The following is a 223,890-nucleotide window of genomic DNA, read 5'->3' as shown; positions in this document are numbered from 1 at the left end:
CGGGCCCTCGAAGGTTCGCACCGAGCAACTGGCCGCGCTCGCCGCCTCCGGCGCGAGCCTCATGGGCACCTCGCACCGCCAGAAGCCGGTCAAGAACCTGGTCGGCCGCGTGCGCTCCGGTCTCGCCGACCTGTTCTCGCTGCCGGAGGGCTACCAGGTGGTGCTGGGCAACGGCGGCACCACCGCGTTCTGGGACATCGCCGCCTTCGGGCTCATCCGCGAGAAGTCCCAGCACCTGTCGTTCGGCGAGTTCTCCTCGAAGTTCGCCGCGGTCACCAAGAAGGCGCCCTGGCTGGGCGAGCCGAGCGTCATCAAGTCCGAGGTGGGCACCCACCCCGAGGCGGTCGCCGAGGACGGCGTCGACGCCTACGCGCTCACCCACAACGAGACCTCGACCGGCGTCGCCATGCCGATCAAGCGCGTCGGCTCCGACGACTCGCTGGTGCTCGTCGACGCCACCTCCGGCGCCGGCGGCCTGCCCGTCGACCTCAACGAGACCGACGTCTACTACTTCGCGCCGCAGAAGAGCTTCGCCTCCGACGGCGGCCTGTGGATCGCGATCATGTCGCCGCGCGCTCTGGCCAGGGTCGAGGAGATCGCCGCGAGCGGCCGGTTCGTGCCCGAGTTCTTCAGCCTGCCGGTCGCGATCGACAACTCCGCGAAGGACCAGACCTACAACACCCCGGCCGTGGCCACCCTGTTCCTGCTGGCCGACCAGCTCGACTGGATGAACGGCAACGGCGGCCTGGCCTGGACCACCGCCCGCACCGCCGAGTCCAGCCAGCGCCTCTACACGTGGGCGGAGAAGTCGGCCTACGCCACGCCGTTCGCCGCGCCCGAGTTCCGCTCCCAGGTGGTCGGCACGATCGACTTCAGCGACTCCGTCGACGCCGCCGCCGTGGCCAAGGTGCTGCGCGCCAACGGCATCGTCGACACCGAGCCCTACCGCAAGCTGGGCCGCAACCAGCTGCGCATCGCGATGTTCCCGGCCATCGACCCGGCCGACATCGAGGCCCTGACCACCTGCGTCGACTACGTGGTCGAGCGCCTCTAGTCAGCCCCGCGCACATCCACGTCGAGGAGGAGGGCGAGCGGCGCCCTCCTCCTTCGCCGTGCTCCCCCTCCTTGAGTAGGAAGTCCTTCTTGCCCGCTACGCCCCCATTCGGCCAGGGGACCGCCCGGTCGAAGAGCCTCGGCTACCTGATGTTCGCCAGCCGGTGGCTCCAGGTCCCGCTCTACCTGGGCCTCATCGTGGCCCAGGCCGTGTACGTGTACCAGTTCGCGCTGGAGCTGTGGCACCTCATCGAGACCGTGTTCCTGCACGGCGGGACGCCGGCCGGCGAGAGCGCCCCCTCGCCCGAGGTCGTGGTCATGCTCACGGTGCTGGCGCTCATCGACGTGGTGATGATCTCCAACCTGCTCATCATGGTGATCATCGGAGGCTACGAGACGTTCGTCTCGCGCATCGACCTCAACGACCACCCCGACGAGCCGGAATGGCTCTCCCACGTCAACGCGAACGTGCTCAAGGTCAAGCTGGCCACGGCCATCATCGGGATCTCGTCGGTGCACCTGCTGCAGACGTTCATCCGGGCGCAGTCGACGCCCAACGACAAGATCATGTGGCAGACCGTGATGCATCTGGCCTTCGTGGTGTCGGCCATCGGGCTGGCCTACATCGACCGGCTGCTGTCCACCTCACCGGCCGAGCACACGCGCTCCCACCTCTGAGCCCCGGGGGCGGGCGAACCTCGCCGGTGATCCTCCGGCCGGCCGGTCGCCGGGCAACGTGTCGGTTATGTCAATCGGTCGTGCTGGCGTGCACGGCGATGATTCGCCAGCCGTGCGTCTCGTCGTGCAGCCACGTACGGGTGTAACGCATCCTGGCCGCGAACGGCGCACCGGAGACGGTCCCCTCGACGGTGCCGAGAAACCACGTCACCCCGGTGCGCCCATCGGCGAGCACGGTCAGCTCCTCCTCGGCCACCTTCGTCACCACCTGCGTCCGAGTGCGGTGCAGCTCCAGGTCGTCCGCCTTGGTCGCGACGTTCGCGCCGAAGGTGAAGATCAGCCGATCGTCCAGCAGCCGATCCAGCGCCTCGACGTCTCCAGCGAGCTGCGCGGCCTGGAGCCGGCGCTCGGCGTCCCGCAAGTCCTCCATCATGAGGTCCACCCTCCCAGCCGGCGCTGTACCGGCGCCAGGACGTTCACGCTCGGCTGATCTTCGCGGTCCGGCCCAGGGACTCGATCATCGGAGAGTGGGGTGTCGGGGTTCAGCGGGCTTCCCGACAGGCCGTTGAAGCGGTGTGCGGCGGCTGTGAACGAGACCGTCGCGAGTTCGCGCCTTCTGCGATTCGCGGCGGTCGAGGGTTGACGGCACCCTCTAACGGACACGGGGCCGGGCACCGCCTCGCGCGGGCGCGGGCTCCTCGGGCTCTTCCTCCTCTTCCTCGGGCTCTTCCTCCTCCTCGTACTCGTCCTCCTCGCCTTCCTCCGGCTCCTCCTCTTCGTACTCGTCCTCAGGCTCCTCGGACTCGAGCTCCTCGGCCTCCTCGGGCTCCTCGCCCTCTTCTTCTTCGAGGTCCTCGTAGCCCTCCTGCTCCTCCTCGGGCTCCCGCTCGTCCTCGTCCTGACGGGCGCGCTCCTCCTCCATCGCCGTGTCGTGGTCCTTGACGACCTTGCCGTCGCGGATCTCGCCGCGCCAGCCGTCGCCCACGTCGTCGGGATGCAGGAGCAGGTGCGCCATCACGTGCCGCCTGAAGTGCTTGAGCTCCAGCCGGGCGCGGCGCCCCTGAGCCCGCCACAGGTTGCCGGTACGCTCGAACAGCCCTTGCGGGTGGTACTCCAGCACGACCAGCACCCGGGTGAGGTCGCCGGTGATCTCGTGGAAGGTCACCGCCCCGTCGACGAACCCCTTCGGGCCCTCCGACCGCCAGATGATGCGCTGGTCGGGGATCTGCTCGACGATGTGCGCCTTCCAGTTCCTGTGGGACCAGAAGACCTGGGCCTTCCACGTGGAGTCCGCGTCCGACTCCCGCTGGACGTTCTCCACCTTCTTCATGAACGTCGGGAAGTCCTGGAACTGGGTCCACTGGTTGTAGACCAGGCGGCGCGGGGCCCCGATGTCGATCGATTCGATGATGTTGGTGATCTTCCGGTTGCCCTTGTCGCCCTTGCCGCCGGTGAGCTTCTGCATGATGCTCTTGAGGCCGCCTTTGAGACCGCCCTTCAGCCCGCCGGCGAGGCCGCCGGTGAGGCCGCCCTTGATGGCTCCGCCCACGACACCGCCGCCTCCGCCCGGGTTGTCTCCGCCGGAGCCGGTGACCGCGCCGAGGAGGCTGGACCCCTTGCCCTCGGCGTAGTCGGACAGCCGGCCGGTCAACCCTTCGAGCTTGTGCTCGGCGCTGGAGAGCGCCCGCAGGGCCGCGGCGTGCAGCAGGTTCTGTGCCTCCTGCTTGAGCCGGTCCGTGGGCAGGTTCCTGACGATCTCCTGCCCTGCCTCCTTCGCCGCTCCGGCCACCGCCTTCGTGGTGCCCTTCGCGGCGCCGGCCAGCCCTCCGGCGACCCCCTTCACCGCACCTGACGCCCCCTGGGCGTGTTCGCGGGCCTCAGGTGTCGCTTCCTCGCCGGTGCCCTTGGCCGCTGCCGCGAGGCGCCGCCCGGCGCCCGCCGCCTTGCCCGCCGTTCCCGCTCCCGCGCGACCGGCCGCCCTGGCCATTCTCCTGGCCCGGCCCGCTTCTGCCTCAGTCATCGGTGCTCCCCCTCCGGGTGCGGCGCGTCCGCCGCAGGATGCGGGGCCGCCGCTGCACGCCCTCGGACGCTTCCGCCCCCTTTTCCTCGTCCTCAGGCTCTTCCTCAGGCTCGTCCTGAGCATCGCCCCGAGCCTCGCCCTGAGCCTCGTCCTCGGTCTCGTCGTGCGCGTCCTCGGCCTGATCCTCGGCCTGATCCTCGGCCTGATCCTCGGCCTGGTCCGCTGCCTGGTCCGCTGCCTGGTCCTCGGTGGCGTCCCGCTCGCCCGGCGAGCGCAGCGCCTCGGCCCGCTCGTGCAGCTTGTCGCTCAAGGAGTCGATCTGCCTGCCGGCCGCGGCCACCGCCGCCGCCTTGCCGACCTGGAGCAGGTCCCCGCGCAGCCGGTCGGCCACCTGTCCGACCTCGGCGGAGGAGGTCAGTGCCTTGATCCCCTGCGACAGCAGGCCGCCGCCCCCGCCCCCGCCGGCCCGTGCCCGGCCGGCCAGCCCCGCCGCCGCCAGCGCCGCGGCCATGCGCAGCTTGCGGCGCCGCCCGAGGAAGTACCCGGCGAGCAGGGCAAAGGCAATGCGCAACTTGTTCGACATGGTCAGCGCTCCCGTCCTTCAGCAGCTCTGACCTGACGCATGCCCGAGATCGGACTAAGGATCCGATGTGCTCACATTTATGGACATACCTTTAGAACGAGTACGGGTTCGCCGGCGCCACCTCGCGCTTCCTGCGCCGCAGCACCCAGGCGGCCACCACGCCGCCGATGAGCCCGAACAGGTGCCCCTGCCAGGAGATGCCCTGCTGGTTCGGCAGCAGCCCCGCGAGGATCCCCCAGTACGCGACACCCACGCCGATGCCGATCACGATGTCGAGCAGCCGCCGGTCGAACAGGCCACGGGCCAGGATGTAGCCGAAGTAGCCGAACACCAGCCCGCTGGCCCCGATCGTCAGGACGTTGGGGCTGGTCGCCCAGGTGCCCAATCCACCGATGAAAATGATCAGTACGGTCGCCCACAGGAACTTGCGCACATCGCGCAGCCCGGCCAGGAAGCCCAGCACCAGCAGCGGCACGGAGTTGGCCATCAGGTGGCCGAACCCGCCGTGCAGGAACGGCGCGAACAGGATGCCGACCAGCCCCTCGCCGTCCCAGCCGACGATGCCGAACTGGTAGTCGAGCGCGCCACCGAGGAAGTAGTCGACGCCCTCGACCACCCACATGACGGTCACCATGCCGACCACGATGATCAGCGCACTGAGCGCGCCGGACAGGAGCGCGCCAGCGCCACGCCTGGCCGACTCGAACCTGGAACCCGAATAGTCGCTCATGCGCTCTCCCGGCAACTCGGTCTACTCCCTCTTTACCGTATCCAGGCAGAGCTATGCGCGCGCTAAGGCGAGCCCCTCCCGTTCCTTGGGGGGAACGGGAGGGGGACGGTCATTCGCCCTTCCACTGGGGCGCGCGCTTCTCGGCGAAAGCGGCGGCGCCCTCCATGGCGTCCTTGGAGCCGAAGACCGGGTTGATGATCGCGGCCTGCTTCTCGAACATCTCCTCCAGCGACCAGTCCTGCGACTCGATGACCACCTTCTTGGTGGCGGCCAGCGCCAGCGGCGCGTTGGCGGCGATCTTCTTGGCCAGCTCCAGCGCGCCCTCCAGGGCCGCGCCGGGCTCGGTGATCCGGTTGACCAGGCCCAGCTCGTACAGGCGGGCGGCGTCGTAGTGGTCGCCGGTCAGCGCCATCTCCATGGCCACGTGGTACGGGATGCGCCGCGGCAGCCGCATGATCCCGCCCGCGCCCGCCACGAGGCCGCGCTTGGGCTCCGGCAGGCCGAACTTGGACTCCGATGAGGCCACGATGACGTCGCAGGCCAGCGCCAGCTCGAACCCGCCCGCCAGCGCGTAGCCCTCGACGGCGGCCACCAGCGGCTTCTTCGGCGGCGCCTCGGTCAGCCCGCCGAACCCGCGGCCCTTGACCACGGGGAAGTCCCCCGACAGGAACCCCTTCAGGTCCATGCCCGCGGAGAACGTGCCGCCCGCGCCGGTCAGGACGTAAGCGGAGATGTCGGGACGGGCGTCGAGCGTGTCCAGCGCCTCGGCGACTCCCCGCGCGACCGCCCCGTTGATGGCGTTGCGCGCCTTGGGGCGGTTGATGGTGAGGATCGCCACGTTGCCGGACTCCTCGACGAGCACTTCGTCAGACACGGGACCTCACTTACTTGGGCTGGAAGCGGATGCCGCCGTCGAAGCGGATGACCTCGGCGTTCATGTAGTCGTTCTCGATGAGCGACTTCACCAGGTGGGCGAACTCGTCGGCGCGGCCCATGCGCTTGGGGAAGACCACCGGCGCCACCAGCTTGGCCTTGAACTCCTCGGAGTTCGGGGAGAAGCCGTAGATGGGGGTGTCGATGATGCCGGGGCAGATCGTGTTCACCCGTACGCCGATGGCGGACAGGTCGCGGGCGGCGGGCACGGTCATGCCCACGATGCCGCCCTTGGAGGCCGAGTAGGCGAGCTGGCCCGTCTGCCCCTCCAGCGCGGCCACGGACGCGGTGTTGATCACCACGCCGCGCTGCCCGTCGGCGTCGGCCGGCTCGGTCTTGGCGATGGCGGCCGCGGCGATGCGCATGAGGTTGAACGTGCCGATCAGGTTGACCTCGATGACCTTGCGGTAGGTCGCCGGGTTGTGCGGGTTGCCCTCGCGGTTGACCGTGCGCTCGGCCCAGCCGATGCCGGCGCTGTTGACCACCACGCGCAGCGGCTTGCCGGTGGCCACGGCGGCGTCGACGGCGGCCTGCACCTGCTCGTCGTCGGAGACGTCCGTCTTGGCGAAGACGCCGCCGATCTCGTCGGCGACGGCCTTGCCGCGCTCCTCGTTGAGGTCGGCCACGACCACGGTGGCGCCTGCCTGGGCCAGCAGGCGGGCGGTGGCCTCGCCGAGGCCGCTGGCACCGCCGGAGATGATTGCTGCAGATCCGTTCACGTCCATAGCCGGACCCTAACCCGCAGACCGAATGAAGTTCTACTCGGGGGCGGTTAAAACTCGCCTACGGCGGTGTCGACGTCGGAGTACACCTTGATCCGGCGGTCGAGCCCGGTGGTGCGCAGGATGCGGGCCACCGGCGCCTGCGGCGCCGCGAGGGACACGCCGCCGCCCTCCCCCGTCGCCAGCCGCCACGCCTCGATCAGCACCGACAGGCCGCTGGAGTCCATGAACGAGAGCTGCTGCAGGTCGAGCACGAGCCGCGCGCTGTCCTGCTTGATGGCGTCACGCACCTCGTCACGCAGGAACGGCGCGGTGAACAGGTCAAGCTCTCCCTCGACGGCCACCACCACGGCGTCGCCCAGGGCGTGTCGCGCAAGCCGCAGCTTCATGGGCCCCTCCTCGATGAGCCACTGTACTTCGACATCCCCGGATACCGGGCATGCACAAACTACGAAAAGTCGGATGCAGGAGGACAAGGCGGGCCTAAACGCGCACCAAACGCCCCGTCAAGAACCATGCTCCGGGTTTCTACCCATCTCGCCGTCAATGCCCTGCCTGGGAGGCCAGGTTGCTTGGGTTGTTCACACGGCGGGGATCGCGAAGCCGTACGGCAGCTCCAGGCGGTGCCGGGCCAGCAGCTCGGCGTCGGCCAGCAGCTCGCGCGTGGGCCCGTCGGCGGCGATCACGCCGCCGGACAGGATGAGCGAGCGCTCACACAGCTCCAGCGCGTACGGCAGATCGTGCGTCACCATGAGCACCGTCACGTCGAGGGAGCGCAGGATCTCGGCCAGCTCCCTGCGCGCGGCCGGGTCGAGGTTGGAGGAGGGCTCGTCCAGCACCAGGATCTCGGGCGCCATCGCCAGCACCGTCGCCACCGCCACCCGGCGCCGCTGCCCGAACGACAGGTGGTGCGGCGGCCGGTCGGCGGCCTCCAGCATGCCGACCCGCTCCAGCGCCTCGGTGACCACCCGGTCGAGCTCCGCGCCGCGCAGGCCCGCGTTGGCCGGGCCGAAGGCCACGTCGTCGCGGACGGTGGGCATGAACAGCTGGTCGTCGGGGTCCTGGAAGACCAGGCCGACGCGCTGCCTGACCTCCTTGAGCGTGTCTTTGCGCACGGGCGTGCCGGCCACGGTGACACTCCCGTGCCCGGCGGTCAGGATGCCGTTGAGATGCATCACGAGCGTGGTCTTGCCGGCGCCGTTGGGGCCGAGCAGGGCCACGCGTTCGCCGCGCGCGATCGTCAGGTCCACCCCGAACAGCGCCTGGGTGCCGTCGGGATAGGCGTAGGCGAGCTGACGGACTTCGAGAGAGTTCACCACGTTAGTCCCCAGATGGCGAGGGCGACGGCGGGCAGGGCGAGGGCGGTGCCCCAGTGGGCCACGGTCGCGGGCAGCTCCTGGATGACGGGGAGCTGGCCCGTGTAGCCACGGCTGAGCATGGCGAGGTGCACGCGTTCGCCCCGTTCGTACGAGCGGATGAACAGCGCCCCCGCCGACCGCGCGATCACCGGCACGTGCCGCAGGTTGCGCGCCTCGAACCCGCGCGACTCCCTGGCCACCCGCATCCGCCGCATTTCCGCCACGATCACGTCCATGTACCTGAGCATGAACATGGCGATCTGCACCAGCAGGCTCGGCACCCGCAGCCGCTGCGCCCCCAGCAGGACGGCCCGCGGCTCCGTGGTGGCGGCCAGCAGGATGGAGGCCACCACGCCCAGCGTGGCCTTGGCCAGGATGTTCCAGGCCGCCCAGAGGCCGGGCACGCTCAGCGAGAGCCCCAGCACCTCGGTACGCTCCCCCAGCCCCACGACGGGGATGAGGAAGGCGAACAGCACGAACGGCACCTCGATCACCATGCGCCGCAAGACGTACGTGACCGGCACCCGGGCCGACACCGCGACGCCGGCCAGCAGGACGGCGTAGGCGGCGAACGCCCAGAAGTGCTCGCGCGGCGTGGCCACCACCACGAGCGCGAACGCGAAGACCGCCAGCAGCTTGCACTGCGGCGGCAGCCGGTGCACGACCGAGTCGACCGGCAGGTAGAGCCGGTGGTGGTGCCCAGCGCCCACGAATCACACCTTGATCTTGTTACGGCTGCGTGCGAGCCAGGCCACGACTCCGGCGATGAGCAACACCAGACCGACGCCGATGATCCCGGCCACGCCGACGGGAATCCCGCCCACCTCACCGTAGTCGGCCAGCGCCCATCCGCCGAACAGGTGGTCGGCCGCCTGGTCGATGAAGCCCTTGTTCTCGGCCACGGCCTCCAGCCCGTCGGGCGAGGAGGAGGCGAAGAAGGAGACGATCCCGGCCAGCAGCAGCGTCACGCCGACGCCGCCGAGCAGGAACGGCTTGAGCGTCCCGCGGGCGGCCGCCGGCCGCTCCTGCGTGCCCACGGTCGTGGTGGTGCCGCCGGCGCCGCGCAGCTCCAGCGGCTTGGTCAGGCCGCGGGCGCCGTACACGAGGTCGGGCCGCACGGCCAGCACGGCGCCCACGGTCACGGCCGTGATCAGGCCCTCGCCGATGCCGATCAGCAGGTGCACGCCGCCCATGGCGGCGGCCACGGTGCCGACCTCGATCGGCGCGGTGCCGCCGATCCAGAACAGCAGCGTGAAGACGAGCGCGGCGGCCGGCACCGAGATCAGCGCGGCCAGGAACGCCGCGATCACGACCTTCCCCCTGGTCATCATGGTGACCAGCCGGAAGACGCCCCAGCCGACGAGCACGGTGACGATGCCCATGATCGTGACGTTGATCCCGAGCGCCGTCAGCCCGCCGTCGGCGAAGAACACGCCCTGCACCAGCAGGACCACGGCCATGCACAGCACTCCTGTGTACGGCCCGGCGAGTATCGCGGCCAGCGCTCCGCCCAGCAGGTGGCCGCTGGTGCCGGCGGCGACGGGGAAGTTGAGCATCTGCACGGCGAAGATGAACGCGGCGACCAGCCCCGCCATGGGTGCGGTGCGGTCGTCGAGCTCGCGCCGCGCCCCCCGCAGACAGACGGCGACGCCGGCGGCCGCGACGACGCCGGCCGAGATGGATGTCGCTGCGTTGAAGAAGCCATCGGGTACGTGCACGGCTGCCTCCAGGAAGAGGTGCTCCGAGAAGGAGGAAGGACAAACGGTCCTACTTTAGGACATCGTCTTGCACCTGCACATAGATGGCAATTACCGCAAGATTCTTTTGACCAGGCTCTCCGCCGTCAGCCGCCGCACCACCGCGCTCAGCCGCCCCTTCCCCGACGTCGTGTACGGCCGCACGCTCCGCAGCAGGGCCGACCCCCACCAGCGGCGCGGCCCCGCCACCGTCTCGGTCTCGATCCTGAACCGCGCGGGCGGCCCGCCCAGGTCGAGCTCCAGGTAGGCGTCCCAGGTGCCGACCGTCAGCCTTCCCACGGCGGGCCTGGCCGCGAAGCCGCCGCCGGGCAGCGCCATCACGCGGTCGGCGCGCTCGCGCCCGCTGCGCCGCTCCCGCCACACGATCTGCTTGACGGCCGTGGCTGCGGGGGTGGTGCCGGCGACGGTGACCTCGCCGTCCATCACCAGCCGGTGCCCGAGCGCCCAGCGCATCCTGATCAGCCGCACCGTGCCGGGCACCGCGACCACGTGGCCGCCCATGTCGATGCTCAGGTTCCCGTTGTCCCTGGTGAAGTAGGGCAGGGCGACGACACCGCCGACGATGCGGGGGCGCGGCCTGCCGATGCCGCCGTCGCGTTCGGCGCCCAGCCGGCCGAGCCGGATCACGCCCTCGACCTCGACCGCCACCCGCAGGTCCCAGACGCCGGACTCCAGCGCGCTCACGTCCACCCGCGCGGTGAACTCGCCGCCCTTGCGCTCGGCCGGCACGACCACCTCCTTGGCGGGGTCGTGCCGGGCGCGCAGCACCACGGCCAGGCCGTCGTCCCTGGTGATGCCGTCGAGCCGGGCGGCGCCCGTCACCACCAGGCGCTCGCCCTCCCAGCGCAGCCCGGTCAGCCGGCGCCGGACGGTGGCGCTCTCGATGCGGGCCAGGCGCACCAGGCGCTCGATGTCGTCGAGGGCGCCGGCCCGCTGCCGGTCGATGGTGTTGAGCCGCTCGTGGACGCCCGGCGTGTACCACTCCTCGCACAGCGCGGCGACCTCGCGCGCGATGTCCTTGCGCCGCACGTCGTCGCTGTCCAGGAACGGCACTCCGAGCTGCGTGAAGATGTCCAGCCTGAAGTGCCGGCGCAGCAGGTGGTCACGCAGTGGCCCGGGCTCGACGTGCCGGGCCATGAGCCGGATGGGCTCGCGGATCATGGCCAGCCAGGCCAGCGGGTCCCTGCTGCCGGGCTGCTGCATGATGCTGCTGCCATCGGGCCTGGAGACGAGGTGGTAGCAGTCGTAGTCGGCCACCACGGAGACCGCCCGGGCGTGGCAGTAGGCGTGCACGGTGAACAGGATGTCCTCGCCGACCAGCATGCCCTCGCCGAACCTGATGCCGTGGCGCACGAGCAGCTCGCGCCTGAACAGCTTGTAGCAGCTCAGACTGTTGTAGACGGTGCTGTCGGCCAGGGTGACCCGGTCGGCGCCGTGCGCGAACATCGACACGGGCGCCCGCCTGCCGTGGCCCACGACCTTGCCGAGGACGATGTCGGTGTCGTTGCGGTCGGCCACGGCCACCATGCGTTCGAGCGCTTCGGGGCCGAGGTGGTCGTCGGCGTCGCAGAAGAAGACGTAGCGGCCGGTGGCGTGCTCGATGCCGACGTTGCGCGGCCGGCCGGCGCCGCCGCTGGCCTCGATGTGCACGACCTTGACGCTGCCGGGGTGATAGGCGGCGTAGAGGTCGAGGAGCTCGCCGCTGCCGTCGGTGGAGCCGTCGTCCACGACGACGATCTCCTTCTTGACCCGCTGGACGAGTGCCGAGGTCAGGCACCGGTCGAGGAAGGCCCGGCAGTTGTGTACGGGGATGACGACGCTGACGTCGACCGCGTCGTCATGCTCCGCTGCCCCCTGCATCGCCACCACTCCACAGTCACGTTGTCACGTTACGACGTCGTCCGGTCTCAGTATGTGACGAGCACAGGGGGTCGCGGGGGTGGATCCGAGGTCTTCCTCTTACTCATTTGGGAACTTCGGAGATTCGCGGGCAATCCCCTGGATAAGCTGCGAGATCTCCGCCGAATACCGCATTCGACCGGCACCGAACGAGTTTCAGGGAGGCGTATTTCCGCCGCGGGAGAAGAATTATCCCCGCCGGGTTCATTCCGCCACCACCGCCCGTCTCCGGTGATCCCGGCGCGAGAGCCGCGCGTCTACAGTTAGGCAACCTTGACCAGGAGGTGGCGGGAAATGGGATCGGATCTCCGCAGCGGCATAGCCGGCGGCTTGGCCGTGCACACTGCTGAGTTCATCGTCTCCTCGGCGCGCCTGACGGAGCTGCACGAGTGCTCCGCGATGCTGCGCCGCACGAGAAAGCGGGCCGAAGAGATCGTGGACGAGGCTCGCACGCTGCTGGCCGAGGCCGAGCGACATGGCGACCTGGAGCGTGCCTACCTGCTGCGCGACCAGCTCGAACAGGCACGCGACAGGTACGGGCAGGTGCTGACCGCCTACCTGTCGCTGACCCGCAAGATCAACGAGGAGCGGCAGGAGATCCTGCGGGCCCAGATGCTCCGGGATCGGCACTTGGGCTTGTCAGGAGTCGCCTGACGAGCTAGTGTCAGGCCATGCCTGACTGGAAAGAGAACCTCCGATGCTCCTTCTGTCACAAGAAGAGCGGGGACGTGAGCAAGCTCATTGCCGGGCCCGGCGTACACATTTGTGACGAATGCGTCGGGTTGTGCGTCGAAATCCTCGAACAGGAACGGCTGGCCGCTTCCACCGAACCGCGACTTCCGGCCTGGGAATCCATGACCGTCGAGCAAATTCTCGAACACCTCCCGAAAATCGCCGCCGTACAAGCACAAGTGGACGACAACCTGCGCGACTGGGTGGCGCACCTGCGCACCCGCGACACGAGCTGGGAGCGGATCGGCGCCGCCCTCGGCATGACGCGACAGTCCGCATGGGAACGGTTCAGAAGCGAGACCTGACAACGCGTTCAGAAGCGGGACCTGAGATCGCCTTCAGAAGCGAGATCCGAGATCGCGTGAACCTCTGTGGCAGATGGGGCGTCCAACCTCTCGAGGAGGCCCGATCATGCACGTCCTGGACGATGCCGCCCTCGATCTCGACCGGCTCCGGCTGGAGCTGCTCCTGATCAGGGTGCTGCACGAAGAGGCGGAGCGGCTGGCCGCCGGCTGAACGGGCTCCAGCTCCCCGGGCCACCCCCGGGGAGCTGGAGCAGGGGGCCGCCCGCATAAGATCCGGAACCATGCTGCGATGCGCCGTGCTCGACGACTACCAGGACGTGGCACTCGGCCTGGCCGACTGGTCCCGGGTGCGGGCCGAGAGCTTCCGCGAGCACTTCAGCCGCCAGGACGACCTCGTCGCCGCCATCCACGACTGCGAGATCGTCGTCGCCATGCGGGAGCGCACGCCGTTCCCCGCCGAGCTGTTCGACCGGCTCCCCCATCTGCGGCTGCTCGTCACCACCGGCATGCGCAACGCCTCCATCGACCTCGCGGCGGCGCGCGAGCACGGCGTCACCGTCTGCGGCACCGGCAGCGTCTCCACCCCGCCGGTCGAGCTGACCTGGGCGCTCATCCTCGGCCTGGCCCGCCACCTGGTGCCCGAATCCGCCGCCATGCGCGCCGGCGGCCCCTGGCAGCACACGATCGGCACCGACCTGCACGGCCGCACGCTCGGCCTGGTCGGCCTGGGCAAGATCGGCTCGCGGGTCGCGGAGGTCGGGCGGGCGTTCGGCATGGACGTCGTCGCCTGGAGCGCCAACCTCACCGAGGAGCGGGCCGCCGCCTGCGGCGCGCGCCTCGCCCCCGACCTCGACGCGCTGCTGACCGGCTCCGACATCGTCTCCGTCCACCTCGTGCTCAGCGAGCGGACGCGGGGGCTCATCGGCGAGCGGGAGCTGGCGCTGATGAAACCGACCGCCCACCTGATCAACACGGCCCGCGCGGCCATCGTCGACCAGGACGCGCTGGCCTCGGCGCTGCGCGCACGGCGGATCGCGGGGGCCGGGCTCGACGTGTTCGACCTCGAACCGCTGCCTGAGGGGCACGAGTTCCGTACGCTGCCGAACGTGCTGGCCACGCCGCACCTCGGTTACGTGACGGAGCTGAACTACCGCACGTACTTCCGCGAGGCCGTCGAGGACATCGACGCCTTCATCGACGGCGCCCCGATCCGCGTCCTGTCATGACGTGCTCCCGGCTCTGAGGGCGGCCGTCTCATGACCTGCTTCTGGCCCTGAAAGCGGCCGTCTTCACCCGTCCCTGGCAGGCCGTGGAGCAGAACCGGCGGGTGCCGTTGCGTGAGACGTCCACGTAGACGCGGTCGCAGTGCGGCGCCGTGCAGACGCCGAGGCGGTCGCTGAACTCGCTGCCCAGCACGATCGCCAGCCCCGTCGCGCAACTGGCCGCCCAGTCGCCCGCCATGGTGCCGCCGCGCCCGTGGAAGTGCAGGTGCCAGGGCTCGCCGTCGTGCCGTTCGAGCATCGGCCGGGCGTGCGTCTCCTCCAGCAGCGCGTTCACCTGCGTCGCCGCGCTGTCGATGTCGCCGTCCGCGACCGCCTCGAAGACCGTGCGCAGGCGGGCGGCGACCTGCGCCAGCTCGGCCCCCTCCGCCTCGGTGACCGCGCGCTGGGAGGTGTAGACGGCGCGGAGACCGGCGGTGGCGGCGGCGCCCGCGTCCGCCGGGACGGGGAAGGGCCGCCCGCGCCGCTCGCCCGGCGTCAGCTCGTTGACGAGCGACACCGCCACTCTGATCACGGCATCTGTGTGACTGTTGTAGTCCAATTGACCGGTTACACTCTCATGCTCTACGTTGTGACTGTCCAAATCTTAGATGACGGTTACAGGGGGCGTTTCATGCTTACTCACGAAGCCGCGACGAAGTGGATCGAGCGCTGGGACCGCCAGCAGGAGGGCTACCTGCCCGACCGTGAGGAGCGCTTCACGGCCCTGATCGACGCCGTGCAGGCACTCGGACGGCCCGACCCCGTGGTGGTGGACCTCGGCTGCGGCCCCGGATCGTTGTCCGCGCGGCTGCTGGAGCGGCTGCCCGAGGCCACGGTCGTGTCGGTGGACGCCGACCCGCTCCTGCTCGGGCTGGGGCGCGCGGCCTATCCGCAGCTCACGTTCGTCTCGGCCGACCTGCGTACGAGCGGATGGACCGGCCTGCTCGGCCTCGACGGCCGGCCCGTCGACGCCGCCGTCAGCACCACGGCCCTGCACTGGATCTCCGGCCCCGAGCTGAAGGGCGTCTACGCCGAGCTGGCCACCGTGCTGCGCCCCGGCGGCGTGCTGCTCAACGGCGACCACATGGACACCGAGGACACCACGCCCGCCCTGTCGCGCCTGGAGCAGGAGGTGCACCGCCTGGAGACCGAGCGGGTGTTCGGCGCGAACCGGCCGGAGGACTGGCGGTCCTGGTGGGACGCCGTCGAGGCCGACCCCGATCTCGCCGCCCTCAACGCCGCCAGGACCACGGCCGGCGCCTCCCACCACGGGTCCGAGTCGCACCTGCTGTCGCACCACGTCGAGGCGCTGCGCGAGGCCGGCTTCACGGAGATCGGCACGCTGTGGCAGCGCGGCAACAACCGCCTGCTCTGCGCCGTACGCGGCTGAGCCCCGGCGCGGGTTCTGGCCCCGCTCTTCCCGCCACCGGCGGCGGGGAGCCACAATGACGTCATGCCGAGCTTCAAGCGGCTGACGATAGCGGAGGCCAGAACCCTGACCCGCGCCGAGCTCCTGCCCCGCATCGAGGAGGAGCAGAAATACTGGTACGACCGCATCCACACGTGCTCGATGCGGCCCGGCGACGACAAGGCGTTCCGCACCTTCAACGACATCGTGCACATCGCCGCGAACCCCCACCGCGCCATCCACGACACCGACGCCATCGCCGAGGGCCGGCCCTTCGACCGCGACTACTGGACGAAGCCGCTCGGAGAGCTGGGCGAGTTGTAGGCATTCATGGGGCGCTGCTCGTTCGACGGGCGACGCAGCCAGGTGGCGTAGCGCCACAGCCACTCGACCGGCCCGTACCGGAAGTGCCGCAACCACAGGCCGGACAGCACGCGCTGCGCGGCGAGAATGCCCGCGGCGATCAGCAGCACCGTCCCCTCGGACCACGTGTCCGGCTTCCCGCCGAGCAACGCCGAGATCAGCAGGACCAGCACGGTGGCGCTCAGGTAATGGGTCAGGGCCATCTTCCCCAGCGGCGCGAAGATCGCCTGCAGCGCGGGGCGCAGCGGCGTCCTGAACAGCGCCAGCATCCCGCACACGTACACCCCCGCGGTCAGCAGCCCCGCGACCGCGAACGCGCTGTGGACCTGGTTGCTCTGCGCCCACGCCGCCGGCAGCGCCAGCACCGCGAAGACCAGCGTCGCCGGCCACCACGTCATCCGCTCCAGCCGCTCCGTCACCCCGTACCTGGTCAGCAGCGAGCCCAGCAGGAACAGAGCCGGCACCAGCACGACACCGTTCATGCCCAGCGCCAGCGGCACCACCAGCAGGACCCCCGCCAGCACCGCCACCGCCCAGCGGGGCAGCCACGTGGACGGCAGCAGCACCACCAGCCCGACGACGGCGTAGATCGTCAGGATGTCGCCGCGCCACAGCACGAACATGTGCAGCAGGCCGATGGCGAGCAGCACCAGCAGGCGGCGCAGCAACACCAGGCGGGGCCGGTCGGTACGGTTCGCGGCGCTCTTCAGCATCAGCGAGAAGCCGACGCCGAACAGCAGCGAGAAGATCGGGAAGAAGCGCTGGTCCGCGAGATAGCCGGGCCAGTCGGCCCCTACGGCGTGGCTCAGCACGTCGGCGTCCACGTTGGCGATCGGACGGACGTTGACGACGAGGATGCCGCAGAGCGCGAAACCGCGCAGGACGTCCAGGGCGGTGATACGGGGTTGCTGGGACATGCGGGGTTGCTGGGACATAGGGGGTTGTTGCTGGGGCATACCGCCCATCCTCGGGATCCGGCGCGCGCCGGGGATGGGCCGTCAGCAGGGTTTACGGCAGTACTTTCGGCCGATTCGGGACGGCGGCATGTGCGGCTGCGCGAGACCGCTCAGCCTGCCTTGACCAGTACTTCCGAGACCGCTCAGCCTGCCTTGACCAGCAACCTCCGGGGGCGGAAGACGAAGCCGTCGTCGCTCCACCGCACCGCCGCCAGATCCTCCTGCGCCCGCAACCCCGGCAGCCGGGTCACCAGCGCCCGGAACGCCTCCTGGAGCTCCATCCTGGCCAGGTTCGCGCCGAGGCAGTAGTGCGGGCCTTGCCCGAAGGTCAGGTGCGGGCTCGGCGGAGCGTCGGCGAACCGGTGGATGTCGAACCGCATCGGCTCCTCGTACACCACGGGATCGTGGTTGGCGGCGGCCAGGTTCGGCAGCACGACCGTGCCGGCCGGGATGGTGCCGCCGGACACCTCGACGTCCTCGGTGACCCGCCGCAGCATGCCGGTCCCGCCTGGGCCCTCGTGCCGCAGGATCTCCTCCACCGCCGCCTCCACCAGCTCCGGGCGCGCGGCGAGCTCGGCGTACTGATCGGGATGGCAGAGCAGCCGGAACGTGCCCCTGATCACCATCGAGGCGGTGGTCTCGTGCCCGGCGAGGATCAGCGTGAAGACCATGTTGGTCAGCTCGTCCTCGGTGAGCCGGTCGTCCTCGTCCCTGGCCTCGATGAGCAGGTCGATGAGGTCGTCGCCGGGCTCGGCACGATGCCGGGCGATCAGCTCGGCCGCGTACGCCATGAACGCGCCGAACGCCTCCCCGCGCGCCTCGGCGCCCGCCGTCGAGGTGGACAGGAACAGGTCCGTCCATTCACGGAACTGCTCGAACCGGTCCATCGGCACGCCGAGCAGCTCGCAGATCACCCGCGCGGGCAGCGGCAGCGCGAACGCCGCGGCCAGGTCGAACTCCTCGCCGGCCGCGTCGAGCAGCTCCCCGGCGATGGCCGCGACGCGGGGCCGCCAGCGTTCGATCTGCCTGGGGGTGAAGGTGCCGTGCAGGATGCGGCGGTAGCGGGTGTGCTCCGGCGGGTCCTGGTTGTTCAGTGCCGCCGGGTCGTCGTCGAGGAACGTGCCGCTGACCATCCTGGGCAGGCCGGGCTCGCGCAGGTTGCGACTGCTCGCGGGCGAGGTCAGCAGGTTCCGGACGTCGGCGTAGCGGACGAGCATCGGGATCCGGTCGCCGCTCGGCATCGTGGCCGCCTCCATGGGGGCCTCGGCGTGCCGGCGGATCAGGTCGGGCGAGGGGGTGCCGTACGGCCCTGGGGGAAGATCGGGCCAGGCTCCCTTACCGCTGCTGGGCTGCTCGGTCATGGCCGCCTCCTCGCACGGACCGTACGAGAGCGCCCGCGCCCGGTCAACCCCTCGGCTCCGGCCGGGAAACATGACACCCGTTGTCGGCTTTTCCTCCTACCGTCCTTCCTCATGAGCAGCAACCTGAAGGGCAAGGTCGCCCTGGTGGCCGGCGGAACGCGCGGCGCCGGCCGCGGCATCGCCGTCGAGCTGGGCGCGGCCGGCGCCACCGTGTACGTGACCGGCCGCACCACCCGCGAGACCCGATCCGAGTACGACCGCCCCGAGACGATCGAGGAGACGGCGGAGCTGGTGACGGCGGCGGGCGGCCACGGCATCGCCGTCCAGGTCGACCACCTTGAACGCGAGCAGGTCAAGGCCCTCATGGACCGCGTCTCCCGCGACCACGGCCGCCTCGACGTCCTGGTCAACGACATCTGGGGCGGCGAGCTCCTGGCCCAGTGGGAGACACCCTTGTGGCGCCACGACCTCGACGCCGGCCTGCGCCTGCTCCGCCTCGCCATCGACACCCACATCATCACCAGCCACTACGCGCTGCCGCTCCTGATCGAACGCCCCGGCGGCCTCGTCGTGGAGATGACCGACGGCACCAAGGACTACAACGACGCCAACTACCGCGTCTCGTTCTTCTACGACCACGCCAAGAGCGCCGTCATCCGCCTCGGCTACGCCCAGGCGCACGAGCTGCGCCCGTACGGATGCGCGGCGGTCACGCTCACGCCCGGCTGGCTGAGATCGGAGATGATGCTGGAGCACTACGGGGTGACGGAGGCGACCTGGCGCGACGCCACCGCCCGCGAGCCCCACTTCGTCATCTCCGAAACCCCCCGCTACGTCGGCCGCGCCGTCACCGCCCTCGCCACCGACCCGGACGTCCTGCGCTGGACCGGCCAGTCATTGTCCAGCGGCCAACTGGCCCGCGAGTACGGCTTCACGGACGTGGACGGCTCCCAACCGGACTGCTGGCGCTACCTGGTGGAGGTCCAGGACCCGGGCAAGCCCGCCGACCCAACCGGCTACCGCTGATCCTCACCCTCGTGCAAGCGCGATGAGTCGAACCAGTGCCCGGCTTGCGGCAGAAGCAGCAGGACAATGACGGCCCAGTGGAGCGCATGACGGCCGAACAGGGCTCCCCACGTCAGCGTGGAATAGAGGACCAGGTCGAGCATGCTCAGGCTGATGACCAGCACCTGCACAGCGATGGTCACCCATCGTACGAACGCCCGCCTGCTCGACCACCTGCTCAGCAGCCACCCGAGCAGGGCGGGCACCACGGCCGCGTAAACCAGGACGGGGAGCAGCTTCCCATCGAAGGTGGAGAAGAAACCGACCAGCACGAGCACCAAGCCCACCAGCCCGAAGGCGACTTGAACCGTGATGATGAACTGCGCCACCTTGACGCCGCGCCGCATCCGGGGCGTGCTGATGGGGTTCGTCACTACCTCATTATGGCCAAGACTCTCTCTGGAGATCTCCACCTGTTGCGCCCCTTTCACGAAGGCCGGGATCAGCCCGACGAGAGGGGCAGTCTGGCGGAGACCCGGTAGCCGCCGTCCGCCAACGGCCCCGCCCGCAGGTTGCCGCCCACGGCTCGGATCCGCTCGTCGAGCCCGATCAGCCCGTGGCCGCCCGTCAATGGCGTCGTGTCGTCCAGGTGCCGGCCTCGGCCATCGTCGGTGACGGACACGACGAGCTCGTCGTCCTTCCAGTCCAGCAGGACGACGGTGCGAGCGCCGGCGCCACCGTGCTTGAGAGCGTTGGTGAGCCCTTCGCTCACGACTCGATGTGCGGCCAGTCCGACGCTGACGTCGAGTGGCCGGGCCGTGCCGCGGTGGTCGACCTCGACGGAGAGGCCGGCGGCGACGATGCGTTCGATGACGGGGTCCAGGTCTTCGATGCCCCAGTGTGGCTGGAGCTCTCGGGTACCGTCGCTGATGCGCAGGCCGGCGTCCACGAGCACGCCGAGAAGGCGGCGCAGCTCGGCCATGGCTTGGCGACCGGTGGCTTCGATATTGGCGAGCGACTTCTCCACCTGCGGGAGCCCGGCAGGCAGGATGCGCCGTGTTCCTGCGGCCTGCAACACGATCACGGTAACCGAGTGAGCCACGATGTCGTGCAGCTCACGTGCGATGCGGGCCCGTTCCTCGGCGACCGCCGCCTGGCGCCGCGCTTCGGAGGCGCGCAGCTCCCGGCCACTGCGATGGGTGATCCGGGCGACCCCCCAGACGGCGAGTTCCAGCACCAGGTACAGGATGACGTTGACCAGCAACATGTTGCCCTGCTCGCCCGGCGGCGTGTCGGAGACCTCGTCGGCGACGATGAGCGCGGACGACAGGCTCGCACCCAGCAACGCGATCAGCGACCGGGGCAGGCTCGTCCGGGCCACGACGGTGTACAGCGCCACGAGCAGCCCCAACAGGGGGCGCCAGGGCAGGAACAGCTGTGCCACGAGGCTGTGCGCCAGCACGGCTGCGAACACCGGCCAGGGATGCTGCCGTCGCCAGGCGAGCACGGCGTACCCGGCCACGGCGTACCCGGCGATGACGGGCCACGGCACCGGGCCCACGCCGATGAGCCGGTCGGTGGACTGCGGCGTCCATTGCGTACGAAGATCGACGGCGCAGAGCAGGGCCGCGAGAACGGCGTCGCGCGCGACCACAGGCACGCTGCCCAGCCACACCGCGAATGCGCGTGAACGGCCCATCACAGCCGCCCCGCCCTAGAGGTCCGCTCGGAAGAAGCCTCCGGACCCGCACTCCGTGATGTTGGAGAACGGGCAGTTCGCGATCTCCCCCGGCGTGCGTTCGAGACGAATCTGCACCAGTGAGTGCAGTTGCCGGGCGACGATACCGTCAAGTCGGTCGAGCAGTTCGGCGGGGTGGACGTCGCGAAGCGGTCGCCTCGCCAGCTTCAGCTCGATGAGCGCCGACCAGATCTCACCCGTCCGTTCCAGTGCGCGCTCCACCACGTCCCGATCGAGCCGCGGCCTCGCCGCGCCGTAGCGGGACGGCTGGGCCAGCGGCACCAGCGCCACGCGTGCCCACGGCGTCTCTCTCAGTGATCGCACGAGCACCTGCAGCGGGCGGATGCGCTCGATCACGTCCCGCTCGCCGGCTCCTACCGGCGCGATCAGCACGTCGAGCTGCGGAGCGTCGCCGAACTCGACATCGGCAGGAAGATCGAACACCGCCTGTTCGGCCGTGATGAGCACGCCGAGCGCAAGATGGCACTCGGAGCTTCGCCGGTCGGGCGAGCGCCTCTGCAGCGACACCACGATCTCTGAGCCGTCCGGGAATGCCATGGCGCCGTCCTCTCCCGTTCAGAGCCGATGCACCGCATTGTCCCCGGAGAAGCACGACGGATCATCCCTCGGCGGTTGAGCTGGGCCCGTCCGATTTCGAGCGGACAGTCGTCCCGACAGTCCACCCCCAGTCGTATGTCCTGGATGCGATCCGCGGCGGACGGCCGCAGCGAGCCGGCGATGGGACGGCGGCCCGTCACCGCTGGCGGCGGCGAAATGTGCTCCCGTCACCGCCGACGGCGATCGTTCGCCGCCGGTCGCCAGCAGCCGCGGCCTGTGTGCGGTCTCGTACTGCCGGCGTATGCCCTCACCGGCCCTACCCCGGGAATCGGACGGGCAAGTGACGACTTCCAGAGGATTCGCCGCGGCCGGTCGGAGAGCACGCTGGGCTCGTGCGCGGGCCGAGCGGGCGCGCGCCGGTTCAGGAGGCGGATATGACGAACCTTCAGGAGCTCGTCCGGCACCTGGAGCAGCGGGCACGAGACAGCGACATCGACTTCGACACGCTCGCGGCACGGCTGCCGGACGATCCGCAGAGGCGGGCCGCGGCGCTGGCCACCGCGCTCGGGCTGGACGCCCTCGACGCGATGACCGGCCGGTTTTCCCTACAGGAGCTGGAGGAGCAGCGCCTGGCACGGATCGAGAGCGCCGGTACGGAAGGGCAGGCACAGGCATGACGACACCATTCACGGCAGGCATGGCCCTGCCGAGCCCGGCACACTGGGGCGTCGCCTACGTGGACGGGCAGGCTCCGTTCACGAACTTCGCCAGGCCGTTCGTCGTCGATCGCGCCAAGTGGTACTCGGTGCTCGAGGTCGAGGTGCTCACCTTCTACGAGGACCTCTCCCGATCGGCGGCGGTCTTCGTCGGCAGCACCCAGATCGGCGTGATCACCCCCCGGCCTGTGTCCCAGTTCGGGTCCCATGGCCTGCAGGTGTGCTCGTTCAACTTCAGCGGCGCAGCCTACGGCGGCTCGGCCCCGTACAGCGGCACCTACCTGCTCAGGATCGAGCCGGTGAGCCCTTCCGACCCCCTCATCGTGGGCAACTGGCGGGTGTTCTACGACCAATACGTATGACCGGGCTCAGGCCGGCCTCGCAGGCCGGCCTTTGGCCGGCAGCAGTGCCCTCACCAAGAAGCCGCCCGTCGGCGTGGGACCTGCGTCGAGCGTGCCGCCCACGGCGGCCGCACGCTCGCGCAGCCCGATCAGGCCGTGCCCGGTGGACAGGCCAGCGGATAGATCGGTGGATGAACCGGCGGGCGAAGCCGGGCCCGCGGCAGCATTGCCCTCGCCGACGTCGTTTCTCACCTCCACGCGCAGCCGGTCCTCGATGCGGGCCAGTTCGACGTGGGCGTGCGCGTCGCTGCCGACGTGCTTGGTCACGTTGGTGAGCGCCTCTTGCACGATCCGGTACGCGGCCAGGCTGACATCGGGGTCGATCCGGCCGAGGTCGGCGGCAAGGTCATGGGTGATGGAGAGTCCGGCCTGCCGCACCCCCTCCAGCAGCCTCTTCAGGTCGTCCACACCGGGCCGTGCGGTTCCGGCCGCCGAACCGTCATCGCCGGCCTCGTCGATGCGCAGCACGGTGAGCAGGTCCCGGAGCTGGCTCATGGTCTGCTGGCCGAAGTCGTCGACCTGCGCCAGCATCCGTCCGGCCTGGGGCGGATCGCTGGCGAGCACGCGCTGAGCGTTGGCGGAGCGCAGCAACATCATAGTCACCGAGTGGGCGACGACGTCGTGCAGTTCGCGCGCGATGCGCATCCGCTCGTCGATCACCGCCTGGAAGGCCTCAGCACGGCGGCGGTAGTCGAGCTCATCGATGCGCAGCCGGCTCAGCCGAGCCCACCGTCCGGTGACCCACACTCCTGCGAACCACAGGAAGTAGTAGGTAGGCATGGCTATGAGGGCGAGCGGGCTCGGCTCGGAAAGCCTGGCGTACTCGCCCACGGAGGCGGCCACGCCGGCGGTGAAGGACAGCGCCAGGGCCGCTACCGCCGTGTTGCGATTCGTCCGTGAGGCCACCGTGAACAGCGCCAGCATCAGGCTCAGCAGCGGCGTGGTGCCGGGCACCAGGAACTGCAGCACGTTGTGCAGCCACGTGAGCCCGAACACGACCACGGGCGACCGCCGTCGCCACATCAGGATGGCCACGGCGGCCGCCACATAGAGTCCTCTGCCGGCACTGGGTGCGGTCGGCGTCGAGAAGAGCACGACGTCGAGAGCCGTCACCGCGACCGCGAGCAAGACGTCCTGGAGCAGGATGGGTAGCGCACGCATGCGCTGGGCCGGTCGCGTCACATGGGATCGCCTCGCCTTCGCGGCCTCAGTGGCTGTGTTTGGAGCACCAGCACAACCATTGGCAGATGTCCGGGACCAGCTCGGAGTAGGAGTCGTAGACGAAGTCAGACATCTTTGGGCGTCGCTGGATCCGCTCCTTCTCGTTCGCCTCCCGCAGGAACTTCTCGGAAACCTTCCGGATCTTCGGGGGGACGGCCCCCACGCGGACCAGTGCTTTCCAGAAGCACCCGCCGTTCTCTTCCAGGACGCGCCCGACCTCGACCGGGTCGAAGCTGTACATCTGACTGGCGTACCGTGACCGCTCGACCAGTTGGAACGCGGCCACGACGGGATTCGCACGACCCCGGAGAGCGTACGTGACCCTCTGAGCGATCTCGTGGCGCTCGATGAGCATGTTCTTGGTCGGCGGGTTGGGCGCTATGAGCACCTCGATCTCTTCGCTGGTCTGCAGCAGCGCCGCGGGCGGGTCGGGGACCAGCACCACGTTGGAATCGCCGAGCACGCCGGCGGCCAGATGCCCAGCGATGCGATCGGGCGCCTTTTTGAGCTGCATGGAAACTCGGAGGTCGTTGGGAATGGAATATATGTCACACATGATCTGGATGCCTTTCCCGCAGAGGCCCCAGATCAGCTACCGAACGGGCCTCATACATTGAACACCTGTCGAACTGGGCTGTGAAGCTTTGTGTCGCAGGGCGGAGGCTGAGTGGCCGGTCAGCCTCCGCCGTCGTCGCGGTTGATTCCGCGGTGCGCTAGAAGCCGCCCGTCAGGGCGGAGAAATAGCCGACGACCTTTCACTCGAGGCGCACCCGGCCCCGTCTACCAGCACGGACGCAGGCGGCGGGCTCGGCCACCGTAGCCTCGGACGTCGGGGTTGTCGCTGCTGTCATACCGCTCTCCTGAGTGGCGATCGGGGTATTCGGTCTCGATGGTGCGTTGATCCCGGTGGTGATGTCGTCAGCCGGAAAGCGGATTCATGACGTCCCCCAGCGGAGGTAGCAGCCAGGCTGTAATAGGCACGGAGAATCAGGAAAGAAACCTGCGTCCGCACGTGTCTGAGCCATCGCCAAGCCACTCTTGTGGCGTATGAAAGATCCCCTTGGAGATCGGATCCGATATCAGCAGCCGCTGGCCGGGCGTGGTCCCGTACGACGATCTGCGACCCGCGTCTGACGGCGAAAATCCGACTGGAAGCAGACGACCGCGGCGGGGACGCGAGCAAGTATTCGGAGCTGACAACCGGATGCGGCGCAAGGCCGCGAGAAGGAGAGTTCAGCATGGGACCGAACGACGCCGAGCTTGTCCAGGTCTACACACGCAACGTGGGCAAGACGATCGCCGACGTGACCTTCAGCTCCACCGCCGACTTCGAGGTCGTGGTGGAGGTTGAGGCGGGCGACGCCATGTTCAGCGCGGGAGCGGAGTACACCGTCGACATCGTCGTGAGAGACCTCACGGCCAACGACACCATTCCGTTCACACCCGGGCGGATCAAGGACAACCTAGGTAAACCGACATGGCCGAAGGAGGACAACGCCTTCGTGTTCACGGTGCAGGCGGCGAACCTCGCCAGTAGGAAGGGGCACCTGTGCGAGGTCCACGGCTACCTGCTGGTGGGCATCCGCAACTTCGACTCCAGCTTCGCGCGGAGCCGCACCTTCCTCATCCAGCCCTGACCTCCCTCACTCGACGCTGGCAGAGGGCACCTTCCTCATCCAGCGCCGGCAGAGGGCACCAGAAGCCGTGCCGGGGGCGCCGTCGTGGCGCTCCTGGCACGGCCTACCGGACCGGCCTGACCGGTCGGACCGACGCCCCACCGAACCGACGCCCCACCTGACCGACATCGCCGCACCGATTCCGAGCTTCGCAAAAGCCCCGGCCTGCCATCCGAAACCTTCGACCGGATACACGCCCCTCGACGAGAGGCTCCAGCTCGAGGACAATCCTCACGAAGGGCGCCAAGTGCCAGGGGCGGGGAGGCGCGGTGGCGATTCGGGTACTTGTCTGCGACGACCTACCCCTCATTCGCGAGGGCCTCACTCTGCTGCTCGGCGTAGAAGACATCGTCGTCCTCGGACAGACCGGCGACGGCGTCGAGGCGGTCGAACAGGCCCGAGCCCTGCAACCCGATGTGGTGCTCATGGATGTCCGGATGCCTCACCTCGACGGCGTGGAAGCGACGCGTGAAATCACCGCCGACGGTTTCGCCAAGGATCCGGACCGGCCTATCAAGGTGCTCATCCTGACCATGTTCGACATCGACGACGCGGTGTACAGCGCGTTGCGGGCCGGCGCGTCGGGCTTCATGCTGAAGGACGCCGCGCCCCAGGAGCTCATCATGGCGGTTCGGGCGGTGGCCGCAGGCGACGCCTGGATCGCGCCAGGCGTTACCAGACGCCTGCTCAGAGACTTCGCCGCCCGTCACGATCCTCAGCGGCCGACGCCGGCCGAGCTCGCCAGCCTCACCACTCGCGAACGGGAAGTGCACGTACTCGTCGCCCACGGCCTGTCCAACACGGAGATCGCCGGCCGCCTGAGCGTGAGCGAGGCCACGGTCAAGACGCATCTTGGGCGCGTCCTCATCAAGCTGGGCCTGCGAGACCGCGCCCAGGCCATCGCCGCCGCCTACCATTGCGGCCTCGTTCAGCCAGGCAGCAGTCTGCCGCCCGTGAACAGCTGACGCCCCCCACCACTGCCTCCCGCTTCCGAGCGGGTGCCGTCCCGTCCCACCCCGATGCCGCACGCCAGTGCGCTGTCAGCGCACGCCAGTGCGCTGTCAGCCCGGAGTCGGACCCCGCAAATCAAACCACGAGGGGATTCGCGCGGATTGAGGCACGTCCACAGTGAAGGCAAAGCCACGGCGAGGACGGGAGATCGCACATGCCAAGGCTCGACAAGGCGATCATCGCCGCGATGCTGGCGGCCCTGCTGGGCTGGCCGCTGTCCGGCTGCGCCACGAAACGGGAAGACGTGCCCACCTCAAGGCCGCCGGTGGAGACCACCGGCGGAGCCTCCGAGGAGGCCCCGACGTACAAAGCTCCCTCATCGGAAGCCGCAGCGTCCGACGATCCGGCGGCGACGTCCGACGAATCGGCGGCGACATCCGACGAACCGGCGGCGACGTTTCCCAGCCCGCTCGTCGGCATCTGGGAGAGCACAGGTCCGGGCGCTGCTCTGCTGGTCTACAAGTTCGATGAGAACGGGACATACCGGCACGCTGGCGTGCTCAACCAGCAACGCGCCTCCGGAGTCTTCAGCTTCGAGATCGCCGTGATGGGCCAGGCGGAAGCTGACGGCGAGACGCTCATCCTGCGCCCCGCCGCAGGCACCAAGACCCTCAGGGATCCTGACTCCCCGAGCAGCAGTTACCGCGACCGGCCGATGGACGACCTCAGCCCCGAACGCTACGCATGGCGCATGGCGGACGGCATGCTCAAGTTGACGTCCGACTCCGGCGACACGATCTCGTACAAGCGGTCGGGGTGAGAGCGGCGAGGCGCGCCCGGACGGTCATGCGAGGCTGGACAGGCTCGAACGCCCTACAGACGCTGGTGACCGTACTCGTCGCCCTCATCCTGGGTGTGAGCGCGCTCCTGTCGTCCGAGGCGACAGGAGACTGGCACGAAGCGCTGCGCCAGCAGATCAAGCGTTCGGCCATGAGTCTGGAGAACATCCGGCACGTCTACGCCGACGAGGCGCCTGAGGCCCTGTGGGTGGCGATCTCCGAGGCGAGGGCAGCCGAGCTGCGGCTGGGCGCCGATCCTCTTGCCCGCAGCGAGGCGGCCGTGGAAACCCAGGTGGCCTGGCACCTGCGCACCGCTCACCACGGAGACGAGACCTTGCTCGACGGCGATCGCTACCGGTCTCCGGGCGGCTTCGAGGTGCCCCAGCGCCTGGCCGCCATAGAACGCGAGAACCCCGCCCCTGATCCGGAAGCCGCCCGCGGGGCGGGAGATCGCGCCGCCGATCTTGCGTCGCTCATCGGCATGCTGACCGTACCGATCGTACTGGTCTACCTGCTGGGGCAGGCTGTACTGCTCGCCCGCCGCCGGACACTTCGGCGCAGAGCGCAGAGGCAGGAACGAAAGCGAGACGTCGGGCTGATCCCTGAGCCCGAGCGGCAACGGCGTTTCGCGCTGACGCTCGGGGTTTCCGTCTGGGTCACCATGACCCTGCTGGCACCCGCGTACGCGTACGCCCAGATCGAGGAGCAGCGCGCGCTCATCTCCGCGGCGACGCAAGCGGACAGGGTCGCGGCGAGCATCGCAGGCAGCAGCCTGGCCTTCGCCTTCCGGCTGGCGGGCGACCGCGAAGCCCTGCACCTCCAGCTGCGGGCGGCTGGGCGGGAGTACACGGCACTCGACGTGGCCGAGCACGCGACGGGCCAGCACGAGATCGCCGTCGCCGACGAAGCGGCTGCCGGAGTGGTGAAGAAGATCGCCGCACACATGAGCCGTCCTCCTGTCCCGGGCGATGGTGTCAGCGACACCACCCTCGACTACCTCACGGCAACCCCTGACGACTGGGACGCACGCCTGGCGGAGCAGGTGGCGCAGGCAGAGCTGGCCGACGAAGCGGGAAAGTGGGGCAATCTTCTCGGTCTGGTCATCCTCTTCGCCGCCTTCGCCGCCGCTCTCGTGGCGCTCGCCGAGGTCACGGATCCGGCGCAGCAGGCCGCCGCGATACGGAAGACCGCCTTAGGCCTGCTCGCCGGAGCGGCCCTGCTGATCGCGTACGGTCTCATCGGTTGATCACCGCTCTCGCGGACGCCGATGAACCCCCGGAACCCTCAAGATCGCGTCAGTCGGTGCCGGTTGCTGTATGGCCCTGTTGAACGAGATGGTTGCTGGATGTCACACCGTTCGCAGTAGGCCGCCACAGCTCGTAAGCCTTCGACCGGATGGCCCACAGGCTGCTCTCAGCACTGTGCCGGATCGCCGATCCCCTCTCACCAGGCGGCTTGCAAATGATCAGTCGAACCGGTCAGAGCTGGTCTGGCGTAGTGGGCGCGAGACAGGTGTACGCCCGTCGCTCGGGAGGCGAGAGCCAGAGCGCCGGCAACGCGGTTCTCGCAGTATCCGTCGCCGCAGAGGTTCAGATCACGGGCATCCGCGAGGAACCGATCGGGATCATCTCCTTCCCGGTAGCGGTACCCGTACAAGCCGAACGTGGTGATCAACCGCTCATTCGCCCAGAAGCTGAACTCCGAGTCCTCGACATTGGCGAACACCGTCGCCACGGCCGTCCCCAATGACAGCGGCTCCGCCACGTTGGTGACGTACCTGGTCCCCCATCCAGTGTCGGCCAGGACGGTTCCGCCCTGCGCGGCATACGCGGCGACGCTGAACTTGCCGGAAGTGCCCGGGGTGACCTTGATCCGCCGCATGGCGTCCGCTGGGGACAGATCACGGACGAAAATTGATGCACAACTCGGTGGTACCGACACCATCGGTCCAACGGTCGCTCAGCCAGGCGTAGTCCGCCGCCGCCCCACCCATGCGCACTCCTATGGCGTCCAGATCGCCGTCAGCCTAAACGATCACTGGCGACGCTTATAGGCCGCTCTGACTGAGCATCCCGTCTGCGGCCGGCCCGCCCCAAAGGGGTAGCGGGCCTGCTCCATGTGTCCCGGGGCAATGGCAGACGGAGAAAATCAGTTTCTCTCCCTCAGCCACGCCCCAGCGTGACGTGACGCAGGGCGATCAACCCGAGCCGGTTGCCTCCGCCGGAGGGCACAGATCTCCTTGGCGCAGGGAGCTTAGACGACACCCCCCCGCATGCGATCATCATGGTCATGTCATTGACCGGAAAGGACCGTGCCGCGTAGGCCGCCTTCGGAGGTCCGAACACGAGGATCAGCGTGTGGGACCCATAGAGCTGTGATCCATCACGTTCCCGGGCTCGGCCGTCGTCCGATGACGGCCGTGATCACCCTCGAACACACTCACATGTGGCCGGGCGCCGTGGCGGCAGCCCTGACGGCTTGGCAGAAGGCGGCCCTGACAGGGACCGCCGACCACGTCTTCTTCACATGCGCGTGCCATGAGTGCACCGGTGACGCATCCCGCCGACGCCTGCAACAGGCTCTCACCGGCTTACCCCCATGGGCCAGGCCGCATCTGTACGCCCTGGTCCTTCCTATCGACGTGTACTACCTCCGCAGAACCTCACCCATGCCGCCTACATCGCCCGACTCGGATTGGACGTGGTGGCAACGGCGTCGTCGGCGTGCGAATCAGGGCGCGTAGAGGCATGACCGGCGTGGTTAGGTCGCACCGCAACGATGGCCGGCGCATCCGGCGGCTACGGCGGCTCGCGTGCGGTGGCCTCCCCGGTGTCCCATCGCCGTCCGAACGGGTCCCAAGGCTGCTCGCCCAGACGGCTGGTGGGCAGTGAGCCGGGCATACGCCTGCGCAGCGCAGACTGCTGGAGACCGAGAACATCACCCCTGAGCAAATCCGCAACCATCGCGTGGTGCGGCAACTCGTCTCCGACCTGTTGACGATGCAGGACCCGGCATCGAATGAGCTGCGGGAGCCGGCCGAACGCGTCGGAAGCAAGCAGGGTTACGCCAGATGAGCCGGGTAAGCGAGCCGACCAAGCGGCGCAGCGGGGTTTGAGCCGGGGGTTTGGGGGGCCGCGCCCCCCAATGTCACAGCCCGAACCCCAAGGCGCGAAGCGCCCCCACGAGAGGACCGAGCTTTGGGACTGGGGGCTTGGGGGGCGGTGCCCCCCAATGTCACTGCCTGAGCTTCCCTGCGCGAAGCGCTCCCCTTGCGATGACCACGCGTTGCCCCCCGGAAAACCCGAAAGGCCCCTGAGGGCGGTTCGCCTGTTCAGGGGCCTTCTGGTTGCAGAGCCGACGAGGGGAATCGAACCCCTGACCTTCTGTTTACAAGACAGATGCTCTGCCGATTGAGCTACGTCGGCACGGCCTACCAGTGTAGACGCTAGAGACGCCTGTGACGAGCGGCTTCATACAGCGCCACCCCTGCCGCCACCCCCGCGTTGAGTGATTCGGCGGCGGCGCGCATCGGGATGCGGGCCAGGACGTCGCAGTGCTCGCGGACGAGCCGCGAAAGCCCCTTGCCTTCGGAGCCGACGACGACGACGAGGGGCTCGGTCAGGAGCTCGACGTCGCCGATGTCGGTGTCGCCCGCGCCGTCGAGGCCGAGGACGAAGAGGCCGGCTTCGCGGTATTCGCGCAGGGCGGCGGTGAGGTTGGCGGCGCGGGCGACGCGGAGGTTGGCGAGGGTGCCGGCCGAGGTCTTCCAGGCGCCGCCGGTGACGCCGGCGGAGCGGCGGGACGGGATGAGCAGGCCGTGGGCGCCGAACGCGGTGGCCGAGCGGGCGATGGCGCCGAGGTTGCGCGGGTCGGTGACGGAGTCGAGGGCGACGATCAGCGGGACCTCGGCGGCCTCCTGGGCGAGCTCGACGAGCTCGGACGGGTGCGCGTAGTCGTAGGCCGGGATCTGCAGGGCGATGCCCTGGTGGACGCCGCCTTCGGTGAGGCGGTCGAGCTTGTCGCGGCTGACTTCGAGCAGGGCGATGCCGCGCTCGGCTGCGATCTTGATGGAGTCGCGGACGCGGTCGTCGTTGTCGATGCGCTGGGCGATGTAGAGGGCGCTGGCCGGCACTCCGGCGTGCAGGGCCTCCAGGACGGGGTTGCGGCCGCCGATGTGCTCGGGAGCGTCTTCGGAGCGGCGCTGCTGCCTGGCGGGCGCGGGGCGGCGGGTGCCGCTCTGCTCCTCGCGGGCGATGCGCTCGGCGCGCGCCTTGTCCTTGTACCAGTGCCGCATTTCGGCGGGCGGTGTCGCGCCCCGGCCTTCGAGTGACCGGCGCTTCTGCCCCCCGGTGCCTTTGGACGGGCCCTTTTTCTTCGCGGGCCTGCCCGATGCCCTGCCGCCTGCTGCCATGTGTTCAAGGGTACTGGGGCCGCCGGTCAGCTCTGCCCAATCCGGATTCAACAAATGTCGCGTCAAGTCCGTCTCTGGGGTGACGTACGACGGGAAAGGCGATGACAGGTGGATGACGACTCCCGGTTCACGGAGTTCGTCGCCGAGCGGGCCAACGCGTTACTGCGCTACGGCTTCGCGCTCAGCGGCAACCCGCACGACGCGGCCGACCTGACGCAGGAGGCGCTGGTCAGGCTGCACCGGGCCTGGCCGAGGGTGCGCAGGAAGGAGGATCCGGAGCGGTACACGAAGGTCATCATGGCGCGGCTGCACATCAGCGTCTGGCGGCGCCGCCGGCGCGAGCAGCTCGCGTGGGCGCTGCCGGAAACGCCCCTGCACGACGTGCTGCCTTCCGACGGCGACCAGGAGCTGTGGCAGGCGCTGGCGCGGCTGCCGCGCAAGCAGCGGGCCGTGCTCGTCCTGCGCTTCTACGAGCAGCTTCCGGACGCGGAGATCGCGGACGTCCTCGGCATCTCCCAGGGGACGGTACGCAGTCACGCCTCGCTCGGCCTGGCCAGGCTGAGAACCCTGATCCCCCACCGTTCGCCCGCCGAAGGGAGCGCCTCATGAGCAACGATCTGGAATCCGACCTGGCCAGGGTCATCGGCCGCGCGGCCGAGGGCGCGCCGCAGGCCCCGAGCGACCTGCCCGCGCGCGTCGTGGGCCGCTCGCGCCGCCGCAGGTCCCGCACGCTGGCCGCGGCGACGGCGGCGGCGGTGGTCGTGGTGGCGGGCGGGGTCGCCCTGTCGGTACGGGGCCTCGAGGGCGCTCCGGAGGTGGCCGTGAATCCAGTGCCGGTCACCCCCACGACGCGGCAACAGGCGACGATCCCCGGCCCCGTCGAGCAGGTCTGGCCGGACGCCGTCTGGAAGATCCCGGCGAAGCTGAAGGAAGGAGGCCGCAAGCTCCGCCCCGTCATCCTGATCGACGACCGCACCTTGCTGCTGGAGACGTGGGCGAGCCACGAGAAGGCCGACGCCCTGTACGCGTACGACCTGGACACAGGCAAGACCCGCAAGATCACCGACATCCGCACCCCGAAGGGCGTGTTCGCCTCGGCGTTCACGGCCGGAGCGGGCCGCATCTTCTGGCAGACGATCGAGGACACGCGGACGAGGCTCTGGTCGGTGCCGGTCGAGGGCGGCGAGCCGATGGAGATCCCCACCGACGCCCCTATCAGGAAGGGCGCGGACAAGCTGGTGGTGACCGGCGACCGCCTGGCCTTCTCGGCCTTCCAGGGCGGCGGCGTCTTCACCGTCCCCCTGGACGGCGGCGCCGTGACCCCGGTGCGGAACGCCGGCGAGCACCACATCCTGGTCTGGCCGTGGGTGGGCCTGCCCGGCGAGTACACGCCCGACAACGAGCCCAGCTTCAAGGAGCTCTACAACGTCGAGAACGGCGACATGAGCCTGGCCCTCGTCCGCCCCGGCGACCAGTACGTCAGGTGCGGCGTGACCACCTGCGTCGGCGTGGGGGCGGACGGGAAGCCGTTCGTCCGCCTGCGCGACGGCTCTCAGGAGCGCGAGCTGCCGGAGAGCGCGATGCACGGCCTGTCGATGGACCGCTTCATGACGGTGAGCCCGCCCACACGGGGTCAGGCCCTGGTCGACCTGGTGACCGGGAAGTCGGGCGACCTGGGCCTGCGTCCCGACGCCAGGGGCGTGATGACGAGCGTCCAGCCGGGCATCACGAACGACCGGCTGGTGTGGTACGAGCTCAAGGGCCAGCTCGTGATCATCGACCTGGCCCGGATCGCGAGAGGTTAGCGGCTGAGCTCCCGCTCGACCTGGCCCGGATCGCGGGACGTCAGCGGCTGAGCTCCCGCTCGACCTGGCCCGGATCGCGGGACGTCAGCGGCTGAGCTCCCGCTCGACCTGGCCCGGATCGCGGGACGTCAGCGGCTGAGCTCCCAGCGGGCGCCGTGGGGCGTGTCCTCGACGGTGATGCCGGCGGCGGCGAGCTGGTTCCTGATGGCGTCGGCGGCCGCGTAGTCCTTGCGTTCCCTGGCGGCCTTGCGCTGCTCCAGCGCCACCGCCACCAGCGCGTCGACGACCGGCGTGAGGTCGGAGCCGGCGCCGCGCCACTGCGGGGAGCGGGGGTCGAGGCCCAGGACGTCGAGCATGTTCTGGGTCTCGGCCAGCAGCCGGGCCACGGCCTCCTTGTCGCCGCGCGACAGCGCGACGTTGCCCTCGCGCACGACCTCGTGCACGACGGCCAGCGCCTGCGGCGTGCCGAGGTCGTCGTCGAGCGCGTCGGCGAACGCCTGCGGCAGCGGCGCGTCGGCGTCGACGTCGTGGATGACCTCGGCGGCGCGCGTCACGAACCCCTCGATGCGCTGGTACGCGGCGGCGGCCTCCAGCAGCGCCTCCTCGGAGTACTCGATGGAGGAGCGGTAGTGGGGGCCGGCCAGGTAGTAGCGCAGCTCCACGGGACGGACCTTCTGCACCATCTCGGGGATCAGCAGCGAGTTGCCGAGCGACTTGCTCATCTTCTCGGCGCCGATCTTGAGCATGCCGTTGTGCATCCAGTACTGGGCGAACCCGTCGCCGGCCGCCTGCGACTGGGCGATCTCGTTCTCGTGGTGCGGGAAGATCAGGTCGATGCCGCCGCCGTGGATGTCGAACGTCGGGCCCAGGTACTTCGTGGCCATGGCCGAGCACTCAAGGTGCCAGCCGGGCCGCCCGGGGCCCCACGGCGTGGGCCAGGTGGGCTCGCCGGGCTTGGCGCCCTTCCACAGGGCGAAGTCGCGCGGGTCGCGCTTGCACGACTCGTCGTCGGTGTCGGCGGCGGGCCGCATGTTCTCCAGCTTCTGGTTGGAGAGCGAGCCGTAGCGGTCGGCGTAGGACTGCACGTCGAAGTAGACGTCGCCGCCGGACGCGTACGCGTGCCCGCGCTCGATCAGCCGCTCCATCAGCGTGATCATCTCGGGGACGTGCCCCGTGGCGCGCGGCTCGACGGTCGGCGGCAGGCAGCCCAGCGTGTCGTAGGCCCAGGTGAAGGCGCGCTGGTTGCGCTCGGCCACGACGAACCAGGGCACGCTCTCCTCGGCGGACACCCTGATGATCTTGTCGTCGATGTCGGTGACGTTGCGGCAGAACCGCACGTCGTAGCCGGAGCGCGCCATCCAGCGCCGGAGCACGTCGAAGTTGACGCCGGAGCGGATGTGGCCGATGTGCGGCGGAGCCTGCACGGTGGCCCCACACAGGTAAATCGACGCCCGGCCGGCTTCGACCGGAACGAATTCACGGATGGTGCGCGTGCTGGTGTCGTAGATGTGCAGGCTCACGAAGGCAAGGCTAACGCCTCCGCGCCGTTACCACCCCTATAAATCAGGTCCGCAAGAACACCCGGTCCGGCGAGATCCGAACGACAAGTCGCTCGGTGCCCGGTTTGTCCTCCCAGGAGGTGCCCTGGTACTTCTGCGAGAGCTCCTCGATGAGCGCGCCCTCGGGGTCGGGCGTCATGGTCACCCGGCCGCGCACCTCGACATACCGGTTCGGGTCGTCCGGGTCCATCACCAGCAGGCTGACCCGGGGGTCCCGCTCGAAGTTGCGCGGCTTCCTGCGCCCCTTCACGGTCGAGAACAGGATCTCGTCGCCGTACGTACGCACCCACACCACCGACGACTGCGGCCCGCCGTCGGGGTTGAGGCTCGTCACCGTGGCGTGATTGGGCGCGTCCAGGAGTTTCCGGACATCTTCCGTCAGCAGTGGCATGCTCGAGTCTCCCTTGATCGGTCTGCGCCCATCATTGTTCTGTAGGCTCGAAACCGCCATGGACGTGACTCCCCCCTCTACGCTTCGCCGCCTGGGCATCGCCCTGGCCGGGCTCGCGGTCGCCGCACTCGCCGGGGCCGCCTGCGCGCTGTCGTTCGACGACCTGCGCGCGCTGGCCCTCACCGGCGAGGCCAGGCCCGACCTCGCCTTCCTCTACCCGGCGGCCTTCGACGCGCTCCTGCTGATCGCGCTGCTCGGCGTGCTGCTGCTGCGCCCGGCCAGGATGCTGGTCCGCGTGCAGGCGGCGTTCGTGCTGGTCCTGCTGATCGCGGCGGCCGCCGCGGTGAACGTGGCCGGCGCGGTGCGCTTCACGTTCGGCGTGCGTGAGACGGCCGTGGGCGTCGCCCTGGCGCCGTGGGTCATGCTGGCGCTGGCGCTGTGGTTGTGGTTGCTGCTCATCAAGCACGTACGCGGGCCGGAGCGCGTCCCCGGCGACGACCGTACGGCGGAGCGCGACATCGTGCCCTTCCACGGCCCCGAGGCGGCTCCTCCGCTGGAGTCCGAGGCGTCCGCGCCTCCCGTCCTGGAGCCCACGCCGGTGGTCGGCCCCACAGCCGCCCCTGAGACCCCTCCGGTCTCGGCCCGGGTCTCCGAGTGGCCGATGCGCGAAGAGGAGCTCCGGCGGGCGTCTGAGCCCGTACAGAGGGAGTTAGAGCCGGAGCTCGCCCCCCAGCCCGAGCCTGACCCCGAGCCGGAGCCTGACCCTGAGCCTGAGCCTGAGCCTGAGCCTGAGCCTGAGCCCGAGCGTGACCCTGAGCCTGAGCCGCTGAAGCGCCCCGTCCGCTGGGGCGACCGCGTCAAGCCCACCGACGTGCTGGTCCACCCCCGTCCAGAAGAACAGGAAGAGGACGAGCAGGACGATCAGGACGCCGACACCCAGCCGCACCCCGTCATCGAGGACGAGCCTCCGGCCGCCGAGCGTCAGGAGGAGATGGAGGACACCGCCCCGCACCCGGTGATCCACGACGACACCCCTGCGCCGTCCGGGCGTCTGAGGAGCACTCCGCGCCCGCCTGAGGGCTGATTCAGGACATGGGCGGGCCCGCCCGGAAGCGTTTCCGGGCGGGCCGATGTATCCCGCCTTGCGCCGGCTGTCAGACGCGGGATCCGCGCTTGAGCCCGGCGACCAGGCCAACGCCGACGACGGCGAGCACCACCTGCATCACCAGCTCGATCCAGTCGATGCCGGGTGTCGTCTCCACGCCCAGCACCTGCGCGAGCAGCGTGCCCACCAGGGCCGCGACGATACCGACGACGATGGTGAGGATCCACCCGATGGCCTGCCTGCCGGGAAGCAGCAGGCGACCGATTGCGCCAATCACGGCGCCGATCACGATGGCGCCAAGGATGGATTCGATGGTCATGATGTGAAACCTCCCCATGAGGGTGAGCGGTTCATCCTCACGGGGAGGTGGCTACCCGATCTACGGCGATTATGCATCGCCTTGACGAAGCCCCAGGTCAGGTCATAGTGCGGCCGCTTCTGCCACCGCCGCGGCCCATGCCCATCCGGGTCACGAGCAGCACGCCGATGACGGCCAGGGCGAGCTGGAGTATGTGCTCGATCCAGTCGATCCCTCGTGTGTCGGCCCAGCCGAACGCATGGGCGATCAGCGTGCCCAGCAGCGCGGCCACGATGCCCACGATGAGGGTCAGGCCGATGGACATGTTCTGCCTGCCGGGCACCAGCAGTCTGGCCAGCGCACCGACGATGGCGCCGATGACTACTGCGGAAACAATCGCGCCGATCATGTGTAGCTCCCCCCGAGACGTTCACATGTCTTGGGGGGACACATACCCCCTGAGCAGGCAAACTACCCAAGGGGAAGGCGGCGGCCCGTACCGCGCCAGTGACGAACCGCCGCCTCCGAACGGAGCGGGCCAGGCGACGACCCGCCGAGGACACCCTCACGCGTCCCTACGTTATGACGCGGGAAGCTCAGGAAAGGTTGACGACCAGCGCCGTCGCGATGGCCGCGATGCCCTCGCCGCGCCCGGTCAGCCCGAGCCCGTCGGTGGTGGTGGCGGACACGCTGACCGGCGCTCCCGCCGCGGCGCTGAGTGCCTTCTCGGCCTCTTCGCGGCGCGGCGCCAGCTTGGGCCGGTTGCCGATCACCTGGACGGCGATGTTGCCGATCTCGAAGCCGGCCGCGCGCACCTGGCGCGCGGTCTCCTCCAGGAGAGCGGCACCCGAGGCGCCGGCCCAGCGGGGATCCGCGGTGCCGAACAGCCGCCCCAGATCGCCCAGCCCGGCCGCCGACAGCAGCGCGTCGCAGGCCGCGTGCGCGGCGGCGTCGCCGTCGGAGTGCCCTTCGAGGCCGGTCTCTCCCGGCCAGTGCAGGCCCGCGAGGTTGAGCTCGCGCCCTGACTCACTCGATGAGAACGGGTGGACGTCGACTCCGACGCCCACCCGTGGAAGATTCGTCTTCAGGAGTTGAGAACCTCGTCGAGCAGGGCCTCGGCCTTGTCCTCATTGGTCTTCTCGGCCAGAGCCAGCTCGCTGACCAGGATCTGACGAGCCTTGGCGAGCATGCGCTTCTCGCCTGCGGACAGGCCGCGCTCGCGGTCCCTCCGCCACAGGTCCCGAACCACCTCGGCGACCTTGTTCACATCCCCGGAGGCGAGCTTCTCCAGATTGGCCTTGTAGCGACGAGACCAGTTGGTCGGCTCCTCGGTGTGCGGCATCCGAAGGACGTCGAAAACCCGCTCAAGGCCTTCCTGGCCCACAACATCGCGCACGCCGACGAGTTCTGCGTTTTCAGCTGGCACCTGGACGGTAAGGTCGCCCTTGTCGACCTTGAGCACCAGGTAGGTCTTTTCCTCACCCTTGATGGATCGCGTCGTGATTGCTTCGATCCGAGCAGCCCCATGGTGGGGGTAGACGACAGTGTCGCCGACCTGGAAAGTCATGTGACAAGTACCCCTTCCGCTGTACTCCAGGGTACCACGCATCCACAGCCTCCCGGAACAGTGAAATCCTCATAACTGCAGGTCAAAGCCGCATATTGGGGCTTGACAAGCGCTCAACTCTATGAATCGCATTTCCGGACATAGCGAATGACCTGCGGGGGTGTGGATATGACCTTGCATTGGGGTGGATATGGTGGGCGCTGCAACATCACGCACGCGCGACACCTGCGCAAGACCAAGGAGTACCCGCCCGTGACCAGCCGTCGCTGGATTGCTGTAGCCGCCGCCTTCTTGGCAGCCCCCGCGCTCGCGGGCTGCGCGGCCGGTTTCGACGCCACCACCAACAAGGCCTACGCCCCCAACGAAGCACAAGTGCTGATCGATAAGGGCGCATACGGCAAGAGCGACATTCACATCCCCCAGGCGTTCATCCTCGGCCCCGACTCCGGAGCGCAGCTCCCCTGGCGCGGATCCGCCCCCATCTACCTCAACATCCTCAACACCGCGGGCACCCCCGACACCCTCCAGGCGGTCTCCGCGGGCAACATGGGCACGGTCAAGGTCGCGGCCCCGATCCAGCTCCCGAGCAACACGCTCGTCAACACCGGCAAGCCCAGCCCCCAGCTCATGCTCGAGGCGATCCCCAAGAGCCTCAGGGGCGGCGAGACCATCAAGCTGGACCTCCAGTTCGCCAACGCCGGGGTCGTGTCCATGAACGTGCCTGTGGTGACGCGCAGCCGCGAGTTCAAGGACTACCCGCCGGCCCCGGGCGCCACCGCGGCTCCCACGCCCACCCCGACCCCGTCCGCCACCGCGGCCGAAGAGGGTCACTGACGACATGAGAGAACCCCGGCGCCTCCATCGAGACGCCGGGGTTCTTCGCTTTCGCGCACTCCTCGACGGAGCTTTCACTCACTCCTCGACGGCGTCGAACTTGTAGCCCAGGCCGCGCACGGTCAGGATGCAGCGCGGGTTCGACGGGTCGGACTCGATCTTGGCGCGCAGGCGCTTGACGTGCACGTCCAGCGTCTTGGTGTCGCCCACGTAGTCGGCGCCCCAGACGCGGTCGATGAGCTGGCCCCTGGTGAGCACCCGCCCCGCGTTGCGCAGCAGCACCTCCAGCAGCTCGAACTCCTTCAGCGGCAGCTGCACCTGCTCGCCCCGCACGGCCACCACGTGCCGGTCGACGTCCATGCGCACCGGGCCGACGGCCAGCACGGCCGTCTCCAGCTCCTCCACCACGTCGCCCTGGCGGCGCAGCACCGCGCGGATGCGGGCCACCAGCTCGCGCGAGGAGAACGGCTTGGTGACGTAGTCGTCGGCGCCCAGCTCCAGGCCCACGACCTTGTCGATCTCGCTGTCCTTGGCCGTCAGCATGATCACCGGCACCTTGGAGCGCTGCCGCAGCGAGCGGCACACCTCCGTGCCGGGCAGACCGGGCAGCATCAGGTCGAGCAGCACCAGATCGGCACCGTTGCGGTCGAAGGTGTCGAGCGCCTCGGGCCCGGTCGCCGCGACGGAGACCTCGAAGCCCTCCTTGCGCAGCATGTAGGACAAGGCGTCGGAGAAGGACTCCTCGTCCTCCACGACGAGTACTCGGGTCATTTGGCTGCCTCCAGGGGAATCGAGGGTGGTACTGCCACCGCCGTGCCGCCGAAGGCGGGCAGGCGGAGGGTGAAGGTGGAGCCGGACCCTTCCTTGCTCCAGACGGACACCTCGCCGGCGTGCGCGGCGGCGACGTGCTTGACGATGGCCAGGCCGAGGCCGGTGCCGCCGGTGGCGCGCGACCGGGCCGCGTCCACGCGGAAGAACCGCTCGAAGATGCGCTCCAGCGCCTCCTCGGGGATGCCGATGCCCTGGTCGCTGACGCTGATCTCGACGGAGTCGCCCGCGGGCCGCACGCTGACGACGACCCTCGTGTGCTCGGGGCTGTAGGCGACCGCGTTGTCAATGAGGTTGCGCAGGGCCGTGACGAGCAGCTCGTCGTCGCCCCAGATCCGCAGGCCCTCGGTGCCGCCGGTGACCAGCGCGATGTCCTTGGCGGACGCTCTGGTGTTGCAGTACTCGATGGCGTCGTGGATGGCCTCGTCGATCGAGACCTGACCCGGCGTCGGGATGGGCTCGGCGCCCTGGATCCGGCTGAGCGTGATCAGGTCCTGGATGAGGTAGTTGAGCCGGGCCGCCTCGTGCTGCATGCGCCCGGCGAAGCGGCTGACCGCCTCGGGGTCGTCGGCGGCGTCCTGGATGGTCTCGGCCAGCAGGCTCATGGCGCCCACCGGGGTCTTCAGCTCGTGGCTGACGTTGGCGACGAAGTCGCGGCGCACGGCCTCGACCCGGCGCCGCTCGGTCTGGTCCTCCGCCAGCACCAGCACCTGGCCGTAGGAGCCGAGGGGCGCGACGCGGACGGCGAAGTTGGTGGTCTCCTGGCCGAACTTGTGGCCGGCGACGTCGATCTCGCTCTCGCGGATCTCGCCGTCGCGGCGTACCTGCCTCGCCAGGGCGAGCAGCTCCGCGGCCATCAGGCGATCGCCCTTGACCAGCCCGAACGCGCGGGCGGCCGAGCTGGCGCGCAGCACGCGGTCGTGGGCGTCAAGGACCACGGCGGACGAGGGCAGCACGGCCAGCACCGACGCGACGCCCTGCGGCAGCGCGGCACCGGTCTCCACGCCGTCCGCGGCGGCGGCACGGTTGGGGGCCTCGATCTGGTTACGGTAGAACAGCACCGCCAGCGCGCCCACCACGAACCCGGCCAGGGCCGCGAAGCTCATGGCCATCTCACTCATGCCTCCGATGGTAGGTGGCCTTCCTGTACGGACAGACCCCCTCATCAGGGGATGAACGGCTCTTTCCTGGAAAGTTCATCTTGCTGTAGGGGTTCGTTCATCGACCGGGCCGTACGGTGACGACATGCGCGACGCGTACCATGAAGAACTTGATGCACTGACTGACAAGCTGGTGGAGATGACCCGGCTTGTCCGCTCGGCGATCTCCCGTGCCACCACGGCCCTCCTCGACTCCGACCTGCAGCTCGCCGAGAGCGTCATCACGCGGGACGAGGAAGTGAACTCGGTGTTCGCCGACATCGAGACGACCATCTTCGAGCTGATGGCCCGGCAGCAGCCGGTCGCGGTGGACCTGCGAATGGTCATCACGGCGCTGCGCATGGGCACCGACCTGGAGCGCATGGGCGACCTGGCGGTGCACGTCGCCAAGGTGGCCCGCCTGCGCCACCCCGACTCCGCGATCCCGCCGGAGCTGCGCTCCACCATCCTGGAGATGGGCCAGATCGCCGAGAACCTGGTCACCAAGGCCGGGAGCTGCGTGGCGTCGCGTGACGTGGACTCGGCGATGGAGCTCGAACAGGACGACGACGCGATGGACCGCCTGCATCGCAAGCTGTTCAGGAGCATCCTGGCCAAGGACTGGCAGCACGGGGTGGAGCCGGCCATCGACATCACGCTGGTGGGCCGCTACTACGAGCGGTACGCCGACCACGCGGTACGGGTCGCCCAGGACGTCGTCTACCTCGTCACCGGCACCCGCCCGAGCTGACGACCGGCCGGGCTGGGCGAAGGAGGCTCCCTCCGCCCAGCTCTCCAACCGGTCTGCCCGTGGGAGATGCTAGGGCCGCGCCCGCCGGACGCACGCGACTTCACCGAAGCCCGGATCACTATGGGTGCTTAATTCCCGCTTGGCGGCCAGGTCGGCCACTGGGGCGGCGGCGGGGGGTCCAGCCGCGCCCCGTACCGCTCGGCCCGCTCGTGGCAGTCGGGGCACAGCGGCTCGTCCCTCGACCTGGCCACCGCCTCCGGCGTGGCCGGGCGCATGGTGCCCAGGGCGGTGAAGCCCGGCGGGAACCCCGTCTGAGGGTCGATCAGGAAGGTGACGACCTCCTTCGGGTCGAAGGTGAACTCGCGTTTACAGACGAAACAACGGCCTGTCGCCGTCTCCCGCTCCTGCGGCATGATGTCCTCCTGCGCGTGCTCGCCGTTCCATCCTGGCCGATGGATCGATCAGGAATCGAGAAGCGGCGGCTCCCCGGCCCCGCCTAGCGTGACCGCCATGGACATCTCCATCCATTCGAGTTTCCTGCCGCACGACGACCCGGACGCCGCCCTGGCGTTCTACCGCGACGTCCTCGGCTTCGAGGTGCGCGACGACGCCGGCTACGACGGGATGCGCTGGATCAGGGTCGGCCCCGCGAACCAGCCCGGCACCTCCGTCGTCCTGCAGCCGCCGGCCGCCGACCCGGGCGTCACCGACGACGAGCGCCGCGTCATCGCCGAGATGATGGCCAAGGGCACCTACGCCGGCATCAACCTCGCGACCACCGACCTCGACGGCCTCTTCGAGCGGCTGCAGGCCGCCGACGCCGAGATCGTCCAGGAGCCGATCGAGCAGCCGTACGGGGTGCGTGACTGCGCCGTGCGCGACCCGGCGGGCAACCTGATCCGCATCCAGGAAGTGCCCCCGGCCTAGGAGGCTCGTCATGAGATCGAGCAAGTGGGTGCGTCAGAGTCACCGCTGGCTGTCGGTCGCTTTCACGGTGACCGTGCTCGCCGCCATGGTCGCCGTCTCGCGGGAGGAGCCCGCGATGTGGGTGGTCTACCTGCCGCTGTTCCCGCTGGTCCTGCAGTTCCTCACCGGCCTGTTCCTGTTCGTGCTGCCGTACGCGTCGAAGCGGCGGGCCGCGCGCGAGACCTGACCGTGCCGCCCCCGCGTCAGGCCGGCCTGCGCCAGGGCGCGAAGGCGTGCGGGAGGCCGTCGAGCGCGGGGGCGAGCTCGGGGTGGTGGCGCAGCAGGACCTCGGTCATGCCGGTCCGGTCGATCCAGTCCAGCCCCTCCGGGCTGTAGATCTCGGGGGTGAACAGGTCGGTGAAGAACGGGTCGCTCTTGAGCCTGCGGGACGCCATGAGCACGAACACGCGGAAGGCCGTGTCGGACATCGCGAAACCGGGCGGCTTGGGCTCGGCGAGCAGGCCGACGGTGACGTCCACGCGCTCCAGGTCGCCGTCGTAGACCTCCTCGATCTCGCGCGCCCACCCCGGGTCGTCCGACAGCCGCGCGAAGTCGGTGACCGGGCGTTTGCGCAGCATGCGGCGGAAGTCGTTGTAGCGGGGGACGCCGCGCTCGCGGTCGCGCAGCAGGTCGAGGGTGCCGATGTCGATGCGCTCGCCGCTGGTGCGCACGAGGTCGCGCATCGAGCGCGGATGGTTGTGCAGGGTCAGCGCCCCCGGGTTCATGGCGCCGAAGGAGTAGAGCCAGTCGGACATGCCGTGCCGGTCGACGGCGGCGCGGGTGTGCTGCCCCTGGATCGGGAGCAGCTCCTCGACGGTGATCAGGCTGCCGTCGCGGTGGGAGCGCACCGGGTAGTCGTCGCGGATCAGCGGATGGAACCGGTAGGAGGCGACGAACTCCTCCGTCATCGAGTACGGGGCGGCGTGGTGGTTCATGGGTGAGCCGAGGATGCCGGAGACGACCTCGCCCCGCCCGACCCGGCCGTAGCGGCGGCGGAAGCCGGGGCCCAGCAGGCCCGCCCAGTTGGCGTGCATGGCCAGGCGGACGGCACGGTTGCCGAGGATGGCCGGCGTCCACTCGACCGTGTGGATCCGCGCCATGACGGCGACGTTGACCAGGCGGGCCGTGTGGAAGAGCCGCTCGTCGTCCCACGACGGGTACGCCGCGCGCAGCCTGCCGCAGATCGCGTTGTGCTCCTTGACGAACAGCGTGTGCAGCAGCGCCAGCCCGACCCAGTAGTTGTCGTTGAACCCGGTCAGGTCGATGCCGGCCAGGCCCGGCGCGGTCTCCTCCGGCAGCCGGCCGTCGTGGAGGATCATCCGGCCGTCCTCGCCGGTGCGCAGCGCGCGGCAGTGCCGCTCCGAGCTGCCGTAGAGCTGCGAGCCGTCCCACCAGTGGGTGACGGTGTTCTCGTAGGTGGGCGGGGCGTCCGGCTCGGTGTGGGGGGTGGGGTCGGGGCGGCTCCTTCGTACGCACATGGCCGGCTCGTACCAGTGGTCGCCGTCGGGGATCGGCACCCTCATGGGCTCGGTCAGGCGGTTGTCGCCGTGGCTGAACCAGTCGTGGTTCTGGAACTGGATCCAGGCGGCGGCCAGCATGTTCAGCGACGTGGCCGGGATGAGGTCGCGCCTGGTCAGCAGGCGGTTGGCGACGTCGCGGGGGTTGGGCGACAGCAGCCCCTCGGGGTGGGTCATGGGCAGCGGGGCGTTGCGGTCGAAGCGGGTGCCGGCCCGGCCCATGTCGGCGTCGCCCGGGTCGTAGCCGGAGCCGTCGTAGCTGCGGTGGCGCGGGCGGGGCCCGGAGACCCGTGGCCGTTCGCCGCCCGCCGGGCGGGTGTCGTACAGGTTGTGCCGGCGCAGCGCCGCCCGCATCCTGGCCAGCGCCGCGAGCTGGAGCGGGAACGGCAACTCGTGCCACTCCGGCGCGGACAGGCCGCCGATCCTTGCCTGGGACATGGCCGATCACCGCCTTTCACGGTCTTCACTAATAGTAACTCTTTAACTACAATTTGTGATATCCCCAAGGTCTGGAGGCCGGGCGATGGGTCAGCCGCCGCACGCGAGCCGGATGGAGAGCCTGGCGTTCTCCGTGCTCTACACGCTGCCGGAGTTCGCTCGCGGCGTCGTTATCCGCAGGCCCGCCATGGTCGGGCTGATCGCCCGGCTCCGCACGCACGACGCGGCGCAGCGCTTCTGCATGCGGCTGCGCGTGCGTCACGGCGGCCGGTCCGTGTACGTGCGGAGCCTGCGCGGAAAGGTGCTCGTGCTGCTCTCGCAGGGGGACGTCGAGCGCGTGCTGAGCGGCAGCGACGAGGTCTTCTCCCTCCGGACGAAGGAGAAGGCACGCGGCTTCTCCCCCTCCCAGCCCGACAGCCTGCTGCTCTCACGCGGGGAGGCGCGCCTCGACCGGCACCGGTTCAACGACGCGGTGCTCCAGCCCGGCACGGTGCCGCACAGCCTCGCCCCGCGGGTCGAGCAGGTGGTCTCCGAAGAGCTCGACGGGGTCTTCGGCCGGGAGCCCGGCGCGGTGGACTGGGGGCGGCTGCGTGCCGGCCACTCCCGGGCGGTCCTGCGGCTGACGCTCGGGGACGCGGCGCGTGACGACGTACGGATCCTGGACGCCCTGAACGCGTTGCGCCGCGAGGGCAACTGGCTCGGCCTGCGGCCCTGGAGGAACGGGAGGGTACGCAGGCTGCGGCGGGTCATGATGACGGGCATCGAGCGCCACCTGGCGGCGGCGGGCGGGGAGAGCCTGGCGGGGACGGGCGGCGAGAGCTCGGGTGGTTCGGTGGAGACGGGCGAGGGGAGCCTGGCCGGCTTGGCCGCGAGCGTGCCCGCGGCTTCGGGCACCTGTCCGGCCGGGCAGGTCCCGCACTGGCTGATGGCCCTGGAGGTGCTGGGCACGACGGTGTTCGGCCCCACCCTGGCGCTGCTCGCCGGCCACCCCGAGCACTACGAGCGGGCGCGGGCCGAGGCGCTCGATCCCGGCGGCGACCGCGCGTTCCTGCGCGCCTGCCTGTACGAGGCGCTGCGCCTGTGGCCCATCGTCTCCACGATGCCCCGGGTCGTCACCGCGCCCGTCGACTGGCACGGAGCCACGCTCCCGCCCGGCACCGACCTCGTGATCCCGGTCGGCGTCCACACCCGCAACCCGCAGATCGACTACGCCGACGCCTTCACCCCCGAGGCGTGGCTCGACGGGCGGGCCGCCGCCGACTGGTGGATCGTGCCGTTCTCGGCCGGGCCGGGCCGCTGCCCGGGGAGCGATTTCGGCGGCACCGTCGGGGCCGCGGCGCTGGCCGCCCTGCTGCGCCAGTACGACTTCCGCCCGGTCGCCCCGCGCCTGGGCCCCGGCCGCCCGCTGCCCAAGGCTCTCGACCCCTTCACCCTGCGGCTGTACGCCGCACCGGTGATGCGCTGACCGCTCTTGTATCGGGGCCGGGTGGCGCGGTAGAAACGTCCGAACCCGTTCTGCATGCCTCGACCCCAGCCCCTCCCCATCCGAGAGAGCGCTCTCTCGCATGGGTTTCTCCATGGAAGGGACGGCCCGCCATGACGACGACCCAGCCCCCAGGCGGCCGGGCGCCGCGCTACGGCCGCGCGCTGTTGACCGCCCTGTTGGCCGCCACCGTTCTGTCGCCCTTATCGGCGGCCCCCGCCTCCGCCAGCACCGCACCGGACCTCGGCCCGAACGTCACCGTCTTCGACCCGAGCATGCCGGTCGCCGACATCCAGGCCACCCTCGACGCCGCCCACGCCGCCCAGGTCGACGACGAGATGGGCACCGACCGCCACGCCTACCTGTTCAAACCCGGCACGTACGGCACCGCCGAGCAGCCCCTCCAGATCAAGGTCGGCTACTACACCGAGATCGCCGGCCTCGGCGCCTCCCCCACCGACGTCGTCATCAACGGCAAGGTCGAGGTCTACAACCGCTGCCTCGCCGACGGCGGCACGAGCAACTGCCTCGCGCTCGTCAACTTCTGGCGCACGCTGTCGAACCTGTCCATCACCATCAACGCCGCCGGCCAGGACGGCTGCCGCTCCTCCGCGAACTTCTGGGCCGTCTCCCAGGCGGTCTCCCTACGCCGGCTCAACGTCACCGGCGGCACCCTCTCCCTCATGGACTACTGCACCGCCGGCCCCCAGTACGCCAGCGGCGGCTTCATCGCCGACTCACGGCTCCCGTCCGTCACGAACGGCTCCCAGCAGCAGTGGCTGACCCGCAACAGCGAGGTCGCCGGCTGGTCGAACGGCGTGTGGAACCAGGTCTTCTCGGGCGTCGTCGGCGCCCCGGCCGAGACCGGCTTCCCCAGCCCGCCGTACACCACCCTCGACACCACCCCCGTCAGCCGCGAGAAGCCCTACCTGTACACCGACGCGCGCGGCAGGTACACCGTCCGCGTGCCCGCCGCCAGGAGGGACACCCGCGGCGTCACCTGGGCCGACGGCCTCACACCCGGCCGCAGCGTGCCTCTCACCGACTTCTACGTCGCCAAGCCGTCCGACTCCGTGCAGGACATCAACCGGCAGCTCTCCCGCGGCAAGAACCTGCTGCTCACCCCCGGCGTGTACGACGTCGCCCGCAGCATCGAGGTCAAGCGGCCCGGCACGGTCGTCCTCGGCCTCGGGCACGCCACGCTCACCGCCGCCCGCGGCGCCGTCCCGCTCGACGTGGCCGACGTGCCCGGCATCGTCGTCGCCGGCGTCACCATCGACGCCGGGCCCGACAAGTCGCCCGTGCTGCTGCGCGTCGGCAAGCGCCACGGGCAGCACCACGGCTCGCCCGACAACCCGACGACCCTGTCCGACGTGTACTTCCGCGTCGGCGGCCCGCACCTCGGCAGCACGGACGTCGCCCTCGAAGTCAACAGCGACCACGTGCTCATCGACCACACCTGGGTGTGGCGCGCCGACCACGGCATCGAAGGGCTCAACGACACCCAGCGCTGGAACACCAACCTGGGCCGCAACGGCGCCGTCATCAACGGCGACCACGTCACCGCGACCGGCCTGTTCGTCGAGCACTTCCAGCAGTACAACACGATCTGGAACGGCGACGACGGCACCACCATCCTCTACCAGAACGAGCTCCCCTACGACCCGCCCACCCAGGCCGACTGGATGAACGGCACCGTCGAGGGCTGGGCCGGCTACAAGGTCGGCGACCGCGTCCGCCGGCACCGGCTGTACGGGGGCGGCGTGTACGTGTTCAACCAGAACAACCCGCAGATCCACACGGAGAACGGGTTCGAGGTGCCGCGGCGGGCGGGGGTGCGGCTGCACCACATCATGACCGTCAACCTCAGCGCCGGCGTCATCGACCACGTCGTCAACGGCACCGGCGACGCCGCCGACACCACCAAGGTCGGCACCCCCATCTCCATCACGGACTACCCGACCCCATAGGACCGCGCCGCCGGCCTTGACTGCGAGGCCGATCCTGCGGCGGGCCGGCCTTTGTCGCGAGGCCGGCCCGCCTCATGACTGGCCCTCCTGCCCCCGCCGGAAGATCGACGGGTTCCGGCGCACGTCCCATCGGGCGAGCATCGACTCACTGCCCACCTCGATCTCGGCCACGACCAGCTCCGGCACCGCACGTCCGGCCGGCTCGGCGACGATCCGGCCGTCCGGGGCGATGACGCGGGTCGCCCCCACCCCCTCCCGCCCCGGCACCGTCCCGGCCATGTCCGCCGCCTGCCGGTTCAAGCCTCCCCGGCCTGCCGCGCGAGGGCCGCCTCGCGTTCGAGCGCGATGTCCCGGAGGAGCGCCGTGTCCTGATAGAACGACCGCTTTTTGGTGATCTTGCCATGGATCACGTCGACCAGCTCCAGAACGGTCATCCGCCACGGGTTGCCGTGCACATCGGTGCCGCTGTTGGTAGCCACGACCACCACGCGGGTGGGGCCGTCGGCGATCAGCTCGTCGATGCTGATGGCCTGAATGTCCAGCCCGGTCAGCTCGTGCATCCGGTGCCGCGCCGGCCCGATGGCGGCGCCCCTGTGGACGCTGCTGTCGGGATGCCCCCAGTTGAGCTCTACTTCCTGCTCGTCGGCCAGCTCCTTGATCGTGGCGAAGTCCGGGCCGCCGGGCACGCGGAGCACGGCTTCGTAGAAGCGGCGGACCACCTCCTTGTTCAGCTCGGACTGGACGGGGCTCTCACTGAGCAATGAACCTTCCTTTCTGCCGTGGATTCGGGACGCGGTCTCGCGCGCCCATCGCGTACCGACCGGACCTGAGGCGGAGTTTCAGGGTGTCGGGGCGCCGAACCAGCGGGTCGCGGCCTCCTGGAACGCCTCCCGATCGAAGTCATGGTCACCCGCCCAGGCGACGACCCCGTCCGGCCGGACCAGCAGGGCGCCGAACCCGAGGTCGTCGCTCGCCGGCCCGCCCGCGTACCGGATCCGCCCCTTCCAGCTCAGCGCCGCGTCGTGCAGGCGCTGCCGGCTGGTGAAGTCGAGCACGACGCCCTGCCCGTCCTGAAGCAGGTCCCCGAGCCGGGTGCCGTCGGCCAGCCGGAAGTCGGGGGCGGTGTGACCGACGAGGGGCTGGTCGCTGCCCAGGTCGTAGCGGTGGAACAGCCCGGACGTGCTGCGGAAGACGTGGGTGGTCCCGTCGCGGGTGGTGAGCAGGTCGCGGATCAGGCGGCGGAGGGCGGGGGCGTTGGGGCCGGGGTTCATGGTGGCGACCTGGGCGCGGGACCAGTCGAGTATGGCCGCGCCGACGGGGTGGCGTTCGGCGGTGTAGGTGTCGAGGAGGCCGGCGGGCGCGGTGCCGTGGATGGTGGCGGCGAGTTTCCAGCCGAGGTTCATGGCGTCGCCGATGCCGAGGTTGAGGCCCTGGCCGCCGAGCGGGGAGTGGATGTGGGCGGCGTCGCCGGCGAGCAGGACGCGGCCGTTGCGGTAGGTCGTGGCCTGCATCGCGCGGTCGGTGAAGCTGGAGGCGAGGTGGACCTCGGTGAGGGTCGCTTCGGTGCCGGAGACGCGGCGCAGGACGGTCTGGAGGTGCTCGCGGGTCAGCGGCTGGGAGCGGTCGAAGGCGCCGCCGTCGAAGTCCATCATGCCGAGGTATCCCTCGAAGGGCGCGCGCATGTACATGCCGGTCGGCGTCCAGGTGAAGCCCATGTCCAGCTCGTGCGGGTCGGCGAAGGTGACGCGGGCGGAGTACCCGGTGAACAGCGGCTCGGTGCCGACGAAGTCGAAGCCGGCGAGGTTGCGTACCGTGCTGCGTCCGCCGTCGCAGCCGACGAGCCAGCGCGCCCGGTGCTCGCGCCCGCCGGCCCGCGCCACGACGGTGTCCCCGTCCTGGGTCACGGCCTCGACGGGAGCGCCGCGCAGGATCCGCACGCCGAGCCTGGCCGCCCGCGCTGCCAGGACCGTCCCGACCGCGTCGAGGCTGGTCATGATGGCCTCCATGGCGGGGCTGGGCAGCCGGAACGGGAGAGCGCCGGTGTCGATGTCGGCCGGATCGAGCAGCATGCCGGCGAAGTGACTCACGCCCCGGGGAGCGGGTGCCTCCCGCACCCCGGGCGCCGCGCCGACCTGCTCCTTGTCAGCGCCCGATGCTTGCAGCAGTTCGTCCAGCATCCCGCGGCGATAGAACGCCTCGACCGACCCGACGTTCAGGCCCCGCAGCCCCAGCGGCAGCTCCTTCCAGGGCGAGGTCTCCTCCGCGTCCCGCTCCAGCACGAGGACGGAGCAGTGCGCCAGCGCGAGCTCCCCGGCCAGGAACAGCCCCACCGGGCCCGCACCCACGATCACCACGTCATACACGTCGAGCCTCCTTCACTCAGGACCGCCGGAACGGTCTTATGGAGCGTCGCTCCATCAATGGAACAGTACTCCATATTGGAACGGCGCTCCAAGCCGTGCCAGAATGTCCAGCATGGCCACCAGGACCCGCCAATCGCAGCGACGCAGGCAGATGCTCACCCGGGAACGCATCGTCGAGACCGCCGTCGAGCTGCTGGACGCGTCGGGAGACGGCGCCCTGACGGTCCGCGCGCTGACCACCCGCCTGGGCACCGGCCCGGGCGCGATCTACTGGCACATCGGCAACATGGACGAGCTCCTGGACGCCGCAGCCGACGCCGTCATCACCGCCGCCCTGACCACGCCTCGCGATGAAGCGGCAGCCACCCAACCCGATGAAGCGGCAACCGCCCAACCCGACGGAGCGGCGGCCACCCATCCCGACCGAGCCGCAGCCACACCTCAGGACGAGATCCGCGCCGTCGCCCTCGGCCTGTTCGACGCGATCGCCGAGCACCCGTGGCTCGCCACCCAGCTCGCCCTGCAGATCACCCGCAACCCCTGGGGCCCGGTCACGCTGCGGATCTTCGAAAGCATCGGCCGCCCGGTCAGCACCCTCGGCGTCCCGCAAGCCGACTGGTTCACCACGACCTCGACCCTGGTCCACTACATCCTCGGCGCGACCGCCCAGACCTCCCAGAGCGACGAAACCGCCACCCAGACCGAGGCCGGCCGGGCCGAGTTCCTCGCCACCGCCTCCAAGGCCTGGCGCGACCTCGACCCCGACGAGTACCCGTTCATGCGCGCCATCGCCGACCAGATGCGCGAGCACGACGACCGCGAGCAGTTCCTCACCGGCATCAACCTCGTCCTCACCGGCATCACCACCCACCACCAGCCGCCCACTGACCCCTGAACGGCAGAGGCCGCCTCAGCGGTGCCGGACCCACACGTTCGGCTCCGCGAGCACACCGACATCCCGCTCCCGGTCCACCTCGACGGGAGCCAGCGCGCCCGCCACCACATAAGGACCCGAGTCGGGAAGAGGCATCCCGGCCCACCCCTCCCACTCCGCGACAGAGCCACACATGACCATGGACCGCTCCGCCGGGCCCAGCAGGCGAGCACCCATCCGGCGGTGCGTACGCAGCCACGGGTCCAACGGCAAGCCGTCCGACCGCGTCCAGGTCATGAAGCGCGCCATCGGCGTCAGGGGGTACCGTGCCTTGAGCGCGGGCCGCACCGGCGCGATCACCCGCACCAGCCCCGCCCGCACGCCCGCGTCGGCAAGCTGCCGCAACATAGCCGCCGCCACCCCTTGCCCCTGCAAGTCGGACCGCACCTGAGCCGCGCCGATAACCAAGGTGTCCGCTTCTCCACCCGCTTCACGCAACTCGACCGCTTGTCGCAGCGCGTCATCGTAACCACCAGGCAGGCCGCCGATGCTGCCGTCCCACCGCACGGCAACGCCCCACCCCCCGGCCGCTATCCGGCCGTCGTCATCGAGGAGCAGCAGACTCAGCTGCCGGAAGTACTCCCGTACGCGATCGAGGAACTGGTCGGCGACCGGGTCATGAAAGATGAACTCCGGCCAGCCGGCACTGAAGATCGCGTCCGCCTGCTCATGCAGGTCCGGCCGGTCAGCGAAGACAACGGGGCTGAGATCCACGCCCGTCGAGCCTACGTAACACCACCCGCAGAACCACGCGGCCACGTCCCGAAGCCGCCCGCACGATGGCCCGGCCGCGTCCCGTGGAGTGAGGCGTGGTGTGGCTGTTCGCCCAGCACCGATCCCCTGATCAGATGAAGTCCCCGTTCGGTGGAGGCGGCGGCAGCGCGGCACACTGAGCTGAGCTGAGCTGAGCTGAGCTGAGCTGAGCCGAGCTGAGCGGAGCTGGTCTGGGACCGGGATGCCGGGCTTGCGCAGCCTGCGCCTGGTTGCCAGCCGTCGCCGGCGGGAGCACACTGACGACGGCAGACGGCGCGGAGTCCGGCTTTGCCCTCGGAGGCCGCGCTGAGCACGGCTCCTGAACTCACCGGCGTGGGGCGGCTCTCATGAGCGATTCCGACGTGCTCGTCCTCTCCGACGTGCTCATCCTCGCCGGCACCGCCGCCCAGATCCACACCCGCCATCCGGGCGGCGACTTGCCCGCCCGACTCCACCGTCCAGCGGTGCCTTGAGCACGGACCACGGCACCGCAATCAGCCGTGAACAACCGCAACTGGGAGAGCCGCGACAGAACCCCTGGCGAGACCGTCCTCAAGGAGGCCGCGATGAGCACCACAGATGCACGCCTCGGCAGCGCCGATCAAAGGATCGAGGTGGTGGTCGTCCCCGTCTCGGACGTCGAACGGGCCAAGGAGTTCTACGGCCGGCTCGGCTGGCGTTCGGACGCCGTGCCGGCGTGGGCTCCTCCGGGCGGGGTGCAGCTCACGCCGCCCGGCTCGGCCTGCTCGGTGCAGTTCGGCGAGCACCTCACGCCGGCACCGCCCGGCTCGGCCACGGCGATCCTGGTCGTCTCCGACATCGAGGCCGCCAGGGACGCCCTGCTCGCGGCGGGTGTCGAGGTGGACGAGATCTTCCACATCGGCCCGCAGGGCAGGATCCCCGGGCTGGATCCCGGCCGCGGCAGCTGCTCACCGAGGAGGTGCGCGACCCCATGCAGATGGGGCCGCTCTTCGACGAGACGGGCCAGGATCGGCCGGTGGCGCTGGCCACGGGGTAGTCCGGGGGATGCGTACGTGGTGCATCCGTTCGCCGTGCACGCCGCCCAGGAGCACCTCGGCACCGAGCCCCGGTTCATGGCGCAGGCGCCGGTCATGCTGACCACGCCGCTGGCGCCCGGCAACGGGGCGACGGCGCTCGCCCGCGCGATCGACTGGTAACCAACGGAACGAGCTCGTGGCCGATGGTGCTCCCATCGGCCACGGATAGATTGATGGCGAGCGGTCGAGGCCGATGACGCTTCACCTCTACCACTCCCATCAGCCACGGACAGACCGACGGCAAGCGGTCGAGCCGGCGATGCTTCGCCTCTACCGCTCCCATTGGCCACGAGTGGACCGACGGCAAATGGTTGAGGTTGGCGAGGATTCGCCTCGACGCCGGGGATCGGGTGCCTGAGGCTCATCTCAGCTCGCCAGCCCCTCCGCGCCGCCGCGCCAAGACGGGAACGGTCGCAGGCCGGCGGCTGCTTCGTATGCGGCGGCCGACAGGAGGCGGGTCGAGTCGAGGGTGGGGAGCGGCGAGTGTTCGGGGGCGATGAGAAGGGAGATCTCGGTGCAGACCAGAGCCACGGCGTCGCAACCTCGGGCGGCCAGCCGTTCGATGATCTTGACGTAGGCGGCTCGTGAGTCCTCGGTGAACACACCGTTGACCAGCTCGTCGAAGATGATCCGGTTGACCACCTCACGCTCGCCGGGGTCTGGTATCTCGGCGGCAATTCCCCGGGCGCCGAGGGCGCGGGGATACACCGGGCCCTCCATCGTGTAGGAGGTGCCCAGCACGCCCACGCGAGTGCGGCCGTCGCGGGCGGCCTGCTCGGCCACCACTTCGGCGATGTGCAGGCCGGGGAGGGCGAGGGCCGGGCCTGGGCGTTCGAGCGCGAGGTGGGCGGTGTTGTCGGGGCAGATGAAGAACTCCGCGCCGGCCCGGCTGAGCCGGTCCACGCTCACGGCGAGTGTCTTGCGCACCGTGTCGTGATCGCCCGCGTCCCAGGCCGCCATGCTGCGGCCGAACGGGATGTAGTCGAGGGTCACGTCGGGGTGGTCATGCTTGCCCAGCCGCCGGAATCCCTCCTGGCAGAAGGACAGGAAGCTCAGCGCGGCGCCCTCGGTGCTGTGCGCGAGGATGCCCAGATGGTGCATGTGTGCGGGCCGGGTGACGGCTCGGGCGTGCGTCGGCAGGGCGGCCGATTGGCCATGTGTAGGCCGGGCCGCCGACTGGTCATGCGTCGGCAGGGCGGCCGGCTGGTCAGAGGCCGGTAGGGCGGCCGGCTGGTCATGGGCAGGCAGGGTGGCGGGCCGGCCGTGCTCGGAGGTGTCGTGGTCGCTGGCGTCAGGCGGGCGAGCCTGTCGTTCCGGGTCACGCATGCACCCCTCCCCCGTTCGGTATGTCGGTACGCTTGACCGCTAAGATGAACGATGAACGGGTGTTCGTCAAATCGAACAAGTGGCAGTGCGGAGCGAACAGTGGCCGAGAACAGACCTCCCTTCGACCGGATGGCGGCGGCGATCAGGCGTGAACGCGAGCGGGCCGGGATGTCGCTGAGCGAGCTGGCGAAACGCTCGGGATTGGCCAAGTCCACGCTGTCCCAGCTCGAAGCGGGCACCGGAAACCCGAGCCTGGAGACGCTATGGGCGCTGGGAGTCACGTTGGGCGTGCCGTTCAGCCGGCTGGTGGATCCGCCGCGGCCGGCGGTCCGGCTGATCCGCGCCGGCGAGGGGCCGGCCGCCCATTCCGGCCAGGCCCACTACACCGCCACCCTGCTCGCCTCCAGCCCACCGGGGGCGCGGCGCGATCTCTACAGGATCGAGGCGCAGCCGGGCGAGTCGCGGTGCTCAGAGCCGCACATGCCGGGCACCGTCGAACATCTTGTGATCGGGGCGGGGCGGGCGCTGGCGGGGCCGGTGGACGAGCCGGTGGAGTTGGGGCCCGGGGATTATCTGGCTTATCCGGGTGATGCGGCGCACGTCTTCACTGCGCTTGATCCTGATACGAGTGGGGTGATCGTGATGGAGCACGTCTGAGCCGGGGAGACGATCTCAGAGGGACATTGGGAAGGCACCGACTGTTTGCAAGAGCAGGATGGGCGGGCCGCTTCCGGTCCCGCCGACGTGTTCTCACGCATCACGAGATCGGGCGCGCGCTCATAGCAGGAGAGGTGGGTCCAGTTCTGGTGGAGCCATATGCCCCATCGGGTTTGGGGGCTGGGTCGGGCTCGCGCTCAGGACTGGCTCTTGCGGGTGGTCGAGGGCCGGGGAGCGCGAGGGGCCGGCAGGACCCTCGCTGGAGGTATGGGGGCGGGCCCCCACAGAGCGCTGCCTGAAGCCCTGCGCGTGCAGCGTCCCCCGTGAAGACCGAGCAGTTGGAGCTGGGGGTGTGGGGGGCCGTGCCCCCCACAGCGCTGGCTGAAGCCCCGCGCGCGGAGCGCCCCCAGTGAAGACCGAGCAGTCGGGTGTTGTTAGCGGCCCTGGTTGGCTACGGCTTCGATGGCGGCCTTGGCGGCCTCCGGGTCCAGGTACTTGCCGCCGCGGACCGTAGGGCGGTAGTCGGTGTCGAGGTCGTACAGGAGGGGGATGCCGGTCGGGATGTTGAGGCCGGCGATGTCGTCGTCGCTGATGCCGTCGAGGTGCTTGACCAGGGCGCGCAGGGAGTTGCCGTGGGCGGCGACGAGGACGGTGCGGCCGGCCGCGAGGTCGGGGACGATCTCGTCGTACCAGTACGGGAGCATGCGCTCCACCACGTCCTTCAGGCATTCCGTGCGGGGCATGAGCTCCGGCGGGAGGAGGGCGTAGCGAGGGTCGCCGGCCTGGGAGTATTCGTCGTCGTCGGCGATGGGGGGCGGCGGGACGTCGTAGGAGCGCCGCCACAGCATGAACTGCTCGTCGCCGAACTCCTCCCTGGTCTGGGCCTTGTTCTTGCCCTGGAGGGCGCCGTAGTGGCGCTCGTTGAGCCGCCAGCTGCGCTTCACCGGGAGCCAGAGCAGGTCCGCTTCCGCCAACGCCAGCTGGGCCGTCTGGATGGCCCTGGTGAGGAGGCTGGTGTGGACGACGTCCGGGCGCAGCCCGGCTTCCTGGAGGAGCTTGCCGCCGCGGCGGGCCTCGTCCTCGCCCTTGGCCGAGAGGCTCACGTCCACCCAGCCGGTGAACAGGCCCTTCGCGTTCCAGTCACTCTCGCCGTGCCTTAGCAGCACCAAAGTCGCCATGGGGCCAATCCTATGGTTTGGACGCAACCGCGGGGGTGCGGGCCTCGACCCTGAGGGTGGGTGGCCGGTATTGGTGAGGAAGCCGGTGTGGGGCTGTCGGGGTTCCGGCCCCGGCTGAGTGCAGCCGTCCGTCGCGCCTTCTTCCCTCTTCCGTGCTACAGGGCATGCGGACGCGATTTCTTCGCGCCATGTGGAGGCATGAAAGGCACGCGGTAAAGGGCTAACGGGGACATGAGGGGCGGAGGGGGAACATCGCGAGGGTTCGGGGCAGGCAAACATCGCGGCTGCGGAAGGAGGAGACCGCGAGGGCGTCGGGGTGCGGGAGTGGAAGAGCTCCGAGGGCGTCGGTCGAGGTAAAGGGGACGAGGCGTCGAAAACGACCGGCCTGAACGTCAGGAGGCGTCCGGGTCGGCGAAGCGGGCGAACGCCTGGAGGTTCGCAAGGGATTCCCCCCGCTTGGCCCGCCAGGCCCATTCCCGCCGTATCGACGAGGCGAAGCCCAGCTCCAGCGCCCGGTCGAACCATTCGTCCGAGTACGTGAGCACGCACCCCAGCAGCCGGTCGATCTCCTCCTCGGTCACGGCGGTCAGCGGCATGCGTCCCACGAGGTAGACATCGCCGACGGGATCGAGGGAGAAGGACACTCCGTACATGGAGCCGTTCTTGCCGAGGAGCCAGCGGTAGAACTCGGTGTGGTTCTCGTCGGGCTGGCGGCAGAAGAAGGCTTCGACGTGCAGCACACGCTCGCCCACGATGAGCCAGGTCATGGTGGCGAGCTTGTGCTGTCCGGGCAGTTTGGCGAGGAACGCTCCGGGCCGCGGCTCGTCGTAGGAGACGTCCGCGGCCTTGAGCGCGGCTTCGACGACATCGCGCATGCCGACCACAATAGGAGACCGGGCCACGAGTCAGGAGACGGCCACGGGCACCTGGTGGAGGTGGGCGAGGGCGCCGGCGTACACCTGGATGAGTTGGGAGGCGGTGGCCTGCCAGCCGAAGGCGGTGGCGTGGGCGCGGGCGCCCTGGGAGAGCTGGTCGCGCCAGCGGGGCTCGGTGATGAAGCGGCGCAGCACCTGGGCCCATTGGGCGGGATCGTGGCCGTTGACGAGCAGGCCGGAGACGCCGTCGCGGACGGCGGTGCGCAGCCCGCCGACGGCGGCTGCGGCGACGGGGGTGCCGCACGCCTGTGATTCGAGGGCGACGAGGCCGAACGACTCGCTGTAGGAGGGGACGACGGTGACGTCCGCGGCCCGGTACCAGTCGGCCAGCTCTTCCTGGGGGGCGGGCGGTACGAGGCGGACGACGTCGGGGATGCCGAGCTCGGCGGCGAGGTCGGTGAGCAGGGAGGGGCGGGCCAGGCCGTTGCCGGAGGGGCCGCCGACGCAGGCGACGACGAGGCGGGAGCGCAGCGAGGGGTCGTCGATGAGCATCCTGGAGGCGGCGCGGAGCAGCACGTCGGGGGCTTTGAGCGGCTGGATGCGGCCGACGAACAGCAGGACGTGGGCGTCCTGTGGCAGGCCGAGCCGGTGGCGGGCGGCGCCTTGAGAGGCGGGCTGGAAGAGGGTGAGGTTGACGCCGGGGTTGACGACGGCGACGCGTTGCTCGGGGGCGCCGTAGAGGTCGATGAGCTCGCGGGCCTCGTCGGCGGTGTTGGCGACGAGGCGGTCGGCGATGTCGACGACCTGCTGCTCGCCGACCACGCGCGCCTGGGGCTCCGGCTTGTCGCCCTGGGCGAGGAGGAGGTTCTTGACCTTGGCCATGGTGTGCATGGTGTGGACGAGGGGGACGCCCCAGCGTTCCTTGGCCAGCCAGCCGACCTGGCCCGACAGCCAGTAGTGGGAGTGGATGACGTCGTAGCGGCCGGGGTCGTACATGGCCTCGGTGCGCAGGACCTCCGAGAGGAACGCGCACAGCTGGGCGGGCAGGTCGGCGCGGTCCATCTCCTCGTACGGCCCGGCGGTGAGGTGGCGGACGAGGACGCCGGGGGCGAGCTCGGCCACGGGTGGCAGGTCGCGGGCGGTGGCCCGGGTGAAGATCTCCACCTCCACCCCGAGCTGGGCCAGGCGTTTGGCGGACTCGACGATGTACACGTTCATGCCGCCGGCGTCGCCCGTCCCGGGCTGGTCCAGCGGTGACGTGTGCATGCTGATGGTCGCGACCCGGCTGACCCGTCGTCGCCTCACCCGGCTTCACCCCCGAAGAGAACCCCGAAGAGGGCCCCGGAGAGGGCCCCGGAGAGAGCTCCGGAGAGAACTCCCAAGAAGACCTCGAAGTGCCTCACTCGACACCACCTCCAGACGGAATACAACTATCCCGATTTTTTCGACATTCCCGACAGAAGGTCACAACCAGGGGTACGAGAGCGCACCTCCTAGGATGTGGAGCATGCGGAAGACGGCTGTGGTGACCGGTGCGAGCAGCGGGATCGGAGAGGCGACCGCGCGGCGCCTCGCCGCCGAGGGATACGACGTCGTCGCGGGCGCCCGGCGCCGCGACCGGCTGGGCAAGCTGGCCGCGGAGGTGCCCTCGATCACGCCGGTGACGCTGGATGTGACCTCTCAGGAGTCGGTGGACGCCCTGGCCGCCGGCCTTGAGCGTTGTGACGTGCTGGTCAACAACGCCGGCGGCGCGCTGGGCCTGGAGCAGGTGGCCGATGCGCGGCTGGACGACTGGCAGCGGATGTACGACGTGAACGTGCTCGGCTCCCTACGCATGACCCAGGCGTTGATCCCCAAACTCGTCGAGTCGGGCGACGGCGTGCTGGTGATGCTGACCTCGACGGCCGGCCACGGCGCGTACGAGGGCGGGGGCGGCTACGTCGCGGCCAAGCACGCCCAGCGCACCATGGCCGAGACCCTGCGCCTTGAGCTGGTGGGGCAGCCGGTGCGGATCGTGGAGATCGCGCCGGGGATGGTGCAGACGGAGGGGTTCGCGGTCACCCGGTTCCGGGGCGACGAGGAGGCGGCGGCCCGCGTGTACGAGGGCGTGCCGGGCCCGCTGACGGCCGACGACGTCGCCGACGCGATCGCCTGGGCCGTGACGCGCCCCGCCCACGTGAACATCGACCGCATGGTCATCCGCCCCCGTGCCCAGGCCGCGCAGCACAAGGTGCACCGCGTCAGTGGCTAGACCGGTCGGGTCGATCACCCGGGGCACGACCGGCCACAACCGGCTGCGGCGCTGCGACCGCTGGATCGCCGCCGTGCACGGCCCGCTGCTGCGCGGCGAGGCCCGGCCGCTGGTGGTGGACCTCGGCTACGGCGCCTCGCACACGACGACGCTGGAGCTGTTCACCCGGTTGCGCCGGGTGTCGCCGCGGGTGGAGGTCGTGGGCATCGAGATCGATCCGGCCAGGGTGGCGCTGGCCAAGCCGTACGAGCGGGAGGGGCTGAGCTTCCGGCTCGGCGGCTTCGAGCTGCCGGTCCCGCGCCCGCCGGCGCTGGTGCGGGCCTTCAACGTGCTGCGTCAGTACGGCGAGGACGAGGCGTGGCGCTACTGGGAGGCGCTGGCGGGCCGGCTGGCCCCGCACGGCGTGCTGGTGGAGGGCACCTGCTCGGAGAACGGGCGGCGGGCGGTCTGGGTGGGGCTCACCCGCGAGGGGCCGCGGACCATCACGTTCTCCGCCCGGTTCGAGGCTTTCGAGCGGCCTTCCGATCTGGCGGACCGGCTGCCGAAAACCCTCATCCACCGGAACGTGCCGGGTGAGCGGATTCATGCGTTCCTGAGCGACTTCGACCGCGCCTGGGCGGTCAGCGCTCCTTATGGGGCGCATGGGCGGCGGCAGCGGTGGCTGGCCGCGATCGGCGTGCTGGCCAGGACCTGGCCGATCCCGGCGCATCCGCCGCTGGGCGGCCCGGCACGGTGGCGGCTCGGCGAGCTCACCCTCCCGTGGGCAGCCGTAGCTCCTCAATAAGTGGTCTATTTCGCTCAATCGATCTCCGTTATATGGTCACAGTGCGATCCGACTCGTTCAAGTTCGGTCGCAACCTGTCGGGGGAAGTCGGGCACGGTCCTCGTCAAGGAGCCGAGATGAGCAGATTCTCAGGCTGGACCCGCCGCCTCGCCGCGGTCCTGGTCCTCTCAGGAGCAGTCGTCGCCTTACCCGTCCAGGAGGCGCTGGCCGCGCCCCCGCTCACCACCCCGTGGACCGCCGAGGTCACGCCGGACAACGCGCTGCCGGAGTACCCCAGGCCCCAGCTCGTCCGTCCGGACTGGCAGAGCCTCAACGGCCTGTGGCAGTTCGCCCTGACCGGCTCCCTCACCACGCCCCCGACGGGGCAGAACCTCGCCGAGCAGGTGCTGGTCCCGTACCCGATCGAATCTGGACTTTCGCGGATCCAGCGGCACGAGGACCGCATGTGGTACCGCAGGACGTTCACCGTGCCCGCCGGCTGGTCGGGCCGGCGCGTGCGGCTCAACTTCGGCGCGGTCAGCTGGGAGACCCGGGTGTGGGTGAACGGCACCGCGGTCGGCACCCACACCGGCGGCTACGACCCGTTCAGCCTCGACATCACCCCGGCCCTGCGCGGCGGCTCGAACGAGCTCATCGTCGGCGTGTACGCCCCCGTGGACGCGGCCGGCGCCCCCGTCGGCAAGCAGCGCCGCTCCCCCGGCGGCATCTTCTACACCGCGCACTCCGGCATCTGGCAGACCGTCTGGATGGAGCCGGTCAACGCCGCGAGCATCACCCGCCTCGACACCACCCCCGACGTCGCGGCGGGGCAGCTCGACCTGGTCGTGCAGGCGTCCGGCGCCTCGGGGCAGCAGGTGCGGGCCGAGGTCATGACCGGCGGGAACGTGGTCGGCACCGCCACCGGCGCGATCGGCGCCCACCTGCGGGTCCCGGTGCCGAACGCCCGCCTGTGGACCCCCGACGACCCCTTCCTGTACGACCTGCGCGTCACGCTGACCGGCACCGGCGGCGGCGACGTCGTGACCGGCTACTTCGGCATGAGGTCGGTGGGCAAGGCGACGGTCGGCGGCGTGCTGCGCCCCACGCTGAACGGCCGGTTCGTCTTCCAGCTCGGCACCCTCGACCAGGGCTACTGGCCCGACGGCATCTCCACCGCCCCCACGGACGCGGCCCTGCGCTTCGACCTGGAGCAGCAGAAGGCGCTCGGCTTCAACACGGTGCGCAAGCACGTCAAGGTCGAGCCGGCCCGCTGGTACTACTGGGCCGACCGGCTCGGCCTCATGGTCTGGCAGGACATGCCGTCGATGCGCACCGGCGTCACCCCGTCCACCTCCGACCGCGCCACTTTCGAGAGCGAGCTGCGCCGCGTGGTGGACCACCTGCGCGGGTTCACCTCGATCGTGCAGTGGGTGCCGTTCAACGAGGGCTGGGGCGAGTACGACCCCGCCCGCATCGCCGACCTGGTCAAGAGCTGGGACCCGAGCCGCCTGGTCAACAACAACTCCGGTTCCAACTGCTGCGGCTTCGACGGCGGCAACGGCGACGTCGTGGACGACCACATCTACGTCGGCCCCGGCACGCCGCAGCGGCCCAGCGCGAGCAGGGTGGCGGTGCTCGGCGAGTTCGGCGGGCTCGGCCTGCTCAGCCCCGGTCACCAGTGGCCCGGCACCGGCTTCGCGTACGAGATGACCGCGAACGCGACCGCGCTGACCGACCGCTACGTCTCCATCAACGAGCAGCTCAAGTCGCTCATCGTGGACAACGGCCTGTCCGCCGCGATCTACACCCAGCCGACCGACGTGGAGAACGAGGTCAACGGCCTATGGACGTACGACCGCCGGGTGCTGAAGGTCGACGCCGGCCGCGTCCGCGCGGTCAACCTCTCGGTGATCAGGTCCGCGACCGGCCTGACGGCGGGCGGCCTCGTCTCGCTGCGCGTCACCACCCCCGGCCACACCGGCCGCTTCCTGCGCCACCAGGACGGCCTGGCCCGCACCGACGTCGTCACCGCGGGCAGCGCGGACACGCTGAAGCTGGACGCCACGTTCCGGGTGCGCCAGGGCCTGGCGAACGCCACGTGCTTCTCCTTCGAGTCGCGCAACTTCCCCGGCCACTACCTGCGGCACGCCGATTCCCGGGTGCGCAAGGACGCCCGCGACGGCACGGCCCTGTTCGACCAGGACGCCACGTTCTGCGCCCGCGCGCCGCAGGCCGGCACCGGCGTGTCCCTGGAGGCCCTCAACCAGCCCGGCGCCTACCTGCGGCACTACAACGACGCCGTCTACATCGCGCGCAGCGGCGGCCCCAACGCCTGGGACACCGCCACGTCGTTCGCCGCCGACGTCACCTGGCTTCCTGACACGCCGTGGTGGCGCAGCGGCGCCGACCTGACCGTGGGGGCGGCGCAGTCGCTGCGGGTGACCACGCCCGGCTACACCGACCGCTACCTGCGCCACCAGGACGGCCTGGCCCGCACGGACGTGGTGACCGCCGCGAGCGCGCAGCTCCTCAAGGAGGACGCCACCTTCTACGTGCGGCGCGGGCTGGCGGAGGGCAGCTGCTACTCCTTCGAGTCACGCAACTTCCCCGGCCACTACCTGCGGCACGCCGACTTCCGGGTACGCAAGGACGCCCGCGACGGCACGGCCCTGTTCGACCAGGACGCCACGTTCTGCGCCCAGCCGCCCAGGGCCGGGGGCATCGGGGTGACGCTGGCGTCGTACAACATCGCCGGTCACGCCGTCAGGCACTACGCCGAGGCCGTCCACATCGCGGTGCCGGGCGGCGCGCACGCCTTCGACGCCGCCGCCAGCTACGACCAGGACGTCACCTGGGCCGTCGCGCCGCCCTGGGCGCCCTGACCTGACCCGGTTCGAGGCGCGCCCAAGCGGTCAGAGGCGCGCCTCGAACGTGGCGTACGCGGCCGCGTCGAACAGCACGAACCGCACCTCGGTCACGGCCGTGTCGGCCTGCCTGACCGCCTCCAGGGCGATCCGGGCGGCGTCGTCCATCGGCCAGCCGTAGATGCCGGTCGAGATCGCGGGGAACGCCACCGAGGCGGCGCCCAGCGTGTCGGCCACCCGCAGCGACTCGGTGTAGCAGGAGGCCAGCAGCGCCGAGCGGTCCTCCGACCTGGAGTGGACGGGGCCGACCGTGTGGATGACCCACCGGGCGGGCAGCCGGCCGGCCGTCGTGGCCACGGCCCGGCCGGTCGGCAGGCCCTTGCCGTACTGGCCGGCGCGCAGCTTCCTGCATTCCTCCAGGATCTCGGGGCCGCCCCGGCGGTGGATGGCGCCGTCGACGCCGCCGCCTCCCATGAGGGAGGAGTTGGCGGCGTTGACGATGGCGTCGGCCCGCTGCCGGGTGATGTCTCCTTGGACGAGCGTGAGCTTCACCCTGCCAGGTTGCCAGGCCGTGACGTCATTTACCCGTCAGGCACTGGGTGATGACGGAGACGTCGTCGCCCTTGCCGCTGTGGTTGCTGAACATCATCTGCCACTTGTTCCCGGCGGCCAGGCTCTCCACGATCGAGGCGTTCACGTGCGTTCCGTGCCAGTCGTAGCCGCCGGAGATCGGGACGCTGCCCGCCGGGCAGGACCCGCCCGTGACGCGGACGGAGTGGTGCGCGTGCACGTAGACCTCCGATCCGCGCTTGGCCACGAGCTTCAGCGTGGGCGCGGGCCCTTGCGGGCCGACCGGCCCCCGGTCACCCTTCGGGCCGGTCTTGCCGATGGGGCCCGTGGGTCCCGTTTTTCCTGTCGGTCCCACCGGGCCTGCCGGACCCGCCGGGCCCTTGGGCCCCGCCTTCCCGGTCGCTCCCATCTTCCCTGCCGGCCCTATAGGGCCTGCCGGGCCCGCCGGGCCCCTGGGCCCCGCCTTGCCGGTGAGCCCGGTACGCCCCACCGGTCCCGCCGGACCTGCCGGGCCTCTGGGGCCCGCCGGTCCTCTGATTCCGATGGGTCCCGCCGATCCTGTGTCCCCCTTCGGGCCTTGTGGACCGGTCGCTCCTCGGGGGCCTACGGCACCCGTCCTTCCCACCGGACCCGCGGGCCCGGTTCTCCCGATCGGGCCCGCAGGCCCTCGCGCGCCCGTCGCCCCCGTCCGTCCTGTCGGTCCCGTCCTGCCCACGGGTCCGGCCGGGCCCGCGACGCCTCTGGGACCGGTCGGCCCCCGCTCGCCGGTGGCCCCGTTGCGGCCGGGGATGCCCTGCGGCCCCGGAGGGCCCTGCACTCCGGGCACGCCCTGGAGCCCTTGAGCGCCGTCACGGCCGGGAGGCCCCTGCGGGCCGGTGGCTCCGGGTGGCCCTGGGTCGCCCTTCGGGCCCGGCGCGCCCGCCGCGCCCGGGTCCCCCTTCAGCCCAGGAGGTCCCGGGTCCCCCTTCGGCCCGGCGGGTCCGGGCGGGCCCGGATCGCCTTTCAGGCCGATGCCGCCGGGCGGCCCCGGGTCGCCCTTCGGCCCCACCGCGCCGCGCGGGCCCGGATCGCCCTTCGGGCCGGCCGGCCCTGGATCACCCTTCGGGCCCGGCACGCCGGGCGGGCCCGGGTCGCCCTTCCATCCGGGCGGGCCGGGATCGCCCTTGGGCCCCGCAGGGCCGGGCGGCCCCGGATCGCCCTTCCAGCCGCGCGCCCCAGGATCACCCTTCGGGCCCGTCGCCCCGACTGGGCCGGGGTCGCCTTTGGGTCCCGCCGGGCCGGGCGGGCCTGGATCGCCCGGCCGGCCCGTCCGTCCCGGGTCCCCCTTGGGGCCCGTGGCACCGGGATCGCCCTTGCGTCCCGGCGGGCCCGGCTCGCCGCGCGGGCCGCGCTCGCCCTCGCGCCCGGGGTCACCCGGCCTTCCAGGAGGGCCCGCCTCTCCGGCCGGGCCCGGATAACCTCGTGGCCCCTGCGGCCCTACCTTGCCCGGCGCTCCCGGCTTTCCCGGCAAGCCGGGCCTTCCGGGTGCGCCGGTCTTTCCGGGCGGCCCCATCTTCCCGGGCGGGCCGGGCTTCCCTATGGGCCCGATTTTTCCAGGAGGTCCCATCTTTCCGGGTGGGCCCATTTTCCCGGGCGGGCCCGGCTTCCCGGCCGGCCCCGGCTTTCCGGGAGGCCCCGCGGGCCCGCGCGCGCCTCTCGGCCCGGGCTTGCCCGGATGCGGCGGATGGGGATGCGGATGCCCGGTCTCGTCCCCCTGCGCCGGCTGATCGGCGGCGGCCACCGGCGTACCGGAGTCAGGAACCGGATCCACGTGCGGCGTCAGCAACCGGACGGTCCCCCGCAATCCACCCTCCGGCACGGGATGCACCGCCCGAGCGCGGAAAGGCGCGTCAAGAAATCCCCGGGTCGTTCGCCCGGAAGACACCGCTCCGGCCATTAGCACCGCCGCATCACAAGCGGAAGCCGGCAGGGCACAATGAATTCCGGTAATTCCCGCCGACAGCACAAGAGCACGTGTCAACGCATTGATCCTCATACTGGCCATGCTCACAAACAGCGGCATAGACGGACAACCGACACGAGTCTGCAACGACTTCAAGAAGCACTCAAGAAACGCCCGAAAGCGCCGCCTCCATACAAGGCCATCACATTGCCGCTTTACCCGACCGCATAAAACTCCATAAAAAACTCCCATCCCTACAAATCGGACAGCGACCCCGCGGTGACACGTCGCGATCGCCCGCCCCGTTTGCCAGCTCGACGCGTTGTAGAGCTACCCTGAAGGACGTGAAGGGTCTCGGCGAGCTTGAACGCAGCATCATGGACATCCTCTGGGCGGAGAGCAACGCGCTGACCGCCCGCGAGGTCGGCAGGCTGATTGCCGACCGCGACCTGGCCCCCACCACGGTCATGACCGTTCTCGACCGCCTCACCCGCAAGGGCTTCCTCGAGCGCACCCGCGACGGGCGCGCATGGCGGTACCAACCGGCGGAAAGCCGCGACGCGTACATCGCGGAGCTTATGCTGGAGGCGTTGGACCTGACGGGCGACCGCTCCGCCGCCCTGACCCGCTTCGCCCAGGCCGTGTCGGGCACGGAGGCGGAGATCCTGCGCAGAGCCCTTACGGAGCTGGAGGAAGAGTGATCACGGCAGCGGCGCTGGCAGCGCTCGCCACGGCGTGCGCGGTTGGCTCCTGGCGTTTCACGACGGCCCGGTGGACCTCACGGGCCCCCCGGCTGGCCATCATTCTCTGGCAGTCCCTCGGCGTGTGCTGGGGGCTGGCCACCACGGGCGCGATGCTCGCCTTCGCCGTGCAGCCGTACGACGCGGGGGTGCTGCCCGGTCTGATCGCGTTCGCGCACGGCGAGACGCCCGCGCAGGCGTGGGACCCGCTGCACGTGCTGGCCCTGATCGCGGGGCTGACCGCGCTGGCCGTGCTGATCGCGGTGCTGCTCACCGCGGGGGTGCAGGCGTTGCGCGCCCGCCGCAGGCACCGCATGCTGCTCGCGCTGATCTCCCACGACGACCCGGGCGTGCCCGGCGTGCGCGTGCTGGCGCATCCCAGCGCCGCCGCCTACTGCGTGCCGGGCCTGCGCTCGCAGGTCGTGGTCAGCGAGGGCGCGCTCAAGCTGCTGTCGGAGGACGAGCTGACCGCCGTCCTCGCACACGAGGCCGCCCACGTACGCGAGCGCCACGACCTGGTGCTGCTGCCGTTCGCCGCGCTGCGCCGGGCGCTGCCGTGGTCGAAGGTGGTGGCCGACGCGCAGGCGCAGGTCGAGCTGCTGGTCGAGATGGCGGCCGACGACCGGGCCCGGCGCTACTGCTCGCCGCGGCGGCTGGCCACGGCGCTGCTCCGGTTCGGCAGCGCGGGGGCCATGCCGACACCGCACGGCATGCTCGGCGTGCACGTCCAGAACGTCATGGCCAGGGTCGATCGCCTGATCAAGCCGGCTCCCGAGCTGGCCGCGTCGGTGCGCTACGGCTTCATCGCGCTTTCTGTGACGTTGGTCACCGCCGCCCCGTTCCTGTGGGTTATCCAGCTCTGATGCTTGCTGGCGTTAACCGCCCCGTTTGCAATTGCAAGCACCGCGGGGCAGACTACAGGTATGGCACTACCCAAAGTCGGCTCGATCGGTGAATACATCCGCGAGCAGCGGCAGCAGGCGAAGATCTCGCTGCGCCAGCTCGCCGCGGCGGCAGGGGTCTCCAACCCCTACCTGAGCCAGATCGAGCGCGGCCTGCGCAAGCCGAGCGCGGAGATCCTCAACCAGATCGCCAAGGGTCTGCGGATCTCCTCGCAGGCGCTCTACGTGCAGGCGGGTCTCATCGAGGACCGCGAGCCGCCCAGCGACGTGATCACCGCGATCAGGGCCGACGCGCATCTCAGCGAGCGGCAACGCCAAGTGCTGATCGACATTTACGAGTCGTTCCGCAAGGAGAAGCACGCCGAGGACGAGCAGACCTCCCAGAATGCCCGCCCCCGGCATGACTCCGATCCGGACGACGGGCCGCTGCCCGAGGAGTTTCTCGCCGCTCTTGAGCCCTATGCGGCGACCTCACGCAACGGAGACGTCACCCAGGAAACCAAGGAAGGTTAACCCATGACGCTGGCCACCGAGGTCAAGAAGCTCACCGAGTCCAAGCCGTTCTACGCTGTCGCCGGCGTCGGCGACTACGCCGTCGAGAAGCTGCGCGAGCTGCCCGAGCAGCTCCAGAAGCTGCAGTCGCGCCGCTCCGACCTCGCCAAGGACCTGCCGGTCAAGGCCCGCGAGTACGCCGACAAGGCCGAGGGCTTCGCCCGCGAGCTGCCCGAGAAGGCTCGCGAGTACGCCGACCAGCTCACGCTCAAGGCCACCGAGGTCTACGAGGACTTCGCCACGCGCGGCCGCAAGGTCGTCAGCCAGGCGAGCGGCACCGCCGCCCTCGAGCTCGAAGAGGTGTCGGAGGCCGCCGAGCCGCCCGTCGCCGAGCCGGTCAAGAAGCCCCGCACCCCCAAGGCCAAGGCCTGACCCACACCGGTGGCCCGTCTCCCTGCCGGGAGGCGGGCCATTTCGTTCAGGGGTGCCCGCATGTCGGGGGCGCCTATTAGGCTGAAGCCGATTCCCTAGCGGTGTTGGGCGGAGACGACGACATGAGCATGATCAACGGCCTTTTCAACCTCCTCTTCGTGGTGCTCTCCGTGGCCATCCTCGGCATGTCGATCTACGCGCTGGTGCACGCGCTGCGGGTGCCGCCCAACGCGTTCGTCGCGGCGGGCAAGCTGAAGAAGAACCTGTGGCTGCTGATCCTCGGCCTGGCCACGCTGTTCTCGGCCGGTGGGGCGCTGACCTACCTCCAGGCTTTCATGCTGGTCGGCGGCGGCGCGTTCCTCGGCGTCAACTTCGGGCTGTTCTCGATCGCGGCCGTCATCGCGGCCACGATCTACATCGTCGACGTCAAGCCCGCCGTCAAGGGCATGGGCGGCCGCGGCAACAACGGCCCGTACGGCCCCTGGTAGATCAGCCCAGCCGGGCCGCCAGCCAGGTGGCCAGGCTCCGGTGCCCGGCGAGCGTCGGATGCACGCCGTCGGGCAGGATCGCCTCCTCGGGCCAGCTCACGCGCATGGGGTCGAGGAAGGTCACCTTCCCCGCCCTGGCCGCCTGCGCCACGGCGTCGCGCACCGCGTACGCCTTCTTGGGCGGCTCCTTGAGCCACAGCGGGCCGATCACCACCGTCCTGGTGCGCGGCCAGTGCGCGCGCACCTCGGCCAGCAGGCTCGCGGCCGCCCCGCGCACCTGCTCGGGGCTCCAGCGCCGGTCGTTGTGGCCGCCTGCGATGACGAGCAGGTCGGGGGCCGGGCGCCAGGCCAGCTCCTCCTCGTACGAGCGCTGGAACGTGCGGCCCGCCCGCCCCTCGTTGCAGAAGCCCGTGCCGGCCGCGCCCGCGATGATCGGCTGCCCGCCCAGCAGCCGGGCCGCCTGCGTGGCGTACGACCGCCAGGGCGGCACCGGCCCCGACCCGACGGTGAAGCTGTCGCCCACGAACATCATCACGGGAGCCCGCTCCCTGACGGCCGGCGGCGCTTTCGCCGCGGACGCGCACGAGGGCAGCCCCAGCACCGCGACGACCGCCAGGACGCGTCTCATCAGGCCACGCATGACCACCTCAGGGCACTAGGCTGCCGATATGAGCACCGATCTCCACGGACGTACCCAAAGGTTGGAGCTGTCCGACCAGACCCTGCGCGACTTCGAGGCCGTCGTCCTGGACGCCACGCCGGAGGGGATCGTGCTGAGCAGGTCGGCATTCTATCCAGGCGGGGGCGGCCAGCCGGCCGATCACGGAGTTCTGCTCTGGCAGGGCGTGGAGACGCGCATCGTGGGCGTGCGCAAGGGCGACGACCTGTACCTCATCCCGGCGGAGGGCGACCCGATCCCGCCGGTCGGCACCGTGGTCGAGGGCGCGGTGGCCGACGCGCGGCGCTCGGCCCTCATGCGCACGCACTCGGGCCTGCACGTGCTGTGCGGGGTCGTCTTCCGCGACTACGGCTGCCTGGTCACCGGCGGCAACATGGACGAGCTCAGCGCCCGCATGGACTTCAACCTGCCCGAGGTGCCGCCCGGCTTCAAGGAGGCCGTGGAGGACGCCTGCAACGCCGAGATCGTGGCCGACCGGCGCATCGACGTGAAGGTGCTGCCGCGCTCGGAGGCGTTCGCCATCCCCGACATCATCCGCACGGCCACGAACCTGGTGCCGGAGACCGTCCAGGACGTGCGCATCGTCGACATCGTGGGCCTCGACACGCAGGCCGACGGCGGCACGCACGTGGCCTCGACCAAGCAGATCGGGCGGATCAAGGTCGCCAAGATCGAGAGCAAGGGCCGCGGCTTCCGCCGCCTGCGCATCCAGATTTCCGACTAGACGCTCCGCGCGTCCGGATCTCCGACTGGACGTTCCCCGCGTCCAGATCTCCGACTAGCTGCCGTCGATCAATCCGGTCAGGCCGTCGAGCAGCGACTGCAGGCCGAACGTGAAGAGCCGGTCGAGGTCGAGGTCGAAGTCGCCGCCCAGCTCGCCGATCATCCGGGCGAAGGCGGGGTTGGTGGCCATGATGCGGCTCATGAACTCCTCCTGCCCGCTCAGCCACTCCTCGTCGGTGATGCCGGTGCTCGCCCTGGCGCGCTGCTCCAGCTCGATGTGAGCGGCGATGCCCTGGACGAAGCTGTAGATGAGGATCGTCACGTACATCCGGGTCGTGGCGTCGAGCCCGGTCTCCTGCAGCGCCTCCAGGGCGAGCTCGGAGTGCTGGAGCAGGGCTTCCGAGGGCACCGGCCGGGTCAGCGGCGTCGCCCCGGCCATCCACGGGTGCGCCCGGTAGGCGGCCCACTGCGCCCGCGCCGACGCCTCCAGCCGCGCCCGCCAGCCTTCAGGGCGCCGGGCGGGCAGCGGGAACTCGGCGAACGCCGCGTCCACCATGAGCATGACCAGGTCGTCCTTGCCGCCCACGTGCCGGTAGAGGGACATGGTGGCCGCTCCGAGCCGCCCGGCGACGGCGCGCATCGTCAGCTCTGACAGCCCCTCCGCGTCGGCGATCTCGATGGCCGCGCGGACGATGCGGCGCCGCGTCAGCTCGTGCTCGGGCGACGCGCCTGGCCGGGGTTTGGCCGGGGTGCCGGGCCGCTCGGCCACGACCGTGCCCACGCGCGGCTCGGCCACCACGACGCCCTCGCGGGCCAGCAGCGCCAGCGCCTTGGCGGCGGTGGCCAGGGCGACGTTCCAGTCGCGGGCGAGCTGCCGGGTGGAGGGCACCCGCTCGCCGGGGCGGAGCCGGCCGTCGGCGACGCGCTGCTTGATGTCGGCGGCGATGCGGGCGTGGGGCGGGGCGTCCATGCGTCCTCCTGTACTAGTACAGATTCTCCCACTATACCGTTGTCACCTGCTGTATGTACCACGTACATTCAGTTCTGCGTACAACGTCAACACACACGGGAGACATCATGAAGGTTCTGGTCTCGGGCGCGAGCGTCGGCGGCCCCGTCCTGGCGTACTGGCTGGGCCGGCACGGGTTCGACGTCACGGTGGTCGAGCGGGCGCCGGCGCCCCGCAAGGGCGGGCAGGCGATCGACATCAGAGGCGCCGCGCTGACCGTGGTCGAGCGCATGGGGGTGCTGGAGCAAGTCCGCGCGCTGCGCACCACCATGCGCGGCATGAGCATGGTGGACGGCGACGGCAACGAGATCATGCGCAGCGAGGAGGCCACGCTCAGCGGCGGCCGCTTCGACAGCCCCGACATCGAGATCATGCGGGACGACCTCAACCGCGTCCTCATGGAAGCCACGAACGCCCGCTACGTCTACGGCGACTCGATCGCCACGCTCGGCGACGACGGCGCCGTCACGTTCGAGGGCGGGTGGAGCGAGCGCTACGACTACGTCATCGGCGCCGACGGCCTGCACTCCAACGTGCGCAGGCTCGCCTTCGGCCCCGAGCGGCAGTTCCTGTACCACCTCGGCACCTACGTCTCCATCTACACCGCCGACAACTTCCTCGGCCTCGACCACTGGCAGACCTGGTTCAACGCGGGCGAGGCGGGCGGCGCGCTGTTCAGCGACCGCGACCCGGCCGAGATGCGGGTCAACCTCGGCTTCAGGGCCGGCGTGATCGACTACGACCACCGCGACGTCGAGCAGCAGAAGCGGCTCATCCAGGAGCACTGCTCCGAGGTCTGGCAGGCGCCCAGGCTGCTGGAGGCCATGTGGAAGGCCGACGACTTCTACTTCGACGCCATGGCGCAGGTGAAGATGGAGCACTGGACTAAGGGGCGGGTCGCGCTGGTGGGCGACGCCGGCTACTGCGCCTCGCCGCTGTCCGGGCAGGGCACGAGCCTGGCGCTGGTCGGCGCGTACGTGCTGGCGCAGGAGCTCGGCACCGAGCCGGAGGGCGCCTTCGAGCGGTACGAGCGGCGCATGCGCCCGTTCGTCGAGGCCAACCAGGCGCTCGCGCACGAGAACCCCGGCCAGGGCGCCTCGCCGGAGAGCATCCAGCGTGCGGCGAACAGCATCACACTCACCTGACCAGGTACGAACCGATACGATTTGCCGCCATGGGTATCAGACTCACGATGGCCGCCCTGGCGGCCACCGCTCTGACGTTGGCCGCGACCCCCGCCGCCCTCGCAGCGGAGGCCGGGATGACGGACGAGGTCACGATGACCCTCGGCAAGGACGGCACCCTGCACGTGGTCGAGAAGATCAGCGGGGCGTCGGGTCAGGCCAAGCGCACGTTCATCACGCGGACGCGCTACGACGACGGCAACGACCGCCTCTATCGGATCTCGAACGTCAAGGGCGGCACCCTGTCCGGCGACGTGCTCACCGTGACGGGCCCCACCGTCGAGTACGACGTCAAGGGGGCCGTGACCCCGTCGGGCGGCATCGAGGAGCTGCGCTGGTTCGCCGTGAACGGCTGGAACCAGCCGGTCGCCAAGGCCACGGTCAAGGTGAGCGGCCCCGGGCAGGTCCAGAACCTGTCCTGCTTCGCCGGCGCGCTCACCTCGGCCATCGGCTGCACCTCCGCCTCCATGGACCACGCCGCCACCCAGGCCGACTTCGAGCAGGAGGACATCGCCCCCGACCAGGCCCTCACCGTCATCGTCGGATACCCGAAGGGCTCCACCAGCGGCAAGCCCATCCTCGACAAGCGCTTCTCCCTGTCGGCCGCGTTCACCCTCGACACCGTCACCGGCGGCGCCCTCGCCGGGCTGCTCGTGCTGCTGCTCGGCGGCGTCGGCCTGCTCTACTGGACGCGCGGGCGCGACGCCCGGGTCGCCGGCCACGAGAGCGGCAAGGTCGATCCCGTACAGAACGGGCACTTCAGCCCGCCCGACGGGGTGCGGCCCGGCCAGATCGGCACGCTGGTCGACGAACAGGCCGACGTCATCGACGTCACCGCCACCATCGTCGACCTCGCCGTGCGCGGCTACCTGCGCATCGACGAGCAGCCCAGGCAGACCTACGACGCCCCCGACTGGATGCTCGTCCGGCTGCCGAACGCGCCCGTCAACGCGCTCCTGCCGTACGAGCTGGCGCTCTACCAGGCCATCTTCGACGGGCGGGATGCCGTGCTGCTGTCGCAGCTGTCCGGCTCGTTCGCGGCCCACCTCGGCAAGGTGCGCGACGCGCTCTACGCGGACGTGGTGCGGCAGGGCTGGTTCGCCCGCCGCCCCGACACCGAGCGCACCCGATGGACCACCATCGGCATCGTGCTGGTCGGCGTGGGGCTGCTCGCCACCGTGGGGCTGGCCTGGTTCACCACGTACGGGCTGCTCGGCCTGGCCGTGGTCATCGCGGGCGGCGCGCTGGCCGCCGGCGGCCAGTACATGCCGGCCAAGACCGCCAAGGGGTCGGCGGCGCTCGCGCACACCATGGGGTTCCGCCAGTACCTGTTCTCCGGCGAGCTGGGGGACGTGCCCGAGCAGCACCGGGTCGAGCTGTTCTCCCGCTACCTGCCCTACGCCGTGATCTTCGACGGGGTGGAGCACTGGTCGCGCGTCGTCGCCTCCGTCACGGGCAACGGGCACCAGGCCGACAACCTGTACTGGTACCACGGGCCGGCCGAGTGGGACCTGTCCAAGTTCGCCGGCTCGATGCGCACGTTCACCACGACGACGTCCGGCGCCATCTCCGCCACCCGCCAGTTCCGCTCCCTCTAGAAGAACCGCTTCGCGAACGCCTCCACCTCCGCGCGTTGCTCGTCCGGCTCGACGGACGAGGGGCTGACGACCAGCCGCGTCACCCCGCGCGCGGCCAGCTCCTCGACCCGCCCGGCCGGCATGTCGATCGCCCCGAAGCGGGTGTACTCCAGCGCGTCCGGGTCCCGGCCCGCCCCGGCGGCGGTGGCGCGGGCCAGCTCCCACAGCTCGGCCACCTCCTCCGGCCGCAGCCGGCCGCCGGGGAAGAAGCCGTCGCCGCGCAGGCCCGCCCGGCGCGCCGCCGCCCGGCTCGACCCGCCGACGTGGATCGGCAGCCCCGTGCTCTCGTACGGCTTCGGATAGCTGACCAGGCCCTCCAGCTCGAAGAACTCCCCCGCGTAGCGCACGCCGTCCTCGTCGCCGGCCCAGAGCAGCCGCAGCACGTCGATCGCCTCGTCGGCCCGCCGCCCCCGGGTCGCGAAGTCGACCCCCATCGCCGCCGCCTCTCCCGGCAGAGCGCCGAGACCCACGGTGAGCAGCCGCATCCGGCCCCTGGACAGCACGTCGATGGTGGCCAGCCGCTTGGCCAGCGTCACGGGATGGTGGTAGGGCAGCAGCAGCACGCCGGTGCCGAGCAGGATCCGCTCCGTGCGGGCGGCGACGAACGTCAGGGTGTCGAGGGGGTCGGCGTACGGCAGCGCCGGCGGCAGCTCGAAGGAGCCGACCCGGGCGCCCCGGTAGAGCACGACGTGCTCGGGAACGTACAGCGACTCGAACCCGCACTCCTCGGCCAGCCGCGCGAACGCCACGAGGTGATCGGGGTCGACCCCGTAGTGCGGCGTGCTGTAACTGATGCCGAATCTCATGCCCGCCACGCTAGAACCTTGACGCCGGCGTCAAGCTAGCTTTTGAACGAGTTGTTCAACACGTCCTGTTGACAACAAACCCTTTCTGCACCATCGTGACCACATGCCTTCCGACGCCGACCTCTTCAACCCCCCGCAGCCCGAGCAGGCCAGGGCGCAGCGCGTCTACGCGTCCCTGCACCGCATCGCCGAGCGGCACGCGACCACCGACGAGCAGCGCCGGCGCCAGATCCACCCGTCGGCGCTCGCGCCGCACGAGGCCGTCCGGCTCGTGACGTTCCTCCTCAGCGGGGCCGCGCCGCTCGACGACGGCGAAGCGGCCGTCGACCACGCCGACATCACCGCAGCCCTCACCCTCGTCCCGCTGGTGCGAGGGGAGCTGGACGCGCTCGAGGCCACGCTGCTCCAGCTCGCCCGCGGCCGCGGCATGACCTGGCAGGACATCGCCTTCGGCCTCGGCCTCGGCACCCCCCAGGCCGCCCGGCAACGCTACGAACGCCTCGCCGACCGCGTCCCGGACGACCAGCCACCCGTTTCCTGAAGCACCCCGAGCCGGGCCACCTCAGCGGACCCGCAGCTCACCGACCGGCCGGCCGCCGCCCAGCACCACACCCCTGGCCAGCTCATCCAGCTCGGGCGCGTCCAGGCCCAGCGAGCGCAGCGCCGCCACGGTGACGGGCACGCGGGCGCGCGGGGAGCCGTCCTCGATCTTGACGGTGCCCGCGCGCCCGTCCTCGAACGCGAACGCGTCGAACGCCTCCGCCCCCGCCTTCAGCATCAGCCCCGGCAACGCCCGCATCAGCTTCGCCTCGGGCCGGTCCGTGCCGGAGGTCCACTCCGGGTAGGTGCGCATCGCGTCGAAGATCTTGCGCTCGTACGAGTCCTCCGACGACATCGGGAACGCCCGGAACGCCTTCGTCACCCCCAGCATCGAGACGAAGAACAGCGGCGCCCCGCACCCGTCCACCCCGGAGGCGGCCACCCGCTCGCCGGTCAGCTCCTCCACCGTCTCTCGGATCGCCCGCTGCAGCGGATGCGCCGGCTCCAGGTAGGTGGTCAGCGGCCAGTCGTTCGCCACGCAGGTGGCCAGCATGGCGGCGTGCTTGCCCGAGCAGTTCATGTAGACGCGCCCGCGCTCGGTCACCGCGCGATCGAACGGATAATCCTCCGGGCACAGCAACGCCGACTCGTCCAGCCCCGCGCCCGCCAGGATCTTCCTGACGCCGTCCACGTGAAAGGGCTCGCCGGAGTGCGAGGCACAGGCCAGCGCCAGCAGCTCACCCTCCAGCCGCAGGCCGCTGCGCAGCATGCCGAGCAGTTGCAGCGGCTTCATCGACGACCGTGGCGAGGCCGGCACGTGCACCGCGCCCCTGGTCTCGACCGGGCGGCCGGCCGCGTCCAGGGTCAGCATGCGGGCCTGATGCGTCGACTCCACGAACCCGGACCGGACAACTTCCACAATCATCGACATATCGCTTTCCCCTTTCGACATGAGTGTATGAAGCGTTCGGTCCTGGTCCAGAATGGGATGCCATGCGAGCAGTCGTACAGAGAGTCAGCTCAGCCTCGGTCGAGGTCGACGGGCGCGTGGTCGGCGCCATCACCGAGCCCGGCCTCCTCGTCCTGGTGGGCGTCACCCACACGGACACGCCCGCCGAAGCCGCCAAGCTCGCCGCCAAACTCTGGGGCCTGCGCATCCTGCACGGCGAGAATTCCTGCTCCGACGTGTCGGCCCCGCTCCTGGTCATCAGCCAGTTCACCCTGTACGGCGACGCCCGCAAGGGCCGCCGCCCCACCTGGCAAGCCGCCGCCCCAGGGCCTGTGGCCGAACCGTTGGTGGATGCGGTGGTGGCGGAACTACGGGCGCTGGGGGCCCGGGTGGAGACCGGCGTCTTCGGGGCCGACATGAAGGTCTCACTGGTCAACGACGGCCCGATCACCCTGGTCGTGGACATGTGACGACCCCGCCCCCGCTCCCCACGCCCATCCTGGGCACCGCGCACGTTGCGCCGCCCACCACCGCACACCGACCCGCCGACCCGGCGCCGGTCCACACGAGGCGCCCGCCACGCAGGCCCGAGCACGGGCGCCAGTCGGAGGCGCACGCCGGGCGCACCAGCCGGACATGCACACGCCCAGCGCCCCGGCGCGGATCCCGACGCGCAAGCGGCGCGCCACACGTGCCACGCAAGCCCGGCCAGGGCCGCCTACCACGCCACCCTGGGCACCGCGCACGTTGCGCCGGACACCACCGCACACCGACCCGCCGACCCGGCGCCGGTCCACACGAGGCGCCCGCCACGCAGGCCCGAGCACGGGCGCCAGTCGGAGGCGCACGCCGGGCGCACCAGCCGGACATGCACACGCCCAGCGCCCCGGCGCGGATCCCGACGCGCAAGCGGCGCGCCACACGTGCCACGCAAGCCCGGCCAGGGCCGCCTACCACGCCACCCTGGGCACCGCGCACGTTGCGCCGGACACCACCGCACACCGACCCGCCGACCCGGCGCCGGTTCGCACCAAGCGGCTCAGCATGTGAGCCGGCGCGGGCAGTCCTGCGCGGGCGGGCCGGCGCGAGGGGCCGAGGGGCGGGCGCGGGCCCGGGCGCGGTGGTGGGGTTAGCGGATGCGGCGGCGGAGAGAGGGGTCGATGGTGACGTTGCGGCCGGCGTCCGGGGGGACGATGACCTCCTGGGAGGCCGCTACCCCGCCCGCCAAAAGGGGTGCGTCCACCGGGACCGTGCGTTTGACGACGGCCAGGGCGATGGGGCCCAGCTCGTGGTGGCGGGCGGCCGAGCCGACGACGCCCACCTCCTGGCTTTCGAAGATCACGGGCGCGCCGTGCGCGGGCAGGGTGTCGACGCTGCCGTCCAGGTGCAGGAAGACCAGGCGCCGCGGCGGGTGGCCCAGGTTGTGGACGCGGGCCACCGTCTCCTGGCCGCGGTAGCAGCCCTTGCTGAGGTGTACGGCGGCGCCGATCCAGCCCACCTCGTGCGGGATCGTCTTGTGGTCGGTCTCGAAGCCGAGCCGGGGCCGGTGCGCCTCGATGCGCAGCGCTTCGTACGCCCACAGCCCCGCCAGCGGCTTGCCCAGGTGGTCGGCGAGCTCGGCTCGCGGCACCAGGAAGTCTTCGGTGGCCGTGGACAGGACGGCCAGGTCGTCGGCCCGCGAGACCTCGACCCGCAGCATGAACCGCATGCGGTCGAGGTAGTCGATCAGGCTCTGCGCGGTGCCCGGCTCCACGTGGGCCAGGACGCTCTCGCCGTCGTCGGTGAGCGTGAGGTGGTGCTGGACGCGGCCCTGGAGGTCGAGGTCGAGCGTCTGCGTCCACTCGCCCGGTTTGAGCGTGTCGAGCTTTTGCGAGGTGAGGTCGTTGAGCCATTTCAGGCGGTCCGCGCCGGAGATGCGGATCACCTCGCGGTTGCTGCGGTCGACGACCGCCTCTCCCTTGACCAGTGCGCGCTGCTCGGCGAACAGGTCGCCGTAGTGCGCGGCTACGTCGGAGTCGGGGGCGTCCGCCGGTACGGCGCCCGGGAGGTCGAGCAGAGGGCTACGCATGCCATCCAGGCTATCCGTACCGGCGACGCCCATTGCCCGTCGCACCCGGCTGGGGTGGTGAGGGGGTCAGCGGCAGTTGCGGCAGCGGCCGAAGACCGTGAGGTGGTGGACGTCGGCGACGAAGCCCAGCTCCTCGTCCAGCCCCCTGACCAGCCCCTCCGCCAGCTCGGGCCGCACCTCGAACACCTCGTCGCACCCCCGGCACACCAGGTGCACGTGGTCGGCCTCGGCGGCCAGGTGGTAGGTGGGGGCGCCGTGGCCGAGGTGGGTGTGGGTGACCATGCCGAGCTCTTCGAGCAGCTCCAGCGTGCGGTAGACGGTGGAGATGTTGACGCCGCGGGCGGTCTGGCGGACCTTGACGCAGATCTCCTCGGGCGTGGCGTGCTCCAGCTCCTTGACCGCCTCCAGCACGAGCTGGCGCTGGGGGGTGACCCGGTAGCCCTTGGCGCGGAGTTCCTCATGCCACTGCGTCTCGGTCATGCCTTCGATACTACGGCCGGACGATATTCACTTGCCCGTTTCGCGGCGGAGCGCATAGCTTCTTGGGTACGCGGAAAGGAGGTGGTCCGAATAATGGTTAGTCATAGTCGGGCTAGCGAGGTGGTTGTCCGCTGACGTCGCGGACTGTTGTCTCGTGACGTGACGCGAATACGAGGCAACCACCGGGGCCCCTGGCAGCCGGAGGGCGGGACGTTCGATCCCGACCATGGTCCATCCGGCCCGCCGCATCGGCGGAGTGTTGCCTGGGGCCCTCTTCAATTTCCGGGATGATGTGGTCAGTGCTCGCCGCGGGCCGGGAGGCCCAGCTTGGCGCACGCCTCGCGGTAGAGGCGTACGACGGCCTTGCGCACCTGGGCGCGTTCGGTGAGGGTCTCGCCCCAGGGCACGCGCACCCGCTCGCCCCCGTCGATCGTGAACGTGATGGCTTCGGCGTCGACGTCGCTGGTGAGCGCCGTCTGGGCGTCGGGCCGGCCGCCGAGGGCGCGGACGATGGTCAGCCCGTCGTCGGCGTGGTCGTCGTTCATGTGCCGCTTGATCGCCTCGACGACGTCGGCGGTGAACGGGGCGCCGCTCATCGGGTCAGGCCACCTTCTTCAGCTCGGCCGACATGTGGTCGGTGAGGGGGTGCCCGACGGCGGCCATCTCGTAGGCCCACATGAGGTTGCCGTTGACGAGGCCGTAGAGGCGGTGGCCGGCGGTGTACTCCTTGGCGGAGGCGGTGCGCGCGACCACGTCCGTGCGCAGCTCGATCTTGTGGAAGACGACCTCGCCGATGTAGATCTCGACGATCCCGGTGGGGTGCGACAGCACGACCTCGATCTGCCGGTCGGGCTGGGGCCGCCAGTAGCCGGACTCGGTGGCCAGCGGTTTGACGCGGTTGCCGGCCTCGTCGAGCAGCCAGGTGCGGCTCACGTAGGTCAGGAACGGTTTGCCGTTGTGGCCGAACTCGATCTCCTGGCCGAAGTTGAAGCTCTCGATCGTCGGGTAGCCGCCCACGCCGGCGCCTTCCCACCGCCCGAGCAGGAACGCGATGGGCTCCAGGTCGGGGTGCACCTCAGGTTCTTCCATGGTCCTCAAGCGTAGTGGCGTGGCACGCCCGTACGGGCTCGTGCGGGGCTAGGGTGGCGGACATGGCACGATCACTGGTGATCAAGGTGACCGCGGGAGCCGACGCTCCCGAGCGCTGCAACCAGGCGTTCACGGTCGCGGCCGCCGCGCTCGCGAGCGGTGTATCCGTTTCCCTGTGGCTGACCGGCGAGTCGTCGTGGTTCGCGCTCCCGGGGCGGGCGAAGGAGTTCGCCCTGCCGCACGCCGCTCCGCTGGCCGACCTGCTCGACGCCGTGCTGGCGGCCGGCCGGGTGACGCTCTGCACGCAGTGCGCCGCCCGCCGCAACATCACCGTGGACGACCTCATCGAGGGGGTCCGCATCGCGGGGGCGCCGGCGTTCGTGGAGGAGGTCACGACGGAGGGCGTGCAGGCGCTGGTCTACTGACCGGCAGGCAGGGTCTGGCCCGTTTCCAGCAGGGTCTTGAGGCTGGAGAGGATCTGCGGCCAGCCGCCGCTGATGCCCTTGCGCACGGCGCTGCCGGGCCCGAAGCCGCCGTGCGTGACGGTCAGCTTGACCTGCTCCCCCTGCTGCTCGATGTCGAAGCTGACCGCGGACCTCGGGTCGTTCATGAGGGAGTCGAGCTGGTCGGCGCTGAACCCGGCGACCCGGGCGAACTCCGGCGTGAAGGTGTGCCAGGTGTAGGCCAGGCGCCTGCCGGGCTCCGACTCCAGCACGACCTGCTCGGGGTCCTTCATCGTGACGCCCTGGTACTCCCAGGTCACGGGTGATCCGACGGCCCAGTCGGAGTCGAGCTTGACCCCCCAGTAGCGCTCGGTCCAGGCGGGGTCGGTGAGCGCCTGCCACAGGCGTTCGGGGGTGGTGCGGATGTAGGTGGTGTAGACGAAGTCGGGGTCGTTGGCCATCGGGTGGTCCTCCAGAGCCGTTTTGAGATCCGCCAGGGCGTCGGCGCGCCGGCGGTCGTACCTGTTGATCCAGCGCTCGGCGATGGCGTTGATCGGCACGGCGTTCAGGTAGTGCAGTTTCTCCCGCCCGCGCCGCACGGTGGTGACCAGGTTGGCCTCCTCCAGCACGGCGAGGTGCTTGCTGACCGACTGCCTGGCCATGTCGAGCCCCGCGCACAGCTCGCGCAGGGTCTGGCCGTTGCGCGCGTTCAGGCTGTCGAGCAGCCTGCGGCGGCTGGCGTCCGCCAGCGCCTTGAACACTTCGTCCATCGTCTCGCCATCCCAACATGCAGCCGTTCGGCTGCCTTTTCCAAAATAGGCAGCCAAACGGCTGCATGTCAAACCCCGCTGAACACCGTTCTGAACGCGGCGATCACCGCCAGGCGTGGGAAGAGCGCGACCGAGCCGAGGAACGACCACAGCAACTCGCCCCCGGCCGCGAGAGCAGCCGGGGGCGGATCCCGGTCGATCAGTCTTGCAGGACGGTCGCCAGGCGCTCCTGGCGCAGCGCCTCGTAGCGGGAGTCGTCGAGCGGCGGCAGGTCTCCCACCCGCCACGACAGCAGCAGGTCCGCCAGCGCGGGGTTGCGGGCCAGCGCCGGCCCGTGCAGGTACGTGCCCACCACGTGCCCGGCGTAGCAGCCCTCGAAGCCGTCGCCGTTGCCGACGCCCTTGACCGTCTTCGACAGCGGCCGGACGCCGGGGCCGAGGTGGGTGATGCCCATGTGGTTCTCGAAGCCGGTCAGCGTGGGCAGGTTGAGTGCCGCGTCCACCTCGGCGACCAGCTCGCCCACCGCGCGGGCGGGGCCGCGGGAGCTGGAGATGTCGAGCAGGCCGATGCCCTCGACCGGCTGGCCCTCCTCGCCGCCGAACGTGGTGCCCATGATCTGGTAGCCGGCGCACACCGCCAGCAGCGACGCGCCGCGCGCGATCGCGCGGTGCAGGCCGCCGTCCTTGCGCAGCCGCCGGGCGGCCAGGATCTGCGGGCGGTCCTCGCCGCCGCCGATCAGGTAGATGTCGCCGGTCTCGGGGACGGGGTCGGCCGAGCGGACGTGGATCGTCTCCGTCTCGATCCCCCGGCGCTGCGCCCGCTGCTCCAGGACCAGCACGTTGCCCTGGTCACCGTACGTGCTCATCAGGTCGGGATAGATCCAGACGATGCGAAGGGCGCTGTCAGACGGCACGGCCGAACTCCGATCGGATCTGCTGGAAGGCGGTGTAGTTGGCGATGACGTCCACCCGCCCCGGCGGCTGCATGGCCAGCGCCTCCATGAACGTGCCGCACAACGTGAAGGGCACGTCGGCCACGTCGAGGCGCAGCGCGAGGTCGAGCCGGCGCTCGCCGGTGACGAACACGGGACGGCCGCGCAGGATGCGGTAGTCGACGTCCCACAGCCACGACGTGTCACGCCCGTCGGGGCCCTGCGCGTTGACCGACAGGATGATCGGCAACTGCGGGTCGGCGACGTCGAACGCCTCCAGCCAGCCCGCCGGGTTCTTCGCCAGCAGCAGCCGCGCGTGCCGCCCGTCGCGCTCGACGGTGGTGTAGCGGCCCGCCACCGAGGTCACCTCGCGCAGCCGGGGCAGCGCCCGCTCGACCGGCACCCCGAACGTCTCGGCCACCGCCAGCGCCATCACCGCGTTGGAGCGGTTGGCCTGGCCGGGGAGCTGGATGTCGAGCAGCCAGCGCTGCCCGCGCGGGTCGATCGCCGCGTCGCCGTCGACCACCCACTGCGGCTCCGGACGGTGGAACGTGCACTCCCGGCACGCCCAGTCGGCGTCCTTGCGGTCGAGCGGGCCGCCGCACTCGGGGCAGCACCACGAGTCCTCCTTCCACCGCTGGCCACCCGAGACCCAGGTGACCTTGGCGGCGGTGGAGGCGCCCCACGTGACGAGCGGGTCGTCGCAGTTGGCGATGACGTGGGTGGGCTTGCCGGACAGGGCCTTGCGCCACTTCTGGGCGAGCAGCCAGATCTCGGCGGCGCGGTCCATCTGGTCGCGGCTGAGGTTCATCAGGCAGACGACGCCGGCGCCGGTCGTGGCGAGCACCTCGGGCAGGTATTTCTCATCCACCTCCAGCACGCCGTACGGGGCTCGCTTGTGCTGGGAGAGCGCGGAGACGTGACCGGCGGGCATGTTGGCCCCGAAGGCGTTGGTGGCCACCTCACCGAGCTCCAGCAGCGCCGAAGTGATGAGCCGGGTGGTGGTGGTCTTGCCGTTGGTCGCACTGACCAGGGCCAGCTTGCGGTCGCGGGCGAGCTGGCGCAGGAGGTCGGGCTCCAGCAGCAGGCCGACCCGTCCGCCGATCACCGAGCCGTCGCCACGCCCGGTCATCCTGGACAGCGTGGCGGCGCTGCGGCCCAGGGCACTGGCGAGCTGGGCCCGCAGAGGAAGCTGGGTCATGTGCATGGATCCTAGTCGGCGTTGGCCCCAAGTCTGGAGACACGCGCGAAAACCCGCCCGTTTGCGATCAAGACGCGGTGGCGGCGGTCATGAGCCCGGCGGTTCCGTGAAGGCGATCTCCGGGGAGCCGCCGTGCTCGAACGGCAGCACGAAGCGGCGCGGCCACGACAGCACGCTCTCCAGCCACCCCGCCCCCATCGTCTGCCCCACGTGCCGGATCCTGGCCGAGGACTCGACGCCGATCGCGACCGTCACGATGTCACGCTGCACGCCCTCGTGCTCGTCGTCGCCGAGGATGACCCGCCAGGCCAGCGCCCTGTTGTGGTCCACCTCCATCGACAGCGGGTGGTGGCGCAGGGCCTTGGCGCGGTGGCCGAGCAGCTCGGGCTCTACGGAGCCGTGGCCGCCGCCGGGCTGGCGGAACAGGGCGTACTCCATGGGCGGAGCGGGGCTGCGCAGGTTCGGGGCCGGCTGCCCGTACGGGAAGAGCCGGTCCACCTCGTGCAGCCAGCGCACCTGCGGGATGACCCACGAGGCGCCGGGGCGTTCGCCGCCGCTGTCGGCGCCGGCCAGCAGCCGGGTGGCGGTCTCGGCGGCCTTCTCGGTCAGCAGGGCCGGGTCGAACCAGGTGCGCAGGGCCCAGGCGCGCCGCTGCACCGCCCGTTCGACGAGGGTGGCGAGCAGGCACTCGCGGCGCCGCGCCGGCAGCTCGACCCAGGCGGCCGACAGGGCGCGCGGCACGCCGGGCAGCGGCCGGTTGCCGACGAAGGCCAGCACGACCGTGTCGCACCAGATGCGCAGCCACGCCCATTCGGCCGCGCCGGCCAGCACGTCGGCCTCGCGCAGCTCCACGAGCGTGCACGCCTGCCCCGTACGGCACTGCGCGCCGCAGGCGGCCGAGCGGCGCCCGCGGATCGGCGGCGGCGGCCCCGGCAGCGCCTTCTCCCTGGACTCCCCGAGCGGGACGCGCACCCGCAGCGGCCGGTCCATGCCGTCGGCGAACACCGCCGCCGAGCCCGGCTGCAGCGAGACCACGTGGCGGGACTGCTCGTCGCTGAGGTTCATGGCGGCGCCGACGAGCTGCCGGTCGTCCTCGGCGGGCAGCCGGTGCACGACCTTCAGCGCCGTGTTCTTGACGACGTCGGAGACGAGCTTGGTGGGGATCTGCTCGGCCACCACGATGCCCTCCCCGTACGCCCTGATCTCGGCGAGCATCCCGGCCAGCAGCTCGACGGCGTGGGTGGAGGCCCGGCCGGTGCCGCGGTCGCGCAGCAGCCGGTGCGCCTCCTCGATGACGATGACGTGGCGCAGCCCGCCGGAGCGCTCCCGCCTGGCCCGCATGCGCAGGTGCTCGACAATGCGGATGATCAGGGTGCCCATGAGGAACGCCTTGTCCTCGTCGTTGGCGACGTCCTCGATGGCGAGCACGACCTGGCGCTCCAGCAGGCCGCCGATGTCGGCGGGGTGGCCGCCCTCGAAGAAGCGGCCGGCGGAGCCGACGCGCAGCGAGCGCAGCCGCAGCGAGATGAAGCCCTCCACGTCGGCCTGCACCTCGCGGCCGTAGCCGATCTCCTTGATCACGTCCATGGCGTGCCGCTGGAGCTGTTCGAGGGTGGGGACGCTGGGCGGGACGTTCGAGCCGGGCACGGCGCCGCCGGTGACGACGTCCCAGCCGGTCGCCTCGTAGACGCGTTGCAGCGCCAGCGACATGATCTGCGGGAACGGCTCCTCGGCGTCGAAGGCGGCCATGAACAGCGCCCTGACCATGTCGATGTGCGCCTGGACGGGGTAGCCGGGCTCGGGTTCGAGCGGGTTGACGCTGAACGGCACGCCGTCGGGCGCCGACGGGTTGATCACGGTGACGGGGTCGTCGACGCGGCCGGCCATGGCGGCGTACTCGGACTTGGCCGGCTCGATGGCCAGCCACGGGATGCGGGCCCTGCTGAGCTGCTCCAGCAGGTGCCGCACGGTCTGCGACTTGCCCGAGCCGGTCGCGCCCGTGACGAACGCGTGCCGGTTCAGGGTGGCCAGCGGCACCCGGAACGCGCCCACCCCCCGGTCCTGGCCGTCGAGGATCTCGCCGAGCTCCAGCTCGCCGCCGTCCGACTCGGAGGTCACGTCGAAGAAGCCCGAGTCCAGCACGCGCACGCCGGGCACCTCCCGCCGGGGCAGCCCGGCCAGCGCGGCCAGCGCCCCCGCGGTCGCGGCGAACGGGGCGGCGGCGCCGTCGGCCGGATCCTGCATGGTGATGGCCAGCGCCTCCGTCAGCGTGTACGCGGCGCCGTGCGAGCTGCGCAGCCGGTACGGGTGCTGGCTCATCTCGACGGACCCGACGAGCACGGGCGCGATCTGCCGCAGCTCCTCGGCCGTCGCGCCGCCGGCCAGCACGCGCACGTTCCACAGGCCCGCCTCGCGGAAGGCGTCCAGCTCCTGCATGCGCCGCTCGGCCCGCTCGGCGTCGAAGCGGGAGCGTTCGGAGGCGTCGCCGTACTGCCGCAGCACGTTGAGCTGCGTGCGCAGGTGCGCCACCTCGGCGTCGAGCAGGTCGGTCGGCTCGGCGACGACCAGCCACGCGAACGGCCGCGACATGAGCGTCACCAGCGTCGACTCGAACAGCGTGGGCCGTTTCAGCTCGTCGGGGTCGAACTCGCGCCCCTTGCTGCCCAGCGGCGGCGCCTGCCGCCCCGGGCACGGCGTCCACACCAGGTCCGACAGGTCGGCCAGGTACTCCTCGTTCAGCAGCACCCCGCGCGCGCCGCCCGGGAACAGCAGCGGCTGCGGCCCGCTCGGGTCGTCCGGCAGGTCCGTGGACCTGCGCGGCTGGCGCGGCGGCGACAGCGGGCCCGCGTTCGTGATGAGTTCGAGCGGCGCCCCCGAGCCCCGGGACAACCAGCCGATGACGAACGGCCGGCCACGCTGCGCCGCAGACAGCACCGCGGGAAGCACGGTGACGAAATCCCACTCCGCCGACGAGCTTCGCGAGGGTGCTGCGATCGACTGAATTCGATACCAGGGCCCGCTCAGCGAGACACTCGGCTGCATTTCAATCCCCCACAGACGGTTCTTTGTTAAATTCCGCCAACCGTCAGCTCGTCACGTTGACATTGACCATGTCATTGCCTGCCCTTGCGCCAGTCCAGGCGTGGCGGTGGTGGCCCGAGGTTCGGCGGCGGCTCTCCGTTGCCGTCGCCGGCCCGGGGGTCGAGGGCCAGGACGGCCTCGCGGACGTCCTCCAGCTCGCCGAGCGTGGTCTTGGGGAAGGTGAGGATGGCCGGGTTCGCGTCGGCCAGGCGGACCCGGCGGCCGTCGGCGGTGGCGTCCGTGACGATCACGGACGTCGTGGGGAGCTGCTGGAGCTGGTGCGGCTCGACGAGGAACTCGCGCGAGCGCTGCAGCACGCGCTCCTTCTCGGAGATCTTGTCGGCGGTCCTGCCCCACTCGGTGGACTCGGTGATGTCCTCGGCCAGGTCGGCGCGGTCGCCGTCGTGCTCCTCCCGCTCGTCCTCGACCTGGGAGATGGTGGAGGTGTAGCCGCCGTCCAGGCCCGGCAGCGACTCGCTGATCGTCTCGGTGAGCTGGGCCAGCTCCAGGCGGTGCTCGGTGCCGACGTGCTCGCTGGCGACCCGCGCGTCCTCGGCGTTGCCGAGGCGCATGAACGCGACCGCCGCGTGCCCCCTGCCGAGCCGCTCCCGCACGGTCGGGGTCAGCGACCGGTACGTCAGCACGAGCCCCGTACGGGAGGTCTCGCAGGCGTCCATGAGCCGGTCGAGCACGTCGCCCCTGAGCTTGTCCGCGCCCGCCACGATGATCGTGTGGTACCAGGGCCGGTCGGAGGAGGGCGACTGGCGCAGGATGTGGGTCAGGGCGGTCGCCACGTACGTGCCGAGCACCCGGTTGCCGAACACCCCGGCCTGCCGGTCCATGCTCACCACCCGCAGCCTGGCGGGCGGCAGCCGCACGGCCTCGGTGCCGAGCGTCTCCAGCTTGCGCAGCTGCGACTCCAGCGCCCAGGCCCGCTCGATCACCACCCGGTCGCTCACGCCGCGCCCGAACAGCGTGCCGATGCGTTCCAGCTGCGTCGCCGTGATCAGCCCGAACCGCAGGTCGTCGCGCGGGTCGCCCACCTGCGCCAGCGCCCGCAGCGCGGCGGTGACCTGGCTGATCGTCGCGTTCTCCCCCAGCACCTCCAGGACGCGCTCCAGGATCGCGTTGTCGAAGCTGAGGTCGCGGGTGCTGCGCTGCTCCTCGCTCACGCTCACCACGTGGGCCAGCACGTCCGCGAACGCCTCCGGCTTGAGCGTGGCGCCCAGATCCAGCTTCGGCAGATCGACCGGCAGCACCCACACCAGCGGGTCGTCGCCGCCCTTGCGGGCCAGCTCGATGAGGTCCTTCGCGATCGCGCCCTCCGACAGGTCCAGCACGGTCAGGTGCCCGCCGCTGTAGAGCCGGGTGGCGCCCAGCAGCGTGACCAGCGCGGACCAGCCGGGTAAGGTGCCGCCGGCCACGTCGATGCGGTCGATCTCGTCCGGTACGGCCACCGCGTACCAGGTGAGCTGCCGGTCGTAGCGCTCCTTCGACTCCTGCCACTCCCGGTAGCGCTGGGCGTGCTCCTCCTGGGCGCGGAACAGGTCCTTGTCGCGTTCCCTGCGCTGCCGCTCGTCCCTGGCCTGCTGCTCCAGCACCCGGTACTTCACGGCCCGGTCGCCCTGCAGCAGCGCGTAGCTCAGGATCGCCGCCACGCCGCCCGCGGCGACCAGCGCGACCAGCGCGAACGGCCAGGCCAGGTAACCGGCCAGGGCGGCGGCGAGGATCACCACGGTCAGGGCCAGCATGACCAGGCGCAGGAACCGTACCGGCCGGTTGAGCATGTCCTCCTGCAGCCGCTCGCGGCGCAGCAGCTCCTGCCGGACGGGATCGGGCCCCTCCCGGGGCTCCTCCTCGACGGGCGAGGGACGCTTGGGCGGCGGGCCGGGGTCGGGGTGCAGCAGGATGTACTGCCAGCCCAGGTAGATGCGGTCCGCCTGGAGCTGGGCATGCTCGGGATGCACGTCCGTCACGTGACCCTCCGGCCGCCGATATGTCATGAGGAGTAGGGGTCAGCCCTTCCGCTCCGTGACAGCGTATGAGCTACAACCGCTATAGCGGCAGGGTTCTCGGCAATTTCGACCGGTCCGATGGGAGCATTGCGGCAGATGGGACAAGCGAGACCTATTACCATTCGTACCCATGACGGAACCCTCCGGCGGCAGCACTGACAAGCCCAGACGCCCGGTAGCCGTCCCGGCGATCGCCCTGGTGGCCATCACGGTCGTCGGCATCACCGCGCTGCTGGGCGGTCTGAACGAGGCCCCGGAGGAGCCGGAGACGCTCGGGCCGGGCGCGGTGCTCGACCAGGGCCGCTACACCACCAAGTTCGTCGAGTCACGCGTGACGGTGGAGCGCGCCGACTCCGACTTCGCCGAGGACAAGCGGTTCCTGGAGCTGGTCTTCGACGTCACCAACACGAGCGACAAGACCTCCGGGGTGGGGAGCCCGCCCGCCAAGATCGAGCGCGCCTACCAGGCCGCTGACTTCGCCGGCTCGCTCGTCAAGATCTCCCCGGCGTTCCCCGAGGACGCGGGGCCGTTCAGCTTCGTCCGGGTCAAGGGGGGCGAGAGCCGGCAACTGCACCCCGGGGTCACCCGCCAGGTCATCGTCCGGTACACGCTGAAAGAGGGCCAGCAACCCCCCGACAAGGTCACTCTCGACGTGGGCGCCTTCGAGTACTCCGAAGATCCCGTCGCCGCCGTCCCGCACTGGGAGCTGGAGAGCAAGGAGGCCGGCAAGGGATTCCTGCCCGAGATCAAGGCCCGGGTGGTCCTGCCGGTCAAGAAGGGTGACACGACGTGACCGCAACAGAGCAGGCGCCCGCCGTCGTGCCGTCCCGCCGCGAGAGGCGCGAACAGCGCCGCCAGAGCGGCGGGGCCAGGGCGCTCGGCGCGGTCGCCGGCGTGCTGATGATCGCCGCCGCCGTGTGGGTGCAGTCCCACCACATGACCGACAACGAGTTCAGCGACGCGCTCGTCTACACCGGCGGCAAGGGCGAGGCCGTCGACGCGCGGCGCTTCAGCCTGCGGCTCGAATCCCTCACCACCGCCAAGGCGATCCAGAGCAGCACCACCACCGTCGAGACCGACGAGCTCTTCCTCATCCTCACCGTCAAGGCCAAGTCCGCCGTCAAGCCCTACCACCTCGGGCAGCCGGTGCTGGAGACCGCCGACGGCAAGAAGTTCGACGCCACGGACCGGGTGCCGTCCACCGTGACACTCCAGCAGAAATGGGTGCAGCCGGACATCTGGACCAGCGGCCGGTACTTCTTCGAGGTGCCGGCCTCGGCACTGCCCGGCGCGACCGTCACGTTCGGCCTGCCGGCCAGCTTCATCGTGGAGTCCTACCAACCCTCGGTCGAGATCGACCTCGGCCTCGACGAGGAGGCCGCCAAGAAGCTGGCCGCCGCGCCGCAGAACGTCTACTCGACCGACAAGAAGTGATCGCAGCATGAGTTCGCACGACGAGCGTGACTGGTTCGCTCCCCGGAACGAGAGCCGGCGCGACGAGCGACCGGCGCCGGCGCCCGCACCGCAGCCACCTGAGCCGCAGGAGCCATCGGACCTGCGGCAACCCCCGTCCAGCCCGCAACCGCCGCCCGGCCTGGGCACCTACCCTCCCACCCCGCACCCCGTCCCCCCACCCCACGCGGGTCCGCCGCAGGCCGGCCCGGCTCACGCGGGTCCGGCTCACGCCGCTCCTTGGGGAGCTGATCCGTCGGCGCAAGGCGGGCCTTCCCACGCCGCTCCTTGGGGAGCCGATCCGTCGCATGCGGGGCCGCCCCAGGGCGAGCCGTCGGCCGGGCAGCCGGGGCGGCACGCGCAGGGCGCGCCGCTGCGGCAGCGGCCGGCACGCAGGCATGCCGCGCCGCAGGGGCAGCCGCCGTCCCAGGACCAGCCCGGCTGGCCCGGCGTGCCGGGTTACGGCCCTCAGCCGCCCGCCGGCCGTCCGCCAGGGCAGGGGCGGCAGGCTCCGTCCGACCAGCAGGTCTGGCCTCCCGCGCCCAGGGGCGAGCATCCCATCGGCGCCGCCACCCAGCCCATGCCCGCCGTACGGCCTCCCGCGCCCCTCTACCAGGCGCATCGGGCCGCGCACGGCATCATGCCCCCCACGCCGCACCCGGAGGACCCCGAGCAGACCGTCCCCGCCCCGGCCGCACGACCGGCAGTGCCGGCACCGGCGGCAGCCTCCCAGCACCCGGCCGACCCGGGACAGCCGGTCAGCCCCGGGCAGCCGGCGGACGCCGGGCAACCGGACGCGTCCCAACCCGCGCCCGGAAAGCCGCGGCGAGGGCGCAAGGTCCTGATCGCGGTGGGCGCCGTCGCGGTGTCGCTGCTGATCACGGGGGCCCAGGTCTACGACGGCTACGGCTTCTACGAGGTGCAGACGACGAAGGAGACCAAGGAGATCAGGGTCGCCCCCGGCCAGGCCGCCCAGGTCAACGGCGTCGAGTGGACGGGCTCCGTCAAGCGCATGGAGCCGGCCCCGAAGGACAACGGCGGCTACGGCCCCGAGGTGACCTGGATGCAGGTGGACATCACGAAGAAGGTCGTCGACGAGGCCAGCGCCACCATGACCGCCCTCCCGGCCGAGCTGCGGCTCACGGACCGCGCCGGCCGTACCTGGGTGGTGGAGATCGCGACGACCGTCGAACGGCCCACGGACCGCATGGAGGTGGGCAAGACGTACGAGATCCCGGCGGGCGCCATCGTGCCCACCGCGGTGGCGGACGAGGTGGAGCTGTCGTTCCGGCCGAGCAACTACCGCTCGGACACCCCGACGGAGGACATCTTCAACCGCGAGGCCATCGAGAAGATGCCGAAGGACGTCGAGGTCCTGCGGTTCACACGTCGGTGAGCGGCCGGCCGCTGAGCCGGGCCCTGGTGGCCGCGATGTCGTACGTGGCCGCCAGCAGCGCCATGGTGAGCACGGTCACGACGAGCTCGTGCAGGAAGAACAGGGGCGGCCCCTGGATCACCCACTCCCACTCCGTGCGGGAGCCGACGAGCGTCCGCACCCAGCGGTCGGCGAGCTGGCCGCCCACGTCGAGCGCCACGTAACACAGGCACATCATGCCGAACAGCGGCAGCCCGGCGTTGACGATCATGCGCAGCGAGTTGGCCAGCGGCAGCCAGCGGTCCCGGAACCCGCCCGTCACCTGGTCGAACGACTTCTGCGTCAGATCGTGGGAGCTCTCCAGCCGGTCGACCCCGCGCTCCAGGCGGGTGCCCTTGACGAGGGCGCGGGTCTCGTCGGAGTAGGCGCCGAAGACCAGCATCGCCACGGTGAGCCAGGCCAGCGGCACCGCGACCGCGTCGAGGAACAGCGGCCAGAAGTCGCCGAACGCATCGGTGATCGCCTTCCAGGCCGGCAGGTGCTCCTGCGCCTCGTGCCAGGCGTCCTTCGTGCCGGCCACCACCGTGCGGTGGTCCATCCACTCCGAGCGCGCGTCGGCGATGGCGACGGTGCCGTTGAGGCCGTAGAAGACGAAGGCGAACTCGGAGAAGGCCGCGCCGAAGCCGGCGAACTTCCCCTTGCCCTGCTCCACGAGCTTGGCGAACAGCAGCTTCAGCACGAACGTGACCGCCATCGCCCCGATGGACACCCGCCAGTCGAGGTCGATGAGCCCCCGGCCGACGAGGTTGCCCTCGCCGAAGAACGAGTCGTTCAGCCCTTCCTGCAAGTTGTGGAAGTAGTCCATCTGGATGACTTCTCTGGCGTCCGCGTTCTGGAACCCCCAGGCCAGATAGAGCACCGCGAACGCCGGGGCGACCCGGTCGAGCGCCCTGAAGAAGCGCTCGTCCGCCACCCCGTCGCCGGCTCTGGCGCGCATCTCCCACAGCGCGCCGCGCAGGCTGTAGAGCATGCCGGTGGTGACCGTCAGCGACGCGAGCACGATGATCGTGAGCAGCGTCATCACGATGACCAGGCGGACCTGTCGGGCGTCGCCGTAGGCCACTTCGGTGGCGGCGTACATCAGGACGAACCGCGCCAGCTCCCCCGCCGAGAACCACAGGATCAGCGGCATGGCGCACTTGCCCGCCAGTCGGAGGGCGTGCAGGGGCAGCGAGTACGGGGACGGCATCTGCTGAGCCGGCGTAGGCCCAGGTCGCGGGGGTGCCGTCACACCTGTCGATCCGGACATCTGTGGAATCGTAGCGGTCTGTCCTGTGGAGCGCAGCAGCACCATGCCAAAAGCGCTACTCTCCGCAGATCGATCATGAACGGGCGGCTAACGCGGCCCACAGGCTGGACGAATGTGCGGCAATATGACTGTATGGACCCGCAGCCCGCACTCGACACCGATCCGCGCGTGGTAGGCGATCGGTTGCGGCGGCTGCGGCAGGCGCGCGGGGTCTCGCTCTCCGAGCTGGCCAAACGCGCCGGCATCGGCAAGGCCACGCTGTCGGGCGTCGAGACCGGCACCCGCAACCCCACCCTGGAGACGCTCTGGGCGATCACCGCGCAGCTCGGCGTCCCGATCGGGGCCATCCTCGACGCGCCGCCCGAGCCGCAGATCATGCGCGGCACCGCGATCGAGGCCGAGCTGCTCGAGGTGTTCGAGGACGACCGGGTCACGTACGAGCTCTACCGCGTCCGCATCCCGCCGGGGCTCACCCAGACGTCACCCGCCCACCACGAGGGCGTCAGCGAGCACGTCACGGTCTTCACCGGCACCCTCAGCGCCGGCCCCATCGACGAGCCCCTGACGGCCGGCCCGGGCGACCACATCTCGTGGGTGTCGGACGTGCCCCACGGCTACCGCGCCCACGGCCCCGACGTCGTCCGCGCCACCCTCCTCATGCGCTACCCGACAAAGCCCATCTGAGCCAAGCCCATCTGAGCCTCGTCCGGAGCACGCACAGCCCGCAAGAGGCCCGCCGCGCCTCCCGCCTCCTGCCTCACGCCCCTCCAACCGGCGCCGGGTCGGCGGGACGGTGTGCGTGGAGGTCGGCGCGACGTGTACGGCGACCGCGGTGGCCCGCACGACGGCGGCCGTCCAAGGGCACAGAGGGGCTGGGCTGTGCGCGCACGGTCGGCAGGGGGCAGGGCTGCGCACGCCGCAAGGCGCGCAGGATGGGCGGCACGGGCCGGATGGGCGGATTGGCGGGATGGGATGCGGACGGCGGGCGAGGTGGGGGGTGCCGCGGGTTAGGCGGGGATGTCCTCGGCCGGGCGGCAGGTGCGGCAGGGGCGGTAGCCGGCTGCGCGGGCCTGGGCGACGCTGCGGAAGCCGTGCCGGTGCGCCGGGGTGATGCGGCGGGCGTTGTGGCAGGTCGGGAAGCACACTACGCCGGTCGTGTCGCTGGCCAGGTAGAACACGCGCTCCCCCGCCAGCCCTCGGAGCCGGTTCAGGTCCACGCCTTCGGCGAGCAGGAGGCGTTCCTTGGCCGTGGTGCCGAAGACGTAGTCGCCGACGGCGCCGTCGGAGCGGGTGACCCGGTGGCAGGGGATGAGCAGGGGGACGGGGTTGCGGCCCAGGGCGGTGCCGACGGCGCGTACGGCCCGGGGGGAGCCGATGCGGGCGGCGATCCAGGAGTAGGGGCGGACCTCGCCTCGCGGGATGGCGCGGGTGGCCTCCAGCACGGCGCGCTGGAAGTCGCTGAGGCCGCGCAGGTCGAGCCGGAGGCCGGACAGGCGGCCGGTGCGGAGGGCGGGGAGCAGGCCGGCGGGCGGGCGGGCGGCGGGCAGCAGGGGGCGGCCGAAGCGTTCCCTGAACGCCTGTGTGAAGCCGTCGCCGGCGTGCACGTAGGCGATGCCGTGGTCGGTGTAGGCCACCGTCAGCTCGCCGATGGGCGCCGGCACGCGGACCCAGCGGGCCGCGATCCGGTCGAGCAGGCTCTCCGGCGGCTCCGCGGCGAGTGCCGCGAGTCCGGTGAGCAGGGGATCCTGAGTCATCGGGCACCTCCTAGTGCGCGTAGCCGCCTCAGCCCTCGTGACACGTGTGATTTGACCGTGCCCTGGGGGATCTTCAGTACGGTGGCGATCTCGCTGACCGGCAGGTCCACGACGTGCCTGAGCACGACGGCGGCGCGTTGCTCGTCGGGGAGCTGCCCGAGCAGGGCGGCGAGCTCGTCGCCGGTCTCGTGGCGGACCGCGGCCGCCTCGACGCCTTCGCCGGGGTCGGCCTCCTCCACCGGCTCCTCCACCAGGTCGGTGGGCGGGCGGCGGGATTTGGCGCGGGCGCAGTTGCGCCAGACGTTCATGAGGATCGTCATCAGCCAGGCGCGCGGCTGCAGCCCGGCGATGCGCTCGGGTGAGTAGCCGGCCAGGGCCCGGTACGCGCGCAGGAACGCCTCGGCGGTGTAGTCCTCGGCGTCGGCCCAGCGCCCGCTCAGCCGCAGCGCGGTCGAGAAGACCAGGCCGCGGTAGGCGCCGTACAGCTCGGCGAAGCCCTCGTCGAGGTCGTCGAGCAGCGCCTTGCGCACCGGGTCGGGACAGTCGGTTTCAGCCACGTCTATGACAACACCGCCACGCGCCGACCGGTTGCACCCCGGTTCGCCCAACGCGGCCCGCCCAAGAGCCCCCGACCCGTTGCACCCCGGCCCGTCCACCGCGGCCCGCCCAAGAGCCCCCGGCCGGTTGCGCCCCGGGCTCACCCGTGGCATGCGGAAAGGCCCGCGTCCCCCAACACGGGAGAACGCGGGCCTCTGCGGTCTTCGCGGTGCTCAGACGGCCACCGCGAGCTGGGCGACCTCGCCCAGCTTGGCCTGCACCTGCACGTCGCGGGTGACGCCGCCGCCCGCGATGATGCGGACGGTCCAGTCGCCGGGCGCGGCGAAGAAGCGGAAGATGCCGTCGTCGGAGACGACGACCTCGCCGGTGAACTCACCGGAGTGGTCGAGCAGTCGTGCGTACGCCGTGCCGGCGCCGGTGACGACGCCCTGGATGACGGCCTGGTTGGTCAGATCGATCCCGGCGGGCAGCGCGATGGTCTGCTCCGGCGCTCCGCACCCCTGTGCTGCAGTCGACATTAGCGGGCCTCCCCAAGCTCGATCGGCACGCCCACGAGCGAGCCGTACTCGGTCCACGAACCGTCGTAGTTCTTCACGTTGGACTGCTCGAGCAGCTCGTGCAGCACGAACCAGGTGTGCGCGGAGCGCTCGCCGATGCGGCAGTAGGCGATGGTGTCCTTGCCGAAGTCGACGCCGGCCTCCTGGTAGAGGGCGCGCAGGTCGTCGTCGGACTTGAAGGTGCCGTCGTCGTTGGCCGCCTTGGACCACGGGATGTTGCGGGCGGTGGGCACGTGGCCGCCGCGCTGGGCCTGCTCCTGCGGGAGGTGGGCCGGGGCGAGCAGCTTGCCGGTGAACTCGTCGGGCGAGCGCACGTCGACGAGGTTGAGCTTGCCGATGGCGGCGACGACGTCGTCGCGGAAGGCGCGGATCGCGGAGTCCTGCTCCTTGGCGACGTACTGGGTCTTGGCCCGCTGCGGTACGTCCTTGACCAGCTCGCGGGAGTCGAGCTCCCACTTCTTGCGCCCGCCGTCGAGCAGCTTCACGTTCTCGTGGCCGTACAGCTTGAAGTACCAGTACGCGTAGGCGGCGAACCAGTTGTTGTTGCCACCGTAGAGGACCACGGTGTCGTCGTTGGAGATGCCACGGTCGGACAGCAGCGCCTCGAAACCGGTCTTGTCCACGAAGTCGCGACGCACCGGGTCCTGCAGGTCGTTGCGCCAGTCGACCTTCACGGCGCCACGGATGTGGCCCTTGTCGTAGGCGCTGACGTCCTCGTCGACCTCGACGAGCACGACTCCGGGGGTGTCGAGGTTGGCCTCGACCCAGTCGGCGTCCACCAGGGCGGCGGAGCGGCTCATTTGGATACCTCCATGTTGGCAGCGGGCAGTAGTCGGCGAATGAGCAGGTACGTTTCGCAGCCGAGGCAAGATCCGATGGCTGCGTTGAGGAAGGCGGGGTGACCTTCCGATCGCTCCGGACGAGCGCCTTGGAGAGCATCGCGGACGGCGAGCGGTGGAACGCTCCGGGCGCGAGGACCACGGCCTGGACGGCGAGCAGCCTGAAGCCCTCCGTCACGGGGACGGAGGCGGGGACCAGGGTGGGTGGTGGCCGCGCCGGAACGCAGCGCTCTTGGGTAGGCACGCATCGCGGGATGCTCCTGAAGGGTCGATTGGGGCGGATCGAAAAGTCCGCGCGAGATCGTCCTCAGGCAGCGCGACAGAGCGCAGTGGCGACGCGGCAGAAGTCAACCGCGCGCCGCTTCGTCAGCAGCTCTGTCGATGGGTTCATGGCGACGACACTACTCGGCGTCTCGTCATCTGTCACATCTCGTCCGGTTGGTGAGACGACTTGTGAGACGGCTCACAGTCATGACGCGGGTACGGCGGCCGCGAGAGCGGCGAGGACGGCGGCCTTGCGCGGCTGCCCCGACGCGATCTTGACGATGCCGCCGGCCGCGTCGAGCACGAGCACGGTGGGGGTGCTGGTGATGCCGAGCCTGCGGACGAGGTCGAGCCGGGACTCGGCGTCGATCTCGACGTGGCGCACGCCGGGCACGAGCGCGCTCACGTCGGCCAGCACGCGCCGGGTGGCCCGGCACGGCTGGCAGAACGCGGTGGAGAACTGCACCAGAGTGGCCCGCTGGCCCAGCTCGGAGCCGAGGTCGGCGGCGGACAGCCGGCCGCCGCCGGCATCGGTCGTCATGCTTCAGTGCAACCGCGCGGCGGGCCCGTTACTTCCCTCGGGCGGTCGCCGTCATGGCCACCTTGACGAGCGGCCTGCCCGAGCCGTCGACGATCTCGAAGCGCCGGATCCGCTCCAGGGCCGTCGCGCTCTGGTAACGGAAGATCTTCCCGCTGTCGTAGTCCTGCTGGCGGATGGTCCAGGTGCCCGCGCGCTCGCGCCGCCCGTCGGTGCCGACGACGACGAGGCTGCAGGTGGTGCCGACCGGCACGCCGTTGACGTGCACGCCGACGGCGGTGCCCGCGGCGGCGGGCCGGACGAGCACGGTGGCGTAGTAGTCGAGGCGCTCGTTGTCGCCGTGGAAGGCGAGCTCGTCGGTCGCGCGCGCCCGCGCGCTGGGCCGCAACTGGGAGTCCGACGCGCTGTCGGGGACGGCCGGGCTCTGGGACGGCTCCACAGCGCTCTGGGACGGTTCGGCGGCGCTCTGGGACGCCTCCGCGGTGCTCTTGGGTTTGGCCTGCTCCTGGGCGTACCCGCTCTGGTCGCGCAGCAGCTCGGGCGGCGCCTGCGACGACGCGGGCTGGGGAGCCCCCGCCGCGCTCGTCGAGCCCCCGCCGGAGCCGGTCGCGATCGTCGTCCACACGGTGCCGCCCACGACCAGGACGGCCGCCGCGGCGGCCACGGACAGCAGGACGCGGCCCCGTCTGGTGCGCTTGACCCGGTCTTTCAGCAGCCGGTCGAGCACGCGGCGCGGCGGGCTGGCCACCAGCTCGACGTCCCGTTCCGACACCTTGCCCAGGAAGGCGCCGACACCCTCCAGCTCCAGCAGCTCGGCGCCGCACGCCTCGCAGGTTGCCAGGTGGTTGTCGACCTCCAGCGCCTCTTCCTCGTCGAGCGCGCCCAGGGCGTGCGCGCCCAGCGAGATGCGGACCTCCTCGCAGGTCATCACGGTGCCAGCCCCCGTTCCTCGAGCGCCAGCTTGAGCGCGCGCAGCGCGTAGTACGTGCGGGACTTGACCGTGCCCGGCGGTACGCCCAGCGTCGCCGACGCCTCCTTCACCGATCGTCCCCGGTAGTAGACCTCCAGGAGCACCTCGCGATGCTCGGACCGCAGCGCGGCCAGCGCCTCGGCCACGGCCCACGACTCGACGGCGCGCTCCAGCTCGTCGTCGGCCGGCAGGACCGCCAGCGCCTCGTCGCCGGTCTCGGGCGGCCTGGCCTTCTTGGCGCGGTGCTGGTCCACGACGAGGTTACGGGCCACCGTGAACAGCCACGCGCGGATGGGCCGGCCGGACATCGCCTCGGGGTGCCGCCAGGCTCGCAGCAGCGTCTCCTGGACGACGTCCTCGGCCCGCCCGGAGTCACCGGTCAGTCGCAGAACGTAGCCGTAGAGGGGCCCGGCGTGCTCGTCGAAGAGGGTCTTCACGAGTTCCTCGTCGGCGGTACCGGCTGTGCTCACGCCCTCATCACGTATGGCGGGCCGGAGCGGTTCAGCGTCATCCACGGATGGGCACGTCAGACGCTTCGGCCGAGAACTCGAGCCCTTCGGCCACGCTCTTGACCCCGGTCACCTTCACGTCGAAGGGCAGCTTGCCCTGGAACGGGATGGTGTAGGAGATCAGCCGGGCGACCTGGTCGGGCACGCCCTGGATCTTCTCCGCCTGGAGCTTGATCCCCCCGTCGGCGAGCTCGACGCGCATCTCGGCGTTGAACTTCACCTTGTTCACCCCCATCGTGACCTCGCCCGACGCCGTGAGCCGCCGCCCGTTGCCGCCGATCTTGACGCCTTGGGGGGCGTACTTGTCGATGGTGGCCCTGGTGAGGGTGCCACTGATGGTCACGCGACCGGCCCGGATGTTGGGTCTGTTCTGGATGATGTCGGCCAGGGGGGCCGTCACGTCGTAGGCGGCGCCCCGCAGGTTCTTCACCGGCACGTCCCCGTAGGTGAACGTGCCGAGATTGAACCGTACCTCCGGATAGCGGCCGGAGACCGCCTGGGTGAGAAATGGGATGCCCTCAATTGTCACCGTCGGCGTTCCGGAGAGGTCGGCCGTCGCCGCGATGCGGTTGGCGAGATCGCGCTCGACGCCGGCCACGGCGACGCGATCGACGGCGACAAGGAGAATGACGAGCACGATCAGAAATACGATCAGCTTGCGCATGGGGCTCCCTGTCTCGAGCGGGGGGTCATGAGACTACCGACAGCACTGCCCCATTCCCTCGTGGATCAAGCAATCACCTGTTCAGCCGCCCGCGAAGGGCGGCAGCACCTCGACCGTGGCGCCGTCGGCGAGAACCACCTCGTCATGGGCCCGCTTGCCGACAGGGGAGCCGTCCACGAGGAACGAGCATCGTCGCACGACCCGCGCCAGCTCTGGCCGGGTTTGTGTGATTTTCGTCATGAGTTCACCAAGAGTGACCGCTTCGAACGGTTCCTCGGCCACTCCCGCCGCTTCCTTGGCAGCCGCCCAATAACGCACTTTTCCCATGGCCATGCCTTGCCTCACAATCCTTTCCACACTATTGTGCGCCGCCCTTAACGAGGTTGTTCCAGGAGACGCGCTGTTCACCTGCCGGACGCGCAATGGACGCGACTTACTCGTGGGATATCCTCACTCACAGGACCTGGGCGACGTAGCCCCCGGGTCCTTGCGTGTTTGAGGAGGCCGTAATGAGCAACCTGCTCCTGCTGACCAACGCCCTCGAGCCGTCCGCCGAGGTGCTACCGGCGCTGGGGTTGCTGCTCCACTCGGTCCGTGTCGCCCCGGCGGAGGCGTCCGCCCTCATCGACACCCCTCCCTCCGACGCCGTCATCGTCGACGCGCGCAAGGAGCTCGTGCAGGCCAAGAGCCTGTGCCGGTTGATCCGCACCACCGGCATCGACTGCCCGCTCCTGGTGATCGTGACCGAGGGCGGGCTGGCCGCGATGACCGCCGAGTGGGGCGTCGACGACGTCCTGCTCGACAGCGCCGGCCCGGCCGAGGTGGAGGCCCGGCTGCGCATGGCCATCGGCCGCATCTCGCAGGCCGCCGCCGAGGACGTGCCCGACGAGATCCGCAGCGGCGACCTGTCGATCGACGAGGCCACCTACACGGCGCGGCTGCGCGGCCGCGTGCTCGACCTCACGTTCAAGGAGTTCGAGCTGCTCAAATACCTCGCCCAGCACCCCGGCAGGGTGTTCACCCGCGCGCAGCTCCTCCAGGAGGTGTGGGGCTACGACTACTTCGGCGGCACCCGCACGGTCGACGTGCACGTGCGGCGGCTGCGCGCCAAGCTCGGCACCGAGTACGAGTCGCTGATCGGCACGGTGCGCAACGTCGGCTACCGCTTCGTGCCCGACCGGGCCGACACCGCCAACGTCTGATTGACAGCGGGTTCCCGCTGCGCTGCACTGATGTGACAGGTCGTCCGACGAACTGTTTCGTGCCTGTCATGCCGAGGACACCGCCGTCCTAAAAGGGGGTGGTGTCCTGGTGAGTCTCTTCCGGTCGCTGGTCGACGAGGGCGCCCGTCCGCGCGTCTACCACCGCAACGAGACGATGTGCTCGCCGTCGCGCGCCGACCACCACGTCTACGTGATCGAGTCGGGCTACGCCCGCGAGTACACCCCGGCGGGCGGGCGCGAGGCCGTGCACGACCTGCGGGGCCCCGGCGACCTCGTCGGCGAGCTGGCCTTCTGGAGCCCCGCCGACCGCGTCAGGATCGACGCACTGACCGAGGTCCGCGCCTGGCCCATCGACCTGCGGCGGCTGCGCGAGCACGCCTCCGCCGCCCCGGCCGTCGCGACCGCGCTGGTGCAGGAGCTGTTCGCCAGGAACGTGGCCGCGCGCCGGCACGAGGCGCTGGCCCGCGCCCCCGTCGCCGCCCGGCTGGCCGTGTGGCTGCTGCACCTGGACGAGCGGTACGGGCTGGGCTCCGAGCACGCGCCGCCGCTGACCATGGAGACGCTGGCCGACCTGGTCGGCAGCTCCGCCGACGTGGTGCAGCGGCAGATCACGCAGTGGGCGCAGCGCGGCTGGCTGGTACGGCTGCGCTACCGGCGGCTGCGCATCGCCGACCCGTCCGCGCTGCGCGGGGCGGCCGGGAGCTGGGAGCACCTGTCGGCGCCGTGGGCCGGGCGGGTGACCCCGTTCCTGGTACGTCCGAGCGGGCCGGCCGACCTCCTGCCCGTGGGCGAGGTGCCCAAGCCGCGCCAGCTCCCCGCCGACATGCCCGACTTCATCGGCCGGCAGCGCAGCCTCGACCTGCTCACCGCCTGGCTGGAGCGGCCCCGGCGGACGAACACCATGGTCGTGCAGGGCCTGCCGGGCGTCGGCAAGACCGCGCTGGTGACGCACTGGGGCCACCTGCACGCCGACCGGTTCCCCGACGGGCAGATCGTGATCGACCTGCGCGGGCAGTCGCCGAGCCAGCCGCCGATGAGCACCGTGGAGGCGCTGGGGCAGATCCTGCGCTCGCTCGGCCTCGGCGAGCCCGCCTCCGACGAGGCCGAGCTGATGCTGCTCTACCGCAGCAGGATCGCCGGGCGGAAGCTGCTGCTCATCCTCGACAACGCCGCTGACCCGGCCCAGGTGCGGGCGCTGCTGCCGGGCGGCAGGGACTGCGTGGTGCTGGTGACGAGCAGGACCCGGATGGCGCCGCTGCGCGCCACCGGGCACGCCGACCTGATGGACCTGCCGGTGCTCGACCCGGGCAACGCGGTGGCGCTGCTGATCGCGGTGCTCGGCGAGGACTCGCCGCAGGCCGCCGACCGCGACGCGCTGGCGGAGCTGGCGCGGGTGTGCTCCTACCATCCGTTCGCGCTGCGCATCTCGGCCGCGAAACTGGCCGAGAACCCGGGGCTGAGCGTGCAATCGCGGGCTCAGGAACTGCGCCGCCCCGACCGGCCGCTGGTGGGCGATCCCGAGGAGGCGTTCACGCAGGCGCTCAACCTGGCGTACGAGTCGCTGACGCCGGTGCAGCGGCGGGCGTTCCGGCACGTCGGGCTGCTGCCGGGGCGGGACTTCACGCCGGAGGTGCTGGCCGCGGCGCTGGGCGTGCCGGTGAGCGAGGCCGTGGTCGCGGTGGAGGGGCTGCACCGGGCGTATCTGGTGGAGCCGCTGCCGGGGCCCCGCTACCGCGTGCACGACCTGGTCAAGCGGCTGGCTCGGGAGCTGGGCCGGCACGCCGAGGCGGGCGTGCGGGAGGCGCGGGCGCGGCTGCTCGACCACTACCTGGCGGTGGCGACCGACCCGGCGACGCCGCGCGAGTGGTTCGAGGCCGAGCGGCGCTCGCTGGTCTCCGCCGTGCGGCTGGCCGGGGAGAGCGGCGCGCACGGCATGGCGTGGCGGCTGGCGGAGGCGGTGTTCGAGCCGTTCCGCCGGCTGCGCTTCTACGAGAACAACCTGGAGGTGCAGCAGGGCGGCCTGACCTCGGCCATGCAGGTGGGCAACCGGCGGGCCGTGGCGCTCATGCGCAGCCGCCTGGGCACCCTGCACCGCGACATCGGCCCCTCCACGCTGGCCGCCCGGCTGATCGGCGAGGCGCTGACGGACTACGCCGAGCTCGGCGACCGCGAGGGCCAGGCCCGCGCGCTGAACGAGCTGGCCGAGGTGCACGGCATCGCCGGCAACAGCGAGGACGCGCTGCGCTACGCCGGCCAGGCGCTCGACCTCTACAAGGAGATCGACGACCCGGCCGGGGTGGCGGGCTGCCTGCACACGCTGTCGCGCCTGCACTTGTCGCAGGAGCGGTACGAGGCGGCGCTGCACCACGCCGGCCAGGCCCTGGAGCTGCGCGAAGAGCTCGGCGACCGGCGCGGCACCGCGCAGAGCCTGATCATCCTCGCGACCGTGCAACGCAACCTGGGCGAGCCCGACGCCGCGCTGTCGGAGGGCCTGGAGGCGCTGTCCATCTGCCACGAGCTGGGCGACGAGCACGCCGAGGCCGAGACGCTGCTGTGCCTGGCCGAGATCTACGACCTGCTCAGGCTGCCGCACGACGCCCGGCGCGACGCCGAGCGGGCGCTGGCCGGCTACACCGCCACCGGCGACCAGTACGGCTGCGGCCGGGCCCTGTGCGCGCTGGGCCGCATCGCCCGCAACGGCTCCCGCTACGACGAGGCCCTGTCCTCCTACGAGCAGGCCCTGTCCATCCAGGTCGAGCTGCACCACGAGCAGGGCAAGGCCGAGACGCTCGGCGACATCGGGCTCGTGCACTGGCGGCTGTCGGACTACCTGCGGGCCGACGAGTACCTGAGCCAGGCGCTGGCGATCAGCCGGGTCATCAGCGACGGGCCCGTCGAGGCCCGCATGCTCAACCGGCTCGCCCGCGTGCGGCGGCGGCAGGGCCGGCCGCAGGTGGCCTTCGTGTACGCGCTCGAAGCCCTGGACATCGTGCAGGGCCTGGGCAACCGCCGGGTCGAGGCCGACGTGCAGGAGACGCTGACGTACACGTACCTGTCGCTGGGGCAGCACAGGGCGGCGCTGCGGGCGGCCAGGGCCGCGCTGGCGATCAGGGAGGAGCTGCGCGACAACCGGGGCAGCGCGCTGCTGTCGATGGCGCAGGCGCTGCTCGCCGCCGGCCGGTCGGCGCAGGCTCTGGAGCCGGCCAGGGAGGCGGTCGAGCTGCAGCACGAGAGCGGCACCCGCGACCGGTGGGCGGCGGCGCTCACCACGCTCGCCCTCGTGCTGCTGGACCTCGACCGGGCCGGCGAAGCCCTCGTGCACGCCCGGCAGGCCAGGGACACGCACCGGGAGTGCGGGACGCGCCGCGACCTCGGCTGCGCGCTGCGGGCGCTGGGGCTCATCTCGGCCCGGCTCGGCCACCGCGCGGCCGCCGTCGCCTACCTGCGCGAGGCCGTGCGCACGCTGGAGGACGTGGGGGACGTCTTCGAGGCCAGGCAGGTGGCGGAGGAGCTGCGGCTCCTGCACGAAACGCCGACAAAAGTCGTCAAATCCCGCGCCTGAGGTCGCAGATCTTTTCCCGCTCATCCCGTTGGCTAGGGACTTCAGCTACCCCCAGCGGAGGTGATCCGGATGCTCAAGAACCATCTGCGTCGAGACCTTCAGTGGCTCAAGCGCCAGGCGCGCAAGGACAGGCGGATCACCACCGCGCTGCTCGCCGGGCTGCTCGGCGCCTGGGCCCACCAGCTTCCCGCCGCCTGGTCGGCCCCGTCCTCGCCGGTGCTGCTCGCCCTGTCGGCCGCGCTCGCCATGGGGTCGGCGGGGGCGTGGCTGCTGGGCGCGTACTTCGTCTCGCGCAGCCTGCGGGTGCCGCGGGAGCCGGCCGAGGAGCTGCGGTGGATCGCGCGGATCAGCAGGGGCAAGGAGTGGGCGTTCTGCTCGCTCTTCGCGTACATGGCCTGGTGGCTGCTGCACTTCCTGGCCGCGCTCGTGCTCGGCTAGAAGCGGCTAGAAGGCCGCCCGTTCCCAGGGGACGACATGGATGCGCCCGCCGGTGAGCACGAACTGCACGATCTCCGCCGTGCGCAGCTCCGCCGTCCCGAAGTCGGCGTCCGCGTGCGCGTCGCACCACGCGACGAGCTCGCGGGCGTTGGTGAGGGGGGCCGCGAAGTGCACGAGGCTGACGTACCAGAGGTCGCGGACGCGGCCGTGCTCCAGGTCGCGGATGCCCCGGGACTCCAGCGCGTGGGCGAAGCGCTTGCGGACCGTGTCGAGGGTGTCGTCCTCCGGGTGCGCGCCCACGAGGACGCCGCCCTGGTGCGGGTGCACGCCCGCCAGCCGTACGCGTGCCGGGGGCAGGCCGTCCACCGCCTCGGCCAGCGCGGCGCCGTACCCGCGGCGCAGCGGGTCGTCCTCGGGGACGCGCGTGCGGTACGGCTCCAGCGACCTGAGCGTGACGTGCAACGTGCGGCCACCGTGGACCCAGTGTCCGGGGGCGTCCACGGTGGCGGCCAGCTCCGTCATCCGGTCCACGACCGCGCCCTCGGGGCGCAGCACCGCCGCGGCGCCCCACCGCAGGGCGCCCTCCACCATGGGCACGTCGTACGTGGCCCGGCCGGCCAGCAGGGTCGCCCGGCCCTTCGCCCGGAACTCCGCAAAATCGGACATTCGTGCAGTATGCCATGATCACCGGGCGGAACAGGGCTGCATACTGGCCCGGTGGAGCCGGCGGAGTGGTGCGAGACGTGGCTGGGGGCGGCGCCGAGGTGGAAGCTCTCCCGCACGGGGCACCTGTCGGTGGTGCGGGGGCGAGCTGGCCGCCGTGCACGACTGGGACAGCGTCGTGGCGCTGCCCGAGCCCGCCGTCGCCGGTGCGGCTGCGGCAATGTTCGCCGGGACGGGGCGGTCCGCCGTGCGGGCCGGCGTGGAGGAGAGCGCGCTTCCCGGAGTGCTATGTGCGGGCGGGGCTGGACTGGGGGACCGGATTGACGATCAGGTCGAGGAGGGCGGGCACCCAGTGGTCGCCGTAGCGCCGCACGAGGTCGGGGCGGCGCCAGTCGGCCCCGGTCACCCGGCCCCGGCACAGCGGCGTGCCGCACCGGCAGTCCAGCGCGAAGCCGGGGTCGGCGGTGCTGGTGGCGTAGTCGCTGGTGACCTCCTCACCGGGGCGCAGGTCGCGGCGGGCGGCCAGCGTGTACGGGCCGGTCCACCACAGGTTCGGGTCGCAGGAGTGGTTCGCCTTGCCGATGGCGGTGCCGGGAGGCAGGACCAGGTGCAGGTCCGCGGTCACCGTGATGGTGTCGACGTAGGGCACGTCGGGGTCGGCGATGAGCGCCTGGAGCCGGTCCCACGTCACCAGCCGCCCGCCCAGCCGGGCGACGACGGTGCCGGCGGGGATGGCCACTGTGGTGAACAGGCCCTCACCCGCGATCGGTGAAGGGCGTACCTCCAGGGCGGGGTGGAGCCGGCAGGCGGGCTCCGGAGCTTGCGTCACCCGTCAATCCTGCCGCGGGAAGGCGGCCTTGTGGGGGCCGGTGTCGGGGTCGAACTCGTGGCGGATGCGCGCGCAGTCGTCCAGCAGCGCCCCCTGCAGCGAGCGCAGCTCCGCGTGCCGGGTCTGGTGGAACGCGGTGGCCAGCCGCCGCTGCTGGCGTTCGCCGTCGTCCAGCGCGGCGCACAGGTCCTCCATGTCCTCCCGCCGCCCGTTGCCGATCTGGAGCATGCCGAAGTCCCTGAAGACGCGCGCGAGCGCGGCCAGCTCGTCGGCGAGGGGCTCCGGCAGGTCGGCGCCGCGCTGCCCGGGCAGGCCGCGGACGCCGGCGACGAGGTCCATCAGCCCCCTGGCGATGCCCCTGAGCTGGTGGCAGGCGTGGTCGAGGCAGGTGGCGGCCTCGGCGACCTGGCGCAGGCGGCGGTCGTAGCGGCGGCGGCGCGGCGACAGCCGTACGGACTCCGCCGCCTGGTCGGCGGCCTGCTCGGTGTCCTCCAGCCGCTGCGACAGGCCGCGCGCCCGCTCCAGCCAGTCGCGCGCCTCGTCCTTGCCCCAGTCGCCGCGCAGGCCCCGCGACATGTCCTCGGCCAGGTCGGCCAGCTCGCCGGACAGGCCGCACAGCTCCTTGCCGGCCTTGTCGACGAAGCGCGGCGGCAGGACGAGCAGGTTCGCGGCGATGCCGATGCCGGCGCCGAGGAGCACGTCCCAGAGGCGGGCGAAGCCGTACGTGCTGCCGAGCGCGAACACCAGCAGCGCCGTGATGGGGATCTGCACGTTCTGGGCGGGCAGGTTCAGCAGCCGCGTCAGGACGAGGCCGGCCACCACCAGCACGGCCAGCGTCCACGCGTTGGCGCCGATGAGCCAGATCAGCGCCGTGGCCGCGCCGACGCCGACGACCACGGCGAGGATCTGCTGGCCGCCGCGCACGAGGGTGCTGTACGCGGTCGCGGAGACGGTCAGCAGCACGCCGATGGGGACGAGCACCGGCAGGTCCACCTTGAGCACGTACGCGGCCAGCCACCAGGCGACCGCGCACGCCGCCGTCACCTTGATCGTCTGGGCCAGCGCCTCCCGTTCCATGCGCAGCCAGCGCCCGAACCCCATGCTGCGCACGCGGGCGAGCGCCGCCGCCCCGCCCGACACGATGCGTTCGAGCGGGGAGCCGGGCACCTCGCGTCCATGCCCTGTCTCTCCCTCCATGTCCGTTTTCCTGCCCCGTGAGAGCGCTGATAGAGCCGCCGCCGAGCGGGTAGCGCCAGAGGAGGGCCAGGGGAGGGCGGGTGACACATGTCCGGCGATCTGATCGTTCCTGACGCCGCGCGTGGCATGGTGGTGTTCGTGCACGGCAGCGGCAGCGGCCGGCACAGCCCGCGCAACCGGTACGTGGCGGGTGCGCTCAACGAGGCGGGCCTGGCCACGCTGCTGTTCGACCTGCTCACCCCCGAGGAGGAGGCCGACCGGGCGAACGTCTTCGACATCCCGCTGCTGGCCGATCGGCTGCTGGAGCGCACCGCCCGGGTACGCGCCCACCCCGACACCAAGGGCCTGCCGATCGGCTACTTCGGCGCCAGCACCGGCGCGGCCGCGGCCCTGTGGGCGGCGGCGGAGCCGGACAACGCGATCAGCGCGATCGTCTCGCGCGGCGGGCGCCCCGACCTGGCCGGGGACCGGCTGGCGGCGGTGCGCGCGCCGACCCTGCTCATCGTGGGCGGCCGGGACCCGGTCGTGGTGGAGCTGAACGAGGAGGCGCGGCGGCGGCTGCGCGCGGACAGCCGCATCACGGTCGTGCCGGGGGCGACCCACCTGTTCGAGGAGCCCGGCGCGCTGGAGGCGGTGGCCGGGCACGCAAGAGACTGGTTCAGCACCCATTTCTCCGCCCCCCAGGAGGCTTTGTGAGACTGTCCGCCACCGTCCTGGAGTCGCCCGACGCGAACGCCCTGGCCGCCTTCTACCGTGCCCTGCTGGGCTGGAAGGTCAGGGAGGAGGAGCCCGGCTGGGTGATGCTCGCGCCGCCCGACGGCGGGGCGGGCCTGTCGTTCGCCACCGACCCGCAGTACGTGCGGCCCACCTGGCCCGCGCGGCCCGGCGCCCAGCAGATGATGATGCACCTCGACATCGAGGTGGACGACCTGGAGGAGAGCAGCGCCAGAGCGGTGGAGCTGGGCGCCACGGTGGCCGGCTTCCAGCCGCAGGAGCACGTACGCGTGCACCTCGACCCCGACGGCCACCCCTTCTGCCTCTTCGTGAACACGTAGCGGTATCGATCAATCACGTTGAAGTCATGCACCGTTTGTGCCAACGTCAAGTGCGGAGGTCATCCCGACGTTGACGGCGGTTGCGGACGTGCCACTTCTGAAGATCGACGGTCTCACCTGGGACACGCACGGAGCCCGGCGCCGCCTGTCACCCGACCCGCTGACCCTCGACCCCGGCCAGACCGCCGTGGTGGTGGCCCGCGGGCCGGCCGACGCCGACGCGTTCGCCGACATCCTGCTCGGCCTGGAGATGCCCGTCGGCGGCCGCATCGGCCTCGACGGCCACGAGATCACCATGCGGCCGCCGGCGGAGCGCGAGATCGGCCTGGTGCCGGCGGGCGCGGGCCTGCTGCCGCACCTGACCGTCGAGCGCAACCTGGCGCTGGCCGCGCGTGACGACCTGGCGCCGTCGTTCGTGCAGGGGCGCATCGCGTTCATGGCCCGGCGGCTGGACATCCAGGGCTTCCTGCGTTCCCGGCCGCACGAGCTGGCCCACGACGAGCGGCTGAGCGTCGCGCTGGCGCGGGTGCTGTGCCGGCCGCTGCCCGTGAAGGTGGTGGTGATCGAGGACCGCACGGGCTGCGGGCCGTGTCACGCGGCGGTGAGCGGGGCGCTGGGCGCCGACCCCGGGCTGGCGGTGCTCGTCGTCACCGACGACGGCACGAGGGTGGCCAGCCTCGCCTCCCCTTCCTGCCTCTGGGAGATCACCGATGTCGATGAGCCGTAGGGCGTTCCTGGCCGCCGTTCCCGCCGTCACGCTGGCGGGCTGCGCGGGGCCGCCGCCGCTGCGGGTCGCGGTGGTGTGGAGCGGCGAGGAGTTACGCCGCTTCCTGCGCGTGGTCGACGCGTACGTGGCCGAGAGGCGGCGGCCGGTCAGCGTCTACTCGGCGGGCGACAACATCAGCGCGCTGCTGCGCGGCCCGGCCGCGGACGTCGTGCCCGACGTGGCGGTCATCCCCCGGCTGGGGCTGCTGTTCGACCCCCTCGTGCGGCCCCGCATCAGGCCGCTGACCGGCGGGCACGCGCAGCCGGCCTTCTGGCGGCGGCTGGTGACCGCGCCGGAAAGCGGTGAGACGCTGGGCGCCTGGTTCAAGATCGCGAACAAGTCGCTGGTGTGGCACCGCGCGGGCGAGCGGCACGCGCTCGCCGGCCTGACCGCCTGGCAGCCGCGCCCCGGCACGCTGGCGATCGGCGCCGCCGACGGGTGGGTGCTCAGCGACTGGTTCGAGAACGTCCTGCTCGCCTACGCCCCCGAGGTGTACGACGGCCTCTTCCCCCCGGCCGAGCAGGGCAACCAGGCGTGGTGGGGCGTGGCCAAGGTGACCGAGGCGCTCACGCTGCTCGCCACGATCTGGCGCGAGGCGTTCACCTACGACCAGGGCAGGCGCGCGCTCACCCTGCAGTTCCACGACTCGATCCTCGACGTGTTCAGCTACCGCACCGCCGACGTCGTGGCCGCGCCCGACTTCGCGCTGCCCGTCATCGAGCGGTACGGCGGCAAGGACGTGGCCGGCCACTTCCCCTTCCCCGCCTACCCGGGCGGGTCGCCGCCGCTGGTCGTCGGCGGCGACGTGGCGGTGGCGATGCGCGGCGGCGGCCAGGACGCGGTGGACTTCGTCGACTGGCTGACCAGGCCGCGCGCGGGCGGCGAGCGGGACGTGCTGACCGCCTGGGTGGACGAGGGCGGGTTCCTGACCCCGTACAGACAGCCGGCGCACCCGCTGCTGCGCGGGCCCGCCGAGGCGCTGCACACGGCGGGCAACCGCCACTACGACCTGTCCGACCGGCTGATCGGCCGACTGGAGGGCGGCGACGGGCGCGGCCTGTGGCGGGTGCTCACCGAGCTGTTCACCGATGTCACCGCGGGCACGGCCGCCCCCGCCGCGGCGGCCGCGGCCGCCCGCGAGAAGATCGTGGCCGCCGCCGGGGAGGGCCCCGCCTGATGAGCGAGCAGAACGCGTTCCTGTTCGAGGTGGCCCCGCACCACGACGCCCGGATGCCGCCGGCCGGCCACGGGCTCAGCCGCTGGCGGGCCGCCCTCTACCTGCTGCTGGCGGTGCTGCTGTCGGCGGGCGTGATCCTCGCGCCGCTCCTGGTGACCGTGGTCATCAGCCTGTCCAGGCCCGGCGCGTGGGCGGGCGTGCTGAGCGACGGCCAGGCGTGGCAGGCGGTCGGCAACACGCTCATCTGGTGGGTGCTGGTCGTGGTCGTGTGCGCGGTCGGCCTCGGCCTGGCCTGGCTGGTCAGGAACGCCGGGCCCGCGCTCGGCCTGGTCATGCGCGTCATCCTGGTGCTGCCCGCCGTCGTCTCGCCGCTCACCACGGGGGCGGTCTTCCGGCTGCTGTTCGACACCAGCCGCGAGCGCGGCATGGCCGCCGCCCTCCTGGGCCGCGACACCGCCTTCCTCGGGCCCGGCTGGATCTGGCTGGTGCTCGGGCTGGCCTTCGTCTGGCAGTACGCCGGGGTCGCGTTCCTCGTCTTCCACGAGGCCCTGGCCCGGCTGCCGTCGAACCTGCTGCGCATGGCCAGGGCGTTCGGCGTGGGGCGGCGGCGCCGGCTCTGGTCCGTGGTGCTGCCCGCGCTGGCCGGGCCCGCCGCCCTGGCGTACCTGTTCGCGCTGGTCGCGGCGGCCCGCGTGTTCGACCTCGTGCTGATGGGGGTGCCGGGGTCCACGCAGGCGCTGGTGGAGGGCGGCGGGCTGTTCTGGTGGCGGCACAACGACGACCTGGGCGACGGCGGGGCCGCCGCGCTGGCCGTGCTGATGTCGCTGCTGGTGGCGGGGCTGGCCGCACCGGCGCTGCTCGGGCTGCGCGGGCGCGTGAGCTGGACCGACCCCGCCCTGACGGCACGTCCACCGGCCGCTTCCGGGCGGCGCCTGTGGCCGCTCGGCGGGACGGTGGCGGTGCTGTGGCTGCTGCCGTTCGCGGCGCTGCTGCTCACCTCGCTGCGCGACCCCGTCGCCGCCGCCCGGACGGGCTGGTGGAACGGCGAGCCGTGGACGCTCGCCTCGTACGCCGAAGCGCTGTCCGACAGCGCGTTCACCGGGGCGCTGGGCACCACGCTCCTGCGGGCAGTGGCGGTGGTGTGCGTGGTGCTGCTGGCCGCGGTGCCGGCCGCGTACGTGCTGGCCCACGAGCATCGGCTGCCCCGCCGCGCCTGGCGGCCCGTCCTGCTCGTCACGGTGGCCCTCGCGGCGCTGCCGCCGCAGGCGTTCGCCGTGCCGCTGCAGCGCTGGCTGAGCCCGGTCGGCACGCCGCTCGCGCTGACCATCGTGCACGCGGCGCTGGTGATCCCGCTGGCGGTGCTGGTGCTGCACAACGCGTTCGTCCGGGTGCCGGCGCCGATGCTGGCGCGCGACCGGTGGGAGCTGGTCCACGTGGTCCGCGAGGCCCGGCCCGCGGTGGTGCTGGCCGGGGTGCTGGCGTTCGTCCTGGTCTGGAACGACGCGGTGGTCGGGCTGCTGCTCAACTGGCCGTCGGGCGACCACCTGCCGCTGATCCTGCTGGAGCAGGCCCGCCACTTCATGAGCGCGGCGAGCCCGCTGGCGGCGCAGGCGGTGATCGCGACCGCGGTGCCGGTGCTGGTGGTGGCGCTGACCGCGCGCCGGCTGTACCGGGGGCTCACGCGGGGGGTGCGCCGATGACGGACATCTCGCGCCGGGAACGGCTCAGCTACCGGCTCTCCCGGCTGTACCGGCGGGCCGCCGCGCACTGGGCCGAGCTGGGCGTCGGCGGTGTGCTGACGGTGGGCGGCACGGTCCTGCTCCTCCAGGAGGAGCTGATCAAGCAGCTCATCGGCGGCTTCCCGACGTGGCTGCTGGTCGTCCTCGTGGTGCTGGTGCCGATCGCGGCGGCGCTGCTCACGTACGCGATCCGCCGCCGCCGCGAGCCGGCCGCCCGCCCCGTCCTCGCGCCCATGCCGTTCCCCGACCGGATCGACGGCCTCGTCGGCAGGGACGCCGAGCTCCAGCGGATCAAGGACGAGGCCCTGGAGCGCGGCGTCGTCGTCGTGCACGGGCCGATCGGGATGGGCACGTCCGCCGTGGCCGTCCAGGCGGTGTGGGACCTGGCGGGCGAGGCACGCAAGCAGCGCTACGCCGACCTGCGCGGCCCCGACAGAGACCGCCCCGAGACGCCGCTCAGCGTGGCGCAGCGGGTGCTGCGCACGCTGAACCGGCCGCCGGGCGCCATCCAGGAGCCCCACGACGCGACCGCGCAGGTGATCGAGGCGCTCACCGGCACCGGCCACGTGCTGCTGCTCGACAACGTCAGCTCGTGGAGCCAGGTCGAATGGCTGCCGACCCGGGTGCCCGGCGCGCACATCGTGGTGGCCGGCACGCTCACCGACGCGCCGCCGCAGCACGTCGAGCCGATCCAGCTCGGCCCGCTCGCCCCCGACGCCGGCCGGGCGCTGCTGGCCCGCCACATCGGCGACGACCGCGCCGCCCGCGACCCGAAGGCACTGGAGCTGCTGGTGGACGTCTGCCTGGGCAGCCCGCTGGAGCTCGTCAGAGTCGGCCGCTGGCTGGCGGGCAACCCGGGCGTGCCGCTGCAGTCGCTGGTGGACGACCTGCGCAGCCTGCCCGTCTCCGACACGCTCGACTTCGTGCTCACCCTCGGCGTCAAGCAGCTGCGGCCCATGGCCAAGCAGCTCTTCGTGCTGCTGGCCGGGCTGCCGATCGCCGAGGTGGACCACCAGGCCGCCGCCGCGCTGCTCGGCGTGCCGTCCGCCGCCGACGCGATCGCGGAGCTGGCCGAGCTCGGGCTGGTGGAGAACGTACGGATGACACGGGTCAGGGTGTCGGGCGCGTTCCGCGGCGGCGGCGCGGAGGGCACGCCGAGGGAGGTGGCGGCGTGGCGGCGGCTGGTGGAGCACTTCGCCGGGCAGGCCGCCGCCTACGCCGACCGGCTGCCCGCCGAGGAGGCCAGGGCCTGGTTCGCGATGGAGGACCGGGTGCTGCTGCAGGTGCTGGCCCGCCACGACCCCGCGCCCAGGACCGGCCGCGCCCTCGCCCGGATCGCGGACGCGCTGGAGACCTGGTTCCGGCTCGAACAGCGGCACGAGGACCGGCTGCGCGCGGCGGCCGAGCTGGCCAGGGCCGCCAAGGCGCTCGGCGACGAGCAGGTGCAGGCCACGGCCGAGCTGCGCCAGTGCGCGGTGCTGCTCACCTGGGGGGATCCGCGCAAGGCGCGCCAGCACTTCAACCGCGCGGCGGCGCTGCACGTCAGGGTCGAGTCGTGGCCGGCCGGGCTGCACCTGGCGCACGCGGCGCTCCTGCTGGCCGGCGGCGACGAGTTCACCGCCGTCGAGTCCGCCCTCGTCCGCTACGGCCAGGCGCTGGCCGGCGGCGACGTCCTCGGCCAGGCGCTGCGGCTGGCGAACGTGGCGGCGCTGCTCATGCGCAGGGCCCAGACGCTCGACCACGACGGCCGCGGCCCCGAGGCGCGCACCCTGCACGCCCATGCCAGGGTCGTGCTGTTCCAGGCGCTCGACCTGGCCCGCCGGGCCGGCGACCCCGGGGCCGAGGCGCACGCCCGCGAACTGCTCGCGCTGGCCCACCACTACCTGGGCCAGGGCCACGACGCCGGCCTGCACCTGGGCGAGGCCGAGCGGCTCTACGCCGGGGCGGCCGACGAGATCGGGCGGGCCCGCTGCCTGGTGCACCGGGCCGGGATCATGCTGGAGGACCCGGCGCACGAGCCGGCCGCCGTGGTGGCGCTGCTGGAGGAGGCCGAGCCGCGTCTGCCTCCGGCAGGGGTGAGCACCGCGCTGGCCCACCTGCACCTGGCGCGGCTGCGGCGCGAGCGCGCCGCGGAGCACCAGGAGGCGGGCTTGGCGGCCCTGTCGCCCTGGGACGGGATCGCCGAGCCCAAGCAGGTGAGCGAGCTGCGGGTGCGGTTACTGGCCCTTTAGACGGTTACTGGCTCTTTAAACGGTGACGGTCGCCAGGGTCCTTCCGTCGGAGGTCTGGATGGCGAAGTGGTTGAGCTCCGACTGCGGCAGGCTGGTGCCGCCGTGCAGGACGAGCGGGTCGGGCGAGCCCGGCACGCCGTACCCCTTCTCCGGCACGCCCCAGCTCGCGACCACCTCCGAGCGCCCGTCGTCGCCGAACGCCACGAGCCGGCACTGCAGCGGCCCCTTGACGCCCTTGAGCTCCAGCGCGACGTGGGTGCCCCACCCCTTGTCCTCCAGGCCGACGACCCCCGACACGCCGGTGGCCGGGTCGGTCACGGAGTAGGTGTGGCCGGTCAGCAGCAGCTCGCGGGCCGGGCCGTGGACGCTGTCGGGGTTGGGGCCGCTCGTCACGGAGCTGACGGCGAGGAAGACCCCGGCGGCGACCACCAGGCAGGCGGCCGCCGTCATGACGCCGCGGTGCAGGCTGCGGCGCCGGCGCTCCTTGGCGGCCCGGTGCACCAGCAGCGACTCCACCTGCGGGTCCGGTGGTTGCGGCAGCAGGTCGTCCGGATGGACGCCCTTGATCAGCTCGCCCATCGCGGCGAACGAGCCCACCTCGGACGCGCAGCTCCCGCACGCGTCCAGATGGCGCTCGAAAGCGGCCCGCTCCTCCTCGTTGAGCAGGCCGAGCGCGTACGCGGCCACGTCCTCGTGATGTACCTCTGTCATCACGCCACCCCCCTGTCATCGTGACGCTCCTCGATCACGGCAGCGTCACCCCCCTTTCCTCCAGCGCGACCCGTAAGGCGCGCATGGCGTAGTACACGCGGGACTTCACCGTGCCGACGGGCACGCCGATCGTCTCCGCCGCCTCCTGGACGGTGCGGTCCAGGAGGAACGTCTCGGTGAGCACCTGCCGGTGCGCGGGGGACAGCGACATCATCGCGTCGGTCACGACGATCTCCCGTAACAGTCGCTCGTCCTCGGCCGCGACCGGCTGGACGCGGTCGCCGATGTCCTCCACGGTGTCGAGGGGGCGCGAGCCGGAGCGCCGGCGGTTGTCGATGACGACCCGGCGCGCGACCGTGGCCAGCCAGGGCATCAGCGAGCCGGACTCCGTGCGCAGGTTGTGGAGGTTGCGCCAGGCGCGCACGAGGGTCTCCTGGACGACGTCCTCGGCCCAGCGGCGATCGCCGCCCGTCAGCCTGACGGCGAAGGCCATCAGGGGGGCGCCGTATTCGCGATAGAGGGCTGTGACCATGGCCTCGTCGGTTACGCGGTGAGACACTCCGCGGCTCCCTGCGCTGCGGATATCATGAAATATCGCGCTCGGTAGGCTGATATTGAGAATTATCACTCTAGCCACGAGACGGGGCCAAGGTTGGATAGTTTGCCTGTCTCGCCTAAAGCTAGATTTATCTGCTGAATCGTGCTTCAGTCCCCTGGAGAGGGGATTATGATCATTCGGTTGACGATCCGCGATCCGGCGGCCTCCACCGCCGTCGACGCCGAGGTGACGGCGGAGCCCGAGACCCTCGTCGGCTCGCTGCTGCGGGCGCTGCCCTTCCCCGTTCGCGGCCGTCCCTGCTACGTCGGCGGCGACAAGCTCGACCCCGACTCCCCCGTGTCCGACAGCCCGCTCGTTCCGGGGGCGACGATCAGCGTCGGCGAGCCGGAGCGTACCCAGCCGTGGAGACCCCTCGCGGCGGCCGGCGCGATCCGCGTGTTCGCCGGCCCGGACGCGGGCCGGGTGATCTGGCTCAGCCCCGGCAGCCACGTCATCGGCCGCGAGTGGACCGACATCAGCCTGCCGCTGGACCAGAAGGTGTCCAGGCGGCACGCCCGCCTCGACGTGTCGTGGACGGGCGAGGCCACGGTCGTGGACCTCGGCTCGCGCAACGGCACCCTCGTGGACGAGCTGGGCGTCCAGGCGCCGGTGCCGCTGCGCCCCGACGGGGTGCTCCAGGTGGGCGACGACCGGCTGCGGTGGGCGCCGCTGCCGGCGTCCCGGCTCAGGACCACCCGCGCCCGCGACGGGCGCATCGACTTCGACCGGGCCTTCTCCCCCGCCCCCGCCGTCGCCGGCGCGCGCGTCACGCTGCCGCGGAACGAGGCTCCGCAACGCAATATCGGGGTGGCGCTGGTTTCGTCGCTGCTGCCACTGCCGATTTCCATCGCGATGGCGATCTTCCTGAAAAGCCCGTACTTTTTGCTGTTCGGATTATTGACGCCGATCACGTTCTTCGGCACGCAGTGGGTGGAAGGGCGGCAGCGCAAGAAGAAAGAACGCGAGTTCGCCCAGCGCAAACAGGACACGATGGAGCGCGTCCGGCAGCACGTCGTGCACGAGCAGTGGCTGCGGCACGTGGTCGCCCCCGACGAGGTGGACCTCACCTTCGCCGCCACCCACGAGGGGCATGGGCTGTGGCCGCGCAACGCCGACTCGCCCGACGGGCTGACCTTACGGGTGGGCGTGGCGGACGAGCCGGCCACGATCGCGTTCGAGGGCGAGCCGTGGCCCGGGTTCGTCCCGCCGGTGCTGCGCGGGGTGCCCGTCACCGTGGACCTGCGGCAGATCGGCGTGCTCGGCGTCATCGGCCCGCCCGGCCCCGTGGACGCGCTGCTGCGCTGGCTGCTGGTCCAGCTCGGCACGCTGCGCGCCCCCGACGAGCTGCGGCTCGTGCTGATCACCGCCTCCGGGGGCGAGCACCTGGCCTGGACGCGCTGGCTGCCGCACCTGAACGTGGACGCCCCCGTACCGTGCCTGGTCGGCAACACGCCCGAGACCCGCGCCGAACGGATCGAGGAGCTCAAGGACCTGGTCACCGAGCGGCTCAAGGCCAAGGAGCGGCACGTCACGTTCGCGGAGGAGATCGTCGTCGTCCTCGACGGGGCACGGGCCTTACGCGACATCCCCGGCATGAAGGAAGTGCTCAGGGAGGGCCCCACCGTCGGCGTGTACGTCATCTGCGCCGACCAGCGCAGCCTGAACGAGTGCCGCGGCGTCTGCGAGCTCGACGGCGCCGGCATGCTGCTCACCCGCGGCCGGCAGGGCTTGCCCGTCCCCGTGCAACCGGAAAGCCTCGGCGAGCAGGCCGCCGAACGCATCGCCCGCGCCGTGGCGCCCATGCGCGACCGGCTCACCCTGGCCAGGGCCGACAGCGTCATCCCCGACGCCGTCCGCCTGCTCGACGCGCTCGGGATGGGCGTGCCCGACGCCGAGGCCGTCCTGACGCGGTGGGCCGCCGACCCCGGGCCGACCACCCGCGTGTGCGTCGGCGCCGACGGCACCGGCCCCGTCACCGTGGACCTCGCCGCCGACGGGCCGCACACCATGCTCGGCGGCGCCACCGGGGCCGGCAAGAGCATCCTGCTGCAGACCCTCGTCACCTCCCTGCTGCTCGCCAACCGGCCCGACGAGCTGAACCTCGTGCTGGTCGACTTCAAGGGCGGCAGCGCGTTCCTGCCGTTCGAGCGCTGCCCGCACGTGGTCGGGCTGATCCGCTCCACCGGCGACACGGCCGCCGACGTCTTCGACGAGGCCGCCGCCCGCCGCGTGCTCGCCTCCGTACGGGCGGAGGTCCGCCGGCGCGAGGCCGTCCTCGCCCGGTACGGCGGCGAGATCGACGCCTACTGGAACGCCGGAGGCCGGCTGCCCCGGCTCGTCATGGTCTTCGACGAGTTCGCCCGCGTGCTGGAGACCTCGCCCGACTTCCTGCGCGAGCTGGTCAACGTCGCCGCCAAGGGGCGCTCGCTCGGCATGCACCTCGTGCTGGCCACGCAGTCGTTGCAGGGCAAGCTGTCGCCCGAGCTGAAGAACAACATCTCCCTGCGCATCACCCTGCGCCAGAACGAGCCCTCCGACAGCGTCGAAGTGCTCGGCGTGCCCGACGCCGCCACCATCCCGTCCCGGCTGCGCGGCCGCGGCATGATCATGCGCGTGGGCGGCGAGCAACGCACCCCGCAGCTCTTCCAGACCGGCTACCTCGGCGACCCGCCCTCCACCGGCGCCGCGCCCGCCACCGCCCGCCTCGCCCCCTGGCCCACGCTCGGCCTGCCCCGCCCCGAGTCTCGGGACGGCGGGCGGCGGGCCAGCCGCACCGACCAGGACCTCGCCATCGCCGCCGTCCTGGAGGCGGCGCCGCGCCTGCCGGTCGAGCCGCCGTTCCGCCCCCTCCTGCCGCCGCTGCCCGCCGCGCTGCCGCTGGCCGCGCTGCCAGGAGCGGACGGGGTGCCGTTCGCGCTGCTCGACGACCCCGCCAACCAGGCGCAGCCCGTCATGTCCCTGGACCTGGCCGGGACCGAACGGCTCATGGTCGCCGGCGGGCCCCAGTCGGGGCGCACCACGTTCTGCCGCACCCTGATCTCCAGCCTGGCGGCGCGCTGCTCGCCCGAGCACGTGTGGCTGTACGTGATCGAGAACCAGCCGGGCGGGCTGGCCGCGTACGCGTCGCTGCCGCTCTGCGGGGCCGTCGTCGGCGGCGGCGAGCCCGACCGGATCCGGCGGCTCGTCACCTGGCTCGCCGAGGAGGTGGAGCGGCGGCGGCTGGCCCGCCTGACGCCCGGAGGGCCGGCCGCGCCCGCGATCGTGCTCGTCATCGACGGGTGGGAGTACTTCGAGGACCGCGGCAGCCCCGACTTCTTCGAGACGCCCCTGCTCGTCACCCTGCGCGGCATCGTGGCCGGCGGGGCGCCCGTCGGCATCCATACGGTGGCGGTGGGCGGGCACGACATGCTGCGCGGCAAGACGCCTGACCTGTTCTCGCGGCGGCTGTTCCTGCCGTTCCCCCGGGAGGAGACGCGGCGCTCGTACCTGACCTCGGGGATGGTGTCGCCGCCGGTGCTGGCGGGGCGGGCGATCGAGGCGGCGAGCGGCCTGCACGCCCAGATCTGCCTCCCACCCGAAACCCTCCCCGGCCCTGTTCCACCCGTCTCCGGCTCGCCTGTCTCTGGCTCACCCGTCCCCGGCTCACCCGTCTCCGGCCGTCACAGCCGCGCGCCCGCCCCCGCCCACGCCGCATCCGCCAACCTCGGCCCCCGGCCTTTCCCCCCGCTCCCGGCCGCCGTCGCGCTCCGCGACCTCCCCTCCCCGGCCATCGGCGTCGGCGGGCCCGGCGTCACCCCCGTCGGCCTCGACCTCTTCGACCTCGGCCCGCACCTCGTGCTCGTCTCCGGCCCCGCCGGGTCGGGCCGCAGCACGGCGGCGCTGGTCATGGCGACCGTGCTGCTGCGGGCCGGCGTCCGGGTGCTCGCGCTCGCCCCGCCCCGCTCCCCGCTGGTCCGCTCGCTCCCCGAGGCCAGGGCACTGACCGGCACCTCGTTCACCGACGAAGAGCTGCGCGAGGCCGTCGAAGCCTTTGAGGGGGACCGGTACGCGGTGGTGGTGGACGACGTCGACCAGATCACGATCACCCCGCGCGAGCAGGGCTTCGACACCCTCCCCACCCTGCTCCAGGACCTCCTCGCGCCGTCGGAGCTGGGCCGGCGCGCCCTGGTGCTGTGCGGCGACGCCACCTCGCTGCTGGAGGGGCACCGGCGGGCGCTGGCGAGCGAGGTGAGCGAAGTGCTGCGCTCAGGCACCCGCTTCCTGCTGACGCCGACGAGCCGGGTGCACGCCCGGGAGCACGGGATCAACCTGGAGCCCGACCAGTTCTTCGCGGGCCCGCCGGGCCGGGCCTACATGGGGTCGGCCCGCCGCCTGGACCTGCTGCAGTTCGCCACCCTCTAGAGGCCAGTTCGTGCCGCGAACTTCACGAGACCCCGAAGGTCGGAGGACAAGGGCAACTACCAGGTAGAACCGCGCTCCACTGGGCAGCTTCGCATTTTTTCCCCTTCCAGAGTTGCAGTTCGTGCCACGAACTAATATGGTTCGTAGCACGAACTCACCACTTCCTGATTGGGGCTTGAACCATGAGTCGTACAGTTGTGGTCATCGGCGGTGGTTACGGGGGCGCGGCGGTCGCCAAGGCGCTGGACGCCGAACCCGAGGCCGAGGTCGTCCTCATCGACCCGCGCGACGCGTTCGTCAACACGGCCGGCTCGCTGCGGGCGCTCACCCAGCCCGACTGGGGGAGCAACATGTTCTTCCCCTACACCGGATTCCTGACCCGGGGCACGGTGATCCGCGACCGGGCGGTCTCCGTGGATCCCGGCGGCGTCACGCTGGCCTCGGGCCGGCGGGTCGAGGCCGACTACCTGGTGCTGGCCACCGGCTCCAGCTACACGTACCCGGCCAAACCCGTCTCCGACTCCACCGAGCAGGTCCTGGAGGACCTGCGCGGCACCCACAAGGAGCTGGCCGGCGCCGAGCACGTGCTGATCCTGGGAGCCGGGCCGGTCGGCCTGGAGCTGGCCGGGGAGATCAAGGAGGTCTGGCCGCACAAGCAGGTGACCGTCGTCGACCCGGCCGAGCGGCTGCTGCCCGGCTTCGAGCCGGAGATGCGCCAGGACCTGCACCGCCAACTCGACGAGCTCGGCATCCACCTGCGGCTCGGCACCACTCTGACCGCGCCGCCGGCGACCGAGCCCGGCCGGGCCGGCACCTTCACCGTCACCACGGCCGACGGGCAGGAGATCGCCGCCGACATCTGGTTCCGTGCCCACGGCGTCCGCGTCAACAGCGACTACCTCGCCGACGGCCGGCTCACCACCCGCACCCCGCGCGGGCACGTGCCGGTCACCGACGGGCTCAACGTCCGCGGGTACGAGCACGTGTACGCGATCGGCGACATCACCGACGTGCCCGAGGCCAAGATGGCGGGGTACGCGATGCAGCACGCCGAGGTGGTGGCCCGCAACATCACCGCCCAGCTGCGCGGCGAGCCGCCCACGGCCACCTACCAGCCGCTGCCCCACCCCATGATCCTGCTCCCGCTCGGCCCGCGTGGCGGCGCCGGCCAGCTGCCCGGCCCCGACGGCCCGGCCGTCGTCACCGCGGAGACGGTGTCGGCGTACAAGGGCGCCGACCTGTTCACCGGCCGCTTCACCGAGCAGTTCGGCGGCGCCTGACATGAACTACACGCAGCTGGGCCGCAGTGGCCTGTCGGTGTCCCGGCTCGTCCTGGGCACGATGAACTTCGGGCCCCAGACCTCCGAGGCCGACAGCCACACGATCATGGACCGCGCCCACGAACACGGCATCAACTTCTTCGACACGGCCGACGTGTACGGCCGCACGCCCGGCGACGGCGCCACCGAAGAGATCATCGGCAGGTGGTTCGCCAAGGGCGGAGGGCGGCGCGACCGGACCGTCCTGGCGACCAAGCTCTACCTGCCCACCGGCGACGGGCCGAACGACCGGTTCCTGTCGGCGCTGCACATCCGGCGCGCGGCCGAGGCGTCGCTCAAGCGCCTCCAGACGGACCACATCGACCTGTACCAGATGCACCACGTCGACAGGAACACGCCGTGGGAGGAGATCTGGGAGGCGTTCGGCGTCCTGCGCCAGCAGGGCAAGGTCCTCTACTACGGCTCCTCCAACTTCGCCGGCTGGCACATCGCCCAGGCACAGGAGGCCGCACGGTCGCGGCACTTCCTCGGCCTGGTCAGCGAGCAGTCCATCTACAACCTGATGAACCGCTGGGTCGAGCTGGAGGTGCTGCCCGCCGCCCGGCACTACGGGCTGGGCCTGATCCCGTGGTCGCCGCTGCACGGCGGCGTGCTCGGCGGCGTCCTGCGCAAACAGCGGCAGGGCGGCGCCGCCCGCGGCTCCTCCGGGCGCTCGGCCGCCACCCTCGCCGCCCACCGCGACACCATCGAGGCGTACGAGAAGCTGTGCGCCGACCTCGGCGAGGACCCCGCGCACGTCGCCCTGACCTGGCTGCTCGCCCAGGACGGCGTGACCGGCCCCATCATCGGCCCGCGCACGGTCGAGCAACTGGACAGCTCGCTCCGGGCCCTGACGATCACCCTCGACGGCGACACGCTCGCCAGGCTGGACACCTTGTTCCCGCCACCCGCCCCCAACGGGGCCAAGCCCGCGCCCGAAGCCTACGCCTGGTGATCACGACCTCCCGCACGTAGAGACCTGAAAGGCACAACCATGCCCGCCCATGACGTCATCTTCGGCTTCGGCGCGCACAGCGACGTCGACGACGGACCGGAGCTGCTGCGCATGGTCCAGCAGGCCGACCGCGACGGGCTCGACCTGTTCTCGCTGTCGGACCACCCCTACCTCGGCAGGCGGCTGGACGCCTACGCCACGATCACCTTCCTCCTCGGACAAACCCGGCACATCGCCGGCCTGGCCAACGTCACCAACCTGCCGACCAGGCCCGCCCCCATGCTCGCCCGCACCGTGACGTCGCTGTCGGCCCTCAGCGGCGGCCGGGTCGTGCTCGGCATGGGCGCCGGCGGGCTGTGGGACCGCATCTCCGACATGGGCGTCCCACGCCTGTCGCCCGGCGACGCCGTGGACGCCTTCGAGGAGGCGATCGTCCTCATCAGGAAGCTGTCGGGCGGCGGCCCGCCCATCACCCACCAGGGCCGCCACTACCAGGTGCGCCGCATCGAGCCGGCCCCCGTGGCCGCGCCTCCCGTGTGGACCGGCTCCAACGGCCCGAAGTCGCTGGCCGCCACCGGCCGGGTGGCCGACGGCTGGCTCCCCGGCCACGCGGCCGACTGGCGCAGCGAGCGCTACCGGACCTCAGGGCCGATCATCGACGAGGCGGCCGTCGCCGCCGGCCGGGACCCGCGCGAGATCCGTACGATCTACAACTTCCCCGGCCGCATCACCGACCGGCCCCTGCCCGCGACCCGCGACCGTGACGACCGCTGGATCGGCGGCTCCGTCGGCCAATGGATCGAGGAACTGACGGAGGCCGTGCTGGAGCACCAGGCATCCGGCTTCATCCTCTTCTCCGCCGATCACGGCGCCGTCGACCCCACCACCCTCGCCCGCTGGGCCAGGGAGATCGTCCCCGCCGTCCGCGAAGCCATCGCCAAGGAAACCCCCTGAAGCGGCGCCCACCCGGCCGCCGCCCTCGTGACCGACCGTTCACGGGCGGCGGCCGGTCACCAGCGACCGAACGGCCTCACCCGGCTCCAGCGGCGCTTCCCGCAGGACCTGGCTCAGCAGCGCGTCGGCGGTGCGGTCAGCGCGCTCGAAGGGGTAGTTGTCGTCGTCGAGAGTGCCGCCGGTGAGCAGCGCGGCGACCGCCGACAGGACGATCATGAGCAGCTCGGTGACCTGCTCGTCGCCTCGGCCCGCCTCGATCGACAGGTACCGGTGGCCGGCGAACTCGTGCCGGTCGGCGGGCACGAAGAACGCGGTGACCTGGCCCGCGCCACCCCAGTGGAACCGCCAGAGGTCGTCCTCGTCCACGAAGGTGACCTCGACGTTCGTCACCTCCAGGATCGTCCGCATGACGAAGCCGGCCACGCGTGCGAGAGTGTCCGGATCCGGCCGCTCCGGGCACACGACTCCGATCTCGATGGACATGCGTCACCTCAGGCAGGCGCCGGCTGCCCGGTCCGCAGCAGGTGGACGGCGGCCTCCGCCGGCAGGGGCGCCTCCCGCAGGACCTGGGCCAGCAGGATCTCGGGGTCGAGGTCCGTCCGGCTGAACGGGAAGTTGTCGTCGTCCAGGGTGCCACCCGTGAGCAGCGCCGCGGAAGCGGACACGACGATCATGAGCAGGTACGGTACGGCCATCCCACGGGCGCTCGGCATGAACGACAGGTACCAGGCGCCGTTGACCTCGAACTCGGTGGGCGGCGCGAAGAACGTGGCGACGTGCGCCCCCTCCCCCCAGTGGAACCTCCAGGATCTCTCCCGCTCCTCGAAGCGGATCTCACCGTCGGGCACCCCGAGGATCGTGCGCATCGCGAAGGCGGCCATGCGCGCCAGAGCCTCCGGATCCGGACGCCTCGGGCAGTGCACTTCGATCTCCACGGACATGCGTCACCCCGGAAACACGACCCAGCCATCGGCTGTGTTGACGTAGATGCTGCTGAGAGTTCCCTGCTTCGGTATACCCGGCAGCGGGCCGTTGCGGGCGAAGTCGAGCAGCTCCTGCTTCGGCACGTTCTTCGCGTTGATGTAGAGCTCCACGCCCGAGAAGCCGGCGTCTCTCGCCTCGTCATCGGCTCTGCCCGCCTTTTTCAGCACGAAGACGGGCTTGTTCCCACCGTATTCCTTGAGGCTGACCGGCACCCCGTCGAGCCACCCGTCGATGCCCGCGTAGTTGGTGGTCGGCGGTCCCACGAACTCGCCGCCGCGGAGTCTCGCCACTTCGAGAGCCTGGGCGGGCTCGTGGTCCGTCAGCCCGTTCCGTACCACGGACGGCGGTTTGCCCGCGGGCAGCTCCCGTGGATAGGCGGAGAGGCCGAGCGGGTCTGTCCACACCTGTGGATTGAGGACGTACGCGTGCGGGTCCCACCCGCCCCGCAACCCGATCGGGTCCGCCGCCGTGTAGCGGCCGGATTCCGGGTCGTAGTGGCGCAGGAGGTTGTAGTACAGCCCCGATTCCGGGTCCTCGTACTGGCCGGGGAAGCGTAGCGGGCAGTCGGGGCCGGTGGTGAAGGTGTCTCGCGGGGTGCCCCAGAGGGTGCGGCGGGGGCGCCAGGCGATGTCGCCGTCGGGGGTGATCAGCTCGGTGGGGGTGCCGAGGAGGTCGGTGGCGATGGCGTAGAAGCGTTCGTCCACCCATTGGCGGGAGCGTTCGGTCTGGGTCAGGGGGCGGAAGGTGCCGGGGGCCCAGTCCCAGGAGGTGGTGCGGTCGTCGGTGGACTGCTCGGCGAGGGTGAGGCCGTCCCAGGTGAAGTCGGTGCGGTGGGCGCCGTCGGCGCGTTCCTTGGCGATGCGGCGGCCGAGCGGGTCGTAGAGGTAGCGCCAGCGGGTGCCGTCGGGGGTGGTGACGGCGGTGAGGCGGTCCTCGGCGTCCCAGGTGTAGTGCCACGTGCGGGGTTCGGCGGACAGACCCTTGCGTCGGCGCAGGACGGTGCGGCCCTGGCGGTCGTACTCGTAGCGGGTGCGGCCGGCCTGGCGGACCATGGTGCCGGTGTAGGCGCGCGGGCCCTGCGTGTCGCCGGGGTCGGGCCAGGTGGCGTCGGTGATCTGGCCGGCGGTGTTGTAGTGGTACGTCTCCGTCCAGCCGGTGGCATGGACGGCGGTGACGCGGCCGGCGGGGTCGAGGTCGAAGCGGCGGCGACCGGACAGGAGGTCGTCGATCTCGGTGAGCGCGCCGTCCCTGCGGTAGCCGTAGGTGCGGCGTTGCGCCATGCGGCCGGCCGGGCCCCTGGTGAGGGTCTGGGAGTGGAGGCGGCCGTCGTCGTCCCAGTCGTGCAGGAGGGCCGTGCCAGGGCCGAAGGTCCGGGAGGTTTCGCGGCCGGCCGCGTCGTGGGTGAAGCGGAGGAGCCGGCCGCCGGTTTCGAGGGTGAGGGGCAGGTCGCGGGCGTCGTACGTCCATAAGGTCTCCGCCCCCGACGGCGTGCGGCGCAGCACGCGGCGGCCGAGCGCGTCGTAGGCGGAGGTGAGCGTGCGCCCGTTGCAGGTCTCGCGGACGACGCGGCCGTGCGCGTCGCGGGTGAGGGTGAGGTCGGCGTCGGGGTTCGCGGCGTGGACGAGGCGGCCCAGCGGGTCGTAGTCGAACGTGGTGAGCCGGTCGCCGGCCCGTCGGCCGATGAGCCGGTCGAGGACGTCGTAGACGAAGCTGGTGGACTGGCCGGCGCCGTTGACGCGCTCGGTGAGGTTGCCGACGGGGTTGTGCAGGTAGCTGAGGACGCGGCGGTCGAAGTCGGTCTCCTCGACCAGGTTGCCGGCCGGGTCGTAGGTGTAGTGCCAGGTCAGGCCCTGCGGGTTGGTGACCTGGGTGAGGCGCAGCTCGGTGTCGTAGGAGAACGTGAGGCGGGCGCCGTCGGGCGTGGTGCGGGCCGTGGGCACGTCGAAGGGGCCGATCTCGACGCGGGTGGTCTCGCCCATGGCGTCGGTGTGCTCGATCAGGTTGTTCTCGGCGTCGTGGGCCCAGCGTTCGACGGCGCCGCCGGGCAGGGTGCGGGTGGCGGGCCGGCCCTCGACCGTCCAGGTGTGGCGGGTGGTGCGGCCCAGCGGGTCGGTGACGGCGGTGACGCGGCCGAACGGGTCGCGCTCGTAGCGGGTGGTCGCGCCGGTGGGTTCGGTGATCGTCAGGGGCAGGCCGGCCGCGTCGGTGGTGAGGGTGTGGGTGTGGCCGAGCGCGTTCGTGACCGCGGTCAGGTGGCCGCGCTCGTCATAGGCGAACGTGGTGTCGCCGGCGGCGACGAGGTTGCCGCGCTCGTCGTGGCGCAGCGTGGTCGTGGTGCCGTCGAAGTCGGTGACGGTGACCGGCAGGTGCCGGGCGTCGCGGGTGCAGCGGCGGGTGGCGCCGTCCGGGCGGGTGACCGACAGGGGGGCGCCGGCCTCGTCGTAGGTGTGACGGGTGGTGCGGCCGAGCGCGTCGGTGCGGGCGAGCAGCCGGTCGTGGCGGTCCCAGCGGTAGCGGGTGGTGTGGCCGAGCGGGTCGGTCGCGGCGGTGACCTGGAGCAGGTCGTTGTGATGGTACGTGGTGAGGTGGCCGAGCGAGTCGCGGGCCCTGGTGACGCCGTCGCCGTACGACAGCTCGGTGTTGAAGACGCCCGCGGAGCCGGTGCCGTACACGCAGCGGCCCTCCAGGTCGTAGGTGTAGGCGTACCAGGTGCCGATGCGGTCCTGCCAGCGGGTCATCCGGCCGTCGGCGTCGTAGGTGAAGCGCAGTGGCAGGCCGGAGGAGTTGGTCACCTCGGTCAGGTCGCCGGCCTCGTCGTAGGCGTAGGAGAGCAGCCGCTGGCCGGCGCCGCGCAGCCGCAGCTCCACGACGCGGCCACGGGACGTCTCGATGTCGAGGTGGTAGCCGCCGGAGTGGGCGATCTCGGAGGGCAGGCCGTCGGTGTAACGCACCTCGATCCGGTTGCCGTTGCGGTCGGTGACGGCCGCGACGGGCAGCACGCCGGGTTCGGCCGCCTCGGCGAAGTGCGTGGTACGGCCGGTGAGCGGGTCGGTGACCGCGTAGCCGTCGTCGGTCTCGCGCAGCTCCAGGCGCGGGCCGTCGTCCGGGTACGCCGGCCGGTCCTGCTCCGGGTACGGGAACGCGAGCAGCGCCCCGGTCTCGGTGGCCAGGCAGAGCCCTTCCGCGTCGGCCTCCAGGCGCTGGTCCAGGGTGGAGGCCCAGGAGCGGCCGAACCAGCGGCCGGCCCGGTAGGTGGACAGATGGGTGCGTTCGAGGCGGAGCGGCAGCACGCCGGGCAGCTCGACGTCGGTCTGCGGGAGCAGCACCGTACCGGTCGGGAAGTGCACCGGGTCCTGGCTGAAGAACTGGCGGCCGCGCTGCCACGACGTGGTCGCGGCCGTGCCCCGGCGGGCGCCGCCGCCGCCCATCAGCGTGCGCAGCGCGTTCCCGCCGCCGCGCGTCCCCACGGCGCCGGTGCCGCCGCGCACCCCCAGGGCACCGGTGCCGAGGAGGGCGCCGCCGCCGCCGCGTACCGTGCTCGCCGCGCCGCGCAACCCCAGGACGGCCTTCGCGCCGCGGCCGAGCAGGGCGAGGCCCTTGCCGACCGGCAGCACGCCCAGCGCGGCCAGGCCGACCTCGCCGAGCGAGCCCTTGCCCCGCCGGTACTTGTCGAGCGCGTCGCCCAGCACCACCGCGCCCGCCGCCACCGCCACGCCGGCCACGATCACCCCGGCCACCCCGCCGGTGCCGATGACCAGCACCACCAGCCCGGCCACCGCCCCCACGGTGGCCGCGAACGACACGAAGTCGTCCCAGGACCGGAACGGCGTGCTGATCGTGTCCCACGCCTTCTGCAGCCACGACTTGTCCTTGATGCCGCTGCCGTCGAGCGCCTGCTCGATCTCCCGGGTGGCCCGGTCGGCGGCGTCGTCGCGCAGCCGGGCCGCCTCCTCGGCGATCCGGCGGGCCCGCTCGCGGTCGTCCTCCGCCCGGCGGGCCCGTTGCAGCGCGGGACGCGCGGCCTCCTGGGTGGGCAGGTCGGCCAGCGCCAGGGCCGACTCCGCCTCGGGCAGGTCGCGCACCGGGCCGGGCAGCCGCGCCTGGATCTCGCGCAGCGCCCCCTGCGACTCGGCCGCGGCGCTGCGGCCCCGGCGCAACGCCGTGCCGGCCTGGGCCCTGGCCGCCTCCAGGCTGCCCGCGTACGTCATCAGCGCCTCACCGGCGCCCCGGTACGCCCTGCCCAGCTTGGCCAGCTCGCCGGGCAGCTCGCCCAGCGCCTCGGTGTAGCGGGCCGCGTAGTCGCCGCGCATCCGCAGCGCCGCGCTGCCGCCCGACACGGTGCTCAGCCTGGCCGTGTTGTCCTCGGCCAGCCGCGCTTCGTCGAGCAGCCGGTCGGCGAGCCCTCTGACCTGCCCCGGGTCCCCCGGCGCGGGGTCGCCGGCCAGGCCCAGGACGTCCCATCCGCCCGGCACGACCTCACGCTCCCGCGCCGCCGCTGAGCGAGGCGTCCAGCTCGCGGTGCTTGGCGATGGCCGTCTTCAGGAACTGGCTCATGCCCTCCAGGCCCTGCATGACCTGCTTGGCGCCGTTGTTCCACTGGTCATAGTCCTGCTGGAACTTGCCGGAGGCCCGCTCGGTGACGAAGTCGCTGCTCACGAGCTGGTCGATCATCGACTTGAGCTGGGTGAGCCGGCCCTCGATGTCCTCCTTCTCCTTGTTGAGCCGGGTGGCGCTGTTCTCCACCTGCGGGAAGCTGAGGTGATGGGTTCCACCTGCCATGACGTTCACTCTCCTTGGGGGTCGGACCAGGCCAGGGTGGCGCTGATCGCGTCGAACAGGTCGAGCATCGGCTCGGCCAGGCTGAGGTGCGGGCTGGTGAGCACCACGTCGAGCACGCCGTGCCCGCCGGGCACGGGGATGAGGGTCTGCATGACCACGGTGTCGAGCTCGCCGGTCTCGATGCCGCGCACGCGGACGGCGCGGCCCGCGTCCAGCTCCACGATCTCGACGCCGCGCCAGGCGGGCGTGCCCGGTGTGCGCGGCACGGCGACGACGCCCGACGCGATCGCCTCGACCGTGTTGCCGCCGGGGTCGGAGCGGCCCCGCGTGTGCAGGACCATGAGCGTGGCCAGGACGGTGCCGGCGTCCTCGACGTGATCGGTCATCGCCGCCCCGAACACCGCCCCGTGCCGCGCCGCCAGCTCCGCGACCTCGCGCAGCACCTTCAGCAGCACCGGCCGGTGCGGGGCCAGCTCCGGCGTGGCCGCCACGCGGGCGTCCACCAGGCGGGCCAGGTCCGCGGTGCGGCCCGCGCGCCACACGTCGAACTCGTACCAGGACTCGGGCACCCGCAACGTGAACCCGAAGGGGAGGTCAGCCATCGGTCAGCTCCTTGATCGCGGTGTTCACCGGCTCGGGGGCGCGCTCGACGGCGGGCGCGGTGAAACGGAAGGCGTCCTCGCCGAGCACCAGGTTTCCCTTCGCGGCGGCCGTGCCGAGGTCGGCGGTCATCAGGGCGCGCCCGCCCTGGAGGGTGGCGCGGGCGCCGCGAACGTCGCCCGACATCCACACCTCGCGGCGGCCGTCCCAGAAGTAGCCGACGGCCTTGCCGTCGCGGACGGACAGCGCGACGAGCCCGCCGCCACCACCGCCCGTCACCCGCCCGGCGAAGTCGGCCTTCTCCGGTGCGGGGTCCTGCGCCGCGCTGAGGTCCTGCTCCGCGCCGGGGTCCTGCTCCGCGCTGACGTCCTGCTCCGCGCTGACGTCCTGCTCCGGTGTGCGGCCCTCGCCCGAAGGGGACGTGACCGCCTGTCCCGCAGGCTCGCCGGGGTCCCCGGCCGCTCCGACCCCTCCGACCCCTCCGCCCCCTCCGGTCTCCCCGACGAGGGCGGCGCGGGCGGCGGCCGGCGCCAGGGGCCGGTCCGTCAGCGCGAACACCAGCGACACCGCCACCGTCGCGACCAGCACGCCGGTCAGCACGCCGAGCCCGAGCGCCTTCATCACGAGCTCCCCGAGCCGGTCGAGGAGCTGGTCGAGAGCGAGTCGGCCAGCGAGCCGTCGAGCGTGCCGGTGCCGTCCACGAGGGCGTCCAGCAGGCCCGCGGCCCGCTCCAGGAGCTGGTCCATGCGCTCGCGGTTGTCGGACGACTCCTCGAAGAACCTCCGTACGGCGTCGTCGACCTTCTCCGAGCCGGTCCTCGCATCCAGCGCGCCGGTCCTGCCTCCGTCCAGCGCCGCGCGGATGGCCTTGAGATCCCGCGAGACCTTCGCGGCCTCCTGGCGGTCGGCGGTGAATTCCTCAGCCATTGGTCGTCATCCCCTTGATGGCCTCGAACGCGCGCCAATCCCGATAAACGGTCTCGACGATCTGGGGTGTGCTGCCCCGGCCGGCCAGGCGCAGCTCCAGCCGTACCGGCCGGCCCTGGCCGTCCACCTGCAGCGTGAACCGCACCGGCCCCTCGGCCGGCAGGCCCGCGTACGTGCTCTGCCCCTCCTCGCCCCGCACCCGGTGGGCCAGGGCGGAGCCGGTCAGCGTGCGGCCGTTCGCGCTGGTCACGTCCGTCCCGGCAGCGTCGAGCAGGCCCTTGATGGTGCGCGGCGAGCTGAGCTCCCTGACGGTGCGCGCCGTCCACTGGACGCACGACTCGACCGGCGGGCGGTCGGCGTCGAACGCCGTCCCGCCGGCCACGCCCCTGCTCCCGACGAGGGAGACGGGCGTGGGTTGTGGATCGTTCCCGCAGCTGATCCTCATGTCGTACGACGTGGCGGGCGCGCCGGGGTCGAAGCTCAGCCGCCCCTCGGCCACGGTCTGCCCGGTGGTCCGCGTCTCCCTGATCACCTGCCGGAACGTGGCGGTGCGCCGGCCGACCGCGCTCACCACGTCGCTCGCGCCCGTCCCTCCCGTCCCGCTCGCCTGGCCGGAGATCATGACCACCGCGCCGGCCGCCCCCGCGACGAGCGCGATGCCGATGGCGATGCCGGTGAGGTACGCGGGCCTGCGCCAGAACGGCACGGCCACGACGTGCTCCTCGTACGGCGCCGGCTCCTGGGGCGGCCTGGTGCGCCGCTCGGCCTCCAGCAGCAGGTCGTGCGCCGAGGCGCGGCGGGCGGTGCCGGAGTGGCCGAGCAGGACGCGGACCAGGTCGACGGCCGACGGGCGGGCGGCCGCGTCGGCGCGCCGGCACTCGTCGATGACCGCGCGCAGGGCGGGGAGCAGCCTGTCGAGGTCGGCCCCGTCGCCGGGCCGGTGCCCGGTGGCCGCGAAGACGACCGTGTCGGCCCAGTCCTTGACGTCGTGGGCGGGGAACAGGCTGTCGCGCGGCCCCGGCGCGAACGTCACCTGGCCGTGCCGCCCGACGATGACGCCGCCGGGGTTGAGCCGCAGCCCGGCGATCCCGCCGAGGTGGAGCCTGGCCATGGTGGTGGCGCTGCCGAGCGCGAACAGGTAGAGGGCCTCGCCCGTCAGCGGTCCCGCCGTCCTGACGACGGCGGCGAGCGTGTCGCCCTTTCCCAGGTAATCGCGTGGCCGCAGGGCCAGGCCGTCGCTCCATCCCTGAAATTCCATCGCCATCCCCGTGGCAGCCGGTCAGCGCGGCGAAGCACGCTCGAAATCCGCCTTCGCGCAGGTCAGGTGGCGTTTTTCGGTGTGGGTGCGTGCTGTTGTCCGACAGGTTGTACGCGGTCGGGCGGGGACGGGTTCAACCGAGTTCGCGAAAATTCCTCCCGTCGGAGTGAACGGGTATCGGTTCAGCCGGGGACGGCCGTGAAGAGCTCGTAGCTGTGGCCGTCGGGGTCGCGGACGTACACGCCCCGGCCGCCGCCGAGCCGGTTGATCCGCCGGTCCCAGCCGTTCATGGGGCCGGAGCCGTAGTCGATGCCCTCGTCGGCTTGGAGCCGGTCGAGCACCGCGTCGAAGGTGGCGTCGTCCACGAGGAACGCGTAGTGGCCGGGCTGGGGGGCGCGGCGGTCGTCGAAGTCGAGCGTGAGGTCGCCGTTGACCCGCACCGGGACGAACGGCCCCGCCGGCGGCCCCGCCTCGACGCCGAGGAGCCCGGCGAGGAACGCGGCCGAGGCGTGCCTGTCGGCGGCGGGGATGATCAGGTGGTTCAGGACGATGCCCATGGTGGACCCCTTCCGAAATGTATGCGATACGCACGTAATCATATGTGCGAATCGCATGCAACCTGTCGTAGGGTGAAGCCCATGAGCGAGGCGGACGAGGGCGGCCCGGCGCTGTTCCGGCTGGTGCGGTTCTGGTCGCGGCGGTGGGCGGGGCAGGCCGCCACCCGCACCGGCCAGGCCGCTCACGTGCAGCACATCCTGGTGCTGGAGGCCGTGCACACCGACCCGGGAGAGGCGACGGTCGGCACCGTGGCCCACCAGCTCGGCCTCGACCACTCGGGCGCCAGCCGCATGGTCAAGGACGCGGTCGACGCCGGTTACCTGGAGCGCGCCACCTCCGCGCACGACCGCCGCCGCGCCGCGCTCCGCCTCACCGACAGCGGGCGCGCCCTGCTGGCGGGAGCGCGCGAATGGCAGCGCCACGCCTTCGCCGACCTGACCTCTTCCTGGGACGAGCCCGACCGGCTCCGCTTCGCGGCCTACCTGTCCCGGCTGGCCGACGAGGTCGGCGCCTAGCGACGGGCAGCGCTTGACCTTGACGCGACGTCAACGTTTCTCATAGGGAGCGACGCCACCTACGGGAAGGAACGTGATGGTCCGGGTCGTGCTGCGCATCCTGACGTTCGAGCTCGCCGGCCTGGCCGCCATCGGGATGTGGGCGCTGCGCCGCAAGCACGGGGTGCCCCGGGGCGCGACGGTCGTGACGTACGCGAAGGAGCAGGCGTTCGTGCTGACCTTGTTCGCGTTCGCGATGGCGGTCGAGACCCTGGTGGTCGACCTGCTGCTGGTCGCGCTCGGCGTGCCGGCGTGGCTGCGGGTCGCGGTGCTGGCCGGCGACCTGTACGGGCTGCTGTTCGTGGCGGTGATGGCCGCCGGCTGCGCGACCCGGCCGCACGTCGTCACCAGGGACGACCTGCACATCAGGTACGGCGTCTACTTCGGGGTACGGGTGCCCAGGGACCTCATCGCCGCCGTCCGGGCCGGAGGGTCGTTCAACGAGGACAGCATGGTCACGGTGCGGGACGGCCGGCTGACGGTGGCGGTGGCCTCGCGCGTCAACGTGATGGTGGAGCTGGCCGAGCCGGTCACCGTCGTGCGGCCGCTGGGCCGGCGGGCCGAGGTGACCTCGATCCGCTTCTTCGCCGACTCGCCGGAGACGGTGATGGCGGCCCTGCGCTCCGGAGAGCCCGCCCAGCACCAGCACCCCTAGATAGCGCTGCCCGGCAGTGGGGCCCTAGGCGAAGACCTTTTGCGGCGTTACGGTCCAGGGGGCCAGACCGTGCGCATCCTCGTCGACGCCGCCGACGCCTCGGGCGCCTCCCTGGTGGAGGCGGGCATCGACAACGTGACGATCACGCGATGACTCTCCGGGCCGACCCACGCGAAGGATCGGCGCGGTGACTCTCCGGGCCGGTCCACGCGAGGGGCCGACGCGGTAGCTCTTCGGGTCGACCCACAAGAAGGGTCGGTGCGGTAGCTCTTCGGGCCGGTCCACGGAGAAGGACCGGCCCGAAGCACCCAGCATCCTCATGGAGCCGTCATGGCACTATCCCTATTTGCCCTGAAAAAGGTCCGTAAATCAACCCTGCTGGGCAACGGCGACGAAAGCTGAGGTAAGGGCGCCGGACGGGCGGAAGGACCGCCCGCCCGGCGCCGCCACGAGAGGTCAGCTCGCCGACAGGGCGGCGGCCGCCGCCTGCGGCGCCGTCCTGGCCGGGATCCCGCGCAGGTTGTACGCGAATCGGGCCACCGAGTCCGCGATCGCGTCCGAGTCCACGTCGAGCGCCGTGTCGTTGATGTTGGCGATCGTGTCGCACGCCTGGTGGTAGCACTCGTCGTACGCCACTCCGGCCGTCCCGCCGAACATCGCCGCCTCCTCGGGCGTCTTGATGCCCTCGGCGCCGGTGAAGATGCCGCCGGACGGGATGCCGACCGCGATGAACGGCCCGTAGTCGGAGCGCCCGTCGAAGTCGGTGCCCACGGTGGGCAGCGAGCGGGAGCCGTAGAAGGCCTCGAACTGCTTCTCTATCTGCGCCGAGCCGGGCGGCCCGGCGGGCGAGCCGACGCCGTCGGAGTCGTCACCGTCGTACAGCTTGTACGCGTAGTTCGGCGAGGCGATCATGTCGAAGTTCAGGTACACCCTGATCCGGTCGCGCTGCGCCTCCGACAGGGACGCCACGTACTGGTCGGAGCCGAGCAACCCGATCTCCTCACCCGCCCAGAACGCGAAGCGCACCTTGTTCTTGACCGGGACGAGAGCCATCTCCTCCGCGATCTCCAGGATGGCCGCGCTGCCGGAGCCGTTGTCGTTGATGCCGGGCCCGGCCTCCACGCTGTCGAGGTGGCCGCCGACCATGACGACGTTGCGCGGGTCGCCGAAGCGGGTCTCGGCGATGACGTTGTCGCTGGTGCCGAGCACGAGGTTGGCGTCCACCTTGAGGCGGACGGTGGCGCCGGGCGTGTTCGCCAGCTCGTTGCCGACGGCGAAGCTGGCGAACACCATCGGGATGCCGGCCCGCCACTCGCCGATGTTGAGCGGATAGGGGTCGGTGCGTCCCGGCTGGCCCTCGTTGAAGACGATGAGGCCGGAGGCTCCCGCGCGGGCCGCGTTCATCACCTTGTTGACGAAGGGGCAGGTGCCGCGCTGGATGAGCGCGATGCGGCCGGCGACGAAGCCGGCGAAGTCGGACTCCTCGCAGCCGCTGGTCGAGCTGGGCGCCGGGGTCGGCGGCAGCGTCAGGTCCACGCCCTGGACCTGCGCGGTCACGTCGCCGGACGGGGAGGGCTCGAAGGTGACGAAGTCGGTGCCGGGCGTGTATGTCTTCGAGGTGGGAGCGGTGAGGTTGAGAACGGGTGGGGTGTTCTCGCTCCAGCTCTCGGGGAAGTTGATCGGCTGGCGCGTGACCTTGTAGCCGGCCCTGCGCAGCTTGCCCTCCACGTACGCGGCGGAGGCGTCGTAACCGGGTGTGCCGATGGCGCGGGTGCCGCCGTTGGCGTCGGCGATGGCCTGGAGTGCCTGGAGGTGCTTCTTGACGTTGGCGCCCTTGACCTTCTTGACGAGCACCTTGGCGAAGGCGTCGTCGAGGCCGCCGGCGTGTGCCGGCACGGCCATGGCCAGGGGTAAGGCGAGTGTGGTGATCAGCGCGATGACGAGTCTCCGCATGCAGGTCCCCCATGGGTCACCGGGATGGCACGGCCCTTGCCCCCGAGCTGCCGTCGCCCGAACGTAACCCGGCGCGGGATCAGCGTGAAGACCCACAATTGTCGCGAATTCGCGACATCATGCGCTGCCGCGAATTCGCGACATCACTCCGCGCGGCGGGCGCGGGCGCGCCGCTTGCCCTCGTGCATCGCCTGGACGCGGGCGACCGGGATCGTGTGCCCCTCCTCGACGAGGTCGGCGGGCAGCCGCTGCGGCGCGGGCATGTGCTCGGCCCACGGGTCGCCGTCCTTCAGCAGGCCCGGCGCGGTCCGCAGCGTGAAGTCGCCCGGCGCCACCTGTTCGAGGTCGGCCCACGCGAGCGGGAAGGAGACGGGCACGCCGGGCCGGATGCGCGGGCTGTAGGTGGCCACCACTGTGGCGCCGCCCGCGCGGGTGGAGTCGAGGAACACCTTGCCCTCGCGGTCCTCCCTGATGAACGCCGTGGTGGCCAGCGCCGGGTCCAGCCGCTCGGCCCGCGCCGCCAGCGCGCGGGTGGCCGCCGCGAGGTCGTCCATGGCGGTGCCCTCCAGCACGGGCACGAACACGTGCACCCCCTTGGCGCCGCTCGTCTTCACCGCGCCCGCCAGCCCCATGTCCGTCAGCGCCTGCCGCACCAGGAGCGCGCCGCGCACGGCCAGCGAGAAGGAGTCGTCGTGCTCGGGCGGGTCGAGGTCGAGGACCAGGTGGGTGGGGTGGCCGCCGGCGTACAGGGCCGGATGGAACTCCACCGCCCGCTGGTTGGCGAACCACAGCAGCGTCTTCCTGTCGTCGCACAGCGCGTACGTCACCTGCCGGCGCGACGCCTCCGCCCACACCGACACCGACCGCACCCAGGCGGGGGCGTACTTGGGCAGGTTCTTCTGCATGAACGGCTCCTGCCCCGGGCGCACGCGCACGACCGAGAGCGGGCGCTCGCGCAGCACGGGGAGGATGCGGTCGCGCACGGCGTCGAGGTAGTCGACCAGGTCGCGTTTGGTGGCGCCGGCGCCGTCGAACAGCGGCTGGTCCAGGTTGGTCAGGTCGACGCCGTCGCGCGTCTCGTCAGCGGCCACCCGCCCTACGATGCCGACATTCGAACGTGTGGTCAACAACCCGACGAGAAGGCGGCTGCGCGACGCCCTGCTCGCCGTCGCCCACCACGGCCCACTGCCGCGTGCCGCCGAGACTGCCCGGGTGGCGGGCGAGCACTTCCCCGGCATTCCTGTACGCGTTTCGGAGGCCGCCGGGGACTACGTGCCGTACGCGGACGGCGTGCCCGAGGCGTACGCGCGGGTTCGCCGAGCAGTTCGAGGCGGACCCGGAGCTGGCACGGCAGGCGATCGACCTGTTCACGGGGCCGGTGGACGGGATCAGGTACGAGCTGGTGGTCACGCACAGGTTCCTGATCGGCTGGCTGGTGCGCGCGGGGCCATGCACGCCCCGGCGTGGCGCTGGCTCGGGCTCAACCACGCCCACGCCGCACTGACCGTCATCCGCTACGCGTCCGACCGGCCACCGTCCGTGCTTTTCTTCAACGACCAGAGCCACCTGCCCGCCGAACTGCGCTGGACCGACTTCCCGTCCGAGCTGCGCGGGATCCACTACTTTCGACTCCGTACTGGTTGCGCCGCCTCTCCGCCGGTCACTACGGTCTCGGCAAGCAGACACGACGCGGAAGGGCCTCATGCTGAGGCAGATCGCGGAGGGGTGCTGGTCCACCGGAGCGAGTTCGTCCAGGCCAACGCCGTCGTCATATGCAGCCGGGTCGGCGTGCTGCTCATCGGCCCCGAAGTGCAGGACCACGAGCTGACCTACCTCGCGGACGACCTCGCCGGTTCGGGCCACACCGTCGCGGCAGGCTTCTCGACGCATCCGGATTGGACCACCTGCTCTAGCACGCCTGGCTCGGCACGCCCCCCGGTACGGCACCGTACGCTGCCAGCCACCGTCCGGGAGCTGCTGACCATTCGGCCGCGTTGAACCACATTGCCGACCACCTGCGAGAGGCGGAGGTCGGGGGGTAAGGTCCCGCAAGGCCTGCTCGGCGCCATCACCGCCCTGTCCGCCGGAACGACCCTGATCCGCTAGGACGGCCCTCGGCTTCGGATCACCGAGCACCAGGTGCACGCCCCCGGCGACGCGACGCTGCTCATCGAGGAGCGCGGGATCCTCGGCGCCAGCGACATATTGTCCGATGTCCTGGTCCCGATGCTCGACCTGGAGGGGGCCGACCTGATCGAAGACTATCTCGCGGCGCTGCGGCTGCTGGAGGACGTGGCGGGCGACGCCGAGGCCGTCGTCCGCGGCCACGGGCCCCTGGCGGAGCCGGTCAGGTGCGGGCGCGGATCGAGCTGGACCGGGCGTACGTGCTCGCGTTGCGACGGCCACTCCCCCGACAATCCGCGGATGCTCCTCTCGGCGAGGCCAGGCCGGGCTGGGAGTGGGTGAGCGGTATCCACGAAAGGCAGCCCCAGCGCTTCATCCGCAGAGGCTAGCCCGCCATCGGGACAAAGAGGCCGTGCAATACCCTTCGCCTATCCCGATCAGGCACGATGACTTACCAGTATGATCTTGATCACTTGGATCATGACCGCTGCGTTCCGTGAGCTGTGTGGATACCGCGTCGCATTCGTCCGGTTTCCTGCCGTGAGGCAGGGGCGACCGTACGAGATCTATGCGGTGATCGACTGCTCGGCTATACAAAGAGTGATCTTTTTTATGTCGCTTTTATGACTCGTTCGAACGCGCACTCGCTGTCCGTCTCGCGAGCGCCCTTTGCCACGGGAGTTGTAACGGATGAGATTTTGGCGTGCGCGAAATCGGTCAGCCAGCAGAAAGCCGAACCGTCGCCTCCGGGCCAGGTTCACGGTGATCCTGGCCGCCGCGCTCCTTCCCAGCCTCGTTCAACTCCAGGCCGAGCCCGCGCTCGCCAATCCGGTTCGTACGCACCTGGAAATTCCGGGATCGCCCGCCGAAGGAGCGTCGAACAGCCTCCCGGTCCAGCAGACCGGAACCGCCAGAAACCTTCCCCACCTGGTCGGCTCTGAGGTTACCCGAACCGACATCGACACTCCCGGCACCAAGTCCGTCAAACGGCCCAAGGGCGCGTTACCTCTGGACGAGCCACAGGAACCGGCCGACGCCTCTGTCGAGGGCTTGCAGGATCCGCCGCCGCTCCCGGTGGAGCCGAACTCCGAGCCGGAATCCACCGGGAACGCCCCGTCCGCCGCCGTGCCGCCTGTCCCGGCGACGGCGAGGACGGCCGCCGTTGCATCTCACCCGTCGACCCCCAGGACCACCGCGACGGCAACCGCCGGAGAGCCCGTAGTGTCCGCGCTGTCCGCGGGCCCCGGGACGAGCAACTCGGACGCGGTGATCCTGTCATCGCCGAAGCCGTGGTTCGAGGCTCGGGTGGTCGATCCTGACGGGCGCAAAGTGGGGCTGAGCGTGGAGGTCGAGCACGACCCCTCCGTCCCGGCACAGGGCAGCGGCCAGATCTGGGCCTACACCGGAGGAACGGGAAGTACGTCAGGCTCAGTGATCCGGTACACGATCGACTCGGGAAAGCTCCAGGACGGCTGGACCATCCGCTGGCGGGCGCGTGGCCTGACCTTCGACTCGACCGGCGCGTGGTCGGACTGGCGGACTGCCAGGCTGGACATCAGCAAGCCCGCCGTGTCCGAGCTGAAGTCAGGGCCGGGTACCGAGGTCTCGGGAACGATGATCCTCTCATCGCCGAAGCCGTGGTTCGAAGCTCGGGTCTCCGACCCTGACGGGCGCAACGTCGGGATGAGCGTGGAGGTCGAGCACGACCCCTCCGTCCCAGCACAGGGCAGCGGCCAGATCTGGACCTACACCGGCGGCGCGGGCAACGCGACCGGTTCCGTCGTCCGCTTCACCGCCCCCTACGGCGTGCTCAAGGACGGCTGGCTGATCCGCTGGCGGGCACGCGGCATCACCCCGACCGAAACCAGCAGCACTCTGTACGGCCCCTGGTCCGGCTGGCAGACGGCCAAGCTGGACATCAGCAAGCCCGCCGTGTCGGACCTGTCAGCAGGGCCAGGCGCTTCCGGGGACGGCCAATCGATCCTGACGTCCTTGACCCCCTGGTTCGAGGCCAAGGTGTCCGACCCTGACGGACGCATGGTGGGCATGGCCGTCGAAGTCGAGCACGATCCTTCGGCTGCAGGGCAGGGCACCGGCCGCATCTGGTCCTATACCGGGGGGTCCGCCGACCCCTCGGGATCGTACGTGGCCTATGAGATGCCCTCGAACCTGCTGAAGGACGGCTGGCTGATCCGTTGGCGGGCACGCGGCATTACCCCGACCGAAACCAGCAGCACTCTGTACGGCCCCTGGTCCGGCTGGCAGGCGGCTCGGGTGGACATCAGCAAGCCCACGGCGTCGGGCCTGGCCTCCGGGCCCGGCACGACCACATCGGGCCTGACGGCACTGAACACGCTGACGCCATGGCTGGAGGCCAAGATCTCCGATCCCGACGGGCGTAACGTCGGGATGAGCGTGGAGATCGAGCACGACCCCTCCGTGCCGTCCCAGGGCAGCGGCCGGATCTGGACCTACACCGGCGGCGCGGGCAATCCGACCGGTTCAACGGTACGTTTCACCGTGTCATCGGGCGTCCTCAAGGACGGCTGGCTGATCCGCTGGCGCGCACGCGGCATCACCCCGACCGAAACCAGCAGCACTCTGTACGGCCCCTGGTCCGGCTGGCAGACCGCACGCATCGACATCAGCAAGCCCGCGGCCTCCAGCCTTTCCGCCGGACCCGGCACCCAGGGAGCAGGCCTTACCACGCTGAGCACGCTGACACCATGGCTGGAGGCCAAGATCTCCGATCCCGACGGGCGTAACGTCGGGATGAGCGTGGAGATCGAGCACGACCCCTCCGTGCCGTCCCAGGGCAGCGGCCGGATCTGGACCTACACCGGCGGCGCGGGCAATCCGACCGGTTCAACGGTACGTTTCACCGTGTCATCGGGCGTCCTCAAGGACGGCTGGCTGATCCGCTGGCGCGCACGCGGCATCACCCCCACCAACGGGACCCAGACGCTCTACGGCCCATGGTCGACCTGGCAGAGCGGACGCATCGACATAACCAAACCCGCCGTATCCGCCTTATATGCCTCACCCGGCGTGTCCGGGACCACCCTGTCCACGCTGACCTCGCTCACGCCGTCCTTCGGCGCCACCGTCACTGACTCCGATGGCCGCAACGTCGGACTGGGCGTCGAAGTGGAGCACGATCCGTCTGTACCGTCCCAGGGCACCGGCAGGATCTGGAGCAATACGGGCGGCGCAGGTAACACCACCGGCTCGACCATCGCCTTCACCATCGACTCGGGCAAACTGCGCGACGGCTGGCTGATCCGCTGGCGAGCGCGCGGCCACACCCCGACCGAGAGCAGTGCCACTCTCTACGGCCCCTGGTCAACGTGGCAGACCGCCAGGATCCAGGTGAACAACCCGGCGGGCACCGGGCTCGGCGCGGTCCCCGCCACTCAGGGCGCGAACGGGTGGACGTTGTCCTCACTGACGCCCTGGCTCTACTCCAAGATCACGAGTTCGAACGGTGCCGCATCGGTACTCGGCGCGGAGATCGAGCACGACCCCTCCGTCCCAGCCCAGGGCACCGGCCAGATCTGGGCAGGTCAGGGCACGACCTCGTACGCGTCCGGGTCCAACGCCTGGCTCCAGGTCCCCACCGCCAAGCTGCAGGACGGCTGGCTGATCCGCTGGCGCGTCAGGGGCGTCCCCACCTCCGGCGCAGTCGGCGCCTGGTCCGACTGGCAGTCGGCGCTGGTGGCGCTCGACCAGCCGAGCGTGGCCGGCATCGGTCTGACCCCGGGCACCTCCGGTGACAACGGCTGGACCGTGCCGTCGCTGACACCCTGGATGTTCGGCAAGGTCACCTCGGCCGAGGGCCGTGCCTCCTATCTCGGTGTCGAAGTGGAGCACGACCCATCCGCCCCTGAGCAGGGTTCCGGCCAGATCTGGGCAGGTCAGGGCACAACCTCGTACGCGTCCGGGTCCAACGCTTGGGTCCAGGTCCCCACAGCCAAGCTGCAGGACGGCTGGCGAATTCAGTGGCGTGTCCGAGCCGTGACCACTAACGGCGTCAAGGGCCCGTGGTCGAACTGGCAGCCGGCACGGGTGAACCTGAACGTGCCGTCCGCGGAAGGGCTCGGCCTCGCTCCGGGCCGACGGGGCACCGCGTCCTGGTCGGCGACCACGGTCACCCCCTCGATGTACGCCAAGGTCACCGACCCGGAGAACCGCCCGGCCCAGCTGGCGATCGAGGTGGAGCACGACCCGGCCGTCCCCGAGCAGGGTTCCGGCCAGATCTACGCGGGCAAGTCCACGACCTCCTACCCATCCGGCTCGGACGCCTGGATGGCAGTGCCCGCGGGCAAGCTGAAGGACGGTTGGCTCTTCCGCTGGCGAGTTCGCGCCGTCACCACAAGCGGCGCAAGCAGTCCCTGGTCGGATTGGCAGTCGGGGGTCGTGACCGCGCTGCCGTTCATCAGCTTCACGCCCGAGCACAACAGTCAGACCGGGACGTTGGAGCCCACACTGTCGGCGCACGCGCAGTCCGCGAACGAGGACGCGGTCACCTACTGGTTCCAGCTCTGCTCGGGCGCCCCGTCGAACTGGACATGGTGCGAGAGCACACCTTCCTGGGAGAAGTCGGGAACCTGGTCGACTTCCAGCCTGCGTGGAGGGCACAAGCTGGCCTGGGGGCAGACCTACTGGTGGCAGGCCAAGGCGACCACCGGCGCCATCACCGTGACCTCGTCCTGGCGGGCCTTCACACCGACGCCTGAGCAGGGCACGATCAACTCCTCCCTCGGCACGGGCACGGACGGGCGCGCATTCGACTACTCCTCAGGCAACTTCACCCATACCGAGACCGATGCGTCCGTGACGGTCATCGGTCCGCCGCTGAGCGTCACGCGTACGTACAACAGTCTCGATCCACGCACCGCTGGAGCCTTCGGCGCGGGCTGGTCGACGCGGTGGGACATGCGGATAGACGCCGAACCGCAGACCAAGACGCTGCTGGTGACCTATCCCGGCGGCGAGCAGAACCGCTTCGCCGCCAAGGGCGACGGCACGTACGCGGCGCCATCGGGCACGTTCGCGACCCTGGCCGCTCTGCAGGAGGGCGGCTGGCGGCTGATGGACAAGGCGTCCACGTCCTACTGGTTCGACGCCGACGGCCGACTCACTAAGATGAGCGACCATCGCGGCCACGCTCAGGAGTTGACCTACGGAACCGACGGCAGGCTGGCCAAGGCCACCTCACCCGGCGGCAGGTCTCTCACCTTCACCTGGACGGGCAACCACATCACCGCCGTGACTACCGACCCTGTCGACGGCACAGCGCTCACCTGGACATACTCCTATGACGGCGACAAGCTGATACGAGCCTGCCCACCCCGCACCACCATCGCGTGCGCCGTCTATACCTACGCCGACGCCTCGCGCTACCGCAGCGCCGTCCTTGACTCCGGCCCGGTCGGATACTGGCGGCTGAACGAGACCGCCGCGGCCATCGGCACGAAGATCGCCAGCTCGGCGTCCTGGATCCCAGAACCGGGGGACGAGGCCAAGCTCGGCGGCACCACCGCCGACGCGACGCCCGGCGATCCCGGCGCGCTGACCGGATCGCCGGACACGGCGATGCGGTTCAGCGGCACGTCGAACTCCGCTTATGTGACCCTGCCTCAGGCGGTGATCAGCGGCCGCGGCGGCAACCTGGCGGTCGAGGCGTGGTTTAAGACCACCGGCACGGGCGCGATCGTCAGCTACCAGAACAGCGCGTCCCGCTCCCCGTCGGCCTTCACGCCCGTCCTGTACGTGGGCACCGACGGCAAACTGCGCGGCCAGTTCTACACGGGCACACCCGCCCCGATCACCACGGCTGCTCCGGTCAACGACGGCGCCTGGCACCACGTGGTCCTGTCGGCCGCGGAGAACATCCAGACCCTCTTCCTGGACGGCCAGGCCGCCGGCACACTCGCCGGCGAGATCACCCATGTCGGTCAGTGGGAGACCAGGATCGGCTCCGGCTACGGCTCAGCTTCTTGGCCCGCCACGACGACCTCGTCAGCGCCCTTCTCGTTCGCCGGCGACATCGACGAGGTAGCCGTGTACGGCAAACCGCTCGGCGAGCAGGTGGTCAAGACTCACTACGCCGCCCGGCTGCCGCAGCCGCAGATGACCAGGGCTGTCGCGCCTTCCGGCCGTACCGAGGCGGAGAATGTCTACGCCGACGGTGGCCGGCTGGCCCAGCACACCGACGCCAACGGCGGCACGTGGACGCTGTCGGCGACGGCCTACACCAAGGTGACCACGCTCGCGATCTTCGCCACGACGACGGTGACCGATCCGCACGCCGGAACGCTCACCTACGTGAACGACGCCATGCGCGACAACCGGCCGGTCTCCCGAGCCGATCAGCTCGGCAAGACCACCAAGTACGCCTACGATGTCGGAGGCTTCCCCACCAAGATTTTCGACCCCAACGGGAACACCGTGGAGACGGCGTTCAACGTCCGCGGCAACCTGCTGTCCAGAAGGACCTGTCGAACTCGGGACGACTGTTCCAGCGAGTACTACGACTACTACCTCGACGTCGACGACCCCTTCAATCCGCGCAACGACCTCAGAACCGCCTACCGGGATGCCAGATCAGCGTCGCCAACGGACGAGACGTACCGAACCTCCTGGTCCTTCAACTCCCATGGCGAGGAGACCGGGCAGACCAAGCCGGCCACGACGGACTTCCCACAGGGCCGTTCGACGCTGAAGGTGTACAGCGACGGGACCGAGCCCGCCGTCGGCGGCGGGCTTACCCCTGCCGGCCTGCTGAAATCGGCCAAAGACTTCAAAGGCAACGAAACCACCTACTCGTACACCGCGACTGGCGACCTGGCGAGCGAGACCAGCCCGACGGGGCTGAGCAAGAAGTACGAGCACGACGCGCTGGGGCGGGTCGTTACGGTTACCGAGATTTCACGAGCCTTCCCCGGCGGGATCAAGACGACCATCGCCTACGACTCGCTGGGCAGGGTTGTCTCTCGCACCGGCGGCGGTGTGAAGAACACCGTGACCGGGGTGACGCACACCTCGCAGTGGACCGGGACGTACGATGCGGACGGGCTGCCCCTGACCGAATCGCTAGCAGACCTGACCGGCGGCGATGTGACCCGCACCACCACGTACACCTACGACGCCTACGGCCGGGTGGAAACGGTGACCGGCCCGGAAGGCGGGGTGCAGCGCTTCTCCTATGACCATAAGGGGCAGAAGACCGCCTTCACCGACGAGCGCGGCACCACCTTCCACTATGGCTACACCCCACGTGGCGAATGGGCCACGACCACACTCAAGGGCTGGACAGGCAGCCCTGTCGCCCCGGAGCCCGCGGCTGACGTGGTCATGACCTCCAACGCCTACGATCCGGCCGGGCGGATGGCGTCGCAGACGGACGCGCTGGGCCGTACCACCGTCTACACCTACTACAACGACAACAGCCCCGCAGAGAAGATCGCCAAGGCCGTCAGACTGAACGGCTCGGCCACGCTTCGCGACGTGGTGCTGGAGAGCAAGGTTTACGACCCGGCTGGCAACACGAAACGCCAGACGAGCGACGGTGGCTCGCTGCGGATCGACATGGTCTTCGACGCAGCTGGACGCCTAGTGTCGCAGGCGATCGATCCCGAGAAGCTGAACCGGGTCACCACCATGAACTACGACGCCAACGACAACGTGACCAAGGTCGCCCTGACCGCGGCCGGCACCAGTCGCGCCGAGGTCAGCGAGTACGTCTACAACGCCGACGATCAGCCGGTGCGGCAGATCGTGCACAACGACGGGCAGGACCTGGTGACCAGCTTCACCGTGGACGAGCGCGGCCTGGTCACCGCGACTACGGATCCGCGCGGCAATGTGTCCGGCGCCGACCCTGCCGCCTTCACCACCACCGTCTCCTACGACGAGGCCGGACAGCCCACACAGGTCCAGTTGCCGCCGGTCGCTGTCGAGCGCGCCGGCGCCTCCACGGTCACGGTGCGGCCGACGGCCAAGATGGGCTACAACACCTTTGGCGACAGGACGCACCAGATCGACGCGGAAGGCCGGTCCACCACGTCGACGTTCGACCGGGCTGGGCGGGTCGTCGAGCAGGTGTTCCCCACCTACACGCCGCCGGGAGGACAACCGATCAGCCCCAAGGTGAGCGCGGTCTACGACGCCGCGGGCCAGGTGACCACGTCGAAGGACCGCCGCGGCCAGATCACCACGGCGGTCTACGACGGGCTCGGCCGCAAGGTCCAGGTCACCTCGCCGAAGGCGGGCGAGGCGCCGGCCGGTGTGTGGACCTATGGCTTCGACGTGCTGGGAGAGGCCCTGTGGACGGTCGACCCCACCGGGGCCCGATCCGAATCGACCTATGACGACCTGGGCCGCCAGATCACCTTGACCACGATCGAGCGCAGGCCTTCCCAGGCGGCCTACGTCACGCGGATGGAGTACGACGACGCCGGCCGCGTGACCAAGACCATCCGACCGACGGGGGACGCGAGCACCCGCGCCTACGACGCGACCGGCGCGCTCAGCAGTGAGACCGACGCGCTGGGCAACACCACCACGTTCGCTTACGATCCGGCCGGGCGTCCGGCTCGAACCACCGACCCATTGGGCCGCTCCAGCACCGCGGCCTATGACCTGGCAGGCAGGAAGACCGAGATCCGAGAGCTCGACACCAACGGCGGCGTGCTGCGTACCAGAAAGATCCGCTACGACCCGGCAGGTAACCCGATCAGTCAGACCTCGGCCGAGGGCCACACGTCCACCCATGTGTTCGACGCGGCGAACCGGCTGATCGAGATCCAGGAGCCGGTGTCGGCCACAGAGAAGATCACCACGAGCTTCGGCTACGACGCGACGGGATCCAGGACACGCTCGACCGACGGCCGCGGCAACATCACCTTCACCACCTACAACACCCTCGGACTCGCCGAGTCGGTGATCGAACCCAGCACCACGGCCCACCCTGGCTTGTCCGACCGCACGTGGACCACCCTCTACGACGCGGCAGGCAATCCGGTCAGCAGCCTCGTACCCGGCGGTGTCCGCGTGGATCGCGTCTTCGACGAGCTCAACAGACTGACCAAGCAGACCGGCATCGGCGCGGAGGCCACGACCGAGGACAAGACGTTCCGATACGACCAGGCAGGAAGGCTGGTCGGGGCGAACGAGCTCAGCTTCACCTTCAACGACCGCGGCCTGCTGCTGAAGACGGCCGGTGCGGCCGGCGACCTCAACACCTACGCCTACGACGCCGACAACCGGCTCGCCCAGCGCGTCGACATCACAGGCACCTCGACGTACACATGGGACGATGCCGACCGGCTGACCCAGTCCGTTGACCCGGTCAGCGCCACCACGATCGGCTACGGCTACGACAATGCCTCCCGCCTGACCTCGATGACCTACGGCGCCACGGGCGCCCGCCGCTCCTACACCTACGACTCGCTGAACCGGCTGACCAAGGACCAGCTCACCACCGCCTCCGGCGGTGCCATCGCCTCCATCGAGTACGGCTACGACCTCGACGACAATCTCACGTCGAAGACCACCACCGGAACGGCCGGCGCAGGCAGCAACACCTACACCTATGACTGGTCCAACCGGCTCACCTCCTGGACCGCCCCCGACGGTAAGAAGACCGACTACGGCTGGGACGCCTCGGGCAACCGGATCAGGGCCGGCGACCAGACCTTCACCTACGACCAGCGCAACCGCCTGACCGGAGGTGACGGCCACACCTACACATACACAGCACGTGGCACGCTGAAGGAGGACTCGGCCGGTATTGTCCGCCTGACCAAGTTCGACGCCTTCGACCGCCTCGTCCAGGACGACAGCGTCACCTACGACTACGACGGCCTGGACCGGATCGAGACCCGTGCCCAGGGCCAGCAGACGACCCGCCACATATACGACGGCCTCAGCAACAATCTTGTGTGCGTCACTGGCGCCGACGACATTGTGCGCTCGGCCTTCGGTCGCGACGCGCTGGGCCGCACGCTGGGCATCAGCGACGGCGCAGGCGCGCAACTCGCCTTCTCGGACCTGCGTGGCGACCTGGTGGGCGCGTTCACTACGAGCGGCACCGCCCTGATCGACTCAGTCGCCTACGATCCGTTCGGCGAGGTCGTCACGCGTGCGGGCAACGCCCACGCCCTCGGCTATCAGGGTGCCTACACCGATCCGGACTCGGGCAAGGTCAACATGGCCGCACGCTGGTACCAGCCCGGCACAGGGAGTTTCGTCTCAGGAGACACACTCACGCAGAACCCGGACCCGAGCGTTCAGCTCAACCGTTACGCCTACGCCAACGACAATCCGCTCACCAATATCGACCCTGACGGTCACGCGTCCATGAGCAAGGTCATGAGCAAGCTCTCCAGCAAGGTCAAGACCATGCTGTTCACCAACATCTGGCACACCGACCCCGCCGGATCGGCGGGCGGCATGACGAGCAAGAAGCCGAACTGCCCCAAAGGCGCGAAGCGGAGCAAGGGCGACTTCTGTAATGACGCGGCGGCTGAATACTCGATGTGCACCAAGAAAAACAAGGGGAAATCCGGCAAGGACCTCTGCCAGGACATGAAGGAGGACTACCTCTACTGCCGTCATGAGAACCGCTCCGGGAATTACAAGGGTGATGCCGGTACGTGCCGCTCCTTCGCCGCGGAATATCTTGAGTGCCGAAAGGGCACCGATTACGAGGCGCACATGAACGATGACATCTGCTCCGGCGCCGGACGCGAAGTCCGTCGCTGCCTGTTCGGGAACGAGACTGATGGGCGTCCTGGGTACGGGCAAGGAGTCGGCGGCTGCGAAAACGTACGATTCACTTACTACTCATGCCGGAGGGACAAGAGAGGTGACGATCCGGGATGCAGTACCTATTCGGAGGTCAGCTTCCGGTGCAACACACACCGCAACCTCAAGTGTGACGACCTAAAGGACAAATTCCTCGGCTGCTACAAGCGCGGCAGGGGAATGTCGGCGAACGAATGCGCATTCGGTGTCAACGTGCTGTATCACTGTCGGGACAGCGTGAACCAGAAGGTCTTTTCAGACAAGAACATCTGCAGCAACACTTGGAATTCCTTCCTCTCCAGCTGCGCCGGCCTCAAGGGTCTCACCGGCCCCAACTGCACACAGGGGGAAAGCTGGCAGGATGTGAGCTACGCCATCTGTCAGAACGGTAAGGGCGCCGGTGTGTGCGTCACATACGTAAGCGACGCCGACAAGGGCACCATCGAGAAGGGTGGCGAACTGCCCATGGTCATCCTGACCGCCGGGCTCGATATCTGTGCGGCGGTCATGGGCGGAAGCGCCCCGCAGGTCGCCGCAGGATGCGGGGTGGTGAAGGCGGTGATCGACATCATCAACGGGGTGCTAAAGGAAATGGAGGAGAGCGAGATGGCCGCCGCCGCCAGGGGCAGCAGGTCCCATGGCGAAGGCGCCGGTGTGGCCGTCATCACCAAAACGAGCAATTGCAGGTTCAGTAAGTACGCGCCCAACTGCAAACCCGAGTACGCGCATGTCACAGACACCAGATACGCGCCGCTGTGATCGCGGACCATGGAAGCCGATGGAGAACAGATGACGGATGTGGCCGGAGCCCGGCGAAGCTCGACCGGCTTCCACCGTGCCCTCCCGGCGGCGCTCGCCCTTTGTCTGGTCATCGTCCTGGGTGCCGGCGGCCTCGCTTGGAAGCGCGAGCACGACAGAACATGGGCCCAGGAACGCCTCGCCCTGGCTCGTGGGCTCGCACTACACGCCGCCGAGACGCGTGACACCGACCCGGTGACGGCACGCAGGTTCGGAGCAGCCGCGGTCGCGCTCCATCCCGACGAGCAGACACGCGCCGGGCTGGCGGACACCCTGCTCATGTGGCGGCGCGAGCACCTGTCCGGCCCCACGACCGGCGGTGATCAGGACGTGGCCCTGAGCGCTGACGGACAGATCGCTCTTACCGAGGACGCGGACGGAGTGAGTGTGCACGACCTCAAGACCTGGCTCGATCCGGAGGTCGCCGGGAAAGCCGGCCGGCTCGCCGTGCTGAAGGGACATGAAGGAGAGGTGACCGCGGTGGCGCTGTCGCCTGACGGGCGGACCGCCCTGGTAGGCGGCGGCGATGGCGCCACGATCGTCTGGGACCTTCTCGACCCGGCCCACCCGAGACGCGAGACCACGCTAGCCGGTGAGGTGAAGGACGGCCCCGTTCGCGAGCTGGCGCTCTCGGATGACAGCCGGACTGTCGTGGTCGGCGACGACAGCGGCCGCATGACCGTGTGGGATCTGACCGACACGTCCCGTCCAGCGCGGCGCTCGGTCACCCAGGCCGACCGCGACGGCGTACAGGACCTGGCGCTGAGCGCCGACGGCAGGACCGCCGTCACCGTGGGAGACGGAGGCTCAGCAGTCGTCTGGAACCTGGCGGACCTCTCAGATCCCGTCAGGACAGCCGAGCCCGCGTTCTCCGGCGGCCCGGTGACGGCCATGGCCATGAGCGCGAACGGCAGGACCGCGCTCGTCGCCGGCCCTGAGCGGGTCACCGTATGGAACCTCGATGATCCTTCGGCTCCCGGTGAGGTCGCCGGCGTGGATCTGCCGGACATCACCGGGATGGCCCTGACCTCGGACGGACGGACCGCCATCCTCGCGAGCAGCCTCGGTGACGGAATCCTCTGGAACCTGTCCCAGCCATCTCGCCCAGTCCGGCTGGCCTCCTTGAAGGGGAACACGGAGGACGTCAATGCCGTCGCCTTGAGCGCGGACGGCCGGGCCGCCCTGATGGCCAGCCCGTACCGAGGAGTGTTCGTCTGGAATCTCAGCGGCCTGGCCGACCTCGTCGCGGATCCCCTGAAGGCGATCTGCCGCCAGTCGGGCAACGGGGAGACCATCAGCAGGAAGGAGTGGACCACATTCGCGGGGGACGCGGACTGGTCACGGTACGGCGGCGGCGAAGAGGTGCTCTCCGTCTGCGCCATGCGCTGACCCCCTCCCCTGTTACAGTAGGCCGTTGACGCGGGGTGCCCGGAGGGCCGGGCTGAGATCACACCCGTCGAACCTGATCTAGCTCGTACTAGCGAAGGGACGTCACAGCCGTGAGCGCTGTTCCCAAAGTCCTGTCCATCGCGGGCACCGATCCCAGCGGCGGCGCCGGGATCCAGGCGGATCTGAAGACCTTCTCCGCGCTCGGCGCGTACGGCATGACTGTCGTCACCGCGCTCGTCGCGCAGACCACCACGGGCGTGACCGGCATCCACGAGGTGCCGGCCGAGTTCGCCGCCCAGCAGCTCGACACGTTGCTGACCGACGTGCCCGCCGACGCCGTGAAGATCGGCATGCTGGGCAACGCGGCGCTGATCAAGGCGGTGGCGGCGGCGCTCGACATCTACAAGCCGGCGTACGTGGTGCTCGACCCGGTCATGGTGGCCAAGAGCGGCGACCGGCTGCTGCCGGCCGACGCCGTCGCCGCGCTGCGCGAGACGCTGCTGCCCCGCGTCGACCTCATCACGCCCAACCTGCCCGAGGCGGCCGACCTGCTCGGGGAGGAGCCGGCCGCGAGCCTGGCCGACATGCACGGGCAGGCGCAGCGGCTGCGGGCGCTCGGCGCGCGGCAGGTGCTGCTCAAGGGCGGCCACCTCGACGGCGACACGTGCGTGGACGTGCTCGCGACGCCCGACGGCACGGTCGAGCTGTCCGCGCCCCGTATCGAGACGACGAACACGCACGGCACCGGCTGCACGTTGTCCTCGGCCATCGCCGCGCTGCGGCCCCGCCACGACGGCTGGGAGGGCGCGGTGCGGGCCGCGAAGGCGTACCTCACCGAGGCTCTGCGCGCGGCCGACAGCCTGCACGTCGGGCACGGCCACGGCCCCGTCCACCACTTCCACGCGATCTGGTGAGGGGGCCCACCATGTTCTGCGACGACGTCCGGCAGCGGACGGCCGAGCTGATGCGCGCCATCCACGAGCACCCCTTCATCACCGCGCTCGGCGACGGCACCCTCGACCCGGGCCGGTTCGGCTTCTACATCGCCCAGGACGCCCGCTACCTGGAGGCGTTCTCCAAGGCCCTGGCCACGGCGTCGGCGCGGGCCACGGATCCGGGCGAGGCGGCGTTCTGGGCGCGGAGCGCGCACACCGCGCTGGCCGCCGAGCGCATGCTGCACGCCGGGTACATCGAGGAGCTGGGCGTGGAGGGCTTCGACGCCTCGCCCACGTGCCTGGCGTACGCGTCCTACCTCCAGGCCACCGCGCTGACGGCGCCCTACCCGGTGATCGCGGCGGCGGTGCTGCCGTGCTTCTGGATCTACCAGGACGTCGGCACGGCGCTGCTGGAGCGCGTCGGCGACACCGGCGGCCACCCGTACGGCAAGTGGATCTCCACCTACGCCGACCCGGGCTTCGCGGCCTCCGTGGAGCAGGCCAAGGCGATCGCCGACCGGCTCGCCGCCACCGCCGGGCCCGACCTGCGCGCGGCGATGGCGCAGGCGTACTGCCGGGCGGCGGCGTACGAGTGGATGTTCTGGGACAGCGCGTGGCACCGCGAGACGTGGCCCACCCAGCGGTGGCTATCCGCTTGAGGAGGCCCTGGCCATCATCTCCTTCTCCTCGCGGGTGGCGATGAGCCCGGCCGGGGCGTAGATCTTCGACTCCTCGAACGGCTCCTCCGTGCTGGGCAGCGGCTCCCGCGCCCGGATCGCCGTGACCCACACGCGGGCGGCGTCGAGGATGACCACGATGATGAGGAGGGCGAACAGCGCCGCCAGCACGCCGTCGACGGTGGAGTTGACCACGATCTGCTGCATAGCGCCGGTCGTCTTGGCCGGCGGGAGGAGCTGCCCCTGGTCGAGCGCGGCCTGGTAGCGGTCGCGCTGGGCGAAGAAGCCGAGCGTCGGGTCGGGCGAGAACACCTTCTGGTAGCTGGCGGTCAGCGTGACCGCCGCGTCCCAGGCCAGCGGCACGCCCGTCACCCACGCCCATTTGAGCCGGCCGCTCTTGATCAGCAGCGTCGTGGCCACGGTCAGCGCGACGGCGGCGAGGAGCTGGTTGGCGATGCCGAACAGCGGGAAGAGCTGGTTGATGCCGCCGAGCGGGTCGTTGACGCCCTGGTAGAGGAAGTATCCCCAGGCGGCCACGACCACGGCGCTGGTCGCGACCAGGCCGGGCCACCAGCTCACCCGGGAGATCGGCCGCCACAGGTTGCCCAGCGTGTCCTGGAGCATGAAGCGGCCCACCCGCGTGCCGGCGTCCACGGTGGTGAGGATGAACAGCGCCTCGAACATGATCGCGAAGTGGTACCAGAACGCCTGCAGCGCCGTGCCGCCGAGGAAGCCGGAGAAGATCTGCGAGATGCCCACGGCCAGCGTGGGCGCGCCGCCCGTCCTCGCGATCAGCGTCTGCTCCTGCACGGCCGCCGCGGCGGCCTGGAGGTCCTGCGGCGTGATGACGAAGCCCATGTTCGTGACCGCCGCGGCGGCACTCTGCACGGTGGGGCCGAGCACGCCGGCCGGGGAGTTCATCGCGAAGTAGAGGCCGGGGGTCAGCACGCAGGCCGCGGTGATCGCCATGACCGCCACGAACGACTCCATGAGCATGGAGCCGTAGCCGATCATGCGGACCTGGGTCTCCTTCTGGATCATCTTCGGCGTCGTGCCGGACGAGATCAGCGAGTGGAACCCGGACAGCGCCCCGCACGCGATGATGATGAACACGAACGGGAACAGCGACCCGGCGAACACCGGCCCCTTGCCGTTGAAGGCGAAGTCGGTGAAGGCCGTGGTGCGCAGCGGCGGCGCGGTGATCGCGATGCCGATGGCGATCAGCACGATCGTGCCGATCTTCATGAACGTCGAGAGATAGTCGCGCGGCGCCAGCAGCATCCACACGGGCAGCACCGCCGCCACGAACCCGTACGCGATCAGCCACAGCGCCAGCGCCGACGGCGTCAGCGTGAAGAACGGCGCCCAGCTCGACCCCTGCACCCAGCCGCCCGCCACGATCGCGAGAAGCAGCAGCGCGACCCCGATGACGGTGGTCTCGACGACCCGGCCCGGCCGGATCACCCGCAGGTAGAAGCCCATGAACAGGGCGATCGGGATGGTCATCGCGATCGAGAAGACACCCCACGGCGACTTCGCCAGCGCGTTGACCACGACCAGCGCCAGCACCGCCAGCAGAATGATCATGATGGCGAACACCGCGACCAGCGCCGCCGCCCCGCCCACCGGCCCGATCTCCTCGCGGGCCATCTGCCCGAGGCTGCGGCCGTTGCGGCGCATGGAGAAGAACAGGACCACCATGTCCTGCACCGCTCCCGCGAAGATCACGCCCGCGATGATCCAGATGGTGCCGGGCAGGTACCCCATCTGCGCCGCCAGCACCGGGCCCACCAGCGGCCCCGCCCCCGCGATGGCCGCGAAGTGGTGGCCGAACAGGATCCGGCGGTCGGTCGGCTGGTAGTCGATGCCGTTGTCCAGCCGCTCGGCCGGAGTCGCCCTGCGGTCGTCGGCACCCAGCACCTTGCGCACGATGAACCGGGCATAGAACCGGTAGGCGATGGCGTACGAGCCGAGCGCGGCGCACAGGAGCCACACCGCGTTGACGTTCTCGCCCCTCGACAGGGCCAGCACCGCCCAGCCCACGGCGCCGACGACGGCCACCGCCGTCCAGATGATGATGGAACGCAGCTTCACCCGTTACCTCCCCTGCAGAGAGCCGTCTATGGGGCGCCCCAGGCAGCAGCGCAGACCGGCGTCCGGCGGCAGATCGGAGACGAAGCGCCGCCAGCGCCACAGCGGGCGGCAGTCGACCGTGACGGGCAGGCCGGTGAGGTGCACCCAGGCGGTCGGGTGGGCGTACACCAGCCCGGACCGCCCCAGCGGGCGGGCCCTGCGGGGCAGCCTGGCGCGGCGCAACGCCCTGACCGAGAACTCCCCCGCGTCCGCGCAGCAAAGACCGGTCACGTGCCAGTCGAAGAAGACCACTTCTCCGTCGCGGAGTGCTTCACGGGCTGCGGAAGTGAGCGTGATACGGGACATCTGTGGCTCCTGAGGACCAGGCAGCTCAGAATCAACCCGGGCCTACCCACCGTAATCGCTTCCGAAACGGCACCGGCCGATTTGCGGGGGGCTCCCTAGCGGACCAGGCGGCTCTCCCACGCCCAGGCGACGATCTCGACCCGGTTGCGCATCCCGAGCTTGGTCATGACCGACGACACGTGCCCCTTCACGGTGCTGAGCGAGATGCACAACTCGGCGGCGATCTCCTGGTTCGTCCGGCCCCTGGCGATCGCGCGCACGACCTCGGTCTCGCGCTCCGACAGCGGCTGCGCGGGCGCGCGGGCCGGCCTGCGCGCGGTGGCCGTGACGTGGCGCAGCAACCGGAGCGTGACCGACGGCGAGATCAGCGCGTCACCGGCGTGCGCGGCCCTGACCGCCTCGACGAGCAGCTCGGGCCCGGCGTCCTTCAGTACGAAGCCGGCCGCGCCGCCCCGGAGCGCGCCGTAGACGTACTCGTCGAGGTCGAACGTGGTGACCACGATCACCCGCAGCGGGTCGCGGGCCTCGGGGCCGGCCAGGGCGGCGGTGACCTCGATGCCGTCCATGCGGGGCATCTGCACGTCCACGAGGCACACGTCGGGGCGCAGCCGGCGCGCCAGCGCGACCGCCTCGGCGCCGTCGCCCGCCTCGGCGATCACGCGGAGGTCCGGCTGGTCCTCCAGGATGAGGCGCAGGCAGCTCCGGATCATGGGCTGGTCGTCGGCCAGCAGCACCGTGATGCTCATGACCGCCCCACCCGCTCGGCCCGCAGTCCCATGACGCTCATCCCCGCACCACCCGCTCGGCCCGCAGCTCCATGACGCTCATCTCCGCACCACCCGCTCGGGCAGGGGCAGGGTGGCGTGCACGGTCCAGCCGCCTTCGGGGCGCGGGCCCGCCGCCAGCCGCCCGCCCAGCGCCTCCACGCGTTCGCGCATCCCGACCAGCCCGTACCCGCCGCCCAGCCGGCCGCGGGCGCGATGCGGCGGCGGCGCGTCGTCCGTCACCTCCACCACCAGCTCCTGCTCCTCCTGGGTGACGCTGACGACCACGGCTTCGGCCTCGGGCGCGTGCCGCGAGACGTTCGTCAGCGACTCCTGGACCACCCGGTAGACGGTCCCGGCCACCTCGGACGGCCACGCGGGCTCCCCGTCGGGCAGCCGCAGGGTCACCGCAGGCCCGCTGAACCGGGCGACCAGCTCCCCGAGCCGTTCGGCGGGCCCGAACGCGGCCCGCCCGCGCTCGCGCAGCAGGCCGACGACGCGCCGGGTGGCGGCCAGGGCGTCGGAGCCGGCGGCCTCGATGTCGGCGAGCGACCCGGCCACCCGATCGGGGTCCTTGCGGGCGACGAGCCGCGCGGCCTGGGCCTGGAGCACGACGCAGGTGACGTGGTGGGCGACGACGTCGTGCAGCTCCCTGGCCAGCTCCAGCCGTTCCGACTGGCGTACCCGCTCCTCGGCGGCGGCACGGCGGTGCGCCAGGAGCCGGGGCCCCAGGCCGCCGGTGAGGGCGGCGAGCCAGGCGCCGACGTTCAGGACGAGGACGGAGGCGTGCGGCGACCCGGAGAGCTGGCTGGCGAGCGCCACCGCGAGCCCGCCGGCTCCGACGCCGGCGGCCTGGGGCAGCGGGAGCGTCCTGAAGGCGGAGCCGACCAGCACGGACAGGCCGAGCGCCGTCCCGGGGCCCGGCTCGGCGGGCAGGTCGTGGAGGCGGGCGACGAGGATGGCCACGGCGGCGACAGCCAGGCCCGCGACGGCCGCCGGGAGCCGGGCGCGGCGGCGTACGAGGGCGAGGGCGCACACCACCGCGCCCGCCGCGCACCCGAAGATCCAGTAGCCGCCGCCCCAGCTGTCGGCGACCTGGTGGGCCCAGAAGGCGAGCACCACCGCGCACGCGACGCCGGTCGCGGCGGCCTGCCACCACTCCCGCACCTCTCCGACCTTAGGAGGCGGGGCGGTGGCGCGGCACCGGCCGAAAGTACGGTTCGGCGCGCGCCGTTTTACGGCATGGACAACATCCGGTCACGTTGTTACGTTCGCAGCAGCAGATGACAACGCTGTCATTCCTGGTCTCCCCCCGACGAGGAGCAGTGAACGCCGATGGTGTCCCGACGTACCTTCCTGCGGGCCAACGCCGTGGTCCTCGCGGCCGGCGGGCTCGGGGTCAGCCTCCCCGCCCAGGCCGCCACCGCCGCGACCCCCCTCCTGCCCGGCTTCGGCCGCCCGTCCCGCCTCGACTTCGCCGACGTCAGCACCCTGCACGGCGACGACCAGTTACTCCTGACCACCCTCCAGGGCATCGTCAACCGCCGCGACCCGCGCCTGTACTTCAACTACAACCGCGAGGGCTACGACACCGCCTGGCTCGACAGCACCGGCGCCCGCGTCACCCGCCACGACCGGCCGCTCGACCTGATCGCCCGCTACCGGGGCGAGGCCCGCGGCGCGATCCTGCACGACCCGGCCGTCCCCGACTCGGTGAACGTCGCCACCACCCTGGCCGGCCTGGAGAACGCCGTGGCCGCCACCGCCGAGCAGGCCGCCGAGCACGGCTTCAAGGTCATCACCGACCTGCGCGGCCGCTTCGACCCCGGCGACGTGCCGGCCACCTACCGCTGGCAGCTCGACCACCTCTTCCCCCGCTGCACGAAAGCCCTGCTCAGCGGCCTGCCACCGACCAGGACCGTCAAGGTCGACAACGTCCAGTGGCGCGAGGTCGCCAGGGAGAGCGAGCGGATCAGGGACTCCTCCAACCGGCAGGTCCGCACGTTCGACCTCAGCCAGGAGCTGTCCGGCCAGGACGGCGTCTACCTGCGCTTCCAGGACTCCCTGGGCGACGACGGCTGGGGCGCCTCCGTCGGGTCCGTCGTCGTCAAGGCCGACGGGACGACCATCGCCTCGTTCACGCCCGGCACCGACGCCGAGACCCCGTACCTCTTCGACGGCCTCAACTCCGCCCTCGGCGGGGACTCCAACCGCTTCGCCGACGGCGGCAACTACTTCATCTACCGCTTCACCGCCCCCGCCGGCACGCGGCAACTGCTCGTCGAGGTGGACCTGTGGAACCAGTTCCTGGTCACCGCCACCACCACCGCGCCCACCCGGGTCGAGCCCTTCCCGTACTTCCGCGACTACACCGTGGCCATGCGCGCCATGGTGTTCTGGCTGCCGCCCAGCGGCGCGACGGGCGCGCTGCTGGACGAGATCCTGGGCAAGGTGCAGCCGACGACGCCGTACGCGGGCTGGTTCTCCAACGACGTGGCCGGCGAGTGGGGCGGGGTCGACCGGGCCTCGCAGCACGCGGTCGAGGTGGTGCCCGCCGACTACTACATGAACGCCACCGTGCACGCGGGCGTGCCGGCCAAGGTCTCCGACCGCGTACGCCCGGTGCCGCGCGCCACCCTGCGCAACCGCGTGTACCTCACGCTCACCGTCGGCGAGGGCGACAACATCCAGTACTGCCAGCGCCGGATGCGCCAGATCTGGGACGACCCCGCGCGCGGCCGGGTGCCCACCAACTGGACGGTCAGCCCGCTGCTGGCCGACATCGGGCCCGCCCTGCTCGCCCACTACCAGCGCACGGCCACGGAGCACGACCTGCTGATCGCGGGCCCGTCCGGCGCCGGCTACACCTACCCGGGATCGTGGCCCCAGGACGCCCTCGACGCCTACACCGCGCTGACCGGCCGGTTCCTGCGCCGCACGGGGATGAACCTCGTCTACGCCTACAACCAGCGCAACGCGGCCGGCGACGGCTGGGTGGCCTTCGACGAGCGGATCGCGGCCTCGTACCGGAAGAACACGCCGCTGCGGGGCATCATCCAGTCGTGGGAGACCGGCGACCTGCAAGCCGCTCCGGCCGGGCTGCCCGTCATCGGGAACTTCTCGCCGCAGGGCAAGGCGCAGGAGTACCGGGACACGCTGGTCAAGCACATCGAGGGGTGGGACGGGGCGCGGCCGCTGTTCATCGCCGGGGCGGTCAACGCCTGGAACTGGGCGCCGAGCGACATCGCGGAGCTGGGCACGTTGCTGGGGGACCCGTTCGAGATCGTCCGCGGCGACACCTTCTTCAAGCTGCTCGCCCAGAGCATGAACCCCTGATCCCGACGCTTGGAGGCGCCGATGCCGGCCGAGCTGCGCGCGACGGCGAAGCGGCATCGGCGCTTCCCGCCCCTTGAGAGTGTGGTGCTGAGGGCTGCCCCGTAGATCCGCAATGTAGGACAACGTGGGAAAATTCGGATATGCCGATCGACCCCCACCTCCTTGCCCTCTTCACCGTCACCACGATCATCGCCATGATCACCCCGGGGCCCGACATGCTGTTCGTGCTGGGCTGCGGGATGCGCGGCGGCCCCCGGGCCGGCCTGCTCGCCACCGCGGGCGTCGCCACCAGCGAGGCCATCCACGTCGCCGTGGCCGCCGCGGGCCTCGCGGCGCTCTTCGAGGCGGTGCCCATCGCCTTCACCGTCGTCCGGATCGTCGGCGCCGCGTACCTGATCTACCTGGGCGTCCAGGCCATCCGCAACCGCGACGACAGCCCGCTGGAGGTCGCGGTGGGCGGCGGCAGCATGTCGGGGCGCCGGGCGTACCTGAGCGGGCTGATGACGAACCTGCTCAACCCCAAGATGGTCACCTTCACCATCGCGTTCCTCCCGCAGTTCATCAACCCGAGCCTCGGTCAGGTGTGGCTGCAGTTCGCGATCCTCGGGGTCATCCTGATCGCCATGGAGTTCGTGGTGGACGGGGCGGTCGGCGTCCTCGCGGGCCGCATCGGCGGCTGGCTGCGCCACCGCCGCGCCGCCCGCCGCCGCATCGACGTCGCCACGGGCGGCATCTTCGTCGGGCTCGGCGTGAAACTGGCCCTGGAACAACGGTGACGCGCTGAAAACGGTGACGGCGCCGCGCTGAAAATGAGTGGCGCCGGATCCCCCGGTAAGGGTCCACTGGAGCGACCGTCCCCTCACAAGATTGCCGCACCATGCCTGAGCTGCGCCTCGCCCGCATCACCCCGGCCAACATCGACGCGGCCCTCGCTGTGAAGGTCCGCCCCGACCAGGAGCACTTCGTCTCGCCGGTGGCGAAGTCGCTGGCCGAGGCGTACGTCCACGGAGAGACCGCGTGGCCGCGCCTCATCCTCGACGAGGACGGCGCCGCCGTCGGCTTCCTCATGGCCTTCCTCGACATCGACTGGAACGGCAAGGGGGTCGACTTCCGTTCCGGGCTGTGGCGCCTCAACGTGGTGCCGGACGCGCAGGGGCGCGGCGTCACCCGCATGTACGTGACGTGGCATCCGGGCGACGACGGGCCGGAGGGCTTCTACCGCAAGCTCGGCTTCGAGCTCACGGGGGAGACGAGCGGCGGCCAGACGGTCGGCGTGCTGCGCCTGTAGCGGCGGGACTTGACGGCGGGGACGTGGGGGCGGCGGGCGGCCGGGCCGTATCCTTGGCCGGGTCGCCGAACGCGCGGCCGCGAAGGGATGGCGGGATGCGTCGTTACTCACGTGTCGTGGTCAAGCTCAGCGGCGAGGCCCTCTCGGGCGAGAGCGGCTGGGGCACCGACCCGGCGAGCCTGGCCCAGCTCGCCGACGAGATCCTGTCCGTCCACGACCTCGGCGTGCAGATCGCCGTGGTGATCGGCGGCGGCAACTACTTCCGCGGCCGCATGGCGGACGGCTGGGGCATCGGCCGGGCCGAGGCCGACAACATCGGCATGCTGGGCACGGTCATGAACGCGCTCATGCTGCGCGGCGTCCTGACCGCCCGCTCCGACACCGACGTCCGGGTCATGACGGCCATGCCCATGCAGAGCGTGGCCGAGCCGTTCATCCGGCTGCGCGCCGACCGGCACCTGCGCCGCGACCTCATCGTGCTGCTGGCCGGCGGCATCGGCCAGCCGTACGTCACCACCGACTACCCGGCCGTGCAGCGGGCCCTTGAGCTCGACGCGGACGCCCTGCTGGTGGCCAAGCGCGGCGTGGACGGCGTGTACGACACCGACCCGAACCTCAACCCCGAGGCCAAGCGCTACACGAACCTCACCTACCGGGAGGCGCTGGCGGCCGGGGTGCGGGTCATGGACGAGAGCGCGTTCGTCCTCGCGAACGAGCAGGGCCTGCGCATGCACGTGTTCGACGTCGCCGCCAGGGGCGTGATGCGGGCCATCTGCGAGGGCGAGGACATCGGCACCCGCATCACCGTCGACGCCCCCGGCTCATGAGAGCGGGCCGCCGCTGGTACCGGGGCGACTGCCACGTCCACTCGCTGCGCTCGCAGGGCGCGGACCAGACGCCGGCGCAGCTCGTGGCCGCCGCCCGCGCCGCCGGGCTCGACTTCATCGCCGTCACCGAGCACAACACCGCCGCCGCGTACGACGAGTGGCGCGCGCTGTCCGGCGACGACCTGCTGGTGATCCCCGGCCAGGAGGTCGTCACCGGCACCGGCCACTGGCTGGCCCTCGGCCTGGCCCCCGGCCAGGAGGTGGAGTGGCGTTACGGCGTCCGCGACGACGCCGTGCACCGGCACGTGGCCGGGGTCCGCCGCTCCGGCGGGCTGTGCGTGGCGGCGCACCCGTACGCGCCGTACCCGTCCGGGACGTTCATGTACCCGTACGAGGGGTTCGACGCGGTGGAGGTCTGGAACGGCCAGTGGACCTCCGACCTGCCCTGGAACGCCGACAACGAGGCCGCCCTGGCCGAATGGGGCCGCACCCTGGCCCACGACGTGCACCGCGGCTCGTGGCGCCCCGCGATCGGCAACAGCGACACCCACCTGGAGGGCCAGCTCGGCATCCCCCACACCGTCGCCCTGGCCGACGAGCCGAGCACCCCGGCCCTGCTCACCGCCCTGCGCACCGGCCGCACCTGGCTCGCCGCCGCCACCACCATCGACCTGACCTTCGAGGCCCACACCGCTCTCTCCGCCACGCCCGCCGGCATCGGCGAACGCCTCGAAACGGGCGGCGAGCCGGTCGTGGTGCGGCTGGAGGTGCACGGCGTCCCTTCCGGCACCGTCACCTTCCACACCGAACGCGGCACCACCCACCGCGCGTCGCTGCCCGCCGACGGCGGCCCGGGCGTCGTGGAAGGGCGGACGAGCGCGGCGGAGTCCCCGTTCGTCCGCGCCGAGATCCGCCACCCCAACGGCCACATGGCCGCCCTCACCAACCCCATCCTCCTGCGCTGACCCGGCACCCGTCACTCGCGGGACGTTCTTGACGGGGCCGGTTGCTAGCATGCGCTTTCCCGAAACTCGATCATCAGGAGTCCTCTGTGCGTTCTCTCTCGGCGTTAGCCGGCTTCATCGCTCTGCTCGCCGTCCTCGTGACGGGCTGCTCGGCCGGCGGCAGCGGCGGCGGTGAGAAGGGCGTGGCCGTCCCCGACAGCTCCGTCGGCAAGCAGCTGCAGTGGTACCTGGACGCGGTCAACCGCACGCCGATCCCGGACGGCGAGCTCAGCGAGCACCTCAGCGAGACCTTCCTCAAGGAGGTGCCGGCGGCGAAGTTCAACGAGCTGGCCAAGGACCTTGCCGGGCTCAAGCTGGAGGAGCTGAGCAGCACGAAGCCGGCCGAGCTGGCCGGGGTGACGTCGATTCCGGCCGGGCAGAAGTACGACACGAAGATCTCCGTGGACGACGACGGTAAGATCGACTACTTGCTGCTCGAACCCAGATAGGTGCTCAGATGGCGACGGTCATGAGCGGATCCGTACCGATCATGACGGAGGACCACGGCGGTTCCGGGCAGGACGTCCTGCTCCTGCACGGCGGCGGCCGTACCCGTGCCGACTGGGAGCCCTTCGCCGGGTTGCTCGTGGGCGCCGGTTTCCGGCCGGTCTCCATCGACCTGCGCGGCCACGGCGAGTCCGGTGCCGCGCCGTGGTCGTGGCCGGCGGTGCTTGAGGACGTCGCGGCCGTCGCCTGCGCATACGAGCTGTACCGGCCGGTGGTCGTCGGCCACTCCCTGGGCGGCATGGTCGCGGCCCTGTGGGCGGCGGAGCATCCGGAGTGCCGGCTCGCCGTGAACCTCGACGGCCACGGCAACCCGACCCGCCCCGGCCAGTTCGCCGGCCTGGACGCGGACGCGGCGGCCGGCGCCTGCCGGGAGATGACCGCGTTCCTGGCGGAGATGGGCCAGGGGCTGCCGGAGTCGTTCTTGCGGGTCATGCGGGAGATAGACGCGCTCGACCTGTTCCCGGTGTATCGGCGCGCCCGCTGCCCGCTGCTGGTGGTCAGCGGCGACGCGCTGGCCTTCGCCGCGGTGTTCCCCGACCGGCTGGTGCCGGCGTGGGAGGCGTACTGCGCGTGGACCCGGCGGGAGCTCGACGCGGTCACCCGCGAGTTCCCGCTGGTACGGCAGGCGTCCCTGCCGACAGGGCACGACCCGCACGTCGAAGCGCCCGAAACGGTGCTGCGCCTGCTCACCGAGCACCTCGCCCGCCCGGCGGCTTCGGCCTGAGTCAGGGGCGGGGGCGGGACAGTTCGGGGCGTTCGAGGTAGTCGGTGAAGCCGATCACGTTGCCCCACGGGTCGGCCACCTCGACGGCCCAGCCCGTACCGACCTCGAAAGGTGCGGTGAGCGGGCGGATGCCGCGTTCGTCCAGCTCAGCGGACACAGCGCGGGCGTCGGGGACTTCGAGCCACAGCCGCATCGCGGGCCCTGGCCCCGGCCGGCCCGCGCGGGTGTCGACGCGGACGAGGATGCCCGGCGCCTCCGCGCCCACCGTGAACAACGCGACCCCCTGGGCCTCTTTCTCGAACTTCACCTTCAGGCCGAGCCCGTCGGCGTAGAACCGCCGGGCCGCGGCCAGGTCGCCCACCGGGATCAGCACGTTGTCGATGCCGAGGATGTCCATCCGCCCATTGAACACCCGCCCGCGACCAGTAACTTGCCTTGGCTAAGTTAGAATGTTAAGTTGCGGGCGTGGATCGCAACCTGAGCCTCGACCTCCATGTGCTGACCGCCCGCCTCGACCGGGCGGCCGACCGGATCCTGCGGGCCGAGCACAACCTGTCCTACAGCCGCTACCTGGCCCTCGTGCTGGTGGGCGAGCTGGGCGCCTCGACGCAGCGCACCCTCGCCGAATACCTCGGCGTGACCGAGCCGTCGGTGAGCCGCATGACAGGTGTGCTGGCGGCCGACGGCCTCCTCGACGTGCGGCCCGACCCGGCCGGAGGCAACCGCAGGCGGCTGAGCCTCACCGACCAGGGCAAGCGGCTGGTCGCCTCGATCCAGGAGGGGTTCGAGGGGCGGCTGGCCGAGCTGGTCGCGCGCAGCGGCATCCCCTACGACGAGTACGCCGAGCACACGGCCCGACTGCTGGCCACCTTCGACCAATGGGAGCAGGAGAAGACGACATGAGCCACCCCCCGTCCTTACGTGAGCGCGCGATCACCTCCGCCGACGGCACGACGATCGCCTACCGGACCACCGGCGACGGCCCCGGCCTCATCCTGGTGGGCGGCACGCTGCGCACCTGCGACGACTACCTGCCGCTGGCCCACGGGCTGGCGGGCTCGTTCACCGTCCACGTCGTCGAGCGGCGCGGGCGCGGCGCCAGCGGCCCCCAGGGCCCGCACTACACCCTGGCCAACGAGGTCGAGGACGTCCTCGCCGTGCAGGCGGAGACCGGGGCGCGGCTCGCGTTCGGGCACAGCTACGGCGGGCTGGCCCTGCTGGAGACGGCGCGCACGCACCCGGTGTTCGAGCGGATCGTGGCGTGGGAGCCGGGGGTGCCCGTCGCGCCCGTCCCGACCGGGTGGATCCCGCGCTACCGCGAACTGCTGGCCGTCGGCGACCCTTACGGCGCGTTCGCCTGCTTCATCCGCGGCTCCGGCGGCGCTCCCGCCTTCATGACCAAGGTGCCCGGCTGGTACCTGCGGCTGGTGCTGCGCATGGCCTTCCACGGCGAGACGTGGCGGCGGATGCTGCCCCTGCTGGAGTGCAACGCGGCCGAGCACGAGCAGATCGCCGCCCAGCACGGCCGGCTCGCCGGGTTCGCGGACGTGTCCGCCACGGTGCTGCTGCTCTGCGGCGGGCGGTCCAAAGCCGCGCACCGGGCCGAGTTCGCGACGCTGAGCGAGGTCCTGCCGCACGCCACCCTCGAAACCCTGCCCGGCCTCAACCACCTGAGCCCGTCGGAGCGCAAGGCGGCGCCGGCCATCGCCGGGCGAGCTCTGCGGTTCTTCCTGTGACGGCCTGATGCGATCATCGAGTCGATTCGGGTCAGGGGCAGGAGCGGGGGTGCACGTGGGCGACGACCCTGGCGCAGGTGAAGGGCGGGCCGTGCGCGGCCGGATCCTCGTCCTGGCCGCCGTGCTGGTGGCCGGCCTCCTGGCGTTCCACTCCGCCGTCCCCAACGTCGTCGGCAACCTCGGCAGCCTGCTGGAGACGTTCCTCCCCTGGCTCGGCCTGGTGGTGGCGGCGCTGCTCGTCCTGGCGCTGTGGCGGCGCGCGCCCGCCGCGATCATCGCGGCGGCCCTTCCGGCGGTGGTCTGGGGCGCGATGTTCGGCGGGTCCGTGTTCGGCGGGTCCGTGTTCGGCGGGTCCGTGTTCGGCGGGTCCGTGTTCGGCGGGTCCGCGAGCGTCGCCGGCCTGGCGCCCGTCCTGACGGTGCTCCAGCACAACGTCGCCGACGACAATCCCGATCCAGCCGGTACGGCGCGCGCCCTCGCCGCGGCAGGAGCCGACCTCGTCGCCCTTGAGGAGCTGACCCCGGAGGCGCTGCCCGTCTACGAGGCCGCCCTCGCGCCCAAGCACCCGTACCACGTCGTCGCCGGCACGGTCGGGCTCTGGTCCCGGCATCCCCTCGCCGACGGCCGTCCCGTGGACATCAAGCCCAAGGGCATCACCGACGACTGGAACCGCGGGCTGCGCACCACCGTCCGCACCCCGTACGGTGAAATAGCGGCATATGTCGCCCACCTCCCCTCGGTCCGCATCCGCCCCCAGGACGGCTTCGGCACCGCCTGGCGCGACGAGAGCGCCGTCGCGCTCGGCGCCGCAATCGCCGCGGAGCGGATGGAGCGGATCGTCCTGCTGGGCGATCTCAACGGCACCCTGCACGACCGCGGCCTGTCCCCGCTCACCTCCCGCCTGACCCCGGCGCGGGCCGGGTTCGACTTCACGTGGCCAGCCGCCTTCCCGCTCGCCCGGATCGACCACGTCATGGCCCGCGGCGCGACCCCGTACGACACCTGGGCCCTGCCCGCGACCGGCAGCGACCACCTCCCGACCGCGGCCCGCCTGCGGCTCGGATGAGCCCAATCACCACGCCCACGCGAGACCGTCCCCTCACCACGCCCACGCGAGACCGTCCCCTCACCACGCCCACGCGAGACCGTCCCCTCACCACGCCCACGCGAGACCGTCCCCTCACCACGCCCACGCGAGGCCGTCCCCTCACCCCGCCCACGCGAGGCCGTCCACGGCCAGCCACGGCTGGCCCACCGCGGTCGCGGGCGTCATCGCCGTGAACGCCACGAAGTCCCGGTGCAGGTGCGACTGGTCGACGTACCCGGTGTCGGCGGCCACCCCGGCCGCGCCCTCGCCGGCGGCCAGGCGGTGGGCGGCGTGGTCGAAGCGGACCAGCCGCGCGGCCCGCTTGGGCGCGAGCCCGATCTGGGACAGGAACCGCGACCACAGCCGCTTGCGGCTCCACCCGACCTCCGCCGCCAGCGCCTCCACCCGCGTCCGGCCCCGGCTGCGCACGATCCGGCCCCACACCCAGGCCACCTCAGGGTCCACGCCCGGCCCCGCCTGCGCCTTGCGTGCCACCAGGGCCTCCGTCAGCGCGAAGCGGTCGTGCCAGGAGGTGGTGTCGCCGAGCCGCTGCCGCAGCCGGGCCGCGTCCCGCCCCCACAGGTCGTCGAGAGGGAGCACGGTCCGGTCCAGCGCCGCCGGGGAGGCGCCCAGCACGGCCCGCGCGACCAGCGGCGACAGGCGTACCTGCACACATTCCACACCGGCGCCGCGCACGCGGAGATCGCGGTGCAGGAACCCGGCCACCAGGTCGCCCCGCCGCTGCCGCCCGGTGGCGCGGTCCACGACGAGCGGCCCGTTCCCGAACTCCAGCACCAGCGTGAGCGCCGGATGCGGCACCACCCGCACATCGACGGACCCCGCGCTGCGGAACCCGGCCATGCGCACGCCCGCCACCCGGCCCGGCCCCGGGGGCCTGACGACCTCCCACCCCGCCACGGCGGATCGCATGACCCCATGCTAAAAGGAACATTTCTCCAAGACGCGGGCGCGCGGCGGCGGCGACGGTCGGGTCATGAGCCTCGACATCATCCAGAACGCGCTCCAGGCGCTCGCCAGCAACGACCCCGACCGCGTCGCCGCCGTGCTCACCGAGGACGCCGAATGGCTCTCGCCGCCGGGCAACGCCACCGCCGCCGCCCTCGGCGCGCCCCATCACATGGTGGGCAGGAAGGCGATCGTCCGCTTCTTCACCGAGGACTTCCCCCGCCTCTTCGCCCGCGACGTCGCCCTGTCCGTGCACGGGTTCCACACCGACGGCGTGCGGGCGACCACGGAGGCGACCCTGTCGGCGACGCTCGCCGACGGCACCCCTTACAGCAACGACTACTGCTTCGTCTTCGAGCTCCGGGGCGAGCTGATCCACCGGGTCCGCGAGTACGTGGACACGGCCCGCGGCCACCGCCTGGTCTTCGGCCGGACGTAGTTACACAAGAGTTCTTGTGCATCTACGCTGAGACCATGCCGACCGACCGCTCCAGGCGCGAGATCCGCGACTCCAAGGTGCTCGCCGCCATGTCCCACCCGCTGCGCCGGCGCCTGCTCGACATCCTGCGCGTCGACGGCCCCGCGACGGCCTCCGCCCTGTCGGCCAAGACCGGCCAGGCCGTCGGCAACATCAGCCACCACCTCAAGGTCCTCGCCGCGAGCGAGCTGGTGGAGGAGGTGCCGGAGCTGGCCCGCGACCGCCGCGAGCGCTGGTGGCGCCGGTCGCCGGGCGTCCTGAGCTGGTCGCCCGCGGACTTCCCCGACGACCCCGTGGCGGCGGCCGCCGAGTCGCTGCTGCTCGACCGGCAGGCCGGCCTGGTCAGGCAGTGGTTCGCCGAGCGGGAGAGCTATCCGGAGGAGTGGCGGCGGGCGGCGTTCACGGCCGACCGCTGGGCGCGGCTGTCGGTCGCCGAGCTGGCCGAGCTGGAGGAGCGGATCCTCGCCCTGCTGGCGCCGCTGGCCGACCGCGAGGTGCCCGACGACGGGCAGGAGCGCCGGCTCGTCTTCCTGTCCGTACGCGCCGTACCGGGCAGCCCGTGACCCCGGCACCGCCGGTCACACGTCGCTCTCGGCTGCCGCGGGACTTCCGGCTCTTGTGGGCCGGTGAGACGGCCAGCATGCTCGGCGGCTCCGTCGCCGCCGTGGCGCTCCCGCTGGTCGCCGTGGTGACGCTGCGGGCCGGCACCCTCGCCGTCGGCCTGCTGACCGCGGCCGCCTGGCTGCCCTGGCTGGTGATCGGCCTGCCCGCCGGCGCGTGGGTGGACCGCCTGCGCAAGCGGCCGGTGATGCTGGCGTGCGACGTCGTCTCGATGGCGGTGTTCGCGAGCGTGCCGGTCGCGGCGTGGCTCGGCGGGCTCACGATGGCGCACCTGCTCGTGGTGGCCACGGCCGGCGGGGCGGCGAAGGTGTTCTTCACGCTCGCCTACCGGGCGTACCTGCCCATCCTGGTGGGCGGCGATCGGCTTCTGGACGCCAACACCAAGCTCCAGTGCAGCGAGTCGGCGGCGCAGATCGCCGGTCCCGGCCTGGCGGGCCTGCTCGCGCAGGCGTTCGGAGCGGTGAGCGGCGTCCTGGCCGACGCGGTCAGCTTCGGCGTCTCCGCCCTGTGCCTGCGCTCCGTCCGTACGCGCGAGCCCCGGCCCCCCGCCCCGGCCGAGCGGCGGCTGCTCAAGGAGATCCTGGACGGGGTGCGGTTCGTCGTCCCCGACCCGTACCTGCGCCCGCTCACCCTCTTCAGCGCCCTGTCGAACGTCGCCCTGATGGGCTACCACTCGATCCAGGTCGTGTTCCTCGCCAGGGAGCTCGGCGCCGGCGCGGGCGTCGTCGCCTCGAACATCCTGACCAGCACCTTCCGCCAGCGTTACTGCCCGCCCGAGCTGTTCGCCCGGATCACCGCGGGCACGTCGGCGCTCAACTACGGCGCCGTCCCCCTCGGCGGGCTGCTCGGCGGCACGCTGGGCGAGGCGCTCGGCGTCCGGGAGACCATGTGGCTGATGGCCTGCGTCCAGCTCGGCGCCCTCGTCGTCCTCCTGCTCAGCCCCATCCGCCGCGCACGCGACTTCCCTTTTATCCGCTCGCCCCGCCCGACACCGGACAAATAGAGTGCCCACCGTGACGGACGAGGTCTACCGCTACAACATGGAGCGCTGGGAAGCCCTGGTCGAGGCCGACGCGCTGTTCACCCGCCCGATGCTCGACCTCGACGCGGAGCGGGCCCGCGCCTACCTGGGGCTGGAACGCCTGGGCGTCCCCGGCGACCTGACCGGCCGCAGGGTGCTCTGCCTGGCGAGCGGCGGCGGGCAGCAGTCCGTGGCGTTCGCGCTGCTCGGAGCCGACGTGACGGTCTTCGACATCTCCCCGGGGCAGCTGGAACGCGACCGCCTGGCCGCCGAGCACCACGGCGTCGACCTGCGCACCGTCCAGGGGGACATGCGCGACCTGTCGGCGTTCGACGAGTCGTCGTTCGAGCTCGTCTGGCACCCGTACTCACTGACCTTCGTCCCCGACTCCCGCGTCGTCTTCCGCCAGGTCGCCCGGGTCGTCGAGCCGGGCGGCCACTACTACCTGATGTGCGCCAACCCGTTCTTCTCCGGCCTCACCCACCACGCGTGGAACGGCGAGGGCTACACGCTCACGCAGCCCTACACGGACGAGACCACCACCTCCTACCCCGACCAGGACTGGGTCTACGACCGCCACCCGTCCGGCCACCACATCCAGGAGCCCAGGGAATACCGGCAGACGCTCAGCCGGATCGTCAACGGCCTCATCGGCGAAGGCTTCCTCCTGACCCATCTGTCCGAAGTCCGCGGCGACTACCCGGACGCGGAGCCGGGCAGCTGGGCGCATTTCACAGGGGTGGCTCCGCCGTGGCTGGAATTCGTCTGGCACTACCGTCCCGGCCTTCTGCGCTAACGCGGGGCTGGCTCGTCCCCGCCTTACCGTGCCGCAATCACCCTGCGAAGGGCTGGACGAGGAGACGAACGCGACGCTCGCCGCCGACCCTTCCCCGAACGTCCGCGCCGGCCTGGCGGCCCACACCGACGCCCCGGCCGTCCTCGCCACCCTGCTCACCGACCCCGACCCCAGGGTCCGCGCCCGCGCCACCGAGAACCCGCGCACCACCCTCGACCAGTGCCGCCTGCTCGCCAACGACCGATTGGCCGTCGTCCGCGCCTCCGCCGTCCAGTCGGACCGGCTCCCCCTCGACGAGCTGCACCGCCTCGCCCACGACCGCTCGATTCACGTGCGATGGTGGCTGGCCACCTCGTCCACCACCCCGGACGCCGTCCTGCGGGTGCTCGCCGAAGACCCTCGGCTCGACGTGGCCGACCAGGCCCTGGCGAACCTCGCGAGTCGGGGAACGCCTTAGACCTGCCGGACGCTGCTCAGGCAGAGGAACGACTGACGCCTGCCGGACGTTGCTCAGGCAGGTGACGCCGTCCCCGGGCGCCTTCGTCCCACCGGCGAGGTGATGTGCGATGCGGTGCGTGTGGCGAGTCGGGAGAGCCGGCCGGGTCGCGGCCGCTCTGGGAAGCGTCGCGTTCGCGGGCCTGCTGGCCTGGATCGCCGTCATGATGACGAACGTGATCGCGCGCGGCGGCTCAGCGGCCCTCGTCGGCGTCCTCGTGCTCACCGTCCTGACGCTCCTCCTCGGGGCGGCGGCGGTACGCTGCTGGCTTCTCGGCGTACGACCGGCCATCACCCTCACCCACGACCAGGTGATCGTGCGCAACCCCTTCTCGGCCCACCACCTGCGGCTCACGGACATCGCCACCATCTCGGCGACCCCCGGCGGCATCCGCTTCCTCCGCACCGACGGCACCACTACCGTGGCGTGGGCCGTCCAGAGATCCACGCTGGCGCGCTTGCTGGGCCGCCGCACCCGGGCCGACCTGGTGGTCGAGCAGCTTCGGCAGGCGTTGCCGGCAGGGCGCTACTTCCACAGGTAGTCGTAGCGCGGCGCGGCCGGCGCGATGACCACCTCACCGTCGCGCACCTGCCATTCGAACTGGCCGTCCGTCTCGTGGAAGGCGAGGAAGAGCCCGCAGACCCGGTCACCGTCCGCGTCGGCGGGCACCGCCGCGATCCTCCGCAGCTGATCGAGCAGGTCGTCCACGTCACTCACCCGCACGGCCCTGGCGTAACAGGCGGCGTCGAGCCAGCCGCCCGCGGGAAAGGCCCACCCCTCGGCGTCCCGCTCCCGGATCACCCGCTCCGCCTCGGCCCGCTGCCCGTGACCGTGGAACTCCAGCCAGCCCCGTACATAAACCCAGGTCCCCATGACGCCATGATCCCGCCTCCCGAGGAGCGCCCTGCCCTGCCCCGATCACCGGGAAAACCTGTGGAGGATCGGGACCGAACCTGCCAGCATGATCGGCACTGCCCTGCTTCCCCCGGCGGCCCGCAAGCGAGCGAGCACCCACGCCGGAGCACCGAACAGCAGACAAGGCAGGACAAGACAGGACAGGAGGTGCGGAGCGGAGTGACTTCTCGCCTTGTCGCGCTCTGTTTCGACGCGCACGACCCGCAGGGCCTGGCCCGCTTCTGGGCAGGCGTCCTCGGCTGGGATCTCGCGGACGATCCCCACGACGGCTTCACGCTCCTGCCGAACGACGACACGGGCTTCCGGATCCGGTTCCTGCCGTCGCAGGAGCCGAAGCTCGGCCCGAACCAGATGCACTTCGACCTGACGAGCACGTCCCTTGAGGACCAGCGGCAGACGGTCGCGCGGGCGCTCGCGCTCGGCGCCCGCCACCTCGACATCGGCCAGGGCCCGGACGCCGAGCACGTCGTGCTCGCCGACCCGGAGGGCAACGAGTTCTGCGTCATCGAGCCGGGCAACAAGTTCCTGGCCGAGTGCGGGTTCATCGGGGCGCTCGCGTCCGACGGCTCGCAGGCGGTCGGCTACTTCTGGAGCAAGGCGCTGAACTGGCCGCTGGTGTGGGATCAGGACGAGGAGACCGCGATCCGCTCACCGCACGGCGGCCCGAAAATCACCTGGGGCGGCCCGCCGCTGGAGCCGAAGCTGGGCAAGAAGTACCGCCTGCACTTCGACCTCGCCCCGCCGGCCGGCGAGGATCAGCAGGCGGAGGTGGACCGGCTCATCTCCTTGGGCGCGACGCGCGTCGACATCGGCCAGGGGGACGTCGAGTGGGTGGTCATGGCCGACCCGGACGGCCACGAGTTCTGCGTCCTGCCCCCGCAGTGAGGCTCGGGCGCTACCCCTCGAAGAGCCGCCAGAGCAGAGCACAGCCGCCCGTCCCGGACGATGCGACAAAGGACTTTCTCGCTGACGGCCTTCTCAGGCACCGCCCCTCCTCCTCACATCACTGCTCGGGCCGCCGCCGACGCAGGACCGCCAGCAGGATTCCGACCGGCGTCACCATCGCGATCAGCATCATGAAGAACAGCGCATCGATGCGGATGTCCATCTGGGGCTGATAGGTCATCATGTACCACTCTTCCAGCGCGGCGAGAAACCAGATCGCCGCCGACAGCAGCAGGTAGAAGGACCGAAGCCGGGTACGGCGCAGAACCACGGACAGCACCACGAAGACCATTCCGCCCAGCGCCAGGAGCAAGGGCTGGTAGAGCATCCCGATCATGCAGCCATCTCCAGGTCTCGTATGCGATCACGAGCAATCACCGGAAGCCGCCGAGCGGGCGCTCCCTGCACATGACATCAGTCATACGCCACCGGTGACTACGACCTCTACAGCCGCACCCTGCTCACCCGTCATCGTTGACCCATGGCGTGCAAGAAGAACTCCTCGACCCCCAACTGGACCCTCGGCATGGCCTGCGCCCTGCCCATCGGCATCGCCGTCGGCACGGCGTCCGACAGCCTCCCGCTCGGCATCGCCCTGGCGCTCTCCCTGGGCGTGGCACTGGCCCACGGGATGACAAAGAAGCCGGGGAACGAAAGCTGACATCCGGTCCAGTTTGAACGGGCGGCGCCGCCCACCCAGCCGCCGAGGCGGACGGCGCCGAAGGCCGGCCCCACCCCGGCTGCCGGGCGGACGGCGCCGGAGGTCAGCCCCGCTTGGCCACGGGCCAGCCATGCCCCCAGCCGCCCTGCACCATCGTCTGGAACGCCCACCCGTCCTCGGTCCGTACGAGCAGGTCGACGTAGGACATGCTCTCGGTGCGGCCATCGACCGTCATGGTCGCGTCGGTCTCGACGACGACCAGGTTCTCGCTCACGAAGTGCGGCGTCCGCACCGACTTCAGGTCGAGCCCCGCCGTGCCACCCCCCATGGCCTGCCCCATCGCCTCGACGTACTCCTCCCGCGTCCACTGCCGCACGGCAGCGCGCCCTCCCGGCACGTCGGTGGCCAGGTTCATCGGAAAGACCGCCAGGTCGGCAAGCTGCTCGATCGCCCCCTGCTCGGCCAGCGCGTCGTACTCCGCGAACCACGCCTCAACGCTCTTCAGATCCTCGTCGCTCGGCTGATACCCCAAGACCCCTCCCTCTCTCATCATGACCGTACACCGTACCGTACGTCATACGGCTGACGAGCGCAACGCAGCAGCCGATCCAGGCCGTCACCGGCGGAAAGCCGTCGACCTCGCACTCCCCCAAAGACATGGGCCGCTTCCAACACCCGCAGCCCCCGCCCTCGCCTGCTACAACCCGCTCATGAGCTTCCGGACGAACCGATGCATGTGCGGATCAAGAACCTCGATGGGCTCTTCGAGGATCTGCCGCGGAGCGAGCCATCGAACCCCGGCGAACTCCCGCCGGTCGTAAGAAACGACCGTGTCGAGTTCCAGCACGTACCAGAGGGAAACATCAGTGTGCGCCCCCTCACCCCGAGTCCGCGCACAGGTGACGAAGAAGGGCCGCTCCCCGGCAATCCGGCCGGCCACAGCGGTGGCGTGCAACTCCTCCTGGCACTCACGGACCACGGTCTCCCAGGGGTCCTCCCCCGGCTCCACGTGCCCACCGCTCGGCAACCACAACCCCGCCTTCCGGTGCGCGACGAGCAGCAGCTCACCGCCCCGGTTGCGCGCCACGAAGTAACTCACCAGGTGAGGATCGGGGACATCAGGCTTCCTGGTCCGATAGAGCGGCGCCCCACTGGAGATCCAGCTCAACACCTCAGCCTGCTGCCCGGCCTCCGTGCCGTCCCACGGCTCGACGCCCCGGACAAGCCGCATCAGGTACGCACGGGAGTCGGTGCTCGATGAGCCGTCGGCCAGCATAGAAAGAACCTACCGAGGCGGGACACCCAGAGCGGTGACAAGCCGTTTCGCGACGGGCCGTGCACGAGAACGGCATACGTTTCGCGTCCAGGCGGATCGTGGGCCCTCCCCACCCCGCCCAGGCTATTACCGCCACTGGCACTATCTGCGGCGACGCAGAGCCACTCAGGCGAGCCAGACGATGGCGGGCAGGAGGATCAGCAGAACGGCCAGGTCATCATCGCTCCATGGCTGGGCCACAGGATCGGCCGATCCACCATCTGCCATCGACCCGATGGAAGGGGGAACCCGCCAAGCTCAAGGGACGGTGACGTCCGAACGTACATCGCTCACGGTCCATGTGGTGCGTACCAGGGCAATTTCACTTCTCGAAGACCTGGCTCTTGCCCGCGCTATAACGTCCATGTTATGAACTGGGGAGAGGTGGAGCTGGAACCAGAGGTTGATGAGTGGTTTGACACGCTCGATCAGGAAGACCAGGAAACTGCGGCGTTCTACATCGACCTACTGGCCGCGCGAGGCGTCCTGCTCGACGAGCCTTACACTCGTCAGCTCTGCGGCAAGCTTCGGGAGTTGCGGTTTCACCTTCACCGAGAGGCGGTTCGGATGACCTACTGGATCGCTCCGGGGCGACGGATCATCATGCTGACGGTGTTCCGCAAGCAGCGGATGCGCGAGACCGCTGAGATCGATCGTGCGTGGCGGGTCATGCAGCGGTGTATCGCTGAGGCCCATACCACTGATGAGGGGTGAGCAGAGTGAGCGAGCGCAGGACTTGGGCTGACAGGAAGTCCGAAATCATGAGTCGCCCTGGTGCCGGAGCAGCCTACGATGCGGCCAGAATCCGTTTCGAGCTGGGTGAGGCCGTGAGACTGCGGCGTGAGCAACTGGGTCTGACCCAAGCCCAACTGGCAGAGCGCACTGGGCTGAAGCAGCCGGCAGTCGCAAGGTTCGAGGCAGGGGGCACCATGCCGACCATCCCCATGCTGGAGCGCCTGGCAGAAGCCTTGGAGATGCGGCTCAACGTCGAGTTCCAACCGCTGCGGGAGGCCAGCTGATCACCCTCGAAAGCGGTGCCGACGGCCAATACCTGGCTGTCGGCACTGCGTCGTTCATCGTATTGAACACAAGATCGAGGGCGGATCCCGGAACGGTCGAACCCTGAGAGCTGGTGACTGCGATCGGACCCGCGCTCCCAGCTTGGCATCGTCATGGCCTATCGGCAGGCCGAACAAGGCATATGTCAATAGGGCAACCGCGAGCCCCTTGACTTCCCGCTGATCACCCTGCGAACGGGCCCGCGATGCGCGCGAGCTTGGCGAAGCGTCACGCACGCTTGCTTACCTCCCTTTCGTGCGCTTCACCAACTTGAGCTTGCGACGCCCGAGAGGCCGGGGACCGACAATTCCGGACAACCTCGAATAACGTGAGTCAGAGCTCGGGAATACGCCATAGGATTCGGATCTGCTGGTCAGGAGAGAGAGACGGGCCGCCGACGTAGATGCGATGAATGAGATAGAGGATCGCCAGCCGCAATGCCTTCGGCTCGATGTCGTCCATCGTTGTCACCGTCGCTCGGCTCAGCTTGTTCACCTGACTGACGATGCTTGGGTCAGATTCAAGAGGACCGAGCTCAGCGACGATATCCGGATCGAGCTCACCTTCCTCACGCATGGCCAGGATCGAGCGCTGCATCAGGTCAGGCTCAGCTTCGATTCGGTCGAGAACGCGGGCAAGGACGTATTCATGAAGCACATCCGCCGCAATGTCAGCATGCTCCTCGCCCGTACAGCTCGGGCATCCCTCGCATTCAGCGAGGTCGTCCTCAGGTCCTTCATCAGCCTGCTCAGTGGAGATGAAACAAGATATCGCCCACATGACTTCGGATTGGCTCAGCTCCAGATCTTCGGCGGCCCAGAGGCCGTCGGCGGCGGATGCGCTGTCCCTTTCATCCTCCGAAACCACCCGCTGCGATCGCAGCAGGGACTCCAGGCTGACGAGAACCGGCTCCCAGCCTTGGGTGCTGAGCAGCAACGTCGCCACCGTGTCTCCCGGCCGCTTCCAGAAAATAAGATCCTCGTCGTCGCCGTTGACGAAGTGCAGAACGTGATCCCCTGGATCGAACTCAACCCCCGACATCTCGCCCAGATGGGTCAGGACGGCTTGTCGACCTCGGTAACGCCCGACGTAGCGGCGGGCCTGAGCCACGAAGGATGCCATGGTGCTGCCATCCAGCACCGCGTTCGGACTAACGCCGATGAATCGAGGTGGATGAAGCGAACCAGACTGGCGTAGCTGCTGGGTGCCATTTGCCCAGTGCAGCCTCTTGGCGTCCGGGTCGTACACTACACAGTAGACAGGAATGTTTCCGTTCGCCCAGGTATCAACATGCCGGCCGACAGGCACCGCGTAGCCGTTTCCTCGGCGCCAGCTGTCCCCTCCCTTGACTTGCACCTTGATCGTGTCGCTTGTGACCCTTCCGTCGTGGGTGAAGGTGACGTATAGATCCTCACCGAAGTCGTTCTGGCCGGAAATCTCTTGAACGATGTGATCATGCTCTTCGAACAGAGTGCGCAGCGCATTCACAGCGGCCTGCCCCACACGCCGCCCTTTCGGTATCCTCGGCATATCCATTCCCTGAAAATACTCCACCGGTATGGGCCACGGCCCGGTGTTTGTCCTCAACCACCCTGCCTGTGCGCAGCGTCGCTCTCGATACCTACGAAGCTATTCGACAGTGTCGTGTGGATGCGTCGGCGAGTGCAGAGAAGTGGATGCCATGACAACATCAGACCAGAGGATTTCCATCGATGAGTACAGGGCCCGATCGACTACGAGCAGCAGACCGTCGATGAAGTGCTGCTCGCCGTATGAGCGCCCACGACCATGCCTTCGTCGTCAAGGCCTCCGTTCCATTCTCGCCTCCTGTGACCGCGACAGCGTGGTTGCGCACCAGGACTACGTGATCATGTCGTCGCCGCCCCGGGTGGCGCTGCGCGGCGGCGGGGTCACGCGGCTGGAGTTGGACGACGTTCGGCTGGAGAGCGGGGCAGGTGAGCATCCGCGGCAAGAGCCGCCGGAGGGACGTGTTGCCGATGCCGGGCGGTGCCGGTGCGGCCGCCCCCGTTATGTGCTGCTGGACGGTCCGGGCACTATTGGGCTGTGGAACGTCACGAGTTTGGTGTCGCGGTGCGCCGGTTGCGGGAGAGTACGGCGCCCGCGGCTGTCGGGCTGCCGGTCGGCCGTCGGCGGGTGCGGGGGTTGCGGCGGGAGGAGCTCGGCGAGCTCGCGGGGATGTCCGCGGACTACGTGCGCCGGCTGGAGCAGGGGCGCAGCCATCCGTCGGCCGGGGTGGTGAACGCCATCGCCCGGGCGTTGCGGGTCGGGCGGGCGGACTACGAGCGGCTCTGCGCGCTGGCCGGGTACGCCGCCGCGGACGGGCGGGTGCCGAACGACGTCGGCCCGGGTGCGATGCGGCTGCTGGAGCGGTTCACGGACACTCCGATGTTCGTCTCCGACGCGGCGATGAATCTCGTGGCCGTGAACAGTGCGTTCATGGCTCTGGGGCATTGGCAGCTCACCGGGGACCCGTGGGAGTGGAACATCGCGTGGCGGACGTTTTGCGACCCGTTCGATGGTTTCAAGCAGTCTGCGGGTGACGCGACCGACCATCAGGCGGTGCTGGTCGCCCGCCTGACGAGCGCGCTGTTGCGCTACCCCGCCGACGCGTCGCTCGCCGCGCTGGTGGACGAGATGCGGAGCCGGAGCCGCCTGTTCGACACCTTGTGGCGCGCGCCGCGTCCGGTGGCGGCCTATGAGAGCAGTGCCGCGTTCATTCATCCGGACGGCGACTCCGTGACGCTCGTCGGCAGCCTGCTCGCCATTCCGGGCGACGATCTGGCGGCTCTGATGCTGACCGCGGCGCCGGGCTCGGCCGATGCGGCGCGCCTGGCGGAGATCGTCTCCGACGGCGGGGAGCCGGCCATCATCAAGGTGGGCCGGCCTGGCCCAGGTTAACCGCGGCGGAACCTGCGAGATTGAGTGACGTCTCCAGCAAGCGCTGACCCAGTGGCTGCCTCCGGGCAGCTTCGGTGACGCGGGGCTGGACGCCTTCGCAACTCGGAGCAGCAGGTCGCAGGGGCACCTCTGCGCCGGACTCGCTTCGAGTTCGAAGCACTTGACGGCACTCTAAGAGGCAGGTTCTGCGATGAAGTCAGTCCGTTTTCACGAGTTCGGCGGTCCTGAGGTCCTGCGGTACGAGGACGTGGCCCAGCCCACCCCCGGAGCCGGCCAGGTCCGGATTCGCGTCGCCGCGACCTCGTTCAACGGCGTCGACGGCAACATCCGCGCGGGCTACATGCAGGCTCCGATCCCGGTCGAGCTGCCCCACACTCCCGGCATCGACGTCGCCGGCACGGTCGACGCGCTCGGTGACGGCGTGGACGACGTCGCGGTCGGCGACCGGGTCGTCGGCCTCCTGCCGATGACGGGACCCGGCGCGGCCGCGGAGTATGTGATCGCCCCGGCGGAGATCCTCACGGGGGCGCCCAAGAGCGTCCCGCTGGCCGACGCGGCGGCGTTGCCGCTGGTGGGTCTGACCGCGTGGCAGGCGCTGTTCGACCACGGCAAGCTGACCGCCGGTCAGCGGGTGCTGATCAACGGCGCCGGCGGCGCGGTCGGCGGGTACGCGGTGCAGCTGGCCAAGGAGGTCGGTGCCCACGTGATCGCCACGGCGAGTCCCCGTAGCGCCGAGCGGGTCAAGGCTGCCGGCGCCGACGAGGTGATCGACCACACCACCACCGACGTGACCGCCGCGGTGACCGAGCCGGTCGACCTCGTACTCAACCTGGCGCCGGTCGCCCCGGAACGGCTGGCCGCGCTGGTCACGCTGGTCCGTGACGGCGGCGCCCTCGTCAACACCACCGTCTGGATGCCCGCCCCTTCCGACGAGGAGCGCCGTGTGCGGGGCATCGACGTGTTCGTGCGCAGCGACGCCGACCAGCTCGCCGACCTGGTCGCTCGGGTCAGCACCGGCGAGTTGCGCGTCGACGTCGCCCAGCGGGTGGCGCTGGCCGACCTGCCCGAGCTTCACGCCCAGGCCGGCGCGGGCGAGCTGCCGGGCAAGACCGTCGTCCTCGCGCCCTCGGCCTGACACACTCACAGGAGGAGCAGTCATGTCTTTGTCCTTGGATCCCGAGATCGCCGAGGCGCTGGCCCCGATGGCCGAGGCGATGGCCGAGGTCACGCGACCCGAAGTGGGCGACGTCGAGGGGCGTCGCGCCTTCTGGGAGCCGATCATCGGTGCCGCGAGCAACGCCCAGCCCATGCCGGCCGACGTCACGACGACCGACCACACGGTGCCCGCCGCCGATGGCGCGCAGATCAAAGTGCGCTGGTACGTCAAGGACGGCGCGACGCCGGGCTCGGCCGTGGTCTTCTTCCACGGCGGCGGATACATCTTCGGCCACATCGACCTGTTCGACGGCCCGGTTGCCCGTTACGTGGCGGCCTCAGGCGTGCCGATGTTGTCGGTGGAGTATCGCCGCGCGCCCGAGTTCCCGTTTCCGACACCGCTGGAGGACGCCTACGCCGCGCTGCGCTGGCTGCACGACCGCGCTCCCGAGCTGGGCGTCGACCGCGACCGGATCGCGGTGATGGGCGACAGCGCCGGCGGCGGCATGGCGGCGGCGCTGGCCATCCTGACCCGCGAGCGCGGCGGCCCGGAGATCGCCCACCAGATCCTCATCATGCCGATGCTCGACGACCGCCCCGCCGCACCCGACCCCCACATCGAGCCGTACGCGTTGTGGTCCTACGACGACAGCCGCACCGCCTGGCCGGCGCTGCTCGGCGAGGCTGCCGGCGGCCCCGGCGTCCCGCCCACCGCCGCCCCGGCCCGGCTTCAAGACGCCACCGGCCTCCCCCCTGCCTACATCGAGGTGGGCCAGCTCGACATCTTCCGCGACGAGGACCTCGCCTACGCGGCCAAACTCGGCCGCGCGGGCGTCCCGGTCGAGTTTCACCTGCATCCCGGAGCCCCGCACGAGTTCGACTCGATCGCCTTCAAGGCCGACGTCGCCCAACGTGCCACCGCCGACCGCGTCCGCGTCCTCAAATCCCTGTAGAACCGCCCATGAAGACCCGCTGGACCTCCACCACCGACGCATCGTCGTCCAGCCGACGGAACCAACCGACCGCACACCCCAGGAGACGATCACGATGATTCCCGACGACGATCCCGCCCGCTCGCTGACCGTGGCGAACCCCGACGACCCCGCCACCACCTACATCTCCCTGGTGGGCAACACCTACGCCATGCTGATCACCGGCGAGCAGACCAACGGCGCGTACTGCCTGATCGACATGCGCGTGCCCGACGGCGGCGGCCCGCCACCGCACCGGCACGACTTCGAGGAGATGTTCACGATCCTCGAAGGCGAGATCGAATTCACCTTCCGCGGCGAGAAGCACACCGTGCTGGCCGGATCCACCATCAACATCCCGGCCAACGCGCCGCACAACTTCCGCAACGTCTCGGGCGCACCGGCCCGCATGCTCTGCATGTGCACGCCGGCCGGGCAGGACGAGTACTTCATGCGCATCGGCGACGTCGTGGCGGGCGCGGACGCGCCGCCGCCGCAGCTGTCCCCGGACGACCTCGCGGAACGCCGCCGCCGCGCGGCGGAGCTGGCCCCGCTCTACCGCAGCGAATTCCTGTGACGCCTGCTCACGGTCTTACCGGTGTTCGAGCCGGTCAATTGGATGGTGGCGCGTCCGTCCCCTCCGCAACGTCCGCCAGGGCAGGGCAGTGCGTTCCGCGACGCTGGAATACCTCGACTGGTACGACCAGCACGCCTCAACACCGGCTGCGGTCACCGGCCGCCCCCGAAGTTCGCAGCCATCTACTACGGTCACAACTACACCCCCGTCGCAACAGCAGAAACTCAGTAGGCAGCCGTCCATCAAACCTGGATGGGTTCGACCGTCGAGGTGGCGGCGGACGGGCAGGGCGGCAGTACGGCACGGGTCACGTACCAACTGACCGCACTCACACCAGAAGGCGAGGGACCGCTACGTGAATTCGCCGAGAACTACCAGGACTTCTTGCGGTCGTGGGAAGCGGACATCGCCCACCACCTCTGAACCCGTACGCCGACTCCGGTTCTGGTGTCTTGATCGCTTCCGGCCAATCCCATCAAAAGGCGCCACACCGGTGGGCGATCACGCCCATTGTGGAACTTCGGCCAATGGAGCCGATCCTGGTCTCCTCACGCGGCGGTGATGGCCCGAAACTCCACCGGCGCGGAAACGTCACCATGCATCACCACATCAATTTCCAACGCCGCCGCCAACCGCACCATCAGCGGAATCGTCGGCAGGTGCGCGCCACCCTCCAAGCGGGACACCTGCGGCTGTGTCATGCCTGCCCGCTCGGCGAGCTCTGTCTGAGACAGGCCGAGCTCGACGCGGCGGCGGTATACGGCTGCGCCGAGCTCCTGCCCCAATCGCGCCTCCTCCACCATCGCGGCGTACTCAGGATCAACCTCCCCACCAGCAAGCCGCTTGGCCTTGACCGTCTTCCACTTGCTGTGCCCGGCCACGTCTTCAGCCCCTTCCCTCATAGATCCAGTGCGCGGCGCCGTGCTCCAAGCCGCCGGCCATGCATTCAGCCATCGCCTTGCGGGCGCGCTCCACATCGCGCGGCTGTCTGTCTCGCGTCTTGTAGAAAGCAGTCAGCAACACCGCCCGGCGCCCCTCGGCCAGCCAGTAGGTAAGGCGCACCGAGTGGTGTGCGATATCGAAGCGCAGCTCCCACAACCCATCACCCAGGTCGCGAGCATGACCGTACGGCATCCGGTCGCCGAACTGAGCGAGCCGTTCGACAGCGGCCTCGACAGCAGCGTGATCCCGGTCGGACAACGTGTCCAGCCAAGCCTCCACCGCCGGCTCCAGCTCGATGTCGTACAGCTCCTCGCCCATGCAACGGATTATATATGCCATGCTTTGCATGGCCTGACTGCTGCCGGGCGTGACAGCCATGCGAATCGTCGTTGCCGATACGCCGCTCCCGCCCGTGGTTGCGGCCAGCCCACAGCAGAGGGGCAGATAGCTGGGAACGGTCTCGAGCAAGCTTGGATGCTGGCGTTGGGGTGGGCCTGGTAGTGGCGGGGGCGAGTGTGGGGCTCTTCAAGGCACCTGTAGCCGATCCATGTGGCCGTCGAGTCGTTCCATGGACCAGGCAAGCGTTCGTTCGTTCGACTCATGACATGAGCTCGTCCTGGCCACTAGAGCGTTCCAGCCGCTTCCAACGACTGCCGCCACTCCAAAGCTTCTGCCGTGTCACGGTATTCCAGGAGATGCTGACCAGCGATCTCCTGCAGGAGATCGCGAATCTCTGCCGGGGTCACGCGGAAGAACTCGCGCCGCAGGTTGACCTTGTTGAGGCGACGATCGTTGAGCTCCGCGTGCAAACGGCCCTCCAGCCCAACAGCGTCTTCGCTGAAGATGAGGGCGTGCGTGTCGAACTTGAACGGCACCGACGCATCGCCCAGTTCTCGTACGCGGTCCTCCGGTTCCAGCCGGCGGGTCATACCGATCTTCACCACGTCGTCGCCGAACGCGCCGATGTTGGAGATGACGTACACGTACCCGGCCCGGATATTCGCTTCGCGCGCCTCAACGTCGGCGACTGCCGCGCCGAGCTCTTCCAGCTTGGTTTTGAGCTCGTCCACGCTCTCAGCAGGTGCGGTGCTGTTCTTCAGCAGTACGGACAGCGCTGCCCGGTAGTGCGCCTCTTCTTTGCGCAAGCGCGCCTTCTCCCGCTCGAACTCCCGGCGCGCAGCCTCCTCTTCACGTTGCTGCTCCCGCTGGGCCCGGATGAGTTCCTTCTCTTCCTCCTGCTTGGCCAGATGGTCAGCGGTCAGCTCCAGCTCGTGAATTCTCGTGCGGTGGTACTCAGGGTGAACATGGATGTCCATCGTGCGCCCAAGCCGCACGATGGTGTCCACCACTTTCTCCAGCCGTTCGATCGCCGACTGAAGCTTGTACGGTCGCATCGTGCGTACACAGTTGTCCGCCTCAGCGTTGTAGGCACGCAGCATCAGCTTGGAGAAGTCGCGCACCATTCTGCGGCCCTCGACTTCGGATCCGTTGACCCGCCAGCCGGTCGAGCCCACTACAGCTCGCCCCTCTCTGGCCATCTCTTTGATACGGGCCTTCACCTCAGCGAGTTGCTCCTTGTACGCCACCGCATCGCTCAGCGGATGCCGGTACTCATAGACACTCACTTCCTGGAGCAAGGCGGTCTCCTCCGTCTGCACGATCCGTTGCTCCAGCTCACGCAGTCGGCGGGTGGCAGCGTCTATGGCCGAGCGTAAGCCCTCGTGCTCCTGGTGCAACGCCTCGGTCATCGCCGCGATCCGCATGGCGTCCATTCCGCCCAGTCGTTCGACCCACTCGCGTAGTTGCGCGTTCTCCTCGTCCAGGTGTTTCTTGGCGCCACTGAACAACCCACCGCTCTTTCGATCCTGCCGGCGCGGCGCCACTGGTGCTGCGGAGGCCGGCAGGTCCTCGGGCACCCAGAACCGCCAGCCTGGAGGGGCCGGCGGCCACGACGGATCCGGTCGCCAGCCCTGCGGAGGCTTCCATCCGAGAGGTGGAACGGGCCAGCCGGGGGGAGGGTTGAACCGGGTCGAAGTCATGAGCGCTCCTCGCGAAATGTCCTACACAGAAGAGATAGCCGTGAGCGCCCCATTAGTTACATGAAGTGAACAGTCGCGCCCGCTCTGGAAGCTTCCGCTCCAGCCAGCTTCGGCGCTCAGGCCGTCATCCCGGAGCCGAGGCGCCCTCGCCGAAGAAGCATTCTTTGCCCGGGTCCGGCGCTCCGGCCTTGCGGGCGATGATGAAGCCTGCTGTGGTGTCCCATGGGTTTTTGCTGAGCAAATGTTCGCGTCGGCCTTCCCGGCCGCGGCCCAGGCGAGATCGACCGCGGGTGTGTACCGCGGCCGGGTTTGATGGAAGCCATGGTGTGCAGGAATCTTCATGGTGAAAAACGACTGGCTCACCGGTCCGTCCGGTCGGGGTGCTCGAGGGGCGGTAGCCCCTCGATCCATGGCGAAGCCCCGGAAGGAACAGCCCGAGCCGAAGGCGAGGACCGTTTGGGGCGGGGTCCCAACGGTCAACCCGGTAAATGGGCAACGGGTGGGTGCTTTTCGGGGGTCGAAGGGGGCGGAGCCCCCTGGGAGGCGCTGTCTGGAGGCCAGATGCGCGAAGCGCCCCCGAGTGGAAGGCGATGCATTTGGAGCGGGTGACGGGAATCGAACCCGCGCTGTCAGCTTGGGAAGCTGATGTTCTGCCATTGAACTACACCCGCGCACGCCCCGAAGGCTGCGTCCCCCACTGTAGCGGAAACTTGGCCCACAACAGCAATCCCAGCCCCACACTCTTCGGGCCAGAACGGTAAGTTGCTCACCGTGTTGCTATCTGACCGTGACATCCTCGCTGCGATCGACGCCGGCCGGCTGGGCATCGACCCGTTCGACCCCGAGATGATCCAGCCGTCCAGCATCGACGTGCGGCTCGACCGGTTCTTCCGGGTGTTTGAGAATCATCGGTATCCGCACATCGATCCGTCCGAAGAGCAGCCGGATCTCACGCGGATGGTGGAGCCTCAGGGGGAGGAGCCGTTCATCCTGCATCCGGGTGAGTTCGTGCTGGCTTCCACGTACGAGGTCGTCAGCCTGCCCGATGATCTGGCGTCGCGGCTGGAGGGGAAGAGCTCGCTGGGGCGGCTGGGGTTGTTGACGCATTCGACGGCGGGGTTCATCGATCCGGGGTTCAGCGGGCATGTGACGCTGGAGTTGTCGAACGTGGCGACCCTGCCGATCAAGTTGTGGCCCGGGATGAAGATCGGGCAGCTGTGCGTGTTCAGGCTCAGCTCGCCTGCCGAGCATCCGTACGGGTCCAGCAAGTACGGGTCCCGCTATCAGGGGCAGCGGGGGCCGACGCCGTCGCGGTCGTTCCGGAACTTCCACCGGACGAAGATCTGAAAGAGGACGGTGATCCGAAGGAGGCGGAGGTCCAAGGAGGAGGTGGAGATCCGCGCGAGGTAGAGGGTCCCATGAGGTAGCGGTCGCGTGAGGCAGCAAACTGAGCGAGGTGGAGGCTGAGCGGGGGCAGGAGGCTGAGTGAGGTGGACGGCTGAGCCTGATCAAGGGCCGAGCGAGACAGCAGGCCCAGCCTGGTCGAGGTCCGCGCTAGACAGCAGGCTGAGCGCGACCGAGGTCTGCGCGAGATGGAGGTCCGAGCGTGATCAAGGTCGAGCCGGACGAAGGTGCGAGCAAGATCGAGGTCTGAGTAGAACGAAGATCTGAACAAGGTGAACAGTAGATGAACACTTGGCGAACGGACGGCGGTCTTCACCCGCCTCACCCCGCCCAAGTGAGCCGTTATGGGCAGCCCCAAACTAGGCCCGAGCAGCAAAAAACCGCCTAAAAGTACGCGGTTCTGCGGTGTCGCACAACATACGCCGGGTAGCCAGTAGGCGAAGGGGACATGAAGTTCGCATTTCGCCTGGTTAGCCATACCCTCTTCCACGGACCATCCCCGCACATCTGGAGAACGACGTGCGTCTGCGTCTCACGCCACGTGAGGACAGCTACTACGACCTGTTCGCCGACTCGGCGAACAACCTGGTCACGGCATCGCGTCTGCTGGTTGAGATCATCAGCGACGGCTCGGACAGGGAGGCCCTGGCCGAGAAGATGCGCGCCTGCGAGCACGCCGGTGACGAACGCACCCATGCGATCATGAACCGGCTCAATGAGAGCTTCATCACTCCGTTCGACCGCGAGGACATCTACCGGCTGGCCTCGAACCTCGACGACGTGATGGACGCCATGGAGGCCGCCTCCGACCTCATCGTCCTCTACCAGCTCGACCACCTCCCCAAGGACGTCGTCCGTCAGGTGGAGGTGCTGGAGCGGGCGGCGGAGCTGACCGCCGAGGCGATGCCGCGCCTGCGGTCGATGAAGAACCTCAACGAGTACTGGATCGAGGTCAACCGCCTGGAGAACCAGGGCGACCAGGTCTACCGGAGGCTGCTGGCCAAGCTGTTCAGCGGTGAGTACGACGCTCTCACCGTCATGAAGATGAAGGAGGTCGTCGACGCCCTCGAGGAGGCGGCCGACGCCTTCGAGCACGTGGCCAACACCGTCGAGTCGATCGCGGTCAAGGAAAGCTAGGGCCCAGCCGTGGACCTCACGCTCGCCCTCGTCATCGGCGTGGTCGTCATCGCCCTTGCCTTCGACTACACCAACGGCTTCCATGACGCGGCGAACGCCATCGCGACCTCCGTCTCGACCAGGGCCCTGACCCCCAGGGCCGCGTTGTTCATGGCCGCGGCCATGAACTTCATCGGCGCCCACCTGGGCACCCAGGTCGCCCAGACGGTAGGCAAGGGCATCATCGACGCGCCGAACGGCTCGCACGGCCTGGTCATCGTGGCCGCGGCGCTGATCGGCGCGATCTGCTGGAACCTGATCACGTGGTACTTCGGGCTGCCCTCCTCCTCCAGCCATGCCCTCATCGGCGGCCTGGTGGGCTCGGCGCTGGCGTCGTCCAGCGTGGTGCACTGGGACGGCGTGGTCGAGAAGGTCGTCATCCCGATGGTGCTGTCGCCGTTGATCGGCTTCAGCCTCGCCGCGGCGATCATGATCGCAATTTACTGGATCTTCCGCAACAGCCAGCCGGGGAAGACCAACCGCGGCTTCCGCTACGCGCAGACCGTCTCGGCCGCCGCCATGGCGCTCGGGCACGGCCTGCAGGACGCACAGAAGACGATGGGTGTGATCTTCCTGGCGCTCACCGTCGGCGGGCTCGCCCAGCCGACGGACCCCATCCCGCAGTGGGTCATCCTGGCCGCCGCCGGGGCGATCTCGCTCGGCACGTACGCGGGCGGCTGGCGCATCATGCGGACGCTGGGGCGGCGCATCATCGCGCTGGACCCGCCCCAGGGGTTCGCCGCGGAGTCGGCGGCGGCGACCGTCCTGTACGGGGCCGCCATCGGGTTCGGGGCGCCCATCTCCACCACGCACACGATCACCACGGCCATCATGGGAGTGGGCGCCACCAAGCGGCTCAGCGCCGTGCGGTGGGGCGTCGCGGGGAACATCGTGACCGCGTGGATCCTGACCATCCCGGCCGCCGCCATCGTGGCGGCGGTGTCCTACTTCATCCTGCACGCCATCATCGAGAGCTGATCACTGGGGCGCGTACATCACGTCCACGTCCCACCGGTTGAACCCGAGGGACTCGTACAGCCGGATCGCCGCCGTGTTGGTCTCGTCCACGTACAGCATCGCCTGGGCGAGGCCACGCGCGCGCAGGTGGACGAGCCCGGCCAGGGTGAGCGAGCGGCCCAGGCCGGTGCCCTGCTGCGACGGGTCCACCCCGACCACGTACACCTCTCCCAGCGGTTCGTGGCCGTGGTCGGAGGAGCCGTGGATCTTCGTCCAGTGGAAGCCGGCCAGCCGGTCGCCGCGGTAGGCCAGGAAGAAGCCCTCCGGGTCGAACCAGGGCTCCTGCTCGCGCCGCAGCAGGTCGTCCATCGTCCAGGCGCCCTGCTCGGGGTGGTGGGCGAAGGCGGCGGCGTTCACCTTGAGCCACGCCTCCTCGTCCTGTCCGGGCACGAACGTGCGCAGCGTCACCCCGTCCGGCAGCGTGTAGGGGGCGAGCGGCGCGAACAGGGAGCGGCGCATCTGCCACAGCGAGCGCACCCGCTCGAAGCCGAACGCGGCGGCCAGCGCGCCGGCTCCGGCATGGTCTCCGTGCGCCCACAGCCGCACGGGGCTCCCGGTCAGCTCCAGTACGGCGCGCAGCAGCCGCGTGCCGTGGCCCTGGCGGCGATGGGCCGGGTGGATGACCAGCTCCACGCTCGGGCCCTCGACCTCGTCGGTGGGGTCCACGTGCGCGTAGCCCGCCAGTGTGCCGTCGTCGGTGCGCAGCAGCAACGACCGGGCCCGCGGATCTCCGCCGTAGCGCAGATGGAGCATCACGTGCTCGTTGAGAGGGCGGACGCCGTCCGCCTCGGTGGCCTGCTCGACGACGTCGAGCACTTCGGCGACGTCGCGGTCGCCGAGCAGTTCCCTGATCTTCACGTGCGCACCCACACGACGAACTCTAGGCGTCCCCATGGCGAACAGTGCCAGCAGGTACTCCCGTCAATCGTTACCTTTCAGACATTTGTTGCATAGCGTCACGCCGTAACGTTCCTGTCATGACGTCACGCACCCTCCTCCGGCTGCTCTCGGCCGGAGCCGCGGCCGCGGCCGGGATCGCCCTGGCCGTCGCCCCCGCGGTCGCCTCGACCGGCGGCCACGGCGGCCATGGCGGCCACGGCAAGCAGACCGTCCCGGTCCGCCTGCTCAGCATCAACGACCTGCACGGCAACCTGGAGCCCCCGTCCGGCTCCTCCAGCCGCATCCTCGACCCCGACGGACCCCTGGTCGACACGGACGGCACCCTGACCGGCATCGCCGGCGGCAAGTACTCGATCGCCGGCGGCGTGTCGTACCTGGCGACGCACATCAAGCAGGCCCGTGACAGGAACACGCTGCTCGTGGCGGCGGGCGACCTGATCGGCGCGTCCCCGCTGATCTCCGCCGCCTACCACGACGAGCCCACGCTGGAGGTGCTCGGCTCGCTCGGCCTGGACACCACCTCGGCGGGCAACCACGAGTTCGACGAGGGCTACGCCGAGCTGCAGCGCCTGATGAACGGCGGCTGCCACCCCGTGGACGGCTGCTCGCCCGCGGGCGAGTGGAAGGGCACCGACTTCGACTTCCTCGCCGCGAACGTCCTGAAGCAGGACACCGGCACGTACGCGCTGCCGCCCTACTACGTCAAGACGATCAACGGCGTGAAGGTGGGCTTCATCGGCCTGGTCACGGCCACCACCCCGACCATCGTCACCGCCGAGGGCATCAAGGGCCTGCAGTTCACCGAAGAGGTGGCCGCGGCGAACCGGGCGTCGGCCTACCTGGCGCGCAAGGGCGTCAAGGCGCAGGTCGTCCTGGTGCACGAGGGCGACTCGATCACGCCGAACCAGAGCCCGGACGCCTGCTCGGTGAACACCACGAACGCCGGCTCGCGCATCGCCAGGGAGCTCAACCCGCAGATCGACCTGGTCATCAGCGGCCACTCGCACCAGGCGTACATCTGCAAGACCAGCGACCCGGCCGGCCAGGACCGCTACTACACGCAGGGGTCGTCGTTCGGCCGCGTGCTCACCCAGATCGACCTGCAGATCGACAAGCGCACCAAGGACGTGATCCGCTCCTCGGTCAAGGCCGACAACAAGGTCGTCACGCGTACGGTCACCCCTGACCCGCAGGTCGAGGCGCAGGTCCAGGCGTGGAAGACGCGCAGCGCCGCCGTCGCCGACCGCAAGATCGGCACGATCACGGCCGACATCACGAACGTGGTCAACAACAGCTCGGCCGCGACGACGAAGCCGGAGACGGCGCTCGGCGACCTCATCGCCGACTCGCAGCTCGAAGCCGCCAAGGCGGGCGGCGCCGAGATCGCGCTGATGAACCCGGGCGGCATCCGGACGTCGCTGACGTACGCGCAGAAGGGCTCCGAGGGCGACGGCGTCGTCACCTACGGCGAGGCGTTCGAGGTCCAGCCGTTCAGCAACATCGTGCAGGTGCGGACCTACACGGGTGCGCAGCTCAAGGCCCTGCTGGAGCAGCAGGTCTGGACGCCCAACCCGACGACGGGCGCGATCACGCACCGCGTCCTGCAAGTGTCGTCCTCGCTCACCTACACCTTCGACACGACCAAGCCGGTCGGCTCGCGGGTGTCCGACATCAAGCTGAACGGCACGCCGGTCACGGACACGCAGTCCATCAAGATCGCCGCCAACAACTTCCTGATGGGCGGCGGCGACGGTTTCTCGGTGTTCACGCAGAGCACCGACACGTGGAGCGGCCCGATCGACCTGGACGCGTTCACGGCCTACCTGGGCGCCCACTCGCCCATCAGCCCGTCTCCCGCCGACCGGATCACCTTCATCAAGTGATCCCCTGACCAGCGGAGGGCCCCGGTGTCGGCCGGGGCCCTACCGTTTCCAGGCCAGCCACTTGCGCGCGATCTCGGCCTCCAGATCCACCCCGTGGTGGCGGGCCATGAGCAGCACGTGGCACACCACGTCGGCCAGCTCCGCCCTGAAGTCGGCGTCGAGCTCCTCCCCGGTGCGGCCCTTCGTCCTGGCCCTGCCGGTGAGCATGAGGAACGCCTGCGTCAGCTCGCCGACCTCCTCCTGCAGCTTGAGCAGGAACCAGGTGTCGTCGCGCTCGATGCCCAGGTGATCGGCGTACCGCCGCGAGATGGACTCGATCTCCTCGGAGAGCTCGCGCAGGTCCATGCCGCCGAGTGTAGGCCCCTGCCGCGCTCAGCCACGGTGCAACGGCAGGACGGCGACGAAGCGGGCGCCGGGCGCGTGGTCGGCGACCGTCAGGGTGCCGCCGTGGGCCGTGGCGATCTCCCGCGACAGCGGCAGCCCGAGGCCGCTGCCGCTCTTGTCCTTGGCCCTGGCGCTCTCCAGGCGGGTGAACCGCTCGAAGACCCGCTCCCTGTCCTCCGGCGCGATCCCGTCGCCGTCGTCGGTGACGGTCACGACCACCTGCTCCTCCCGTACGGCCACCTCGACCTCGATCCTGGACAGGGCGTGGCGGGTGGCGTTGTCGAGCAGGTTCGTCAGGAGGCGGTCGAGCTGCACCGGCGAGCCGAGCACCGGGGCCGCCGCGCGGGCGCGCAGGAGGATCGGCACGGGGCCGCCCGCGCGGTGGCGCAGCTGCTCCTCCGCCACCTGGCGCAGGTCCACCACGCGGCGCTGCGTGAGCGCGCCCGCGTCGAGCTTGGCCAGCATCAGCAGCTCGTCGATGATGCCGGTCAGCCGGTCGGCGGCGGCCAGCGCCCGTATGCCCGTGGCCGGCCAGTCCGTCTCGTCGGGATAGCTGGCGGCCATTTCCAGCTGGGCGCGCAGGGCGGAGATGGGGCTGCGCAGCTCGTGCGAGGCGTCGGCGACGAAGCGGCGCTGCGTCTCGGCCGAGCGCTCCAGGCGGTCGAGGGTGTGGTTGGTGGTCGCGGCCAGGTCGGCGATCTCGTCGCCTGTGGGAGGGACGGGGACGCGCCGGCTGAGGTCCCGGCCCGTGATCTCGGCCAGCTCCGCGCGTACGCGCTCGACGGGACGCAGCGCGTGGCTCACCGCGGCCCAGGTGAGCAGCGCGACGATCACCAGGACGAGCGGCGTGCCCAGGAACACCATCAGATGGATCCACCTGAGCGCCGCGTCCACGTCGGCGGAAGCGCCGGCCCCTCGCACGGTGGCGAGCGTGAGGATCGACGCGCCGACGAACACGGCCGCGGCCACCAGGGTCGCGGCCGTGGTCAGCCGCGCCCGGATCGAACGCGGCAGCAGCCTGCGGGCTCTTGGCAGCAACCGTGTTGTCAATCCCGTCCCCGCCTTCCTGTCATCACTGTGAGTAACCTTTACCCGCCCGTGGCGCACGCAACATGATCGACGGATACTCTCCGTACATGTTTCGCTCCCGGCGATTCCGCTGACGGCGTGCACGGCTTACGAGCGGCCGGCCCGGCGGGCAGGGTGGGTGCCATGAAGGTTCTGGTGCTGGGTGGCACGGGGTTCGTCGGCCGGGTGGTCGTCGGCGAGGCGCTGGCGATGGGGTGGGAGGTCACGGCGTTCAACCGGGGCACCCAGGAGCCGCCGGCCGGGGTGACGGTGTTACGCGGCGACCGCACCGCGCCCGGCGGGCTGGCGGCGCTGGAGCGCGGCGAGTGGGACGTCGTGGTCGACACCTGGTCGTGGGCGCCCTCCGCGGTCAGGGACTCCGCCGCGCTGCTGGCCGGGCGGGCCGGCTCCTACGTGTACGTCTCCAGCCGGTCCGTGCACGCCGAGCCGGTGCCGTTCGGGGCCGACGAGAGCGCGCCCGTGGTGGCGGCCTCGGCCGACGACGGTGACGGCCCCTACGCGCGCAACAAGGCGGGCGGCGAGCTGGGGGCGGTGGCCGCGTTCGGCGACCGGGCGCTGCTGGCCAGGGCGGGGCTGATCATCGGGCCGCACGAGAACGTCGGGCGACTGCCGTGGTGGCTCGGCCGGATCGCCCGGGGCGGGGCCGTGGTGGCGCCTGCCCCGGCAGACCGGGGCCTGCAGTACATCGACGCCCGCGATCTCGCGGTGTGGTGCCTGGAGGCGGGGGCGCGGGGCGTCGGCGGGGCGTTCAACGTGGTGTCGCCGCCCGGCTTCACGACGATGGGAGAGCTGCTGGAGACGTGCGTGAAGGTGACCGGGTCCGGGGCCGAGCTGCGCTGGATCGAGGAGGAGCGGCTGCTGGCGGCCGGGGTGGAGCCGTGGGTGGGGCTGCCGTTCTGGCTGGTCGGCGCCGACCACGACTTCCTGCACGGGGCTGACGTGGGCAAGGCGGTGGCGGCGGGGCTGCGCGTGCGGCCGGTGGCGGAGACGGTGGCCGACACGTGGGCCTGGCTGCGCGGCCTCGGCGGGCAGGCGCCCCTGCGGGCGGACCGGCCGCTCAAGGGCCTCGACCCGGACCTGGAGGCACGCCTCCTGGCCTCATGACGTTTCCTCACCGGAGCGTCGCGTTACGGTCTCGTCGGCGTGCGGCCTGGTCGGGGACGGGGCCGGGTCGTGGCGGGTGCGGACGAGGTCGTACAGGGCGGCCAGCAGGGCGATGGAGACCGACGACACCACCACGACCAGCCCGTGCCGGAACGCGGTCGGCCACCCCTCGCCCAGCGACCCGAAGAACGTCGACCCGGCCGCCGCGATGCCGATGGCCGAGCCGAGGCGCTGCCCGGTCTGCAGCACCCCGGCGGCGCTCCCGCCACCGGAGGGCGGCACCTCCGACAGCGTGATGGCCTGGTTGGGCGAGATGACCAGGCCGCTGCCGAGGCCCGCGACGAGCAGCGGCAGCGCGGTGGCCAGCCCGGCCCCGGCGCCGGGCACGAGCGCGGTGGCGCCCATGGTGGCGAGGAGCCCGACGATGACCAGGGTGAGCCCGATGGCGACCAGCCGCCGCCCCATGCGCGACACGAGGCGCCCGCCGAGCATGGCGGCCGACGCCGAGCCGAGCGCGAACGGCGTGATCGCGAGGCCCGCCAGCAGCGCGCTGTAGCCGTGGCCGCTCTGCAGGTAGAGGGTGAAGATGAAGAAGATGCCGGTGAAGCCGGCGAAGTAGAACAGCGCGATGGCCGAGCCGAGGCTGTAGGAGCGCTTGCGGAACAACTCCAGGTTCACCAGCGGCTCGCGCCGGTAGAGCCGCTCCCAGGTGACGAACCCGGCCAGCACCGCCAGCGCGGCCGGCACGAGCAGCCACTTGGCGGCCCCCTCCCACTGGTGCCGCTGGATGAACGGCAGCAGCAGCCCGGCCACGCCGATCCCGAGCAGCAGCACGCCCACGGGGTCCATGCTCTCGGGCCGGGTGTGCACGAGCTGCGGGCGCGGCAGCAGCCGCCAGGCGAGCGGGAGCAGCAGGAGCCCGATCGGCAGGTTCACCAGGAACACCCACCGCCAGCCCGCGTCGGCCCCGAACACGGTGACCAGCGCCCCGCCGATGAGCGGCCCGGCGGCGGTGGAGACGCCGATGGTGGCGCCGAGCGCGCCGAAGGCGCGGCCGCGCTCGTACCCGTGGAACATCTGCTGGATCAGGCCCGAGACCTGCGGGTTCAGCATGCCGGCCGCCATGCCCTGCACGAGGCGGGCCACGATGAGCACGTTCATGCTCCAGGCGAAGCCGCAGAAGGCGCTGGAGAGCGTGAACAGGGCGACCGCCCACAGGAAGATCGTCCGGCGGCTCCGGGCGTCGCCGAGCCGGCCGGCGGGGACCAGGAGCAGGCCGAACGTGAGCGCGTATCCGGACAGGGTCCACTGGAGGCCGTCCTCGGTGGCCTGGAGCCCTTCGCGGATGGACGGCAGGGCGACGTTGACGATGCTGACGTCCAGGCCGGTCATGAACGCCGAGACCAGGCAGACGGCCAGCGCGCGCCGCCGCGGGTCGGTCCTGGTCTCCCCCATCACCTCGCACACACTTCCCGTGAAGCCATGAAATATCGCCTATGAGCCGTTTCTTTGCTTCCGGCCGGAGACGGGTTCGTTTCCCGGGCAAGGATGGGTAACGTCCGATCATGGACACGATGGCGGTCGAGCAGAACGGCATCAACGCCGTCCCCGAGCGGGAGCGGCACGGCAGGCCGAGAGACCTGTTCTGGCCCTGGGCGGGCTCGAACCTGTCGCTGTTCGGGGTCGCCTTCGGCGTGTACGTGGTCGGGCTCGGGCTGGGCGTCGTGCCCGCGATCGTCACCGGGGCCGTCGGGTACGCGCTGTCGTTCCTGCTGGTCGGCCTGGTCGCGATCGCGGGCACCAGGTCGGGGGTGCCGACGATGACGCTGGGCCGGGCGCCGTTCGGCTACCAGGGCAACAAGCTGCCCACACTGTTCTCGTACGTCTCGAATGTCGGCTGGGAGATCGTGCTCGTCACGCTCGCGGCGCAGAGCGGCGCGGAGATCATCCAGCGGCTCGTTCCCGCGTGGGGAGCCGCGTCCACGCCGATCACGGCGGTGTGCTTCGCCGTCGCGGCGGCCGTGGTGATCGCGGTCGGCGTGTACGGCCACCAGCTGATCATGGTGGTGCAGCGTTACCTGACCTACGCGTTCATCGTGCTGACGGTCGTCTACATGGTCCTCATGGTGCCCAGGCTCGGCACGGGCTCCCTGGAGACCACGTCGGGCGCGGGCGGCTGGGTGGGCGGGGTCATCTTCGCCATGACGCTGCTGGGCCTGGGCTGGGTCAACTGCGGCGCCGACTACTCCCGCTACCTGCCCACCCGCTCACGGGCGCGCTCGGTGGCCCTGTGGACGACGCTCGGGGGCGCGCTGCCGCCGCTGGTGCTGCTCGTGTTCGGGGTGCTGCTGGCCGGCGGCGATCCCACGCTGGCCGGACAGGCGGGGGCCAACCCGGTGGCGGCGCTGGCGGGGGCGTTGCCGACCTGGTTCCTGGTGCCGTACCTGCTGACCGCCGTCGGCGGCTTCCTGGCCGGCGCGATCATGGACATCTACTCGTCCGGCCTGTCGATGCTGGCGCTCGGCGTGCCGATCAGGCGGCACTACGCGGTGCTGGTCGACGGGCTGCTCATGGTGCTCGGCGGCTACTACCTGCTGTTCGTCTCCACGAGCTTCCTGGCCACCTTCCAGGCGTTCCTGGCGATCGTCGGCGTCGTGATGGCGGCCTGGGTCGCGATCTTCCTGGTGGACATGTGGCGGCTGCGGGCCGGCGGGCGCGGGTACGACGAGCGGCTGCTGCGGGCGGGCGCGCCCGCGCTCAACTGGCAGGGCGTGGTGTCGCTGGTCGTGGCGTCGGCCGCGGGGCTCGGGCTGATCACTTCGGCCGATCCGAACATCGCCGGTCTCGTCGGGTTCCTGATGAGCGACGAGCTGAAGAGCGGCACGTTCGGGACGGCGAACATCGGCGTGGCGATCGCGCTCGTGCTGGCCGGGCTGCTGTACTTCGCGATCACCGCTGTCGCCCGGCCTCGCCGTGTTGTTACTGTTGGTGATTGATGACTGACTTTCCGCTACGTCTGCTGAGATCGTCCGTGCACGTCACGGCCGCCGGGCTGCTCCTGATCGCCGTGCTCGGCGCGCTGCGCGAGGATCGCGGCTGGCCGGCCGCCGGCGGGGTGCTGCTCGGCCTCCTGTACGCCGCCGGCCCCGCGCTCCAGGGCCGGGCCGTGGCCGGGCAGGTCTGGCTGGGGCTGGTGACCGGCTGGTGGGCGGTGCTGGCCGTGGCGGCGCCGCCGTTCGTGTGGGTGGCGTTCCCGCTGCTGTTCGCGTACCTGCACGTGCTGCCGCTGTGGGGGGCCATGTTCGGCGTGGCGGTGCTGACGTCGGCGGCGATCGTGACGGCGGCCTGGCACGCGGGCGAGCTGACGACGGCGCTGCTGGTCGGGCCGGGTGTCGCGGCGGTCGCGGTGACGCTGCTGGCGCTGGCCTGCAAGGCGCTGCGGGCGGCCGGACAGAGTTGATCCGGTCAGGCGGTGACGATCGCGAAGTCCGGCACCGGGCGGTCGAGCACGGCCACCAGCCGCTGCAGCACCGTCGTGTCGCCCTCGCGCCGCACGCCCTCCACCCCCTTGCCCGTCAGCAGGCCCACGAGCTGCGCCTTCGTCAGCCGCAACGTCAGGTCGGCGGCGCCGTCGCGCGGGGCGGGCTGCTGGATGAACGCGCCGTTCGACAGCGTCGTACGGTACCGCTCGCCCAGGTCCGTCAGGTGCCAGTCGATGGACAGGCGCTCGTGCCAGGCCCGCGGCCCGTCCACGCGGATGGCGATCGAGTCGAAGATCTGCTCCACGGTCAGGGCGGCGAAGAAGTCGGGCGAGGCGGTGTCCAGGGTGGCGGGCACGGTGCCGTCGGCCAGCTCCAGCGCGCCCGACAGGTAGCAGTTGCGCCAGGTGGCGTTCTCGGCGCCGTGGCCGAGCCGGGTGTAGACCTCGGCCAGCAGGTCGCGGGCCTCCTTGTTGCCCTCGTCGGCGAAGACCGCGTGGTTGAGGAGCTGGGCGGCGAAGCGCAGGTCGTTCTCGTCGATGTAACGCCGGGCGAACGCGACCACGGCCGCCCCGCCGCCCAGGCACTCGACGTACCGGATCGCGCTCTCCCGCGGCGGGTGCTCCCACAGGTGCGCCGGGTTGCCGTCGAACCAGCCCAGGTACCGCTGGTAGACGGCCTTGACGTTGTGCACCAGCGAGCCGGAGTAGCCGTGCGTGTGCCAGGCCCGCTCCAGGTCGGGCGGGAGCTGGACGACCTCGGCGATCTCGGGTGCCGTCAGGCCCTTGTTGAGCAGGCGCAGGGTCTGGTCGTGCAGGTAGGCGTACATGTCGCGCTGCCGGCTGAGGAAGCGCTCCACGCGTTCGGCGCCCCACGTGGGCCAGTGGTGCGAGGCGAAGGCGACGTCGGCGCGGCCGGCGAACAGGGCGATGGCCTCGGTCAGGTACCTGGCCCAGGCGCGCACGTCCCGCACGGCGGCGCCGCGCAGCGGCAGGAGGCTGTGCTGGTTGTGGGTGGCGTTCTCGGCCAGGCAGAGGGCGCGCCGGTCGGGCAGCAGGACGTTCATCTCGGCGGGGGCCTCGGCGCCCGGGGTGAGCTGGAAGATCATCCTGACGCCGTCGACCGTCTCCTCCTGGCCGGTGCGGGCGATCTCGTCCGTGGGCGGGATGAGCGACATCGTGCCCGTCGAGGCGGTCATGCCCAGCCCGGCGCCGATCTGGCCCCGCGGGGAGCGGGGCAGGGCGCGGCCGTACATGTAGACGGCGCGGCGGGCCATGGCGGGGCCGGCGTAGAAGTTCTCGGCCACGGCGTGCCGCATGAAGCCGGCGGGGGCGAGGATGGGCACGCCGCCGCCGGTGACGCCGCGGACGCCGCCGAAGTGGTCGGCGTGGGCGTGCGTGTAGATGACGCCGGTGACGGGGCGCTCGCCGCGGTGGGCGCGGTACAGCTTGAGCGCGGCGGCGGCGCACTCGGTGGAGATGAGCGGGTCCATGACGACGACGCCGCGCTCGCCCTCGATCAGCGTCATGTTGGACAGGTCCAGGCCCCGTACCTGGTAGACGCCGTCGGTGACCTCGTACAGGCCCTGTTTGGAGCAGAGCTGGCCCTGTCTCCAGAGGCTGGGATGGGCGGTGCCGGGGCAGTCCTCCTGGAGGAAGTCGTAGGAGTCGTTGTCCCACACGACCCTGCCGTCGACCGTTCTGATCACGGCGGGGCTGAGCTTCGCGATGAAGCCGCGGTCCGCGTCCTCGAAGTCGCCTCTGTCGTGGAAGGGAAGGTCTGCCATGCACAGCCGCATGCCCTCCTTTCCCGGCAAATAGCTCAATAAAGGCCCTAAATAGGATGAATCTCCGACAAGTGGATGTGGTTGGCTTGGGTGCCATGGAAGCGTGCGTGTTCGACCTCGATGGGGTGCTGGTGGACAGCGAGCCGGTCTGGGAGGAGGTGCGCCGCGCGTTCGTCGCCGACCACGGAGGCACCTGGCAGCCCGACACGCAGTCCAGACTCATGGGCATGAGCACCGGCGAATGGGCCGCGTACCTGCACGAGCTCGGCGTCGAGCTGCCGCCCGACGAGATCGCGCGCGGCGTCGTCGAGCAGATGGCCACGCGGTACCGCGACGACGTGCCGCTCATGCCCGGGGCCGTCGAGACCGTCCGGCGGCTGTCCGGACGCATCACGCTGGGGCTGGCCAGCTCGTCCCCGCGCTGGCTCATCGACGTCGTGCTGGAGGCGGCCGAGCTGACGGAGTGCTTCGCAGCCACCGTCTCCACCGAGGAGGTGCCGCGCGGCAAGCCCGCGCCCGACGGCTACCTGGAGGCCGCCCGGCGCATCGGGGCCGACCCCCAGAAATGCGTGGCGGTCGAGGACTCCAGCAACGGGCTGCGCTCGGCGTACGCGGCAGGAATGCGCGTGATCGCGGTGCCGCACCCGCGCTACCCGCCCGCGCCCGACGCGCTCGCCCTGGCCTGGCGCGTCCTGCCCGGCCTCGACGCGCTCTCCTCCGAGCTCGTCGGGTGAGCGCAGGAAGGCTTTTCGGCGGGAACGCCTGAGACGCGCTGACCCCAGGGCTGCTCTCGTGGAACGTCGGTGCCCCTGGCTACCATGTGGGAATCGTGCGAGACATCACGGTTTTCAGCGGCAGCGCCCATCCCGAACTGGCCGAGGAGATCTGCGCCCACCTGGGCACCCCTCTGCACCCCGTCCAGATCAACCGCTTCGCCAATGACGTGCTCGAAGTGCAGCTCCAGGCCAACTGCCGCGAGCGCGACGTGTACCTCATCCAGCCGCTCGTGCCTCCCGTGCAGGAGCACCTCGTCGAGCTGCTGCTCATGCTCGACGCCGCCCGCGGCGCCTCCGCCGCCCGGACCACCGTGGTGATGCCTCACTACGCCTACGCCAGAAGCGACAAGAAGGACGCGCCGCGCATCTCGATCGGCGCCCGGCTGGTCGCCGACCTCATGGTGGCCGCGGGCGCCAGCCGGGTGCTGGCGATGACGCTGCACTCGCCGCAGGTGCACGGCTTCTTCAGCGTCCCCGTCGACCACCTGCACGCGCTGCGCGAGCTGGCCGCGCACTTCCGCCGGTACGACCTGTCCAACACGGTCGTCGTCTCGCCCGACCTCGGCAACGCCAAGGAGGCCGCGCACTTCGCCCGCCTGCTCGGCACCGGCGTCGCCATGGGCGCCAAGCAGCGCTTCAGCGACGACCGCGTCGTGATCAGCTCCGTGATCGGCGACGTGGCCGGCAAGGACGTCATCATCCTCGACGACGAGATCGCCAAGGGCAGCACGGTCATCGAGCTGCTCGACCGGCTGCGCGAGCGCGACGTGCGGTCCGTACGCGTGGCGTGCACGCACGGCCTGTTCTCGGCCGACGCCCTCGACCGGCTCAGCGCGCTGCCCGAGGTGCAGGAGATCGTCTGCACCAACACCGTCCCGCCGCCCAAGCCCACCGACAAGCTCACCGTGCTGTCGATCGCGTCGGCCCTGGCCGAGGCCATGCGCCGGATCCACTACGGCGAGTCGGTCAGCGCCCTGTTCAGCACATCCTGAGCAGCCCTGTTCCGGATGTGCTGAACAGCCCCGTTCAGTACATCCTGATGACCTGCCCCGTCACCCGCCGCCCCTGGTGCGAGGCCAGGAACGTGATCACCTCGGCCACGTCCTCCGGCTGCGCGATCTCCTTGAGCACCGCGCTCTCTGCGACCGCCCTGGCCACCTCGTCGTTGATCCAGCCGGTGTCGGTGACGGGCGGGTGGACCATGTTGGCCGTGATGCCGTAGCGGCCCAGCTCGTGCGCGGCCGACATGGTGTAGTTCTCCTGGGCGGCCTTCGCCGCGCCGTACGAGACCTCGGTCGGGAAGCCGTCGGAGCCGCCGGAGGTCAGGCCGATGATGCGGCCCCAGCTCGCCCCGCGCGCCAGGTGGCGCCGGGCGAACTCCGCGATCAGCAGCGCGGCCGCCCGCGCGTCCACCACGAACTGCCGGTCGTGCGTCTCGGCGTCCACGAGCCGCAGCGGGCGGCCGAACCCGTCGCGCTCGGTGGGCGTGAAGGTGTCGCTGAGCCAGCCGCTGGCGTTGTTGACCAGGATCTCCACCGGCCCGAACGTCTCCTCCGCCAGGTCGAACAGCCGCTTCGGCGCCTCCGCGCCGGCCAGGTCGGCCTCGAACGCCTCGGCGGTGCCGCCCGCCTCGCGGATGCGGCGCACCACCTCGTCGGCGGTGCCCGCGCGGGCCCGGTCGTAGGTGTCCGGATAGGCGGGCTCGTTCAAGGGCTCGAGCCGTTTGTACGTCAGGAGCACCGCGGCCCCTTCGGCCGCCAGCGCGCTCGCGGCCGCCGCGCCGATGCCGTGATTGGCGCCTGTGATCAGCGCGACCTTTCCTGACAGCCGTGTATCGATCATAGTTGCCATCATGCACGCAGCCACCGAGCGACTGCTCACGCATTTTCTCGAGAGCATCGAGCCCGCCGTCCCCCTGGTCGCGCTCTGGGCGCACGGCTCGCTCGCGGCGGGCGACTACCAGGAAGGACGCAGCGACCTCGACCTGATCGCGGTGCTCGACTCGCCGGCCACGATGGGCGACTGGCGGCGGATCAAGGCCGTGCACCGCAGGATCCGCCTGCCGCTGGCGGAGCTGCTGCACTGCTCGTACATGTCGAGGCAGGAGCTGGACGACCTCGGGGCCGAGCACATCACGTGGGCGCACCAGCAGATCTACCGGCGCCCCGTCAGCGCGGTCACCCGGCGCGAGCTGCACGACGGGGCCAGGGTCCTGTACGGGCCGCCGCCGGCCGGCCTGCTGCCGCCCGTCTCGGACGAGGAGCTGATCCGGTACGTCCGTACGGACCTGCGCGACTTCTGGCTCGTCAAGGCGCAGGAGCGGCGGCGCTGGCTGCAGGACGTCTGGGTGGACCTCGGCATGCTGACCGTCGCCAGGGCCACGGTCACGCTGCGGGAGGGGCGGCTGATCAGCAAGCTGGAGGCGCTGGACGTGCTGGCCGGGATGGGGGCGCCGGAGCCGGTGGTGGCCGACGTGCGGGCCCGCCGCTACGGGACGCCGCGGCCGGTGCTGAGCCGGTTCAGGCGGGGGCGGCTGGCGCGGGCGTTCGTCAGGTCGGCGATCAGGCAGGCGCTCGCCACCGCCTGAGAAGGATCATCCGCCGGACGGGCGCTCGCCACCTCCTGAGTTTCCGCAGGAAGAATGGCAAGGCTCCGGTGGTTTGTTACGAGCGTAGTGCTGGCACCAATCACCACCTGAAACCGGGAAAGGGCGGCAAATGGGGGAAAGCAGGCAGTCCTATCTGGTGGCCGCGGCGTCGGCCGTGTCGCTCCTGCGCGATCCGGCCGTGGCGGCGTCGTGGGACAAGCCGAGCGCGCTGATGGAGTTCAGCGTCGCGGGACTGGCCGGGCACCTGGCCCACCAGCTCGTACGGGTCGGCGACGTGCTCCCGCCCAACGGCCAGGCCGGGGAGCCCATCACGCTCATCGAGCACTACTCGCGCTCGCCGTGGGTGCAGGCGGGCCTCGACCACGAGAGCAACCTCAGCGTCCGGCGCGGCGGCGAGGCGGCCGCGGCGGCCGGCCCCGCCGTGCTCGTCGAGCGGGCCCAGGCACTGTACGAGATGCAGAGCGCCGCCCTGGCCGCCGAGCCCGCCGACCGGGTCGTGTTCCTGCCGTGGTCCGGCTGGTCGCTGCGGCTCGACGACTTCCTGCTCACCCGGCTCGTGGAGCTCGTCGTCCACTCCGACGACCTGGCCGCCAGCGTGGGGGTGGAGACCCCCGAACTGCCCGCCTCCGTGATCGACCCGGTGGTGGAGCTGCTGGCCCGGCTCGCCGTGCACCGCCACGGGCCGACGGCGGTCATCCGCACGCTGAGCAGGGCCGAACGCGCTCCGGCCACGATCAGCGCCTTCTGACCCCGACGCGCGAGCGGGGCCGGCCCTGATCAGCGGGTACGTCGCACGGAACCTCTGTGCGTGACCGGCCGTGACCAGCGGCCATTGATCTTCGCGGCGGGGGCAGGCCGTGATCAGGGGATGCTCGTGTCGTCGTTCCCGCTCCCGCTCGAGTTCCCGTTCACGATCATGCGCAGGGCCGCGACCACCTCGCGGCCCGACAGCGCGCTGGCCGGGTCGAGCAGCCACTGCGACAGGAACCCGGTCAGCATGGCCTGGTAGACCGTCCCGGTGAGGCGCTCGCGCTCGGGATCGGTGCCCTGCGCCACCCCCTCGAACAGCTCGGCCAGGCCCAGCCGCGCCTCCCCGATCGCCCGTACGAGCTGCTCACGCACCTCCGGCACGTGGTCGATCTGCCCGAGCAGCTCGAACTGCGTCACCCACAGCGGCCGCAGCTTCTCGAACGACTCCACCACCCGGTCCCACGCCGCCTCGAACCGCTCCAGCGGCGTGGCGTCCGGCCGCACGTCGGCCGTCAGGGTGGCCTCCAGCTCCTCGCCCCACTCCTGCATCACCGCGAACAGCGCCTCGTTCATCAGCGCTTCCTTCGACTTGAAGTGGTAGCCGATGCCCGCCAGGCTCACGCCGGACGCGTTCGCGATGTCACGCGCGGTCGTGCGCGAGTAGCCCTTCTCGATCAGGCACTGCTTCGCCCCCGCCAGCAGATCTTCCCTGTTTCCCATGACCAGAGGCTAACACAATCGTCCTAGACAAGCGTCTTAGACGGATGTACCGTCCCTTTCATGACGAACATCCTCATCTCCGGAGCGAGCATCGCGGGCACCGCCACCGCGTACTGGCTGCGCCGGCACGGCTACGCCGTGACCGTCGTCGAGCGCGCCCCCGCCCTCCGCACCGGCGGCTACAAGGTGGACCTGCGCGGGGCGGCACTGCAGGTCATCGAGCGCATGGGCCTGCTGGACGCCGTCCGCGCCAGAGCCACCGACATGCGCGTCGCCACCTACTACGACGCCTCGGGCCGCCCGCTGACCACCGTCGACGCCGACCTGTTCGGCGGACGCACCGGCCCCGACGCCGAGATCATGCGCGGCGACCTCAACGAACTGCTGTACGACCTGACCCGCGACGACGTCGAGTACCTCTTCGACGACTCCATCACCGGCATCGCCGAGGACGGCACCGTCACGTTCGAACGATCCCGCCCGCGCACGTTCGACCTCATCGTCGGAGCCGACGGCGCGCACTCCAACGTCCGGCGGCTCACCTTCGGCGACGAGTCCGCCTTCACCCGCCACCTCGGCCACTACATCTCGATCTGCACCGTGCCCAACACCCTCGGCCTGGACCGCGAGGAAGCCGTGCACGCCACCGCCGGCCGGACCGCCAACGTCTACAGCACCCGCCAGGACACGCGGGCCAAGGCGCTGTTCATGTGGTCCTCCCCGCCCCTCACCTACGACCACCGCGACGTCGCCGCGCAGAAGAACCTGCTCGCCCAGGCCATGGACGGGGCCGGCTGGCAGGTGCCCGCCCTCCTCGACGCGGCCCGCGACGCCGACGACTTCTACTTCGACTCCGTCGCCCAGATCCACCTCGACCGCTGGTCCAAAGGCCGCGTCGTGCTGGTCGGCGACGCCGGCTACTGCGCCTCACCCGCCTCCGGGCAGGGGACGAGCCTGGCCGTCGTCGGGGCGTACGTGCTGGCGGGCGAGCTGGCCACCGGCGGCGGGACGGACGGCTACGAACGCGAGCTCCGGCCCTTCGTGACGGCCAACCAGGCACTGGGCCCGGCCAACATCAAGGGGATGGTGATCGGATCACGGGCGGCACTGTGGCTCCAGCTCACGATGATGCGCCTGCTCCCGCACCTGCCCGGCCGGAACCGGATGATCGAACGGATCACCGGCCCCATCGCCCGCGCCGCCAACGCCATCACCCTCAAAACCTACGAACACTGACCCGCCTACCCCCGACTCCAGCCCCACCGACCCCTTCAACCCACCGCCCCGTTCAACCCACGGGACCCCGAGCCTACGGACCCCACGCGCTCGGCAGACGCCCCCTTACTACTTTCGTCGTAACAGCCTTTCCCCAGCCCGCCCCTACCCTGTGACCATGCGATTCGCACTGCTCGGCGTGGCGGTCCTCGCGGTGTCCCTGTTCGTGATGAGCGGGCAGATGGGGGTGCCGTCCGACCTCCCGTTCCCCGTGCAGGTCGCGATCGCCGGCGCGGCGGGCGTGGCCGCCTGGCACGCGCGGCGGTCCTGGTGGCCGCTGGCCGCCATCGGCGCCGTCACCTACGCCTGGCTGGTGGTGTGGCCGCCGCTGCTGGTCGCCTCCTACTTCGCCGGCCGTACGCTCGGCAGGGGCCGCGGCCTGGCCGCCTACCTAGGGGCATGCCTGGCTGTCCAGGGCGTCTCGGCGCTCGTCGGCGAGACACGCGACGGCCCGCAGGAGATCATGACCGCGAGCCTGGGCAACGCCCTGTTCATGGCACTGGGCACGATCGGCCTCCCGCTGGCCGTGGGCCTGTGGGCACGCGCCAGGAGGGAGACGGCCGAGGAGCGCGCGCGACGGCTCGAACGCGAGCAGATCATGCTGGCCGAGCAGGTCAGAGCACAGGAGCGGGCCAGGATCGCCAGGGAGATGCACGACATCGTCGCGCACCGGGTCTCGCTCATCGTGCTGCACGCGGGCGCCCTGGAGGTGCGCACCACCGACGAGGAGACCGCCGAGACCGCCGCCCTGATCGGCGGCATCGGCAGAGAGGCCCTGTCAAACCTGCGCGACGTGCTCGGCGTCCTCCGCGCCCCCCGCCCCGACTCCCCCGACCCCGGCCTCGGCCCGCGCCCCTCCCTGGGCGACCCCGGCCTCAGCCCACGTCCCGCCCTGGGCGATTCCGACGCCGCCTTCCGACCACAGCCCACCCTCGGCGACCTCGACCGTTTACTCGACCAGTCCCGCGCACTCGGCATCACGGTGACCAGACACGACGAGGGAGATCCCCGGCCGGTGGAGGAAACGGTGGAGCGCACCGCGTACCGAGTGATCCAGGAAGCACTCACCAACGTGCACAAGCACGCAGGCGACGCCCACACGGACGTCCTGCTGCGCTTCGCGGACGGAGAACTGGAGGTGGAGATCCGCAACCGACCCCCGCACGGCCACCCCGCGAACCTGCTCGGCACAGACCTGTCAGGCGCCGGCTGGGGCCTGGTGGGCCTACGCGAACGCGTGGAGCTGCTCGGCGGCACACTCCGCACCAGCACCGAGGAGAGCGGCGGCTTCCTCGTCCGCGCCAGGATCCCGGCATGAGCAAGCTGCACCACCGCAGGCGGCGGGAGCCCGGGATGATCAGGGTCCTGGTGGTGGACGACGAGGCTCTCGTCCGGTCCGGGCTGCGGATGATCCTGGAGGCGGCGGGCGACATCTCCGTGATCGGCGAGGCCCGCGACGGCGCCGAGGCCGTCTCGGCGGTCGGGCGGTTGCGGCCGGAGGTGGTGCTGATGGACGTGCGGATGCCCGGCATGGACGGCCTCACCGCCGCCGCCCGCATCCTCAAGGCCCCGGAGGCGCCGAAGGTCGTCATGCTGACCACGTTCGACGCGGACGAGTACGTCCACGAAGCGCTGCGCCTCGGCGCCGTGGGTTTCCTGCTCAAGGACACCCCGCCGAGAGAGCTCGCCGCCGCGGTGCGCACGGTCGCGGGCGGTCAGGCGATGCTCTCGCCGTCCGTCACGAAGCGGGTGATCGAGCAGTACGCCGACCGCGCCCCCTCACGCGCGGAGGCGGCCCGCCGGCAGCTTGAGGGGCTCACCGATCGGGAGGAGGACGTCATCAAGGCGCTGGCCCGCGGCCTGTCCAACGCGGAGATCGGCCGCGAGCTGCGCCTGACGGAGGCCACGGTGAAGGCCCACGTCAGCCGAGTGCTGGCCAAGCTGGGCCTGGCCAACCGCGTCCAGGCAGCCATCCTCGTCCACGACGCCGACCTCAACTGACCCCACCCGCCCACCCCGAATGGCCGGCCCGCCCTTGGACGGCTGGCCCGCCCCGGACGGCTGGTCCGCCTTCGGACACGGACCAGGCGTCCGCGTGGCCGGGCGACCTGGACATGGGGCTCCGAGGGTGGGCGGTGAGGACGTGCGGATGGGGGCGCATCGGTGGAGAGGGGCGGGAGGGGGTCAGCTGGGGAGGGGGATGCCTGGGCAGCCGCGGTCGATGCGGCCCGTTTCGAAGTAGCGGACCACGTCGGCCGCGCATTCGGGCACGCGGGTGGTGGAGACGTGCACGTCGTCGGCGACCGTGTAGACGGTGCCGCCGATGGCGCGGCGCGTCTGCAACGTCCAGTCGTAGGCGGACATGAACTCGTACAGGTGCCCGCCCAGCACCAGCGACCCGCTGCCCCGCCGCAGCTCGGCCTCCTGGACGGGGAGCGGCCAGCCCTGGCACATGGCGCCGCCCAGGCCCCAGCCGCGGCCGGTTGCCGGGAGGCGTTCGACGAGGCGCTGGTAGGTGCGCCAGGCGGTGTCGAAGGAGGGTCGGCTGCCGTCCTCGTTACAGGCGACGGCCCAGTTCATGGTGCGGTTCAGCATTTCGGGTGCGCCGGGTGCGGGGGTGCCCATCATGGGGGCGCCGAGGAGTTGCTTGACGGTGGGTGGGGCGGTGGTGCCCGTTGACGTGCGCAGCTCGGACAGTGCCTTGCCCGCGCGCGCCCAGTCGGTCGAGTTCAGCTTGGCCAGGTCGGCGACGGCCGAGCCGTCGATGGGCCGCTGCAGGTCGGTGTAGGTTTTGGGGCTCTTGTCGTACGTGCGGACCAGTTTGGCCACCTCCCGGCGCACCTGAGCGGCGGTGGCGCCGAGACCGTAGAGGCCGTCGCGGCGGGCCAGCCAGGCGGCCATCCGCCCGAAGTCGCGCTCGGCCGCCTCCGCCGCGCCCTCCGTGTGCCGGACGAGGTCGGTCCATGGCGGCGCGACGCTGTCCAGGAAGACCCGTCCGGTGTGCTCCGGGAACTGGCTGCGGTACACCATGCCCAGGTAGGTGCCCCAGGAGAAGCCGAGCAGGTTGAGCTTGCTCTCCCCCAGCGCGGTTCGTACCAGGTTGAGGTCATTGGCCACGTTCGTGGTGGTGAGCTGGCCGAGGAAGGCGGGGTCGGAGTGGCCGCACTGCTGGTTGGCGGCGAGCTGGGCGTCGTAGACCTTCCTCGCCGTCTCCTTGGTGAACGCGCCGGGCGTCTGCGGGCCGACCGGCGGGGTGGGGCAGGCGACCTTGGTGCTGTAGCCCACGCCGCGCGGGTCGAAACCGATGATGTCGTAGCGCTCGTTGAGCCGCGCCATCTCCTCGTTCCTGAGCGCGGCCCGCAGGATCGGGTCCAGGAAGCCGCTGTTGCCCGGCCCTCCGGGCAGGACGGCTACGGCACCGAGCCGCCCCTCCGGGTCCGTGGCGGCCAGCCGGGTCACCGCGATGTCGATCTTTCGTCCGGCGGGGTCGCGATGGTCCAGCGGGACGCTGACCTTGCCACACTGCAAGCGCTTCATCTCGGTACGGAACGCCGGGATCTGCTCCTCCTTCACACCGAGACCCCGGATCACGTCATCGGTGTAGGACGGGCAGGCCGCCCACTCGACCGACGGCACACCGGAGCCGGCGCCCGCGGCGGTCGACGTGACGGCACTGCTCAGAGGGGTCGACGCGGCGGCGGTGCCCACGGTGGTCGGCCCGGTGGCGGCGCTCCCGGCGGCCGACCCGGCGGCGCTACCCGAGACGGCCGGTCCTGCGGCAGCGCTCACGGCCGGCGACACGACGGTGGCGCTCCCGGCGAGAGGTACGGCGGTGGCGCTCGCCGTGGAAGGATGCGCCACCAGCCCTGCCAGCGCCAGTGACAGCGCCAACGACAGTGACATTGCCGGTGACGGCGACAGCGACAGCGACAGCGCCGGCGAAGAGGCCGGTGCCGCGCGGGATGTTCGGTGCGTCATGCGGTACAGGAGTAGCGCAGCGGCCGTTTCCCCACCGTTTCCGACCAGGCCCAGAAGCGAGCGCGCGCACGGGCGCGGGCAGGGGCACGAGCGCAGGGGCGGGCACGGGCGCAGGGGCCGGGCGGTGGCGCGGCCGCCGGCGTTCGGGGCCGCGCTTGCCCCGGGCCGAGGGGTTAGGTGGTTGTCGTCTCCGCGTAGTAGCAGGCTGCCTGGGCCTCTGGGGTGGCGGGCAGGATGGGCAGGGGTTCTGTGCGGCAGCGGGTGTGCACGCCTGCCTCCGCAGCCTTGCCGGAGGCGAGGACCTGGCAGCGGGCGTGGAAGCGGCAGCCGCCCGGGATCCTGGTGGGGTCCGGGGGTTCGCCGGTCAGGACCACTCGCTCGGGGGATTCCGGCAGGACGGACAGCAGGGCCTGGGTGTACGGGTGCCGGGGGGCGGTCAGGACCTGTTCGACGGGGCCGGATTCGACGATTCTGCCCAGGTACATCACGGCGACCCGGTCGGCGATGTTCCAGGCCAGGCCGAGGTCGTGGGTGACGACGAGTGCGGACAGGCCGAGGTCGTCGCGTAGCCGGAGCAGCAGGGCCAGGATCTCGCCGCGTACAGAAGCGTCCAGGGAGGCGACGGGCTCGTCGGCGATCAGCACCTTCGGGTTGAGTGCGAGTGCGCCGGCGATGACGACACGCTGGCGTTGCCCGCCGGACAGCTCGTGCGGGTAGCGCAGGAAGAACCGGTCCGGGGGGCGCAGGCCGGCGTGGGAGAGGGCCTTGGACACGAGGTCCTGCTCGTCGGGGAGGCCGTGGATGCGGGGGCCTTCCGCGACGGCCTCGTACACGGTGTGTCTGGGGTTGAGTGAGCCGGTCGGGTCCTGGAGGACGAGCTGCACCTGGCGGCGGTAGGTCTTGAGTGCCCTGGAGGTGTAGGTGAGGGGGTTGCCGTCGTAGCGGACCTCGCCTGAGGTGGGGCGTTCGAGGCCGAGGAGGGTGCGGGCCAGGGTGGTCTTGCCGCAGCCGGACTCGCCGACCAGGGCGACGATCTCGCCTTCGCCGATGGCCAGGTTGACGCCGTCCACGGCGCGGGCGCGGCGGCCCCGGGAGGAGAACTCGACGTGCAGGTCGCGGGCCTCCAGCAGGGTCGGCCGGGTCGTCGTGACCGCCTCGGCGGTGGTCTGCGTCTCAGTCATGCGAGCTCTCCAGGGCCGATGGCGCGTGCGAAGGCAGCCTCGGCGCATCCGACGGTCCTCGTCGTGGGCGTCGTCGTGGGCATGGTGGGCGTCGTCGTGGTCATGCCCTCTCCTCGGCCGGGACGACGGTCGTGGTCATGCGGGTTCCTCCGTAGCCGGAGCCGACGATGTGGCCGGAGCCGAGGCCGAAGCCGGGGCGGTGGCGGTGGTGGCGGTCTTGGCGTGGATGCAGGCTGCCACGCGCCCCGCCCCCGCCGCCCAAAGCTCGACGTCGAGCGTAGGACACTCGTCGAGCGCGACCGGGCACCGCGGATGGAACGAACACCCGGTCGGCAGATGCATGGGGTCGGGCGGGTCGCCGCCGAGTCCCTTCGGGGCCATGCGGGAGGCGGGGTCGCCGACGGTGGGGAAGGCGGCGGCCAGTGCCCGGCTGTAGGGGTGGCGGGCGTCGTGGAAGACCTCGCTGGACGGGCCGTGCTCGACGACGCGGCCCGCGTACATGACGGCGAGCTGGTCGCACACGTCGGCGAGCACGGACAGGTCGTGCGAGATCATGATGAGGGAGATGCCCTGCTGGGCGACCAGCTCCTTGATCAGGGTGAGCACCTGGGCCTGCACCATGACGTCGAGGGCGGTGGTGGGCTCGTCGGCGATGATGAGGCGGGGCGAGCAGGCCAGGGCCATGGCGATCATGACGCGTTGCCGCTGGCCGCCGGACAGCTCGTGGGGGTAGCTGCGGGCCCGCCAGGCGGGCAGGCCGACCTGTTCGAGCAGTTCGGTGACGCGGCCGCGGGCGGCGTCGGGTTTGGCGAGGTCGTGGACGAGCAGCGGCTCGGCGATCTGGTCGCCGATGCGGCGGACGGGGTTGAGGCCGTGCTGGGCGCCCTGGAAGACGATGGACGCCTCGGCCCAGCGGACGGCGCGCAGGCGGCCCCATTTCATGGCCAGGACGTCCTCGCCGTCGAGCAGGATCCGGCCGCTGACGCGCGCGTCCCGGGGCAGGAGCCGGAGCAGCGCCATGGCCAGCGTGGACTTGCCGGATCCTGACTCGCCGGCGACTCCGAGTGCCGCTCCGGAGTCGAGAGTCAGTGACACTCCGCGTACGGCGGGCACATCGCCCGACGCGATGCGGTAGGTCACGGACACGTCGTCGAGTTCGAGCAGGCTCATGCGGCCCTCCTGAGCCGGGGGTGGAGCGCGGCCTCTCTGACCAGGCTCATGCGGCCCTCCTCAGCCGGGGGTTGAGCACGGCCTCCAGGGCTCGGCCGACGAGGGTGAACGCCATGACGACGACGAGGATGGCCAGGCCGGGGATGAGGATGTACCACCAGGCGCCCTGGTCGGCGGCGCCGAAGTCGTAGGAGGCGCGCAGCATGGTGCCCCAGGAGGTCTTGTTGGAGGTGACGCCGAGGAAGGCGAGCGTCGATTCGGTGACGATGGCGCTGGCGACCTCCAGCGTGGTGCTGGCCAGCAGCAGCGGAGCCACGTTGGGCAGCACGTGCCGGGTGGTGATGTGCCAGTGCCCGGCGCCGAGCGCCTTGGACCGTTCGATGTAGGGCCGGGCTTCGACGGCGAGCGTCTGGGCTCTGATGAGGCGGGCGGTGGACGGCCACGAGGTGACGGCGATGGCCATGATGACGGTGAACGTGCTGCCGCCGAGGATGGCGGCCAGCACGAGCGCCGTGACCAGCGACGGCAGGACGAGGAACCAGTCGGTGACCCGCATGAGCACGCCGTTGGTCCAGCCGCGGAAGTGCCCGGCGGCGACGCCGACGACGAGGCCGATGACGATGCTGAGCACGGCGGCGAGGAAGCCGATGAGCAGGGACGTGCGCGAGCCCCACCAGATCATCAGCAGGATGGAGCGCCCGGACTCGTCGGTGCCGAAGGGGAAGGACAGGCTGGGGCCGTCCCATTTCTCCCCGGGCGCCTCGACGACGTTCGTCACGCTCTCGTCGATGAACAGCGGCGCGACGAGCGCGAGCAGCACGGCGGCGAGCAGGATCACGAGGCCGGCGACGCCGGCGCGGTGGTGGCGGAACTCGGCCCAGAAGCGGCTCAGGGCGAGCCGCCTGCGGGCCATGGCGACACTGGTCATGCCGATCTCACCCTCGGGTCGAGCAGGTGGTACACGACGTCGGCCAGCGTGTTCATGACGATCACCGACACGGTGATGAGCATGAACGTGCCCTGCATGAGCGTGAAGTCGGGCACCTCGATCGCGCGGTAGAAGAGCTGGCCGAGGCCGGGCCAGGTGTAGATGTACTCGACGGTGACCGCGCCGCCGACGACGAAGCCGATGCGCATGAACACCAGCGTGACGGTGGGCAGCAGCGCGTTCGGGACGGCGTGGCGGCGGCGTACCTCGTCGTCGCGCAGGCCCTTGGCGCGGGCCACGGTCACGTAGTCCTGGCTGACCTCCTCCAGGAGGGAGGAGCGCATGACCATCAGGTACTGGGCGTACACGACGGCGACGAGGGTCAGGCAGGGCAGCACCATGTGGGAGGCGACGTCGAGGAGGTAGCCGAAGCCGTCGGGCGCGTCCACGCTCTCGATGCCGCGGAACGGGAAGAGGCTGGGGATGGGCCCGATGCCGACGCCGAACACCATCATCAGCAGCAGCCCGAGCCAGAACGTCGGCACGGACCACAGCAGCAGCGACACGCCGGTGGACACGCGGTCGAAGCGGCTGCCGTGCCGCCATCCGGCGCGGGTGCCCTGCCAGATACCGAGGCTGACCGCGATGACCAGGCCGGTGCCGGTGAGCAGCAGCGTCGGGCCGATGCGCTCGCCGATGAGGTCGATGACCGGCCGCTTGTACTCGTAGGAGGTGCCGAGGTCGAGGCGGAGCGTGTCGCTGACGAAGTTGAGGAACTGGTCGATGAGCGGCTTGTCGAGGCCGAGGCGGCGTCGTTCGAGGTCGAGCTGGTCCGGGGTCATGTTGCGGCCCTGGGCCAGGTTGCGCACGGGGTCGCCGGGCAGCAGCCGGAAGACGAAGAACGTGCCGACGAGCACCATGGCGATGCTGAACAGCGCCCCACCGGCCTTGGACAGCGCGTACTGCAGCGTGCCGCGGCTGGTGGGGCGCTCGTCAGCGGGGCCCGCCGCCTGGACGGCGGGCTCTGCTGATTCAAGCGGAGTCGTCATTCGGAGTTTTCTTGGCTTATTCGCGCTCGTCGGCGGTGCTCTTGCGCCGCCTGGTCAGGAGGAAGGCCGCCGCCCCGACGACGATCACGCCGCCGACGATGCCGGCGATCAGGCCGGTGTTGGAGCCGCCGCCCGCGCTGCCGCCGCCGGCGGCCTGGGCCTTGACGTCGACGGTGTAGAACGGCCAGTAGCCGCTGCCGCCGTACAGCAGGCCCTTGTCCTCGGGGATGGGGGTGATGCTGGTGATGCGGTCCTTGCGGTAGCCCTCGAGGTCGTTGGGGTAGTAGATGGCGATGATGGGAGCGTCGGTGTAGAGCTGCTCCTGCATCTTCTTGATGATCTCGGCGCGCTTGGTGCGGTCGAGCTCCTTCTGCTGGTCCTTGTAGAGCTGCTCGAAGGTCTTGTTGCAGTAGAAGGACTCGGTGCCGCCGCCTTCGCCGTTGGCGTCGGGCCGGCGGCTGCACAGGTGCGTGGCGAAGACCTCTTCGGGGTCGGGGTTGACCGACCAGCCGCTGATGGCGATGTCGAAGTTGCCGGTGATGCCGGTCTCCTCGGTGAACTTGCTGGAGTCCAGCTTCACCGTGGTGAGCGTGACGCCGATCTCCTTCAGGAAGCCCGTCATGTACTCGGCGAGCTTGTCCTCGATGGGGGTGTCGGTGTGGATGGTGAAGCGCCATTCGAGCTTGCGCTTGCCGTCGGGCATCGTACGGATGCCGTCGGCGCCCTTCTTGTACCCGGCGTCGTCGAGGATCTGGTTGGCCTTGGCGGGGTCGTAGGTGACCTTGGTGTCGCCGGTGGCCTCCCAGAAGAAGTCCTTGTACATGGGCGGCACGATGGAGCCGTCGGCGACCTTGGCCAGGCCGTTCTGGACCTCGTCGACGAGCTTCTGCTTGTCGATGGCGTAGTGCAGCGCCTGGCGGACCTTGACGTCCTTCAGCGCGGGGTGGCCGTCGCCGACGGGCTTGTCGTCGGTGGTGGTGGCGCCGTGGTTGATCTGCAGGTACGCCGCTCGCCGGCCCTGGGTGTTCCACGCCTCGATGTTCGGGTTGTTCTGGATGCCCTCGAACTCCTGCGGGCTCATCCGGCCGAGCAGGTCGATGTCACCGTTCTTCAGGCCGGCGATGGCGGCCTGCGGGTTGTCGTAGAAGACGACCTGCAGCTCGTCGATCTTCGGCTTGCCCCGCCAGTAGTTGGGGTTGGCCTGAAGCTTGACGTAGTTGTCCTTCTTGTGCTCGATCGCGATGTACGGGCCGCTGGTCACGGCGGGGTACTTCTCGGCGTCGTAGTTGGCCATGTCGGTGACCGACTCCCAGACATGCTTGGGCATGATCGGGACCGGGTTGTCCAGCATGGACGCCTGCGGGGCCTTGAGCTTGATCGTCAGGTCCTGGCCGCTGGCGGTGACGCTCTCGAAGTTCTCCACCGCGGGGCCGTTCGCCGTCTTGGCGGCCTCGTCGGTCATCATCTTGTTGAACGTCCAGGCCGCGTCGTCGGCCGTGACGGGCTGGCCGTCGGACCACTTGGCCTGCCGGATCTTGAACGTCCAGGTGAGCCCGTCCTCGGACGTGGTCCACGACTCGGCCAGGTCGGGGCTGGGCTGGAGCGTCTTGGAGTCGGGCACGGTGAGGAAGCCGTACATCCAGCGGTGGATGGACGTCGAGACCAGGCGGACGGCCAGGAACGGGTTCATGGAGTCCATGGCCTGGGTCGCGCCGACCCGTACGATCTTCTTCCCCGCCGCCGGATCCTGGGCGTGGGCCGCCGTGGCGCCCTGTCCGGCCACTAATAGCGCGGCACCCAGCACAGCCAGGCGCGCGAACCATTTCCTCATGTGTGCCTCACCTTCAGGCGGGGGGTTCCTGTGTAGAGAAAGGCACACCATACGGAGTCCGCATGTCAACGAGGTGCGGAAAATTGTTTCACCTTCGTTTCCTTTGGCGGTGTAAATTTTCAGCGCTCTTGGCACTACCGTGAGCTGGTGCCCCGCCCGCTCATCGCAGTGACCTGCGTCGTGATCGTCGCCTGCGGGCTCGGTGTCCGCGCCCTGTGGGACGGGCCGGTGCCGAAGTACGCCGGAGACGCGCTCTACACCGCGTTGATCTACGCGCTCGTCGTGCTGATCCTGCCCAGGGTACGCCCGTGGGTGGCGGCGGCGGTGTCGGCCGGGCTGAGCTGGGCGATCGAGTTCGCCCAGCTCGCCGAGATCCCGCAGGTGCTGCGGCCGGTGCTGGGCAGCACGTTCAACCCGCCCGACCTGCTCTGGTACGCCGTGGGCGCGGCGCTCTGCTGGCTAGCCCACCATCGACTGCGTGCCGAGGACACCGAGCAGGGCTAGGCGCTCGGCGTCCGGCGTGCCCGGCTCGGCCGTGTAGACCATGATGCGCAGGTTGCTGCCCGCCACGCTGAGGATGTCGCAGTCGAGCGTCAGCGGCCCCACCTGCGGATGCTCGATGATCTTGGGGCCGCCCTCCTGCCGCCCGACCACCCCTGAGTCCCACAGCTCGGCGAACCGCGCGCTGCCGGCCCGCAGCTCCGCGACCAGCCGCCGCAGCTGCTGGTCGGCCGGGTACTGGCCGGCGGTGGCCCGCAGGTCGGCCACCATCGTGGCCTCGAATCTGCGCCGCTCCTCCGGCGTGTACCTGACCCGGCTGCCGGGGCCGACGAAGTTGCGCCAGACGCCGTTGCGCTCGTTGCCGCGCCAGCCGGACGGGTCGCCCATCAGCGCCGCGTACATCGGGTTGGCCAGCAGTAGCGTCCAGGCCGCGTCGTAGACGCCGACGGGCGTGCCGGCCAGCCGGTCGAGCATGCGGTGCACGCTGGGCGGGATGAACGCGGGCACGGTGTCGGGGCAGGGCGGCGCCAGCCCCGCCGTCCTGAACAGGTAGGAGCGCTCGTCGGCCGACAGCCGCAGCGCCCGCGCCAGCGCCTCGACGACCTGCGGCGACGGGTTGGCGGCCCTGCCCTGTTCGAGGCGGGTGACGTAGTCGACGGAGATCCCGGCGAGCAGCGCCAGCTCCTCGCGGCGCAGCCCCGCCCCGCGCCGGCGCCCGCCGGCGGCCAGCCCCACGGTCTCCGGCGACACCCGCTCCCGCCAGCGCCGCACCGCCTGCCCGAACTCCCTCATGCCCCCAGTCTCCCCCTTCCGCCCGGAAGGTTCCTGGCACTGTCAGTCCCAGGAAAACCGGACGAATGGCTACGCCGGGGGCCGCGCCGCAGGCTGGAGGCATGACGACGACATTGATCACCGGAGCGAACAAGGGCCTCGGCCACGAGACCGCCCGCCGCCTCATCGAGGCCGGCCACACCGTCTACCTGGGCAGCCGCGACGCCGAGCGCGGCCGGGCGGCCGCCGACCAGCTCGGCGCGCGGCTGGTCGTCCTCGACGTCACCGACGACGACTCGGTGGCCGCCGCCGTCAAGACCATCGAGGCGGACGGCGGCCTGGACGTGCTGGTCAACAACGCCGGCATCGAGGGCAGGACGGCCGACGGAGGCGTGATCGGCGCCGCGGACGTGACGGCCGACGACCTGCGCACCATCTTCGAGACGAACGTCTTCGGCCTGGTGCGCGTCACGCACGCCTTCCTGCCCCTGCTGCTGCGCTCTCCCGCGCCCGTCGTGGTGAACGTCAGCAGCGGCCTGGCCTCCCTGGCCAGGATGACCACCGAGGGCACGCCGGCGTACGCGTACCCGGGGGTCGCCTATCCCGCCTCCAAGGCGGCGGTGAACATGATCACCGTGCAGTACGCGAAGGCGTTCCCCCAGCTGCGCGTCAACGCCGTCGAGCCCGGGTTCACCAAGACGGACCTCAACCACAACACCGGCATCCAGACCGTCGAGGAGGGCGCCGAGATCATCGTCAGGATGGCCCAGGTCGCCCCCGACGGCCCCACCGGCGGCTACTTCGACGCCAAGGGCCCGCTCCCCTGGTGACCTAGTGGCAGCCGCCCGAGCCGCAGCACGACGACCCGCTCACCTGGGGCAGCAGGTCGACCTTGCCGCGCAGCTCGTAACCGGCCTCGACCACGGCGGCGTCGATCAGCGCGGCGTCGACCGGCGCCGCGCTGGTCACGGTCACCGCCCCGGACGCCAGGTCGACCTCGACCCCGCTCACCCCGGCCACCTTGCCGACCTCCTGAGTCACGGCGCTCACACAGTGACCGCAGGTCATGCCCTCGACCTGGTACGTGGCGACAGTCATGGCAAAACTCCTCACTCTCAGGGTCTCGTGATGCCCAATATACCCCCCTAGGGTAAAGACGCATACATCGGCATCCCACGGAAAGGGGGGTGGAAACACGGATGTCCAAGGGGGACGAGTCACATGCTGGACGGCAAGACCATCGCTTTCCTGGTCGCTCCCGAGGGAGTCGAGCAGGTGGAGCTCACGGAACCGTGGAAGGCGGTCAAGCAGGCGGGCGGCACTCCCAAGCTCGTCTCGACCTCTTCCGGCCAGGTCCAGGGGTTCAACCACCTGGACAAGGCGGACACGTTCGCCGTGGACGACACGGTGGACGGCGCCGAGGCGGCCTCCTACGACGGCCTCGTCCTGCCGGGCGGGGTCGCGAACCCGGACTTCCTGCGCACGGTGCCCGAAGCCGTGCGGTTCGTCCGGGCGTTCTTCGACGCGGGCAAGCCGGTGGCCGCGATCTGCCACGCCCCGTGGACGCTGATCGAGGCCGACGTCGTACGCGGCCGGACCCTGACGTCCTGGCCCAGCCTCCAGACCGACCTGCGCAACGCCGGGGCGACCTGGGTGGACAAGGAGGTCATGGTCTGCACGCAGGGCCCGAACACGCTGGTGACCAGCCGCAAGCCGGACGACCTCAAGGCGTTCTGCCAGGCGGCCACGGACGCCTTCTCCTGACCTGCGAGGTGGCCTCCTCCCACAGCAAGGAGGAGGCCACCGAACCGCCTGACGAGATCGAAACCCGCCTGTAACGCCTTGTCCCCTGGGCAGAAATGGTCTAGACGTAGACCAAAAGGAGCGTCCTCCGCGCCCCCCAGGGAGACCTCAATGACCACTGAAGAGGATTCCAGGCGACTGGCCGAGCTCGGCTACAAGCAGGAGCTGGCCCGCACCTGGAGCGGTTTCTCCAACTTCGCCATCTCCTTCTCGATCATCTCCATCCTCGCCGGCTGCTTCACGACCTTCGGACAGGCGTGGAACAACGGCGGCCCCATCGCCATCTCGTGGGGCTGGCCGCTGATCTCCGTGTTCATCCTGATCATCGGTTTCTGCATGTCGGAGCTGGTGTCGGCGTACCCGACGGCGGGCGGCATCTACTGGTGGGCCGCCAAGCTGGGCAAGCCGATCCACGGCTGGTTCACCGGCTGGCTCAACCTCATCGGGCTCGTCGCCGTCACCGCGTCGGTCGACTACGGCTGCGCCACGTTCCTCAACATCACCCTCAACCGCCTGACCGGCGGCGCCTGGGAGGGCACCCTCCCGCAGGCGTTCCTCCTCTTCGTGATCATCCTCGCGCTGCACGCGCTGATCAACATCTACAGCCACAAGCTGATCTCGCTCCTGCAGAACGTCTCCGTCTGGTGGCACGTGGCCGGCGCCGCGATCGTCGTCGCCATCCTGATCTTCGCCCCCGAGAACCACCAGTCGGCGTCCTTCGTCTTCTTCGGCACCAACAACAGCTCCGGCTTCGGCGACGGCTCCGACGGGCTGCCCTTCTGGCTGTACGTGCTGCCGCTCGGCTTCCTGCTCACCCAGTACACGATCACCGGCTTCGACGCCTGCGCGCACGTGTCGGAGGAGACCCAGGGCGCGGCCAGGAGCGCGGCCCGCGGCCTGTGGCAGTCGATCTTCTACTCGGCCATCGGCGGCTGGGTCCTGCTGCTGTCGTTCCTGTTCGCCGCCACGCACGTGGACGAGATCAACAAGAACGCCGGCTTCGTCGGCACCATCTTCGACACCGCGCTGTCGTCCCCGCTGGCCACGGCCATCTTCGCGATCTCCACGATCGGCCAGTTCTTCTGCGGCATGAGCTGCGTGACCTCGATGTCCCGCATGACGTACGCGTTCTCGCGCGACGGCGCCGTGCCGGGCTGGCGCCTGTGGTCGAAGGTGGACCGCAACCGCACCCCCGTCAACGCGATCATCGCCGGCTGCGTCGCCGCCGCCCTGATCACCCTGCCCGCCCTCTACGCCCCCGCCGGCCTGACCACGCCGGTCGCCTTCTACGCCGTCGTGTCGATCGCCGTCATCGGCCTCTACCTGGCCTTCCTCATCCCCATCTGGCTGCGGCTGCGCATGGGCGACGCCTTCCAGCCCGGCCCGTGGACGCTCGGCAGGAAGTACAAGGCGCTGTGCTGGATCGCCTGCGTCGAGATCGTGATCGTCTCGATCTACTTCATCATGCCGTTCTCCCCGGCCGGCGTGCCGGGCAGCGCGGACTTCACCTGGACGTCCGTCAACTACGCGCCGATCGCCGTCGGGGTGGTGCTGATCGGCATCGCGCTGTGGTGGGCCCTGTCGGCCCGCCACTGGTTCACGGGACCCCGCCGCACGATCGACGAGGTCCCTGCCGCGTGAAAGATCGATGGGTACGGCGCGCTCACGCCGTACCCATCGGCCCTACCAGGAGAGCCGGTCCGTCGGCCAGGCCGGCTTCGTGCTCTTCAGCTTGAGCGTCCCCTCAGGCGTGCCCACGGCGCAGCGCGTGCCGTGCGCGGGCACCTTCAGCGAGATCAGGTACTCGTCGAAGATGTCCGTCTGGCACTTGTCCTTGCCGTAGATGCGGTGACCCCAGCCCTCGTACGTGAGCAGCACCGCCTTGGAGCCGAGCTGGCGGGCCGCGTTGGCCGACCAGATCCACGGCGTCGCCGGGTCGTGCAGCGAGTTGCCCAGCAGCAGCGGGGCGTCACCCGTGTACTTGAGCTGGTGCGGCGGGTTGGTGGTCGGGTAGTTCATGCAGATCGGCAGGTCGTCGATCGGGTACGGGTGGTACCGCGTGTCGGGCGCCAGCGTGTTCGACACCTTCATGAGGGTGGCGTACTCGGCGTAGTTGCGCACCCGGAGGTTGTAGTCCTGGCACAGGATCGTGGTCGGCAGCTCCGCCACGTCCCCCTCGACCGGCCCGCGGCCCGGCAGCGGCGGCACCCAGTCGGGCTCGGCGCCGCCGTTCAGCCAGTTGATCGTCTGGCTCAGCGTCTGCCAGTCGGGGCCCTCGTTGCCCAGCGCGGCGTTGTAGATGACCTGCAGCTCCGTCATCTTCGTGCCGGTGCTCGGGTAGACGAGCTCGCCGCGCCGCGCCTTGTCCAGCAGGCCCTTCCAGATGGCCCGGACGTCCTGGCCGTGCAGCACGCAGCTCGGGTCCTGGTCGCACCAGCCGACGAACTGGTCGAAGCCGTCCTCGACGGCGAGCGCCTCGGTGGACAGGAAGCCGGCGACGTTGAGGCTGTGGTCCATGTTGCTGTCGAGCCCGAGCGCGCGGACGCGGTCCGGGAACAGCTCAGCGTACATCTGGCCGATCAGCGTGCCGTACGAGATGCCGTAGTAGGTGAGCTTCTCCTCGCCGAGGGCGGCGCGCAGGGCGTCCATGTCGCGGGCCACGTCCTGGGAGTCGACGTGGTCGTACAGGGGGCCGGTGCGCTCGCGGCAGTCGGCGTGCAGCTTCTTGGTGAAGGCGTTCCAGGCGTCGAAGTCGGCCTGGCTCTTCATGACGGTGTGCGGCATCTGGTTGTAGACCGACGCCGAGCAGATCACCGGGTGGCTGCGACCCACGCCCCGAGGGTCGAACCCGACGATGTCGAACCGCTTCTGCAGCTCGTCGGTGAACCAGGTGGCGCCGAACGCGGCCTCCACGCCCGACCCGCCGGGGCCGCCGGGGTTGATCACCAGCGAGCCGATCCGGGCGGCCGGGTCGGTGGCCTTGCGCCGGGCCACGGCGATGTCGACGGTCGGCCCGTCGGGCTTCGACCAGTCGATCGGGACGGTCAGCTTGCCGCACTCGGCGGCCGGCTCCTCCTCACAAGGCGCCCACGTGATCGTCCGTGCTTCCGTCTCCGCGTTGGCGGGCGAGACGGAGGCGAGCGTCGCCATCGCCATTAAGGCGGCGGCGAGCAGAGAGAACCTCTTTCGCACAGTGCTCCAATCATCAGCCGATCCCCCCGTTGGGGCTGCGACCAATGTGGATCATCGCGCAAGATCAGGCACGGACGGGGAGGAATGACAAGATTGCCTCCCCGCTGATGACCTGCGAAAGTCAGGAGGCCTCGAACGCCTCGGCCACGGCCGCCCGCACTTCGTCCATGGACGCGCTGCCCAGCTCCCGCTTGAGCGAGGTCATGTCGACGTCGGGCATCCCGCACGCGACCGCCCAGCTCCACGGCGTCAGGTCGCCGTCGACGTTGAGGGCGAACCCGTGGCTGGTGACGCCCCGGCTCTGCCGCATGCCGATCGAGATGATCTTCCGCCCGGTCTCCGTCGTCCAGACGCCGGTCAGCAGCTCCGAGCCCGGCGGTGTGTCCCGCCGCTCGGCCGGCAGCCCCAGCTTGCCCAGCGCCTCGACCAGCCTCAGCTCCACCTCGCGCACGTAGTCGACGATGCCCTCACCCTCGTCGAGCTTGACGATGAGGTAACCGACGAGCTGGCCGGGCCCGTGGTAGGTGAGCTGCCCGCCCCGCCCCGTCTCGACGACGGGGATGCCGTGCGTGGGGTCGGGCAGGTGGGAGACGGGGGTGCGGCGGCCGATGGTGTAGACGGACGGGTGGCTGAGCAGCCAGAGCGTGTCCGGCCGCTCGTCACTCTGGCGCTGCCCGACGAGGTCGGTCATGCGCTCCATCGCCTGATCGTAATCGACGAGCTCATCCTGGATGAGCGTCAGCGGCCTAGCCCTCATGCTTCGAGGATATGCCGCTGCCCGCACGCACCGGCACGCCCCTCGATCCTCCGGGGTCAGGCGGTGCGGTACCCCTTCGGCTCCTGCGGGACGAGGATCCACATCGCGACGTAGACGACCCAGAGCGGTCCCGGGATGAGCGACAGCAGCAGCCAGAGGATCCGTACGAGGGTGGGGGGCAGGCCCATCTTGTCGGCGAGACCGCCGCAGACGCCTGCGATGATCCGGTGCTCACGAGAGCGGTACATGTCGTTCCTCCGTGTGGTTTTCGCGACCTATCTGGGAAACGGACAGCGGCGCCGCAGGACTCCCGTCAGGAACCCTGAGAAAACCCTGTAAGGGTCAGCCACTCATGTGCCATGCCCAGATGTCGGCTGGTCAGTCCCTGTCTGGGATCCACGTGGACGAGCAGGAAATCCGCCAGACCCTGACGCACCCTGAGGTACTCCTCGTCCTCCGCCCACACCTGGTCGTCGAACCAGACGAACGGCCGCTGCCCCACGTACGCCGCGACGTGCGGCGTCTTGAACATCTCCCCGTACTCGCTGGCCGGCGCCCGCACGGAGCCCATCGGGATGACGGGCAGCGCGGGCAGGCCGATCCTCGGCGCGATCCACTCGTTGGCGTGGTGCTCCCACGTGGTGGCCCAGACCAGCTCGGAGCCGGTCGCCAGGGCCAGCTCGATCAGGCGCCGGCCGTGGCGGGGGTTGAGGTGCACGGTGTAGACGTCGGTGCCGATCGTGCAGCGGTAGCGGCGGAAGTCGGACGTGGGGCGGCCCATCGGGTTCAGTACGCCGTCCACGTCGAGCAGGAGCAGGGGTTTCACTTGGCCGCCGCCGCCCGGTGCTCCTGCGGGCTGATGCCGCGCACCCGCTTGAAGGCGGCACTGAGCGCGAACGGGCTGCCGTACCCGACCTTCCTGGCCACCGAGCCGATCGTGGCGTCCGGCTCGCGCAGCAGGTCGGCGGCCAGGGCGAGCCGCCAGTCGGTGAGGAACGACATCGGCGGCTCGCCCACCAGCTCCGTGAACCGCCGCGCCAGCGCCGCCCTGGACACGCCCACCTCGGCGGCCAGCGCCGCGACCGTCCACGGGTGGGCCGGGTTGTCGTACAGCATGCGCATCGCCCTGCCCACCACCGGGTCGCTCATCGCGCGGTACCAGCCGGGCGCCTCGTGCGTGGCGAAGTGCGCCCGCAGGACCGCGATGAGCAGCAGGTCCAGTAGCCGGTCGAGGACGGCCTCCTGGCCCGGCTCGTCCTTGACGATCTCGGCGCCGAGCAACCCGATGATCGGGTCGCCCGGCTGCACGATGAGCTGCGGCAGCGCGTCGAGCAGCCGCCTGCTGACCTCGCCCTCCATCGTGTACGTGCCGGTGAGCAGCACGGTGTCGCCGTCGGCGCTGTTGCCCCACGTGCGCAGGCCCAGGTCGAGGCTCTCGTACAGGACCTCGCCGTCGATCGTGGTGCAGCGCTGGCCCGGGTGGATGACGACCTGCGGCTTCGTGCCGGGATCGTCGGCCACCACGTACGGCTCGGGCCCCCGCGCGACCGCCACCTGCCCCGGCTCCAGGCGTACCGGATCACCGTCGTCGAAGACGATCCACGACTCGCCCCGCACCTGCGCGATCACCGACAGCGGCGCTTCGTCCTGGATGCGCAGCGACCAGGGCGGCGCCAGGATCGAGCGGAGCAGGAAGGCGCCCCGCGCTCTCGGGCCGTCGAGAAGCGCCGCGAGCTGGTCCATACGCTAGACGATCGCATATGGGAATGCGCTTCTCAACCATGGAGAGTCTTATCGGTATCGGGGCTTACTGGATGCATGACGATCCTGGTGCTCGGCGGCACCGGCAAGACCGGCCGCCGCATAGCTGACCGCCTCACCTCGCTCGGCCTGCCCGTCCGGGCCGGCTCCCGCTCCGCCACCCCGCCCTTCGACTGGCAGGACCGCGGCACCTGGCAGGCCGCCCTCGACGGCGTGACCGCCGTCTACGTCTCCTACTACCCCGACCTCGCCTTCCCCGGCGCCTACGACGACGTCAAGGCGTTCACCGAGCTGGCCGTCCGCAACGGCGTGCGCAAGCTCGTCCTGCTGTCCGGCCGCGGCGAGCCGGAGGCGCAGGCCAGCGAGCGCACCATCCGCGAGTCGGGCGCTGCGTGGACCGTGCTGCGCTGCAGCTGGTTCATGCAGAACTTCAGCGAGGACTTCCTGCTCGGCGCCGTACTCTCCGGCGTCATCGCCCTGCCCGCCGCCGACGTGCCCGAGCCGTTCCTCGACGTCGAGGACATCGTGGACGTCGCCGTCGCCGCGCTCACCCAGGACGGGCACGCGGGCAGGCTGTACGAGCTGACCGGGCCACGGCTGCTCACCTTCGCGGACGTCGCCGAGGAGCTGTCGGCGATCCTCGGCCGGCCGGTCACGTTCGTCCGGGTCACGCCCGAGGAGTACGTGAGCGCGGCCGTGGAGCACGGCGTGCCGCGCGAGGCCGCCGAAGGGCTCGGCCACCTGTTCACCGACATCCTGGACGGCCGCAACGCCAGTGTGACGGACGGGGTGCGCGAGGCCCTGGGCCGGCCGGCCCGCGACTTCGCCGACTTCGCACGGGCGAACGCGCACGTCTGGAAGGCGCCGCAGGGGTGAGGGCCGCGCGGGTGAGGACCGCGCGGGTGAGGACCGCGCGGGTGAGGACCGCGCGGGTGAGGACCGC

The 223,890-nt window shown here is 70.9% G+C and carries 225 protein-coding genes, 2 tRNA genes and 1 riboswitch (1 of these 228 only partly in view); of the genes, 110 read left to right on the top strand and 117 right to left on the bottom strand.

Annotation, left to right across the window (positions count from 1 at the left end; translation table 11 throughout):
- Together serC and HCN51_RS21760 are read left to right on the top strand one after the other, a co-directional pair.
- Positions 1-1,054: the 3' portion of a phosphoserine transaminase gene (gene serC, locus HCN51_RS21765; protein ID WP_080043288.1), read on the top strand. 56 nt of this gene lie to the left of the window's left edge; only the last 1,054 of its 1,110 coding nucleotides appear in the window; the start codon falls outside the window, past its left edge; its stop codon occupies positions 1,052-1,054.
- Between the two features lie 89 nt (positions 1,055-1,143).
- On the top strand, positions 1,144-1,731 hold the full coding sequence (locus HCN51_RS21760; protein WP_240973088.1) for a TIGR00645 family protein: 588 nt from the start codon (positions 1,144-1,146) through the stop codon (positions 1,729-1,731).
- Positions 1,732-1,801: 70 nt separating this feature from the next.
- Here HCN51_RS21760 and HCN51_RS21755 read toward each other — a convergent pair whose 3' ends face one another.
- From HCN51_RS21755 to HCN51_RS21705, 11 genes are all read right to left on the bottom strand, one after another.
- Entirely contained in the window at positions 1,802-2,164 is a 363-nt protein-coding gene (locus HCN51_RS21755; protein ID WP_168011335.1) for a nuclear transport factor 2 family protein, read from the bottom strand.
- Positions 2,165-2,383: 219 nt separating this feature from the next.
- A complete protein-coding gene (locus tag HCN51_RS21750; RefSeq protein WP_240973087.1) occupies positions 2,384-3,751 on the bottom strand; it encodes an SRPBCC family protein in 1,368 nt (455 codons plus the stop codon).
- The gene (locus HCN51_RS21745; protein ID WP_168011334.1) at positions 3,744-4,334 is read right to left on the bottom strand and encodes a hypothetical protein; all 591 of its coding nucleotides are present in this window, start codon (positions 4,332-4,334) and stop codon (positions 3,744-3,746) included. The genes HCN51_RS21750 and HCN51_RS21745 overlap by 8 nt, the downstream gene beginning before the upstream one ends.
- A 91-nt stretch (positions 4,335-4,425) precedes the next feature.
- Complete coding sequence (locus tag HCN51_RS21740) at positions 4,426-5,064, bottom strand: rhomboid family intramembrane serine protease (protein WP_168011333.1); 639 nt, start codon at positions 5,062-5,064, stop codon at positions 4,426-4,428.
- A 109-nt stretch (positions 5,065-5,173) separates the two neighbouring features.
- Complete coding sequence (locus HCN51_RS21735; protein ID WP_080043293.1) at positions 5,174-5,938, bottom strand: crotonase/enoyl-CoA hydratase family protein; 765 nt, start codon at positions 5,936-5,938, stop codon at positions 5,174-5,176.
- A 10-nt stretch (positions 5,939-5,948) separates the two neighbouring features.
- Positions 5,949-6,722 carry an SDR family NAD(P)-dependent oxidoreductase gene (locus HCN51_RS21730; RefSeq protein WP_080043294.1) on the bottom strand — a complete coding sequence of 258 codons (774 nt, stop codon included), beginning with the start codon at positions 6,720-6,722 and terminating at the stop codon, positions 5,949-5,951.
- A 47-nt stretch (positions 6,723-6,769) separates the two neighbouring features.
- Positions 6,770-7,108 (bottom strand): STAS domain-containing protein, encoded by a 339-nt coding sequence (locus HCN51_RS21725; RefSeq protein WP_080043295.1) that lies wholly within the window; start codon positions 7,106-7,108, stop codon positions 6,770-6,772.
- A gap of 192 nt (positions 7,109-7,300) precedes the next feature.
- Positions 7,301-8,038, bottom strand: a complete 738-nt coding sequence (locus HCN51_RS21720) for an energy-coupling factor ABC transporter ATP-binding protein (protein ID WP_428981545.1) — start codon at positions 8,036-8,038, stop codon at positions 7,301-7,303.
- Positions 8,032-8,787 (bottom strand): cobalt ECF transporter T component CbiQ, encoded by a 756-nt coding sequence (cbiQ, locus tag HCN51_RS21715; protein WP_168011331.1) that lies wholly within the window; start codon positions 8,785-8,787, stop codon positions 8,032-8,034. The genes HCN51_RS21720 and cbiQ overlap by 7 nt, the downstream gene beginning before the upstream one ends.
- A 3-nt stretch (positions 8,788-8,790) precedes the next feature.
- Complete coding sequence (locus tag HCN51_RS21710; RefSeq protein WP_168011330.1) at positions 8,791-9,795, bottom strand: energy-coupling factor ABC transporter permease; 1,005 nt, start codon at positions 9,793-9,795, stop codon at positions 8,791-8,793.
- A 90-nt stretch (positions 9,796-9,885) separates the two neighbouring features.
- On the bottom strand, positions 9,886-11,694 hold the full coding sequence (locus HCN51_RS21705; RefSeq protein WP_168011329.1) for a glycosyltransferase family 2 protein: 1,809 nt from the start codon (positions 11,692-11,694) through the stop codon (positions 9,886-9,888).
- 333 nt (positions 11,695-12,027) lie between these two features.
- Between HCN51_RS21705 and HCN51_RS21700 the strand changes: the two genes are divergently transcribed.
- From HCN51_RS21700 to HCN51_RS21690, 3 genes are all read left to right on the top strand, one after another.
- Positions 12,028-12,387 (top strand): hypothetical protein, encoded by a 360-nt coding sequence (locus HCN51_RS21700; RefSeq protein ID WP_168011328.1) that lies wholly within the window; start codon positions 12,028-12,030, stop codon positions 12,385-12,387.
- 17 nt (positions 12,388-12,404) lie between these two features.
- Positions 12,405-12,770: a ClpX C4-type zinc finger protein gene (locus HCN51_RS63015; RefSeq protein WP_168011327.1), complete on the top strand. Its 366-nt coding sequence runs from the start codon at positions 12,405-12,407 to the stop codon at positions 12,768-12,770.
- 281 nt (positions 12,771-13,051) lie between these two features.
- Positions 13,052-13,996, top strand: a complete 945-nt coding sequence (locus HCN51_RS21690; protein ID WP_168011326.1) for a D-2-hydroxyacid dehydrogenase family protein — start codon at positions 13,052-13,054, stop codon at positions 13,994-13,996.
- Positions 13,997-14,024: 28 nt separating this feature from the next.
- Here the strand turns inward: HCN51_RS21690 and HCN51_RS21685 are convergent, their stop codons facing one another.
- Positions 14,025-14,564 (bottom strand): CGNR zinc finger domain-containing protein, encoded by a 540-nt coding sequence (locus tag HCN51_RS21685; protein WP_346433735.1) that lies wholly within the window; start codon positions 14,562-14,564, stop codon positions 14,025-14,027.
- A gap of 99 nt (positions 14,565-14,663) precedes the next feature.
- Between HCN51_RS21685 and HCN51_RS21680 the strand changes: the two genes are divergently transcribed.
- Together HCN51_RS21680 and HCN51_RS21675 are read left to right on the top strand one after the other, a co-directional pair.
- On the top strand, positions 14,664-15,422 hold the full coding sequence (locus tag HCN51_RS21680) for a class I SAM-dependent methyltransferase (protein WP_168011324.1): 759 nt from the start codon (positions 14,664-14,666) through the stop codon (positions 15,420-15,422).
- A 63-nt stretch (positions 15,423-15,485) separates the two neighbouring features.
- Positions 15,486-15,764, top strand: coding sequence for a hypothetical protein (locus HCN51_RS21675; RefSeq protein WP_168011323.1), 279 nt, complete (start codon positions 15,486-15,488; stop codon positions 15,762-15,764).
- On the opposite strand, the gene HCN51_RS21670 is transcribed toward HCN51_RS21675, so the two are convergent.
- The gene (locus tag HCN51_RS21670; RefSeq protein WP_240973086.1) at positions 15,725-16,720 is read right to left on the bottom strand and encodes a DUF418 domain-containing protein; all 996 of its coding nucleotides are present in this window, start codon (positions 16,718-16,720) and stop codon (positions 15,725-15,727) included. The genes HCN51_RS21675 and HCN51_RS21670 overlap by 40 nt on opposite strands.
- Before the next feature lie 182 nt (positions 16,721-16,902).
- Entirely contained in the window at positions 16,903-18,120 is a 1,218-nt protein-coding gene (locus HCN51_RS21665; protein WP_168011321.1) for a cytochrome P450, read from the bottom strand.
- Positions 18,121-18,231: 111 nt separating this feature from the next.
- On the opposite strand from HCN51_RS21665, the gene HCN51_RS21660 reads away from it, so the two are divergent.
- Positions 18,232-19,146 (top strand): SDR family oxidoreductase, encoded by a 915-nt coding sequence (locus HCN51_RS21660; RefSeq protein WP_168011320.1) that lies wholly within the window; start codon positions 18,232-18,234, stop codon positions 19,144-19,146.
- Here HCN51_RS21660 and HCN51_RS21655 read toward each other — a convergent pair.
- The 3 genes from HCN51_RS21655 to HCN51_RS21645 all read right to left on the bottom strand — a co-directional run bounded on the left by HCN51_RS21655 (position 19,137) and on the right by HCN51_RS21645 (position 21,421).
- Positions 19,137-19,559, bottom strand: a complete 423-nt coding sequence (locus tag HCN51_RS21655) for a hypothetical protein (RefSeq protein WP_168011319.1) — start codon at positions 19,557-19,559, stop codon at positions 19,137-19,139. The genes HCN51_RS21660 and HCN51_RS21655 overlap by 10 nt on opposite strands.
- A 68-nt stretch (positions 19,560-19,627) precedes the next feature.
- On the bottom strand, positions 19,628-20,779 hold the full coding sequence (locus HCN51_RS21650) for a histidine kinase (RefSeq protein WP_168011318.1): 1,152 nt from the start codon (positions 20,777-20,779) through the stop codon (positions 19,628-19,630).
- 60 nt (positions 20,780-20,839) lie between these two features.
- Positions 20,840-21,421: a hypothetical protein gene (locus tag HCN51_RS21645; protein WP_168011317.1), complete on the bottom strand. Its 582-nt coding sequence runs from the start codon at positions 21,419-21,421 to the stop codon at positions 20,840-20,842.
- A 434-nt stretch (positions 21,422-21,855) separates the two neighbouring features.
- On the opposite strand from HCN51_RS21645, the gene HCN51_RS21640 reads away from it, so the two are divergent.
- Positions 21,856-22,098 carry a hypothetical protein gene (locus tag HCN51_RS21640; RefSeq protein ID WP_168011316.1) on the top strand — a complete coding sequence of 81 codons (243 nt, stop codon included), beginning with the start codon at positions 21,856-21,858 and terminating at the stop codon, positions 22,096-22,098.
- Positions 22,095-22,499 (top strand): hypothetical protein, encoded by a 405-nt coding sequence (locus HCN51_RS21635; RefSeq protein WP_168011315.1) that lies wholly within the window; start codon positions 22,095-22,097, stop codon positions 22,497-22,499. Before HCN51_RS21640 ends, HCN51_RS21635 begins: the two co-directional genes overlap by 4 nt.
- Before the next feature lie 6 nt (positions 22,500-22,505).
- Here HCN51_RS21635 and HCN51_RS21630 read toward each other — a convergent pair whose 3' ends face one another.
- Together HCN51_RS21630 and HCN51_RS21625 are read right to left on the bottom strand one after the other, a co-directional pair.
- Positions 22,506-23,699, bottom strand: a complete 1,194-nt coding sequence (locus HCN51_RS21630; RefSeq protein ID WP_168011314.1) for a sensor histidine kinase — start codon at positions 23,697-23,699, stop codon at positions 22,506-22,508.
- Positions 23,700-23,745: 46 nt separating this feature from the next.
- Positions 23,746-24,273, bottom strand: coding sequence for a hypothetical protein (locus tag HCN51_RS21625; RefSeq protein WP_168011313.1), 528 nt, complete (start codon positions 24,271-24,273; stop codon positions 23,746-23,748).
- 724 nt (positions 24,274-24,997) lie between these two features.
- On the opposite strand from HCN51_RS21625, the gene HCN51_RS21620 reads away from it, so the two are divergent.
- The 4 genes from HCN51_RS21620 (at position 24,998) to HCN51_RS21605 (ending at position 28,471) form a co-directional block, all read left to right on the top strand.
- On the top strand, positions 24,998-25,396 hold the full coding sequence (locus tag HCN51_RS21620; protein WP_168011312.1) for a hypothetical protein: 399 nt from the start codon (positions 24,998-25,000) through the stop codon (positions 25,394-25,396).
- Positions 25,397-25,704: 308 nt separating this feature from the next.
- Entirely contained in the window at positions 25,705-26,400 is a 696-nt protein-coding gene (locus tag HCN51_RS21615; protein WP_168011311.1) for a response regulator, read from the top strand.
- A 200-nt stretch (positions 26,401-26,600) separates the two neighbouring features.
- Positions 26,601-27,206, top strand: coding sequence for a hypothetical protein (locus HCN51_RS21610; protein WP_168011310.1), 606 nt, complete (start codon positions 26,601-26,603; stop codon positions 27,204-27,206).
- A gap of 65 nt (positions 27,207-27,271) precedes the next feature.
- Positions 27,272-28,471: a hypothetical protein gene (locus HCN51_RS21605; RefSeq protein ID WP_168011309.1), complete on the top strand. Its 1,200-nt coding sequence runs from the start codon at positions 27,272-27,274 to the stop codon at positions 28,469-28,471.
- A 197-nt stretch (positions 28,472-28,668) separates the two neighbouring features.
- On the opposite strand, the gene HCN51_RS21600 is transcribed toward HCN51_RS21605, so the two are convergent.
- The 3 genes from HCN51_RS21600 to rlmB form a co-directional block, all read right to left on the bottom strand.
- The gene (locus HCN51_RS21600) at positions 28,669-29,106 is read right to left on the bottom strand and encodes a DUF6461 domain-containing protein (RefSeq protein ID WP_168011308.1); all 438 of its coding nucleotides are present in this window, start codon (positions 29,104-29,106) and stop codon (positions 28,669-28,671) included.
- A 1,471-nt stretch (positions 29,107-30,577) separates the two neighbouring features.
- Positions 30,578-30,650: transfer RNA gene (locus HCN51_RS21595), tRNA-Thr, on the bottom strand.
- A gap of 20 nt (positions 30,651-30,670) precedes the next feature.
- Positions 30,671-31,636, bottom strand: a complete 966-nt coding sequence (gene rlmB / locus HCN51_RS21590) for a 23S rRNA (guanosine(2251)-2'-O)-methyltransferase RlmB (protein WP_168011307.1) — start codon at positions 31,634-31,636, stop codon at positions 30,671-30,673.
- 108 nt (positions 31,637-31,744) lie between these two features.
- On the opposite strand from rlmB, the gene HCN51_RS21585 reads away from it, so the two are divergent.
- Both HCN51_RS21585 and HCN51_RS21580 read left to right on the top strand, forming a co-directional pair.
- A complete protein-coding gene (locus HCN51_RS21585) occupies positions 31,745-32,245 on the top strand; it encodes a SigE family RNA polymerase sigma factor (protein WP_168011306.1) in 501 nt (166 codons plus the stop codon).
- Positions 32,242-33,441, top strand: coding sequence for a TolB family protein (locus HCN51_RS21580; RefSeq protein WP_168011305.1), 1,200 nt, complete (start codon positions 32,242-32,244; stop codon positions 33,439-33,441). The genes HCN51_RS21585 and HCN51_RS21580 overlap by 4 nt, the downstream gene beginning before the upstream one ends.
- Before the next feature lie 128 nt (positions 33,442-33,569).
- Here the strand turns inward: HCN51_RS21580 and cysS are convergent, their stop codons facing one another.
- Both cysS and HCN51_RS21570 read right to left on the bottom strand, forming a co-directional pair.
- Positions 33,570-34,961, bottom strand: a complete 1,392-nt coding sequence (cysS, locus tag HCN51_RS21575; RefSeq protein WP_168011304.1) for a cysteine--tRNA ligase — start codon at positions 34,959-34,961, stop codon at positions 33,570-33,572.
- Between the two features lie 43 nt (positions 34,962-35,004).
- Positions 35,005-35,391, bottom strand: a complete 387-nt coding sequence (locus tag HCN51_RS21570) for a PPOX class F420-dependent oxidoreductase (protein WP_168011303.1) — start codon at positions 35,389-35,391, stop codon at positions 35,005-35,007.
- 58 nt (positions 35,392-35,449) lie between these two features.
- On the opposite strand from HCN51_RS21570, the gene HCN51_RS58145 reads away from it, so the two are divergent.
- The gene (locus tag HCN51_RS58145) at positions 35,450-36,475 is read left to right on the top strand and encodes a DUF2637 domain-containing protein (protein WP_206067387.1); all 1,026 of its coding nucleotides are present in this window, start codon (positions 35,450-35,452) and stop codon (positions 36,473-36,475) included.
- Between the two features lie 70 nt (positions 36,476-36,545).
- Here the strand turns inward: HCN51_RS58145 and HCN51_RS21560 are convergent, their stop codons facing one another.
- The 4 genes from HCN51_RS21560 to HCN51_RS21545 all read right to left on the bottom strand — a co-directional run bounded on the left by HCN51_RS21560 (position 36,546) and on the right by HCN51_RS21545 (position 38,361).
- Positions 36,546-36,815 (bottom strand): GlsB/YeaQ/YmgE family stress response membrane protein, encoded by a 270-nt coding sequence (locus HCN51_RS21560; RefSeq protein WP_080043321.1) that lies wholly within the window; start codon positions 36,813-36,815, stop codon positions 36,546-36,548.
- 97 nt (positions 36,816-36,912) lie between these two features.
- Positions 36,913-37,203 carry a GlsB/YeaQ/YmgE family stress response membrane protein gene (locus HCN51_RS21555; RefSeq protein WP_080043322.1) on the bottom strand — a complete coding sequence of 97 codons (291 nt, stop codon included), beginning with the start codon at positions 37,201-37,203 and terminating at the stop codon, positions 36,913-36,915.
- A gap of 187 nt (positions 37,204-37,390) precedes the next feature.
- Positions 37,391-37,861 carry a 2-C-methyl-D-erythritol 2,4-cyclodiphosphate synthase gene (ispF, locus tag HCN51_RS21550; RefSeq protein ID WP_168011302.1) on the bottom strand — a complete coding sequence of 157 codons (471 nt, stop codon included), beginning with the start codon at positions 37,859-37,861 and terminating at the stop codon, positions 37,391-37,393.
- A gap of 17 nt (positions 37,862-37,878) precedes the next feature.
- Positions 37,879-38,361: a CarD family transcriptional regulator gene (locus HCN51_RS21545; protein ID WP_020544658.1), complete on the bottom strand. Its 483-nt coding sequence runs from the start codon at positions 38,359-38,361 to the stop codon at positions 37,879-37,881.
- Between the two features lie 168 nt (positions 38,362-38,529).
- On the opposite strand from HCN51_RS21545, the gene HCN51_RS21540 reads away from it, so the two are divergent.
- The gene (locus HCN51_RS21540) at positions 38,530-39,195 is read left to right on the top strand and encodes a copper chaperone PCu(A)C (RefSeq protein WP_240973085.1); all 666 of its coding nucleotides are present in this window, start codon (positions 38,530-38,532) and stop codon (positions 39,193-39,195) included.
- Between the two features lie 78 nt (positions 39,196-39,273).
- Here the strand turns inward: HCN51_RS21540 and HCN51_RS21535 are convergent, their stop codons facing one another.
- On the bottom strand, positions 39,274-39,966 hold the full coding sequence (locus HCN51_RS21535; RefSeq protein ID WP_080043325.1) for a response regulator transcription factor: 693 nt from the start codon (positions 39,964-39,966) through the stop codon (positions 39,274-39,276).
- A complete protein-coding gene (locus HCN51_RS21530; RefSeq protein ID WP_080043326.1) occupies positions 39,963-41,135 on the bottom strand; it encodes a sensor histidine kinase in 1,173 nt (390 codons plus the stop codon). Before HCN51_RS21530 ends, HCN51_RS21535 begins: the two co-directional genes overlap by 4 nt.
- Before the next feature lie 133 nt (positions 41,136-41,268).
- Here HCN51_RS21530 and phoU point away from each other — a divergent pair, with 133 nt between their 5' ends.
- The gene (phoU, locus tag HCN51_RS21525) at positions 41,269-41,913 is read left to right on the top strand and encodes a phosphate signaling complex protein PhoU (RefSeq protein WP_080043327.1); all 645 of its coding nucleotides are present in this window, start codon (positions 41,269-41,271) and stop codon (positions 41,911-41,913) included.
- A 128-nt stretch (positions 41,914-42,041) separates the two neighbouring features.
- Here phoU and HCN51_RS21520 read toward each other — a convergent pair whose 3' ends face one another.
- Positions 42,042-42,326 carry a hypothetical protein gene (locus HCN51_RS21520; RefSeq protein ID WP_080043328.1) on the bottom strand — a complete coding sequence of 95 codons (285 nt, stop codon included), beginning with the start codon at positions 42,324-42,326 and terminating at the stop codon, positions 42,042-42,044.
- A gap of 97 nt (positions 42,327-42,423) precedes the next feature.
- Here HCN51_RS21520 and HCN51_RS21515 point away from each other — a divergent pair, with 97 nt between their 5' ends.
- Both HCN51_RS21515 and HCN51_RS21510 read left to right on the top strand, forming a co-directional pair.
- Positions 42,424-42,840, top strand: coding sequence for a VOC family protein (locus HCN51_RS21515; protein WP_168011301.1), 417 nt, complete (start codon positions 42,424-42,426; stop codon positions 42,838-42,840).
- A 10-nt stretch (positions 42,841-42,850) separates the two neighbouring features.
- Positions 42,851-43,066, top strand: coding sequence for a hypothetical protein (locus HCN51_RS21510; RefSeq protein WP_080043329.1), 216 nt, complete (start codon positions 42,851-42,853; stop codon positions 43,064-43,066).
- Positions 43,067-43,082: 16 nt separating this feature from the next.
- Here the strand turns inward: HCN51_RS21510 and HCN51_RS21505 are convergent, their stop codons facing one another.
- Positions 43,083-44,834 (bottom strand): peroxidase family protein, encoded by a 1,752-nt coding sequence (locus HCN51_RS21505; protein ID WP_206067386.1) that lies wholly within the window; start codon positions 44,832-44,834, stop codon positions 43,083-43,085.
- A gap of 85 nt (positions 44,835-44,919) precedes the next feature.
- Here HCN51_RS21505 and HCN51_RS21500 point away from each other — a divergent pair, with 85 nt between their 5' ends.
- Both HCN51_RS21500 and HCN51_RS21495 read left to right on the top strand, forming a co-directional pair.
- Positions 44,920-46,299, top strand: a complete 1,380-nt coding sequence (locus HCN51_RS21500) for a cytochrome P450 (RefSeq protein ID WP_168011300.1) — start codon at positions 44,920-44,922, stop codon at positions 46,297-46,299.
- A gap of 131 nt (positions 46,300-46,430) precedes the next feature.
- Complete coding sequence (locus HCN51_RS21495; RefSeq protein ID WP_168011299.1) at positions 46,431-48,287, top strand: adenylyl cyclase; 1,857 nt, start codon at positions 46,431-46,433, stop codon at positions 48,285-48,287.
- Between the two features lie 72 nt (positions 48,288-48,359).
- Here HCN51_RS21495 and HCN51_RS21490 read toward each other — a convergent pair whose 3' ends face one another.
- The 3 genes from HCN51_RS21490 to HCN51_RS21480 all read right to left on the bottom strand — a co-directional run bounded on the left by HCN51_RS21490 (position 48,360) and on the right by HCN51_RS21480 (position 50,650).
- Complete coding sequence (locus HCN51_RS21490; RefSeq protein WP_168011298.1) at positions 48,360-48,587, bottom strand: carbon-nitrogen hydrolase family protein; 228 nt, start codon at positions 48,585-48,587, stop codon at positions 48,360-48,362.
- Positions 48,584-49,048 (bottom strand): nuclear transport factor 2 family protein, encoded by a 465-nt coding sequence (locus HCN51_RS21485; RefSeq protein ID WP_168011297.1) that lies wholly within the window; start codon positions 49,046-49,048, stop codon positions 48,584-48,586. The genes HCN51_RS21490 and HCN51_RS21485 overlap by 4 nt, the downstream gene beginning before the upstream one ends.
- Before the next feature lie 78 nt (positions 49,049-49,126).
- A complete protein-coding gene (locus HCN51_RS21480) occupies positions 49,127-50,650 on the bottom strand; it encodes an FAD-dependent monooxygenase (RefSeq protein ID WP_168011296.1) in 1,524 nt (507 codons plus the stop codon).
- A 112-nt stretch (positions 50,651-50,762) separates the two neighbouring features.
- On the opposite strand from HCN51_RS21480, the gene HCN51_RS21475 reads away from it, so the two are divergent.
- Positions 50,763-51,545 (top strand): TetR/AcrR family transcriptional regulator, encoded by a 783-nt coding sequence (locus tag HCN51_RS21475; protein WP_168011295.1) that lies wholly within the window; start codon positions 50,763-50,765, stop codon positions 51,543-51,545.
- 15 nt (positions 51,546-51,560) lie between these two features.
- Here HCN51_RS21475 and HCN51_RS21470 read toward each other — a convergent pair whose 3' ends face one another.
- Positions 51,561-52,298: a hypothetical protein gene (locus HCN51_RS21470; RefSeq protein ID WP_168011294.1), complete on the bottom strand. Its 738-nt coding sequence runs from the start codon at positions 52,296-52,298 to the stop codon at positions 51,561-51,563.
- A gap of 386 nt (positions 52,299-52,684) precedes the next feature.
- Between HCN51_RS21470 and HCN51_RS61435 the strand changes: the two genes are divergently transcribed.
- Both HCN51_RS61435 and HCN51_RS59605 read left to right on the top strand, forming a co-directional pair.
- Complete coding sequence (locus tag HCN51_RS61435; RefSeq protein ID WP_277350053.1) at positions 52,685-52,810, top strand: hypothetical protein; 126 nt, start codon at positions 52,685-52,687, stop codon at positions 52,808-52,810.
- 93 nt (positions 52,811-52,903) lie between these two features.
- The gene (locus tag HCN51_RS59605; RefSeq protein ID WP_240973084.1) at positions 52,904-53,515 is read left to right on the top strand and encodes a VOC family protein; all 612 of its coding nucleotides are present in this window, start codon (positions 52,904-52,906) and stop codon (positions 53,513-53,515) included.
- 246 nt (positions 53,516-53,761) lie between these two features.
- On the opposite strand, the gene HCN51_RS21455 is transcribed toward HCN51_RS59605, so the two are convergent.
- On the bottom strand, positions 53,762-54,721 hold the full coding sequence (locus tag HCN51_RS21455) for an aspartate/glutamate racemase family protein (protein ID WP_240973083.1): 960 nt from the start codon (positions 54,719-54,721) through the stop codon (positions 53,762-53,764).
- A 99-nt stretch (positions 54,722-54,820) separates the two neighbouring features.
- Here HCN51_RS21455 and HCN51_RS21450 point away from each other — a divergent pair, with 99 nt between their 5' ends.
- Positions 54,821-55,378: a helix-turn-helix domain-containing protein gene (locus tag HCN51_RS21450; protein ID WP_168011292.1), complete on the top strand. Its 558-nt coding sequence runs from the start codon at positions 54,821-54,823 to the stop codon at positions 55,376-55,378.
- A gap of 434 nt (positions 55,379-55,812) precedes the next feature.
- Here the strand turns inward: HCN51_RS21450 and HCN51_RS21445 are convergent, their stop codons facing one another.
- The 3 genes from HCN51_RS21445 to mshA all read right to left on the bottom strand — a co-directional run bounded on the left by HCN51_RS21445 (position 55,813) and on the right by mshA (position 58,736).
- Positions 55,813-56,556, bottom strand: coding sequence for a phosphoglyceromutase (locus HCN51_RS21445; protein ID WP_168011291.1), 744 nt, complete (start codon positions 56,554-56,556; stop codon positions 55,813-55,815).
- A gap of 392 nt (positions 56,557-56,948) precedes the next feature.
- Positions 56,949-57,431, bottom strand: coding sequence for a type III secretion system chaperone family protein (locus HCN51_RS21440; protein ID WP_080047297.1), 483 nt, complete (start codon positions 57,429-57,431; stop codon positions 56,949-56,951).
- A gap of 30 nt (positions 57,432-57,461) precedes the next feature.
- The gene (mshA, locus tag HCN51_RS21435; protein WP_346433734.1) at positions 57,462-58,736 is read right to left on the bottom strand and encodes a D-inositol-3-phosphate glycosyltransferase; all 1,275 of its coding nucleotides are present in this window, start codon (positions 58,734-58,736) and stop codon (positions 57,462-57,464) included.
- 202 nt (positions 58,737-58,938) lie between these two features.
- On the opposite strand from mshA, the gene HCN51_RS21430 reads away from it, so the two are divergent.
- The 3 genes from HCN51_RS21430 to HCN51_RS21420 all read left to right on the top strand — a co-directional run bounded on the left by HCN51_RS21430 (position 58,939) and on the right by HCN51_RS21420 (position 63,327).
- Entirely contained in the window at positions 58,939-59,682 is a 744-nt protein-coding gene (locus tag HCN51_RS21430; protein WP_080043342.1) for an SDR family NAD(P)-dependent oxidoreductase, read from the top strand.
- Positions 59,675-60,466: a class I SAM-dependent methyltransferase gene (locus tag HCN51_RS21425; RefSeq protein ID WP_168011290.1), complete on the top strand. Its 792-nt coding sequence runs from the start codon at positions 59,675-59,677 to the stop codon at positions 60,464-60,466. Before HCN51_RS21430 ends, HCN51_RS21425 begins: the two co-directional genes overlap by 8 nt.
- Positions 60,467-60,582: 116 nt before the next feature.
- A complete protein-coding gene (locus tag HCN51_RS21420) occupies positions 60,583-63,327 on the top strand; it encodes an AbfB domain-containing protein (protein WP_168011289.1) in 2,745 nt (914 codons plus the stop codon).
- Between the two features lie 30 nt (positions 63,328-63,357).
- Here HCN51_RS21420 and HCN51_RS21415 read toward each other — a convergent pair whose 3' ends face one another.
- Positions 63,358-63,861, bottom strand: coding sequence for an O-acetyl-ADP-ribose deacetylase (locus tag HCN51_RS21415; RefSeq protein WP_168011288.1), 504 nt, complete (start codon positions 63,859-63,861; stop codon positions 63,358-63,360).
- A gap of 25 nt (positions 63,862-63,886) precedes the next feature.
- Positions 63,887-64,126, bottom strand: coding sequence for a hypothetical protein (locus HCN51_RS59600; RefSeq protein WP_240973082.1), 240 nt, complete (start codon positions 64,124-64,126; stop codon positions 63,887-63,889).
- A gap of 2,039 nt (positions 64,127-66,165) precedes the next feature.
- On the opposite strand from HCN51_RS59600, the gene HCN51_RS21405 reads away from it, so the two are divergent.
- The 5 genes from HCN51_RS21405 to HCN51_RS21385 all read left to right on the top strand — a co-directional run bounded on the left by HCN51_RS21405 (position 66,166) and on the right by HCN51_RS21385 (position 68,875).
- Positions 66,166-66,522: a BlaI/MecI/CopY family transcriptional regulator gene (locus HCN51_RS21405; protein WP_080043346.1), complete on the top strand. Its 357-nt coding sequence runs from the start codon at positions 66,166-66,168 to the stop codon at positions 66,520-66,522.
- The gene (locus HCN51_RS21400) at positions 66,519-67,424 is read left to right on the top strand and encodes a M48 family metalloprotease (protein WP_168011287.1); all 906 of its coding nucleotides are present in this window, start codon (positions 66,519-66,521) and stop codon (positions 67,422-67,424) included. Before HCN51_RS21405 ends, HCN51_RS21400 begins: the two co-directional genes overlap by 4 nt.
- Positions 67,425-67,484: 60 nt before the next feature.
- The gene (locus HCN51_RS21395) at positions 67,485-67,976 is read left to right on the top strand and encodes a helix-turn-helix domain-containing protein (RefSeq protein WP_080043348.1); all 492 of its coding nucleotides are present in this window, start codon (positions 67,485-67,487) and stop codon (positions 67,974-67,976) included.
- A gap of 3 nt (positions 67,977-67,979) precedes the next feature.
- The gene (locus tag HCN51_RS21390) at positions 67,980-68,387 is read left to right on the top strand and encodes a hypothetical protein (RefSeq protein ID WP_168011286.1); all 408 of its coding nucleotides are present in this window, start codon (positions 67,980-67,982) and stop codon (positions 68,385-68,387) included.
- Positions 68,388-68,509: 122 nt separating this feature from the next.
- Entirely contained in the window at positions 68,510-68,875 is a 366-nt protein-coding gene (locus HCN51_RS21385) for a DUF2516 family protein (protein ID WP_080043350.1), read from the top strand.
- A 1-nt stretch (position 68,876) separates the two neighbouring features.
- On the opposite strand, the gene HCN51_RS21380 is transcribed toward HCN51_RS21385, so the two are convergent.
- The gene (locus tag HCN51_RS21380; RefSeq protein WP_168011285.1) at positions 68,877-69,503 is read right to left on the bottom strand and encodes an SGNH/GDSL hydrolase family protein; all 627 of its coding nucleotides are present in this window, start codon (positions 69,501-69,503) and stop codon (positions 68,877-68,879) included.
- Between the two features lie 40 nt (positions 69,504-69,543).
- Here HCN51_RS21380 and HCN51_RS21375 point away from each other — a divergent pair, with 40 nt between their 5' ends.
- Positions 69,544-70,278 (top strand): alanyl-tRNA editing protein, encoded by a 735-nt coding sequence (locus HCN51_RS21375; RefSeq protein WP_080043351.1) that lies wholly within the window; start codon positions 69,544-69,546, stop codon positions 70,276-70,278.
- A gap of 54 nt (positions 70,279-70,332) precedes the next feature.
- On the opposite strand, the gene HCN51_RS21370 is transcribed toward HCN51_RS21375, so the two are convergent.
- Positions 70,333-71,247 (bottom strand): TetR/AcrR family transcriptional regulator C-terminal domain-containing protein, encoded by a 915-nt coding sequence (locus HCN51_RS21370; RefSeq protein WP_168011284.1) that lies wholly within the window; start codon positions 71,245-71,247, stop codon positions 70,333-70,335.
- 107 nt (positions 71,248-71,354) lie between these two features.
- Here HCN51_RS21370 and HCN51_RS21365 point away from each other — a divergent pair, with 107 nt between their 5' ends.
- Both HCN51_RS21365 and HCN51_RS21360 read left to right on the top strand, forming a co-directional pair.
- A complete protein-coding gene (locus HCN51_RS21365) occupies positions 71,355-72,431 on the top strand; it encodes an FAD-dependent monooxygenase (RefSeq protein WP_206067383.1) in 1,077 nt (358 codons plus the stop codon).
- 29 nt (positions 72,432-72,460) lie between these two features.
- Complete coding sequence (locus tag HCN51_RS21360; protein ID WP_240973081.1) at positions 72,461-74,068, top strand: DUF2207 domain-containing protein; 1,608 nt, start codon at positions 72,461-72,463, stop codon at positions 74,066-74,068.
- Here HCN51_RS21360 and HCN51_RS21355 read toward each other — a convergent pair.
- A complete protein-coding gene (locus tag HCN51_RS21355) occupies positions 74,065-74,913 on the bottom strand; it encodes a TIGR03619 family F420-dependent LLM class oxidoreductase (protein ID WP_168011283.1) in 849 nt (282 codons plus the stop codon). The genes HCN51_RS21360 and HCN51_RS21355 overlap by 4 nt on opposite strands.
- Positions 74,914-75,016: 103 nt before the next feature.
- On the opposite strand from HCN51_RS21355, the gene HCN51_RS21350 reads away from it, so the two are divergent.
- Entirely contained in the window at positions 75,017-75,454 is a 438-nt protein-coding gene (locus HCN51_RS21350; RefSeq protein ID WP_168011282.1) for a DNA-binding protein, read from the top strand.
- 21 nt (positions 75,455-75,475) lie between these two features.
- On the opposite strand, the gene HCN51_RS21345 is transcribed toward HCN51_RS21350, so the two are convergent.
- The gene (locus HCN51_RS21345) at positions 75,476-76,384 is read right to left on the bottom strand and encodes an asparaginase (protein WP_168011281.1); all 909 of its coding nucleotides are present in this window, start codon (positions 76,382-76,384) and stop codon (positions 75,476-75,478) included.
- Positions 76,385-76,446: 62 nt separating this feature from the next.
- Between HCN51_RS21345 and dtd the strand changes: the two genes are divergently transcribed.
- Positions 76,447-76,872 (top strand): D-aminoacyl-tRNA deacylase, encoded by a 426-nt coding sequence (gene dtd, locus HCN51_RS21340; RefSeq protein ID WP_168011280.1) that lies wholly within the window; start codon positions 76,447-76,449, stop codon positions 76,870-76,872.
- Between the two features lie 659 nt (positions 76,873-77,531).
- On the opposite strand, the gene ygfZ is transcribed toward dtd, so the two are convergent.
- From ygfZ to HCN51_RS21320, 4 genes are all read right to left on the bottom strand, one after another.
- Positions 77,532-78,470 carry a CAF17-like 4Fe-4S cluster assembly/insertion protein YgfZ gene (ygfZ, locus tag HCN51_RS21335; RefSeq protein WP_080043359.1) on the bottom strand — a complete coding sequence of 313 codons (939 nt, stop codon included), beginning with the start codon at positions 78,468-78,470 and terminating at the stop codon, positions 77,532-77,534.
- A gap of 66 nt (positions 78,471-78,536) precedes the next feature.
- Positions 78,537-78,950: a Fur family transcriptional regulator gene (locus HCN51_RS21330; RefSeq protein ID WP_168011279.1), complete on the bottom strand. Its 414-nt coding sequence runs from the start codon at positions 78,948-78,950 to the stop codon at positions 78,537-78,539.
- A gap of 296 nt (positions 78,951-79,246) precedes the next feature.
- A complete protein-coding gene (locus HCN51_RS21325; RefSeq protein WP_080043361.1) occupies positions 79,247-79,546 on the bottom strand; it encodes a DUF2470 domain-containing protein in 300 nt (99 codons plus the stop codon).
- Between the two features lie 4 nt (positions 79,547-79,550).
- Positions 79,551-80,039, bottom strand: coding sequence for a heme-binding beta-barrel domain-containing protein (locus HCN51_RS21320; RefSeq protein ID WP_080043362.1), 489 nt, complete (start codon positions 80,037-80,039; stop codon positions 79,551-79,553).
- Between the two features lie 62 nt (positions 80,040-80,101).
- Between HCN51_RS21320 and HCN51_RS21315 the strand changes: the two genes are divergently transcribed.
- The gene (locus HCN51_RS21315) at positions 80,102-80,464 is read left to right on the top strand and encodes a DsrE family protein (RefSeq protein WP_080047300.1); all 363 of its coding nucleotides are present in this window, start codon (positions 80,102-80,104) and stop codon (positions 80,462-80,464) included.
- Here HCN51_RS21315 and HCN51_RS21310 read toward each other — a convergent pair.
- The 5 genes from HCN51_RS21310 to HCN51_RS21290 form a co-directional block, all read right to left on the bottom strand.
- A complete protein-coding gene (locus HCN51_RS21310) occupies positions 80,458-81,252 on the bottom strand; it encodes an ArsR/SmtB family transcription factor (RefSeq protein WP_080043363.1) in 795 nt (264 codons plus the stop codon). The genes HCN51_RS21315 and HCN51_RS21310 overlap by 7 nt on opposite strands.
- 199 nt (positions 81,253-81,451) lie before the next feature.
- Positions 81,452-82,165 (bottom strand): glutamine amidotransferase, encoded by a 714-nt coding sequence (locus tag HCN51_RS21305; RefSeq protein ID WP_168011278.1) that lies wholly within the window; start codon positions 82,163-82,165, stop codon positions 81,452-81,454.
- On the bottom strand, positions 82,155-83,384 hold the full coding sequence (locus HCN51_RS21300; protein WP_168011277.1) for a Mur ligase family protein: 1,230 nt from the start codon (positions 83,382-83,384) through the stop codon (positions 82,155-82,157). The genes HCN51_RS21305 and HCN51_RS21300 overlap by 11 nt, the downstream gene beginning before the upstream one ends.
- An 87-nt stretch (positions 83,385-83,471) precedes the next feature.
- Positions 83,472-86,318, bottom strand: coding sequence for an ATP-binding protein (locus HCN51_RS21295; RefSeq protein WP_346433733.1), 2,847 nt, complete (start codon positions 86,316-86,318; stop codon positions 83,472-83,474).
- Positions 86,319-86,497: 179 nt separating this feature from the next.
- On the bottom strand, positions 86,498-88,441 hold the full coding sequence (locus tag HCN51_RS21290) for a hypothetical protein (RefSeq protein WP_168011275.1): 1,944 nt from the start codon (positions 88,439-88,441) through the stop codon (positions 86,498-86,500).
- A 169-nt stretch (positions 88,442-88,610) separates the two neighbouring features.
- Here HCN51_RS21290 and HCN51_RS21285 point away from each other — a divergent pair, with 169 nt between their 5' ends.
- The 3 genes from HCN51_RS21285 (at position 88,611) to HCN51_RS21275 (ending at position 91,328) form a co-directional block, all read left to right on the top strand.
- Positions 88,611-89,273 carry a DUF4352 domain-containing protein gene (locus tag HCN51_RS21285; RefSeq protein WP_168011274.1) on the top strand — a complete coding sequence of 221 codons (663 nt, stop codon included), beginning with the start codon at positions 88,611-88,613 and terminating at the stop codon, positions 89,271-89,273.
- Positions 89,270-89,914, top strand: coding sequence for a hypothetical protein (locus HCN51_RS21280; RefSeq protein ID WP_168011273.1), 645 nt, complete (start codon positions 89,270-89,272; stop codon positions 89,912-89,914). Before HCN51_RS21285 ends, HCN51_RS21280 begins: the two co-directional genes overlap by 4 nt.
- 469 nt (positions 89,915-90,383) lie before the next feature.
- Complete coding sequence (locus HCN51_RS21275; RefSeq protein ID WP_168011272.1) at positions 90,384-91,328, top strand: hypothetical protein; 945 nt, start codon at positions 90,384-90,386, stop codon at positions 91,326-91,328.
- Here the strand turns inward: HCN51_RS21275 and HCN51_RS21270 are convergent.
- The gene (locus HCN51_RS21270; RefSeq protein WP_168011271.1) at positions 91,315-92,556 is read right to left on the bottom strand and encodes a hypothetical protein; all 1,242 of its coding nucleotides are present in this window, start codon (positions 92,554-92,556) and stop codon (positions 91,315-91,317) included. The two genes, HCN51_RS21275 and HCN51_RS21270, sit on opposite strands and share 14 nt — an antisense overlap.
- Positions 92,557-92,748: 192 nt before the next feature.
- Here HCN51_RS21270 and HCN51_RS21265 point away from each other — a divergent pair, with 192 nt between their 5' ends.
- Complete coding sequence (locus HCN51_RS21265) at positions 92,749-93,300, top strand: helix-turn-helix domain-containing protein (protein WP_080043372.1); 552 nt, start codon at positions 92,749-92,751, stop codon at positions 93,298-93,300.
- A gap of 323 nt (positions 93,301-93,623) precedes the next feature.
- On the opposite strand, the gene HCN51_RS21260 is transcribed toward HCN51_RS21265, so the two are convergent.
- The 10 genes from HCN51_RS21260 to HCN51_RS21220 form a co-directional block, all read right to left on the bottom strand.
- Positions 93,624-94,370: a methylated-DNA--[protein]-cysteine S-methyltransferase gene (locus tag HCN51_RS21260; protein WP_168011270.1), complete on the bottom strand. Its 747-nt coding sequence runs from the start codon at positions 94,368-94,370 to the stop codon at positions 93,624-93,626.
- Positions 94,367-94,927, bottom strand: coding sequence for an RNA polymerase sigma factor (locus HCN51_RS21255; RefSeq protein WP_346433732.1), 561 nt, complete (start codon positions 94,925-94,927; stop codon positions 94,367-94,369). Before HCN51_RS21255 ends, HCN51_RS21260 begins: the two co-directional genes overlap by 4 nt.
- 213 nt (positions 94,928-95,140) lie before the next feature.
- A complete protein-coding gene (locus tag HCN51_RS21250; RefSeq protein ID WP_168011268.1) occupies positions 95,141-95,446 on the bottom strand; it encodes a DUF1416 domain-containing protein in 306 nt (101 codons plus the stop codon).
- Positions 95,446-96,285, bottom strand: coding sequence for a sulfurtransferase (locus HCN51_RS21245; RefSeq protein WP_080043375.1), 840 nt, complete (start codon positions 96,283-96,285; stop codon positions 95,446-95,448). The genes HCN51_RS21250 and HCN51_RS21245 overlap by 1 nt, the downstream gene beginning before the upstream one ends.
- 346 nt (positions 96,286-96,631) lie before the next feature.
- A complete protein-coding gene (locus HCN51_RS63010) occupies positions 96,632-96,715 on the bottom strand; it encodes a putative leader peptide (protein ID WP_350668905.1) in 84 nt (27 codons plus the stop codon).
- A gap of 78 nt (positions 96,716-96,793) precedes the next feature.
- Complete coding sequence (locus HCN51_RS21240) at positions 96,794-97,129, bottom strand: thioredoxin family protein (protein ID WP_168011267.1); 336 nt, start codon at positions 97,127-97,129, stop codon at positions 96,794-96,796.
- 28 nt (positions 97,130-97,157) lie between these two features.
- The gene (locus HCN51_RS21235) at positions 97,158-98,054 is read right to left on the bottom strand and encodes an anti-sigma factor (protein WP_240973110.1); all 897 of its coding nucleotides are present in this window, start codon (positions 98,052-98,054) and stop codon (positions 97,158-97,160) included.
- Positions 98,054-98,566 (bottom strand): sigma-70 family RNA polymerase sigma factor, encoded by a 513-nt coding sequence (locus HCN51_RS21230; RefSeq protein ID WP_168011265.1) that lies wholly within the window; start codon positions 98,564-98,566, stop codon positions 98,054-98,056. The genes HCN51_RS21235 and HCN51_RS21230 overlap by 1 nt, the downstream gene beginning before the upstream one ends.
- A gap of 37 nt (positions 98,567-98,603) precedes the next feature.
- Positions 98,604-99,269: an LmeA family phospholipid-binding protein gene (locus HCN51_RS21225; RefSeq protein WP_168011264.1), complete on the bottom strand. Its 666-nt coding sequence runs from the start codon at positions 99,267-99,269 to the stop codon at positions 98,604-98,606.
- Positions 99,270-99,350: 81 nt separating this feature from the next.
- Entirely contained in the window at positions 99,351-99,602 is a 252-nt protein-coding gene (locus tag HCN51_RS21220; RefSeq protein WP_080043380.1) for a MoaD/ThiS family protein, read from the bottom strand.
- Between the two features lie 176 nt (positions 99,603-99,778).
- On the opposite strand from HCN51_RS21220, the gene HCN51_RS21215 reads away from it, so the two are divergent.
- From HCN51_RS21215 to HCN51_RS21205, 3 genes are all read left to right on the top strand, one after another.
- The gene (locus tag HCN51_RS21215) at positions 99,779-100,471 is read left to right on the top strand and encodes a response regulator transcription factor (protein ID WP_080043381.1); all 693 of its coding nucleotides are present in this window, start codon (positions 99,779-99,781) and stop codon (positions 100,469-100,471) included.
- A 109-nt stretch (positions 100,472-100,580) separates the two neighbouring features.
- Positions 100,581-104,054, top strand: a complete 3,474-nt coding sequence (locus tag HCN51_RS21210) for a tetratricopeptide repeat protein (protein ID WP_168011263.1) — start codon at positions 100,581-100,583, stop codon at positions 104,052-104,054.
- A gap of 69 nt (positions 104,055-104,123) precedes the next feature.
- Positions 104,124-104,492, top strand: coding sequence for a hypothetical protein (locus tag HCN51_RS21205; RefSeq protein ID WP_168011262.1), 369 nt, complete (start codon positions 104,124-104,126; stop codon positions 104,490-104,492).
- Positions 104,493-104,498: 6 nt separating this feature from the next.
- On the opposite strand, the gene HCN51_RS21200 is transcribed toward HCN51_RS21205, so the two are convergent.
- The 3 genes from HCN51_RS21200 to HCN51_RS21190 form a co-directional block, all read right to left on the bottom strand.
- Positions 104,499-105,158, bottom strand: a complete 660-nt coding sequence (locus HCN51_RS21200; RefSeq protein ID WP_168011261.1) for a hypothetical protein — start codon at positions 105,156-105,158, stop codon at positions 104,499-104,501.
- A gap of 283 nt (positions 105,159-105,441) precedes the next feature.
- On the bottom strand, positions 105,442-105,984 hold the full coding sequence (locus HCN51_RS62340; RefSeq protein WP_168011260.1) for an SET domain-containing protein-lysine N-methyltransferase: 543 nt from the start codon (positions 105,982-105,984) through the stop codon (positions 105,442-105,444).
- Positions 105,985-105,987: 3 nt separating this feature from the next.
- Positions 105,988-107,181 carry an FUSC family protein gene (locus HCN51_RS21190; protein ID WP_168011259.1) on the bottom strand — a complete coding sequence of 398 codons (1,194 nt, stop codon included), beginning with the start codon at positions 107,179-107,181 and terminating at the stop codon, positions 105,988-105,990.
- Positions 107,182-107,268: 87 nt separating this feature from the next.
- On the opposite strand from HCN51_RS21190, the gene HCN51_RS21185 reads away from it, so the two are divergent.
- The 6 genes from HCN51_RS21185 (at position 107,269) to HCN51_RS21160 (ending at position 114,149) form a co-directional block, all read left to right on the top strand.
- Complete coding sequence (locus HCN51_RS21185; protein WP_168011258.1) at positions 107,269-107,877, top strand: dienelactone hydrolase family protein; 609 nt, start codon at positions 107,269-107,271, stop codon at positions 107,875-107,877.
- Positions 107,874-108,236: a VOC family protein gene (locus HCN51_RS21180; protein ID WP_168011257.1), complete on the top strand. Its 363-nt coding sequence runs from the start codon at positions 107,874-107,876 to the stop codon at positions 108,234-108,236. Before HCN51_RS21185 ends, HCN51_RS21180 begins: the two co-directional genes overlap by 4 nt.
- A gap of 88 nt (positions 108,237-108,324) precedes the next feature.
- Entirely contained in the window at positions 108,325-108,963 is a 639-nt protein-coding gene (locus tag HCN51_RS21175; protein WP_168011256.1) for an ATP-binding cassette domain-containing protein, read from the top strand.
- Positions 108,947-110,179, top strand: coding sequence for a hypothetical protein (locus tag HCN51_RS21170; RefSeq protein WP_168011255.1), 1,233 nt, complete (start codon positions 108,947-108,949; stop codon positions 110,177-110,179). The genes HCN51_RS21175 and HCN51_RS21170 overlap by 17 nt, the downstream gene beginning before the upstream one ends.
- Positions 110,179-111,879: an ABC transporter permease subunit gene (locus HCN51_RS21165; protein ID WP_168011254.1), complete on the top strand. Its 1,701-nt coding sequence runs from the start codon at positions 110,179-110,181 to the stop codon at positions 111,877-111,879. Before HCN51_RS21170 ends, HCN51_RS21165 begins: the two co-directional genes overlap by 1 nt.
- The gene (locus tag HCN51_RS21160; RefSeq protein ID WP_168011253.1) at positions 111,876-114,149 is read left to right on the top strand and encodes a hypothetical protein; all 2,274 of its coding nucleotides are present in this window, start codon (positions 111,876-111,878) and stop codon (positions 114,147-114,149) included. The genes HCN51_RS21165 and HCN51_RS21160 overlap by 4 nt, the downstream gene beginning before the upstream one ends.
- Positions 114,150-114,164: 15 nt before the next feature.
- Here HCN51_RS21160 and HCN51_RS21155 read toward each other — a convergent pair whose 3' ends face one another.
- Together HCN51_RS21155 and HCN51_RS21150 are read right to left on the bottom strand one after the other, a co-directional pair.
- Complete coding sequence (locus HCN51_RS21155) at positions 114,165-114,860, bottom strand: zf-HC2 domain-containing protein (protein WP_168011252.1); 696 nt, start codon at positions 114,858-114,860, stop codon at positions 114,165-114,167.
- 34 nt (positions 114,861-114,894) lie between these two features.
- A complete protein-coding gene (locus HCN51_RS21150; protein ID WP_428981544.1) occupies positions 114,895-115,419 on the bottom strand; it encodes a sigma-70 family RNA polymerase sigma factor in 525 nt (174 codons plus the stop codon).
- Between the two features lie 168 nt (positions 115,420-115,587).
- On the opposite strand from HCN51_RS21150, the gene HCN51_RS21145 reads away from it, so the two are divergent.
- From HCN51_RS21145 to HCN51_RS21130, 4 genes are all read left to right on the top strand, one after another.
- Positions 115,588-119,859 carry an FtsK/SpoIIIE domain-containing protein gene (locus tag HCN51_RS21145; RefSeq protein WP_168011251.1) on the top strand — a complete coding sequence of 1,424 codons (4,272 nt, stop codon included), beginning with the start codon at positions 115,588-115,590 and terminating at the stop codon, positions 119,857-119,859.
- A 182-nt stretch (positions 119,860-120,041) separates the two neighbouring features.
- The gene (locus HCN51_RS21140) at positions 120,042-121,139 is read left to right on the top strand and encodes an NAD(P)/FAD-dependent oxidoreductase (protein WP_168011250.1); all 1,098 of its coding nucleotides are present in this window, start codon (positions 120,042-120,044) and stop codon (positions 121,137-121,139) included.
- A gap of 1 nt (position 121,140) precedes the next feature.
- Positions 121,141-122,133 carry an aldo/keto reductase gene (locus HCN51_RS21135; RefSeq protein WP_168011249.1) on the top strand — a complete coding sequence of 331 codons (993 nt, stop codon included), beginning with the start codon at positions 121,141-121,143 and terminating at the stop codon, positions 122,131-122,133.
- A gap of 39 nt (positions 122,134-122,172) precedes the next feature.
- On the top strand, positions 122,173-123,087 hold the full coding sequence (locus HCN51_RS21130) for an LLM class flavin-dependent oxidoreductase (protein ID WP_168011248.1): 915 nt from the start codon (positions 122,173-122,175) through the stop codon (positions 123,085-123,087).
- A 39-nt stretch (positions 123,088-123,126) separates the two neighbouring features.
- On the opposite strand, the gene HCN51_RS21125 is transcribed toward HCN51_RS21130, so the two are convergent.
- The 9 genes from HCN51_RS21125 to HCN51_RS21085 form a co-directional block, all read right to left on the bottom strand.
- On the bottom strand, positions 123,127-123,570 hold the full coding sequence (locus HCN51_RS21125) for a hypothetical protein (protein WP_168011247.1): 444 nt from the start codon (positions 123,568-123,570) through the stop codon (positions 123,127-123,129).
- Between the two features lie 8 nt (positions 123,571-123,578).
- Positions 123,579-124,028 (bottom strand): hypothetical protein, encoded by a 450-nt coding sequence (locus HCN51_RS21120; protein ID WP_168011246.1) that lies wholly within the window; start codon positions 124,026-124,028, stop codon positions 123,579-123,581.
- 3 nt (positions 124,029-124,031) lie between these two features.
- Positions 124,032-128,543 carry a DUF6531 domain-containing protein gene (locus tag HCN51_RS21115; protein WP_168011245.1) on the bottom strand — a complete coding sequence of 1,504 codons (4,512 nt, stop codon included), beginning with the start codon at positions 128,541-128,543 and terminating at the stop codon, positions 124,032-124,034.
- 4 nt (positions 128,544-128,547) lie between these two features.
- Positions 128,548-128,850, bottom strand: a complete 303-nt coding sequence (locus HCN51_RS21110; protein ID WP_080047303.1) for a WXG100 family type VII secretion target — start codon at positions 128,848-128,850, stop codon at positions 128,548-128,550.
- Positions 128,851-128,855: 5 nt separating this feature from the next.
- Positions 128,856-129,452, bottom strand: coding sequence for a hypothetical protein (locus tag HCN51_RS21105; protein ID WP_168011244.1), 597 nt, complete (start codon positions 129,450-129,452; stop codon positions 128,856-128,858).
- Positions 129,445-130,071 (bottom strand): hypothetical protein, encoded by a 627-nt coding sequence (locus HCN51_RS21100; protein ID WP_168011243.1) that lies wholly within the window; start codon positions 130,069-130,071, stop codon positions 129,445-129,447. The genes HCN51_RS21105 and HCN51_RS21100 overlap by 8 nt, the downstream gene beginning before the upstream one ends.
- Positions 130,071-130,376 carry a hypothetical protein gene (locus tag HCN51_RS21095; RefSeq protein ID WP_168011242.1) on the bottom strand — a complete coding sequence of 102 codons (306 nt, stop codon included), beginning with the start codon at positions 130,374-130,376 and terminating at the stop codon, positions 130,071-130,073. Before HCN51_RS21095 ends, HCN51_RS21100 begins: the two co-directional genes overlap by 1 nt.
- Positions 130,369-131,634, bottom strand: coding sequence for a protein kinase family protein (locus tag HCN51_RS21090; protein ID WP_168011241.1), 1,266 nt, complete (start codon positions 131,632-131,634; stop codon positions 130,369-130,371). The genes HCN51_RS21095 and HCN51_RS21090 overlap by 8 nt, the downstream gene beginning before the upstream one ends.
- 182 nt (positions 131,635-131,816) lie before the next feature.
- Positions 131,817-132,191: a VOC family protein gene (locus HCN51_RS21085; RefSeq protein ID WP_168011240.1), complete on the bottom strand. Its 375-nt coding sequence runs from the start codon at positions 132,189-132,191 to the stop codon at positions 131,817-131,819.
- A gap of 81 nt (positions 132,192-132,272) precedes the next feature.
- Between HCN51_RS21085 and HCN51_RS21080 the strand changes: the two genes are divergently transcribed.
- Both HCN51_RS21080 and HCN51_RS21075 read left to right on the top strand, forming a co-directional pair.
- Positions 132,273-132,707 carry a MarR family winged helix-turn-helix transcriptional regulator gene (locus tag HCN51_RS21080; RefSeq protein WP_168011239.1) on the top strand — a complete coding sequence of 145 codons (435 nt, stop codon included), beginning with the start codon at positions 132,273-132,275 and terminating at the stop codon, positions 132,705-132,707.
- Between the two features lie 76 nt (positions 132,708-132,783).
- The gene (locus HCN51_RS21075) at positions 132,784-133,401 is read left to right on the top strand and encodes a hypothetical protein (RefSeq protein WP_168011238.1); all 618 of its coding nucleotides are present in this window, start codon (positions 132,784-132,786) and stop codon (positions 133,399-133,401) included.
- Positions 133,402-133,857: 456 nt separating this feature from the next.
- Here HCN51_RS21075 and HCN51_RS61430 read toward each other — a convergent pair whose 3' ends face one another.
- Both HCN51_RS61430 and HCN51_RS21065 read right to left on the bottom strand, forming a co-directional pair.
- Complete coding sequence (locus tag HCN51_RS61430) at positions 133,858-135,354, bottom strand: M28 family peptidase (protein ID WP_168011237.1); 1,497 nt, start codon at positions 135,352-135,354, stop codon at positions 133,858-133,860.
- 143 nt (positions 135,355-135,497) lie between these two features.
- On the bottom strand, positions 135,498-136,445 hold the full coding sequence (locus HCN51_RS21065; RefSeq protein WP_168011236.1) for a non-homologous end-joining DNA ligase LigD: 948 nt from the start codon (positions 136,443-136,445) through the stop codon (positions 135,498-135,500).
- Between the two features lie 10 nt (positions 136,446-136,455).
- On the opposite strand from HCN51_RS21065, the gene HCN51_RS59575 reads away from it, so the two are divergent.
- From HCN51_RS59575 to HCN51_RS21040, 6 genes are all read left to right on the top strand, one after another.
- A complete protein-coding gene (locus tag HCN51_RS59575) occupies positions 136,456-137,352 on the top strand; it encodes a histidine phosphatase family protein (protein WP_240973080.1) in 897 nt (298 codons plus the stop codon).
- Between the two features lie 141 nt (positions 137,353-137,493).
- The gene (locus HCN51_RS59570; protein WP_240973078.1) at positions 137,494-137,820 is read left to right on the top strand and encodes an MBL fold metallo-hydrolase; all 327 of its coding nucleotides are present in this window, start codon (positions 137,494-137,496) and stop codon (positions 137,818-137,820) included.
- Positions 137,821-138,240: 420 nt separating this feature from the next.
- Positions 138,241-149,046 (top strand): RHS repeat-associated core domain-containing protein, encoded by a 10,806-nt coding sequence (locus HCN51_RS21055; RefSeq protein WP_168011235.1) that lies wholly within the window; start codon positions 138,241-138,243, stop codon positions 149,044-149,046.
- A 30-nt stretch (positions 149,047-149,076) separates the two neighbouring features.
- On the top strand, positions 149,077-150,474 hold the full coding sequence (locus tag HCN51_RS21050) for a WD40 repeat domain-containing protein (protein WP_168011234.1): 1,398 nt from the start codon (positions 149,077-149,079) through the stop codon (positions 150,472-150,474).
- A gap of 21 nt (positions 150,475-150,495) precedes the next feature.
- Positions 150,496-150,591, top strand: a riboswitch (TPP riboswitch).
- A complete protein-coding gene (gene thiD / locus HCN51_RS21045; protein ID WP_168011233.1) occupies positions 150,585-151,388 on the top strand; it encodes a bifunctional hydroxymethylpyrimidine kinase/phosphomethylpyrimidine kinase in 804 nt (267 codons plus the stop codon). It overlaps the preceding riboswitch by 7 nt.
- Positions 151,389-151,399: 11 nt before the next feature.
- A complete protein-coding gene (locus HCN51_RS21040) occupies positions 151,400-152,068 on the top strand; it encodes a TenA family protein (RefSeq protein WP_168011232.1) in 669 nt (222 codons plus the stop codon).
- On the opposite strand, the gene HCN51_RS21035 is transcribed toward HCN51_RS21040, so the two are convergent.
- From HCN51_RS21035 to HCN51_RS62335, 4 genes are all read right to left on the bottom strand, one after another.
- The gene (locus HCN51_RS21035; protein ID WP_168011231.1) at positions 152,057-154,180 is read right to left on the bottom strand and encodes a carbon starvation CstA family protein; all 2,124 of its coding nucleotides are present in this window, start codon (positions 154,178-154,180) and stop codon (positions 152,057-152,059) included. The genes HCN51_RS21040 and HCN51_RS21035 overlap by 12 nt on opposite strands.
- Positions 154,181-154,183: 3 nt before the next feature.
- Positions 154,184-154,525 carry a hypothetical protein gene (locus HCN51_RS21030; protein ID WP_168011230.1) on the bottom strand — a complete coding sequence of 114 codons (342 nt, stop codon included), beginning with the start codon at positions 154,523-154,525 and terminating at the stop codon, positions 154,184-154,186.
- Between the two features lie 95 nt (positions 154,526-154,620).
- The gene (locus HCN51_RS21025) at positions 154,621-155,271 is read right to left on the bottom strand and encodes a response regulator (protein WP_168011229.1); all 651 of its coding nucleotides are present in this window, start codon (positions 155,269-155,271) and stop codon (positions 154,621-154,623) included.
- Between the two features lie 78 nt (positions 155,272-155,349).
- Positions 155,350-156,456 (bottom strand): sensor histidine kinase, encoded by a 1,107-nt coding sequence (locus HCN51_RS62335; protein ID WP_346433731.1) that lies wholly within the window; start codon positions 156,454-156,456, stop codon positions 155,350-155,352.
- 168 nt (positions 156,457-156,624) lie between these two features.
- On the opposite strand from HCN51_RS62335, the gene HCN51_RS21015 reads away from it, so the two are divergent.
- The 7 genes from HCN51_RS21015 to HCN51_RS20985 all read left to right on the top strand — a co-directional run bounded on the left by HCN51_RS21015 (position 156,625) and on the right by HCN51_RS20985 (position 162,975).
- Entirely contained in the window at positions 156,625-158,625 is a 2,001-nt protein-coding gene (locus tag HCN51_RS21015) for a GxGYxYP domain-containing protein (RefSeq protein ID WP_168011228.1), read from the top strand.
- Between the two features lie 140 nt (positions 158,626-158,765).
- On the top strand, positions 158,766-159,401 hold the full coding sequence (locus HCN51_RS21010) for a LysE family translocator (protein WP_080043422.1): 636 nt from the start codon (positions 158,766-158,768) through the stop codon (positions 159,399-159,401).
- 101 nt (positions 159,402-159,502) lie between these two features.
- Positions 159,503-159,913: a GNAT family N-acetyltransferase gene (locus tag HCN51_RS21005; RefSeq protein WP_168011227.1), complete on the top strand. Its 411-nt coding sequence runs from the start codon at positions 159,503-159,505 to the stop codon at positions 159,911-159,913.
- Positions 159,914-160,008: 95 nt separating this feature from the next.
- Positions 160,009-160,740 carry a UMP kinase gene (pyrH, locus tag HCN51_RS21000; protein WP_168011226.1) on the top strand — a complete coding sequence of 244 codons (732 nt, stop codon included), beginning with the start codon at positions 160,009-160,011 and terminating at the stop codon, positions 160,738-160,740.
- The gene (locus HCN51_RS20995) at positions 160,737-161,705 is read left to right on the top strand and encodes a CehA/McbA family metallohydrolase (protein ID WP_168011225.1); all 969 of its coding nucleotides are present in this window, start codon (positions 160,737-160,739) and stop codon (positions 161,703-161,705) included. The genes pyrH and HCN51_RS20995 overlap by 4 nt, the downstream gene beginning before the upstream one ends.
- An 86-nt stretch (positions 161,706-161,791) precedes the next feature.
- Positions 161,792-162,193 carry a Cpe/LpqF family protein gene (locus HCN51_RS20990; RefSeq protein ID WP_168011224.1) on the top strand — a complete coding sequence of 134 codons (402 nt, stop codon included), beginning with the start codon at positions 161,792-161,794 and terminating at the stop codon, positions 162,191-162,193.
- A 20-nt stretch (positions 162,194-162,213) separates the two neighbouring features.
- Complete coding sequence (locus HCN51_RS20985) at positions 162,214-162,975, top strand: alpha/beta fold hydrolase (RefSeq protein WP_168011223.1); 762 nt, start codon at positions 162,214-162,216, stop codon at positions 162,973-162,975.
- 1 nt (position 162,976) lies between these two features.
- Here HCN51_RS20985 and HCN51_RS20980 read toward each other — a convergent pair whose 3' ends face one another.
- Positions 162,977-163,372 (bottom strand): VOC family protein, encoded by a 396-nt coding sequence (locus tag HCN51_RS20980; protein WP_168011222.1) that lies wholly within the window; start codon positions 163,370-163,372, stop codon positions 162,977-162,979.
- Positions 163,373-163,440: 68 nt separating this feature from the next.
- Here HCN51_RS20980 and HCN51_RS20975 point away from each other — a divergent pair, with 68 nt between their 5' ends.
- From HCN51_RS20975 to HCN51_RS20965, 3 genes are read left to right on the top strand one after another with little or no spacing between them, the layout of a single operon-like run.
- The gene (locus HCN51_RS20975) at positions 163,441-163,878 is read left to right on the top strand and encodes a MarR family transcriptional regulator (RefSeq protein ID WP_168011221.1); all 438 of its coding nucleotides are present in this window, start codon (positions 163,441-163,443) and stop codon (positions 163,876-163,878) included.
- Positions 163,875-164,711, top strand: a complete 837-nt coding sequence (locus tag HCN51_RS20970; protein ID WP_168011220.1) for an alpha/beta fold hydrolase — start codon at positions 163,875-163,877, stop codon at positions 164,709-164,711. The genes HCN51_RS20975 and HCN51_RS20970 overlap by 4 nt, the downstream gene beginning before the upstream one ends.
- Before the next feature lie 55 nt (positions 164,712-164,766).
- Positions 164,767-165,777 carry an endonuclease/exonuclease/phosphatase family protein gene (locus tag HCN51_RS20965; protein WP_346433730.1) on the top strand — a complete coding sequence of 337 codons (1,011 nt, stop codon included), beginning with the start codon at positions 164,767-164,769 and terminating at the stop codon, positions 165,775-165,777.
- A gap of 141 nt (positions 165,778-165,918) precedes the next feature.
- Here HCN51_RS20965 and HCN51_RS20960 read toward each other — a convergent pair whose 3' ends face one another.
- Positions 165,919-166,728, bottom strand: a complete 810-nt coding sequence (locus HCN51_RS20960; RefSeq protein ID WP_168011218.1) for a helix-turn-helix domain-containing protein — start codon at positions 166,726-166,728, stop codon at positions 165,919-165,921.
- Positions 166,729-166,792: 64 nt separating this feature from the next.
- Here HCN51_RS20960 and HCN51_RS20955 point away from each other — a divergent pair, with 64 nt between their 5' ends.
- From HCN51_RS20955 to HCN51_RS20930, 6 genes are all read left to right on the top strand, one after another.
- Positions 166,793-167,203 carry a nuclear transport factor 2 family protein gene (locus tag HCN51_RS20955; protein WP_168011217.1) on the top strand — a complete coding sequence of 137 codons (411 nt, stop codon included), beginning with the start codon at positions 166,793-166,795 and terminating at the stop codon, positions 167,201-167,203.
- A 35-nt stretch (positions 167,204-167,238) separates the two neighbouring features.
- Positions 167,239-167,805 carry a helix-turn-helix domain-containing protein gene (locus tag HCN51_RS20950; protein WP_168011216.1) on the top strand — a complete coding sequence of 189 codons (567 nt, stop codon included), beginning with the start codon at positions 167,239-167,241 and terminating at the stop codon, positions 167,803-167,805.
- Positions 167,802-168,866 carry an MFS transporter gene (locus tag HCN51_RS20945; protein ID WP_346433729.1) on the top strand — a complete coding sequence of 355 codons (1,065 nt, stop codon included), beginning with the start codon at positions 167,802-167,804 and terminating at the stop codon, positions 168,864-168,866. The genes HCN51_RS20950 and HCN51_RS20945 overlap by 4 nt, the downstream gene beginning before the upstream one ends.
- Before the next feature lie 10 nt (positions 168,867-168,876).
- Positions 168,877-169,680: a methyltransferase domain-containing protein gene (locus tag HCN51_RS20940; RefSeq protein ID WP_168011214.1), complete on the top strand. Its 804-nt coding sequence runs from the start codon at positions 168,877-168,879 to the stop codon at positions 169,678-169,680.
- A gap of 28 nt (positions 169,681-169,708) precedes the next feature.
- Complete coding sequence (locus HCN51_RS20935; protein WP_168011213.1) at positions 169,709-170,137, top strand: HEAT repeat domain-containing protein; 429 nt, start codon at positions 169,709-169,711, stop codon at positions 170,135-170,137.
- 118 nt (positions 170,138-170,255) lie between these two features.
- A complete protein-coding gene (locus HCN51_RS20930; RefSeq protein WP_168011212.1) occupies positions 170,256-170,717 on the top strand; it encodes a PH domain-containing protein in 462 nt (153 codons plus the stop codon).
- On the opposite strand, the gene HCN51_RS20925 is transcribed toward HCN51_RS20930, so the two are convergent.
- Entirely contained in the window at positions 170,702-171,049 is a 348-nt protein-coding gene (locus HCN51_RS20925) for a hypothetical protein (RefSeq protein ID WP_168011211.1), read from the bottom strand. The genes HCN51_RS20930 and HCN51_RS20925 overlap by 16 nt on opposite strands.
- Positions 171,050-171,250: 201 nt before the next feature.
- On the opposite strand from HCN51_RS20925, the gene HCN51_RS20920 reads away from it, so the two are divergent.
- Positions 171,251-171,976: a VOC family protein gene (locus tag HCN51_RS20920; RefSeq protein WP_168011210.1), complete on the top strand. Its 726-nt coding sequence runs from the start codon at positions 171,251-171,253 to the stop codon at positions 171,974-171,976.
- A gap of 118 nt (positions 171,977-172,094) precedes the next feature.
- Here the strand turns inward: HCN51_RS20920 and HCN51_RS20915 are convergent, their stop codons facing one another.
- Positions 172,095-172,373, bottom strand: coding sequence for a hypothetical protein (locus tag HCN51_RS20915; protein WP_168011209.1), 279 nt, complete (start codon positions 172,371-172,373; stop codon positions 172,095-172,097).
- A 144-nt stretch (positions 172,374-172,517) separates the two neighbouring features.
- Here HCN51_RS20915 and HCN51_RS20910 point away from each other — a divergent pair, with 144 nt between their 5' ends.
- The gene (locus tag HCN51_RS20910) at positions 172,518-172,697 is read left to right on the top strand and encodes a glycine zipper domain-containing protein (RefSeq protein ID WP_168011208.1); all 180 of its coding nucleotides are present in this window, start codon (positions 172,518-172,520) and stop codon (positions 172,695-172,697) included.
- 103 nt (positions 172,698-172,800) lie between these two features.
- Here the strand turns inward: HCN51_RS20910 and HCN51_RS20905 are convergent, their stop codons facing one another.
- Together HCN51_RS20905 and HCN51_RS20900 are read right to left on the bottom strand one after the other, a co-directional pair.
- Entirely contained in the window at positions 172,801-173,229 is a 429-nt protein-coding gene (locus HCN51_RS20905; RefSeq protein ID WP_240973075.1) for a nuclear transport factor 2 family protein, read from the bottom strand.
- Between the two features lie 165 nt (positions 173,230-173,394).
- Positions 173,395-173,973 carry an NUDIX domain-containing protein gene (locus HCN51_RS20900; RefSeq protein WP_168011207.1) on the bottom strand — a complete coding sequence of 193 codons (579 nt, stop codon included), beginning with the start codon at positions 173,971-173,973 and terminating at the stop codon, positions 173,395-173,397.
- Positions 173,974-174,381: 408 nt separating this feature from the next.
- On the opposite strand from HCN51_RS20900, the gene HCN51_RS20895 reads away from it, so the two are divergent.
- Positions 174,382-174,726 carry a type II toxin-antitoxin system RelE/ParE family toxin gene (locus HCN51_RS20895; protein WP_080043439.1) on the top strand — a complete coding sequence of 115 codons (345 nt, stop codon included), beginning with the start codon at positions 174,382-174,384 and terminating at the stop codon, positions 174,724-174,726.
- Between the two features lie 5 nt (positions 174,727-174,731).
- Positions 174,732-175,031 carry a helix-turn-helix domain-containing protein gene (locus HCN51_RS20890; RefSeq protein ID WP_186404603.1) on the top strand — a complete coding sequence of 100 codons (300 nt, stop codon included), beginning with the start codon at positions 174,732-174,734 and terminating at the stop codon, positions 175,029-175,031.
- A gap of 373 nt (positions 175,032-175,404) precedes the next feature.
- Here the strand turns inward: HCN51_RS20890 and HCN51_RS20885 are convergent, their stop codons facing one another.
- Positions 175,405-176,625, bottom strand: coding sequence for a DUF4365 domain-containing protein (locus tag HCN51_RS20885; RefSeq protein WP_206067374.1), 1,221 nt, complete (start codon positions 176,623-176,625; stop codon positions 175,405-175,407).
- Between the two features lie 510 nt (positions 176,626-177,135).
- Here HCN51_RS20885 and HCN51_RS20880 point away from each other — a divergent pair.
- The 5 genes from HCN51_RS20880 (at position 177,136) to HCN51_RS20860 (ending at position 181,116) form a co-directional block, all read left to right on the top strand.
- Complete coding sequence (locus tag HCN51_RS20880) at positions 177,136-177,990, top strand: MmyB family transcriptional regulator (protein WP_168011206.1); 855 nt, start codon at positions 177,136-177,138, stop codon at positions 177,988-177,990.
- A 190-nt stretch (positions 177,991-178,180) separates the two neighbouring features.
- A complete protein-coding gene (locus HCN51_RS20875; RefSeq protein WP_168011205.1) occupies positions 178,181-179,125 on the top strand; it encodes an NADP-dependent oxidoreductase in 945 nt (314 codons plus the stop codon).
- 22 nt (positions 179,126-179,147) lie between these two features.
- Positions 179,148-180,098 carry an alpha/beta hydrolase gene (locus HCN51_RS20870; RefSeq protein WP_168011204.1) on the top strand — a complete coding sequence of 317 codons (951 nt, stop codon included), beginning with the start codon at positions 179,148-179,150 and terminating at the stop codon, positions 180,096-180,098.
- A gap of 94 nt (positions 180,099-180,192) precedes the next feature.
- Complete coding sequence (locus tag HCN51_RS20865) at positions 180,193-180,693, top strand: cupin domain-containing protein (protein ID WP_168011203.1); 501 nt, start codon at positions 180,193-180,195, stop codon at positions 180,691-180,693.
- A gap of 252 nt (positions 180,694-180,945) precedes the next feature.
- On the top strand, positions 180,946-181,116 hold the full coding sequence (locus HCN51_RS20860; RefSeq protein WP_168011202.1) for a hypothetical protein: 171 nt from the start codon (positions 180,946-180,948) through the stop codon (positions 181,114-181,116).
- A 125-nt stretch (positions 181,117-181,241) separates the two neighbouring features.
- Here HCN51_RS20860 and HCN51_RS20855 read toward each other — a convergent pair whose 3' ends face one another.
- The 4 genes from HCN51_RS20855 to HCN51_RS20840 all read right to left on the bottom strand — a co-directional run bounded on the left by HCN51_RS20855 (position 181,242) and on the right by HCN51_RS20840 (position 184,345).
- Positions 181,242-181,574 carry a helix-turn-helix domain-containing protein gene (locus HCN51_RS20855; RefSeq protein WP_346433728.1) on the bottom strand — a complete coding sequence of 111 codons (333 nt, stop codon included), beginning with the start codon at positions 181,572-181,574 and terminating at the stop codon, positions 181,242-181,244.
- A gap of 4 nt (positions 181,575-181,578) precedes the next feature.
- The gene (locus HCN51_RS20850) at positions 181,579-181,953 is read right to left on the bottom strand and encodes a type II toxin-antitoxin system RelE/ParE family toxin (protein ID WP_206067371.1); all 375 of its coding nucleotides are present in this window, start codon (positions 181,951-181,953) and stop codon (positions 181,579-181,581) included.
- Between the two features lie 305 nt (positions 181,954-182,258).
- Positions 182,259-183,551, bottom strand: coding sequence for an SNIPE associated domain-containing protein (locus HCN51_RS62330; RefSeq protein WP_346433727.1), 1,293 nt, complete (start codon positions 183,549-183,551; stop codon positions 182,259-182,261).
- Between the two features lie 720 nt (positions 183,552-184,271).
- Positions 184,272-184,345: transfer RNA gene (locus HCN51_RS20840), tRNA-Gly, on the bottom strand.
- Positions 184,346-184,445: 100 nt separating this feature from the next.
- Here HCN51_RS20840 and dcd point away from each other — a divergent pair.
- The 3 genes from dcd to HCN51_RS20825 all read left to right on the top strand — a co-directional run bounded on the left by dcd (position 184,446) and on the right by HCN51_RS20825 (position 187,232).
- Positions 184,446-185,021 carry a dCTP deaminase gene (dcd, locus tag HCN51_RS20835; protein WP_080047311.1) on the top strand — a complete coding sequence of 192 codons (576 nt, stop codon included), beginning with the start codon at positions 184,446-184,448 and terminating at the stop codon, positions 185,019-185,021.
- A gap of 576 nt (positions 185,022-185,597) precedes the next feature.
- The gene (locus HCN51_RS20830; protein WP_043625094.1) at positions 185,598-186,215 is read left to right on the top strand and encodes a DUF47 domain-containing protein; all 618 of its coding nucleotides are present in this window, start codon (positions 185,598-185,600) and stop codon (positions 186,213-186,215) included.
- A 9-nt stretch (positions 186,216-186,224) separates the two neighbouring features.
- Positions 186,225-187,232: an inorganic phosphate transporter gene (locus HCN51_RS20825; protein ID WP_168011199.1), complete on the top strand. Its 1,008-nt coding sequence runs from the start codon at positions 186,225-186,227 to the stop codon at positions 187,230-187,232.
- Here HCN51_RS20825 and mshD read toward each other — a convergent pair whose 3' ends face one another.
- The gene (gene mshD, locus HCN51_RS20820) at positions 187,233-188,141 is read right to left on the bottom strand and encodes a mycothiol synthase (protein ID WP_346433726.1); all 909 of its coding nucleotides are present in this window, start codon (positions 188,139-188,141) and stop codon (positions 187,233-187,235) included.
- Between the two features lie 107 nt (positions 188,142-188,248).
- Here mshD and HCN51_RS20815 point away from each other — a divergent pair, with 107 nt between their 5' ends.
- Entirely contained in the window at positions 188,249-190,054 is a 1,806-nt protein-coding gene (locus HCN51_RS20815) for a bifunctional metallophosphatase/5'-nucleotidase (protein WP_168011197.1), read from the top strand.
- Between the two features lie 39 nt (positions 190,055-190,093).
- Here HCN51_RS20815 and HCN51_RS20810 read toward each other — a convergent pair whose 3' ends face one another.
- Positions 190,094-190,399 (bottom strand): nucleoside triphosphate pyrophosphohydrolase family protein, encoded by a 306-nt coding sequence (locus tag HCN51_RS20810; protein WP_168011196.1) that lies wholly within the window; start codon positions 190,397-190,399, stop codon positions 190,094-190,096.
- Between the two features lie 27 nt (positions 190,400-190,426).
- A complete protein-coding gene (locus HCN51_RS20805) occupies positions 190,427-191,476 on the bottom strand; it encodes a sensor histidine kinase (protein WP_168011195.1) in 1,050 nt (349 codons plus the stop codon).
- Positions 191,477-191,650: 174 nt separating this feature from the next.
- Here HCN51_RS20805 and HCN51_RS20800 point away from each other — a divergent pair, with 174 nt between their 5' ends.
- Entirely contained in the window at positions 191,651-192,631 is a 981-nt protein-coding gene (locus HCN51_RS20800; protein ID WP_168011194.1) for an NAD-dependent epimerase/dehydratase family protein, read from the top strand.
- Here HCN51_RS20800 and HCN51_RS20795 read toward each other — a convergent pair.
- Positions 192,626-194,086 (bottom strand): MFS transporter, encoded by a 1,461-nt coding sequence (locus HCN51_RS20795; RefSeq protein WP_168011193.1) that lies wholly within the window; start codon positions 194,084-194,086, stop codon positions 192,626-192,628. The genes HCN51_RS20800 and HCN51_RS20795 overlap by 6 nt on opposite strands.
- Positions 194,087-194,196: 110 nt before the next feature.
- Here HCN51_RS20795 and HCN51_RS20790 point away from each other — a divergent pair, with 110 nt between their 5' ends.
- Positions 194,197-195,627 (top strand): purine-cytosine permease family protein, encoded by a 1,431-nt coding sequence (locus HCN51_RS20790; protein ID WP_168011192.1) that lies wholly within the window; start codon positions 194,197-194,199, stop codon positions 195,625-195,627.
- Complete coding sequence (locus HCN51_RS20785) at positions 195,627-196,091, top strand: hypothetical protein (RefSeq protein WP_168011191.1); 465 nt, start codon at positions 195,627-195,629, stop codon at positions 196,089-196,091. Before HCN51_RS20790 ends, HCN51_RS20785 begins: the two co-directional genes overlap by 1 nt.
- A gap of 5 nt (positions 196,092-196,096) precedes the next feature.
- On the opposite strand, the gene HCN51_RS20780 is transcribed toward HCN51_RS20785, so the two are convergent.
- Positions 196,097-197,896, bottom strand: coding sequence for an alkyl/aryl-sulfatase (locus HCN51_RS20780; protein WP_168011190.1), 1,800 nt, complete (start codon positions 197,894-197,896; stop codon positions 196,097-196,099).
- A gap of 107 nt (positions 197,897-198,003) precedes the next feature.
- On the opposite strand from HCN51_RS20780, the gene HCN51_RS20775 reads away from it, so the two are divergent.
- Positions 198,004-198,630, top strand: a complete 627-nt coding sequence (locus tag HCN51_RS20775; RefSeq protein WP_346433725.1) for an HAD family hydrolase — start codon at positions 198,004-198,006, stop codon at positions 198,628-198,630.
- Between the two features lie 95 nt (positions 198,631-198,725).
- The gene (locus HCN51_RS20770; RefSeq protein ID WP_080047313.1) at positions 198,726-199,664 is read left to right on the top strand and encodes a ribose-phosphate diphosphokinase; all 939 of its coding nucleotides are present in this window, start codon (positions 198,726-198,728) and stop codon (positions 199,662-199,664) included.
- A 34-nt stretch (positions 199,665-199,698) separates the two neighbouring features.
- Here the strand turns inward: HCN51_RS20770 and HCN51_RS20765 are convergent, their stop codons facing one another.
- Complete coding sequence (locus HCN51_RS20765; protein WP_168011189.1) at positions 199,699-200,514, bottom strand: SDR family NAD(P)-dependent oxidoreductase; 816 nt, start codon at positions 200,512-200,514, stop codon at positions 199,699-199,701.
- A gap of 10 nt (positions 200,515-200,524) precedes the next feature.
- Here HCN51_RS20765 and HCN51_RS20760 point away from each other — a divergent pair, with 10 nt between their 5' ends.
- Positions 200,525-201,259 carry a nucleotidyltransferase domain-containing protein gene (locus HCN51_RS20760; protein WP_080043460.1) on the top strand — a complete coding sequence of 245 codons (735 nt, stop codon included), beginning with the start codon at positions 200,525-200,527 and terminating at the stop codon, positions 201,257-201,259.
- 130 nt (positions 201,260-201,389) lie between these two features.
- On the top strand, positions 201,390-202,028 hold the full coding sequence (locus HCN51_RS20755; RefSeq protein ID WP_080043461.1) for a maleylpyruvate isomerase N-terminal domain-containing protein: 639 nt from the start codon (positions 201,390-201,392) through the stop codon (positions 202,026-202,028).
- A gap of 113 nt (positions 202,029-202,141) precedes the next feature.
- On the opposite strand, the gene HCN51_RS20750 is transcribed toward HCN51_RS20755, so the two are convergent.
- Positions 202,142-202,750 (bottom strand): TetR/AcrR family transcriptional regulator, encoded by a 609-nt coding sequence (locus HCN51_RS20750; protein WP_168011188.1) that lies wholly within the window; start codon positions 202,748-202,750, stop codon positions 202,142-202,144.
- A gap of 60 nt (positions 202,751-202,810) precedes the next feature.
- Between HCN51_RS20750 and HCN51_RS20745 the strand changes: the two genes are divergently transcribed.
- The 3 genes from HCN51_RS20745 to HCN51_RS20735 all read left to right on the top strand — a co-directional run bounded on the left by HCN51_RS20745 (position 202,811) and on the right by HCN51_RS20735 (position 206,026).
- On the top strand, positions 202,811-203,986 hold the full coding sequence (locus HCN51_RS20745) for an FAD-dependent monooxygenase (RefSeq protein WP_168011187.1): 1,176 nt from the start codon (positions 202,811-202,813) through the stop codon (positions 203,984-203,986).
- A gap of 157 nt (positions 203,987-204,143) precedes the next feature.
- Entirely contained in the window at positions 204,144-205,343 is a 1,200-nt protein-coding gene (locus HCN51_RS20740) for a sensor histidine kinase (protein ID WP_168011186.1), read from the top strand.
- A 35-nt stretch (positions 205,344-205,378) separates the two neighbouring features.
- Positions 205,379-206,026 carry a response regulator gene (locus tag HCN51_RS20735; protein WP_168011347.1) on the top strand — a complete coding sequence of 216 codons (648 nt, stop codon included), beginning with the start codon at positions 205,379-205,381 and terminating at the stop codon, positions 206,024-206,026.
- 183 nt (positions 206,027-206,209) lie between these two features.
- Here the strand turns inward: HCN51_RS20735 and HCN51_RS20730 are convergent, their stop codons facing one another.
- From HCN51_RS20730 to HCN51_RS20705, 6 genes are all read right to left on the bottom strand, one after another.
- On the bottom strand, positions 206,210-207,928 hold the full coding sequence (locus tag HCN51_RS20730; protein ID WP_168011185.1) for an alpha/beta fold hydrolase: 1,719 nt from the start codon (positions 207,926-207,928) through the stop codon (positions 206,210-206,212).
- A 248-nt stretch (positions 207,929-208,176) separates the two neighbouring features.
- Positions 208,177-209,184, bottom strand: coding sequence for an ABC transporter ATP-binding protein (locus HCN51_RS20725; RefSeq protein ID WP_168011184.1), 1,008 nt, complete (start codon positions 209,182-209,184; stop codon positions 208,177-208,179).
- Between the two features lie 135 nt (positions 209,185-209,319).
- On the bottom strand, positions 209,320-210,354 hold the full coding sequence (locus HCN51_RS20720) for an ABC transporter ATP-binding protein (protein ID WP_240973074.1): 1,035 nt from the start codon (positions 210,352-210,354) through the stop codon (positions 209,320-209,322).
- Positions 210,355-210,400: 46 nt separating this feature from the next.
- Positions 210,401-211,282 (bottom strand): ABC transporter permease, encoded by an 882-nt coding sequence (locus tag HCN51_RS20715; RefSeq protein WP_080043469.1) that lies wholly within the window; start codon positions 211,280-211,282, stop codon positions 210,401-210,403.
- Positions 211,279-212,331, bottom strand: a complete 1,053-nt coding sequence (locus tag HCN51_RS20710; protein WP_206067365.1) for an ABC transporter permease — start codon at positions 212,329-212,331, stop codon at positions 211,279-211,281. The genes HCN51_RS20715 and HCN51_RS20710 overlap by 4 nt, the downstream gene beginning before the upstream one ends.
- A gap of 16 nt (positions 212,332-212,347) precedes the next feature.
- On the bottom strand, positions 212,348-214,162 hold the full coding sequence (locus tag HCN51_RS20705; RefSeq protein ID WP_168011183.1) for an ABC transporter substrate-binding protein: 1,815 nt from the start codon (positions 214,160-214,162) through the stop codon (positions 212,348-212,350).
- A gap of 147 nt (positions 214,163-214,309) precedes the next feature.
- Here HCN51_RS20705 and HCN51_RS20700 point away from each other — a divergent pair, with 147 nt between their 5' ends.
- The gene (locus tag HCN51_RS20700) at positions 214,310-214,666 is read left to right on the top strand and encodes a DUF2809 domain-containing protein (protein WP_206067362.1); all 357 of its coding nucleotides are present in this window, start codon (positions 214,310-214,312) and stop codon (positions 214,664-214,666) included.
- Here the strand turns inward: HCN51_RS20700 and HCN51_RS20695 are convergent.
- Positions 214,622-215,455: a helix-turn-helix domain-containing protein gene (locus HCN51_RS20695; RefSeq protein ID WP_168011182.1), complete on the bottom strand. Its 834-nt coding sequence runs from the start codon at positions 215,453-215,455 to the stop codon at positions 214,622-214,624. The genes HCN51_RS20700 and HCN51_RS20695 overlap by 45 nt on opposite strands.
- A gap of 101 nt (positions 215,456-215,556) precedes the next feature.
- Between HCN51_RS20695 and HCN51_RS20690 the strand changes: the two genes are divergently transcribed.
- On the top strand, positions 215,557-216,264 hold the full coding sequence (locus HCN51_RS20690) for an SDR family NAD(P)-dependent oxidoreductase (RefSeq protein ID WP_168011181.1): 708 nt from the start codon (positions 215,557-215,559) through the stop codon (positions 216,262-216,264).
- Between the two features lies 1 nt (position 216,265).
- Here the strand turns inward: HCN51_RS20690 and HCN51_RS20685 are convergent, their stop codons facing one another.
- Positions 216,266-216,532, bottom strand: a complete 267-nt coding sequence (locus HCN51_RS20685) for a heavy-metal-associated domain-containing protein (RefSeq protein ID WP_080043475.1) — start codon at positions 216,530-216,532, stop codon at positions 216,266-216,268.
- 123 nt (positions 216,533-216,655) lie between these two features.
- On the opposite strand from HCN51_RS20685, the gene HCN51_RS20680 reads away from it, so the two are divergent.
- Positions 216,656-217,198 (top strand): type 1 glutamine amidotransferase domain-containing protein, encoded by a 543-nt coding sequence (locus HCN51_RS20680; RefSeq protein ID WP_168011180.1) that lies wholly within the window; start codon positions 216,656-216,658, stop codon positions 217,196-217,198.
- A 150-nt stretch (positions 217,199-217,348) separates the two neighbouring features.
- The gene (locus HCN51_RS20675; protein ID WP_168011179.1) at positions 217,349-218,878 is read left to right on the top strand and encodes an amino acid permease; all 1,530 of its coding nucleotides are present in this window, start codon (positions 217,349-217,351) and stop codon (positions 218,876-218,878) included.
- Positions 218,879-218,920: 42 nt separating this feature from the next.
- On the opposite strand, the gene HCN51_RS20670 is transcribed toward HCN51_RS20675, so the two are convergent.
- The 5 genes from HCN51_RS20670 to HCN51_RS20650 all read right to left on the bottom strand — a co-directional run bounded on the left by HCN51_RS20670 (position 218,921) and on the right by HCN51_RS20650 (position 222,929).
- On the bottom strand, positions 218,921-220,387 hold the full coding sequence (locus HCN51_RS20670; protein WP_168011178.1) for an alpha/beta fold hydrolase: 1,467 nt from the start codon (positions 220,385-220,387) through the stop codon (positions 218,921-218,923).
- A 163-nt stretch (positions 220,388-220,550) separates the two neighbouring features.
- Positions 220,551-221,186, bottom strand: coding sequence for a lipoyl(octanoyl) transferase LipB (gene lipB, locus HCN51_RS20665; protein ID WP_080043479.1), 636 nt, complete (start codon positions 221,184-221,186; stop codon positions 220,551-220,553).
- Between the two features lie 56 nt (positions 221,187-221,242).
- Positions 221,243-221,434, bottom strand: a complete 192-nt coding sequence (locus HCN51_RS20660) for a PspC domain-containing protein (protein WP_080043480.1) — start codon at positions 221,432-221,434, stop codon at positions 221,243-221,245.
- A gap of 65 nt (positions 221,435-221,499) precedes the next feature.
- A complete protein-coding gene (locus HCN51_RS20655; protein WP_168011177.1) occupies positions 221,500-222,012 on the bottom strand; it encodes an HAD domain-containing protein in 513 nt (170 codons plus the stop codon).
- Positions 222,009-222,929: an AraC family transcriptional regulator gene (locus HCN51_RS20650; protein WP_168011176.1), complete on the bottom strand. Its 921-nt coding sequence runs from the start codon at positions 222,927-222,929 to the stop codon at positions 222,009-222,011. The genes HCN51_RS20655 and HCN51_RS20650 overlap by 4 nt, the downstream gene beginning before the upstream one ends.
- 75 nt (positions 222,930-223,004) lie before the next feature.
- On the opposite strand from HCN51_RS20650, the gene HCN51_RS20645 reads away from it, so the two are divergent.
- A complete protein-coding gene (locus HCN51_RS20645) occupies positions 223,005-223,823 on the top strand; it encodes an NmrA family NAD(P)-binding protein (protein ID WP_168011175.1) in 819 nt (272 codons plus the stop codon).
- The last annotated feature ends 67 nt before the right edge of the window (positions 223,824-223,890 follow it).

The sequence above is a fragment of the Nonomuraea composti genome, assembly GCF_012034275.1.
GTDB classification, from domain to species: Bacteria; Actinomycetota; Actinomycetes; order Streptosporangiales; family Streptosporangiaceae; genus Nonomuraea; species Nonomuraea composti.
This window is presented reverse-complemented; position numbering and strand designations above follow the sequence as displayed.

Coding starts and splice junctions, on each gene's coding strand:
- HCN51_RS21755 (WP_168011335.1), bottom strand. CDS start 2,164: ATGATGGAGGACTTGCGGGACGCCGAGCGCCGGCTCCAGGCCGCGCAG.
- HCN51_RS21750 (WP_240973087.1), bottom strand. CDS start 3,751: ATGACTGAGGCAGAAGCGGGCCGGGCCAGGAGAATGGCCAGGGCGGCC.
- HCN51_RS21745 (WP_168011334.1), bottom strand. CDS start 4,334: ATGTCGAACAAGTTGCGCATTGCCTTTGCCCTGCTCGCCGGGTACTTC.
- HCN51_RS21740 (WP_168011333.1), bottom strand. CDS start 5,064: ATGAGCGACTATTCGGGTTCCAGGTTCGAGTCGGCCAGGCGTGGCGCT.
- HCN51_RS21730 (WP_080043294.1), bottom strand. CDS start 6,722: ATGGACGTGAACGGATCTGCAGCAATCATCTCCGGCGGTGCCAGCGGC.
- HCN51_RS21725 (WP_080043295.1), bottom strand. CDS start 7,108: ATGAAGCTGCGGCTTGCGCGACACGCCCTGGGCGACGCCGTGGTGGTG.
- HCN51_RS21705 (WP_168011329.1), bottom strand. CDS start 11,694: ATGCAGGGGGCAGCGGAGCATGACGACGCGGTCGACGTCAGCGTCGTC.
- HCN51_RS21700 (WP_168011328.1), top strand. CDS start 12,028: ATGGGATCGGATCTCCGCAGCGGCATAGCCGGCGGCTTGGCCGTGCAC.
- HCN51_RS63015 (WP_168011327.1), top strand. CDS start 12,405: ATGCCTGACTGGAAAGAGAACCTCCGATGCTCCTTCTGTCACAAGAAG.
- HCN51_RS21690 (WP_168011326.1), top strand. CDS start 13,052: ATGCTGCGATGCGCCGTGCTCGACGACTACCAGGACGTGGCACTCGGC.
- HCN51_RS21680 (WP_168011324.1), top strand. CDS start 14,664: ATGCTTACTCACGAAGCCGCGACGAAGTGGATCGAGCGCTGGGACCGC.
- HCN51_RS21675 (WP_168011323.1), top strand. CDS start 15,486: ATGCCGAGCTTCAAGCGGCTGACGATAGCGGAGGCCAGAACCCTGACC.
- HCN51_RS21670 (WP_240973086.1), bottom strand. CDS start 16,720: ATGTCCCAGCAACCCCGTATCACCGCCCTGGACGTCCTGCGCGGTTTC.
- HCN51_RS21665 (WP_168011321.1), bottom strand. CDS start 18,120: ATGACCGAGCAGCCCAGCAGCGGTAAGGGAGCCTGGCCCGATCTTCCC.
- HCN51_RS21660 (WP_168011320.1), top strand. CDS start 18,232: ATGAGCAGCAACCTGAAGGGCAAGGTCGCCCTGGTGGCCGGCGGAACG.
- HCN51_RS21645 (WP_168011317.1), bottom strand. CDS start 21,421: ATGGCATTCCCGGACGGCTCAGAGATCGTGGTGTCGCTGCAGAGGCGC.
- HCN51_RS21640 (WP_168011316.1), top strand. CDS start 21,856: ATGACGAACCTTCAGGAGCTCGTCCGGCACCTGGAGCAGCGGGCACGA.
- HCN51_RS21635 (WP_168011315.1), top strand. CDS start 22,095: ATGACGACACCATTCACGGCAGGCATGGCCCTGCCGAGCCCGGCACAC.
- HCN51_RS21630 (WP_168011314.1), bottom strand. CDS start 23,699: ATGCGTGCGCTACCCATCCTGCTCCAGGACGTCTTGCTCGCGGTCGCG.
- HCN51_RS21625 (WP_168011313.1), bottom strand. CDS start 24,273: ATGCAGCTCAAAAAGGCGCCCGATCGCATCGCTGGGCATCTGGCCGCC.
- HCN51_RS21620 (WP_168011312.1), top strand. CDS start 24,998: ATGGGACCGAACGACGCCGAGCTTGTCCAGGTCTACACACGCAACGTG.
- HCN51_RS21610 (WP_168011310.1), top strand. CDS start 26,601: ATGCCAAGGCTCGACAAGGCGATCATCGCCGCGATGCTGGCGGCCCTG.
- HCN51_RS21600 (WP_168011308.1), bottom strand. CDS start 29,106: ATGCGGCGGATCAAGGTCACCCCGGGCACTTCCGGCAAGTTCAGCGTC.
- rlmB (WP_168011307.1), bottom strand. CDS start 31,636: ATGGCAGCAGGCGGCAGGGCATCGGGCAGGCCCGCGAAGAAAAAGGGC.
- HCN51_RS21580 (WP_168011305.1), top strand. CDS start 32,242: ATGAGCAACGATCTGGAATCCGACCTGGCCAGGGTCATCGGCCGCGCG.
- HCN51_RS21570 (WP_168011303.1), bottom strand. CDS start 35,391: ATGCCACTGCTGACGGAAGATGTCCGGAAACTCCTGGACGCGCCCAAT.
- HCN51_RS58145 (WP_206067387.1), top strand. CDS start 35,450: ATGGACGTGACTCCCCCCTCTACGCTTCGCCGCCTGGGCATCGCCCTG.
- HCN51_RS21560 (WP_080043321.1), bottom strand. CDS start 36,815: ATGACCATCGAATCCATCCTTGGCGCCATCGTGATCGGCGCCGTGATT.
- HCN51_RS21555 (WP_080043322.1), bottom strand. CDS start 37,203: ATGATCGGCGCGATTGTTTCCGCAGTAGTCATCGGCGCCATCGTCGGT.
- HCN51_RS21545 (WP_020544658.1), bottom strand. CDS start 38,361: ATGACTTTCCAGGTCGGCGACACTGTCGTCTACCCCCACCATGGGGCT.
- HCN51_RS21540 (WP_240973085.1), top strand. CDS start 38,530: ATGACCTTGCATTGGGGTGGATATGGTGGGCGCTGCAACATCACGCAC.
- HCN51_RS21535 (WP_080043325.1), bottom strand. CDS start 39,966: ATGACCCGAGTACTCGTCGTGGAGGACGAGGAGTCCTTCTCCGACGCC.
- HCN51_RS21530 (WP_080043326.1), bottom strand. CDS start 41,135: ATGGCCATGAGCTTCGCGGCCCTGGCCGGGTTCGTGGTGGGCGCGCTG.
- phoU (WP_080043327.1), top strand. CDS start 41,269: ATGCGCGACGCGTACCATGAAGAACTTGATGCACTGACTGACAAGCTG.
- HCN51_RS21520 (WP_080043328.1), bottom strand. CDS start 42,326: ATGCCGCAGGAGCGGGAGACGGCGACAGGCCGTTGTTTCGTCTGTAAA.
- HCN51_RS21515 (WP_168011301.1), top strand. CDS start 42,424: ATGGACATCTCCATCCATTCGAGTTTCCTGCCGCACGACGACCCGGAC.
- HCN51_RS21510 (WP_080043329.1), top strand. CDS start 42,851: ATGAGATCGAGCAAGTGGGTGCGTCAGAGTCACCGCTGGCTGTCGGTC.
- HCN51_RS21505 (WP_206067386.1), bottom strand. CDS start 44,834: ATGTCCCAGGCAAGGATCGGCGGCCTGTCCGCGCCGGAGTGGCACGAG.
- HCN51_RS21500 (WP_168011300.1), top strand. CDS start 44,920: ATGGGTCAGCCGCCGCACGCGAGCCGGATGGAGAGCCTGGCGTTCTCC.
- HCN51_RS21495 (WP_168011299.1), top strand. CDS start 46,431: ATGACGACGACCCAGCCCCCAGGCGGCCGGGCGCCGCGCTACGGCCGC.
- HCN51_RS21475 (WP_168011295.1), top strand. CDS start 50,763: ATGGCCACCAGGACCCGCCAATCGCAGCGACGCAGGCAGATGCTCACC.
- HCN51_RS61435 (WP_277350053.1), top strand. CDS start 52,685: ATGAGCGATTCCGACGTGCTCGTCCTCTCCGACGTGCTCATCCTCGCC.
- HCN51_RS59605 (WP_240973084.1), top strand. CDS start 52,904: ATGAGCACCACAGATGCACGCCTCGGCAGCGCCGATCAAAGGATCGAG.
- HCN51_RS21455 (WP_240973083.1), bottom strand. CDS start 54,721: ATGCGTGACCCGGAACGACAGGCTCGCCCGCCTGACGCCAGCGACCAC.
- HCN51_RS21445 (WP_168011291.1), bottom strand. CDS start 56,556: ATGGCGACTTTGGTGCTGCTAAGGCACGGCGAGAGTGACTGGAACGCG.
- HCN51_RS21440 (WP_080047297.1), bottom strand. CDS start 57,431: ATGCGCGATGTCGTCGAAGCCGCGCTCAAGGCCGCGGACGTCTCCTAC.
- HCN51_RS21430 (WP_080043342.1), top strand. CDS start 58,939: ATGCGGAAGACGGCTGTGGTGACCGGTGCGAGCAGCGGGATCGGAGAG.
- HCN51_RS21420 (WP_168011289.1), top strand. CDS start 60,583: ATGAGCAGATTCTCAGGCTGGACCCGCCGCCTCGCCGCGGTCCTGGTC.
- HCN51_RS21395 (WP_080043348.1), top strand. CDS start 67,485: ATGGCACTACCCAAAGTCGGCTCGATCGGTGAATACATCCGCGAGCAG.
- HCN51_RS21390 (WP_168011286.1), top strand. CDS start 67,980: ATGACGCTGGCCACCGAGGTCAAGAAGCTCACCGAGTCCAAGCCGTTC.
- HCN51_RS21385 (WP_080043350.1), top strand. CDS start 68,510: ATGAGCATGATCAACGGCCTTTTCAACCTCCTCTTCGTGGTGCTCTCC.
- HCN51_RS21380 (WP_168011285.1), bottom strand. CDS start 69,503: ATGAGACGCGTCCTGGCGGTCGTCGCGGTGCTGGGGCTGCCCTCGTGC.
- HCN51_RS21375 (WP_080043351.1), top strand. CDS start 69,544: ATGAGCACCGATCTCCACGGACGTACCCAAAGGTTGGAGCTGTCCGAC.
- HCN51_RS21370 (WP_168011284.1), bottom strand. CDS start 71,247: ATGGACGCCCCGCCCCACGCCCGCATCGCCGCCGACATCAAGCAGCGC.
- HCN51_RS21365 (WP_206067383.1), top strand. CDS start 71,355: ATGAAGGTTCTGGTCTCGGGCGCGAGCGTCGGCGGCCCCGTCCTGGCG.
- HCN51_RS21360 (WP_240973081.1), top strand. CDS start 72,461: ATGGGTATCAGACTCACGATGGCCGCCCTGGCGGCCACCGCTCTGACG.
- HCN51_RS21355 (WP_168011283.1), bottom strand. CDS start 74,913: ATGAGATTCGGCATCAGTTACAGCACGCCGCACTACGGGGTCGACCCC.
- HCN51_RS21350 (WP_168011282.1), top strand. CDS start 75,017: ATGCCTTCCGACGCCGACCTCTTCAACCCCCCGCAGCCCGAGCAGGCC.
- HCN51_RS21345 (WP_168011281.1), bottom strand. CDS start 76,384: ATGTCGATGATTGTGGAAGTTGTCCGGTCCGGGTTCGTGGAGTCGACG.
- dtd (WP_168011280.1), top strand. CDS start 76,447: ATGCGAGCAGTCGTACAGAGAGTCAGCTCAGCCTCGGTCGAGGTCGAC.
- ygfZ (WP_080043359.1), bottom strand. CDS start 78,470: ATGCGTAGCCCTCTGCTCGACCTCCCGGGCGCCGTACCGGCGGACGCC.
- HCN51_RS21330 (WP_168011279.1), bottom strand. CDS start 78,950: ATGACCGAGACGCAGTGGCATGAGGAACTCCGCGCCAAGGGCTACCGG.
- HCN51_RS21325 (WP_080043361.1), bottom strand. CDS start 79,546: ATGAGCGGCGCCCCGTTCACCGCCGACGTCGTCGAGGCGATCAAGCGG.
- HCN51_RS21320 (WP_080043362.1), bottom strand. CDS start 80,039: ATGGAAGAACCTGAGGTGCACCCCGACCTGGAGCCCATCGCGTTCCTG.
- HCN51_RS21315 (WP_080047300.1), top strand. CDS start 80,102: ATGGCACGATCACTGGTGATCAAGGTGACCGCGGGAGCCGACGCTCCC.
- HCN51_RS21310 (WP_080043363.1), bottom strand. CDS start 81,252: ATGGACGAAGTGTTCAAGGCGCTGGCGGACGCCAGCCGCCGCAGGCTG.
- HCN51_RS21300 (WP_168011277.1), bottom strand. CDS start 83,384: ATGACCCAGCTTCCTCTGCGGGCCCAGCTCGCCAGTGCCCTGGGCCGC.
- HCN51_RS21285 (WP_168011274.1), top strand. CDS start 88,611: ATGACGGAACCCTCCGGCGGCAGCACTGACAAGCCCAGACGCCCGGTA.
- HCN51_RS21270 (WP_168011271.1), bottom strand. CDS start 92,556: ATGCCGTCCCCGTACTCGCTGCCCCTGCACGCCCTCCGACTGGCGGGC.
- HCN51_RS21265 (WP_080043372.1), top strand. CDS start 92,749: ATGGACCCGCAGCCCGCACTCGACACCGATCCGCGCGTGGTAGGCGAT.
- HCN51_RS21260 (WP_168011270.1), bottom strand. CDS start 94,370: ATGACTCAGGATCCCCTGCTCACCGGACTCGCGGCACTCGCCGCGGAG.
- HCN51_RS21250 (WP_168011268.1), bottom strand. CDS start 95,446: ATGTCGACTGCAGCACAGGGGTGCGGAGCGCCGGAGCAGACCATCGCG.
- HCN51_RS21245 (WP_080043375.1), bottom strand. CDS start 96,285: ATGAGCCGCTCCGCCGCCCTGGTGGACGCCGACTGGGTCGAGGCCAAC.
- HCN51_RS63010 (WP_350668905.1), bottom strand. CDS start 96,715: ATGAACCCATCGACAGAGCTGCTGACGAAGCGGCGCGCGGTTGACTTC.
- HCN51_RS21240 (WP_168011267.1), bottom strand. CDS start 97,129: ATGACGACCGATGCCGGCGGCGGCCGGCTGTCCGCCGCCGACCTCGGC.
- HCN51_RS21235 (WP_240973110.1), bottom strand. CDS start 98,054: ATGACCTGCGAGGAGGTCCGCATCTCGCTGGGCGCGCACGCCCTGGGC.
- HCN51_RS21225 (WP_168011264.1), bottom strand. CDS start 99,269: ATGCGCAAGCTGATCGTATTTCTGATCGTGCTCGTCATTCTCCTTGTC.
- HCN51_RS21220 (WP_080043380.1), bottom strand. CDS start 99,602: ATGGCCATGGGAAAAGTGCGTTATTGGGCGGCTGCCAAGGAAGCGGCG.
- HCN51_RS21215 (WP_080043381.1), top strand. CDS start 99,779: ATGAGCAACCTGCTCCTGCTGACCAACGCCCTCGAGCCGTCCGCCGAG.
- HCN51_RS21205 (WP_168011262.1), top strand. CDS start 104,124: ATGCTCAAGAACCATCTGCGTCGAGACCTTCAGTGGCTCAAGCGCCAG.
- HCN51_RS21200 (WP_168011261.1), bottom strand. CDS start 105,158: ATGTCCGATTTTGCGGAGTTCCGGGCGAAGGGCCGGGCGACCCTGCTG.
- HCN51_RS21190 (WP_168011259.1), bottom strand. CDS start 107,181: ATGGAGGGAGAGACAGGGCATGGACGCGAGGTGCCCGGCTCCCCGCTC.
- HCN51_RS21185 (WP_168011258.1), top strand. CDS start 107,269: ATGTCCGGCGATCTGATCGTTCCTGACGCCGCGCGTGGCATGGTGGTG.
- HCN51_RS21170 (WP_168011255.1), top strand. CDS start 108,947: ATGTCGATGAGCCGTAGGGCGTTCCTGGCCGCCGTTCCCGCCGTCACG.
- HCN51_RS21165 (WP_168011254.1), top strand. CDS start 110,179: ATGAGCGAGCAGAACGCGTTCCTGTTCGAGGTGGCCCCGCACCACGAC.
- HCN51_RS21160 (WP_168011253.1), top strand. CDS start 111,876: ATGACGGACATCTCGCGCCGGGAACGGCTCAGCTACCGGCTCTCCCGG.
- HCN51_RS21155 (WP_168011252.1), bottom strand. CDS start 114,860: ATGACAGAGGTACATCACGAGGACGTGGCCGCGTACGCGCTCGGCCTG.
- HCN51_RS21145 (WP_168011251.1), top strand. CDS start 115,588: ATGATCATTCGGTTGACGATCCGCGATCCGGCGGCCTCCACCGCCGTC.
- HCN51_RS21140 (WP_168011250.1), top strand. CDS start 120,042: ATGAGTCGTACAGTTGTGGTCATCGGCGGTGGTTACGGGGGCGCGGCG.
- HCN51_RS21135 (WP_168011249.1), top strand. CDS start 121,141: ATGAACTACACGCAGCTGGGCCGCAGTGGCCTGTCGGTGTCCCGGCTC.
- HCN51_RS21130 (WP_168011248.1), top strand. CDS start 122,173: ATGCCCGCCCATGACGTCATCTTCGGCTTCGGCGCGCACAGCGACGTC.
- HCN51_RS21125 (WP_168011247.1), bottom strand. CDS start 123,570: ATGTCCATCGAGATCGGAGTCGTGTGCCCGGAGCGGCCGGATCCGGAC.
- HCN51_RS21120 (WP_168011246.1), bottom strand. CDS start 124,028: ATGTCCGTGGAGATCGAAGTGCACTGCCCGAGGCGTCCGGATCCGGAG.
- HCN51_RS21110 (WP_080047303.1), bottom strand. CDS start 128,850: ATGGCAGGTGGAACCCATCACCTCAGCTTCCCGCAGGTGGAGAACAGC.
- HCN51_RS21105 (WP_168011244.1), bottom strand. CDS start 129,452: ATGGCTGACCTCCCCTTCGGGTTCACGTTGCGGGTGCCCGAGTCCTGG.
- HCN51_RS21100 (WP_168011243.1), bottom strand. CDS start 130,071: ATGAAGGCGCTCGGGCTCGGCGTGCTGACCGGCGTGCTGGTCGCGACG.
- HCN51_RS21095 (WP_168011242.1), bottom strand. CDS start 130,376: ATGGCTGAGGAATTCACCGCCGACCGCCAGGAGGCCGCGAAGGTCTCG.
- HCN51_RS21090 (WP_168011241.1), bottom strand. CDS start 131,634: ATGGAATTTCAGGGATGGAGCGACGGCCTGGCCCTGCGGCCACGCGAT.
- HCN51_RS21085 (WP_168011240.1), bottom strand. CDS start 132,191: ATGGGCATCGTCCTGAACCACCTGATCATCCCCGCCGCCGACAGGCAC.
- HCN51_RS21080 (WP_168011239.1), top strand. CDS start 132,273: ATGAGCGAGGCGGACGAGGGCGGCCCGGCGCTGTTCCGGCTGGTGCGG.
- HCN51_RS21075 (WP_168011238.1), top strand. CDS start 132,784: ATGGTCCGGGTCGTGCTGCGCATCCTGACGTTCGAGCTCGCCGGCCTG.
- HCN51_RS61430 (WP_168011237.1), bottom strand. CDS start 135,354: ATGCGGAGACTCGTCATCGCGCTGATCACCACACTCGCCTTACCCCTG.
- HCN51_RS59575 (WP_240973080.1), top strand. CDS start 136,456: ATGCCGACATTCGAACGTGTGGTCAACAACCCGACGAGAAGGCGGCTG.
- HCN51_RS21050 (WP_168011234.1), top strand. CDS start 149,077: ATGACGGATGTGGCCGGAGCCCGGCGAAGCTCGACCGGCTTCCACCGT.
- HCN51_RS21040 (WP_168011232.1), top strand. CDS start 151,400: ATGTTCTGCGACGACGTCCGGCAGCGGACGGCCGAGCTGATGCGCGCC.
- HCN51_RS21030 (WP_168011230.1), bottom strand. CDS start 154,525: ATGTCCCGTATCACGCTCACTTCCGCAGCCCGTGAAGCACTCCGCGAC.
- HCN51_RS21025 (WP_168011229.1), bottom strand. CDS start 155,271: ATGAGCATCACGGTGCTGCTGGCCGACGACCAGCCCATGATCCGGAGC.
- HCN51_RS21015 (WP_168011228.1), top strand. CDS start 156,625: ATGGTGTCCCGACGTACCTTCCTGCGGGCCAACGCCGTGGTCCTCGCG.
- HCN51_RS21010 (WP_080043422.1), top strand. CDS start 158,766: ATGCCGATCGACCCCCACCTCCTTGCCCTCTTCACCGTCACCACGATC.
- HCN51_RS21005 (WP_168011227.1), top strand. CDS start 159,503: ATGCCTGAGCTGCGCCTCGCCCGCATCACCCCGGCCAACATCGACGCG.
- pyrH (WP_168011226.1), top strand. CDS start 160,009: ATGCGTCGTTACTCACGTGTCGTGGTCAAGCTCAGCGGCGAGGCCCTC.
- HCN51_RS20995 (WP_168011225.1), top strand. CDS start 160,737: ATGAGAGCGGGCCGCCGCTGGTACCGGGGCGACTGCCACGTCCACTCG.
- HCN51_RS20985 (WP_168011223.1), top strand. CDS start 162,214: ATGAGCGGATCCGTACCGATCATGACGGAGGACCACGGCGGTTCCGGG.
- HCN51_RS20980 (WP_168011222.1), bottom strand. CDS start 163,372: ATGGACATCCTCGGCATCGACAACGTGCTGATCCCGGTGGGCGACCTG.
- HCN51_RS20970 (WP_168011220.1), top strand. CDS start 163,875: ATGAGCCACCCCCCGTCCTTACGTGAGCGCGCGATCACCTCCGCCGAC.
- HCN51_RS20960 (WP_168011218.1), bottom strand. CDS start 166,728: ATGCGATCCGCCGTGGCGGGGTGGGAGGTCGTCAGGCCCCCGGGGCCG.
- HCN51_RS20955 (WP_168011217.1), top strand. CDS start 166,793: ATGAGCCTCGACATCATCCAGAACGCGCTCCAGGCGCTCGCCAGCAAC.
- HCN51_RS20950 (WP_168011216.1), top strand. CDS start 167,239: ATGCCGACCGACCGCTCCAGGCGCGAGATCCGCGACTCCAAGGTGCTC.
- HCN51_RS20925 (WP_168011211.1), bottom strand. CDS start 171,049: ATGGGGACCTGGGTTTATGTACGGGGCTGGCTGGAGTTCCACGGTCAC.
- HCN51_RS20915 (WP_168011209.1), bottom strand. CDS start 172,373: ATGATCGGGATGCTCTACCAGCCCTTGCTCCTGGCGCTGGGCGGAATG.
- HCN51_RS20910 (WP_168011208.1), top strand. CDS start 172,518: ATGGCGTGCAAGAAGAACTCCTCGACCCCCAACTGGACCCTCGGCATG.
- HCN51_RS20900 (WP_168011207.1), bottom strand. CDS start 173,973: ATGCTGGCCGACGGCTCATCGAGCACCGACTCCCGTGCGTACCTGATG.
- HCN51_RS20895 (WP_080043439.1), top strand. CDS start 174,382: ATGAACTGGGGAGAGGTGGAGCTGGAACCAGAGGTTGATGAGTGGTTT.
- HCN51_RS20875 (WP_168011205.1), top strand. CDS start 178,181: ATGAAGTCAGTCCGTTTTCACGAGTTCGGCGGTCCTGAGGTCCTGCGG.
- HCN51_RS20870 (WP_168011204.1), top strand. CDS start 179,148: ATGTCTTTGTCCTTGGATCCCGAGATCGCCGAGGCGCTGGCCCCGATG.
- HCN51_RS20865 (WP_168011203.1), top strand. CDS start 180,193: ATGATTCCCGACGACGATCCCGCCCGCTCGCTGACCGTGGCGAACCCC.
- HCN51_RS20860 (WP_168011202.1), top strand. CDS start 180,946: ATGGGTTCGACCGTCGAGGTGGCGGCGGACGGGCAGGGCGGCAGTACG.
- HCN51_RS20850 (WP_206067371.1), bottom strand. CDS start 181,953: ATGGGCGAGGAGCTGTACGACATCGAGCTGGAGCCGGCGGTGGAGGCT.
- HCN51_RS20815 (WP_168011197.1), top strand. CDS start 188,249: ATGACGTCACGCACCCTCCTCCGGCTGCTCTCGGCCGGAGCCGCGGCC.
- HCN51_RS20810 (WP_168011196.1), bottom strand. CDS start 190,399: ATGGACCTGCGCGAGCTCTCCGAGGAGATCGAGTCCATCTCGCGGCGG.
- HCN51_RS20800 (WP_168011194.1), top strand. CDS start 191,651: ATGAAGGTTCTGGTGCTGGGTGGCACGGGGTTCGTCGGCCGGGTGGTC.
- HCN51_RS20795 (WP_168011193.1), bottom strand. CDS start 194,086: ATGGGGGAGACCAGGACCGACCCGCGGCGGCGCGCGCTGGCCGTCTGC.
- HCN51_RS20790 (WP_168011192.1), top strand. CDS start 194,197: ATGGACACGATGGCGGTCGAGCAGAACGGCATCAACGCCGTCCCCGAG.
- HCN51_RS20785 (WP_168011191.1), top strand. CDS start 195,627: ATGACTGACTTTCCGCTACGTCTGCTGAGATCGTCCGTGCACGTCACG.
- HCN51_RS20780 (WP_168011190.1), bottom strand. CDS start 197,896: ATGGCAGACCTTCCCTTCCACGACAGAGGCGACTTCGAGGACGCGGAC.
- HCN51_RS20765 (WP_168011189.1), bottom strand. CDS start 200,514: ATGATCGATACACGGCTGTCAGGAAAGGTCGCGCTGATCACAGGCGCC.
- HCN51_RS20760 (WP_080043460.1), top strand. CDS start 200,525: ATGCACGCAGCCACCGAGCGACTGCTCACGCATTTTCTCGAGAGCATC.
- HCN51_RS20755 (WP_080043461.1), top strand. CDS start 201,390: ATGGGGGAAAGCAGGCAGTCCTATCTGGTGGCCGCGGCGTCGGCCGTG.
- HCN51_RS20750 (WP_168011188.1), bottom strand. CDS start 202,750: ATGGGAAACAGGGAAGATCTGCTGGCGGGGGCGAAGCAGTGCCTGATC.
- HCN51_RS20745 (WP_168011187.1), top strand. CDS start 202,811: ATGACGAACATCCTCATCTCCGGAGCGAGCATCGCGGGCACCGCCACC.
- HCN51_RS20740 (WP_168011186.1), top strand. CDS start 204,144: ATGCGATTCGCACTGCTCGGCGTGGCGGTCCTCGCGGTGTCCCTGTTC.
- HCN51_RS20735 (WP_168011347.1), top strand. CDS start 205,379: ATGATCAGGGTCCTGGTGGTGGACGACGAGGCTCTCGTCCGGTCCGGG.
- HCN51_RS20730 (WP_168011185.1), bottom strand. CDS start 207,928: ATGTCACTGTCGTTGGCGCTGTCACTGGCGCTGGCAGGGCTGGTGGCG.
- HCN51_RS20725 (WP_168011184.1), bottom strand. CDS start 209,184: ATGACTGAGACGCAGACCACCGCCGAGGCGGTCACGACGACCCGGCCG.
- HCN51_RS20720 (WP_240973074.1), bottom strand. CDS start 210,354: ATGAGCCTGCTCGAACTCGACGACGTGTCCGTGACCTACCGCATCGCG.
- HCN51_RS20715 (WP_080043469.1), bottom strand. CDS start 211,282: ATGACCAGTGTCGCCATGGCCCGCAGGCGGCTCGCCCTGAGCCGCTTC.
- HCN51_RS20710 (WP_206067365.1), bottom strand. CDS start 212,331: ATGACGACTCCGCTTGAATCAGCAGAGCCCGCCGTCCAGGCGGCGGGC.
- HCN51_RS20705 (WP_168011183.1), bottom strand. CDS start 214,162: ATGAGGAAATGGTTCGCGCGCCTGGCTGTGCTGGGTGCCGCGCTATTA.
- HCN51_RS20695 (WP_168011182.1), bottom strand. CDS start 215,455: ATGAGGGAGTTCGGGCAGGCGGTGCGGCGCTGGCGGGAGCGGGTGTCG.
- HCN51_RS20690 (WP_168011181.1), top strand. CDS start 215,557: ATGACGACGACATTGATCACCGGAGCGAACAAGGGCCTCGGCCACGAG.
- HCN51_RS20685 (WP_080043475.1), bottom strand. CDS start 216,532: ATGACTGTCGCCACGTACCAGGTCGAGGGCATGACCTGCGGTCACTGT.
- HCN51_RS20680 (WP_168011180.1), top strand. CDS start 216,656: ATGCTGGACGGCAAGACCATCGCTTTCCTGGTCGCTCCCGAGGGAGTC.
- HCN51_RS20675 (WP_168011179.1), top strand. CDS start 217,349: ATGACCACTGAAGAGGATTCCAGGCGACTGGCCGAGCTCGGCTACAAG.
- HCN51_RS20670 (WP_168011178.1), bottom strand. CDS start 220,387: ATGGCGACGCTCGCCTCCGTCTCGCCCGCCAACGCGGAGACGGAAGCA.
- lipB (WP_080043479.1), bottom strand. CDS start 221,186: ATGAGGGCTAGGCCGCTGACGCTCATCCAGGATGAGCTCGTCGATTAC.
- HCN51_RS20660 (WP_080043480.1), bottom strand. CDS start 221,434: ATGTACCGCTCTCGTGAGCACCGGATCATCGCAGGCGTCTGCGGCGGT.
- HCN51_RS20650 (WP_168011176.1), bottom strand. CDS start 222,929: ATGGACCAGCTCGCGGCGCTTCTCGACGGCCCGAGAGCGCGGGGCGCC.
- HCN51_RS20645 (WP_168011175.1), top strand. CDS start 223,005: ATGACGATCCTGGTGCTCGGCGGCACCGGCAAGACCGGCCGCCGCATA.